Source organism: Anaerotruncus rubiinfantis (assembly GCF_900078395.1).
In the GTDB taxonomy this organism is placed as follows: domain Bacteria; phylum Bacillota; class Clostridia; order Oscillospirales; family Ruminococcaceae; genus Anaerotruncus; species Anaerotruncus rubiinfantis.
The window spans coordinates 2,173,289-2,375,710 of sequence record NZ_FKLA01000009.1 but is presented as its reverse complement, the minus strand read 5'-3'; the positions used below and the strand labels follow the sequence as shown (position 1 = coordinate 2,375,710).

The following is a 202,422-nucleotide window of genomic DNA, read 5'->3' as shown; positions in this document are numbered from 1 at the left end:
AGCCATGATTTACCCATGTGACACCTGCAAAAAGAGAGTATGCCCCATTTATCACAACAGAGAGTACGAGTTGAGGAGTTGTGCCGATTGGAGAGAGTGGTTTATACAGGAGTGGGGCAGCATACAGAAAGCGGCTATTAGTACCAACAAAGATGTAACTTGCAATTTGGAGGGATATATGCTATAATGGAGGTATAGAGATATATGATTGTAAACGGGTGGGTACGTTGCCCAAAGTGCCACAAAAAGCTGTTCCCCTTAAAAAAGAATCCCATGATTAAGGTTATCACCTGTGTATGTAAAAGTTGCGGACACACGTTCGAGCTTTCCTTAATCGTGTAGAGAGCAAAGTACATAGTACATGAGCCGATTAACTGTCGTAATGACGGTTGACCGGCTCTTTTTGTTTTTGATCCGAATATGGGACGGCCCGGCATAGCAAAAGCTGGGAGGGGCGGGAAGCGGGATATATGCCGCAAAGGGTGCACGAGCCGGATGCGGTACCAATACCAAAGCTGGCAGCGTACAGGGGCGAAAGTCCCGCCAGCAGGCGCTACTCCATGCGAACTGGGGGGCAACGCGGCCACAACAGCGTGACGGCCGGAGAGACGGCAATACAGGGGACGATCACTTTGACAGCCGGAAAGACGGCAAACAGTGAACGTGTCGCAGAAACTTGCGAAGCCTGCGACCCGTGTGCCGACACGTAGAAAGCGACTGAGCTTGGCAGAGCTTGTAGAGACGGAATCTGCCAAATGTTGAGGGCGGAAAGAGCAGCCGCCGACCCGTTGCGCGTAACGGCTAGTAGATGCGGGAGTGCTAACCCGCCAACATGCCCGCTGAAAACTGATCTTATCGATGCGTCGATTCCAGCGCGACCGTAAGACGCGGGGCTAAATCTCTACGGAATTTAGCTGCTGGATGTATCAGACAATCTAAGCGGGTCAAAGTATCCGAAGAACCGTATGCTTCCAGCCAGTATGCGGGGAGGGCCACACAAGGTTGTGCGTGATCCTGTGCTGGAGTTAAAACGCAAGCAGTGATAGTGAAGCTGGGTCGCACCCATCCGTGAAAGCCGGACGGAAAGCCAACCGATAGACCTTGCTGACACACCGGAATAAGCGACGGTGCATAGCCCATAACGAGAGGGCGCAGGAAAGGGAAACCACCTGCTGACAGCCGGAAAGACGGCAACACGCGGGGAACAGTAGCCCAGCAGCACAAATGAGCGCGGTAGCGTTTGTGTTGTGCCGTAGCTCGTACCTACGGCCCCGCTCCAGCGCTATATAAAAAAGTTACCTTTGACTTAGGAGAAAGGAATGTGAAAGATGAAACGATTTGATGAAATGACAACGCTTGAGAGCAGCATCATCCCCATTTATGAGAAGAACTGCATAGATGGGAGCAATCAACATGAACAGGTAGTAAACGCCCGTGAGTTATGGGAAGCCCTTGGCGTGGGTCGGGATTTCTCCAACTGGATCAAAGGACGGTTAGCGGAGATTGATGCTGTAGAAAATGTTGACTTTTGTTTGCTCGCCAAATCTGGCGAGCAAAGCACTCGCGGCGGATCGAACAAAATAGATTATATTTTAACGATGGATACGGCCAAGGAAATGGCGATGTTGGAGCGCAGTGAAAAGGGGAAAATGATTCGCCGGTATTTCATCGAGGCCGAAAAGCGCTACAGGGAGTTAAAATTTGTCCGCGTCCGCTCCAAGGCGGAACGCCGGTTATTCACAGATATCATCAAAGAACTGATTCCAGAAAGTCCAAACAAAAGATGGGCATATAAGCAATTCACTGACTTGGTTTATAAGCATGTTACTGGATACAACGCAAAACAGCTTCGGGAATTGCATGATAAACCGAATGACTTCAACGTCCGGGAGCTATTAACGCCGCAGCAGCTTAAAGAAGTCATCAAGTATGAAAGTATTATACAGGGACTTCTCAACCTTGGTCAAGATTATCACGGCGTAAAGGCGATATTAGATAATCCTGCGGCATATCTCCCAGCGCAGAGAGACGCAAGCTAACTCATTTTATGGCCTCCTTTCACCCGCTGGCATACCGGGAAAAGTATGCCTACTCTTCCAAAAGGGGTGTTCACCATCGACCCGGAAACACTGGAACAAGAGCGGGTGCGTATCTTACGCGAGCGCATAGAGATCAATGAGCGCTTAATCCACAAGACCGGGAAGAAGCGCAGGGAGGCAAAAGCGGAGTTGAGGGATCTTAATGCACAGTATGAGGCGATCTGCCGGGAGATAAGTCTTTTGAAGGGGTGATTTTGTGGGAGAAAAAAAGAATAGCGCCATGAAAATAACCCCAAATCAAGAACGGTTTATAGAACTGCTCATAGAGGGAAAAAGCCAGCGAGAAGCATACAGGACGGCTTACCCGAATTGTAAAAGTAGTGACAAGACGGTAGACGAAACCGCAAGTAAGCTGCTCGCGCAACCCAAGGTATACGCAAGGTATGAAGAATTGCGATCCAGGCTGGTACAAGAGGCGGAGGACGAATGTATTGTGACAGCCAAGGACGTGCTGCGGGAACTGGCGGCGGTGGCAATGGCAAATGGATCTGATTTTGCGCAGGTGATTGAACGGGAGTATTTAACCGATGTGATAGGCGATGACGGAGAAACACATCAGGAGGTACGAGCCTATAAGACAGTTGAGGTGTTCGAGACAAAAAACATCCCAGAAGAACGTCGGGCCGCTATTGCCGGATATGAACAAACCAGAGAGGGGCTAAAAGTTAAGACCCATGATAAGGTCAAGGCGTTGGAGCTGCTGGGGCGGTACTTTAAGTTGTTCACTGATAAGACTGAGCTTTCCGGGAAAGACGGAGGAGATATCAAAATCGCCCTGTCAGATGAGGTAAAGGATTATGCCGGTTAAGCTGATCGCCCCGCCCAACGAGAAGCAAAAGGAATTTTTCCTTGCCCGCAGCCGGTTTGTGGCATATGGCGGATCACGTGGCGGCGGCAAAAGTTGGGCGGTGCGCAAGAAAGCGATCCTCATGGCGGTGAACTATCCGGGCATCCGCATGCTGCTCTTGCGGCGGACCTTCCCGGAGCTAAGGGAAAATCACATTCTGCCGCTCATGACCGACCTTGCAGGGATCGCGCAGTATAAAGAGAGCGAAAAGGCATTTATCTTTCCGAATGGTTCCCGTTTGCGGTTTGGCTACTGCGACGGCGAAGCGGATGTGCTGCAATACCAGGGACAGGAATTTGACGTTATCTTCATCGACGAAGCGACGCAGTTCACCAAGTTCCAATACGACACCCTGACGGCCTGCCTGCGCGGTGCAAACCCTTTCCCGAAGCGGATGTATCTCACCTGCAATCCGGGCGGCGTAGGGCATGAATGGGTCAAACGCCTGTTTATCACCAAACGGTACGAAAACGGCGAGAACCCAGAGGATTACACCTTCATTGCGGCCAGGGTATACGACAATAGGGCCTTGGTTGAACAGGATACCGGCTATGTGAAGATGCTGGAAAACCTGCCGGAGGATCTCAGGCGGGCATGGCTGGATGGCGACTGGAATGTCTTTGCCGGGCAGTATTTCAGCGAGTGGAGCGAGAAAACACACGTCATGGAGCCTTTCCCGATCCCGGCACACTGGCGGCGGTACTTCGCAATGGACTACGGGCTGGATATGCTGGCGGGATACTGGATCGCGGTGGATACAACCGGGCGGGCCTATGTATACCGTGAAATATACGAATCCGGCCTGATTATCTCTGAGGCGGCGAAGAAAATCATGGCCGCCACGAATGAAAAGATCGATACCTATATTGCGCCACCCGACCTGTGGAACAGGCGGCAGGACACGGGAAAGAGTGTTGCGGATATCTTTGCGGAATACGGGATCTATCTTGTAAAGGCCAAGAATGACCGCGTACAGGGCTGGTACAACCTGAAAGAGTGGTTAAAGCCAACCATAGACGAAACCGGGGCAGAGGCCGCAAACCTTCGGGTATTCCGCAACTGTGAACACCTGATAGAATCAATACCGGCCTTGCAGTTTGACAAAAAGAACCCGAACGACTGCGCGAACGAGCCGCACGAATTCACCCACGGGCCGGATGCGATCCGGTACTTTGTCGCGGGAAGGCCAATTCCTACTTTAATTCCAGCAACAAAGGACGAGGACGCGCCGCCCGAGTACGAAGAGCAGATAGACGAATTCTTAGGATTTGGAGGGTAATATGCTGCATTGGTTTAGAGAGTTCCGGGAGCTGAAAGAACGGGTTGATCGGCTGGAGGAAAAGCCGCCGGTAAAAACGGGCAAGCCCACGAAGGAAGAACAGCTCATGAACATGTGGGAGTACGACGGCAGGCCGCAGGAGGGAGCACATGAAGATTAAGACGGAGCCGCAGGAAATATGGGCAGAGTATGAAAAGGCCGTATCCTACAATCAGGAAATCAACCTGTATGAGACGGTGCGGCAGAATGAGGATTTCTTCATCGGGAACCAGTGGAAAGGTGTAAATGCTCCTGACCTGGACAAGCCGGTTATCAATATCTTAAAGCGCGTGGTCAGCTATTTCATTGCAACCATCGTGTCGGATGATGTTGCGGCGCAGGTGTCTTTATTCTCCGGTACGGCAGATGAGAAAACCGACATTGCGCTGAAAATTATTTCCTCCAGTTTAGATGAGATCAAGGAACTGGCAAAGCTTAACTCGAAAAACCGTGACGCAATCCGCAACGCAGCCGTAGACGGCGACGCTTGCATGTATTTTTACTTCGATGCGGGCGAACAACTCGGGGATATGGCAATGGGACGCATTGAAGCGGAGGAAATCGACAACACGAACGTCCTGTTCGGTAATCCGCAGCTCTGCGACGTGCAGAAGCAGCCCTATATCATGCTGGTAATGCGCAAGACGGTAGAATCCGTCAAGGAGGAAGCCAAAGCAAATGGCGTGAGCAAGGACAATATCGAGCAGATTCTCGCGGACGACGACCCGAACGGAATAAACCGCGAGAACGAGACAGGAAAGGTTACGGTGCTTATCAAGTTCTGGAAGCAGGACAACACCGTATGGTGGACAAAGGCTACGCAGAACGTTGTCATAAAGAAACCGGTTAATACCGGGTATAAGCTCTATCCCATCACCTATTTTTCTTGGGACAAGATCAAGAACTGTTACCACGGGCAAAGCTGCATCACTGGACTAATCCCGAACCAGATTTTCATAAACAAGCTCTTTGCTATGAGCATGGAGCATGTCAAGAAGATGGCATTCCCAAAGATTGCTTATAACCGGCAGATGATTCCGACAGGATGGTCAAACAAAGTCGGGCAGGCAATCCCGGTCGAAGGAAACCCGAACGAGGCGGTATCAAGGGAGATCGGGGGCGCGGACATGTCAAGCCAGGTGGTCATGCTGATTGAAAAGATCATCGACTATACGCGGGACACGATGGGCGCTTCGGACGCGGCGCTGGGAAACATCAGGCCGGACAATACGAGCGCGATTATCGCGGTGCAAAAGTCCTCACAGGTGCCTTTGGAATTGCAAAGGATGTCCTTCTATCAGTTCGTGGAGGACTATTACCGGATCTTTCTGGACATGATGCGGGTCAATTATGGCGTGCGTGAGGTGAATTTCAGCGACGCGAACGGAGACGCGCAGACAGCAGTTTTCGATTTCTCTCAGCTTAACAATCTGTTCCTAAAGCTCAATGTGGATGTGGGCGCGTCGTCGTACTGGTCGGAGCTGGCGCAGGTATCGACCATTGACAACCTTTTCTCACGGGGGATTATCCAGGACGCGGTATTATATCTGGAATCGATTCCTGACGGATATATCAAGAACAAACAAAAACTGATCGCGAAACTGAAAGAACAGGAGGTGGCGCAGAATGGATTTTTGCCCGATGTGCCATATAGCGACAGACCCGAAGCAGGTGGCGGACAAGCTGGTATTCCAATGCCGCAACCCCCAATGTGAGCTGTACGGGAAAGTAGTCGGAGAACAGGAGGCGGAAGATGAAAAAGTATGATCCCGAAGTTATCAGAGTAAGAGGGCTGGGGTTCTTCGGCGCTTTAAGTATTGCGTTTATCGTTTTAAAGCTTGTTGGCGTTATTTCATGGCATTGGGCATGGGTACTGGGCCCGCTCTGGATTCCGTGGGCGCTCATCTTTTTAATCGCAATTGTATGTGCAATAATCGGCAAGATTATCGAATGAGGGGGTTCTTCCCCTATCTTATATAAACACCAGCCGCCGAAGCGGGGACACCAACCGCAAAGCGGCGCATGACCGGGGACACCAACCGGAAGGAGATTATTTATGAACGAAGAGATCATGGAAACGATGGAAGAAACCAATCCGTCGGAGTTGGACGATATTTTTGAAGAAGCTGAACCGGCAGAGGAAGAAACCAATCCAGAGCCGGAAAATCCGCAGCAGGAGGAGCCGGAACAACCGGTTTACACCCTCAAGCACTTAGGCCAGGAAGTGCAGATGGGGCTTGACGACCTCATTATGAATGCGCAGAAGGGCCTTGACTATGACCATGTACGGCAGGAATACGACCGAATGCGAAACGCACCGGAATTTCAGATCCTCGACCGCTACGCACAGCAGGCGGGCATGACCCGCGAACAGTATGTGCAGGAACTCATGCGCCAGGAACAGGAGGCCCGCGTGCAGCAGGAAGTGGGCCGGGGTGTGCCGGAGGATGTCGCAAGGCGGCTATTGCAGCTCGAGCAGGACAAACGGCAGCGGGAGGCAATGGAGGCGCAGCAGCGCAGACAGCAGGAGCAGAGGCAGGCCTTTGTTGAGCTTGCGCGGGAGTATCCCGGTATCAAGGAGTTCCCGCCTGAGGTCATCCAAGCCGTTGCAAAAGGTGAAAAGCCGCTATCGGCGTACCGCGCATGGGAAAATAAACAGCTTCGTCAGAAAATCGCCATGTTTGAGCAGAACCAGAAGAACAAAGAGACTTCACCGGGAAGCGCAACAGGCGAACTTTCAGAAGATGACCCTGACGGGTTTATGGACGCTTTTTCCAGCGTATTTAGATAAGCCCTTTGCTTTCCGGTAAAACGGAAAGGACGAATTAATATGGCAATCAATCTACATACCAAGTATTCCTCTAAGATCGCTACCGTCTTTAAAAGTGAATCCCTCATTGATGGAAAACTGAACGACGAATACAGCTTTTCGGGCGTTCGCACCGTCAAGATCAGCACCCCGCAGACCGTCCCGCTTGTGGACTACACCCGCAGCGGAACCAGCCGGTACGGCACCCCCACCGAGATCCAGGACACCGTGCAGGAAATGACCATGACGCAGGATAAATCCTTCTCGCTGACGGTCGATAAGGGCAATAACAAGGATCAGCAGGGCATCAAGGCGGCGGGTCGGATGCTGGGCCTTGAAATTAAGGAGCAGGTTGTCCCGATGAAGGACAAATACACCTTTGAACGGCTGGCGCAGCTCGCGGGCAAGATCGTCGGAAACGGGACGGCGCTTTCCAAATCGAACGTTTGCGACCGGATTTCCGACGCGGTACAGTATCTCGACGACAAGGAGGTCCCGCAGGATGGGCGCACCCTCTACATGCCGGTCGAAACTTACAAGTATCTGAAACACTCGGATGAGTTTCTCGCAGTTGACAAGCTCGCGGAGAAGGCGCTTGCAAAGGGTGTTGTGGGCGAATACGACAACATGAAGGTCGTCAAGGTCCCGGCGGGAAGATGGCCCGCGAACGTGAACTTCATGATCGTTTACAAGAACTCCGCGACTGCCCCGGCGAAGATCGCGGAAACCAAACTCCACCAGGACCCGCCCGGAATCTCCGGCAACCTGATGGAAGGCCGCTTCTACTATGACGTGTTCGTGATCGGCGCAAAGGCGGATGGCATCTATGTGGAGGTCAACACCGCTTCGAGCGCGGGCACTGTGCTTGCAGCCCCGACCATTGCGGCGGCGACCGGCGCGATCACTCCGCCTTCCGGCGCGACCGTAAAATTCACCACCGATGGCACCGACCCGCGCTACAGCGAGACCGCGAAAATCGGAACCGCAGCGGGCACAGGCGCTGGAACCGTTGTAAAGGCTTATGCCTATAAAGACGGCGCGTATCCTTCCGAGGTTGCGACCGTCACCTTGACAGCTTAATCACAGGCGCACCGGGAAACCAACGGGGCGGGGATATGCGTCCCCGTCCCGTTTTTTAAAGGAGTGAGCACATGACCGCAGAGGATGTATATAAGGCGGCATTGGCCCTGATTTTTGAGGATGAACAGACGGCGGGGGACTATAAAACATTCTCCCCCGCGTTAATCAATCTGCTTTTGCCAGGGCTTTTCAGCGTGAACAATGCCATTCGTGAGGTGCGCGGGAAGGAACCGCTCACAGAACTGCCGAGGGTTAGCGCATTCACCGATGAAATCCCTTATGAGGATGATCTTGTAATCGGGGCAATGCCCTACGGGCTGGCGGAAAAACTGGTCTATGACGATATGGACATGGATAAGGTCGGATACTTCAACAGCCAGTACGTGAATGCTGTAAACGCTTTAACACAGGTGAAACCACAAGACATAGAGGATGTGTACGCATGAAGCCGGTACGGATTGCAGGCGGATCTCCAAAGATCTATTTAACGAAATACACAAAGCTCAAAGGCGTGGATATGTCCACCGACCCGTCGCAGATCGGGGAGGACAAAAGCCCGTGGTGCCCAAATCTTATAAGTGACAACGGAGGGAACCCGGAAAAGCGGCTGGGGTGGCGGACGCTCTTTCAGCTTGAAGCGCCGGTAAATGGTCTTTGGTGCGTAAAGTTGAAGCAACAGCTCTATTATTTTGCGCATGGGGCCTCCAAGCTCTACCTGTGGAAGCCGGGAGAAAACCCGCAGGTGATCCGGGAGAACATCCATAACGCAAAATCTACCGCTTTTACAATGGCAGGGAAGATGTGGTTCCTCACCGGCGCGGAATACCTGGTTTACGGGGAATTCGACAACCCGGATTATGTAAAGCCCGCAGAAGGGGAAACAACCGACGTGCCGGAAAAAACCATGCAGCTCAAAGACGTGGTGGACGTGGCATTTGTCCCAACCACGGTAATTGGGCGTGCCCCTACGGGCGGCGGTGTGCCTTACGAGGCGATCAACCTGCTTTCCGGCAAACAGATCAACCGCTTTCTAACAACCTCGGAAAAGACCTATCAGCTTTCGGCTACGGACATTAAGAGCGTGGACGAAGTGAAGCTAAATGAGGTTAAGAAAACCGAAACTACAGACTACACAGTAGACCTTAAAAAAGGCACAATCACCTTCAAGGCGACCATGCCAAGCCCGCTGGTGGATGGTGCGGACAACCTCTATGTGACCTTCACAAAAGAGTACAAGGACTATGCCGACCGAGTGAAGAAGTGCACCATAGCGGCGGGATACGGCGTGGGAACGAACGACCGGGTGTTTATTTCCGGCAATCCCGATATGCGCAATACCGACTGGTACAGCGGCCTTAACGACCCTTCTTACTTTGGTGACACTACCTACGCGAACGTAGGCGGCGAGAGCACCGCGATTATGGGATATCTCCGGCTGGGTGAATATCTGGCGGTGGTCAAAGAGGAAAACCAGCAGGACAGCACCGTCTATATGCGCTCTGCGCAGCTCGATTCCAACGGCGGCGTACAGTTTCCGCTTAAACAGGGGGTTGCGGGTGTTGGGGCAATCGCAAGAGGCTGTTTTGCAACCCTGAAAGACGAGCCGTTATTCCTTGCCCGTACAGGCGTATACGCGGTCACTTCCAATCTTATCACCTACGAGCGGACACTAAAGAACCGCAGCTATTTTGTGGACGCGGTGCTTCGGAAGGAACCGGACCTGCAAAACGCGGTGGCGACCGAATGGAACGGCTACTATGTGCTGGTGGTGAATGGGAATGCCTATCTTTTGGATGCGAACAGCAGAAAGGAGCAGGTCAACCAGTACACGGGGGATTATGCGTATCGGTGCTATCACTGGACGAATATCCCGGCGGTGGTGATTATGGAACACGACGGGGAACTGTTCTTCGGGACGAACGACGGGAGAATCTGCAAATTCAACACCGACATTGAACTTATGACCCGGTATAACGATGACAACGCGCCGGTGGTGGCTGAATGGGCAACCAAGTTTGACGACGACGGGGATTTCACCGTCAGAAAGACGATGGTCAAAAAGGGCAGCGGCGTTCTCATCAAGCCCAGCAAGCGTTCTTCCGTCAAGGTCACAGCGCGAACCGAAAAGGATTTCGGGCGGGAGATCAAGTATGCCACAATGGATATTTTCGATTGGGACGAGATCGACTTTAACCGCTTTACCTTCAACACCATCGACACCCCGCAGGTGGTGCCATTCAACACGAAGATCAAAAAGTATATCATGCTGCAAATCATCGTGCGAAACGACGCTTTGAGCGAAGGATTCGGGATCTATGGCATTGAAAAGCGGTACACCATTGGGAATTACGTGAAATAGAGGTGAGATTTTGAGCGCGTTAACGGATTTGAAATTTACGGATGCTGATTTCGAGAATCAGAACGTGAAGGCATTACCGGATACAATTAATAATCAGGCCGCGTGGCTGAAAGCCCGCTTTGACAACGTGGCGGAAAACGTCATTGCCAAGGGCAAGATAAACGACTTGATAACCCTGCTCGATTCCACGGCAGGAGCGGAAAACATCGGAGCACAGGTCACGGGCATAACCGGCCAGACGGTGCAGCTCATATTGTCGGCTTTAAAGGTGCTGGTTGACGACTGCTACACCAAAGCGGAAGCCGACGCGGAGATCGGGACAGAAACCAATACGCTGGTGCAGGATATCACTATCAATATGGATACGGGAGTAATCACAGTCACCAAAAAGGACGGAACCAGTGTAAGCACTGACACGGGAATTGAAAAAATAGCGCTGGACGTTTACCTGGACGGGACGGATTTTGTTCTCGTACTGGAAGATGGAACCCAGCAGCGGGTGAGCCTTTCATCCTTCATTGACACCTACACTTTTTCCAATACCGATACCATTGCCTTTACCGTTACGGGGACGGGCAACAATAAGGGCGTGTCGGCCACTGTGCGAAACAACAGTATCACTTTGGCAATGCTGGCAGTGGACGCGGTGACGGAGATCCAGACGAATGCAACGGCGGCACAGCAGAGTGCGGCAGCAGCACAGGCAAGCAAGGAAGCGGCAGCGGCTTCGGCCAATACAGCGCAGGCTGGGGCGAATACGGCAACCTCCAAAGCCTCCGAAGCGTCCACAAACGCGGTACTTTCCCAGAGCTACGCAAAGGGTGGCACAGGGACGCGGACGGGCGAGGACACCGACAATGCGAAGTTCTATAAGGAACAGGCCGCGCAGGTGTCCTCCACGGCGGTTGCGGCGGCGCAGACAGCGACCAGTGAGGCGAACCGGGCAAAGAGCGAGGCGGACCGGGCGGCGGAGATTGTGGGCGGGGATTACGCGACAAGGACAGAGCTGGAAACCGGCCTTGCGGGGAAAGTGGATGTTGTAACCGGCAAGGGCCTGTCCACGAACGACTACACCACCGCCGAAAAGGAAAAACTCGCGGGGATTGCAGAGAACGCGAACAACTATGTCCATCCGGCCACGCACAGCGCACAGATGATTGACGAGACGGATACGAGGATGTTTGTCACGCCCGCTGAAAAAGCGGATTGGAATGGCAAGGCTGACCCATCCGACCTCATCACCGTAACCCTCCCCGTGGCCTCATGGGTCAAGGACAGCACCCGCGAGATGTGGACGCAGGCGGTAACGCATAGCTCCATTGTGGACGATGTGCGCATTGGGATCAGCGTGGACGACGACACACAGCTTGCCCTTATGGACGCGGGCGTAACCTTACGGATTGACAATAACAATGGCACAGCTACGGCAAAAGCATTTGGAGCGATCCCAGAGAGTAACATCACGGTGCAGCTGACCTTAACGCCTGTGGAGGTGGTAGCGTGATCTACGGCGAAGAACTAGGCGCGGGCGGGATCAGTACAAAGACGATCCCACCGCAGGGGCTTAATTTGACCTTAAAGGGCGGTAACGGCAGGATCGACTGCACCTTTACCGGGATCACCTCACAGTGGCTGTATCTCGGGCAGTATTACCGGCTCATTGCAAAACCCGGCAGTGCGCCGACCTCCCCAATGGACGGCGTACAGATTAAGGACGTGCAGGTCGGGGCAATCGGGGATGCGGTTATCTCCGCGAGCATCGAGGGGCTTACCAATGGGGTGCAGTATTATGTGCGGCTCTATGTGAGAGGTGAGAATGGCTGGCAGACCAGCGTGGACGCGGTGGGGACGGCTACGCCGGTGGCGGGGATCGCGATTAGCACTTTGGCGGTGGGGTCAGAGGTCAAGCTAAATCTCGGTGGCGTGCCATATAATCATTTGGTTGTACATCAGGGGAATCCGGACGCGACGCTGTACGACGCGAGTTGTGACGGAGCATGGTGCATGATTAAAGATATCTACGAAAAAAGAGCATGGGGAGACCTTTCTGCCACCAATTATGCAAAAAGTGCGGTTCACGAATACCTTAATACCACCTATTTGGGGCTGTTTAATAGTGGAATTCAGAACGCCATTAAGCAGGTTAAAATTCCATACGCAAGGAGCTTGTCCCAAACATCGGTTAATTCAGGTGAAAACGGGTTACTTACAAAGGTTTTTTTGCCAGCCTCATTTGAGCTAGGGCTAAATAGTAGCGAATGGAACATATCATTGGATGGAAAAAAGCTAAATTATTTTTTATCAGGATCTAGTGAAGTTGCAAGGCAGAAAAGGGTAGCCTACTTTAATGGGGTTAAAACTATGTGGTGGACAAGAAGTTCCAATTCCGATTATTCTCGCCCAGTTGCACCTGCTGAGAATGGCAGTCTTGCCAGCACAGACAGAACAAGTGTAATTGGAGTTCGTTCCATAATTATTTTTCCGTCAGATTTTCTCCTCGCCCCAGAACCCAACCCGGACGGCAGCTATAGCCCGCTCACAGCATAAGGAGGTGATCCCATGTCAGACATAAAAGGCAAGGCCCTATCCTTTGGCGGGATTAACACCCGCGACCTTGCGCCGCAGGTGGAGAACCTCACGCTCAAAGGCGGGGACGGCAAAATAGACGCAACCTTTAGCGCGGTGGACGCGGCATACGCCTCACTGGTCAAATACTACGTCGTGACTGCCAACACCCACATGCCCAGCGGCCCATCGGACGGCGTGTCGGTCGTGGTAATGCCGGGGACGGGGACGCTATCGTGTGTCCTGTCGGGACTTACAAATGGTGTAGTCCACCATGTGCGGGTATTTATCCGCTGTACCTACGGTTGGCAGACAAGCCCTATGGCCTATGGAGTGTGTACGCCTATGGCGGGGATAGCGATTAGCACCTTGGCGGTGGGGTCAGAGGTCAAGCTAAATCTCGGTGGCGTGCCATATAATCATTTGGTTGTACATCAGGGAAATCCAGATACAACGATGTATGATGCAAGCTGTAACGGGGCATGGTTGCTGATAAAAGATATTTATAATCAGATCGCCTGGACCACAAATGAAAAAGGCGATTACTCGCTTACAACAAGCTTATCTTATTTAAATACAACGTATTTTGGACTGTTTGATCCGAATATTCAGACCAGCATTAAACAAATAAAAATTCCGTATGTCGCTGGTAATGCTAAGCCTGGTGTAGTTAAATTTGGTGAAGAAGGCGTATCGTGTAGGCTATTTTGGTTGTCAGCAATTGAGGTTGGATTTAACTATAATTCGACAGATCCTTTAAGAGATGGTGCGAAATTAGATTACTTTGATTTGACGGGAAATAGCGTGGTAAGCACAAAAAGAATTGGTTTATTTAACGGAACGGCTGACCTTTGGAATTTAAGGTCGGGCCTTCAAAGTCTAACTGGGCATTGGTTAATAAGTACAACTGGAACATTAAACTCATCGGGTTTAAGTTCTACCGCTCGCGGATCTAGACCTGCTCTCATTCTCCCGCCAGATTTCCGCCTCAACCCCGAACCTAACCCCGACGGCTCATATAGCCCACTTTAAGGAGGCAACATGATCTACATAGACAACACGCAATACCCAGACACAATCGCGTCTGTCACAATGGCGCGAATCAATGACCAAAGCGAGGAGATACTCATCCTTGCATTCCCGGCCACAGATCACGACGCAATCCGTGCCCTGCTCGATCCCGCCCGGGAAATCCGCGACGAGCAGGAAACCACCATAAGCCGGTACATCCCGCGCATCTGTTACGACATCGCGGACATGGACGGCAGGACGTGGGCAAAAATCCGCCTGCGCAGCCGCAGCACCGGGGATAACCCGGCATACTATCAGGCGCGGGCCGTGGACGCGGAACAGCGATACACCGACGCAGATTTAGCCCGCATGGAGGCCGAACAGCGGGCAACCGATCTGGATTTACAGCTATTGGAGGTGCAGAGCAATGAGCAAATATGACGATATCGCACAGCGCTACGCAGATGGCGGTGTGCGGGATGATCAACTGGACGGGACCGGGGCAGAGACAGGCAGCGTTTACCTGACCCGCAATTATGTCGCCCTGGGCGCAATCACGCAGGAACAGGCCAACGCGATCCGGGCGGGAGCGGTTGACCCGCAGATAGCCGATCTGCAAGCGCAGCTCGAGACGCAGCAACAGATCAATGAGATTATCACGGGAGGCGATACGGTATGATTACCACAATCGAGCAGGCGCGGGAGTACCGCGCAAAGATAGAGGCAACGACTGTGTACGCTCCGCCGGAGGTCGCCGTCAAGGAGCCGAGCCTTTATCCGGTCTGGTCGCCGGATGCGGTCAATTACTATGACGGGACGGGCGAGCATCCTCAGAGTAAGGTGCGCGGACGCACACACCCGGACAGGCTCTATAAGTGTACGGCCCCGCATACCTCGCAGGAGAGCTGGGAGCCTGACGCGACTCCCGCCCTCTGGACGGTGATCGACGAGACGCACGCGGGGACTGTGGACGATCCCATCCCGGCAGCACGCGGCATGGAGTATACCTACGGTCTGTACTACCTCGACGGCGAGGATGGCAACATCTATCTCTGCGAGCGCAGCGGGGCGGCTCCGGGCGAAAAGATTACCCTACAATATCTGCCGCATGAGCTGGTGGGGCAGTATTTTACACTTTACACACCCGAGACTGTATAAGGAGGAACAGAGTGGATTTTAAAGAGTTTTTCACATGGGAATATATCGCAACCTTTGCGGGGTGCATGGCCTGCACCGGTGTAATCACCCAGTTTATTAAGAACTGGCTGGACAGTCTCGTACATATCCCGACGCAGCTGCTTGCCTACCTTGTGGCCCTTGTGGTGCTGCTGGCGGCGCAGGGCTTCACGGGGGCGCTCACGCCGTCGATGGCGGCGCTTGACCTGCTTAACGCTGTGCTGATCGCCACGGCGGCCAGCGGCGCCTACGATGGGATCAAGCGGATTGGTGGCGGCAATGGCTGACGTTGTGGCGCGCGGGATCGATATTTCCTCCCATCAGGGCGAGATCGACTTTGCGAAGGTCAGGGCGGCGGGATACTCCTACGTCATCATCAAGGCGGGACAGGGCCTGCGGGAATTCCAGACCTTCCGGGGGAAGTACCTGCCCGCTGTGCTCGCCGCCGGTCTCGACTGGGGCGCGTACTGGTGGAGCGACGCGGTGACGGTGGACGAGGCCAGACGGGAGGCGGAGGTTTTTGTGGCGGCACTCGGGAAGCTGAGGCCAACCTATCCGGTCTATATGGATCAGGAATATGCTTCGCCCTGCGGCCAGTGGGGGCTGAATCAGGGCAAACAGACCCGCACCGATATGGCGGCGGCGTTCCTGCAAACGCTCGAACAGGCCGGATACTATGCGGGACTCTATGCCTCAAAGGACTGGTTGGAACATTGGGTAAATGCGGACAAGCTCAAAAACTACGATAAGTGGGTGGCGCAGTACGCGGCAAAATGCACCTATGGCGGGGCTTATGGGATGTGGCAGCACCACGGAGATGTGCCGGGGTTCGTGGGCCGCTGCCCGGGGATCAGCGTACCGGTTGACCTCAACGACTGCTACCGGGATTACCCGGCGATCATCAAGGCGAACGGCCTCAACGGATGGGGCGCGCAGGAGCCGTCTGGCGAGATGGTGCCGCGCGGTGAATACGATTCCGTAGTGGCCGAGCGGGACGCTTTGCAAACGAAATATGACGGGCTGATAGCCGATATACAGGCGGTGATCAGCAAATACAGGGGGTAACAGGATGGATGATTTGGCGGTAAGACTGGCCGAAGTAGACCAGCGGGGAAAGTCTAATTCCCATCGGATAGACGACCTTGAAAAGCGGGCGGACACCTTGCAGGAGCTGACAACCTCGGTGAAGCTGCTGGCGGCGAACATGGAACGGATGGCGTCGGAACAGATGAAGCAGGGGGACAGGCTCACAGCGCTCGAGAAGCAGCCGGGGGAACGCTGGAACAGCATGACAAGGACAATCTTCACCAGCGCAGTATCCACCCTGTCAGGCATGCTTGTGGGGGCGCTGGTGGCAATGATGATGAAATAGGGGTGATATCATGGCGAAGGGAAAAGCGGGCAATACCAAAACCGAGGGCGGAAAAAGTTATGTTCAGACTTCCAGCGGCCTATGGGTAAGCGCGGACAGTGATTCCGGGAAAAAATGGTCGAGCAGTTCTTCCAGCAAGAGCAGTTCTTCCGGGAACAAGTCCAACTCGTCAAAATCCAGCTCCTCCAGCAGCTCAAAGTCGTCTAAACCTGGAGTCAATCCGGGACAGACCAAAACCGAGCGCGGCAAGACCTATGTACAGGGCGCGAATGGCGGCTGGTACAGCATGGATGACAAGTACGGGCAGAACGTATATAACAAATACAACAGTGGTTCTTCCGGCGGAAGCTCCGGCAAGGGAGGATATACCCAAAAAACGCAGGTTGCCGGATCTTATATTGACAACTCCGGGAACAGTAAGAACGCAGCGAATAACAAAGGCGGATACAACGGATACACGGTTTTCAAAAATGAGAAGGGCGAGTGGGGAACCGGAAAAGAGGGCTACGAGTATACCGGCGCGAGAACCGGAACGGGAAAAGACCCGGTTGCGCGGCTAAAGAACGGTGCGATGGTTGGGCTTTCCTACATAAGCCGTAACCCGGACAAGGATTATTATTCGCTCGACTACGTAGCGCCGAATACCGCGAAGAACCGTTCGCAGATTTCGGACAGTGCAAAAGCCTATGTCGACTGGAACTACGGTACAGACTTTGGCAACAGTGATTACCGTTACCCCTACGGTTCGGACGAATACAACTGGGTTTATGACAATCTCGTCGCGGGCCGGGGCATGAGCGGCGGAGCGCTCCCGATTGACAGCCCGGAATATCAGGCGATATGGGGAAGCGGGAGCTTCAACCAGGCGGCGTATGATTCTTTACTTGCACAGGGGAGGATTGCGGGGAAATGGGACGGCAGCGCGAACGGCGCAACGAACTATCCGGCGGGCTATGACAGCAAAGGAAAGGCGAATCCTATGACAGGATACGGTGATATTATGAGCCAATACAGGGCAGCACTTAGGGAAGCGGAAGAAGCGGATGCTGACCGCCTGATGGCGCAGACCAATCAGGCAATCCGGCAACTGGAAGCACAGCGCGGGACGCTGGACAGCCAGTACCAGGACAGCGCACAGCAGGCTTACCTTGCAAAAGAACTTTCCCGCAAGAACCTTCCGCAGCAGATGGCAGCAATGGGCCTTGGGGGAGGCGCGTCCGAAAGCGCGAACCTTGCTCTTGAAACCAACTATGGAAACAGCTTGAACAATCTGCGCGGGGTGTACGACCAGAATATCGCAAACCTTGATCTGAATATTGCCAACGCGCGGGACAATGGAAACCTTGCCGTGGCGCAGAACGCAAGCCAGTATGCGCAGATGATGGCCAACGCCCTCTTGCAGCTCCAACAGCAGCAGGCGCAATATGACCAGCAAATGCAAATGGCAGCTTACCAGAGCCAGCTCGAAATTGAGAAGGCGAAACAGCTAGCGGCTCTGAATGCTGCAAATAGTGTATCGAAATCCGTTTCAGGAGGACAAACCGAACAGGCAGCAGACCCCAGATATGATCAATATGGGACGTATCTCGCGAAACCAATGAGTTTACAGACAATCGGGGATCTTTACAATTCCGGCGGGATGACCGCCTTAGAAGCGCAGCGGCACGCAATGAACCAGGGGACACTATTAGACGGTTTGGACTGGAATGCTTATCTGAACCGATGAGGTGACGGAATGAAAATTTACAACCTTTCCACGGGAAGATATGAGGATGACAGGGATAAGGTAAAGGTTTACAACGTAAACACCAAAAAGACAACGGTTCTCCCGTATTCCAACGAAACCTTGAAGCGACCGGCAAGCATGTTCAAAGCTCCCACCTTAACTGGTGGGAGCGCTTCGAGTATCAAAAAGCCAGTGCTGAATCAGCTGAAGATGGCCGGCTTTAAGAAGCTGGACTATGCACAGTCGAAGGATCTGAAACCGGCACAAAATCTTGCAAAGTCTCGTGGGATGTTTGGAACCCTTGGCAAGACTGTACCAACGCCCACGTTAATGACTGGCACAGCGAAACGGGCACAGGACAGCCGCAAAGAATACGAAAATGCCATGATCTTTGCGTCGCCTGATGAAGCCCGGCAGATCCGCCAGAACTATGAAAAGCAGCGACAGAACCAGCTAAACCTCATTACCCCGATGCTGACGAATCAAAGAGCGCAGAGACAAATTCTTCCGCAATTGCCCAAAGACTTTAAAAAGCAGTTGTCGAAAGACCTGTCTGCGCAGATTCCGCAGCGGGAGTTTGGCGTGGCCACGGAAGAATTCATGAACGACCTGAACGCACAGCTTGAAGCGGATATGGGCTTACGCGAACAGCCTGTTACCCGGCAGAGTATTTCACAAGCCGAAGAAAACCTGATGGCGTTACAGCGCCAGAGCGTACCGTTTGCGGCGACAAACGGATTTGTAAAGTCTATGGCCGACCTTCCGGCTGTTATGATCCCATTCACGCCTGAACAGCGAGCGCGGTATAATGAGCCGTTTGCCCAGACCACAGAGCTGCACCCGCTGGCCTATGGCGCGGGACAATTCGCGGGGGAAGCGATCAAGTACGGGACGGCGGCAAAGATGGTTGAGGGAATGCCGGTGCTGCAAGAAGCGCTTGGACGGTTCGGCGGGAAGGTATCCTCCGCGCTCGGCGGGAAGGTTTCAGCAGAAGTCATCTCCCGGCTTGCGGCGGGGAGAATTTCCGACCTGCCGCTGGATGTGATCTATGCGGCGCAGGAGACGGACAACCCGCAGGACTTTGCAAAGAATCTCGGGATCAATACCGCAATGGGACTGGGGACGGATATCGGGCTTGAAACCATTGGAAAGCTCTGGCGCATGGGCAAAGCGGCGGCAGTGTCGAACGCACCGGGCGGCGAAAACTGGTATAACCGGAAAATGGATGAATTGAAAGACCCATTTGGCGTTGCGCCCGAGACAAAGCCGGGGTATAATCAAGGCGGAGGTGATCTAAGTGGACAAAGAGGATCGCGTAGCGAAGGATCTGTCGGTAATTTTGGAGAAGGAGGACTTTCTCAATCCTCCGCAGTTGACACCGGAAGAACGAGAGCGGGCGGACAAGCTGATGGAATCGATTCTGAAATTCTGCGACGAAAATGGGAACTTGATACCGCCGAAACAGAAATAATCCGCGCGGGAAAAACAGAGTATCGAATCAAAAAAGTTCCCGAAGCTCAAATCAGCCCTATTGCAAAGGAAACTCAGCAGATTTTAAGCGAATATGGGGTTCCTGCTACTATTAGTGGAGAACCAGTAATTGCTCGTAATGGAGAACGCTTTGTCCAAACGGGCGAAGGCTCTACAATAGGAACCGGAAGGGTGTTGATACAGAACGATCACGGATTTACCCCGAAAAACATGGGGAACCATGAGGCGTTACATGCTTCAAAATTCCTTTATCCGGATATCCACGAAGCTGTAGAAACAGCAATAACAGATGGAGGAATTAGGGTAATAAAAGACGGGAAAATAAACCCTGTCCTGCAATTGATTATCGATAAATACTCCAAAACGCATCCAAACATTGATTCTATTAGCGACCAGAGAGAGTTAATCAATGAAATCGCCGCACAGATTGCGGGATTAAACGCTATTGACCCGGATTTTACAAGAGAGAAGTTTGGGGATATCCTATACGATTATGACGGAGCATTGAGCGCCATTCAAAATGCGCTTGATGAAATGAAGCGCCGCACCGGGCGCTCTGGCGCGGCTGGAGGAAACACCAGATTTACCCCACTTCCAGAAGTCAAAAAGCCCACGCTTCCCCCGAATGATCCCATGCTGCAATCCCGCAATTGGGAGAAACCGAAGGTTGACGATTCCGTTTTCCGCCTAAAAAACACGCTGAATGAGGCGGAAGGATTGGGCGGGGAATCGGTCAGCGCGAAGGTGCCGAAGCAGAAGGGAGGCGCTGCAGCGGCCCCTGTAAACGAACCGGAAATCCCCAAAGGCTTTAAGGAACGTGGATACGCCGAAACCATCCGCACCAAAACAGACCTGCCGGACGAACTCAAGAATGAATTCGTAACCAACCCGGAATTCTATAAGCAGCTTTCCAACAAGGAAACCCTGAACCGCGCACAACAGGCGATGCAGGGCGATCTGCAGCAGGCAAAGGCACAGTTTGACGCTTTGCTTGCCCGCAAAGATCCGGCGGCGGTCCCGCTTGGCAATATGCTTGCAAAGCAATACGCGGAAGATGGGCAGAAGGACGCGGCGGTGGACGTGCTTCGGCAGATGTCCGCCCGGCTGACCGAGAGCGGCCAGTTCTCACAGGCGGCGGCAATCGGACTGCTGAAAAACGATCCCGACACAGCTCTGCGATACATACAGCGGCAGATCGACACCATGAACGCGGAAGGCTCAAAGAAATACCGCAGATGGAAAGACTTTGAGCTGTCCGACGGGGAAATGCGCAGGCTTGCGGAGATCGAGCCGGGAGACGAAGCGGCGATCAGGGCGGCGTTTGAGGAAATCGGCGCGCGGATCTCGAAAGAGTATCCCGTAACGGCTATGGAAAAGCTCACGGAATTCAGCCATGTAATGATGCTACTGAACCCGCGTACATTGGCCAGAAACTACCTTGCGAATGTCGCAATGCTCCCCATGCAGAAAACGGCGGCGAAGGTGTCGGCGTTGGGACAGGGCGCATACCATCTTGTGAACCCGGACTACAAGCCGACACAGTCGTTTTTCGTAGGCGAGGACAGCAAAAAACTCGCGAAAGAAGTCTATGAATCCATAAAGGGACAGCTTGACGATGCGACCGTTGGAAAGTGGGAAAATACCCTTCTGAACAGCCGAAAAGACAAAGACGTTTTTAAGATGAGAAAATACAGCCCAACAGCGGCGGTCAATCATTTCCTGCCGGAAGATAAGCAGCTTGGACGGTCGATCATGGAGAATATCCGGCGCTTTACCTATGATCTGCTGGACAAGGGCGACAAGCCCTTCATGGAGAAAAACTTTGTGGACCGTCTCGGCAGCTTCATCGAAGCACGGAAAATCAGGAATATCGCAGACATACCGGACGACGCGATTTCCATAGCGACCAGCGAAGCGCTGAAAGCGACCTTCAAGGATGACAACGCGATCACCGGCATGGTACAGGAAGTCAAGCGGGCGCTGAATAAGGCTGGCGGGGCCGGAGAGGTATTCATGCCGTTCACAAAGACCCCGGCCAACATTACGGCCAGGGCTTTGGATTTCAGCCCGGCGGGGCTTTTGACCCTGCACCGCAAATATGTGAAAAGCGGAAAGGACGCTTCTGTATTCATTGACGAACTGTCCAAGGCGGTGACGGGGACAGCCGCAATTGCAGTGGGGTACAATCTCGCAAAAAGCGGCCTTATCACAGGGACGCTTTCCGATAATAAGCGCAAGGCGGCTTTCCAGAAACAACAGGGTATGCAGGCGTATTCATTGAAGGTTGGCAACCGGTACATTTCTTACGATTGGGCGCAGCCCGCCGCGACGCCGCTACTCATTGGCGCAGTTCTTTACGATGGAGTGCAAAAGCAAAAGGAGGGCGGCGACTTTGATCTGGCGGAAGATTGGCCGGAGCTTGTCTTGAAGTCGGTCTATGCTTCCGGTGACGCGATCCTGAATCAATCGGTATTCCAGAACGTGAAGGATGCTCTGGGCGGCTATGGAAGCCCGACAGAGAATGTTGTCATGGAGGTGGTGGAGTGGCCGCAGAGGCTTGTTCCATCCGCTTTCGGCGCAGCGGCACGCGCAATAGACCCAACGGTGAGATCGACTTTTAGCAAAGGCGATCCGCTGAAAACACAGCTCGATGCAATGCGGGCGAAAATTCCGGGGCTGAGCAAAGACCTCCCCGCCTCCTATGACACCTGGGGAAATCCCATCACACGCGAAGGTGGCGGGCTTTACCGGGCGGTGCAGCAGTTCGCAGCTCCCTGGAACACCGGGAACGTCGGAAAGACGCCACTCGACAAAGAGGTCATGCGGTTGTATGACGCGCTGGGGGATGAAAGTATACTGCCGCGCAAAGCGGAATATTCCATCACCTACGATGGCAAAACGAAGGATCTGACCAACCGCGAATACAGCGAATATCAAAAAAGAATAGGCCAGGAATCCTATGAAATTGTAGGTGATCTGTTCGATTTGGAGGCGTATCGCGCCGCACCTGACGAAATGAAAGCGCAGATGTTGAAAGATGCTTACGATTATGCAAACGCCTTTGCAAAGGCAGACATAGTGGGGCATAAGCCAGACGATTGGATGCTGGAAGCATATGAAGCGGCAAAGCGCGATATTGAAGTGGCGGACTTCATTGCACAGAGAAAGGTTTATAATTCCCTGAAATCAACGGGCGACAGCACCAAAACCGAACAGTACGGCGCGATGCTTGCAGAGGATCAGCGATACGATGAGAAACAAAAAGAGCTGCTTTTCAGCAGCATAACCAACAGCAGCAAATTGCGGGACTTCTCCAATATGGAGGCGTTTGAAGTATCTCTTTTGAGCGATTCACAGCAGGAGGCTTACAAAAATCTCAAAAATCAAATGTCGCTGGATCAGTTCCAACGGTATGAATCTCTTATGGAAGGAGTGGAGAGCACCAAAAAGAATGGGAAAACTGTGAACGGCAGCTTGAAGGAGAACCGGCGCAGAACATTGGTAAACGCCGGAATGACCGATAAGGCCGCGAAGGAATTCTTAACTGTCCGATATGGGTACAAGTGGGATTAAAAATGCCGCCCTTCATTTGAGGGGCGGCTTTGTCCACTTTTGATTTCTTAAATTGGATTCAATGAGTGGAAAGTATAGTTTTATTGTGTATATACTCGGATATGGATGGTGAATGTCGGCTCCACCAAAATAAGTTGACAGATTTCTGCAATGATAATCTGTCAACTTTCTTTTATGTAAGCTGTTTCTTGAACGATGGGGATTTATCTCATGCAATAAAAAGGAGTTAAAAATGGACAACGAACAACTATCAATGATGGATCTCGTTATTGAAGCCCATGTGGGATTGGACCGCCAGGGACCCGGCAGTGCGGAAGTGACGGTCAAAGCGCTGAGCTTTCTGGACAACATCGATCGCATATCGCGGACAGCGGATTTAGGCTGTGGAACCGGCGGGCAAACGATGGTGCTCGCGCAAAATATTGCGGGAAATATCGTCGGCGTGGATCAGTTTTCCGATTTTATTAGCGTATTAAATGAAAATGCAAAAAAACAAAATTTGCAGGAGCGGGTAACCGGCGTCGTCGGCTCAATGGAAAACCTTTCGTTTCAGCAGGAGGAGTTTGATCTCATCTGGTCGGAAGGAGCGATAGACAATATCGGCTTTGAAAAAGGGCTGACTTATTGGAATAGGTTTCTTAAAAAAGGCGGTCATGTTGCTGTGACATGCCCTTCCTGGTTTACGGACGAACATCCCGCGGAGGTCGAAGCATTTTGGGCGGAGGCTGGCAGCAACCTGGATACCATTGGGAATAATGTTTCAATCATGCAGAAAGCGGGATATATTTCGGTGGCGGCCTTTATACTGCCCGAAAGATGTTGGACCGATCGCTATTTTGTTCCGCGGCAGGCAGCGGAACAAGAGCTGCTGAAAAAATATGCCGGAAATAAAACAGTGGAAGCCTTTATTGAAAGCAATCATTACGAAGAAACGCTCTATTCAAAATATAAGCAGTTTTATGGATATGCCTTTTATATCGGCAAAAAAATATAGAAAAGTTTTCAAAATCCAGAAGCGGAGGAAACGCTGATTCCGCTTTCGATGAGAATTGGATTACATCGAAAAGACCGCATGAACAGTGTGTTTCATGCGGTCCCAATTTTTTCCGGCATATTTGGCGGGGCTGAGCGTTTGAAAAATGATTAGACTTTGCCAAGCATGCGCCGGTTATTTCAGGGATTCGATAAATGCGCCGTAGGCGTCGTTAAAATACTGATATGGACGCGGATTTCCGCCGTTGGTGCTTTTGCATTGCAGGTCAGAAAATTCTTCGCCGGCGGCAAACAGCTCGCCGAGATAGATGGGAAACCCCGCAGTCTGCGCTGTTTTACAAAAGGTGTCCATCGGGTCGCGGGCGGCTTCAGACGCGAGCAGCCGCTGCTTCAGAGACGGATCAGTCCGGGCGGCTTCCGCGAGTTGTTCCAGCAGCTGGATGACGTTCATAGTTTCATGCATCCTTTCCGGTAAAGGTTTTTCTACCCAACAGTATATCCTTTTGCAGGGGAGAAGTAAAGACACGTCCCGGCAAAAGAATCGGAAGTTTCCGGAAAAAAGATGCTTGCGTCCTGCTGCGGCACGCCGGAAGCGGTGGCTATATGTGCGCAAAGCTGTTTGCAGACGCTTGATCCCAGCTGGGCGCGGCGTTGGATCCACTCCATCCCGAAGCGGGATTGTATCGCTTTTTTGCACATGCTATAATAAGCGCGGGCAATTGGCTTTTTACCAATTGCTGCCCGCAACAGCCCAAACCGGCAAAGATGGTTTTGTGCCGCTTTGCGGCATGGGGGCCTGCGGCGACGCTATAATGAATGCAAAGCAAACAGCTTTTGAATAACGACGATTGGGACGGATGGGATGAAACGACTGGTAATCGGGATATTGGCCCACGTGGATTCGGGCAAAACGACGCTTTCGGAGGGGCTGCTTTACCGCGCGGGAGAGATCCGCAGGTTAGGCCGGGTGGATCATGGGAACGCGTTTCTCGATACGCACGAGCTGGAACGGGAGCGCGGGATCACGATCTTTTCAAAACAGGCGGTGCTGCGTTTGGGGGAAACCGAGCTGACCCTCCTGGATACGCCGGGACATGTGGATTTTTCGGCGGAGATGGAACGGACGCTGCAGGTGCTCGATTATGCCATCCTGGTTGTCAGCGGCACCGATGGGGTGCAGAGCCACGCCGAAACGCTCTGGCAGCTGCTTGACCGCTACCGGGTACCGACTTTCCTGTTCCTCAATAAAATGGATCTTGCCGGCGCCGACCGTGCCGCGCTGCTTGCCACGCTCAGGCACAGGCTGGGAGACGGGTGCATCGACTTTGGCGCCGACCGGGACGAAGCTTGGCAGGAGAGTGTCGCCATGAGCGATGAAGGGCTGATGGAACGCTTCTTGGAAGCCGGGACGCTGACCGGCCGGGAGATTGCCGCGGCGGTGGCGCGGCGCAGCGTTTTCCCATGTTATTTTGGTTCCGCATTAAAACTGGATGGGGTGGATACTTTTCTGTCCGGTTTGGATCAGTATACCCTCGGCCCGGAATATTCCGCCGGTTTTGGGGCAAGGGTGTTTAAAATTTCGGTGGATGAGCAGGGAAACCGGCTCACCCATCTGAAAGTGACCGGCGGGAGCCTGAAGGTGAAGGCGCTGCTCACCGGTCAGGACACCAAAGGAGAGTCCTGGAGCGAAAAGGTGAATCAGATCCGGATTTATTCGGGAAGCAAATATCAGACAACGGAGGAAGCCTTCCCGGGGATGGTCTGCGCAGTCACGGGGCTCTCCCGTACCTATCCAGGGGAGGGGCTCGGCGTGCAGGCGGATGCAAAACGCCCCGCCCTGCGGCCGGTACTGACCTACCAGGTACAGCTGCCGAAGGGGGCGGACGCCCATACCGCGCTTGGAAAGCTGCGGCAGCTTGAGGAGGAGGACCCGCAGCTGCATGTCATATGGAATGAAGCGCTGCAGGAGATCCATGTACAGATTATGGGCGAGGTGCAGCTCGAGGTGCTCCGAAGCCTGGTGCGCGAACGTTTCGGGCTGGAGATTGGGTTTGGACAGGGCGGCATTCTCTATCAGGAAACCATTGCGCGGCCGGTGGAGGGGATTGGGCATTTCGAGCCGCTGCGGCATTACGCCGAGGTTCACCTGCTGCTGGAGCCGGGCGAACGGGGCAGCGGACTGCAATTTGCGTCCGATTGCCGGGAGGACGATCTCGACCGCAACTGGCAGCGGCTCATCCTGGCCCATCTTGCGGAAAAGGTTCATCCAGGCGTGCTGACCGGCGCGCCCATTACCGATCTTAAAATTACGCTGATCGCGGGGCGCGCGCATCCAAAGCATACAGAAGGCGGAGATTTCAGGCAGGCGACCTACCGCGCGGTGCGGCAGGGATTGCGCAATACCGAAAGCATCCTGCTGGAGCCGTGGTACGATTTCCGGCTTGAAGTGCCGTCCGATGCGGTGGGCCGCGCAATGTCCGATCTGCAGCGGATGAGCGGGGAGTTCTCGCCGCCCCAGACCGGCGGAGAAACGGCGGTGCTTGTGGGCAGCGCGCCGGTTTCTGAGATGCGGGACTATCAGATGGAGGTCACCTCCTATACCCGCGGGCGCGGCAGGCTCTCCTGCACGCTGCGCGGATATGAGCCCTGTCATAATGCGGCGGAAGTGATTGCAGCCACGGGATACGACTGCGATGGAGACGTGGACAACCCGGCCGATTCGGTGTTCTGTGCCCATGGCGCGGGATTTCTTGTGAAATGGGACAAGGTGCGGGAATATATGCATGTGCAGAGTGGATGGGGAGCCGGAAGACCCGCGCTGGAGGAACCGGAAACGGAGCCCGCCCGCTGCGCCGCGGATTATTGCGCGATGCTGGCCGAGGACAGCGAGCTGATGAAAATTTTTGAGCGCACCTATGGCCCGATCCGGCGCGACCCACGGCAGGCGTTTCGCCCGGCGCGGCAAACTTTGTCCGCGCCCCGCCCGGGAAAGGCAAAGGCACCGCCCGAAGGTCCGGAATATCTGCTGGTGGACGGCTACAATATCATCTTCGCATGGGAGGATCTGAAAGTGTTGGCACAGGAGAATGTGGACGCGGCCCGCAGCAGGCTGATCGACCTTCTCTGCAACTATCGCGGCTTTCGCCAATGCGAACTGATTTTGGTGTTTGACGCTTATAAGGTCAAAGGGAACCCAGGAACCGTCGAAAAGATACACAACATCAACGTCGTATACACAAAGGAAGCGGAAACCGCTGACATGTACATTGAAAAGGTCACCCATGAGCTCGGAAGAAAATACCGGGTGCGGGTGGCGACTTCCGACGCGCTCGAACAGATGATTGTGCTGGGGCACGGAGCGCTGCGGATTTCAGCTTCAGCTTTCCGGGAGGAAGTGGATCTGGTGGAAAAGACGATCAGGGATTTTCTGGACCAGGCGCGGCCGGCAGAAAATACTTGACCTGAAGCCGGCTTCAGGTGCTACAATAACCTGAAAGAAACAGGGAAAGGAATCGGGATATGAATTATCGTGAATTGGGAAAAACAGGGCTGATGGTCGGTGAAATCGGCATCGGGTGCGAAGGGTTTGTGGATCACGACGGCGCGCTGGTCGAGCCGCTTTTGGACGCGGCGCAGCAGGCGGGAGTCAACTGCATCGACCTTTACACGCCGAATCCGGATATGCGTACCCGGCTGGGTAAGGCGCTGCGCGGGCGGCGGGAAAAATTCGTCCTGCAGGCGCATCTGTGCACCGTCTGGAAAAATGGGCAGTATGAACGCACCCGGAAAATTGAAGAGGTAAAAGCGGGGTTTGCCGATCTTTTGGAACGGCTTGAAACCGATCATATCGAGATTGGCATGATCCATTACGTGGATTCCCTGGAGGACTGGAAGGCGGTCGCGGACGGACCTGTCATGCGGTTTGCCAAGGAACTCAAAGCGCAGGGGAAGATCCGGCACATCGGGCTGAGCAGCCACAATCCGCTTTCCGCGCGCGCCGCGGTGGAAAGCGGGCTCATCGAAGTGCTGATGTTCAGTATAAACCCATGCTATGATCTACAGCCCGCGGGCGAGGACTGTGCCGCGCTCTGGGACGGCAGGAATTACGAAGGCGCGCTTGTCAATATGGACCCGGAACGGGAGGCGCTCTATGAGGCCTGCAGCCGTCTTGGGGTGGGGATTACGGTCATGAAAGCATTTGGCGGCGGGGATCTGCTCAATGCGCGGCTTTCGCCCGCCGGCAGGGCGCTCACACCGCTCCAGTGCATCCATTACGCGCTGACACGGCCCGCTGTGGCCGCCGTCATGTCTGGCGCGCACACGGTGGAAGAGCTTTTGCAAAGCGTTTCCTACGAGACCGCTTCGGATGCCGAGCGGGATTATGCCGCCGCGTTCGCGTCTTTTCCGAAGATCAGCTGGCAGGGGCACTGTATGTACTGCGGGCACTGTGCGCCGTGTCCCGTGGGCATCGATGTGGCGTCCGTCACGAAATTTTTAAACCTGGCGAAAGCGCAGGGCCAGGTGCCGGAGACCGTCCGGGAGCATTATGCGCTGCTGCCGCACACGGCCGGGGAATGCGCCGGATGCGGCGCGTGCGAAGGCCGCTGCCCGTTCGGCGTAAAGGTCACCGAAAATATGAGGCAGGCCGCGTCGCTTTTCGGCAGATAGCAGGACAACGAAAAACCGCCCACCCGTACCATTTTGCACGGATGGGCGGTTTTAGCATTTTCAGGACAGCAGGCCCGGCGGCTGAGTGCGCATCCGCCAGAGCACCAGCGCGAGGATCAGGAGACTGAAAAGCCCGATCCCGGTATTGCTGGCAAACATGACGATGCCGACGCTTTTCCAGCCGAGTCCGGTAAAATTCTGTAAAAGCCAGAGCACGGGGATGCGGAAGATAAACAGCCGGGAAAAGTTGACAAGGAAGGCGAGCCGGGTGTAGCCAAACCCATAGAGCAGGGCCATCACTGCGGAAAAGATCCCGGTCGGGGCAAGCGCGAACGCCTCCCAGCGGTAGATGTAACCGATAAGCCCGGCAAATACAAGGTCCTCCCCGGCGAATATTCGCAGGATCATTGGCAGCAGCGCAAGGGTCAGAACACAGCCGATGAGGCCGATTGCCACTTCGATCACGAGCAGCCGCTTGAAGGCGCCCATCGCACGGTCGAGCCGCCCGCCGCCAATGTTCTGGCTGATGATTGAAGTACTTCCGTCCTGGAAGCCCTCCTGCGGGGAAGTCGTAATACCGCCGAGATTGTTCGAGATTCCGAGCGCGCCGATGGTCAGATCGCCGTAGGAAGCGCTCATGGTGTTGACCACGACCTTCCCGTAATAGAAAAACGCCTTTTCCAGGATGACCGGGATTGAGAGCCCAAAAAGCGGGCGCAGGGTCCGCGCATCCATCCGGATGTGTGAAAGGGAAAGGCCGAATACGTCATTCCGGCGGCGCAGGCAGAAGAAGCCCGCTGCAAACAGAAAGGCCTGCGAAACAGCGGTCGCGATTGCAATGTGGGTGATGGTGCCGTGTAAGCCGTAGACAAAGAACGCTGTGAGCGAAAGTTTCAGGACGATGACCGAAAAGTTGAGCGCCATAATGCGGGCGGTCTTGCCGCGGGAACGCTCGACCGCGATGTAGACGTTGTTGAAGGTTTCAAGAATCCTGCCGATGAGGCTGATCCGGAAGAAGAGAAGCCCGCCTTCGATCAATCCCTCCGGCGTGCCGATCAGCCGCAAAAACGGCCGCGCGAACGGGAACAGCAGGCCAAGCAGAAGAGCAAAGACAGCACACAGGGCAAACAGGGTGTTGATGGTCTGCTTGACCCGTTCGTAGTCGCCCGCGCCGTAAGCGGCCGCAATCTGAATTCCGCCGCCCACCGAAAGCCCGATCCCGATCGAGGAGAGCATAAACAGGATCTGGGCGAAGCAGGCCACGGTGGAGATAGCTTCCGGGCCGATATGGGCGGCCATAAGCGAATCGAGCAGGGCAAAGACAAGCGTGATGCAGTGATAGGTCGCAAGCGGGATACAAACCTTCCAGAGAACCTTCCAGAGGTTCCCCTCCAATGCAAACTGCCGGAACTGTGCGTCCTTTTGGGAAAGCTGTGCCGCGGATGAAGGTGCCATCGCATTCGATTCCTTTCTTTCGATGGGGACTTCCATCTTTTATTTTAACAGTTCCCGCGGCAGATGCAATGGCTTTTGGAAATTCTGCTTTCCATGGAAAACTTGACAATCCCGCCATTATATAGTAAAAGTATAAGAAGGCTTTTTTGTGAAAAACTTCTGATAAATGGAAATGTTTGCTGTCCGCTGTCCGGCGGACACTTTTCCCGTAAAGAAAGGAATTATCAACTATGAAAAGAATCCTTGCAGTTCTGCTGGCCGCTTCGGCCATTCTGACCTTTGCCGCCTGCGGCACGCAGCAGGGCGGCTCCTCTTCGGTGCCGTCCTCTTCAGCGGTTTCATCGCAGGGCGCATCTTCACAGGTTTCGTCAGAACCGGAAAAACAGGCGGCGACCATTCTGAAGGTGACGGTCGAAGGGGAAATCCCGCAGACAGCCTCCGAAAACGCTTCCCAGGCGGCTGATGACACACTTCCGGAGCTCGCGGTAGCAGGTGCGGATCTGACGCCGGAACAGCTTATGGAGGAGATGGAAGCGCTCTATGCGGGTACCGGAAAATACGAGGGGCTGCCGGTCGCGACGATCGAAACGAACGAGGGAGTGATCAAGATCCGGCTGTTCCCGGAGCAGGCCCCGAAAGCGGTTGAGAACTTCATGACCCACGCAAAGAACGGCTATTACGACGGGCTCACTTTCCACCGGGTGATCAATGAATTTATGATCCAGGGCGGCGACCCAACCGGCACCGGAACAGCGGGGGAAAGCATCTGGGGCGACGACTTCACGGACGAATTCTCCTATATCGCACACAATTTCCGCGGCTCGCTTTCGATGGCGAACCGGGGTTCGAATACAAACGGCAGCCAGTTTTTCATCGTGCAGCGCAATCCCGCAGCGATTTCAGAGGAGGAGCGGCAGAAGTATATTGCCATGATGTACCAGAACCTGTTTGAAGGCAAGGTGGCGTTTTACCAGGAGGAAGTCGGAAAGGCGCAGGCGGCCGGAAAGAGCGAAGAGGAAGTCCAGGCGATGGTGAACGAACTCAACGCAAAACTGACCGAAGAGGCCAACCAGGGTATCCCGGAGAGCTTCGCGGCGCAGATGGAGCCGGTGCTGGCGCGTTATGAGGAACTCGGCGGCACGCCGCACCTCGATTACAAACACACTGTGTTTGGCTACGTGATTGAGGGGATGGACGTGGTCGACAGGATCGCGGCCGAATACGCAACCGAAGGATAAGATGGAAAACACCCTGTGGCGGGCCGGGAGCCCGCCCGTTTTCTGTTTGAAGGGATATGGGAGGAAACATGAAACTCTTTGTCAGCGACAAGGCGTTCTATCGGACCCTTGTTACAATCGCAGTGCCGATTGCATTGCAGAATCTCATCACCGTCGCAGTATCGATGATGGACACCCTGATGATCGGGCAGCTTGGCGAGACGCAGCTGTCCGCGACCTCGATCGCAAACCAGCTCTGGTTTATGCTGATGATCGTCTGTTTTGGGGTATCGGGCGGCGCGAATGTCCTGATTGCGCAGTTCTGGGGGAAAAAGGATGTTGAGACCATCAGGCGGATCGAAGCGATGACCTTTAAGGTCGGCTTTGTTTCTGCGATTATTTTCAGCCTGATCGCGCTCATTTTCCCGACCCAGTTTATGTCAATCTTCACGACCGAAACCGCGGTCATCGAATATGGCGCACAGTATCTGCGGATCATCGGCTGGTCGTACCCACTGTATGCGCTTGCGAATATGTCGATCATGATGCTGCGGTCGATCGGTACGGTCAACATTTCGGTGGTGGTCTATCTGACTTCGCTCGTCGTCAACACCACCCTGAACTACATGCTGATCTTCGGCAACTTCGGCGCGCCGCGGCTGGAAATCCGCGGCGGCGCGATCGCGACCTGCGTCGCGCGTGTGAGCGAATTTTTGATCGCGGTCGGTTATATCCTGTGGAAGGAAAAGAAGATCCGTTTTTCGCTGCGGGACCTTCTGCCGAACAACCGGCCGCTTTATGGAAAATATGTCTCCATTTCCATTCCGGTTATCGGCAACGAGCTGATGTGGGGACTTGGCGTGTCGATGGTCGCCGTGGTCATCGGACGGATGGGTACGAATTTCGTCGCGGCGAACAGCATCTATTCGGTTTTGAACCAATTGGTTTCGGTGATCATATTCGGCGTGGGCAACGCGGCGCTCACCATCGTGGGCAACACGATCGGTTCGGGTGACATCGAGCGTGCCAAGCAGCGTTCGATCACCCTGTTCGCGCTGTCAATCCTGCTGGGAATCTTTTCGGCTGTGGTCACGCTGCTGCTTTCTCCGGTTTTTGTCTCGATGTATGAGCTGTCAGCCGAAACCATTGCGATTGCGCTGGCCATCAATCGGGTCGGCGCGCTGATCGTCTTTTTCCAGGCGATCGCAATGGTCGGAATGGTGGGGGTTCTGCGCGCGGGCGGCGACGCAAAGTTCGTGCTGGTCTGCGAGGTGATCTTCCTGTGGGGCGTCGCGGTACCGCTTGGATTCTTCACCGGGCTTTGGCTCGGCTGGCCCGCACCCGCGGTGTTCCTGGTGCTCAAGTGCGACGAGATCCTCAAAACGGTCGTTTCCTCGGTACGGATTTGCAGGTTCCGCTGGCTGCGGGATGTCACGGTTTAGGCTGTATGGATGGAAAATAAAATCGGATTTTGGAAAATTTCACAAAACCATGCCGAAAAGATTGCAGTTTTTCAAAAAGCTTGACAAAAGGAAAAGTTGACGCTATAATAAAGCTTGCATCAGCTTAGACGACGTGCTGACACGTTGGAATTTGGGAGAGCTTAAATGGACAGGACTTCACAATCTGCACTTTTGAGAGGCATGCGTGATGAAGAGCTGGCCAGGCTTGCCAAAGACGGCGACAACGATGCATTGACAGCGCTGATCCAGCGCTTCGCCCCGCTTGTACAGTTGCGCGCCAGAAGTTACCTGCGCAATGAACTGGATGCAGATGATCTGTATCAGGAAGGGATGATCGCCCTTCTGAAAGCGGTGCGTAACTACCGCGACGACCTGCCCGGCAGCTTTAAGACCTTTGCTACCGTGTGCGTGAACAACAAGATGCTCAGCGCGGTAAAAGCCCATATGCGGGATAAAAACGCCCCCATGCGCGGATATGTTTCCCTGAGCGGGTCCGACGCCCCTGAGCAGCTTGGTGTTGTGGCTGCCGGAGACGACCCGGAACTGTTGGTGATCCGCAATGAGGAAACCGATGCCCGCAACCGGCGAATCGAAAACCTTTTGTCTATCTTCGAACGGCAAGTTTTACAATTGTACCTCAGCTCCTACTCCTATGACGAGATGTCAAAACAACTCGGCTCATCCACGAAAGCTGTTGACAATGCCTTGCAAAGAGTGCGGCGAAAGCTGCGGAATGTGTTCACCTGCGAGTGAGCCTTTCGCAAACCCTATCCTGTGACAGTCCCGAGAGGGATTGCATAAAAAATACCCTTTGGCGCCATTGGCAGAGCTTGATTTCAATCTCGGTCCACGCAGTTCCAGCGGGTAAATCCAAATTTTAAGCGAGGTAACCAAAATGTACACTGACAAAACACTGACATGCAAAGAGTGCGGATCCGAGTTTGTTTTCACCGCTGGTGAACAGGAATTCTACGCAGAGAGAGGCTTCGTCAACGAGCCCCAGCGCTGCAAAGCTTGCCGTGACGCCCGTAAAAACAGCACCAGACCCCAGAGAGAGATGTTCACCGCGACCTGTGCTTCCTGCGGATGCGAAGCGAAAGTTCCGTTCCAGCCGCGTGAGGACCGTCCGGTCTACTGCTCCGACTGCTTTGCCAAGATGAAAGAGCAGCAGTAATCCACTGAATGCTTTCAGGCCGCCGTTTTGATACGGCGGCCTTTTTCATGCCTTAACGGGCGGAAACTTTCCGCATGTGTGCTCCCGGTATTGCCTGGATACGGGAAACGTGCTATAATTTTTCCAATCAAAGACTTTAAAATTGGAGGCTTTCAAAATGACCTATACAAAGGATACCCTCATCGGCGAAGCGCTCGACCACGACGTTTCCCTCGCCAAATACTTCATTGAAATGGGTATGCACTGCCTGGGCTGTCCGTCATCCCGCGGAGAAACCATCGAAGAGGCCTGCCAGGTGCACGATGTGGACTGTGACGACCTGCTCAGAAAACTCAACGCCCATGAGGGCGCGAAGAACGTTATGGCCTGATGGAAAAGCTGCCAAGACTTGACGCGCGGCTCGCCGCCATCGCTTCCATGGTGCGGGATGGCGCGCGCTGCGCCGACATTGGTACCGACCATGGCTACCTGATTGCCTGGCTGCTTGCCAGCGGAAAGGCGCCGTTTGGGTTCGCGTGTGACATCAACCAAAAGCCGCTCGAAAAGGCGGCTTTCACTTTGTCCGCATACAGGGTGCGGCATCGGGCAAAACTCCTTTTATGCGATGGCTTGGCGGACATCCGGCCGGGCCAGGTGGACGATATCGTGATCGCGGGGATGGGGGGCGACCTTATCTGGGAGATCCTAAGCCGCCCTGACTGGACCCGCGACGCCGGCCTGCGGTTTCTCCTGCAGCCGATGACCAAGCACGAACGGCTGCGACGCGCGCTGTACGCAAACGGTTTTGCAATTCTGCGGGAAAAGGCTGTGGTGTCGAGATATTTTCCCTATATCGTGATGCAGGCGGCTTACACTGGACAGACGCGGGAGCTTGACGACGCGTCCGCCTGGGTGGGAGAACTGCTCGCCAGCCCGGATCCGGCCGCGCGGCAGTATGTTGCGAAAGTGGCCCGGCAGGTGCGGGAAAAAGTGGAAGGCCTGAAACGATCCTCCCTGGACAGCGAAGAGCTTGCGCGGTATGCCGCGCTGCTGGAAAAATTGGAAGGCGGGAACTGATATGGCAACGGTGAAACATGTATATGACGTCATCAATGAAGCGGCGGATTTTTCTACCGCCATGGACTTTGACAACCCGGGTTTGCTGGTCGGCGATCCGGAGGAAATGGTGCGCGGCACGGTGGTCGCGCTCGACGCGACCGATGCGGTGATTGCGGAAGCGGCCGGCCGCGGCGCGAACCTGATCGTGACCCATCATCCGGTCATTTTCCACCCCATCAAAAAAGTCACGGCCGACATGCCGGTTTATAAGCTGGTGCGCGCGGGGATTTCGGTGATCAGCGCGCACACCAATCTCGACAAGGCTCCGGGCGGCGTGAATGATATCCTCTGCGCGCGGCTGGGACTGCAGAATGTCGCGGTTGTGGGTGAGGACGGGATGCTGTGGGCAGGGACGCTTGCGCGCGGCATGACGCCGCCGGAGTTCGCCTATTATGTCAAGCGGCTGCTGGACGACCAGGCAGTGCGCTACTGCGACGGCGGACGCGCCGTCGAAAGGGTGGCGGTCTGCGGCGGCAGCGGCGGCAGTTTCCTGGCAGAGGCGGCCGCGAACGGCTGTCAGGCGCTTGTCACCGGCGACGTGAAACACGATGTGATGCTCGATGCGGTGCGCATGGGGATCACGGTGATCGATGCCGGGCATTACGGCACCGAACGGTTCGTGGTGGAATATCTGGCTGAACTCTGCAAAAGGGCGCTGCCGGATGTGCCGGTCGCTGTCGCGCATGCGGATGCCTCGCCGACCACCACCATCTGATCCGACAAATGAAATTTACCGCCGAAGGAGTTCTATATGGCTGCAATTTCCCTGCTTGAAACCCACGATTATAACGAACGGACGGTGCGCGAGGCAATCGCGCGCCATTTTTCCATACTCGGAGCGGACGACCTTCGTCCGGGAATGAAGGTTGTCGTGAAACCGAATCTCATTATGCGCTGCAAGCCGGACCGCGCCGCCACCACTCATCCGGCGGTGATCGAGGCGGTGGTGCGCCATTTACAGGGAATGGGGATCACCGATATCGTGATTGCGGACAGTCCAGGCGGCTTATATACGCCGCAGGTGCTTTCCGCGGCCTATGAGCTGACCGGATACGCCGAAGTGGCCCGCCGGTGCAAGATTACCTGCAACACCGCGTGCGGTTCTCGGGAACTGCATGTCGCCGAAGGCCGGCTCTGCCGTTCTTTCGATATCATTGATCCCATTGCTGACGCGGACTACGTGATCAATATCTGTAAACTCAAGACCCACTGCATGACGACCCTGTCGTGTGGGATTAAAAATCTCTTCGGCTGCATCCCGGGGCTGCTCAAGCCCCAGCTGCATTACCGTTTTCCGGACAGCGCGCGGTTTGTGCAGATGCTGATCGACCTTTCGCTGCTCATCCGGCCGGGGCTCACAATTGTCGATGGGATAGACGCAATGGAAGGCGACGGTCCGACCGGCGGCATGCCGCGGCATGTCGGGATCACGGCCGCGGCGCGCGGGGAAAACTTTTACGCGCTCGATCTGGTGATGGCGCATCTGATCGGGCTGACGCCCAAAGAGGTGCCGATGCTTGCGGAAGCGGTTAAACGGGGGCTTTGTCCGGGAAATTGGCAGGCGGTGGAGATATTGGGGGATGCGGATGCCGCCGACCGGCTGGCGGTGCCCGATTTTGCGCTGCCTGCGAGCAAGACGCTTAACTTTGCGGGCAATGTGCCGGGCTTTTTGCGGCCGGCTGTACGCTGGCTCGAGCCGCATCTGGCCTCAAAGCCAAAAATCCGCACGCAGGACTGCATCGGATGCGGAAAATGCGCCGAAAGCTGTCCGGCAAAGACGATTGCGATTGCTGGGCGCAAGGCCAGTATTGATTATTCCAACTGCATCCGTTGTTTTTGCTGCCATGAGATGTGTCCGGTGAAGGCCATTGATATCAAGTCACCGAAGGTATTCCATTTCTTTTCAAAAAGCAAATCCGACTGAAAGAGCCGGGAAACTTTTGTAGAATCCGCGCAAAAGAAGGCAAACGGACTGGCAAAAGAGGGAGAAATCTGGTAAAATAAAGATGCAGAAAAGGGAAACAGAAGGGGAAGGTGATCCTGATGAAAAAGACGGTAATCGTCGAAGCCCCGGGAAAAATCAACCTGTCGTTTGACATCACCGGCAAACGTGCCGATGGCTATCACAATGTGGATACGATTATGCAGACGATCGACCTGTGCGATACAGTGACCATTTCACGCATGGATCAGAAGGGGATCTTTATCTCCTGTGACCGGCCGCGCATCCCCTGCGATGAAACCAATTTCGCTCACATTGCGGCACAGAAGTTCTTTGCGGAATTCGGCCAGCCGGATACGGGCATTTCAATCGATATCCAGAAGCGGCTGCCGGTTCAGGCGGGACTTGCCGGCGGCAGCGCCGATGCGGCCGCCGTGCTGATGGGGCTTAATGTGTTTTTTGACGTGAACGAAGATCTGTTCAGGCTTTGCAGGCTTGGCGCCGAAGTGGGAGCGGACGTGCCATTCTGCCTGATGGGGGGTACTCAGCGGGCCACTGGGATCGGGGAACGGCTTGCGGAGGTGGAGGAACTGCCCAGATGCCAGATCCTGATTGCGAAGCCCCCGGCGGGCATCTCCACAAAGGAAGCGTACGCGCGTTACGATGAACGGGGCGGGGAGAACCATCCGGACATTGAATATCTCTTAAAACAGCTTCGGATGGACAACCTCAAAGACTTTTCCGCCAGTATGTATAACGTCCTCGAAGAAGTTGCGTATCTTCCGGAAATCCCAGCGATTAAACGGAAGATGATCTCCTGCGGCTCGCTGGGCGCGCTGATGAGCGGGAGCGGATCGGCGGTGTTCGGTATTTTTGACAGCCGTTCGCTTGCCAAGCACTGTATGCGCAAGCTCTATGATATGTCTGAAGCGGTTTTTCTGGCACGGCCGGCGCCGCATGGCGCTGTGGTGCTGGATGTGCGCGAATAGAAACTACATAGCAATAAAAGTTCACGAAGTGGCGTCAGGCTTTCGATACAGATAGGCGATATCTGATAGGGAAAGTTCGATCGACGGGCTTTCCCCTGAAAAGGGCCGGCTTTAATGATTTCTCCAGCGCAAAGGGCTGCCTTCGGCAGCCCTTTATTTTTGCATTTTTAAATATAAAAACTTCATTAAAAATTCAGCTTTTGATCACACTGGTTACAAAGCGGTAACACACAAAAGGAATATTCTGGTCACAACGGCTGGACAGGATCTTCCAGCTGGGAAACGAACTGATATTTTTTAAGGAGGAAACAAACACATGAAAAAAATCCTATCCCTGCTGCTGTCTGCGGCGATGGCCGCGACGATGTCGGTGACGGCGTTCGCGGCGTCAAGCAATGATTTTGGGGAGGCTGTCTTCGAGGGCGTTTGGGACGATGACGATGAAGCAGTCGATGATTTCACCCTTACAGGCGGAGAAATCAACGGCGAGGATGTCACCCCCGGCCAGACCCTTTATTTCATCATCGAGGATGGTAAAATTGGTACAGACCCGGCGGTCAATACTTCAGACCTTAAGGACAGCGACCTGTTCAAATTCGACTATGACAAGGACACCAATGGCAAGATGATCAGCTCCATCAAGCTGCTGACCGACAAGAAGGTTGCGGGCCAGGATCGGGCGGATCTGGTTCTCGAGATCGTCCTGGCAGACACCACCACAACCTCGGAAATCCACACAGATGGTGAAATCACCTTCAAGGCAAAACGTGATTCCGGCAGCGACGACAGTAAATATGATTATTCATCGGATGCAAATTACGAGAAGGACGACATGCTGGTGATCCCATACTCCTTCTGGATCAATAACGAAAAAGCTGAAAACGACGACAATCCGGATACCGGCGACCGTGTCTATTTCAGCCCTGACGAAAATGAAAACAACACCCTCATCTGGGGCGACGACCGCGCGGCGCTCGAATTTGAAGCGGATGACGATGCTTCCGATTTCTATGCCCGGCTGTCCACCTCGGTTGACCGCGATCTCTATGCCGAATACGGCGACCCGGTTGACGCGGAGCTCTATTTCTATGATTTTGTCGGCAACCCGACCGTCCCGTCCACTTCCCGCGCGACCCTGACCCTCGGCATCCCATGGGATGAGGATGACGACTATGTCCCAGATCCGGAAACCTGTTTTATCTATGAGCGCGACGCGGACGGCTATCTGGTCGATGTCACCGACAAGTTCACCTATTCCGAGGACGACCAGGAGATCGCAGGCTGGTCGATGAAAACCCGTACCCTTGGAACCTACGTCATTTCCGATACCGAACTCGATATCGATTCCTATAACGATGACGAGGAAGCGGATGTCTCCAATGATGATATCGCTTCGGACGATACTTCTGATGTCACTGATACTGACAAAGTGATCCCGCAGACCGGTTCCAGCGACATGGTGAATGTCGCGGTCTTCGGCGCGGTTGTGTCTCTCGCGGCGGCCAGCGCACTGGCATTCCGAAAAGTTTCAAAATAAGACCCCATATCCCATAAACTTGAAATGAGCGTACAGGAAAACCGCCCGCAGGAAATTTTCCTGCGGGCGGTTTCCTCGATTTGATGCAAAAAGGCCGCCGGGTATCAGCCCGGCGGCCTTTTGCGAGCCGTTTAGTTTTTCAGCGCCTGGATCGGAGCGGGAATATGGCCGCCGCGGTTGATGAACCGCGCGGGGGAGAAGGTGTTGACCTTCATAATCGGGGCGGTGCCGAACAGCCCGCCGAATTCAAGCTCTTCTCCGTCTGCCAGCCCCACGGCCGGGATGACGCGCACCGCGGTCGTCTTGGAATTCACCATGCCGATGGCAGCTTCGTCCGCGATGATGGCAGAAATCACCTCGGCGGGCGTGTCGCCCGGGATTGCGATCATGTCGAGGCCAACCGAACAGACGGCGGTCATCGCTTCGAGTTTTTCGATGCAGAGCGCGCCGGAATGGGCAGCGTCAATCATCCCCGCATCCTCAGATACCGGGATGAACGCGCCGGAAAGCCCACCAACCGAAGAGGAGGCCATGACCCCGCCCTTTTTGACCGCGTCGTTGAGCATGGCAAGGCAGGCGGTGGTACCGCAGGCGCCGCATTGTTCCAGTCCGATCTCCTCAAGAATGTGTGCCACCGAATCACCTACCGCTGGGGTGGGCGCAAGAGAAAGATCAACAATCCCAAAGGGTACGCCGAGCCGCTTGGAGGCTTCTGAACCGATCAGCTGGCCCATGCGGGTGATTTTGAAAGCGGTTTTCTTAATGAGCTCCGCCACACCGGTGATATCGAGATCCTCCGGCGCGGCGGCCAGCGCCGCGCGCACGACGCCCGGGCCGGAAACCCCCACATTGATGACGCAGTCGGGTTCGCCAGCGCCGTGAAATGCACCTGCCATGAAGGGATTGTCCTCCGGCGCGTTGCAGAAAACGACCAGCTTGGAGGCTGCGACGCACTGCCGGTTGGCGGTGATTTCCGCACAGCGGCGGATCACTTGGCCCATCATGCGGATGGCGTCTAGGTTGATGCCGGACTTGGTCGAACCGACATTGACCGACGAGCAGACGTGCTCGGTCGCGGCGAGCGCGTCGGGGATGGAGCTGATAAGCGCCTCGTCCCCGGCGGCGAAGCCTTTGTGGACGAGCGCGGAAAAGCCGCCAATAAAATTGACCCCAACCTCGCAGGCCGCGCGTTCAAGCGCGTGCGCGTACTTTACAGGATCGCCGCCAGAAGCAGCAAGCAGCATCGCAATCGGCGTGACCGAGATGCGCTTGTTAATAATGGGAATGCCGTATTCCATTTCAAGCGCCTCGCCGGTTTTGACAAGATCCTTCGCGCAGCGGGTGACCTTTTGATAGATCTTCTCACAGGCGTCGTCGATGTTGCTGTCGGCGCAGTCGAGCAGGGAAATGCCCATCGTGATGGTGCGGATATCAAGGTTTTGGTCCTGTATCATGCGGATCGTTTCAAGGACGTCGCTTGTATTGAGCATAACGTTATGTACTCCTTATATTCAGTATGACAAGTCGCGCGAAGCGTTCACGCATCGCGGGGAAGGACCCTGTCCTTCCAAAACGGGGCCTTCAATCGTGCCGAAGGCACACCTTTTTCAGATCCGCTGCGAAGGCAGCGGGCCGTCATAGACGGCACCCCGCGGGGGATCCAAAGGGGGCGTGCGGCCCCCTTTGAAAGCGCGTCGGCCGCGAAGCGGACGCTCCGGCACACCGTGCCGGGCAGCGCGTCGAAGGCCCCCTTTGAAAGCGCGTCGGCCGCGAAGCGGACACTCCGGCGCATCGTGCCGGGCAGCGCTTATATCCGGTGCATTGAGTTGAAGATGTCCTCATGCATGACGTGGATCGAAAGCCCGCTTTGGTCCCCAAGCGAATTCATCTGATAAACCAGCTCGGACAGTTCGCAGTTGACATCTGAAATATCGACCATCATGATCATGCAGAACAGCTCCTGCAGGACCGTCTGGGTGACTTCGATGATATTGGCGTTGCATTCGGCGCATTTGTTTGCAACCTTGGCAAGAATTCCAACATGGTCCTTGCCGATGACAGTCAAAACAGCACGCATTTTGTGTTACCTCCCAAAAATAAATACCGTTTTCAGGTTGGGTTTTGCCGATGAATAATATGAGTATAGCATAATATTTACGAAAATACTATACTAATTGGCATGGTTTGTGCTATACTTTCTTATAATATGGTTTTTATCCCCCGCATAGATGGGGAAAGCGGCGCACAAGGAGGCGCTTTTATGTTCAACCTGTTTGACAGCCACGTCCATTCCAATAATTCCTTCGATGGGGAGCATTCAGTGACCTTTCTCTGTGAAAAGGCAGTGGAAGCCGGCCTTTCGGGACTTTGCATCACCGACCACTGTGAATTGGCGGAATATGAAAAGGGACAGTTTGAAACCCGCATCACCCAGTCGCTGTTCGACGTGCGCAAGTGCAAACGGATTTTTAGCGGCAGGCTTGCGGTTTCCAGCGGCATCGAGCTGTCGGACACCCTTTTCGATCCGGCGCTCACCGACGCGGTTCTTCAGAATTTTGTATTCGATATGGTGATGATTTCCCATCATAACCTTGCGGACGGCACCGATATCTACTATATTGATTTCAAAGAGTGGAGCCAGCGGGAAGTCGAAGAATATATGACCTATTATTTCACCTCGCTGGCGGCCATCGCAAAAGAGAATAAATTTGATACGCTCGGACACCTTACATATCCGCTGCGTTATATCTGTGGGAAACATCAGATCGCGCTCGATCTGCGCCGTTGGGACGATCTGATTGAGGAAACCCTGCGGATTGCCGCGCAAAATGGCAAAGCGATTGAGATGAACACCTCCGGGCTTTTTCAGGAGATTGCCGAAACGATGCCGCCTTGCCGGTATATAAAGCGTTTTCGGGAGCTTGGCGGGGAATATGTCACCCTTGGCTCGGACGCGCATACGGCTGAAAATGTCGGCCGAGGAATTGAAACCGCCATGGAAATGCTGCTTGACGCGGGATTTTCCTGTTTTACATTTTATAAACAGCGGCAGCCGCTGCAGCTGAAGATCATTTGAAAGAAAAGGAGTTATGAATGATGAAAGAGATGGATATCCTGAAACTGTTGGGTCTCCTGGGCGAAAATGCAAAGCTGACAAACGCGCAGCTGGCCGTTATGCTCGGCGCCACGGAGCAAGACGTTGCAGCGGCGATCGCGGACTGTGAACAGAAGGGGATCATCAAGGGATATCAGGCGGTTATCGACTGGGATAAGACCGACCGCAACCTGGTTTCCGCGCGCATTGAGATCAAAGTCATCCCCAAAAGCAACATGGGATTTGAAGAGATTGCCTATACGGTTTCCCAGTTTCGGGAGGTGGAGACCTGCTATCTGATGAGCGGCGGTTACGACCTCGCGCTTACCATCAGTGGGAAAACTTTCAAGGATGTGGCAATGTTTGTTGCCCACCGGCTTGCCCCCATGGAATCTGTCCAGTCGACTACCACGCATTTTGTACTGCGCAAATATAAACACCGCAACGTGATGATGGTGGATGATTTTGCAGATGAGAGGGAGGGATCCTCCCATTGATCGATTACAATAAAGTATTGTCCCGGCGCGCCGTGGAATTAAAGCCTTCCGGCATCCGTAAATTCTTTGACATCGCCGCCGAGATGAAGGACGTCATTTCGCTGGGCGTGGGAGAGCCGGACTTCAAAACGCCCTGGAGCATCCGACACGCGGGCATCGAAAGTTTGGAGCGGGGCCACACCTTCTATACGGCAAACGCCGGTATGGCAGCGCTCAAGGAGGAGATCGCCCGCTACCTGAACCGCCGTTTCGCGCTTGATTACTGCCCAAAGGACGAGGTGATCGTCACAGTGGGCGGGTCGGAAGGGATCGACCTTTGTATCCGCGCGCTTGTGAATCCGGGCGACGAGGTGCTTGTGGTCGAGCCGTCATTTGTCTGCTACACCCCGATCACCGAGCTGACCTGCGGCGTACCGGTACCCATCCAGACCCATGCCAAAGATCATTTCCGCCTGACCGCAGAGCAGCTGCGGGCCGCGATCACCCCAAAAACCAAGCTGCTGATCCTGCCGTACCCAAACAACCCCACGGGCGGCGTCATGCGGCGCGAACATCTGGAGGAGATCGCCGGGGTGTTGCGCCAAACCGATATCATGGTGCTTTCGGACGAAATCTATGCTGAACTTACCTATGGCCCCAAACGGCATATTTCGTTCGCGTCCATCGACGGTATGAAGGAACGCACCATCGTCGTAAACGGCTTCTCAAAGTCCTATGCGATGACCGGTTGGCGGCTCGGCTATGTTGCGGGGCCAAAGCCGGTTATTTCCCAGATGCTCAAGATCCATCAGTATGCGGTCATGTGCGCGCCGACCACCAGCCAGTATGCGGCGATCGAAGCGCTCAGAAACTGCGACGAGGACATCGAGAATATGCGCGAGCAGTACGATATGCGCCGCCGCCTGGTCGTGGATGGTTTCAACCGTCTTGGGCTTTCCTGTTTTGAACCTGAAGGCGCTTTCTACGTGTTCCCTAGTATCCGGTCGACAGGGCTTTCCTCCGGTGATTTCTGTATGCAGCTGCTGGAAGAAGAGCGGCTCGCGGTGGTGCCGGGCGATGCGTTCGGCTCCTGCGGCGAAGGGTTCATCCGCGTTTCATATTCCTATTCGATCAACCATCTGCTCGAGGCGCTCAAACGTATCGAGCATTTTATGGGCCGCTTCCACGAAGGCCTTTACGTCTAAGCCGCATAGGAAGCGGCAGTGCTTCAAGCGCATTTGGGGCCCGGGGGGATTTGCAGGAGAAATCCCCCCGGCCTTGCTTTCTCAATTTTCCAAAAGGAGCTTTCACCATGCCACTCGATGGAATCTTTTTAAACCAGCTGAAAAACGAAATCGCGGACGTAATCGTCGGCGGACGGGTGGACAAGGTGCACCAGCCCGCCAAAGAGACGATCGTGCTCGCAATGCGCGCGCAGGCGGGCAATCACAAGCTGCTGATCTCCGCGTCAGCGTCGAACCCGCGGCTGCATTTCACCAGCCTGCCGCAGGACAATCCGAAATCTCCGCCAATGTTCTGTATGCTCATGCGCAAGCATCTTGCGAATGCAAAGCTGGTGGAAATCCGGCAGATTGGTCTTGACCGTATCCTGCATCTGCGGTTTGAAACGGTCAATGAATTTGGCGATAAGGTGGTTATGACCCTCGCAGTCGAAATCATGGGCCGGCACAGCAATATCATCCTGGTCGGCCCGGATAACAAGGTGGTCGATTCGATCAAGCGGATCAGCGACGAGATGTCCCGCGTGCGGCCGGTGCTGCCTGGGATGTCCTATACGCTCGTACCCGCGCCCGATCGCCTTTCGATTTTTACCGCCGCCCCAACAGAAATTGCAGAGCGGATAAAATGTGCGCCCGGTCTGCCACTTTCCAAAGCGCTGCTTGGTGTGCTGGAAGGGATGAGCCCGCTTGTCTGCCGTGAAGTGGCGCACAATGTCACCCGTGGCGGCGATACGGTCGTTTCCGAACTCACCGGGGAACAGGAGATGCGTCTGAAATTTTACCTTTCACAGCTTTCCGATACCCTGCGGGAAGGCAAGGCGCATCCGGTCATGCTGGTGGACGCCGCCGGCAAGCCGAAGGACTTCTCCTATATCGATCTGAACCAGTATGGGCACACACTGGTTTGCCGCGCCTATGACACCTACAGCGGGCTGCTTGACAGCTTTTACAGCGAACGTGACCGGATTGACCGGATGCACCAGCGCGGCGCGGATCTTTTGAAGCTGCTGGTAAACCTTTCGGACCGCACCGCCCGCAAGCTTTCCACCCAGCGGGAAGAACTCAAAACGTCCACCGAACGCGAAAAGCTCAAAATCTACGGCGACCTTATCAATTCAAACCTCTATGCGTTGGAAAAAGGGCAGAATACCGCCCGCGTCCAGAACTACTATGAGGAAGGCTGCCCGGAGATTGAGATCCCGCTGGACGTGCGCCTCACGCCCGCCCAGAACGCCCAGCGGTACTATGCACAGTACCGCAAGGCGGATACCGCTGAAAAGAAGCTGCGTGCGCTCATTGCACAGGGTGAGGCGGAACTTGCGTATTTTGACACCGTTTTTGACGAACTGGCCCGTGCGTCGCTTGAGAGTGAGCTTTCCGCGATCCGGTCGGAGCTTGCGGGGGAAGGTTATGTACGCAGCACTGTGCGGCGTGGCATGAAGGAGGAACGTCTCCCGCCGCTTAAGTTCATTTCGGATGACGGCTTTACGATCCTCTGTGGCCGAAACAATCTTCAAAACGACCGGCTGACCCTCAAAGACAGCCGCAATGGGGACATCTGGTTCCACACCCAGAAGATCCCCGGGTCGCATGTCGTGATCATCACTGAAGGCCGGGAAGTGCCCAACCGTACGCTTGAACAGGCCGCGGTTATCGCAGCGTGGCATTCCAAGGCGCGTGAATCGGGCAAAGTCCCGGTCGACTATACCCAGATCCGCAACGTACGCAAACATCCCGCCAATAAGCCCGGATTGGTACTTTATGAGCCATATCAGACCGCAATTGTGGAGCCGGACCGCGCGCTGGTCGAGCGGCTCGCACAAAACCGATAAATAAGGGAGCCTGCCATTTGGCAGGCTCCCGTTTCATTTTGGTTTTGCGCGGCGTAGCAGGCGCATCCCGCTGTAAAGCAGCCCCCACAGTGCCCAGACCAGTGCTGCTGTACCCCAAAAATACCACCGCCCGGCAAGCCGCTGCACCATCTCAAGCGGCGAGCCGGGGGACGCAGCGCCAAGAAAGAGGTAATTTCCGCCGAAGGCGGTATTCGCTGCGGCATCCACACCGGCGACCGCGAGCAGAAACAGAAAACACCCCGGCAAACGCCGCGCACGCGGAAGGAACCCTTCTGACACGAAGAAAAGCGGTATTAGAAATAACAGCGTGTGCACCAGGATAAATTGGAGATAGTAGAAATTCCAAAAAGGATAAGCCGTTTCGCCCGGTGTGACAAGCGCGAAAAAGGCGCCGGGCATCCCAAGCGCAAAGGAAAGCTCACATAAAAAATCCTGCCGCGTCCACACTGCCAGAAATTCCACAAAAATCATTACGCCGCACAAGTGAAGCGGCAACGCCCATGCCGGATCAAAACTGCCGGACAACAGGAGCAGAAGCATGCGTAATAGCTCAGAGGAAAGCATAGCCGCGGCGGCAATCCGAAGCCAGTGCTTTTGTTCAGAGGCCGTTTGCTTGTCGAATTTTTTCAGCAGCCAGATGCAAAATAAAAATACCCCCACAAGCCAGGCCAAATGCATCGGACTGAAGATCGCAACACCCTTTGTTCCGGGCAAAATCCGGTTTGCCGGAGCAAAAAATCCCAAGATAGCGTCGCCCTCCTCGATCATTTATGATTCTGTTTCCAGTATAGCGGTCTGGATCGATGTTGTAAAGCAAAAGGACGGGCAGGCGATTGCCTGTCCGTCCTTATTTTGATCCGGAGGGATCTTATTTCATGCCGTTCTCGTAAGCTTCGATCATCTTTTTGACCATCTGGCCGCCGATAGAACCAGCCTGACGGGAGGTCAGATCGCCATTGTAACCCTGCTTGAGCGGAACGCCGACTTCGTTGGCAGCTTCCATCTTAAAACGGTTCATAGCTTCTTTTGCTTCAGGGACAACAATACGGTTGCTGGAAGAATTAGAGTTAGACATAATTTCATACACTCCTTAAATTTTGAAAATAAAGTTTGTGCGTTTGCAGTAATAGTATCGGCGCGGAATCTTTGATTATAACTGCCAAATCTTACGCATCCGGGGACCAATTTCCACCGGCTTCATTTCTGTTGACGCAATTCAAGCTGCATGGCATGGGCCATTGGATTTTTTCGTCCAAGCATGCAGAATACTGCCGCGCAGGCGAGCAGAGTGAACGGTTCAATTGGAGAAGAGAAGGAGACCGGCAGCTCAAACGGCTCAATCGAAGTCCCATCGAAAGCCGTGACCTGTCGGCGCAGGGAGATGACCGCGCTGTCCCGTGTGAGGGAGGAGAGGGTGAAGGTATCCGAATTGGAAAGCCCACAGGTGAGTGCTTTGAGATGCCGGGAGGCAACCAGCTCCATGACCGGTTTATTGGAACTGTCCACAATTGCTACGGCGTTTGCACAATCGGCGGTTTCGGGCAGGCAGCCCGTGTCGCGCACGATGAAAATTGCATTTTCACAATTCAGTTTCATAAAAGAATGCGGCGCAAGATATACAAGATCCGGCCCATTCCCATGCAATGCCGCCGCATCCGCGTCGATCACAAGAATGCTTAACGCGTTTTTACAGCTGCCCTGCAGCAGAGAACACAGCCGCTTGTCCGAGGCTCGCGCAGTTACTACGACCACTCCACATCACCCATATTTCGATTTTTTTTCTTTCATTAGTTTCCCCGCAAATAAAAATAAAATCCTCCGGTATCCGGAGGATTTTATCAGGCAGCTCGTTTCGAAGCGGGACGTTATGCATTTTCAATCATTTGGGTAAGCTGATGTTTAGAAGTCAGCCCTACATTACGGCTGACTTCCTGGCCGTCTTTAAAAATGACGACGGTCGGAATGGACATTACGCCGTATTTTACAGCAAGTTCCTGTTCTTCATCAATGTTTACTTTGCCGATGACCGCTTTGCCGTCCAGGTCATTGGCGAGTTCTTCGATGATGGGGCCAAGCATTTTGCATGGACCACACCAGGGAGCCCAGAAATCGACCAGGACCGTTGCGTTTGCCTGAAGCACCTTGTCATTAAATGTATCATTTGTAAAATGTTCAACTGCCATAATGAAAGCCTCCTTAAAATGTGTTTCGTTATCACAATTATACACCTTTTAAGTATATAATCAAGCGTTTTTATAAATAATTTCTATCTTCCTTTAGGATTTATCATGGATCCGGAAATATTCCAGCAATTATCTGCAATTGAAAAAGAATTTAAATGCGCAAAAAATGTGAGATTTAGGGCTTGACTTTTCCAAAATCAGAGGTATAATATAACTCGTGACTAAAACAAATTGCCCGATTGTGTAATGGTAGCACGACAGACTCTGACTCTGTTTGTCTGGGTTCGAATCCTAGTCGGGCAGCCACGTCGAGGTGTGGCTCAGTTTGGTAGAGCGCTGCGTTCGGGACGCAGAGGCCGCAAGTTCAAGTCTTGTCACCTCGACCAAACAAACACGGTGAAAAAGATGTCATCGGCAGAAATGCCGATGACATCGCCGTTTTCAGAGCTTTTTACCCCCGAAAACCCCCGTTCAAAAAAGCATCGTTTTTAGGGATGTCATCGGGCGTTTTTCGCAGATCGTGTGTATTTGAACTCTCACTCTGCCATAACCTTACAAAAATCCTTTATTATAAGTGAAAATAGTGAACGCAAAGAGCGGTCGAATTTGAGGAAATCCATCCTCGATTTGACCGCTCTTTTTTTGTTTGCGGAAAGGACAAACAATGCCGGTCAAATACAAGCGAAACAAACGCTCCGCCTGCTACGATTCCGACTGCCTGACAAGCGCAGGCAAAATAGCATCGCCATCTCGTCCTTGCGGTCCGTTCAAAAGCTGCGGGAATTGCCCATACGCTTCCCACGGTTTCCTGTGCTATAGCCGCGAGGGGGATTGCCTGAAAACAGACATGGAAAAACTCAGCCGAAGGAGGGACAAACAATGCGAGTCATGATGCAATGCATCCGGGAAAACAACCACAGCAACCTCAGGTTTCCCTGCACGGAGAAAGAGCTGCAGATTTTGTGCGACAGCTTGGGCGTGCGCAACACAGCCAAAACCGAAGTCCATATTGACATCGTTCATGACGATGCCAGGCTGGCGGCTCTGCTCTCGGGAAAAACCGTCAATCTGGATGAACTCAACTACTTTATGAAGCGGATGGACAGCTTTGACGAGGGGGAACGGAACACCTTTCATGCCGCGGCCGCCGGTCAAAAGCTCTCCACCCTGCGGGAAATGATCAACCTTACCTTTAACACCCACTGTTACAGCGTTGTAGACGATTTCAGCGATCTTGACCGCCTCGGCAAGAACTTATACCTAAACCAAATGGGAAGCGTTTCAACCAAAGAATTAGCCGAATTTGACGGCAGGGCGTATGTGGAGAAGATGATCGCGGAACATCCCCAGCCGCTGGTCACACCCTACGGCCTGATCTATGAAAACGGCAACCGGCCGCAGCAGCTCTATAACGGCAGAACATTCCCCGCCTATTGGTATGAACCGAACCCCATCACCCTCAGCATCAGCAAAGAAAAGGCCACGGAATATCTGTATTTGCCTGTGGAAAAATCCGAGGCGGATAAGGCGCTGCAGCGGCTTGAGGCGGAATCCTTAGACGAGGTGGTATGGAGCGTTGAGATGCACGACCTCCCGAATAACCTCGCCGATGTGATCATCACAGAAAAAGCGGATTTTGCTCACCTCAATCAATTTGCGGCTATGCTCAAGGAGAGAGGTGTGCATGAGGTAAATGCCCTGTCCGAATTGGCGGCCTTTGCAAACATCACCACGGCGGAGCAGCTTAAAACCCTGGCGGAATGTATGTATGAGTTCGAGAGCTTTCCGGGCATTCACAGCGCCGGGGAATACGGAAAATACATGATCTGCGAAAGCGGCCGCTTCGAGTATGACGAAAACCTTGCGGATTACATCGACTTCGAGGCTTATGGGCGGGACAAGATCAGCCGTGAAACCGGAGCGTTTACCGGCCGGGGCTATCTGCTCTATCACGGATATAATCAAGAGATGCAGTCCATTCTCGGTCAAACCATCGGGCTGAAAGCCAAAGATATGCGCGGCAGCTTCGCCCTTTTGGATGGGGCAATTGCCGACCTCAATGCCGAGATGGAGGACGGCGACAGCCTTGATTCGGTGCGGGTCAAGGCAATTTTTTATGCTCTGTATTTCGGCGCTGACAGCCCATCTCGCAAAGACCACCGCCTCTTTGCCGAGAGCTTCGTCACCTACGAGCAGCGTACACGCACCGTGGAATATGAGGACGGCACCACTGGCGAGGAGACCTACACCGTGGCGGTTCCCATCCGGGAACTGCCCGTGGTATACGCCAACATCAGCACGGCGATGGGCGTTTCTGTCACGCCGGAAAGCCAAGCAAACGCCTCGGAAATTTATTACCGTGCGCTGTACGGCAGACCGGCGCCCACCTATGGGCAGGAATTTGATGAGTGGTCGGACGGTCTGCCTCTTTCGTCCGCGCCGTTTATCGGGGCGGACGGTTTCTGCTCACCGTTAGGTGAGAATTGGCGCAGCATGGTCACCTCGGGGTTTGGCTACCGCAAAGACCCCTTCACCGGGCAGACCAAAGGACACAGCGGCCTTGACCTCGGCGCGCCCAAGGGCACATCTATTCGCTCGGCGCTGCCGGGGACGGTCTATGTGGTGCGCTATTCCAACAGCGGCTACGGCTACCATGTGATGGTGGATCACGGCGGCGGCTTCGTCACTTTATATGCTCACTGCTCCAAAATCCTCGTTACCGAGGGGCAGTCCGTGGATGCCGGAACGGTCATTGCCGAGGTGGGTTCCACCGGCCGCAGCACCGGCAATCATCTGCATTTTGAAATCAGAATAGGCGGCGAAAAGCAAAACCCAAGAAGCTATCTGCCGTAAGGAAGGATGCGAACATGAATAAAAACGACTTGCAAAAAGAGTGCCGTCAAATTATTGACGCCTGCAAAAAGAATCCGTGGTTGAATAATTTTGCCGATTACCCCCTCTATGACTACCCTTACTGTTTCAAGCAAATACATTCAGCCGAGGAAATGTATGCGGTGATGTATCACGGTAATATGAGTGTTCGCACAGGATATCTCTATAAGGATTTGGCGTTTATTCAGCAGGCAAATGGCGGCGATGAGTGGCTGGCGCTCAGAAAAGAAAATGGAGCTTACACCAGCTTTGAGAGTATTTCGTTTCGAGGAATCATCCTGCGAGATGGGGATGCGGGCTTTTATAACTACCTTGAAAAGCTGATTGAAGGCAATCAATCAGCTTTGGAACAGAGCAGTCATGCCCCGAGTTTACCATGGATATGAAAATGTAGGAGATGAATCTGATGAAAGAATATTTGAACAGGAGGAACTTCAGTATGAAAAAAGAGAACATCACCATCAGCATGGAGGCGGATAAGCTCCGCGCCACCAGGCGTTATATGGGCAAAAAGGACTCCTCCATGGAGCAGGAGCTGTCCGAGGCGCTGCAAAAACTTTACGAAAAATATGTGCCTGCCCCGGTGCGGGAATACATTGACGAGGGCGGCGAGGATATCCCTGTCACGGCAAAAAAGCAGAAAGAAAAAAGCAGAGCGGCGGCGCCTGTCACCCCGCAGGATACAGAATGATGGAGCAAATTACCGCCTTTATGCCACAGAGTTGTTGCAGCTACCCAATGGTGAGCAGCGAAATTTCGTTGGGTTTGCCAGATAGCTTTGCCGCCAAAGCTGTGGCATTGTGTTGGCGGGGACGCCTCCCCAAAAAAGAAAAAGGAGAAATAAAAAATGAATCGAATCGTTGCGAGAGAGTTGCAGGAGAAAATTACACACGAAGCAATCGCCATGATTGCGCTTGGCGGCAAGGAAGCAGCAGTTGGAAACCATACGCACACAGTCGAACTCATCGGAAAGGCATGGGGACTTCAACCTGAGAAAACAAGCGAACTGACGGAGCGCATTCGAAAAGGGCAGACAGAGGGCTTGCCCGACGAGGCAACAGCCGACCGCAACCTGCTTGCAAACTGGTCAGGGCTGGAAATCCTTGACGTGCAGGAGGGATTGTTCGAAACGGCGATTCGCCTTGAAAGCTTCGGGGAACGCACCATACTGTTCAACATGGCACAAGAGATTGGCGAAACGCAGAACCTGCTGGACTGGATTGAAAAAGCACCTGATGAAAAACAGACATGGATGGCCCCGGCCAACTAAACCGCGAAGCACAGCGGAGCCGCCCTACACAGGGCGGCTCCCTTTGTTTCCCCCACCGTTGCCGCCCTGTCGCCCCCGTGTGCGATTTTGGCAGGCGGGGTGGCATCCGTACCCCCGCACCGCCCGGAGAGCGTTGTGAGGGCTTTGTGTCGAGCTTGCCGCAGACCGACAGAATACCGCTGAACCCACCGAAAGCCATCGGTCGAAACAAGAGCAGGAGAAAGCGAGGTGCTGTAAACGCCCCTCGCGGTCACAGCGGACGGCAGTGCCGACCGCTTTTAAGCCGAAAACACAGCCCTTTTGCACAGCGTAGTCCGTTTGCCAAAGGTGCTGTAAATCGGTTTTTGTGCTGTCCAAGGTGCTGTGGCCCGTCAAAAAGCCCCGCCGTGTCAGCGTTTTTAAGGTGCTGTTAAAGGTGCTGGCATAAAACCGCAAGGAGGATTGAGCCTATGATTGAAAATAAAAGCGAGCTGAAGCAGCGGGTAGTGGCATGGCTCTACCCGGACATGATCAAGAGCATGGAAGCCATGATGCAGGAAAAGGATATGAAAAACCATACGGAGTTCGTGGAGAAGGCCGTGGACTTTTATATCGGATATTTGAGCAGTCAAAACAGCACCGCCTTTCTCTCCCAAAACCTGCTGGGAGCTATCCAGGGCACCTTGCAGAATACCGAGAACCGTGTGGCAAACAATCTGTTTCGGCTGTCGGTGGAGGTCGGTATGATGATGCATCTGCTGGCGGCCACGCTGGAGGTCACCGATGAAGAACTGCACAGCCTCCGTGGGCGATGCGTTTCCGAGGTGAAAAAGACCAAGGGTAAGATCAAGCTGGAGGATGCAGTGCAGTTCCAACAGGGTGCGGATAGCTGATGGCACGGCTGGTCATTAAAAACGGATACCTCAAGGGCGGCAAAGCCGCCGCACACCTTAACCATTTGGTGAAATACATTGCTACCCGTGATGGCGTAGACAAGATGACGGTCAATCACGGACTTTGGCGCAGCACAAAAAAACAGCAGTCGCTCATCGCACAAATCCTCCGTGAGTTTCCCGACAGCAAGGAGTCGCTGGAATATGAGGACTACCTTGCCCTGCCAAACCGTGAAAATGCTTCTGAGTTTATCACTGCCACGCTGGAGCAGCATATTGAGCAGATCGGCGGCAGAGAAAAATACCTCGACTATATTGCCAACCGTCCTCGGGTGGAAAAGCTGGACAGCCATGGGCTGTTCACCGCAGGCGATGAGAAGCTGGTGCTGGAACAGGTTGCAAGTGAAGTGTCGGCGCACACAGGCAACGTGTGGACGCCGATTATTTCATTGCGCCGGGAGGATGCGGAGAAGTTTGGATACGAAAGTGCATTTGCATGGAAAGCCCTGCTCTCCTCCAAGGCGCTGGAGCTTGCGGAAAGCCTTAAAATCCACCCCGACCATCTGAAATGGTATGTTGCGTTCCACAACGAAAGCCACCATCCCCATGTCCACATGGTCTGCTACAGCGCAAATCCCAATGAGGGCTACCTCACCAAGCCGGGGATACGCAAAATGAAATCAGCTCTTGCAACGGAAATCTTTCGGTGGGAGCTGATCCCGCTCTACGGAGAAAAGACCCAGCGCCGGGATGACCTCACCGAGCAGTCCCGCACAGCTCTGCGGGAGCTGTTGGTGCAGATGCAGAGCGGCACCTTACAGAATGAAAAAATTGAGCAGCTCATCGCACACCTTACGGAAAAGCTAACCCATACCACCGGCAGAAAGCAGTATGGCTATCTGAAAGCCGAGCTGAAAAATGTGGTGGATGAAATTGTGGACGAGCTGGCTCGTGACGAACGTGTGGCAGAAACCTATCGGCTGTGGCAAGAGGTCAAAGGACAGATCAATCATTTTTACAGTGACAAGGCGGCAGAGCCGCTCCCGCTTTCCAAGTGTGAGGATTTCAAATCCATTCGCAACATGGTCATCAAGGAAGCGTTGGCACTCTCGGACGGTGCGTTCACCTTTGAGGAATCAGTCGCCGCAGAAATGACCGTGCCGGATTCGACTGCCGATGACACTGCACCGCCGCCACTGATGGAGGACGATGCGGTTGAGCCGGAGTGTGATACAGAACAAGGCAGTGAGCAGCCCTTACACGACCGCAGAAGTAAACGCCCCAACTGGTGGACGGAGGACTACAAGTTGGCAAAGCAATATCTTTTCGGTGATGAAGAAAACGGTATTGCCCAAGATTTTGAGCAGGCTCGTAAAATGCTCCTCACGGAAGCGGAGCAGGATAATCCTCTCGCCATGTGCGACCTTGGCAGAATGTGCGCTGACGGTCTTGGCTGTGATGCGGATGCCGATGCTGCCCACCAGTGGTACGCCAAGGGGCTTGCCGCCTTTCACGCCGCAGAATCCGAAAGCCCTTGGAAGTACACCCAGTACCGTATCGGCAAAATGTATGCCGCAGGACTTGGTACAGAGCAAAGCTATGCTACGGCGGCTCACTGGCTGACCCTGTCAGCCAACGAAAAATATAAGTACGCCGAATATTCCCTCGGCGGTCTTTACTACCGCGGCAACGGTGTGGAGCAAAGTTTTGAAACCGCCTTTGATCTCTACACCCGCTCGGCAAACCAGTCCTTTCCCTATGCCAGCTTTGAGCTGGGCAAGATGTTCCGTGATGGAATCGGGTGTGCAAAAAACAACGCTGATTCCGACAAGCACTTTGCAGATGCCTTTACCGGCTTTACCGCATTGGAAAAGCAGAGCCATGATGATAAATTGCAGTACCGCCTCGGCTGGATGTTACTGAACGGCGTTGGCACAGAAAAAGATGAGGCGACAGCAAAAGAATACTTTGAAAAAGCCGCAGCGGTGGGCAATCCCTTTGCTTGCTACCAGCTTGCCAAGCTCATTCTCTCGGATGAAACCTCCAGTCCACAGGAGGTGGAAAAGGCACTGGTATTTCTCAAGCAGGCGGCAGCATCCGAAAACCCTTATGCACAATATTTTCTCGGCAAGCTCTATGAGAAAGGTCAGTTTGTCCCTCAAAATACTGCGGAAGCGGTGCGGCTCTATAAATTGTCTGCGGCACAGGACAACGACTATGCCGCATACCGTCTCGGCAAGCTCTACCTCGGCGGCGAGGGTGTCCTCAAGGATGTGGATGAGGCAATTCGTTGGCTGGACTTTGCCGCAGAAAAGAAAAATCAATATGCACAGTATGCCCTCGGCATCCTTTATCTCAAGGGGGAAGATGTTCCGAAGGATATTACCAAAGCGATTGAATTTCTAAGCAGAGCGGCAGTACAGCAAAACCAATTCGCACAGTACCGGCTGGGCAAGATTTACCTCACCGGAGAGGACGCCCCTAAAGATATAGACGCGGCAATCCGCTATCTGACCGCCGCTGCCGAACACAAGGTGAATTGCCCCAAAGGGGCAAGAGAGGGCGGCCGGGGCAACCAATACGCACAATACACCCTCGGTAAGCTCTATCTCATGGGCAAGGAAGTTCCAAGGGACAAAGAAACCGCCGCCAAATGGTTTACGCTGTCAGCGACACAGGGCAATATCTACGCCCAATTTTTCCTCGACCACATGGACGAATACAAAGACCCCTCCGTCATGCTGGCGGCAACCAGACTGCTTCATCATATGAGCCGCATCATGGGCGACACAGCCCCGGCACGAATGCCGCCAAACCAACACGCCGACCGGAAGCTGATGCAAAAAATCCGCGCTAAAAAGCAGGCGCAGGGCCATGCCCGAGATGATCACGAACAGACTATGCACACACTATAAAACCGGAGGAATCTCATGAATAAGCAAAAACAGATCACGAAGCCACTGCCACCCAAAGTGAATATAACATCTAACCAGCGCCGTCCTGTAAAAAGGATGGCGCTTTTTCACCGCAAGGGCAGCCGCAACAGTTAAAGGAGGTCACCATGGGAAGCTATGTACATTTTACAGACGAACAAAAACACCGGGCCAACAATGTTGACCTTGTGGATTTTTTAAGCAGACAGGGTGAAAAGCTGATTGCCAGCGGCAGAGAAAAAAGGCTTGTCTCAGACCACAGCATCACCGTCCGTGGCAACGAGTGGTACGACCATGCCGTGGAGAAAGGCGGTTACGCCATTGATTTTGTGCGGCAGTTTTATAACCTCACCTTTCCCGAAGCGGTGACCATGCTGCTGGGCGGGCAGCAGGGGCAGAGCTATCAGCCTGCGGATCAAAAAAAGCCGGAGCCGAAAAAGCCCTTTGCGCTGCCGACCGCCCACACCGATATGCGCCGGGTGTACGCCTACCTTGTCAAAAGCAGGCTCATTGACCGTGAGGTGGTGTCCTTCTTTGCCAAGCAGAAGCTCCTGTATGAATCCTGCGAAAAATACTATGACCTGTTCTCTGATAAGCTGATCCAGTGCGGCAGAGCAAGGTCCAAATTTAAGGATTGGAACGAGGATATCAAGGCAGCTCATGGGCTGACGGCGATTCCCGCCGAGCCGCATCCCCAGCATCTCATTCGGGATGCGGTCTGTTCCGAGCTGCGAAATGCCCTGCGCAGCGACAAGACCGATTGCTCCGCCGATATTCTTTCGGCGGAGCTTTTGAATGTCCGCAGGCATCTGCACGCCGGCAGCTTTGCCGAATCGGAGGACAGCCTAAAGGATATGCTGTGCCGCTCAGTGTCTGCCGCAGCCAAGGCGTATCACCAAGCCGGACACTGCCGCAACCTTGATACTGTACAAGCGCGGCTGTTCCATGGCTGCAAGACCTATGAAAATCGCGGGCAGTTTCAAACGCGGCTGAATGTTTTGGAGCAGGACATTATGTCCCTGCGTGGCTTTGACCGTGTACTGACCGCCGCAGAAAAAGAGCGGCTGGCGGAGCATTATGAATCCATCGCTACTCATTGCCTCAAAGCGGTGATTTTGGTGGAACAGCATCAGCAAAAGCAGGAGCAGCGGCAGTGCCAGGTAATGGCGATGGGATAAAAACAGGCATGGGCATCCCCAGTGGGTGTCCATGCCTTACTCATCTTAAAACATCACAAATGGAAAGGAACACACCATGAACGAACCTGTTTTTATGCTCATCGCTGCCGGTGCTGTGATGTTTGCAGTCATCGGCGGCTTATCCCTGCTGGCCCACTACTACACCCTAAACGGCATCAAGTCCCGCACCGTGGGCGACGGTCAGCACGGTACGGCGCGCTTTGCCACCAAGCAGGAGATCAAAAGCACCTATCAGCATATCCCATTCACACCCAAGGAGTGGCGAAAGGGTGAAAACTGTCCATCCGCCAGACAGCAAGGGCTGATCCTCGGCAGCACAGGAAAGAAAAACGCCGTCACTGCGCTGGTGGACACCGATGATGTCCACTGTCTCATGATCGGTGCATCCGGCGTGGGCAAGACGGCATTCTTTTTGTATCCCAACCTTGAATATGCCTGTGCCAGCGGCATGAGCTTTTTGACCACCGACACCAAGGGCGACCTCTACCGCAACTACGGAGCTATTGCCCGCAACCACTACGGCTACCATGTGGCGGTCATTGACCTGCGCAATCCCACCCGCAGCGACGGCAACAATATGCTCCATCTGGTCAACGCTTACATGGACAAGTACCTTGCTGATGAAACCGATTTGGTATCAAAGGCAAAGGCGGAGAAGTATGCAAAAATCATTGCCAAGACCATCGTCAATGCCGGGGATGAAAACTTCGGGCAAAACCAGTTTTTCTATGATGCTGCCGAGGGACTGCTCACCTCGGTCATTCTGCTGGTTGCGGAATATCTGCCCCCTGCCGAGGTGGATGGCAAAAAGGTGGACTGCCGTCACATTGTCAGTGTGTTTAAGCTGGTGCAGGACTTGATTGCCCCCCAGCAAGGTCAAAGGCAAAAGCCAGTTCCAGCTGCTCATGGACAAGCTGCCCACGGATCACAAAACCCGCTGGTTTGCAGGTGCCGTCCTCAACTCCGCAGAGCAGGCCATGATGTCGGTCCTATCCACCATCCTCTCCCGCCTGAACTCCTTCCTCGACTCCGAGATGGAGCAGATTTTGTGCTTTGACACCGCCATTGACGCGGAAAAGTTCTGCAAGGAGAAGTCAGCGCTGTTCATCGTCTTACCCGAAGAAGATCTAACCAAGTATTTCATGGTCTCCTTGATGATTCAGCAGCTCTACCGTGAAATCCTTGCGGTGGCTGACGAAAACGGCGGCAAGCTCCGCAACCGCGTGGTGTTCTACTGCGATGAGCTGGGTACGCTGCCCGCCATCCAGTCGCTGGAGCTGATTTTTTCCGCCAGCCGCTCCCGCCGCCTGATGATGGTGCCAATCATCCAGTCCTTTGGACAGCTGGAGAAAAACTACGGCAAGGAGGGCTCGGAAATCATTGTGGACAACTGCCAGGACACCATCTTCGGCGGCTTTGCCCCCAACAGCCAGACCGCCGAGGTACTGTCCAAGGCATTGGGTTCTCGCACTGTCATGTCTGGCAGCGTGAGCCGGGGCAAGAATGACCCCAGCCAATCCCTGCAAATGATGGAGCGCCCTCTCATGACCGCCGATGAGCTGAAATCCATTCCCAAGGGCAACTTTGTGGTGATGAAAACAGGCACCCACCCCATGAAAACCAAGCTGCGGCTGTTCCTTGATTGGGGAATTGTCTTTGACGGCGTTTACACCGTTTCGGAGCGCGCCCACCGCAAGGTGTCCTACGCCGACAGGCAGACGCTGGAGGAAAACATCATTCGCAAGCACCTTGCCTGCATTGCGGTGGATGAAAGCACCGGCGAGATACTGGAGCCGCCCACAGGCACCGGAACACTGCACACCCCTGTGGTAGAACAGGAGCAGCCCCGCCGCCGTACCCATGTCAAAACTTAAATGTTAGGAGCAAGCCGTATGAGCTATTTTAATCATCTCTACAAAGCCTCGCCCGATGAGCTTCCCCATCGGGCGAGAGCTGTTTATATGTACCTCCGTGACCGTGCGGGTGTGGGACAGGACTGCTGGCCTGCGGTGAACACCATCGCCAAAGACCTGAACCTCTCCCGAAGCACTGTCAAGCGCGCCCTTCATGACCTCACCAACGCCGGACTGGTGGAAAAGGAAACACGCTATCGGGAAAACGGCAGCCACACCAGCAACCGCCTTATTTTGAAATAGCCGCAGAGCATCAAAAATCCGCAGTCTCCCGCCAAGGGGAAGCTGCGCCTAAATGGGGTCCCCGCAAAGTCGCAAGACTTTGTGGGGAGAGGAGGAGCAACGGAGCGTGTGAGCTTTTGCCGCTTGCGGCGAAACGAACAGAGCGCAGTTTGCGACGACGAGAACCCAGCTGCGGTTCATGGTGAACCCGCCAGAACTGCTCACTCTAAGAAATATTTATCACAGAAAAAGAACAACAGGGCTACTCCTTTTTGTCCGCTTTCTGCTTGCAACTCCGCAATCCGGCAGGTGAAGCTGAACCAAACCGCCGTCCCCAATATGAAACACGATATCGCCGATCTTGTTTTGTCCATTCTTCCCGCCCGTTACAATGGAAAAAAACCATTGTGAAGGAGAAAAAATATGGACAACAAACAAACTTACGGATATATCCGAGTATCCACCCGCGAACAGAACGAGGACAGGCAGTGGATAGCCCTATCTGTCTGGGAAATTCCACAGAAGAACCTGTTTACGGACAAGCAGAGCGGCAAGAACTTTGATAGACCCGCCTATAAGCGGCTCATAAAAAAATTGAAGCCGGGCGACCTCCTGATTGTGGGGAGCATCGACCGGCTGGGCAGGAACTATGATGAAATTTTAGAGCAGTGGCGGATGATCACCAAAGAAATCCGGGCGGACATCCGAGTGCTGGATATGCCGCTGTTAGACACCGGCGTTCATCGGGACTTGACAGGGACGCTCATTGCCGACATTGTACTTCAGCTTCTGTCCTATGTGGCGCAGAGTGAACGAGAAAACATTCACCAGCGGCAGGCCGAAGCGATCGCCGCCGCCAAAGCGCGGGGCGTGCGATTCGGAAGGCCCGCCTGATTTTGAGTCCCTCTATGCTTCTTGGCGCAGCGGAGAAATCAGCGGCGGCGAGCTGGCCGCCAGATGTGATATGGCGCTGGGTGCGGTATACTGCAAGCTTCGCCAGCGGGGTATCCACCTACAAGCCGAAAGAAGGAAGAAAAAGCCATGAGGCGTCCTTTGGGTTTACAGCGGCCCGTATGTTAGGAGTTGTTTACCAGCAGACGGAGTCGGAACATGGTTTCATCTGCCTGATAATCAAGCACTGCACCGTACTTTTCCGCAAAAGCGGCGATGCTCCGAGTGCCGATCCCATGGCCGCTCTCTTGGGCTTCCGGCAGGTCCTCATTGTCAAACCGCACCTCGCCGCCATAGGTGTTGACCACCTCCAGCACAAGATGGGGCATATGCAAAATCCGTACAGCAATTCTCTTTTCTCTATCTGCCGGCAGCTTGCCGCAGGCATGGATGGCATTTTCCAGTGCATTCGCCAGTACCATCGCCAGTTCCGCCGCTTCCACCGGCAGCTCTGCGGGTACATAGCACTCTGCTTCGACCCGGATTCCCGCATCCTCCGCTTGCCGGAGGTGATAGGCAAGGATGGCATTGACGGTGGGATTGTCGCAGTAATTCGGCAGAACGGTCTTTTGGTTCAGCTCATCGAAGCTCCCAAGCACCCTAAGAGCCGCCGCCGTGTCCCCCGCTTGCAGCAGTGTGGTGACTTCGGCTATGTAGTGGCGCATATCGTGGCGGTAGATTCGCACCTGTTCATTGCTTTGGCGAAGCATTTCCGCATGCCGCTCCATTGCCCGCACCTGAGACATTAAGGAGTCGTTGTCGTTTTGAATTTTCAATAGAGAATAGGTGCTGTGGAACACCTGATAAATGATGAAATAGACGAAGCCGAGTATCACATACAGGAAGGCAACGCCCGGCAGATTATCGGTGCGTACATGGGGATACAGTCCCAAAAACATCACCAGAGCAAAAAACAGCATAGGGATCACAGAGAGCACCCGCCAGCTGCTTTTCCTCATATGCTCCGCTAAAAACTGATAGGGCTCCCGCAGATACCGCACGAACAAATAGAGGATGACCGAAAAGAAAGCACCCCTTACCAAAGCATCCTGCCAAATCAGAACGTCCTCTCTGTCCAGCGCCCCGCCCAGCAGGAAATGAGAGAGGATAGAGGTGAGGTAAAAGACATTGATCGCTGTAAAAAAGTTGAACAGGAGCTGAGAAGGTCTGTCCTTTGTGGTAAACAGCAGAAACAGCAGGCTGGGAATCAGCAGCACCAACGCGTAGACCTGCTTCATCCGCTCAGAGCCGACGGTGAAAATGAGGGCGGAATTGACCACTGTGCCAAGCACGGCGATCATCGCAAAAAAGAGCCATGCAGTCTTGCGGCTGCACTTAAAGCGCGACATGGCAAAAATCAAGGCAACAGGAAAGCCGTTGGCCACCAGCTGGCGCAGCACGGTTTGGGCTGCATATGCATATTCGATATTCATTCCTCCATCCCCCTTTCCAGCAGGTAATTCAGATATGTTTTCCGCGCCTTGGCAAAGGCTCGGGAAATCGGCGCCTCGACCCCGTCTGTCATGACAAAGCCCTTTGCGGCTACCGAGCGGATATGCTGCATATTCACGATGAAGGCGGCGGCGGTCTGTACAAACCGCCCATCCCCGCACAGCGGCTGGACGATTTCCTCAAACCGTCCCCGCAGCGTCAGGCTCTCCACCGTACTCCCATCCGTCAGATGGCAGTACAGGCGGCGGTTGCAGGTTTCCGCATAGGCAAGCCTGCAAAATGGGATCGCCTCAATGCCATGCTCTGTATTCACCCGCAGCCGCTTTGCATCTTCCGCATCCAGCCGCTCCACGGCTTTATTCAGGCACTGAAAAAGCTCCTGTTCGGAAAACGGCTTGAGCAAATACCCTTGGGCTTCCACCTGATAGGATGCCAGCGCATAGTCCGGGGAGGAGGTCAGGTAGATGAGGACGGCGGTCCCGTCCCTTTGCCGAATGGCCGCGCCTGCTTCAATTCCGTTGACATTCGGCATGAGAACATCCAGCAGGTACAGGTCAAACCGTCCCCGCACATCGATGGCCTCCAGCAGATCGTAGCTGCTGGCAAATTTCCGCAGGGAAATGTCCAGCTCCGGCCGCTGCTCACGGTATCGCTCCAGCAGTGCACAGGTGTGTTCCAGCTCCTTGATCTCATCATCGCATATGGCGATTTGCAGCATCAGGTATCGCCCTCTTTCCCGGTATATTTGCAATCAGAATGTCAAATATGCGCAATTTTATGTCGTTTATGCGCACAGCCCCACAAACACTCCAAATTATTATATAATGAAATGCGTAAAATCGGCTTCGCCGACTAAAAACGGCGGCTGGCATAATTACATTATATTATAACAAAAAGTACAACTTACCGTCAAATTTGATTGATGGCAGTTCCATGGCTTTTTTGCATGGCAAAAGGGCGGTTTCATATCCAAAAGTCCGAAACCGCCCAAGTGATGAAAGGTGTAACCTTTTATCAACACATTTGTGGTCAGTGAGGTGATAAAGCGTAAACATTAGAGAAGGCTGTAAGCCAAGCGGTATGCGACGGGAAAGGCGGTGTGCCGGTGAAAAAGAGAACAGATACTGCCCATCCGGGTCAGGAGCATATCCTGCCGGGGCAGGTGTGCGAATGCTGGAAAAGGCGGCGGATCAGGCCGGTCGATGTGCGGGAGTGCTGGTACTGCCGGTACGCCGACTTCGGATGGCAAAAGGATGTTGCGGACGACGTTGGAAAATGCTGCTATCCAAATCCGCGGCTTTAAAAAGCAACAGGATGCTCTGATACCGATGATCGCAAGGGAGCGGAACGGTAACGAGGAGAAAAATTATACCTTTGGAGAGAGTGATTTTTTGGAGGAGATTTTTTCCGTTCTGACGGATATGGCGGTTATCTTTTTTGACCTGCTCATTTATTCCATGATTTTTCAGATGAAAAAGAATACGCTTTTATACCGCATGTTGCTGTATATCGGATGCGGGGTCATTCTGCTTTCCTATTTCGCGGGAGTCTACCTTTGGGAGATCCCTGCCTCATTGGCGGCGGCCATTTTCATGACCGTGCCCAGCTTCCTGCTGTTTCTGGGGCTGTCCCGCCACAAGGGCAGCCGGTTTTTGCTGACCTTCTGTTTTGTGGACACTGTGACCCTCATGATCGCCTTCATCGGGCGGTATGTGGGCATCCTGTTCCAAGGCGGGTCGATCTGGGCATTTGTGGTGATTGTTGCCTTGTTTTTGCTCCTGTTGGCATCCGGGCATAAACACCTGCGCACCTACTACATCCTGTTGGACACAGTGGACTCCGGCTGGGGGATGATGGCGTTCTGCACCGTCCTGATCTATTTTGCCCTCATATTTTTTGCCGCCTACCCCAAGCCCATGGTGCAGCGCCTGGAATATGCCCCCAGCTGGCTGGTGTTTGCCGCCGTGGTGCTGGCCTGCTATGCGGTGTTTTTGCAGTCCATTCGCAAAACCCTGCATATTCAAAGGCAAAACGAACGTCTGGAGCAGGAAAAACGCCTGTTCCAGCTTGTGTATCTGGATGCCCTGACCGGCCTTTACAATCGGGCTGCCTATGTGGAACGAGTAAACACATTGGAGCGGGAGCGGGAGCATGGAGGGCAGGCGATCTGCTGTGTCATGCTGGACTGCAATCGCTTTAAGCAGATCAACGACCGTTTCGGACATCATGCCGGAGACATTGCGCTGCGCCGCGTAGCGGATGCCCTCCGCACTGTTTTCTCAGAAGTGACAGAGCAGCTGTTTCGGATTGGTGGGGACGAATTTACCGTGATTTTGCAGGACAGCTCACCGGAACAGACCGAGATACTGCTGGCAGATCTGTCGGCGGAGATGAAACAGGTGTCAGCTAAACTGGATATGCCGATCTCCGTCGCCTCCGGCTATGCCTTTACCCAACAGGAGGAGAGCATAGAGAACGCCTTTATCCGTGCCGATCGGGAAATGTACAAAAATAAGGCGGCTCTAAACTGCCAAGGCGCAGCTTTTACCCAATGATTCAGACCGGCAGCCGGATGGCTCTGCCGGTACTGTGAATATACATCCTTTCATAAGCTACGGCGGGGTTCTGCCGCTGCCCAAAAAAGAAGTGAGCAAATGAAGGAGACCATGATATGTTTGACAAAATGATACGTCATATCGTTCAAACAGGAAAAGCACACAGGTGGCTCAAGCCCTTTGCACTGCTTGCCCTGTTCCTATTGTTTGGCGGTGCGGCTCTGGTGGAATGGACTGTAAAGCAGTCTGCCAGAGCATGGCAGGCCGTGAGAAAATTTAAAGCGGCTTTTTCCCAGCGGTTGACCGTCTGCCGGGAACGGATGGCAAAGAGTCAAGGTCCGTCAAAGGGCAAGGCGTTTAAAACGTCCCACCGCCCCGTGTCACGGCTGGCCGCGGCGGCGCTGTCCGTCTGCATGGTGTTTACACTGATGCCCCAGACGGCATTTGCGGCGGAAGTACCGGACACCCAGTGCGGACACCACCCGGTACATACCGCCGAATGCGGCTATCAGCAGGCCGTAGAGGGCCAGCCCTGCGGGCATACCCACACGGCGGACTGCTACGCCGAGCAGGACAGCGTATCGGATAATACAGCAAGTCCGTCCGATGCAGAGGAAAGCGAGCCTACGGAGTGTACCCATGTGTGCAGTGAGGAAACCGACTGCATTACAGAGGTCTTGGACTGCCCTCATAAGCATGACGATACCTGCGGCTATGTGGAAGCCATAGAGGGTGCGGACTGCACCCATACCTGTGAGCTGTGCAATCCACCCAAGCAGGAGGAAATTATCACAGACTCATGTGTCTGCGACACCCTCTGTACAGAGGGTGTCATTAACCCCGCTTGCCCTGTTTGCAGTGCGAAAAATGCCGATTTAACCCTTTGCGAGGGAATAGAGCAGGAAAAGCAGGAGGAATGTACCTGCGAAACCAAATGCACCCTTGCAGATGAAGAAAATGCAGTGGAGGAAAGTATTGACCCCGACTGCCCTGTTTGCGGCGCGGAAAATGCCGATTTAAGCCTTTGCAAGGGAGTAGAACAGCAAAAGCAGGAGTGCACCTGCCAAACCAAATGCACCCTTGCAGATGAAGAAAATGCAGTGGAGGAAAGTATTGACCCCGACTGCCCTGTTTGCAGTGCGGAAAATGCCGATTTAAGCCTTTGCAAGGGTGCGCCGGCAATGCTGATGGCGCCGAGAGCAACCCCCACCCCCACGGTGAGCGGCAGCAATATCTACGCCAACGGCGCGGCGCTGATTTTGGCGGAGGGTAGTAGCGATAACACCAAAACCGTTATTTATATTGACAGCGACGGCGACGGACAGATTGACAGCGGCGAACTTATTTTCAACCCCAACATTGGCAGCACCACAGACGGCACCACTGTTGGCAATAAACTGTCCGGATGGAGCATCTACGGCGGCGGTACGTCCGCCCTCACCGGCAACACCCAAATTACCATGCTGGGCGGCCAGGTCGACAAAATCTACGGCGGCGGCAACGGCGCCCGGGTCAGCGGCGGCACCGAAATTACCATAACCGGCGGCAAGGCGTACTACCTCTACGGCGGCGGCAACGGCGACGGCGCAACAGTGAGCAGCACGTCTGTCACCGTCTCCGGCGGCGAGGTCTCCCTCCTCTACGGCGGCAGCGGCAAAGGTGCAGCTGTGACCGGCAGCAAAACCGTCACTGTGGGCGGCGGGGCGAAAATCGGCAGCGGCACAAGCGGCGGCATCGCCATCAACGGCGGTAGCCGCACAATCGGCGTGGCCAGCTTCGTTATCGGCGATGATTTGAGCGGTGATGCCGACAGCGTCTGCGTAAACCTGCCCGAGGGCTACACCAGCGGCACCATTGCCACCGATGCGGAACGAACAGACCTGGCGAAAATCAAGCTGGTGGGTACGGGTGCCAAGGGCAACGAAGCTTATTTTTATAGTGTGGACAATACCATCAGGGTAAGGGAAAAGCCCACCCCCGAGGTAAACACAAACGGAGAAAAAATCTACGCCAACGGTGCGGAAATTATAATTGTGGCGGGCACTACAGCAGATTATACCAATATCCTCTACGACAAGGACGGCAACGGCACGATTGGGAACGAGGAATATCTGCAAATCGGTGACACCGCCCCCACCGCCGTTGGCTACGACCTGTCTGGCTATGACATTTTCGGCGGCGGTACGTCTGCCCTCAACGGCGACACCAAAATTACCATGACCGGCGGCACGGTCGACGACATCCACGGCGGCGGCTACGGTGCGAAGGCGGGCAACACCTCCGTCACCGTTTCCGGTGGCACGGTCCGCTGCGTCTACGGCGGCGGCTACGTCTACGACAACCAAGAAGGCACCGGCGACGCTACCGTGAACAGCACCACTGTCACCATAAGCGGCTCGGCCGAGGTCACAACCTCCGTTTACGGCGGTGGCTTCACAAGCAGCGTCATAGCCGGCGTGACCGGCAAAGCCACCGTCTCCATCAACGGCGGCACGGTCCAAAATGTCTACGGCGGCAGCTACGCCGGAACCGGCACAGCCACCGTTGACAGCACCGATGTCACCGTTAGCGGCGGCACGGTGACAACCCTCTACGGCGGCGGCTACAGCGCAAATGTGACCAATTCCGCCACAGTGTCCGTTAGCGGCGGCACGGTGACAAATCTCTACGGCGGCGGCAGACTCAACACCAATGAAAGCAGCGACGACGTTACCGTGGGCTCGGGTTCCTCCGTCACCGTGGGCGGCAATGCCACAATCGGCAGCGGCACAGGCGGCATTATCATCAACGGCGGTACAACCGCTGTATCAAACGGTGTGGATAAGTTTGTTATCGGCGATGATTTGAGCGGTGCGGACGGCAGCGTCTGTGTAAACCTGCCCGCAGGCTATGACGTGACGAACAGCCCCACCATCGCCACCGAGGCGGTGCAGGGCGACCTTGCAAAAATCAAGCTGGTGGGTACGGGTGCCGAGGGCAACGAAGCCTATTTTGAAAACAATGAAATCAAGGTAAAGAAAAAAACCACCCCCGAAACAACCCCAACTGCCACCTTCACCGCCACAGGGCATGACAGCGGCACACTGTCCGGCTTAACTGCCGGCGAAAGCTATAAATACAGTACCGACGGCGGTTCTGCATGGACAGACTTTACAGGCGCAACCGCAACCATTGCAAGCGGCGTTACAACTACAAACGGCATACAGGTGGTGAAAAAGGGTAACGGCACAACCACCACGGACAGTGCGGCGCAGACCATCACCGTTACACAAGCAGCCACCCCATCAGGCATTGGCAAAACCGATGAAACCGCTGCCTTGAACGACGGCAAAATCACAGGCGTAAAAACTACAATGGAGTACAAGCTCTCCACCGCCACCGATTGGACGGCAATCACAGGTACAACCGTGACAGGGCTTGCAGACGGCACATACCATGTCCGTGTCAAGGCAAGCGGAGCTGTGCTTGCCAGTGCAAATGCAGAAGTGGTGATTGCAGGATTTATCAAAACAACTCCCACTGTAAGCGACCTTTCCTATTCTTTGACCCCTGTGGACTATAACGGAAGTCAACAGCCTGTCACCGTAACGGCAAAGGACAACAAGAACTTGGGTGACATCACGGTGAAATATGGCGGCAGCACCACTGCCCCGACCAATGCAGGTACATACGCCGTTACCGTGGATATTGCAGGCAATGCAGTCTACAACAGTGTAACCGATTTGAGCCTTGGGGATTACACCATCAACAAGGCGGAAAATGTGATTTCTCATCTCACCTTGGCAGGCTGGACTTACGGTGGTGCGGCAAATGCCCCTACCGCAACAGCAACCTACGGCACACCGACCTATACTTACAGTGACAGTGAAAACGGCACTTATAATGCCGCTGTTCCAACACAAGCAGGCACTTATTGGGTAAAGGCAGAGATTGCGGAAAGCGAAAACTATAAGTCTGCAACAGCAAAAACCTCCTTTGCCATCACAAAGGCAGACACAGACCCTAACAACGGCGTAATGGTAACAAACAGCTCTCTTGCCTACGGCGAAGCCCTGACCGTTACCTACACCCCTGCCCCACAGGTGACAACATTTACATTAGCACCGAAAACCGCACGGCTATATTATGGTACAAAGCCATTGGGTGCTGCGGTAAATGTCAGCGGCAACGGCGCATACACCATGAGCTACAACACCAACGGCAAGGATATTTCTATTGGCGGTGTGGCAAGTGGTGAAAATGGTTTGCATATCAAGTTCGGCGGCGATGATAATTTGAATGCACAAATTATCCCTGTAACAGGTGTAACCCTTGCGGCAAAAACCTTGACCGCCAAAGTATCCGCGGGTGTCAGCAAGGATTATGACCAAGACAACAGCTTTGCCAATGTGGTACTGACTTTAACGGGAATTGAAAACGGCGATACTGTCAGCGCAACGGCAGACGGTACATCAGCAGATACTAATGCAGGCACTCATGACTTCACCGCTATGACAGTTGCCTTAGACGGCGAACACAAAGGCTGGTACTCTCTTGCGGCAAGCGGTGTAAGCGGAAATATTACCATCAATAAAATTGCCTACACAGGCACAACGGCTGTTTCAACAAGCGTGTATACAACAGGCGAAACAGGCGCAACGGTATCTCTGCCTGTCCTGCCAGACGGCGCAAGCTACGGTACACCGTCAGCAGACGGCACAGTAACAATGACCGATATGAGCATTGCAGGAACAACACTCACCTACACTGCCCCTGTAAGCACCGCAGGACAGACAGGCACAATATCGGTTCCCGTAACAGAAGCAACCAATTATAACGATTATAATGTTGTAGTAACGGTGACCTATACTGCAAAAACACCGCAGGATATTTCCTATGCAAATGCAAATGTAATCAAGACCTACGGAGATTCCAAATTTATCAACGCTTTGACACAGACAACGGTAAACGGCGCAATCTCCTATGCAAGCAGCGATACAGGCGTTGCAACGGTCAATGTCACCACAGGTGAAATCACTATCGTAGGGCAAGGCAGCACCACTATTACCGCAACGGCGGCTGAAACCGCAGACTATGCCGAGGCAACCGCAAGCTACACCGTAACCGTGGCAAAGAAAAGCCTTGAGCTAAAAGCCGATGACAAGTCTATGACCAAGGGCAGCTCTCTGCCGACCTTTACTTACCAAGCAATCGGTCTTGTGAACGGCGATACCGTAACCGGAGAACCCACAATAGGCACAACGACTGACGGAAAGACCACAGGAAAATTTGACATCACCATATCTGGCGGTACAGTGGCAAACAGCGGAAGCTATACCATCACCTACACCAAGGGAACGCTGACTGTTTCTGCCAGCTCAACAGGCGGCAGTTCCTCCAGTGGTGGCAACCCCACAGTCACTCCGCCCACCATCGTCCCCCCGTCTGAGAGCAAGCCCAACGCGCCAACCACTGCGGAAACAGAAATCAAGGCCAACAGTGATGGCAAGGGCGGCGCGGAGGTCACAGTGTCTAAGAGTGCGGCGGAGTCCGCCATTGAGAAAGCCCAAGAGGAAGCAAAGCGAAATAACACCCAGGCGAACGGCATTGCTGTGCAGATCAATGTAGCGGCGAACAGCCAGAGCGTCAATTCCCTTACGGTCAATCTGCCCAAGGTTACCCAGAAGCAGATTATCGACAACAAGGTGCAGACCTTCTCGCTGGCACTGGAGCGTCCGGACATCACCCTCAGTCTGAGCCTTGCGGCGGTGCAGGAGATCAATCGGCAGGCGAACGCTGACGTGCAGCTTACCGCCACCCGCCTCACCGATACTTCCAAGCTATCCGGCGAGGCCAAGGCTGTGGTAGGCGCCCGTCCGCTGTTCCGGCTTACCGCCACCTACAAGGGCGGCGCAAAGACTATCACCGACTTTGGAAGCGGCAGCGTTACCGTAGAAATCCCATATCAGCTGCAGCCGGGCGAATCTGCAGGCGGTCTCTATCTCGTCTACATCGACGGACAGGGCAAGCCCCAGTTCCTCATGAGCTCCAGCTATGACCCGAAGGCAGAGGTTCTGCGCGGCTCTACCACACACTTCTCCCTCTACGCCGTGGGCTATAAGGCTCCGACCGTATTCAGTGACATTCAGGATCATTGGGCGAAAGAGGACATCGAATTTGTGGTGGCTCGTGGGATTTTGGCTGGCACCGGAAACGGCTGCTTCAGCCCCGATGGAGCCATGACTCGGGGGATGTTTGTCACCGCTCTTGGGCGGCTGGCGAGCGTTGATCCGGCAAACTACAAATCCGGAACCTTCACTGACGTAAAAGCAACCGCCTATTATGCGCCTTATGTGGAATGGGCGGAAAAGAACGGCGTGGTCAAGGGCATCGGCGGCGGCTTGTTCGCCCCGGATCAGTCCATCACCCGTGAGCAGATGGCGGTGATTATGGCGAACTATGCAAAAGTCATCGGCTTCCCGCTGCCCAAGGTTCACGCAGAAAACACCTTTGCCGACAATGCCAAAATCGGTGCATGGGCAAAGGACGCTGTGAAAAAGGTACAGATGGCGGGCGTCATCAGCGGCAAGAACAACAACAGCTTCGACCCGAAGGGTGCGGCCACCAGAGCCGAGGTCAGTGCGGTGCTCAAGCGCTTTGTAGAGCTTGTCATCAGCATCGACACCGCCGAGGGCTGGACGATGAACGACAGCGGCAGCCGGATGTACTACCAAAACGGCAAAGCCGTTACAGGCACAAAAAATATTGACGGCACGACCCACACCTTTGACCGGTACGGCGTGATCGCAGATGTTCCGAAAAACAGAAAGTACGGCGCCTACATCGTGCAAAAGGGCGACAGCTTCTGGCTGATTGCCTACAAGCACGGCTGCACCATGAAGGAGCTTGAGGTACTCAACGACAAGAGCCGGTTTTCCCTCATCCATCCGGGTGATGTACTGAAGGTACCGGAAAAGTAAATCAATGATATTGTGGCGCAAGGCGCTGTAACGCAAAAGGGCGGTGGCTTTTTAGAAGTCACCGCCCTTTTTGCGCATTTTCATGAGGAGAAGGAGAAAAAAAGAACTTATGATAGAACGCACTTTAGAAAATACGCTTGAGGCAGAGAGATATTTGGCAGCCTTTGAGCAAGAAATACAGGAAATTGAACGCGACCTTTTAGGGAATGGCGACTCGGAGCATATTGTGGGTGAGATACTCAGACGAGCGGCCGCCTTTTATCAAGCGGATCGGGCATATATCATTGAGGCGGATTGGGAGTTAGGTGTAGGCACAAACACCTATGAGTGGTGTGCGGCGGGCATTACGCCACAGCTTCATAATTTACAGAGTATTGAAATGGAAATGTTTCCTCGTTGGAAAGCGGCATTTACCCATAAAACCCCCATCGTTATCGTGGACATTGCATGTCTCCACAAAACGGAACGCTGCGAATATGATTTTCTAAAACAGCAGGAGATTTCCGGTTTGATTGCAGTGCCGCTCAACAAAAAGCTGGCAGGATATCTCGGGGTAGACAACCCCAAACGCTTTAAGCAATACAGCAGTCTGCTCCAAGCCTTGTCCTATGCGGCAGCGGCGGAGCTGACGGAGTTAAATCTGCTAAAAGCCGCAAGCCTCAAATACCATTCCAATCCCGGGGTTTCAGAGCAGGAAATCATCTTAAACTTTTTCGGTGGGCTGGAGGTTATAACGCCCATGGGACAGATGTCGGAAGAAGATATCAAGTCCGCGCTGTGCTGTAAGCTGATCACCTACCTCTATCTGAACCGCAAGCACAATGTTGCCACGCGGGATATTGCAGATTATCTATGGCCGGATCAGCCGGTGGACGATCCGGGAACTGCGGTAAAGCGGGTAGTCTACCGCTGCCGCAAGGTGTTTTCCTGCATTTCGCCTACCCCTTTTATCGTTTCCTACAGCGGCGGCTATGAACTGAACCGAAGCTATTCTGTTAAATCCGATATCGTACAGCTGGAGCAGCTATGCACAGAGATAAAAGGGCAGAAATCCGTGCAGGAAAAAATGGAAACTTACCGCAAAGCGTTCACCCTCTATAAAGGGACCTTTCTGCCAAACCATAACCATGACCTGTGGCTGATGCCGAAAGCCAGCTACTACCATCTTCTGTTTTTAGATATGGTCAAGCTCTGTCTGGCAGAGCTGCATACCTTGGGTATGCACATTGAGGTGTATCGGCTTGCGGATCATGCGCTCGCCTTTGAGAGTGATGACAATGAGCTGAATTTTTATCTGATCGAGTCGCTGCTCCGAATGAGAGCAACCGACTCTGCTCTTCGGCATTATTCCAATACAAAGGGGCTATATTCCCAAGAGCAGGAGGAAGAATTAGAAAAATTATTTGGATTTTCGACATAAAGCAACAGATTTTTTACTCATGCGACCGCCATGGCTACCGCCATGAGACCTGCGGCTGATATTTTCAGGGGGCAAAAGGCTTACCGATAAAAAATCAGACAAAGGAGTGGGAAAGATGGTAGTTTTCATTTTGGCGGTACCGAAACTCACCTTATACAAGGCAGGAAAACTGAAAATCAGCAGTCTGGCGGCACAGCAAAAATATTCTTGCTGTGCCGGGAAGCAGTATCCAAAACGGATTCGTCTTTTGCACTCAATTCAATATGACCGTTTCGGCGGGATGCACCGCATGAAACGGTTCGTGCAAAAGCAATCGGCACGGCGATATTCCGCTTGACTGCTGGTTTGACCTATCGAATAGAAAAAGCAGAAGGAGCGTGATCGTTGCCGGTGTGCCCTCCATCATCAGATGGAAAAGGAGAGGATGCTATGGCTGATAACCGTAATAGCATTAAGATGTTCCGATGTTTCATCACTCCGAGGCGACACACCAGATTTCAGATTAGACGATATCGGTCTGTTCACCGCAGAGTACGAAAGACACTCTGCGGTAAGAGGAAGGACAAGCCTCCTCCCGGATCGTCCTATCGCGGACTTCTTAATGAGAAACTCCGAGCGGCCGACTTTGTGCAATTGCACAGGGTCGGCCGTTTTTTTGCTGTTTTAGGCAGCTCGGTGGGCTGCCGCTCTCCTCCGCTTCTGACATTTTGACTCACTATCAAAATTTCAGAAAACGGAGGAAATGACAATGGCTGACAAAAAGAAATATTGTATTCGCATATCGGGGAATCTGGTAGAGGTAACCGAGGAAGTGTATCTCTGCTACTATCGCATGAAGCGTCGCGCACTGCATTTGGAAGAAAAGGACGGCAAGCATGGTGTAGTTTATTACAGCAGCATGGATACCGAGGGCACAAACGGCGAGGAAACAATTCCCGATTTAACCTCTCCACGCGTGGAGGACATCGTGACGGACAAGCTCATGTCCGAGCAGTTGCACCGGTGCATTTCCCAGCTTACAGAATCGGACAAAGCGCTGATTGATGCCCTATATTTTCAGAGCATGAGTGAACGCCAACTGTCAGTGCAGACCAACATTCCACCGATGACCGTCCATGACCGCAAAATAAAGGTGCTAAAAAAACTTAAAAAAATGATGGATATTTAAAATAATTCCGTGCAACCCCCTCACGAAACCGGATAAGTAGTGAGGGGGTTATTTTCGTTCCCTCATTGTTCCTTGAAAATTTCATATCTGATGACCTAAATACGTTAGCTGACGGTTCCGTGACGAGCGGAGCAGCGACCTCGGGGATGCGCCAAGACCACCTGTGGGAAACAGCAGAAAAAACGAAATCACTCTTACTTGTTCGTGTTTGTTTTCTGCCTGTGCCCATCAAAGACGGCCAAATAAGGTGCAAAGCGGTTTCCGTCCGACCGAAAAACAGGCTGTGGCGGCCTGTTTCGCAATGACCCCGTCAGCCTATAATGATACTTCTGTCCAGTCCTAAAGCCGAGCGTGATAAAACCGTCGCAGCAAAGGAGGGCAGCCAGCGGAGAACCCGGTGGGGGTGAAAGTCCCATGATGCGGTATAGCTAACCGCAGTTTAAGTTGTCGCCATTTTGTGCTTTGGAAGTAGTGTCGAATTAAGCACAGTAAAGAAAAATCTTAATGTCAGAAGTAATGGGGATTGCCCTGCTCAAAGCAAGCGACCAATCGAGTGAAGAGCAGTCCCTATTGTTGTGCCATTAAGAAAACTGGTGCAGGAAAAGAGGTGTGTATTTGAATCAGCAAGTAAAGCCCATTCTGCGGGGCGATATTTACTACGCAGATTTAAGCCCGGTGGTGGGATGCGAGCAAGGCGGTGTGCGTCCCGTTTTGATCATCCAAAACAATCTCGGCAACCGGCACAGTCCCACCGTCATTGTGGCCGCCGTCACCGGCAGCCCTAAAAAGCCGCTGCCCACCCATGTGCCGATCACGGATGTAAACGGCGTCAGCAAACGGTCAATGGTTCTTTTGGAACAGATACGCACCCTTGACCGCACCCGGCTTCGTGACTATATCGGCAGCGTGGGCATCGAGAACCTTTCCAAAATAGATAAAGCACTGAAAATCAGCGTCGGGCTTGATTCGGCGTTTTTTAATGAAGGGAGCAGTTATGATGACAAACACAGCTTTGGAACATACCATTACACGCAATCAGCTTGCCGTGATGATGCAGATGCTGAAAGCCCTGTTAGACAGCGGGAAAATCACCCGTGAGCTTGCCGACGCCGCCGCTCATCGCATAGCGCTGCAATATGAACTCTCACCCATCTATCTTTGGTAAGATTGGGTATAAGAACCTCTACGGTACCCAAAATCAAAGATTTTGACCGCAACGAGAACCTTGTTATTCGCTGCGCTCATAATATGCTTTTGAAACGAATTATGTTGTAGACTTTGAACTATCATTGTGGTAGTGTTGTGTGCTAAGAAAGGAGGAAAAAGCCATGAATCCATTGCAAACACAGGGCTCCGGCGCCCTAACGCCGGAAAGGGAAATTATAAGAATTAAAGCAAGCGCGGATACAATCCCGCAAAAATTCCGGGTGGCGGGATATGCCCGCGTCAGCAGCGACTCGTCAGACCAGCTCAATTCTTTCTCAACACAGGTCAACTACTACCAAAGACTCATAGAGAAAAACAGCGATTGGAGTCTGGCGGAGATTTACGCCGACGAAGGCATCTCCGGAGTATCCACAGAAAAAAGAGAGGATTTTAACAGAATGCTCTCTGACTGCAAGAAAGGCAAAATCGACCGCATCATTACCAAGTCCACCAGCCGGTTTGCACGAAACACCTTGGATGCCATCAGCGTGATCCGAGAGCTGAAGTCCATCGGCGTTACGGTCTACTTTGAAAAGGAAGGCATTGACACCGCCAAAATCACAGGCGAAAATCTGCTGACCCTTTACTCCCTGTTCGCCCAGGAGGAATCCATCAGCATCTCTCAGAACTGCAAAAAGGGAAACCGGATGCGGATGCAAAGCGGCACTTATGTATCGTCAAACCCGCCATACGGCTATCGGCTGGTGGATAATCGGCTTCAAATTTATGAGCCGGAGGCGGAGATCGTCCGCAGAAACCAAGACTTATCCGCCGAAACCCTTGCCAAGAAAATCGAGGGCATCCAAATCTCACATAACAAGGTAACCGCACTGGTACTTAAAAACGGAATTATCATCAAGGAAGGAGCTGTATCAAATGAGTGAACAACAGCGTGAAATCATTGTGATCCCTGCCACTGAGGGAAAGGGCAACCTCAAGAATAAGCACCGTCAGCTGCGGGTAGCCTCTTATAGCCGTGTATCCACCGACTTTGAAGAACAGCTCACCAGCTTCCACGCGCAAAAAAGCTACTACACCGACCTGATCCTCAGAACACCGGAATGGACCCTCGCCGGAACCTATGCCGACGAAGGCATCTCCGGCGCCTCAGCAGAGAAACGGCCCGATTTTATGCGGATGTACCGCCACTGCAAAAAGGGCAAAATCGACCTCATCATCACCAAGTCCATCAGCCGGTTTGCACGAAACACCCTGGACAGCATCGGCTATGTCAGAAAGCTCAAAGCCATGGGCGTGGGCGTCCTGTTCGAAAAGGAAAACATCAACACGCTGGAGGAAAACAGCGAGGTGGTGCTGACCATCCTCGCCAGCCTCGCCCAAGAGGAACTCAACTCCATGAGCATGAACATCAAGATGGGCAAGCGCATGGCAATGCAGGAGGGGAAAATCCACTTCCCTTACTCAAAGGTATATGCCTACCGCAAGGGCGGGAACGGTCAGCCGGAGATCATTCCCGAAGAAGCCGAGATTGTGAAACGGATTTATAAAAGCTATCTGGCAGGCGAAAGCGTCGGCAGGATCATGGACGCACTCAATCGGGAGGGTATCCCATCCCCCTCGAAAAAAGGTCAATGGACGGACACCAGCATCAGAGGGCTGCTGAGAAACGAGCGTTACTGCGGCGACGTCCTCCTGCAAAAGACCTATATCACCGACCCCATCAGCAAAAAATCCAAGAAAAACAACGGAGAGCTTCCCAAGATATATATCAAGAACAATCATGTCCCCATCGTCAGCCGGGAGATATTCGAGCAGGTGCAAAGGGAAAGCGCCCGCCGCGTCAGCAAACGCAAGGTCACCAAAGCAAGCGTCACCGAGCAGGGGCGATACAGCAGCCTGTACGCCCTAAACGACATCCTGATCTGCGGCGAATGCGGCTCCCCCTATAAGCGGGTGACATGGACAAAGCGCAGCGGCGAAAAGCAAATCGTGTGGCGGTGCTACAAGCGGCTGGACTACGGCACCAAATACTGCAAGGACTCGGTCACCTTGGACGAGGAAAGCCTCCACACTGCCATCATGGAGGCCATTTCAGCCACAGCCGGAGAACGTCAGTCCCTGATCCCGCTGGTGATGGAACAGCTGGAACACGCCATGTGGGAGAGCGTTGACGGACAAATCAATGTGGAGCAGATGGAACAGCGCATGGCGGAGCTGAAGGAGCAAACGCTGGCAATGATCAACCAAAGCATCGACAGCCATACGGTGGGGGAAAACGAGAGCAGCTTCAAGGCAATGTCGGACGAACTCCGCGCCCTGCACGATATGCTGACGGAATACAAAGCCGCAAGCGGAACACAGGTCAGCATCGAACAGAAAATCAGCGACTGCGCCGAGTTTTTAGAGCAGGAGCCAATCGACTACAACACCTATAACGATGCGCTGGTACGCCAGCTCATCGACACCATCAAGGTCAAAAACGAAAACGCCCTGATGATTTACTTTAAAAGCGGCTTGGAATATGAACAGCCTATCCAGCCCAAGGTGCGTAAGCTGAAAGCGTCATAAGCCAGCCGATCCGATAGCGAACATACCAAAGCAGAGCCAAAAACGGCTCTGCTTTTACTTTTTGGGAAAAGAGGTGTCAAAATGGAACTGCATATTTTTGAAAATGACCAATTCGGCAGAGTGCGAACCCTCGTGGATGAGGACGGCAGCATTCTGTTTTGCGGAAACGATGTGGCCGGTGCTTTGGGATACCGCAACCCCAGCCGTGACGTCCAGCGGCATTGCAAAAGGGCGGTGGAGAGATGCACTACCGATTCGGTAGGACGTCAGCAAAGGATGCTTTTTATCCCCGAGCCGGACATTTACCGGCTGATTATCCGCTCAAAGCTCCCGGCGGCCGTGGACTTTGAAAAATGGGTCGTGGAAACCGTACTGCCGACCATTCGCAAGCACGGCGCATATCTCACACCGCAGACGCTGGAACAGCTTGTGGCAAATCCCAATGCAGCCGCGAAGCTGTTCCATGAGCTGAAACAGATCGAAACCAAGCTGGCCGATCTGCAGCCGAAAGCGGAATACTACAACGCTTTGGTAGATACCAATGTGCTGACCAATATCCGCCAGACTGCCAAGGAACTGCATATCCCCGAAAAGCTGTTTACTTATCTGCTGGTGGAAATGGGCTTTGCCTACCGCACGCCGAAAAAACTGCTGATGCCCTACGCCTTTATGGTGACCAGCGGTTTTGCCGAGCTGAAGGAATACACGACCGGAAAGCATGGCGGAGTCTATATGCTGTTTACCCCCGTGGGCAGACTGTACCTCATGAGAAAAATGTATGAACGGCTGGGCATGAGACCCCAAGCGGTCATTACCGGGGAACAAAATAAGGCAGGCCGTTCAGAGTGACGCTATAGAAGCTCCGCCCTTTTAGTAGATTAAGAGGTATCGTTGTGGTAGAATAGGTGAGAGTTCGAATACACTGATTTGATTTTTGAAAAAGCTGAGGATATCCTATATCTAAAGATGCGACATCTACAAACCCATATGAATAGCTGATTTGAAGCTATTCATATGGGTTTGTTTTTTGTCTGAATAAGTGCCAAATAGGCTGAAATTACATTGAAAATGGGCGTTATGCTTGTCAAATGCTCGTCAGAACGTGTGTTCGATCTGCTTTAACCTTCTTTAATTTTCAGGGTTTTTTACCTCCTTGTAGCGCCTTCCTTGGGATCTCACTGCAGGATCCCTTTTTAGATATTCATCCAGTTTGTCCATGTTTTTGCACTTAAACTTTTTGTCGAGATGTGTATAAATCCCCAACGCGATTTTGATGTCCACATGTCTGGCTTGCTGTATTACCGTAAATAATTATCCATCCCTGCAAGACACATCATAGTTATAGCTGTTATTGGTGGGATCAGGAAGGGGACTCCGTGCAGATTGTGTTTTCTTTTATATTCTTCCGGGATGTTTCCGCACCTCATATTTAAGTCGGCAAAATAGCTTTCCCACATTCTTTTCCACTCGCTGTCAGATATCATCAGGCCGCGAACGGTGGTGCAAACGAGATCGTCAGACTTTGCGTTTCAGAATGACAGCCGAATTCAGACGGTCACAAACGCATCCGCCGCAATGGACGGCACGGACCCGGAAAGCGATGAAAGCCTGTTTCCCCGGATTGACAGCTCGCGCAAAAAACCGCGTACCAGCGGGAATGCCTACGATTATGAAGCTTGGGCCTGTGAGGTGAGCGGTGTGGGATATGCCAAATGCACACCGATACAATACGGCCCGGGTACGGATACCTGATCTTCAAGCTGCTGGATGCCTGGACTGGATATGAGCCGATAACGCAGCCAAAAAAGACCACATCGGGCGCGAAGTTTCCCTTTGCGTTTTTGCACCAGCCGGAGACGATCCCAGAATAGCAGACTGGATACACGGAGAAAATTGCGGATATCAAATATCCGTGGCTGAGCGGGACGCTTTGCAAACGAAATATGGCGGGTTCGTGACCGATATACGGGTAGTGACCAGCAAATACAGGGGGTAACAGGATTGGATGATTTGGCGGTAAGACTGGCCGAAGTAGACCAGCGGGGAAAGTCTAATACCCATCGGATAGACGACCTTGAAAAGCGGGCGGACACCTTGCAGGAGCTGACAACCTCAGTGAAGCTGCTGGCGGCGAACATGGAACGGATGGCGTCGGAACAGATGAAGCAGGGAGACAGGCTCACAGCGCTGGAAAAGCAGCCGGGGGGAACGCTGGAACAGTATGACGAGGACAAATCTTCACCAGCGCGGTATCCACCCTGTCAGGCGGGCTTGTGGGGGCACTGGTGGCAATGATGATTAGATAGAAGAAGCTGCAACGGTAGCGATACAGAGGAGAAATAAAAAGACGGGGCATGTGCCCCGTCTTTTTATGTAAACGCTGAATTATTTTTTGATCAGTGCTTTGTCAGTGATAATGATATGCCCTGCACTTGTGGTTGTGAGATGCAGATAACCGGATTTATCGAGCCAGTAATTTGGTGCCTGAATTAAAGTGATCGTCTTTTTGGTCTTATCATAGGCATAGAATTGCAAAGTTTGTCTGTTGAGCTTTGAAAGATCAGGCTTCACTGCGAAAGTGACCGGCATTCCAAACGTTCCGGCCTGGTCAAACTTGATGATTGCCATCTGGTTTGAATAGATCTTTGCAAGCGTTGCTCGGATAACGCTGTCATCGGTCTTTAGGCTGAACTTGAGATTTGCCAGAGCAGTCCATTTTGTGGGATCAAAAGTTGCGCGATACTGAAGCACGTTTTTCTGGGTTGTGCGGTCAATCTTCCACTTTTCGAGTGAAAGGGTAGAGGTCACCGTAACGCCTTTGTTTGCGGCAGCGGTAGCTGCTGCTTTTGCGACAGCTTTAGCCGTCTGCGGAGAAACTTCGGTGCCGACTTTGATGGTGGCGTTCGCAGAGGCCATGTTGAGTCCCGCCTTTTTGGCGGCGGCGATTGCATTGCTGACTGCGGTTGTGGTGCTTTTGGTCGCTGTGGCAGTTTTCACAAGACTGACGTTTGCAGTTCCGCCCGCTCCGCCGCCACCGCCTTTGCCGCCACCACCACCGCCTTTTCCGCCACCGCCGCCACCGCCACCGCCGGAGGAGGATGAGGAGAGCAGCTTTGTATCGGAGATCAGATAAGCGCCAAGGGAGGAAACATTTGCGGACCAACCCGCGATGCCGGTGTTCTGTGTGTCGGTGCGGTAGGAGAACTTACTGGTGATATCGGCCAGCGTGTCACTGCCACTGATAGAATAGACATAGCAGCCGGAAGAGGACACACCGGGTCCGCCGAGCGTCAGGGTAACGGAACCGCCGGGAAGGGAGGGGCTATTTTTGAAGGTGTAGAACCAGAGGTTGGCTCCGGCCAGAATCTTGTCGCGGTACTTGTCGGAGACCGCGCGGTTTGGCCTGGTTGTCATTTCCAACTGTGAAAAGGCGCCTGGGACCGTTCCGGGAAACTTGACAGCAGCCCGCTTATACCAGATCAGCGGATTGGTACTGCCTTCGTCGGGAAGAAGGGGATTGCGGCCACCGGCACCGACTGTCAAAGTCGCCTCATTGGGCAGCGGACGATCCACATTGTTTGCAGGTATTACGCTACTCCCATAAACAACTTTGTTTCCCGCCTTGTCGGAAAGTGGGATTCTTGTAATGTAATAAGTGCAGTTTTCTTTTGTGCGGTAGCTGTCAACTGGATTTTCATAGATATAAACATTGTCTGCCGGCGGTTTATCCGGATCGCCCATATATTGGGCGCGCATTTTTAGCCGCTCGCCGGTATAGATGGTTTCGATAATGATGTCATTCTCGGGAGATTCCGGATCGAACCCCGATCCGCCCTCATCGGTGATCGTAAGGGCGATTCTGAGGGTGGTATCTTCCCGGACATTTACACTGGTAGGGGTGATTTCCACCTTTTCGAGGACGGGCGGATAGTCGTCGCCCAGGCTGCTGCCCGTTATGGTGAGCACATTGCCGCATAGGCTGGAATCCAGCTTCTTCGTTGAGGAGTTCTCGTCGTAATCATCAGAATAGGCCTCATTAAAATATGAGCAGTAGTTGCCGTTACAGTCCTCAAGGTCCAGATATTCCAATTTCCAACTGCCCACCGAGGCATATTTGGAAATGGTGACGTCCGTTTCATAAAAGCCATCCTCGTTCAGACAGGTGGACAAGTCATTTGGAAAGCGAACGCGGACCTGCTGCCCGGGATGTTCCGGATTGGAAAGAACACCATCGATATATCCCACTCCGGAAAGATCATCGGTTATTTTGAGGCGGAGCTTTACCTTGACATCCTCCCCGGAAAGCGTGATTTGAGGGGGCACAATTTCGACGTCCTGCGGAACCGGCGGAGCGGAATCGCCGCCGTTGGTTTCCACCGCGAAGCCTACCTGCCAGTCCCTTGGCAGATCAAGGACTTGCTGCCAGGTCGGATGGGCCTTCCGAATGGCATCCGTGCCATACCGCTTGTCGTTTGCCCAGCAATCTAGCAGCTGAAGCTCATAGACGCCGGGATAATCATAGTGGGGAATTTCCTCTGTGCCGACAAACGTGTAGATGGATTCATTCGTCTGGTTCTCATCCAGATCGCAGCGAATGGTGATTGTCTGTTCGGGAGAGCCTTCGATCTTCCAGAACTCCAGAATGATGGCTGCGTCGCTGTCCTTGAAGAATTCCTGATTTGGGCTGTTCATTAGGACCTTTGCCGTGACGATTGCCGGGGAATTCTCCCGTGTCGGCGCGACACGTTCCGGAGAAATGGAAACAGAAATGATCTCCGAATCAGGGACAGAGCGGGTTAACGAGAAAGTTTTCGGGATGGAACTTGCGACCGGCGCAGGAACAGGATCATCATTTATCTCAGCAGGGGGACTGGATTCCTCTAAAACGTCAGCATCCCCCTCATCCGGATCTATCGATTCTTCCGGTTCCATGGGTTCATTTTCTTCAGAAGGCCGGGAGGGCGCCGCTTCTTCCCCGGAAGCTTGTATTTCCTCAGATGTTGTCTCCAGGGATTCCTCCCTGGACGTTTCGGATTTCTCCGGCGCGGGGTTCCCAGCGTCCGCGGTGATAGGAACTTCAGAGGGTTCCGACAGGTTTGCTTCTATAGCAAACGCGGCAGTGAACGGGCTGAATATTAACGTGACTGACAATAAGCTTGCTATCAGGATTTTCATCATTTTGCCCATTTTTCCATCTCCCATATTTCACACTTTATTCACAGTATAGAAGAGCTGGAAAAGAAAGTCAATTAAAAGTACAACGGGAAACGGAATTTTGCTGAAGGTTCATTAAAAAGCGAAAGATAGATTGCCGGGGAATTCTGACGGGGATATTCAGGATGTTCCGCAATAATTTTTTCTGAAGCGGATGAAAAAGTATGGTATGATAATGGCACAGGATAAGGGTGGGGAGCAGGTCTGAATCCGCAAGCGATATCCTTTCCCTTCGCATGTTTTGTGGATCATGCTGCATCCTGCGATATTATCTTGCAATAAAGTAAATAGTAGTACAATGCGAAAAGTAGCGCTGCACGGTGACAGAGAACGCTGCCCACAAATTTCCTGTATTATCTTTTATATTGGAGGTTATACAATGGAAATTGGAGAAATTGTTGGCAGGAAGATCAAAGCTTATCGCGTCCGGACCGGCAAAACACAGCTGCAATTCGCAATGGACGCCTACATGAGTGCATCCTATATCAGCCGTTTTGAGCGCGGCCTGGTAGATAATCCGACCAGAGCTACCTTGGAACACCTGGCGGATACGCTTGGCATCACACTGGAAGAATTGATCCGTTCGGAAAACACAGATGATCCTTCCCGCCTGGAATCTCCAAAGGAAAAGCTGGGACTGAACAATCCGGATTTCCTGAAACGGTACAGTGATCTTTCTGGAGCACAGCAGCACCGGGTTTATCGGATTGTAGGACTTTTGCTGGGCCTGAATGAACCGTAAAACGCCCCGTGGCGGCACGGGGCGTTTTGGGGAAGATTTTATTTTGTTTTGCAGGATAAGCGTATCAGATTTTTGAGAAGCACACAACATATCTTAGTGTCAATCGCCTGATAAGATGATCCCATTCATGTGAAAGGGAACAGGGCGCGCGGCGGAAAGCCGCGTGCCCTGTTTTGACCGGAAAAAATGGATTTACTGGCCGCGCATCAGATTTTCCGCGCATTTGCGCAGTTCGTCAATGTTGTTGAATGTGACGCTTGCCTGTTTCATATTCTCCTGAACCATGATTGGGAGCGAATCGAAGTATTGTTGCATTTCCGGGGAACCAAAAGACATCTCAGACATCAATAATCACCTTTCCTGTTTTGAAATTTTCAGTCGTCGCCGCGCAGCAGGTTTTCCGCGTAATCCTGCAGGCTTGCAAGCGAATTGACACTGCCCGCGCGCTGGCTGATCATCTCCCGCACATAGTCCGGCAGGGATGCGTAATATTGCCCGGCGGCCTGGTCCTGTTCGATCAATGCGTTCAGGTCCGGATATTTTTTTGCCATCGGATCACCTCCGGCATTAGTTTGCGCGCAGAATTTCCCAATATACATGAAAACAGCGGGATCACAAACCGATCCCGCCGTCTGTTATTCTGTTTTCAAACCGGCTCCATCAACACCCTGAGAATCCCGCCGCAGACCATCCCATCCTGGGTTGCGTCCCTGTTGGTCATGTTGCATTTGACGATACGCGCCCTCCCTTCGGCAAGCACATCGGGCGCAAGGCTGATCACCCTGGCCTCGCCCGCGCCCCCGCCGATGGTTCCAGAAAGTGTCCCATCCGCGTAGATGAGCAGTTTCGCGCCAAGTCCGCGCGGTGCGGAACCCTCCTTCCCAATGATGGTTGCAAGCACTGCGGGCCTGCCGTCCGCGAGCGCCGCGAGCGCGTCCGGCGCGATTCCGCCGCCCGACGCGCCGGAACGCACCTGGATGATTTGGGCAGCGATGCAGACCGCAATTTCAGCGGGTGTTTCAGCGCCGATGCGCAGCCCGATCGGGGAATATACGCGCGCAAGCAGATCGTCTGCGTAGCCCTCCTGCCGCAGCTGGTCCATCACCACCTTTACTTTTTTGCGGCTGCCGATCATCCCGCAGTAGGAGAAACGGTGATCCAGAATTTTGGTCAGGCAGAGACGGTCGTCCTTATGGCCGCGGGTGATGATGACGAAATAACTGCCATCGCCATAGTGGATCTGCCGCATCGCGTCGTCAAACGGCAGGCAGAGGATCTCCTTTGCCGCGGGGAAGCGCTCCCGGTTTGCAAATTCCGGCCGGTCGTCGATTATGGTCACGTCGAAGTCAAGCATGGCGCAGATTTCGCAAAGAGGCACCGCAATGTGCCCGCCGCCGCAGATGATGAGCTTTTGCCGTGCGGACATCTGTTCAGCAAGCAGCGAAACGCCGTTGACTTCGGCAGTGCGGGGAAGCGGCCCATCGCCCAAGGCGCGAAAATTTTCCCTCCAGAAACCTTCCAGCGCCGGGTTTTGCGAGGTTATTTTTTCACCGCAGAGAAACGCCTTCTCGGCCGTGAGGTCATGTCCGGAAAGCGTCCCGTCGGTTACGGTCGCCATAAGCGCGCTGCCGCCGGACGCAAGCAGGCTGCGCAGCGTTTCATAAAACTGCCGGCTCATTTGCGTTCCCCCTTGCTTTGGAGATGGAGGATCGCCTCCAGCACGCCGCCCGCGATGGCGCGGGCCTTGTCCGAAATGGTGTAACAGTAATCTGTGATCCCGCGCGGGTCAATATCGCCGGATTTCATCCCCCGGTGAACCGGCGTAGCGGGCGGGAGCATCCCGCGCACCACGCCGGAGATGTTTGCCGTAACCGGTTCGCCGTCGACCGCCGCGACCAGATCACCGGCCTGTACATGCTGTCCGATTTCGGCGGATGGGGTAAAGATTCCGTCCCGGCAGGCCCGAATGATCCGTTCGCTGGTGTAGCCGCCGATATTGCCGGGGACACCGGTATTCTCAGCGGCGCGTCCTTCAAAGATCACACGGCCCAGATTATGTCCGCGTTTTGTCTCAATAACCGCATGGCAGTCAACCCCGGCGGTGAAACCCGGTCCCATTGCCACCACCACCGGAGCGTCGGAAATTTTTGTGCCGGTATTCCGCTTTGCGAGGATCGCGTCAACCAGCGCGTCCGGAGATAGTTTCGCCCGGCAGGCGCATTCCGGATCAACCAGGACCGCGATGCTGCCTTTTCGGGTAAACGCAAGCGCCTCCTCAGGACTGTGGGCCAGTTGCGCTTTGACCCCTTCCACGACCGCTTCACCTTCATAGATGGCGCGGGAAAAGGCCACCGTGCGCCGCACGGTGGTGGGTTTTGCAATTTCGGTCATCACGACTGTAAAGCCGCACCGGTACAGCCGGTGCGCGACGCCAGAGGCAAGATCGCCCGCGCCTTTGATCAAAATCAGCATTTCAAAACGCCTCCTGTTGCAGGGATGCGACAATCGTGCTTGCCACGCCGCCGCTGCGCAGAAGCTCTGCAATCTGTTCGCCGAGCTTCTGTAATTTTGGGGTGTCGGCCTGATTCAATAAAACGGTGAGCCCTTTATAGTGTCCGTAGCCGCCGAGCAGCAGCGACGCCGCAACCATCGGATCGACATTCTGGTTTGCAGACAGCCCGAGTGCCTCCACCGCGCGTTCATAACGCTGGCAGACCCGGTGCAGCGGCTGACCGAGCGCCGAAAGCCCGGCCACGGCAATCACCCGGTCGGTGCCGGGCAGGATAACCGGTTCGGTGTCGTTGGGGAACTTGACCGGCATCCGATGGGAACCGTCCGCCTCGTAAAGGAGCAGGTCGGCGTTCTCCCGCAGGTGACGCAGCACCTGCGGGCATGGCACGGAAAGTTTCCCCTCTGGTGCGGGTGTCCCGGCGATGATAATCCGGCCGCTTTGGAAGGCGCGGTCGATCCCGGGCAGATCCTCTTCCACCGTGACAAACAGATCATCCTGTTCGCCGGGACACAGGATATGGGTTGTGGTGGTGACCGCGACGCGCAGGCCATCCCGCATTGCTTCCCGCGCGAGCGCGAAGAGCAGCGTCGTCTTTCCTCCCGCGCCTGCCAATGCCACCGAATGGGTCTCCGCCGGGGCTATCGAAAGAGACTGCATCAATTTTCCCATAGGTTTATCCTCCCAAAAGCCGCAGGCAAGATACCATGCAGGCATAAGTTTCCTTTGTCTTTCAGTATACCAAATTTGGCGGTTCAAGTCACGAAAAATCCGTTTTTTGGAGAGAAAACCGGTCCGCGAAATAAGCAATGCCGCAGGCCTTGTTTTTTCCAGTTTCTTCGGGTATCATAAATCTAGCTACAGGAAAGGAGGGATCCATACGATGGCAGACCAGGTGAAAAGGCTCACCCAGATGACCAGTTCCGCTGGTTGAGCGGCCAAAGTCGGACCGGGGGTCCTTGCACAGGTTCTGTGCAGTTTACCAACCTTTCACGATCCCAACCTGCTCGTAGGATTCGATACGAGCGACGACGCGTGTGTTTACAGACTGCGTGATGATCTGGCCGTTATCCAGACGGTTGATTTTTTTCCGCCGATGGTGGACGACCCTTATGCATTCGGGCAGATTGCCGCGGCAAACGCCCTTTCGGATATCTATGCGATGGGCGCCAAACCGTCGCTTGCGATGAACCTGCTTTGTTATCCCACCTGCCTTGCACAGGAAACTGTCCAGGCGATCCTTGCGGGCGGCTACGAAAAGGTGAAGGAAGCCGGCGCGGTGATCGCGGGCGGACATACCATCCAGGATCCGGAACCCAAATACGGGCTTTGCGTCAGCGGATTTGCCGATCCGGCAAAGATTCTGCGCAACTCCGGCGCACAGCCGGGCGACCTGCTTATTCTCACAAAGCCGCTTGGCATTGGCGTGATGACCACTGCCGCAAAAGCGGATCTGCTGACCGCGGCGGAATTTTCTCCGGCAATCGAAAGCATGTCCATGCTCAACCGTGCCGCCTGTGAATGTATGCTGCGGTTTCCGGTGCACGCCTGCACTGACGTGACCGGCTTTGGCCTGCTGGGGCACGCTCTGGAGATGGGCCTGGGCAGCGGGGCGTCCATCCGTCTCTTTTCGGATGCGCTGCCACTGCTTCCAAAAGCGCGGGAGCTTGCCGAGATGGGAATCCTTCCGGCAGGCGCCTATGAGAATATGCGCTATATGCAGGGGAAAGTAACCTATCGCGGAAAAGTTGCCCGTGTCCTCCGTGACCTGATAGCCGATCCGCAGACTTCGGGCGGGCTTTTGATCGCGCTTTCGGCAGCGCCGGCGCGGAAGCTCTGCGAACGGCTGGCCAACGAGGTCACGCCCTGGGCGCGTATTGTGGGCGAAGTGGTGGATCACGGGGAAAATACAGTGATCGTGGAATAAAACCGGTTGGGCGCTTTTGGGCGGCTTGACGGTTTTGGAAAAGCGGCACGGCGTGAGCTGTGCCGCTTTTCATCTGCCCTTACAGGAATGCCGCGATTCCCACACCGCGCCGGACCGCCTTTTTTGGAACTTTTTTGAGTCAGCTCTTGCGTTTTTTCAAAATCTTTGCTATAATACTTAAGCATTCGCCGGTATGATGGAATTGGCAGACGTGACGGACTCAAAATCCGTTGGTAGCGATACCGTGCCGGTTCGACCCCGGCTACCGGCACCAAGCAATCCGAAATATGCATGGGGATATGGCTGTTTCGGGATCGGAAAAACGTCCGCGTCGCGCGGGCGTTTTTTCTTTTTCCCGGTCACAATTTAACCCGTGGAAGTTTACAGCATCAAAAAAGAAAGCCCCCGATACAGGCAAGCAGGCCTGCATCGGGGGCTTTCTTTTTTGATGCAATTTTGTCATCCGCAGTTTACACTGACAGAAAAACATGTTTGCGGAAAAACGGTACAAAATAGGCGTAAGGAGGAATTTGAATGAATTATGGTTATGCCCGTGTATCCACCAAAGATCAGAATGCAGAGCGGCAGTTAATCGCGCTTGCGCCCTATGAGATCCCTCCCGAAAATCTGTTTTTGGATATGCAAAGCGGCAAAGATTTTGAACGGCCGGCATATAAGCGGCTGCTGCGAAGGCTGCGTCCGAGGGATGTCCTCATGGTGAAAAGCATTGACCGGCTGGGACGGAACTATGAGGAGATCCTTGAACAGTGGAGGCTGCTCACCAAAAAGAAGCACGTGGATATCTTCGTCCTGGACATGCCTCTTCTCGACACCCGAAAAGGCAAGGATTTGACCGGGACGCTGATCGCTGATGTGGTGCTCCAGCTGCTCAGTTATGTGGCCCAGACCGAACGCGAAAATATCCGGCAGCGGCAGGCGGAAGGGATTGCGGCAGCCAAGGCAAGAGGCGTGCGGTTTGGGGTGCCGGCAATGGAAATCCCGACTGAATTTTATCCGCTGCATACCAAATGGCAGAATGGGGAATATTCCGCGCGCCAGGCGGCGCGGCAGCTGGGGGTGGACCCCAAAACTTTTTTGAAATGGACGAAGAAAGTCTCTGCAGAGGATTTTTTTGTGGAATAAACTAGACTTTTTTCCACGTTTTGGGACTCGGCTTTTTCAATAAAATACATATGGACAGTCCCCTGAAAGTCCTCTTTTTGCACAAATTTTAAGCCGTCTTTGTTTTGTTTTTATTATACCGCAGGTGTGGATGAAAGTCTACTTTCATCCACACCTGCTTTTTTTGTGCCAAAAATCATCTTTCAGGCAAACCGCAGGGTCGTCTGAAAATTCCAAAAGCGCAATCCTGGAAAGGAGAAGTGAGTGATGTTCACAGGCCAAAATCAGCTTCCAAGCAATGCGCCGGTCACGGTGGTCTGCATAGACCGGATACTGAACGGACTGCCGGTCGGTACCTTCTATAACGCTTACCAGCCGGGGCCGGTCGCTTTCTGGGGGCTTGGGGAACTTGTTCTGAAAATGGATGCCCTGTTCGACCTGATCGGATTTCCCAATCCTGCTTTCCAGCTGCGCAGTTTCCAGCGAAAAGACGTCCCGCGCCGCCGGGCAGCGCCTGCGGCTTCCGCCCTCCGGACGTATTGGGAACCGGAGGCGTTTGCGGCCTGTTCCGGGGCGCTGGGAACCTTTGTGATCCATCCGCTGTACCGGCAGAACGCGAGCTGGCAGGGCTATGTGGAATGGCTGGAAGGAAAAAAGACGGAATCTTTCCGCAGTGCGCTGGAGCTGATGCATTTGGTGGATCAGGCAATTGGAAAAAGGCGGGTTGACAAGCAGGTTTGCCGGAACGCGGCCGATCTTTGATGAAATTCATTTGGAGAGGAGTGGTGTGGTGGAGGATTCGCGCGGCCTGATGAAGCATCTGTTCTCTGTATCGGGGATGGATCTGGATACGCTTCAAAAGCTGGCCGCGTTGGGTGCGCTGCGCACCTGGCTGAGCAGTATCCCGGAAACCCGTTTCCGCGCAGCACAGTGGGAAGACGCTCTGTCCCTGCTGTTTCAAAGGCGGCTGCGTTTTCGATCGGTCAGGGAGGCGCAGCAATGGGCTGCGGAGTTTGATTTTCTGCATGCAGAAAAATGAAAGGTGGTAAACATGAAAAACAATTGGAAGAAACGATTATTGGCAGCGCTGTTGACGGCGATTTTTGTTGTAACGCTGCTGCCGGTGGGGGCATTCGCTTATGGACCATTTGATTCGGTGCCTTTAAATTTGAGAATTTCCAGCTATGGGGCTCCATTTTGGAATCCGAATGAACAATCACATTCGGTTAACCCGCTTAATTGGACAAAGTATATCAGGCGCGACGCGGTAGGCTCTAACAATGCAAACGGCAGCGCACGCGCCTATTTCCAGGGTTCCAATGAAAACGGATGGCAGCTTTATCTCGATGTTAAAATTGGAAACTACACAGAGACTTTTCCAATCAACGCCTATGTCCATAATAAAGATATGAGCCAGGCTTCAGGTAATGTGACATTTGGCTTCAGTTTTAATACGCAAGGCGGAACGTCCTCTTACATTTCTATCAGTGGTGCAAAAGATTTTCCAGCACCTGATAAACCCAGCAACAGCACTGTGGAATCTCTTCTAAGGAATAATGCGGTTAAGATCGACTGTACCAACAGTACAGCCAGCCACCCGGATCAAACCTACGGACTGATCACTGGCAGCTATTCGGTTGGAAACGTACAAGGCTCCAACGGCAACTATACAGTCTCAGTCACTGTCACGCCGTCACTTTATGTGATGAAATATAACGCAGATACAGATGTATCCCACAGCCTCGATCCGGCGGGTCAAAGCAATCAATCGATCGCGCTTTCCTATAATGGATCTAACTGGGCTGTTTCTGGCGCTGTCCCGGTTACTTATACAGTGAAGTGCCAAACACTGACGCAGAAGTATCCGGTTCTGTACGATGGAAACGAGCCGCCCGCCGCGGCGGCGGGAGCGCAGAATATCCCGGAGGACACCAATACATATGAAGTGGACGCGGACGTTCCTGTTTCCACACAGGAGCCCGCCTTGGACGGCTATGACTTTTTGGGATGGGCACAGTCCCCGTCCGGCGATGTCGTCACCGGAACGGTCAAGATGGTGGAGGGCGGCCTGACCTTCTATGCGCGGTGGAGGGAGGCCGGAGGCCAGCCTGGAGAGGCCCCAAAGCCGCCTTCTGCGGAAGAGATCGCCCGCCAGCTCGAAGTGGTAACTCTGTACTGTGAGACAAAACCGGAGGAACATCCGCAAGAACACTATGAAACAAAAGCGGATTCGATCGAAGTGGACGAACCGCGACAGGGCGCGGACGACGTTTGGACAGTGACCGCCAGAGTCTATGCCGGGAGCTATGTGGACGACTATAACGCAAACATCGCGCCGGGCCACAACCCCACCAGAACCTACCAGACCATTACGCTGACATGGTTTCAGACCGGGGATGATCCGGAAGGCGCGTGGGATGTAACGGGCGGGTCCCCGGTAAGCTTTACCCTGAAATGCGACGGTACCGGCCCGGATGATCCGGAGCCGTCCCATTCCACAGGAAGCTCCGGCGGCGGTGCTCCCGACCGGTTTTATACGATTGTCTCAAGCTCGGATGAAGGCGGCCGGATTGTGCGCGAAGGCGTGCAGAAAATCCGGGAAGCGACCGACCGCCGTTTCAGCATCTATCCAAACGAAGGCTGGGAGATTGACGAAGTGCTGGTCGACGGCCGGCCCGCAAAACTTGAGGAGGACGACAAATACTGGTTCCGTGAGGTTCGCAGGGATCATACCATCCATGTATCCTTCCGGCAGATCGTCCCTGCGCAGGCCCCTGAAGCGAAACCTGTTCCCAGCACAGGGGCTATTTGAAACAGAGCTTTTACAGGTTTTCGCGCGCCAAAAAGCGTGGCCGTTTTCTTTCTGAAAACGGCCACGCTTTCCTGCTGGAGAGGAAGGAACATTCAGTGAGAGCTGATATATGCGGGACGTACCGGCAGGCGGATCGAAAGCCTGTCCGCCGATCTATAGAGGAAGTTCACAAAGAGAATTGTTCTGCTGCTGCCAAGCAATTCGATGAGGGAGGGGAAAAAACGCACAAAAAACTGATTCATAATGGAGTCCTTTCTTGCTTTTGGGGTGCTGTTTTTGATGTTTTCAGTATACCGGCAAATTGTGAAGCAGGTTTGTGTTTCCCAATAACGAATTGCGAAATGTTTGTGAATGCGGGATGAACCCGGATGAGCTTGCATCCGGGCAAAAGGCGTCCTATAATGGGTCATAGGGATCATTTACAAGCCAGTATCCCCTGGGATACGATTGGGAGGAGCATACGGAGATGGAGAAGGATTTGCCGGCCTGCCCGGTGGAAACAACCCTGATGCTGATCAGCGACCGCTGGAAGGTACTGATCATCCGGGATCTTTTGGATGGGACCAAACGTTTCGGTGAACTGAAAAAATCGATCGGCCATATCACCCAGAAGGTGCTGACGGCAAACCTGCGGGATATGGAGGCGAGCGGGCTGCTCACCCGGAAGGTCTATGCCGAGGTGCCGCCGCGTGTCGAATACACGCTGACCGAAACAGGTTACAGCCTCAAACCGATTCTGGACGCGATGGTTGCCTGGGGAACCGAATACAGGGCGAAGGCGGGCTTGTAAGCAGAAGGAAAAAGGGCCGTTCCGTTTGGAACGGCCCTTTCCATTTGGATTTCATCGGGATCAACAGCTTTCCGCAATTTTGTAGAGCAGCCTTTTGGTATCTTCCCAGCCGAGACATGGGTCGGTGATCGATTTTCCGTAGACCTGTTTGGAGCCGATCGGCTGGCTGCCTTCCTCGAGGTAGCTTTCGATCATCACACCCTTAACCAGCTTTTTCAGATCGGGATTGTAGTTGCGGCTGTGGAGCACCTCGCTTACAATGCGGATCTGCTCCTTGAACTGTTTATTCGAATTTGAATGGTTGACATCCACGATAACCGCGCGGTTTTTGAGGTCGAGCTTTTGGTACATTTCCAAAAGGCGCACCAGATCCTCATAGTGGTAGTTCGGGATGCTGCGGCCGTATTTGTTGACTCCGCCGCGCAAAATGACATGGGCAAGGTCGTTGCCGTCGGTGGTGACATCGTTTCCGCGGTAGATGAAATTGTGGGAATGCTGAGCTGCGATCACCGAATTGAGCATGACCGAAAAGTCGCCGCTCGTGGGATTTTTCATCCCGATGGGAATATCCATGCCGCTCGCGGTGAGGCGGTGCTGCTGATTTTCCACCGAGCGCGCGCCGACCGCTTCATAAGAGAGCAGGTCGTCAAGATAGCTGCGGTTTTCCGGATAGAGCATCTCGTCGGCGGCGGTGAGTCCGGTTTCCGCGATCGCGCGGATGTGCATCCGGCGGATCGCGATGATCCCGGCCAGCAGGTTCGGCGCTTTATCCGGCTGCGGCTGGTGCAGCATCCCCTTGTAGCCTTCACCGGTGGTGCGGGGCTTGTTGGTATAGATGCGTGGGATCACCATCAGCCGGTCCGAAACTTCGGCGTTCACCTTGGCCAGCCGCGAAACGTATTCGCAGACTGCGTCCTCGTTGTCGGCCGAACAGGGTCCGGCCAGCACGATGAATTTGTCCGATTCGCCGGTGAAAATTTTACGGATTTCACAGTCGCGTTCTTCTTTTATCCTTGCGAGCCGCTCCGGCAGCGGATATTCCGCTTTGAGAAAAGCCGGAAGCGGCAGCTCTTTGTTCAGGTGCATTGCCATTGGGAAGCCTCCATGTTGCTCAAAATCCGGGACACATCATCCCTTTAAAAGGGTAATGCGAAACCTGCCCAATGTCAAGGGAAAATGCCGTAAACGGCATGCTTATTTTGCATGGCGGTCCTGGATGACCTTACCGGCCTGGATCAACACGGTCGGCAGGAAGGCAAGCAGCGCCACCGTGCCGAGCTGTGCGGGAGACATCGCTTCCACCAGGAAAAGCCCCTCCAGAAACGGCAGCAGCAGGACGGCGGCCAGCAGCAGCACGCCTGCGGCAAAGGCCATCAGCGAATAAGGGTTTGAAGCAAGCCCCAGCCGGAAGATCGAACGGCTTGAGCGGCAGTTAAAGCCGTGGAAAAGCCGCGCCAGCGTGAGGGTGGAGAAGGCCATCGTACTCGCGAGCGCCGCGCCGCCGGGCAGCCCCAGGTAGAAGGCGGCCATTGTTACAATGGCGATGAGCAGACCCTGACTGCCAATTGCGCCGAGCAGCGGCCGGTTGAGGATCGGTTCCTTTGGGTCGCGCGGCTTTTGGCGGATGAGATCATCCCGCGCGGGCTCCATACCGATAGCAATGGCGGGAAGGCTGTCGGTGAGCAGATTGATGAACAGCAGATGCACCGGCGCGAACGGCACCGGCAGGCCCATCAGTGAGGTGTACAGCACACAGAAGATGGCGGCGGTATTGCCCGAAAGCAGGAACTTGATGGCGTTTTTGATGTTTGCGTAAACGTTGCGGCCGTTCACCACCGCCTTGATGATGGTGGCGAAGTTGTCGTCTGCCAGGATCATCGAGGCGGCGTCCTTGCTCACTTCGGTCCCGGTGATGCCCATTGCGACGCCGATGTCCGCTTTTTTGAGCGCGGGTGCGTCATTCACGCCGTCGCCGGTCATCGAGACGATCGCGCCGCGCCGCTGCCAGGCCGAAACGATACGGATTTTGTGTTCGGGGGAGACGCGCGCGTAGACCGAGATGCGGGGAAGCTTCGCGTCGAGCGCTTCGTCGCTCATCGCGTCAAGCTCAACTCCTTCTACCGCAACGTCGTCTTCGCGGAAAATGCCGATCTGTCTGGCGATCGCGGCGGCGGTGACTTTGTGGTCTCCGGTGATCATGACCGTGCGGATACCGCCCGCCGAAGCGTCGGCCACCGCCTGCACCGATTCAGGACGCGGCGGGTCGATCATCGAGATGAGGCCGATGAAGGTGAATTGATCCTCATCCGCAAAAGTGAGGTCGCGCACCTCGGGCATCTCGCGGCAGGCAAACGCGAGCACACGCAGCCCTTGTTCCGAAAGCTGCTGGTTTACCCGCAGAATATCCGCTTTTCCGTCCTCGTCAAGCGGCTTCACGCCGTCGCGGGTGAGCACGCTGACCGAACGGTCAAGCAGTACGTCGATCGCGCCCTTGGTGTAGAGGATGGGAGTATCTCCATCCATATGCAGGGTGCTCATCAGCTTGCGGTCGGAGTCGAACGCGAGTTCGCGCAGGCGCGGATGCTGCCGGCGGTAAGCGTTTTCCTCCACGCCAAAATAATCGCTCAGGCGGATGAGCGCGACTTCGGTCGGGTCGCCGATCTCAGCGCCGGTCTCCTCGTCGGTGGTCGCGTCGCTGGCGAGCACGGCCGCCTTCAGAAGCTGCCGCTGCGGATTTTCCGCAAGCTCGAGCGCCTGCCCGTCAAAGAGTTTGCCGTCGGTATAGATCTTCTGTACGGTCATCTTGTTCTGAGTGAGGGTGCCGGTCTTATCCGAACAGATGACCGAGACCGAACCGAGGCTTTCGACCGCCTTGAGATCCTTGATAATGGCATTCTGGCGGGCCATCTTCTGGGTGCCGAGGGCGAGCACGATGGTGACGATTGAGGAGAGCGCTTCAGGGATCGCGGCGACCGCGAGCGCGACAGCGAACATCAGCGCGTCGAGCAGCGGCATCTGCCGGTAAAGCGAGAGCCCGAACACAATGGCGCTCACAATGAGGATGATGACGGCGAGCTTTCCGGAGAAGCTGTCGAGGTTCTGCTGGAGCGGGGTTTTGCGCTGCTGCGTGGCGTTCATGAGCGCCGCGATGCGGCCAAGTTCGGTTTCCATGCCGGTCGCGGTGACCACGACAGTCGCGCGGCCGTAGGTGACGAGCGAGCCGGAAAAAACCATATTTTTCTGGTCTCCGAGCGCGACTTGCCCGCTTTCAATCGTGTCGGCATGTTTTTCGACCGCTTCAGATTCACCGGTGAGCGAGCTTTCGTTCACTTTGAGCGAGAAGTTTTCGAGGATGCGCCCGTCAGCGACCACCAGATCGCCCGCCTCGAGCAGCAGGATGTCGCCCGGAACCACCTCCCGGGAAGGAATTTCAGCACGCGTGCCGTCGCGCAGCACCCGGGCCGTCGGGGAGGACATCGCCTTGAGGCTTTCGAGCGATTTTTCCGCCTTAAAATACTGAACGGTTCCGAGAATGGCGTTGAGCAGGATGACAGCAAAGATGACGATGGTGCTTTCACCCTGCCCGGAGGCGAGCGAGATAATTGCCGCCGCGATCAGGATGATGACGAGCAGGTCTTTGAACTGCCCCAGGAAAACGGCGAGCATGCTTTTTTTGCGCCCTTCGGCGAGTGCGTTTGGGCCGTGCTTTTCAATTCTTGCGGAGGCTTCGGAAGCGGAGAGCCCGCCGGGCGGCGCCTCCATTGCCTCGAGTGCCTTTTCGGGAGGCAGGCTGTAAAACTTGCTGGTCATGTCATATCTCCTTCTACATATTTTCTAGTGTTTCAAAAGCGGCGTTTATTTATACCGCCTTTACCAATCATGCGTTTGCGGGAAAAATAAAAAGACCTTTGGACCGATCCGCGCAAAGCTGCGCAAACCCGTCCAAAAGTCTTGTTACCGTTGCCGGTGCGCGCCGCCAAGCCTTTTTTGGAAGGCTGTGATGTTGGCGGAGCGTCTTAAAACTACTCCCTTTTGCAGACGCCATATGATGTTAAAATAATCATAACTTGCATCCTGGCCAGTGTCAAGCGGATTTTGGTTAACAATTTGTGAAGAATGTCGGAAAGCATTGCGGAGCGTGGTTCGGGCATGCTAAAATAGGCGGGAATCAGATTGTCGGACGACAGAAAGCTTGACAGAACCTGCAAATGCGCTATAATTTCCAAGGATTCCTCTGTGTTATGTCGCATAAGCAAATAAGGAAGGGATCTTTCCGGGATGTTTAAAGAAAATCAGCGGATTTTTGTAACGCTGCTCAAATGTGTCGATATCGCGGCCGAGCTGTTTTCGATGCTGGCCGCGTACGCGCTGCGTTTTTATGTGCTGCACGGCGACCCGGCGAACTTCGGGCTCGATTATTACCTGCAGATGCTGGCGGCCGCGCTTCCGCTCTATTTCATGCTCTACCACGGGTTTGAGCTCTATGACGTTTTCCATTATAAATCGATGGTGGCCGAAACCCAGAAGGTGGCCTATGTCAATCTGATCGGCGCTGCGTTTTTGTTCCTGCTCAGCTTCTTTATGCGGGCGATCGATATTTCACGCATGGTCATCCTCTTTTTTGTGCTGCTCAACACCCTGCTCACCGGGGGCGTGCGCATTGCCATACGCCTTTCGCTGCGCTCGCTGCGCCGGCAGGGGCAGAATCTAACCCGGCTGCTGATCGTTGGATGGAATGAAATCGCCGGGGAATTCTATGACAAGATCACCGGCGACCGCAATTTCGGCTATGAAGTGATCGGTTATCTCAGCGACCGGCCGTTCGCAACCGGCGAACGCGGCGTGCCGCTGCTCGGGGAGCTGCGGGAGCTGGAAACGATCCTGCGAAGCGGCGCCGCAGACGAGGTGGTCATCTCGCTCGAATACAGCGAATACCGGCTTTTGGGAGGCGTGATCGAGGTCTGCGAGCGGGAGGGGGTCAAATCGAGCCTGCTGCCGTTTTATGCAAAGTATCTTCCGGCGCATCCATATGTGGACGAAATCGACGGGATGCCGCTCATCAATATCCACCGTATCCCGCTCGACAACCTTTTCAACCGGTTTTTGAAGCGCGGCTTCGACCTTTGCGGGTCTCTTCTGCTCATCCTGCTGCTGTCGCCGCTGATGCTTGTGGCGGCCGTGGGAATCCACCTGTCGTCGCCCGGGCCGGTAATCTACAGACAGGAGCGCATTGGACGCAACAAAAAGAGCTTCACCATGTATAAATTCCGGTCGATGCAGGCGGATAACGCGGGCGACATGACCACCTGGGGCAGCCGCCGGGATGACCGGCGCACCAGGTTCGGCGCGTTTCTGCGCAAATTTTCGATCGACGAGCTGCCGCAGCTGTTCAATGTGGTCAAAGGGGAGATGAGCCTGGTTGGCCCGCGCCCTGAACGTCCATTTTTCGTAGAGAAATTCAAAGAGGAAGTTCCGCTTTATATGCTCAAGCATCTTGTGCGCCCGGGTATCACCGGCTGGGCACAGGTGAACGGCTGGCGTGGGGACACCTCGATTATTGAACGGGTGAAATGCGACGTGTTTTACATCGAGAACTGGTCTTTTATGCTGGATGTCAAGATTCTGTTGATGACCCTGACCAGAGGGATTGTCAATCCCTCTGAAGATCTCTAGGAGAGAAATGGCAAAAGCGACCAAAATGCAGGAAATCCAGGGAAATACTGCAAATCCTGATTGACAGTCCCTGTCAAACGAACTATAATCATACCGTTTTTATGGAAGCTTTACAGGCCGAATGGCCAAGTCGTTAAAGGATGTATCACATGGATATGGAAAAGACACCCCGGCGGGCGAATCCCGGCTGGTGGGTTGCAATTTTGGGCGTGTTGATCCTGATCGGATTGGTTGGGATTGGCGCGTGGAGTTACTTTCAGTCGAAACTGGACCGGATCAACTACACCGGCAACGAAGTTGCGGAAGAGGAATGGAAAAACGAAGATGGCACCAAGGCGAGCGGGATCGCGGCGCTCGAATACCTGAACATTCTGCTGCTCGGTACCGACGAACGCGCAGTCGGCGGTACGAGCGAGGATTTTGAAACCGGCCTGCAGGCGGGCGCGCGTGCCGACGCCTGCATGCTTTTAAGCCTCAATCTGAAAAAACACACGGCGCGGCTGGTGAGCCTGGAACGCTCGATCGGCGTGGAGATAGAAGGCGCGCCGGGCGGTGAGGACTGGCTGACCCATGCGTTTGCTTTCGGCGGCGCCGACGCGATGCTCCGGGCGGTGCGCGATCAGTTTGAGATCGACGTGCGCCGGTATGCGCGGGTCAATGTGAGCTCGGCGTCCCAGCTGATCGATGCGATCGGAGGCGTGGACATCACCCTCACCGAGCAGGAAGCCGCCGCGCTCAATGGCGAAATTCCCACCAATTCGACCACGCGCCATCCCGTGAAGCCGGGCCTCAACCATCTGGACGGCTTCGATGCGCTCGCATATGGCCGCCAGCGGCTGATAGACAGCGATTATGTGCGCGTTCAGCGCCAGCGCAACGTCCTGCAGGCGGCGATCAACCAGACCAAAAGCCTGAATCTGAAGGAGATTGACGCGCTGCTCAATGTGGCGTTGCCGCTTGTGGAAACCAATTTTACCAAAAAAGAAATCACTTCACTGGTGCCGAAAGCGCCGGGCTTTCTCGGTGTACAGCTTAAACAGATGACCATGCCGCTCAAAGGGATGGCCGGCAGCAAGCTCACTGATGACGGCCGCAGTATGACCATGCTCGACCATGAGGAAGCGGTGCGGATCATGCACGAATTTCTCTATGGAGATTTCGATCCGGCGGAATATGAGGTTTCGCAGGAGGTCGTAAACCGTATCTGGCAAAAACAGCAGAAGGACTACGCCGAATGGGCTGCCGCGCATCCGGAAGCGTTCGCGTCCTCTTCCGAGGATGAGGATATGGATGCGGAGGAATCCGAAGATGAGGAAGATACCCGGGACGACAAGGAACGTGCGGAGGATGCCAAAAAGAAGAAAACATCCCCGAAAAAAGACCGTTCCGAACAGGCGGACAGGGACTCCTCTAAAAACGCGGACGAGGAGCCCGACGACCGCGCACGCTCCGCTTCCCGCAGCGGCCGGGATTGACGCAAGGAGGGTTTCCCGCGGGAAGCCCTTTTTTCGCGGCTGGAAAGGAAAGGCTGGAAATCAGGATGAAAAAGGTGCTTTTCTGCGCCTCCACAGTCTCCCATATCAAAAATTTCCATCTCCCTTATCTGCGTGCCTTCGAGGAGCGCGGCTGGGAGGTTTGGGTGGCAGCCGGAACGGCTGAACCGGTTCCGTTTGCAGGCCATGTGGTGGAGTTGCCGTTTTGCAAGCGGCTCATGAGCCCGCGCAACCTGCTGGCGATCCTGCGCGCCCGGCGGCTTCTGAAACGGGAGGGGTTCGATCTTGTGAGCGCGCATACCACCCTTGCGGGCGCGGTGATCCGCGCGGCGGTTTTGACAATGCGAAAGCGCCCCAGGGTCGCCTACACCTGCCACGGCTATCTGTTCTCCGATAAAGGGGTGAGCAAATGGATTTACCTGCTGCCGGAAATCCTCTGCGCGCGCGTGACTGGTACGCTCATGGTCATGAATCGGGAGGACCGCGCGCTTGCACGCAAATACCACCTGTGCCGCGGACGGCTTGTCCCAATCCCGGGAATGGGGTTCGACGGGGCCCGGTTTGTCCCGCTCCCTGCGGCAAAGCGGCTGGAAAACCGCCGGGAACAGGGATTTTTGGACAGCGAAGTGCTGTTTATTTATGCGGCGGAATTTTCAAAGCGCAAAAATCAGAGGCTCCTGCTCGAAGGGTTTGCGAAGGCGCTGCCGGAGATGCCGCGGGCAAAACTGCTGCTTGCCGGAAACGGGGAAGAATTGGAAAATTGCAGGAAATTTGCACAAAAGCTGCAAATTGAAAATGCGGTACATTTCCTTGGGAGCGTTGCGGATATGGCCGCGCTCTATCCGCTGTGCGACGCGGTGGTTTCCACGAGCCGTTCGGAGGGCCTGCCGTTTCATCTGATGGAAGCGATGTCCTGCGGCCTGCCCGCCGCTGTGAGCGATATCAAGGGCCACAGGGAGCTGGTGGACGCGGGAAAAACAGGATTTCTGTTTCCATCGGAAAACGGGGATCTGCTTGCGAAGGCGCTTTTAGAGCTTTATAACAGCCCTAGAAAGCGGGCAGAATACGGGAAGGCGGCGCGGGAAAAATCCCGGGGCTTCACGTTGGAGGCCGCCGCGCCGAAAGTGCTCGCCGCATATGGGCTTTTGGAAAAGTGAGTGGGGAGGTGTTCACATGCCGCGCGTTTCGGTTTTGATGGGCGTTTACCTGCCGGGAGAGGGGACTGCCGGTCTTGCGGCCGCTGTCGAATCGGTGCTCGCGCAGACCTTTTCCGGCTTTGAATTTCTCATCTGCGACGACGGCTCGTCCGCTGCGGCGCAGGCGCTGCTGGACGGTTACGCCGCGCGTGACGGAAGGGTGCGGGTCCTGCGCGGCAGCGGCGCGAAAACTCTGCCGGAGAAGCTCAACTGCTGCATCAAAGCGGCTCGGGGCGAACTCTTTGCGCGGCAGGACGCGGACGATCTCTCCCTGCCGAAGCGCTTTGAAAGTCAGGTCGCGTTTTTGGACGCGCATCCGGAAACTGCCTTCGTGGGCTGCAATGTGAACATCTTCTGCGGCGGGGAAACCTGCGGTGAACGCAGATTTCCCGAATACCCCCAAAAGGAGGATTTCCGGTTCTCAATGCCGTTTATCCATCCTTCGCTTATCTTTCGCGCGGATGCGGTGCGCGCCGTGGGCGGCTACAGCGAATCGAAGCGGGCGGTGCTCTGCGAGGATTACGACCTGCTTTTGCGTCTCTATGCAAAGGGCTATACCGGATATAATTTGCAGGAGAAGCTGTTCTCCTACCAGGTGGGCCCAGACGATTGGAAAAAACGCAGATACCGCCACCGGGTCAACGAAGCAGTCACCCGTTTCTGCCGGTTCGGGGAACTGGGAATGCTGCCTGGCGCGCTGCCATATGTGATAAAGCCGCTGGCGGTCGGGCTTTTGCCGCACGGGCTTGTGGAAAAACTGAGACGGAGGAGGAACGCCTGATGGAACGGGTACTGACGATCGCGGTGCCGTCCTATAATATGGAAAAGCACCTGCCGAAGAACCTGCCGTCCTATGCGGATGAGCGGTTAGCTGGAAAAGTGCAGGTAATCGTGCTCGACAATGCCTCCGAAGATGAGACCGCTTCCATCGCACAGGGTTTTGTGGACCGTTATCCGGAGATTTTCACCCTCCTGCGGCGGGATTCCCGGGGCTACGGCGGATCAATCAACGCGGCGATGGCGCTGGCACGGGGAAAATATTTCCGGATTGTCGATGCGGACGACTGGGTCGATACCGAAGAATTGGTGCGGTTCGTCGAAAAGCTGCGCGACTGCGGTGCGGATGTGGTGCAGACCAACTACCGACGGGTCGTGATGGGAAGCGGGGAGGAACTGCCATTTCGGTTTTCCGGCGTGGAGTACGAAAAAGTCTACACGGGATTTTCCCCATGCCGCGAAAATGCGCCCTGCATCCATTCGACCACCTACCGTACAGAACTTCTGCGGGAGAGCGGTTTTCAGATGCAGGACGGGATCTTCTTTGTGGACGAGGAATATGTGATCCTGCCCTTTCTCTCTGCGAAGAGCGTTGTCTATTACGATCTTGACATCTACCGCTATCTGGTCGGCAATCCGGCGCAGTCGACTTCGCCGGAAAACCGGGCGAAATATGCCGCCCACCGCGCGCAGATCGTCCGGCGGCTTTTGGAGGTCTACGGGACGGCCAAAATGTCCCCGGACGTGCGAAACTATTGCTTTTTCCGCATTGCGCAGGCGGCGGCCGACCATCTGACCACCCTTTACATCTATCTGCCCGACCGCATGGCCGGGCGTAAAGCGGGGATGTCATGGGAAACCTATGTGCGGGGGAAGAACCCGGAAATCTATGCGGCGATCCGCAAAAAGGGCTTTTTGCTGCGGCAGCTCAACCGGCTGCATGTGGGGCTTTCGGGCTATGAAAAACTCAAACGAATCCTGCTTGGCAGGTGAAACCTGACGGAGAAACAACAATGAATGAACTGAACGCGCAGCTCGATAAATGGAAAAAATATAAAGCGCTGCTCATACGGCTGGTGCAGCGGGATCTCAAGGTAAAATACCGCCGTTCGGTGCTCGGGTACCTGTGGAGCTTACTCAACCCGCTGCTCATGATGGTGGTCATGTCGATCGTCTTTTCGTACATGTTCCGGTTCGACATCCCCAATTACCCCATCTATCTCATCACCGGTCAGATCATGTTCACCTTCTTTTCTGAATCCACTAACATGGCGATGGGCTCGATCATCGGAAACGCCTCGCTCATCAAGAAGGTCTACGTACCCAAATATATCTTCCCTGTTTCGCGGGTACTTTCCTGCTTTGTGACGCTGCTTTTTTCGCTTGTCGCGGTGGTGATCGTGATGCTTGCGACCCGCACGCCGGTCACGCCGGTGATTCTGCTGTTCCCGCTGCCGCTTTGTTATGTGCTGCTTTTCTCAATGGGAATCGGGCTGATCCTTTCGGTCTGCGCGGTGTATTTCCGGGACACGACCCATCTCTATGGGGTCTGCACCACTGCCTGGATGTATCTTACCCCGATTTTCTATCCGATCGCGAGCATACCGGAAACGGTGCAGCCGCTCATCCGGTTAAACCCCCTTTTCCAGTTTATCGACTGCTTTCGGGAGATCGTGCTCTATGGACGGCTGCCGACGGTCCAAAACACGCTGGCGAGCTGTTTTTGGTGCGCTGCGGCGCTGCTGGTGGGCATGTGGCTTTTCAAACGCAAACAGGCAAATTTTATCCTGCATATCTGACGCGCAAAGGACGGTGAAACCATGGACGCACAGCAAACTGAAAATATTGTGGAAGTGCAGAACGTCTCGATGCGCTTCAACCTTTCGCGTGAGAAGGTCGACAACCTCAAGGAATATGTGGTCAAAATGCTCAAGCGTCAGCTCCTGTTCGACGAATTTTACGCGCTGCGCAATGTGAGCTTCACCGTGAAGCGCGGCGAGCCATTCGCCATTATCGGCGAAAATGGCTGCGGCAAGAGCACGCTGCTCAAGGTGATTTCCGGCATCTTCTATCCGACGAAAGGGTCGGTCACGGTGCGCGGGAGCGTCGCGCCGCTCATTGAGCTGGGCGCAGGCTTCGATATGGACCTGACCGCGCGGGAGAATATTTTCCTCAACGGCGCGGTGCTCGGCTACGACACCGCTTTCATGGAGTCGAAATATCAGGAGATCATGGATTTCGCGGAGCTCTGGGATTTCGCGGACGTGCCAGTCAAGAACTTCTCCTCCGGTATGGTGGCTCGGCTCGGCTTCTCAATTGCGACGATGGTTGTGCCGGACATCCTCATTGTAGACGAAATCCTTGCGGTCGGGGACTTTTTGTTCCAGCAGAAATGCGAGCGCAAAATGCAGGAAATGATCGACGCGGGCGCGACGCTCATCTTTGTTTCGCATTCTTCCGATCAGGTCAAAAAGCTCTGCAAGCGCGCCGTTTGGCTCAAGCGCGGTGTGGTGCAGATGATTGGGGACGCAGGGGAAGTGACCGACGCCTATATCCACGATATGGAGACCGGCGGACACGGGCTTGTGAGCGTGGCGGAATCGGAAGCCGCCGCGCAGGAAATTGCGCCGCAGCGGCCGCCGGTTCCCACGCCGCCGAAAAAGGAATATCCCTTTCTGAATTTCCTGCGGGTGTTGGCGCTCGCGATGGTCGTGTGGGACCATCTGGGCCCCTTTCGCAACCCGGACTGGCGGCTCGGGCAGCTGGTGGAAAACACCCTGAACCGCCCGCTGGGCATCGTCCAGTCGTTTGGCGGATTCGGCGTGATCCTCTTTTTCCTGGTGAGCGGTTATCTGCTTGCCGCGGGGGGCGGGGGAGGGCGGCTCGCCTTCGGGGTGAAACGGGTGCTCAGGATTTTTCCACCGCTTATCCTCTCGTTCGCGAGCTTCTACCTGTTTCAGTATCTCGTTTCGCTCGTGACCGGGCCGACCTGGTGGGCACAGTTTTCGCCGCGCCAGTGGGTGATGGGCGCGACGCTTGCAAATTATTTTGTGGGTGTGCCGGACGTTATCAACGGTACGACCTGGTTTTTATTCCCGACGCTGCTTTTCTATCTGCTTGGCTTCCTCTTTTACCCTTGGATCAGATGCCATCCATTTGCTGTTGCCGTGGCAATGGAAGCGGTGCTGGCGGGCGGCTACTGCGCTGCCCTGTGGCTGCCGCTGCCCGACGCGGCACGCAATGTGATCGAACTGTCCTGGTATGTGGCGTTTCCGGTCTGCGGGATGCTGCTTTACTACCTCAAAGAGGGGAAGATCGGCTTCTGGAGCTTCGCCGTGCTCGGCGCCGTCGATTACCTGCTGCTTTTAAAGGGGATCGCATTCTTCAAGCCCGACTACTATGAACAGTCGCCGTATCTCATCTCATTTGCCTATGCGTTTTTGCTGTTCGCGGTGGCGATGCTGCTCGACGAAAAGCTCCGCCCTAACACTCTGGTAGATGGCGTGGCGGAGCTCAGCTTCTCGGTCTATCTGACCCACATGACCTATGGAAGCCTTGCGATGACCCTGCTCGCGCCGCGTACCGGCTATACAGCCGCGTTCCTTCTGACGCTCGTGTTTGTATTTCTTGTTGCCGCGCTGCATTACCGGCTGGTGGAAAAGCCCGCCGCCACGCTTTCGCGCAGGCTTTTGCAAATCTTGAAAGGGGACCCGTAATGCCGAATATCAAAATCCTGATTTCCTGCCATAAAGAGGCCGATCATCCCGAAAGCGAAATTCTCCTGCCGATCCAAGTCGGCGCGGCGAACGCGAGGGTGCGTTTTCCGGACATGCTGCACGACGACGAAGGGGAGAATATCTCGGATAAAAATCCGATGTACTGCGAGCTGACCGCCCAATACTGGGCGTGGAAGAACCTGGACGCGGACTATTACGGCTTTTGCCACTACCGGCGGTATTTTAATTTTTCGGATACCGTTTATGAAGAAGACCCATGGGGAAACGTCCTCGAAGATTATGTCGATGCGAATGCCGCCCAAAAATACGGTTTTGACGACCAGACGATAGCGGATCTGGTCGCGCGGTATGATGTGATCACCACGACCCGCAAGGATCTGCGCAGGATGCCGGAGCGTTTTTCCTCGGTGGACGACCAGTATGCGAAGGCGCAAAAGCTGCACGCAAAGGACCTGCAAACCATCCGGGAAATCATCGACGAGAAGTTCCCGGCCTACTCTTTGGCGGCGAAAAAGCATTGTGAGGGGCACACCACCAGCTTCTGCAACATGTACATCCTCAGAAAGGAAATTTTTGCGGATTACTGTGCGTGGATGTTCGCCGTACTCGCGGAATTTGAAAAACGCACCGACATGTCCCGCTACAGCCAGGAAGCCCTGCGCACGCCGGGGCATCTTTCGGAGCGCCTGTTCGGCATTTATTACATATATCTGCAGGAACAGGGCAGAACGCTTAAAACAAAGGAATTGCAGTGCGTCCTTTTCGCGGACACCGACCCGCAGCGGATGCTCGCGCCGGCGTTCCCGGAAAATGAAATCCCGGTCGTGTTCGCGGCCAACAACAACTTTGTCCCAGTCGCGGCAACCTGCATCCAGTCGGTGATCGAGCATGCCGCCCCGGGCAAAAATTATGATCTCGTGCTGCTGGAATCGGATGTGACCAGAGAGAATAAGGACATCCTGCTGGGCATGCTAAAAGGGAAACCGAACATTTCCCTGCGGTTTTTCAATGCCGCGCGGCTGCTTTCCGGTTATGAACTTAAAGCGAATGCCCACATCAGCGTGGAGACCTACTTCCGCTTTTTGATCCAGGAAATCCTTCCCGGGTGCGGTAAGGTGCTGTATCTTGACTGTGATCTGGTTGCGCAGGAGGACGTCGCAAAGCTCTATGAAACCGATGTGGAGGGATATCTGCTCGCTGCGGCGCGCGATCCGGATTTTCTCGGACAGATAAACGGCGCGAACCCGGCGACCGCCGCATACTGCAAAAAGGGCCTTCCGATGAAGGACCCCTACAATTACTTCCAGGCGGGCGTGCTGCTTTTTAATACGGCGGAAATGCGGAAGGCATATTCCCTCTCCGAGTGGCTGACCTTTGCAACCCATCCCTATAAATATAACGACCAGGATGTGCTGAACCTTTACTGCGAAGGCCGGGTGAAGTATCTCGACATGGCCTGGAACCTCATCACTGACTGTGACCACTACCGGGTGAACAATGTGGTGGTCTATGCGCCGGATGCTGTCTACAAAGAATATCAAAAGGCCCATGCGGCGCCGAAAATCATCCATTACGCGGGATTTATGAAGCCATGGCACCGTCCGGACGAGGACCTTGCGCGGTATTTCTGGGATTATGCGCGCCGCACGCCGTACTATGAGCAGCTGATCTTCCGGATGGACGCGGGCAATGCCTGGCATGTGGCCAACGGTCTTTACCGCGAACGCGGCCTGCGCGGATTTTTCCGCGGGATTCTTGGCCTGCCGCGGCGGGTGGTTGACCGTTTCCTGCCGAAGGGCAGCGCTGGGCGGGAAAAGCTCAAAAAAATCTATCACATCTTTGTGAAAGCAAAATAGTGGGAGGACTGGCATGAGATATGACGCAATCATTGTAGGCGCGGGATTTTCCGGCGCGGTTGTGGCCAGGGAGCTGGCGGACGCGGGCAAGCGGGTGCTCGTTTTGGAAAAACGCAGCCATATCGGCGGAAATATGTATGATTCCACGGACGAAAACGGCGTGCTGGTCCACTGGTACGGGCCGCATATTTTCCACACTTCTTCGCAGGAAGTTTCACAGTATGTTCAGCGGTTTTCAGAGTGGTTTCCATACGAGCACCGGGTGCTCGGAAAAATCGACGGCCAGCTCGTGCCTATCCCGTTTAATTACCGGTCGCTCGATACGCTCTATCCAGCCGAACGTGCGAAAGCGGTCAAAGAGGAGCTCTCCTGTATGTTTCCGGGAAAGCGTACCGCGTCGGTGCTCGACCTGATGAATGCGGAAGATCCGGTCGTTCGGGAGTTTGGGCAGTTTGTGTTCGAGAAGGTGTTCCTGCATTATACCGCAAAGCAGTGGGGGACTCCGACCGATCAGGTTGACCGGTCGGTTATCAACCGGGTGCCGGTCGTGCTCGGGGACGACGACCGGTATTTCCAGGACAGCTGGCAGTATATGCCGGTGGACGGCTACACACCGATCTTTGAGAAGCTGCTGGCGGGGCCGGGGATCGAGACGCGGCTCTGCTGTGACGCCAAGGAAGTCCTGACGCTTGATATTGACGGAGGAGAGATACATGCGTGGGGCGAACGGTTCCATGGCCCGGTCGTCTTTACCGGTGCGATCGATCAGATGTTCGGCTACAGGTTTGGGCCGCTGCCGTACCGTTCGCTCGACCTGCGGTTCGAGCAGAAGGATTGTACGAGCTTTCAGCCCGCCGCGGTGGTCAACTATCCGAATGAGGAGGCATTCACCCGCATCACCGAGTTCAAAAAGCTGACCGGTCAGCAGATTACTGGCAAAACCACCATCCTGAAGGAATACCCGCTTCAATACGATCCGCATGGAAAACGTGGGAATATCCCGTACTACGTCATTGCGAATCCGGAAAACCAGGCCCGTTACCAGCAGTATGCGGGACTCGCCCGGAAGCTGCCGAATTTTTATCTCTGCGGCCGGCTCGCGGATTACCGCTATTACAACATGGATGCAGCGGTTCTGCGCGCCTTGCAGCTTTCGCGGAAGATCTTGGGCGAATAAAGAAAAATGTTTGTAAAAAAAGGCCGCGTCCAATCGGACGCGGCCTTTTTTGCAGTTTTCAGCCGAAAAAGCGTTTTATTTCCGCATCGGCGCTTTCTGGGGAATCGGAGCCGTGGATGACGTTCATTGAGGTGGAGGTGGCGTAATCCCCGCGGATCGTCCCAGCGGTAAAATCGCAGGCTTTGGTCGGGCCCATCAGGGTACGCACGCCGTGAATGGCGTCTTCGCCTTCGACGATCATGGCGAACACCGGCCCGCTGGTCATGTAGGCCAAAATTTCCGGGAAGAACGGTTTGCCGGTCAGATGTGCATAGTGCTCCCGCAGGATCGGCTCGGAAAGAGTCATGGTTTTGGCTTCGCAGATGCGGTAACCCTTGCGTTCGATCCGGTGGATGATTTCACCGATGAGCCCGCGTTTGACGGCATCGGGTTTGAGCATCACAAAGGTTCTTTCAATCATAGCGGTCATGGTCCTCCTTCACAAAATGGGATGGCGCCGGTTGCGGCGCGGTGACGTTTCACACACATTATAAGCCCGGTCCCTTCCGGGGAAATTTCCGAATGAGGAAATAAGCGATTTCTCGGATTTTCAAAAACAAACGGCGCGCAAAATGAGAATGCAGTTTGAAAAACGAAAGGTTTTACAGGTAAAATGCAGTCCCATTGCTCCGGAAACAGGATGTTTTGGAGGAAGAAAGGATTTTTGTTACCAAAATCAGGAATAAATTGGAAGAGAAAAAAAGTTTTATTTGAAAAGCGAGAATATTTTTAATTTTGGAAAAGTGTTCACTTTTGGACATTTTGACCGATTAAAAGGAGGTTGTGGTATCAAATAATGATAAAAGAATTCAACTGATCAAATCATTAATTATTAAAATGCCACAACGTCGAGGGGGTATTTCAAATTGACTTCTCGGAATTGCACATTTATGATGAACATAAAGAGTTCGAAAAACACAGACCATTTCTTTGGAGAAGCGTGTTTTCGAAACAAATTTTTCAATATTTTAAGGGAGGAAACACGGCATGAATGTGACCAGAAACGATGTGGAAAGAATCATTGACGCTTCCCTGGGTGCAACTCCGGCCCCAACACTTGACCAGGTGTCGGAATTTGTAAAGAAGACCCTCGATTATAACTTTGCAACCACCCTGACAGAACCATTCTTTATCAAGTACAATGCGGATATCCTGCATGCGGCGGGCAAACAGCTCGTCAGCGTCATCTCCTACCCGCTTTACGGCATGACCCACGAGGCAAAGCTCGCGCAGGCCAAGCAGGCGCTTGCGGATGGTGCGGATGAACTGGATGTTTCGATGGACATCAGCGCCTTCAAATCCGGCCGGTTCGACTACGTCAAAGAGGACCTGAAACCATTTGTCGACCTGATGGAAGGCAGAATCATGAAGATGATCTACGGCGCGACCCTGCTGACCGAAGATGAGCAGAAACACGCCGCCGAAATCGCCATCGAGCTCGGCATCCCGTTCCTCAAGACCAACACCGGCTACGGCTATGTGACCACCATCGAGCAGGTCAAACTGATCAAGGACAACTTCGGAGACGACATCAAAGTTATGGTTTCGGGCGGCGTGCGCACCAAGGAAGACGCGATCGCAATGATCGAAGCCGGCGCGGCCCGCATTGCAACCAGCTCGCCCTTCAAAATTGTTGACAGCTTCAACGCTTAAGAATAAAGGAGGAGTTTCAGATGAATAAAGCAGAGTTAGCCCGGTATATCGATCAGACCACCCTCAAACCCGGCAATAGCGAAGAATTTGTGACCGCGTTCTGCGAGGATGCAAAAGCCAACCATTTTGCAAGCGTCTGCATCCTGCCGAATATGATCCCGACAGCGGCAAAAGTCCTCAAAGGCTCTGACACCAAGGTCTGCACCGTCATCAGCTTCCCGCTCGGATTCGACGCTCCGTCGGTAAAGATCGCGGAGTGCAAAGACGCCCTGCGTCTTGGCGCCGAGGAGATCGACCTTGTGATGAACGTCTCCGCGCTGAAGAGCGAACGCTATGATATCGTGGACGAAGAGCTCGAAGGCGTTGTCAAGGCAAGCCACGATGCCGGCGCGATCGTGAAGCTCATTATCGAAACCCCGCTGCTCACCGAAGCGCAGATCGTGAAAGCCTGCGAGCTGGCAGAGAAACATGGCGTGGATATTGTAAAGACCTCCACCGGATTTTCCGCGATGCTGCCGCGTTCCACTTCGGTTGACGATGTGAAGCTGATCCGCAAATCGATCAAGCCGACCACCGGGCTGAAAGCGGCGGGCGGCATCCGCACCACGGCGGACACACTGGCGATGATCGAAGCCGGCGCCACCAGAATTGGCGCAAGCGCAGGAAAGGAAATCGTTGACGGACTCTAAGCGTTAGAACGAAACCAGACAAGGGGTACAGCCATGAAGAACTTAGTGAATGTTAGAGATATCAAACTGAAAGTTCCGGTACGGGACTGGCAGGATGCGGTGATAAAAACCGGTTCCATCTTAGAGCAGAATGGTTACGTCAAACATGAATATGTGGACGCAATGATCCAGACGGTAAAGACGCTGGGCCCGTATATCGTGGTTGCCCCAGGGCTGGCAATGCCTCACGCGAAAAGCACCAACGGGGTGCTCAAAAGCGGTATCAGTATTATGACTTTGGCCAATCCGGTGGAGTTTGGAAACGAGTCAAACGACCCGGTTCATATGCTCATCGGATTGGCCGGGACCAACGACAGTCTCCATCTGGATATCCTGCAGGCGATTGCAACCATTTTCGAGGATGAAAGTATGCTGCAAAAGATGGCCGCCTGCGACAATGAAGAAGAGATCGCAGAAATATTTAATAATGTGGAGGTTGAAGAATAATGTTGCATGTGGTAACGATTTGCGGCTGCGGTATGGGCAGCAGCGTCATCCTGAAGATGAACGCGGAAAAAGCGCTGAAAGAACTGGGTATCGAAGCTAAGCTTGAAGTCAGCGACATCACCACCGGCAAAGGCGCCGCGCGCACCGCAGACCTGGTCCTCATCGGCCATGAGCTGGCCTACCTGATGCAGGGCATCGACAAGCCCGTGATTGAGCTGAACAGCTTCGTCAACAAGCAGGAGATCCGTGACAAACTGGAAGCCTACGGAAAGGCGAACGGCCTGCTTCCGGAGTAATACCAAGTCTTCTATAGAAAGGTTCTTGCGAAATGGACAGTTTCAAAGATAAAGTTGTCATAGTCACCGGCGCGGGGCAGGGAGCGGGCAGGAAGCTCGCTACCCGCTTCTATGAGGAAGGTGCGATTGCCTGTCTTCTCGACCTCAACGGGGAAACCCTGGCCAAGGTCGTCGAGGAAGTCAATCCTGACCGCGAGCGCTTTGTGACCTATACGGTCGACATCAGCAACAGCGAACAGGTCACCAAGGCAATTGACGACATCGGCAAACGCTTTGGAAAAATCGATGTGCTTATCAACAATGCCGGCGTGCTCCACAAGGGCATGATCGAGACCGCCACCGACGCGCATCTGCAGCTCATGGTCAATGTCAACCTTATGGGCCCGATGTACTGCACCCGCGCCGCGATCCCGTACATGAAAAACCGCGATGCGAACATCATCAATGTCGCATCGATCCTCGCCACCTTCCCGAACACCGGTTCCGGCGCCTATGGAGCTGCAAAAGCCGGAATGATCCTGCTGACCAGGGTCTGGGCCGCGGAGCTTGCGCCTTACGGCATCCGGGTCAACTGCTATGCGCCGGGTGTGCTGAACACCCCGATGGCGGAGGACGTTATCAAAAACCGCGCCGAGTCGAAACTCTGCCAGATCCCGCTGCGGCGGTTCGGAGAGACCGACGACGCGTTTGATCTGGTCAGCTTCTTCTGCTCGAAGCAGGCGAGCTATATCACCGGACAGACCATTGGCCTGGATGGCGGAATCTGGGCGACACAGACCCCAACGGCGGCATGGAAGCTCTGATCGCTTCCTGAAAATACATAAGAAGCCTATAAACCGGAAAGAGTTGTGTGAAAAGGAGGGTCCCCATGAATTTTGCAATCAATTTTATCACCAATGTTCTCGGAAACCCGACCGTAATGCTTGGCCTCATCGCCTGTATTGGCCTTCTGTTCTTGAAGAAGGGCTTCGGTGACGTCGTGATGGGCACGGTAAAGACCATGATGGGTTACCTGATCCTGAGTGCAGGTACCGGCATCATTGGCCCGCCGATCACCCTTCTGACAGAACTGGTTCAGAAGGGTCTGGGCGTTGACGGCGTCCTGCCGCTTTACTGGGTGGTATATTCCGAATCGATGGCCAAGTTCGGCACCGAAGCGGCGCTGATCTTCATCATCGGTTTCGTCGTAAACATCCTGCTTGCGAAGTTCACCCCCTGGAAAAACCTTGCATTGACCGTGCACCTGCAGCTGTTCTGGACCGGCTTTATGGCGAGCGTCCTGTGCAGCATGGGCTTCCCGACCATGACGGTTATCATCGCGGGCGGTATCATTTCCGGTATCTACTTCTGGATTGCAACCACTATTTCGGCCCATTACCTGAAACCGGTCACCACCGAGCACTGCAACTTCGTTCCGAGCGCAATCTCGCTCGTGATTGCGGGCGAATGCGGACGGCTCTTCAAAAAGGGCGGAAAATCCACCGAAGAGCTCAGCTTCCCGGCTTCCCTCAACTGGATGAAAGACAGCATCATTGCCTGCTGCATGGCCATGATGGTCATGAACTTTATCTTCACTTTCGTCGCGGGCGCGGATGTTGTCCGCGGTCTGGCGGCCGGCGTTCCGTGGGTCCTCTATGTGATCCTGCAGTCCCTGACCTTTGGCGGCGGCATCGCGGTCATCCTCTATGGCGTGCGTATGATGCTGGCGGAACTGATCCCGGCGTTCTCGGGCGTTGCTGAAAAGATCCTGCCGAATGCTAAACTCGGCCTCGACTATCCGACCGTTTTCCCGTATGCGGGCACCGCGGTCATGGTCGGCTTTATCTTCAGCCTGCTCGGTTCGATTGTCGCGACCCTGATCATGGCATTCACCGGCTTCTCGCCTGTGGTTGTCCCGGGCGTCCAGATCAACTTCTTTGAAGGTGCGCTGGTCGGCGTCTACGCGAATGCGCATGGCGGACTGAAAAACTGCGTGCTCAGCTCCTTCATCACCGGTTTCCTGCTTCAGTTTGCAGTTGCGATCACCTTCCCGCTCACCGGCCATCTGATGGCGACCGGCGGCGCGTACGAAGCGATGGACTTCAACACCGTTGGATTCGTCGTTGCGAAAGTTGCATCCCTCTTTGCATAACCGTTAAAAACGTGTTATCATAACTATCATGTTGTCCCTTTTCCTATTCTAAATGTGACCCGCAGGCCATGTATCCTCAAAACAATCAGGATACATGGCCTGCAAACTCAAAAATGATGATTCGGGAGGCCCCAATGCAAGACGCGCAGGCATATTTGGACACCATCCAAAGGGATGGGTTCCTCGGCCCGATGTTTTCGTCCTATCTGCTCGCGAAACCCTATTACGCTGACAGGGTGGTGCTGGATTTTGGATGCGGATATGGATGGGGGAGCTTTTTGATCTCTCAGCACTGCCGTCGTGTGACCGGCTACGACATCGACCGGCACCGGGTCCGCTTTGCGCGGGAAACCTTCCGAAATGAAAACCTGGAGTTTTTATCAAGCTCCAAAGGCCTCATGCGCGGCGGATACGATGTGATCTGCCTGTTCCAGGTCCTCGCACACCTTGCGCAGCCGGAAAAAGAGCTGGAAAAGCTCTTGGAATATCTCAGGCCGGGCGGGATTCTCCTGTTTGGGCTGAAGGAAAGCGCGGCCGGCGCGCTCAGGCTTCTGGAAGAATGGGGAGGGGAACAAAATCTCATCCGGCTCTACCGCACCCGGCGTTACCTTTCCGATGCGGACAGCGTGATCGAAACAGGCTATCAACTGCCATGCAAAGGGGAACCAGACGATGGACAAAATAAACCTGCTGATTTTTGACGTGGACGGGACGCTTGTGGATTCCCTCTGCGGGGCCACGGCTTCAGTCAACGTCATCCTCGCGCGCAACGGGCTGCCCCAGGTAGCCGCGCGGGACGTTGCAACCTATATCAACCACGGCGGCGAGCATTTTATTTCCCATGCGGCCGCCACAGAAGATCCCGCGGTGATCGCCCGGTTGCTTTCGGAGTTTACACAGGAGTACCATGACAACTGTTGGGCCCCGCCGTATGAAGGCGTTTTGGAAACGCTGGAAGTCCTGCAAAAACGAGGGAAAACCTTGGGGGTCTATTCCAACAAGATGATCTCTGTCGCACAAAAACAAATGGAGCTGATCCGTGCTGATGCCCTCCTCGACTTTATCTGCGCGGATGACGGCAACACGGTCCTCAAACCAAAGCCGGATGCGATTTTGCAGATGCTTAGGCGCACTGGCTGCCCGCCCGGGGAAGCGATGATGGTGGGGGACAGCGAAGCCGACCTGATGGCGGGACACAGCGCGGGGATCAAAACCTGCTTTGCCGCCTATGGGATTGGAAAACTGGAAAATTCGCCGGTAAAACCGGATTATGTAATTGAATCCTTTGCACAACTGCTCACTCTGATGGATTAGGGGAAGACCATGCTCTACAAACGCTGCATCGAAACAATTGAACAGCTGATCGATTCGGAAAAACCGATAACCATCGCTGAACTGGCGCGGGACCGTTCGGTCAGCGCGCGTACCGTACGTAATGATCTGGAAATCATCGACGAATGGCTTGCCGGGTTCGGGCACGCGCCAATCACCCGGGTGCCGAGCGTCGGGGTTTTCCTGGGCGACGCGGACGGCATGGTCCGCATGCGCCTGAAAACAGGCAATGCAAACAACTATATCATGTCCTCGCAGGAACGGGTGCGGGTGATCATTGGGATGCTGCTGACCGGCGAAACCAAAACCAGCATCACGGCCATTGCCGAAAAGCTGCAGGTCAGCGGCGCAACCATTTCCAACGACATCCAGAAGGTCAAAAAATGGATGGACGATTATGGAATCCGCATGGTCTCAAAACCGCATATGGGCATCCTGATGCAGGACAGTGAACGCAATATCCGCCGTGGCTGTGTGATGCTGCTGCGGGAGGTGCTCGACACAGGAACCCGCCAGCAGGAGCTGATCGGCGCGCATTTTATGCAGGCGCAGGCGGCATTCAACCATTACCGGATGGATGCTTTCAGCGAGGCGGTCTCCCTTTGGCGGGAGGAAATTCTTAAGATCATCGCTCAGCTGCAGGAGAGCGACGGGGTCAGCATTTCGGACAATGGTTTCTGCGCCATGTTCCTCTATCTGCTGATCAATTTCGTGCGGGTGCGGCAGGGCTTTTCCCTTCAGTTTACCCCGCAGGAGCGCCGGATGATCTATGGAAAATCCGGCATCGACTATAAGCGTATCCGCTGCTTCATTAAAATGCACACCGGGCTGGAACTCGATGAAAACGAGATGCTGCAGATCAATGTCGAGTGGATGTCGCTGCGCAAGTTCGGAGCCTCTCCGAATGTCAACGTGGACAATGTGCTGATTTCCAAAGAGCTGATCGAAGCGGTAAAGACCGGACTGGATCTTGAATTTGAAGCGGATGAAAACACGATTCTGGAACTGGCGACCCACCTGAGCGTCATGTCCTACCGTTTGATCCTCAACGTACCGGCGGAGAACAATCCTGTGCTCAATGAAATCGAGGCGGCCTTCCCGGATGTCTGCGCGGTTGTGCGGGAGAAACTCCAGGAGGTCATGCAGAACAAGATGGGCCCCGTGAGCGACAGCGTCTGCGACCGGGAAGCGGTTTACATCGCGATGCACATCATCGCCTGTATCCATAAGAATACCAAGTCGGAGGAGATGAAAAAGGACGTCATCATTGTCTGCGGCAATACGATCGCGACCTCCAAAATCCTCGAAAACCGCCTCAAAGCGCTTTTTTCCAATGTAAACGTGGTGCGCACGATTTCCTATAACGAGTTTGTGAACGCAGCGTCGCCGCTCGACTGTGACCTGATTATTTCGACCCTTCCGCTGGAAAGCACGCATTACCAGTGCGTCACAGTCAACCCGCTTCTGAAGCTGGAAGACATCAATAAACTGATGAATGTATTCATGCTGCGTATGCAGAATGTGGATATGAATAAATATATCGGCGCGACCATCAATATCGCGTCCCGTTCCCTGAAGCTCTCTCCAGAGGAAAAGATCAAGCTCTCGATCGAGCTTACCAGGGATATTGAAACCGAAATGCAGGACCTGAGCCGTAAACGCAGCCCGACCCTGGGCACCCTGCTCACTGCCGACCTGGTGCGCACCGGCGTCCCGGCGAGAAACTGCTATGAAGCGATCCAGATCGGGGGCGACCTTCTGCGGCGCGCAGGGCTCATCACCCAGGAGCACATCGACCGCATGATCCAGCTCAAAAAGAAGCTGGGGGGCTACATCGTCATCGACCAGGGGGTGGCCATGCCGCACCTGTTGGTGCCGGAGCTGGAAGGACCCTGTATGAGCCTGATCACCCTGGAAAAACCGGTGCGGTTCCACAATGCGGAAAACGATCCGGTCGACTTGGTGATCGTGCTGCTCTCAAACAACAACACTTCGCATATCAAGGTGCTGGAAGAACTGATCGAGATCCTCAACCAGCCGGAAAAGAAACAGGCAATCCGCCGCGCGGAAAATCCATATGAGCTTCTGGGACTGCTCTGAGATCCAGAAAACGAATTAGATGAAAGGTTTGATGTTTTATGATTACCAGGCAGTTTAAGGTCACCAATCCGAGCGGGCTGCATGCCCGTCCTGCCACCGATTTTTCCAAGATTGCGCAGAGTTTCAAATCCTCTGTGGAGATCACCTTCAAAGGCAAAACCAAGAATGCAAAGAGCACGATCAGCATCATGGCGCTGGGCATCAAACAGGGAAGCACAATCGATGTGGCCTTTTCCGGCGAAGATGAACAGCAGGCCTGTGAAGCAATCGAAGCGCTGGTGGCGGCGAACTTTAACGAGTAAGCGAAGGGGGCCCCTTGTATGAAAGGTATCTGTGCATCTCCGGGCCTTGCGGCGGCGAAACCGTTCCTGGTGAAAGAGCAGGAGCTGCGCATCCGCCGCAGCCGGGTTCCAAAGGACGCGATCGAAGCAGAAAAGGAAAAATTTTATAGTGCCGTCGAGCGCCTGCGGCAGAAGATGAACGATTTCCTGTCAGACCCGGAGCGGGAGCTCTCGGAGGATGAGCGCAAAATCATGGGCGTGCATGTTTCGCTGCTCGACGATCCCAGTCTCATCGATGAGACGGTCTCGATTATCGAAAACGAACGGTTTAACTGCGCCTACGCGCTCAGTCAGAACGTCGACGCGATCGCGTTGGAACTGGGCGAGGTGGACGACGAATATATCCGGGAACGGATCATGGACATCAAGGATGTGAGTACAAGCCTTTTGAAACGCATCCTCGATGTCGAACCGGCCGACCTGACCCGTCTGGAGGAGGATGTGATCCTGATTGCGCGGGATCTGGAACCCTCCCAGCTCATCTCGGCGGACAAACGTTTCCTGCGCGGGATTGTTTGCGAACAGGGGGGCGTGACTTCCCACACGGCAATCCTGGCGCGCAATCTCGGCGTCCCGGCGGTGTTCGGGGTCAGGGATGCGATGAAGTCCTGCCGGAACGTATCGATGCTTGTCGTCAACGGCACGATGGGCACGGTGGACTGCAACCCGGAACCGGAAGAGCTTGACAAGGTGAGAAGGCGCATTGAAAGCCTGCGGGAATTGCGTCAGGATCTGGGGCGGTACGCCACCGTGGAGGGACGCTCGCTTGATGGGAGACGGATGGAGGTCTGCGCGAACATCGGAAGCGCGAAGGACGCGGCTCAGGCGGTGAAAAACGGCGCCGAAGGCGCGGGGCTTTTCCGCACTGAATTCATGTTCATGCAGGAGGATGTCCCGCCTTCAGAGGAAATACAGTTCGAAACTTATAAGGCCGCGGCCGAAGCGCTCGGTACCAGGCCGCTCATTATCCGCACGCTCGATGCCGGCGGCGACAAGGAAATCGAATACCTCCATTTAAATAAGGAAAACAATCCGTTTCTGGGATACCGGGCGATCCGAATCTGCTTAAAGAACAAGGATCTTTTCAAGACCCAGCTGCGCGCGATTCTGCGGGCCTCGGCCTACGGAAACATACGCATCATGTACCCGATGATCTCCTCGATCGAAGAGCTGCATGCCGCCAACCGGGTGCTGAAAAGGGCCAAGGCGGAATTGCGGCGCGAAGGGGTGCCGTTTGATAGGGAGATCAAGGTCGGCATCATGGTTGAAATCCCGACGACCGCTGTCTGCGCGGATATCTTTGCGCGCGAGGTGGATTTCTTCTCGATCGGGACGAATGACCTGATCCAGTATACCCTCGCGGTGGACCGTACCAACCAGACGGTTTCCGCGCTTTATGACGAATACAATCCCGGCGTGCTGCGGCTGATCTACCATACGATTCAGAGCGGGGCGCGGGAAGGGAAACCGGTCGGTATGTGCGGCGAAATGGGCGGCAATCTGCTGCTGACGCCGCTGCTGCTCGGAATGGGGATCGACGAAGTGAGCGTGAGCCCGGTGGCGGTGCCAAAGGTGAAAAAAATGCTTTCCGCCATCGACAGCAGCACCGCGCAGCGGATGCTGCACCGGGCGATGTGCTGCGATACAGGAAGCGAAATGAAAGCGTTCCTCACCGAAGAGCTCACCAAGATGAAATTGGACCATCTGCTTTTGCTGTAAAGCGCTGCCTCCTCTGCGCTGCAGTAGATAGAAAACCCCGGCGGGCCATATGGCCCGCCGGGGTTTTCTATCTATGGTTTTTCGTTTCAGATGATGAGATCCTGGTCAAATGCGCGTTCATCTTCTTTTTCACGCCTGATATTGATTTCGCCTTCCAGTTTGGCGCCATTGCTGACCGAGAGCTGGGATGCCTGCACATTTCCGATCAGCAGCGCATTTTCGCTGAACGCGACGGTGGTGTTTGCAATGAGGTTGCCTTTGACCCGCCCGCCCAGCACAACGCTGTTTGCGGTGATGTTGCCCACGACAACCGATCCGCTGTCAATGATCACGTCGGCGGTTGCGGTAATATCCCCCTGCAGAGCGGAATTGCACAGTTCAATCTGCTTGCCCTTGATATTGCCGGCAATTTTTCCGCATAGTTTGAGCACGCCGCTGCCTTCAAGGTTTCCCCGCAGACTGCCAAGCATCTCGACATCGCCGGAAGCCTTGATATCGCCGATGATCGTTGTCCCCTGCGCGATGATGGTCGGTCCGGCGGACAAGGGGGCCGCAGAAACTGGCCTTTTGGCAGGAACCGCTGGCTCCTGTGGAACGACAGGGGGAACGGTTGGGTGCGGCTCTGCTTTTTTTTCGATCGCGGCTTTTTCTGGCTGGGCATTGCCGATGATAGGCTCCTCGTTTTTTCCTTCCAGGAGGTCTTTGACAGCCTGAGAAAAATGGTTTTTCTTGTTCATGGTGAATTTCCTCCAGTGATCGTTTTCAGATTGATTGCTGCGGTGGCCTCCGGCGCGGACACTTTACCGCGAATATTGGCGAATTCTCCAAAAAAAAGAAGAAATACACCATATTTACAATCATTATAGCATGTTTGGGCCGGTGGAAATCTCAAGATTTCATCAAATTTGGAAATGTGAGACTGGGATGTGACAGAAAATCAGCACCGGTAAGCTGCGGCCCTTTGTAACAGGCGGATTTCCTGCGCATATATTGTTATTGGGTATTTTTGCAGCTGCTCAATTCGTAATAAAGGAGTGTTCACATGCCTACATCTTTGCAAAACCAGGCCCGTATTTCGTACAGCTATGATGGCGCGGTTTCGCCCGAAGTCGCAAATTCGAATACAACCACCACAACCCTGCTGGATGAATACAGCCTGCTTGCGGACAAAAGTGTCCTCAGCAATACCTATCGCCCAGGTGAAAATATCACCTATGTCATCCGCCTGAAAAACAATGGCCGGGGGGATCTTTTCAACGTCACTGTAATCGACAACCTTGGCGGGACCGTTGCGCCCGATCCGCTGGTATATCTGCTTTCCTCGGCGCGTCTGTACGTGAACGGGGCCCTCACGCCGCTTACCCCGACCATCGGCGCGGGCCGCTTGACTTTCACCCTGCCGGTTCCGCTTGAGGCGGGGGACACCGCGCTGATTTTGTACATTGCCGCCGTACGGGATGATTTGGCGGCCGACTACGGACAGATCACCAATACTGCGACCGTCTCTGCGAACGGTGGTTCCGCCAGCGGCCAGCAGGTTACGGCTGGACCAGTCAGCGCCACGCTGCTGCGCGAGGCGTATGCGGATGTCTCAATCATCAAATCGGCTGATAAGCAGGTTGTATCGTCCGGCGAAACGCTGACCTATACCTTCACGCTGACCAATACCGGGAACCAGGCGGCCACCGGCGTTGTACTGACGGATACGCTGCCGGCCGGATTTGCCATCACATCGGTATCGGTCACCAGCGGCGGTACGACCACGGTCTATCCGTCTACCGAATACACAGTTGATCCGACCACCAACACGATTACCCTGCCGAATACGACCGGAACACAGATCACGGTGCCGGCGGCTGTCGGCGGCGTGCCGGGCGTTGTGACCGTCACCATCGTGGGAACCGTTACAGCCCTGTGATTTTTCCGATCCCTCCTGTAAAAAGCGAAGCGGTTTTACCGCTTCGCTTTTTTCAGAAATCTGCAAATACAGACAGCAGAAGCGAAATTCGCTTATTTTCCGGGATTTACAAAAATTTTGCTTGCATTTTCTCGATTTATCCGCTATAATCTATATCAATCTGTAAAATACAAGGCTGAGCAGAGCCTGCCAGATAGCAAAGATCTTTTTTTGACCATTTCCCAGCCAAATGGGAAATCAAGGCCATACGGACAGCCGGGTCAAATGCCGAATCGGCAACTTTCGTTGCCTTATTGACGGGGCGGTTTCGCCCGATTTTATAAGTTGGTTACTTAAAACCGTGTGCCGCATGCACATCACACTTGTGAAACGATCAATAAGAGTAGTAAAAGTAAATTTCTTGCTATATAGACTCTGAACTCGACCTCTACAATCTCCATATGGAAAGCTCCGCGGAATCAAAACGCAGCCGCGGGGACAGATGTAGAATGAAACGCAAGTGGATGCGCGGCGGTTTGCCGCCGGTTCCGGTTGCGTTTTTTTGTTGTGTTTTTTGGAATATGAAAGGATAAGGATCAGAAGGGGTTGACCGCGCATGGAAAATAAGCTGAAACTGTATGGTTTTAATAATCTGACAAAATCGCTGAGCTTCAATATTTATGATGTCTGCTATGCGAAAAGCGAACGCGAGCAGCGGGATTACATCGCCTATATCGATGAGCAGTACAATTCCGAAAGGCTGACGAAAATCCTCTATAATGTTACAGAAATGATCGGAGCGCATGTGCTCAATGTCTCAAAGCAGGATTATGACCCGCAGGGCGCGAGCGTGACCTTCCTTATTGCAGAGGAAAGTATGCATCCGGTGGGTGGTGAAACGGTGGTCGCGCATCTCGATAAAAGCCATGTCACAGTACATACCTATCCGGAATATCACCCGGACACCTGCCTTGCCACCTTTCGGGTGGACATCGACGTGGCAACCTGTGGGGAGATCACACCGCTTTCGACCCTCGATTACCTGATCGGTTCGTTTGACAGCGACATCATCACAATGGATTACCGCATTCGGGGCTTCACCCGCGACTTACAGGGCAAAAAGCTCTTTATCGACCATAAGATCACCTCGATCCAGGACTACATCGACGACCGTACCTTGCAAAAATACGACGCGATCGATATCAACGTCTACCAGTCGAATATTTTTCACACCAAAATGCTGATCAAAGAGGTGGATTTGCAGAACTACCTCTTCAACACCGATGTGTACGAGCTTCCGCCGCGCACCCGCCTGCAGATCACAAACAGCCTGCGCCAGGAGATGATCGAAATCTTCTCGGGCAGCAACGTCTACTGACGCGCTGCCCGGCGCTGAGCGCCGGAGCGCCGCTTTGCGGCGACGCGCGTTCAAAGGGGGCGGCACGCCCCCTTTGGATCCTCCGCAGGGAGCCATCTTCGAGGGAGCCATCTTCGATGGCCCGCCCGCAGTGCGGGCGGATCTGGGGCAAGGAGCGCTGCGCGCAAATTTTGTGACGCGCTGCCCGGCGCTGAGCGCCGGAGCGGATTTACCGCGAGCCCTTTTGACGGCCGCGGGCTGGAAAGGAGAGCGAGATGGAAAAGCTTAATCAGGATCGCGCGCCGATTTATGAGGCGCTCGAACGCTTTAAACGAATGCGTGTGGTTCCGTTCGATGTACCGGGCCACAAGCGCGGCAAGGGCAGCCGTGAACTGACCGATTTTCTTGGGGAAAAGTGTATGACGGTGGATGTGAATTCGATGAAGCCGCTCGACAACCTCTGCCATCCGGTGTCGGTTATCCGGGAGGCGGAGGAACTCGCCGCCGACGCATTCGGCGCAGCGCATGCTTTTTTTATGGTGGGCGGCACGACTTCGGCGGTGCAGAGCATGGTGCTTTCGGCCTGCAAGAAGGGCGACAAGATCATCCTGCCGCGCAACGTCCACCGCAGTGTGATAAATGCTCTTATTCTTGGCGGTGCGACGCCGGTCTATGTGAATCCCCAGATGAACCAGCGGCTCGGCATCGCGCTCGGCATGCGGCTTTCGGATGTCGAGCAGGCGATCCGCGAGAATCCGGACGCCAAGGCGGTGTTGGTCAACAACCCCACCTATTACGGCATTTGTTCAAATCTGACGGAGATTGTACGGATCGCCCATGCGCATGGGATGCTCGTGCTTGCGGACGAGGCGCACGGCACCCACTTCTATTTTGGCGAGGGCCTTCCCGTCGCCGCGATGGCGGCCGGCGCGGACATGGCGTCGGTCAGTATGCACAAGTCCGGCGGCTCGCTCACCCAGAGCTCGTTTCTGCTCTGCGGCCCGGCGGTGAACGACGGCTATGTGCGGCAGGTCATCAATCTCACCCAGACGACCAGCGGCTCTTATCTGCTGCTTTCGAGTCTCGACATCTCCCGCAAGAACCTTGCGGTAAATGGGAAGGAGATCTTCGAACGGGTGATCGGCATGGCGCAGTACGCCAGGGAGGAGATCAACCAGATCGGCGATTACTACGCCTATTCGCGGGAGCTCTGCAACGGCGACACGGTCTGCGATTTTGACGTGACCAAGCTTTCGGTCAACACCTTTGAGGTGGGGCTCGCCGGGATCGAGGTCTACGACATCCTGCGGGATGAATATGACATTCAGGTTGAGTTCGGTGACATCGGCAATATCCTCGCGTATCTTTCAGTTGGGGACCGTCAGCGCGACCTTGAACGGCTGGTGAGCGCGCTCTCCGAAATCCGCCGCCGCTACAAACGGGATAAGACGGGCATGCTGCGGCATGAGTATATCAATCCCCAGGTGGCGATCCCGCCGCAGAAGGCGTTTTACGCCGAGAAAGAACCGCTTCCGATTGGAAAAAGCGCTGGGCGTATCTGTTCGGAATTTGTCATGTGCTATCCGCCGGGCATCCCGATCCTGGCGCCTGGCGAGCGGATTACCGGGGAAATACTTGATTATATCGCGTATGCCAAGGAGAAGGGCTGTTCGCTGACCGGCCCGGAGGACATGGATATCGCGTATCTCAATGTGACAAAGGAGGTGCAGTAAATTGCAGCTATGGTTTACTGAACGGCATACCCCGAACGCGCAGTTTTCGATTAAGGTTGACCGGCAGCTCTATTGCGGGCAGAGCGAATTCCAACGGATCGATGTGTTCGATTCGAAGGAGTTCGGGCGCTTTTTGACGCTCGACGGCTATATGATGCTCACCGAAAAGGATGAGTTCATCTATCACGAGATGATTACCCATGTGCCGATGGCTGTGCATCCGAACGCAAAACGGATTCTTGTCATCGGTGCGGGAGACGGCGGGGTGGTGCGTGAGCTCACGCGCTATTCGACCGTCGAGCAGATCGACCTTGTAGAGATCGACGAGCTGGTAGTGGAGGTCTGCAAGCAGCATTTGCCGCAGACCGCTTGCCGCCTTTCGGATGAACGGGTCAACATTTACTATCAGGACGGGCTCAAATTCATCCGCCGCTGTGAGAACGAATACGACGTTATCATTGTCGATTCGACCGATCCGTTCGGACCGGGAGAGGGCCTTTTCACAAAGGAATTTTACGGAAATTGCTATAAGGCTCTCAAAGAGGACGGCATCATGGTCAACCAGCACGAAAGCCCGTTCTATGACGAGGACGCGATCGCGATGCAGCGCGCCCACAAGCGGATCGTCGAGTCGTTCCCGATCAGCCGGGTCTATCAGGCGCATATTCCGACCTATCCGTCCGGGCACTGGCTTTTCGGATTCGCTTCCAAGAAATACCACCCGACCCGGGACTTCAACCCGGTCAAATGGAATGCGCTCGGGCTGAAAACCCGTTATTATAACACGCAGCTGCACGTTGGGTCGTTCGCGCTGCCAAACTATGTGGAGGAGATGCTGCGGGATGTTGAGTAAAAATGTCGAAACCTTTCTCGGCTGCGACAGTGAATATGTGGATGCAAAGCTCGTGATTTTCGGCGCGCCGTTCGATTCGACGACCTCCTACCGGCCGGGCGCCCGCTTTGCGAGCCGCACGATGCGCGCGGAAAGCTACGGGCTTGAGACCTACAGCCCCTATCAGGACAGGGATCTGGCCGATGCCGCCATCTTTGACGCGGGGGACCTGGAGCTCTGCTTCGGGGACACGCATCTCGCGCTCGGCGATATCGAACGGTTTGCGGACAGCATCCTTTCGGACGGGAAGTGCCCGGTGATGATCGGCGGAGAGCACCTTGTGACGCTCGGCGCGGCGCGGGCCGCCGTGAAGCGTTATCCGGACCTGCACGTCGTCCATTTCGACGCGCACGCCGACCTGCGGGACGACTACCTCGGCGCGAAGCTATCGCATGCGACGGTGCTGCGCCGGACATGGGAGCTTGTGGGCGACGGCAGGATTTTTCAGTTTGGCATCCGTTCGGGCGACCATAGCGAATTTTTATGGGGCAAAGAACATGTCTCCACCCAGAAGTTTACCTTCGACGGGCTCGATCAGGTCGTGCGGATGCTGGCGGGGCGGCCGGTCTACTTCACCCTCGACCTCGATGTGCTCGACCCGTCGGCGTTCCCGGGCACCGGGACGCCGGAGGCGGGCGGCGTGAGCTTTTTGCAGCTCTTGGACGCGATCCGGCAGGTGAGCGGCCTCAATATTGTCGCCTGCGACATAAACGAACTGTCGCCGCCTTACGACCCGAGCGGCATCTCGACCGCGACCGCATGTAAAGTCCTGCGGGAGCTGCTGTTGGCGCTTTCCTGAAAGAAAGCGCCGCAAAAAACGCCGGTTCTGCTTCGCTGTTTTGTGAAAAAGTTTTGATCGAACTTTTTCAAAAGTTCGCGGGGTTTGGGGCAGAGCCCCAAGGCTTGCGCCGCAGCGCACTTTCCAGCGCATTTTACTTTGCTTCTTTCTTTTTGCAAGTGAAAAAGAAAGAAGGGCTGCTATACCGCACAACAATTAAAATACAGGAGGAATTACAAATGGGAAAAGCATTGATTATCGGCTGCGGCGGCGTCGCGGGCGTCGCCATCCATAAATGTTGCCAGAATTCGGAAGTGTTCACCGAAATCTGCATCGCGTCGCGCACCAAGTCGAAGTGCGACGCGCTCAAGGAAAAACTCGAAGGCGCCACCAAAACGAAGATCACCACCGCGCAGGTCGACGCGGACAAGGTGGACGAACTTGTCGCGCTCATCGAACGTGAGAAGCCGGATATCGTTATGAACCTCGCCCTGCCGTATCAGGACCTGACGATCATGGACGCCTGCCTTGCCTGCAAGGTGAACTACATGGACACCGCCAACTACGAGCCGCTCGACACCGCGAAATTTGAATACAAATGGCAGTGGGCTTATCAGGAAAAGTTCAAGGAGGCCGGAATCACCGCGCTGCTCGGCAGCGGCTTCGATCCCGGCGTGACCGGCGTGTTCTCCGCCTACGCGATGAAGCATCACTTCGACGAGATCAACTACATCGATATCCTGGACTGCAACGGGGGGGACCACGGCTATCCGTTCGCCACCAACTTCAACCCCGAAATCAACATCCGCGAGGTCTCTGCCAACGGCAGCTACTGGGAGGACGGCCGCTGGGTCGAAACCGAACCGATGCAGATCAAACGGGTCTACGATTTCCCGGAGATTGGCCCCAAGGACATGTACCTGCTGCACCATGAGGAACTCGAATCCCTCGCACTGAACATCAAGGGCATTAAACGCATCCGTTTCTTCATGACCTTTGGACAGAGCTACCTGACCCATCTCAAATGTCTCGAAAACGTCGGGATGACCTCGATTGAGCCGATCGAATTCGAGGGCAAGCAGATTGTGCCGCTCCAGTTCCTCAAAGCGGTGCTGCCCGACCCGGCTTCGCTTGGCCCGCGCACGGTCGGCAAGACGAACATCGGCTGCATCTTCCGCGGCAAAAAGGACGGCAAGGACAAGACCTACTATTTATATAATGTATGCGACCATCAGGAATGCTACCGCGAAGTTGGTTCGCAGGCAATTTCCTACACGACCGGCGTGCCCGCGATGATCGGCGCCGCGATGCTGATGAGCGGCGCATGGAAAGGCCCGGGCGTCTTCAACATTGAACAGTTCGATCCCGACCCGTTCATGGACGCGCTCAATCGGTGGGGCCTGCCGTGGCAGGAGAGCTTCTCACCGGATCTGGTAGACTGATGGCGCGGCAGGATTTCGGCGCGCTTCCCACCCCGTGTTATGTGGTGGACGAGGCGCTGATTTTAAAAAATCTGGAGATCCTAAAGTCGGTTTCCGACCGCACCGGATGCAGGATCCTGCTTGCGCAGAAGGCCTTCTCGATGTTCGCGCTCTACCCGCTCGTCGGGCGGTATCTCGCGGGCACTGCGGCAAGCGGCCTTTATGAGGCGAAGCTTGGCCACGACGAGATGGGCGGGGAGACCCACATCTTTTCGCCCGCCTACAAGGAAGCGGAATTTGATGAGATTCTCTCGCTCTGCGACCATGTGGTGTTCAATTCCTTCTCCCAGTGGGGACGCTTCCGGCAAAAGGCGCTCGCGGCCGGGCGAAAATGCGGCATCCGGGTGAATCCGGAATGCTCCACCCAGGACCACGCGATCTACGACCCCTGTTCGCCCGGTTCGCGGCTCGGCGTGACGCGGGAAAACTTTTGCCCCGACCTGCTCGATGGGATTTCGGGGCTTCACTTCCACACCCTCTGCGAGCAGGATTCCGACGCACTCGAAGCGACGCTCGACGCGGTCGAACGGCAGTTCGGGGAATTTCTGCCGGGCATGCAGTGGATCAACTTTGGTGGCGGGCACCACATCACCCGGCCGGGCTACGGCCTTGACCGGCTCTGCGCCTGCATCGAACGCATGCGGGAAAAATACGGCCTCACGGTCTACCTCGAACCGGGCGAGGCGGTCGCGCTGAACGCGGGATTCCTCGTCACCGAGGTGCAGGACGTCCTCCACAATGGGATTGACATCGCAATCCTGGACGCTTCGGCGGCCTGCCACATGCCGGATGTGATCGAGATGCCCTACCGCCCGCCGCTGTTCGGCGCGGGCGAGGCCGGGGAGAAACCGTACACCTGCCGGCTGGGCGGGCCGACCTGCCTTGCGGGCGACGTGATCGGGGACTATTCGTTCGACCGGCCGCTCGCGGTGGGCGACCGGCTTGTGTTCGGGGACATGGCGATCTATTCGATGGTCAAGAACAACACCTTTAACGGCATGCGCCTGCCGGCCATTGCGGTGCGGCGGACGGACGGACGGCTGGAACTCCAGAAGAAATTCGGCTATGAGGATTTCCGGACGCGCCTTTCATAAGAGCGGAGGGAGGGCCAAAGAAATGAAAAAAGTAAAGATCACAATCTTAAAGACCACGCTCGACAAGGAGCTCGCGCAGGAATACGGCGCCGAAGGCCTTGGCGCCTGCCCGATGATGAAAGCGGGACAGGTCTTTTACGCGGACTATGCGAAGCCGGAGGGCTTCTGCGACGAGGCGTGGAAGGCGGTCTACCAGTATGTGTTCGCGCTGGCACACGGCGCGGGGGACGGCCTTTTCTATTATGGGGATTGGATCCGCAAGCCAGGCGTGGCCATCTGCAGCTGCAACGACGGGCTGCGGCCGGTCATTATGAAGCTGGAAGTGACTGATACCGTTTCCGAAATCGACTATGAGCCCATCCAGTAATAAGGAAATGGCAGAAAAAAGCAGTCCGCGAATTCGCGGACTGCTTTTATGCTTCACGCACAAAGGTGTATGTAAAATCGTCCGAGAGGTTTTCCGCGAAGGAAAACCCGTCCCAGTGAAAGCTGCGGAGCTGCTGCGGTTTCGTCAGCCGTTCCTTCACGATCATCCGCGCCATGCGTCCGCGGGCCATCTTTGCAAAGGTCGGCAGGCAGGTTAACTTTTGACGCTTACGAACCAGGAAGTTTACAGTGATGAACGGGTCCGCGGGGGTGAGATGGGAGCGGATCACCTTCGCATATTCCGCCGAGGCGAGATTGACGACCGGGTTTCCCGCGGCGAACAGCTCCCGGTAAAGCGCATCGCCCCAGAAAGCATAGAGGTTTTTTCCATCGACCTTTAACCTGCACTGCAATTCGAGGCGGTAAGGCTGGATGCCGTCGGAAGGGCGCAGCAGCCCATAAAAGGCGCTGACGATCCGCAGGTGTTCGTCCGCGAAGGAGAAATCTGCAGGTGAAAAATCTTCCGCCTGCAAATTTTTATACTGCAGTCCGTCATAGGAGAGCAGCGCCGGAAAACCGGGTTTGGCGGGATCGAACGCTTGGAAGGCGTCAAAGGCCCCGAGCGCCAGCTCCGGATTTATTTTCATCAGGCTTTCAAGCTGCCAGGGGGAAAGCTCCTTTAAAATCCCGGCCAGCCGTTTTGTCTGGGCAAGGCGGCCAGGCCGGTCCGGAACGAGTCCGGGAAGGGCGGATGCGCGCATATTTTTGGCGGGGGAAATGATGGCGATCATGAAGAACGCTCCTTTGCCGGAATGTTTTAGAATATCATACCACGGATTTTTCTGTGCCGCAAATGAAAGAAATGTTTGTAATTTTGTCAAAAATCAGCTAGAATATAAAAAGTGTCCGTTTTTATGGGTTTTATGGCAGCCATCAAAAATATATTGCAAAATGTTCACGGTCTCTTTAAGAATTAGACGATCTGCTGTTATAAAATCGTATAGGAATCATGCGAAATTGAAAAGGCGTTTCCTGCATGCGAAATCTATGCCAATCAAGAAGGAGGAAAAAACATGCTTGAGGTTTCCGGTATCACGAAATGTTATGGAAACAAAACAGCAGTAGACAATATCAGCTTCAAGGTGAACCAAGGGGAGATCGTTGGATTTCTCGGCACCAACGGCGCCGGCAAATCCACCACGATGAACATCATCACCGGCTATCTTTCCGCCACCGACGGTACTGTCACGGTGGATGGGTACGACGTGATGCAAAACCCCGTCAAGGTGAAGGAAAGGATCGGCTACCTGCCGGAAATCCCACCGCTTTATCAGGATATGACCGTCTGGGAAAGCCTGCGTTTTGCCTATGAGCTCAAACGGGTCAAACTTGACCGTGACCGGCATTTGAATGAAATCTGCGACCTTGTGAAGATCTCGGATGTGAAGGACCGCCTTGTCAAAAATCTTTCCAAAGGTTACCGCCAGCGTGTGGGTCTTGGCTGCGCGCTCATTGGCAATCCGCCCATTCTGATCTTGGACGAGCCCACCGTCGGGCTCGACCCGAAACAGATCATCGAGATCCGAAACCTGATCACAAAACTTGCGAAAACCCGCACCGTCATTCTTTCTTCGCACATCCTGCCGGAAATCCAGGCGGTCTGCGGACGCATCATTATCATAAACAAGGGTAAAATCGTGGCTGACGATACGCCGGACAACCTCACTGCGGCACAGGCGAAGGATCACCGGCTGATCCTTCAGGCGCCGGGCGAACCGGGTGAAATCAAGAAGCTTCTCAAATCCATCCCGCAGGTTTCAGCGGTGGAGGCGGGGGAAGTGACCGAGCCGGGCGTACATCACTACTTTGTAGACGCGGGCGGGGAAGATGTCCGCAAGGAAGTGTTCTTCCTGATGGCGGAACACAAAATCCCGCTGATGGAACTGAGCTACAAGCATGTCACCCTTGAGGACGCTTTCCTGAAGTTGACCAAGGAAGGCTATGTCCCGGCGGAGCCGGAAGCGGCGAAGGCACAGGATGCGCCGCAAGCGGCAAAAGCGCAGGAATCCCCTGCCGCCGAAACCGATGAGACTCAGGAAGGAGCAAAAACAAAATGACTGCGATTTATAAGCGCGAGCTGCGTTCTTATCTGATCACACCGATCGGTTTTGTTTTTCTGGCGATCTTCTATGCAATCGCCGGCTATTATTTCTTTGGCTACCACCTATACGGCGCGTCGGCCGATTTCAGCTACATGTTTTCGGCGTTGTTCACCTTTGTGATCTTTATCACCCCGCTGCTCACCATGCGCATGTTCAGCGAGGAAAAACGCTATAAGACCGATCAGGCGCTGCTCACCGCGCCAGTGAGTCTGACTTCTATCGTGCTGGGAAAATACCTGGCCTCGGTGACCATGTTCCTGGCCGCGCAGGCGGTGACGCTCATCTACCTTGTCATCGTGGGGACCAAGGGCCCGGTCGATTACCCGGTATTTTTCGGGCATTTCATCGGTATGCTGCTGCTCGGCATGGCGCTGTGCGCGCTCGGGATGTTCATCTCTTCCCTGACCGAAAGCCAGATCATCGCGGCGGTCGGCGGCATGGGAACCGGCATGCTCTTTATGATGATCGATTCGATCGGCCAGATGACAGGGAACCCCGCCGCGCAGAAGATTTTCGATTCCCTGTCCTTCTATGTCCACTATAAGGACTTCACATCCGGTATTCTCAATATCGCGGATATCCTGTTCTTCCTTTCGATCGCGGTGTTGTTCTGTTTCCTGACAGTGCGCGTTTTGGAAAAACGCCGCTGGAGCTGATGGGAGGGAATGAAAAATGAGTAAGAAACCTTTGACGATTCAAAAGAAGACGGGGATCCTTTCCTCCGCAATTACGCTGATTGTTGTGGCATGCCTGATCCTGATCAATGTGGTTGCGATTGTTGCGACCGAAAAATACCCGGTAAAACTCGATTTGACCTCCAGCAAGGTTTTCCAGCTTTCTCAGGAATCGGTCGATTATCTGGGCGGCCTGGATAAAACCATCGACGTGACCGTGATGAACTCTGAAAGCAATTTTGGAAACAGCGGTGAATACTATGTGCAGGCTTTGGCGGTGCTCAAGCAGTACGCGCAGTATTCCAAGAATATCCATATTAAATATGTTGATATCCTTGCCAATCCGACCTATGCGGCGCAGTATCCGGATCTGGGGCTGCAGGTGAACGATATCCTCGTGCAGTGCGGAGACAACATCCAGAAGCTCACCGCCAACGACATTTTCAATGTCGAACAGAACTGGTACGGAGGCAGTATCACTTCCTCGAACGCCGAACAGGCGATGACCAGCGCAATCATGAATGTGGCGAGCGACGAAAAGGTCAAAGCAGTGATCCTTTCCGGACATGAGGAGTCGGACAGCGGCGCGTTCCAGGAACTGCTGGCGAAGAACGGCTACGACGTTTCCTCAGCGTCGCTTCTGACCGACGAGCTGCCGTCCGACGCGGCGATCCTGATGATGGTCGCGCCTTCCCGCGACATCATGGAGGAGGAAGCCAAAAAGCTTGACGCGTTCATGGAAAACGGCGGCGCGTACGGGAAGAATTTCCTCTATTTTGCCTCCACCCGTCAGGGGTCGCTTCCGAACCTGGAAGCCTGGCTTGCCAAATGGGGAATCAAGGTTGGGGACGGCTCGGTCATTGAGACAAACCCCAACCGTGTCATCAGCCAGAACCCGTTTTTTGGAATCGCGGACTTCACCGATACCACCCTCACCGGGATGATGTCGAATACCAAGATCCCGATGACCGTGCCATTCTCCCGTCCGATGGAGCTTCTTTTCTCCGAGTCGATGGGCTACAAGACAAAGACGCTGCTTTCCTATGCGCAGTCAGCGGGTATTGCCCCGGTCGATGCGCAGTCGATGGATGAGATCACAACCAGCGGGCAGCCGATTCCGGTTGCGGTGATGTCCACCTACACCAAGGACGCCGCCAAATCCAATCTGCTGGTTTTCGGCACCGAACTGGTGTTGACAAATTCCCTGCTCCAAAGCGGATCGCTTTCAAACGCGGATTATCTGCTTTCGGCTGTGAACACCCTTACCGAACGCGAAAATGTCATTTCGATCGCGCCGAAGGTGCTGGGCGGCGGAAACATTGTGATCACTCAGGCTGAGATCCTCATCTACGCTGCGCTTCTGATGATCGTGCTGCCACTGGCCGTATTGATTGTCGGCATCTCTATCTGGCTGCGCAGAAGACGCAGATAAGGAAAGCTGGTGACGCAAATGAAAAAACAGGTTACAATTTTGGTGATATGCCTGGTTGTTCTGGCCGGTCTGGGCGGCGCGCTCTTCTTTGCGCTCCAGCACGGCGATGAGGAAGCTGAGGCAGCTTCCAGCAACCCGCAGGTCACGTTGCTTGCGGCGCAGCCTGCGGATATTCAGTCGGTTACACTGCGCAATGCCAAAGGCCAGCTGGCCATCACTCGCAGCGGAGACACGATGCAGGTCGAGGGGCTCGATGGGATCACGCTTGCGCAGGCCCCGATCGACACGCTTCTCGGCCAGTGCGCCGCGATTACCGCAAAACAGGAAATCTCCGCTGAAACAGGGAATCTGGCGGATTTTGGGCTCGACCCGGCCGCGGCAGAGGCGAAGATTGTACTGGCCGATAAAACGGTGGTGCTTAAAGTCGGCGGCGACGCGCCCGCTGGCCTCGGCAAATATGCTGAGGTTGACGGTAAACTTTACCTCATGGAGCCGGACAGCCTGTCCGCCTTTGAAACCGGCGCGGCCGATCTTGTCTCGACAGTGATTGTCCCGACGCTGACACAGGATATACAGATTGAATCGGTCACGCTGACCAACCCGGCAAACAGAGAATCGCCGCTTTCATTTACCTACCAGCCCGCGCCGCTCATCTCCGCACCGTCGGATACCTCCGGCAGCGGCGAGGAAGCGGAGGAAAAACCGGAAGCCACCTGGCTGATGACCTCTCCAGCGGAGGAAGTCCTTCCAGCCGCAAATGTGGACTCCTGGGCAAAGGGCGTATTTGGCCTTGCGGGGCAGGCAGTGGCGGCGATCCGTCCGGATGAAGGGCGGCTTTCCGGGTTTGGCCTCATCGAACCGCAGGCCGCGCTGGAGCTGAAAACCTCCGATGGAAAGACGACCCGGCTGATCGCTTCAAAAACGGCGGACGGCGCCTGCTATGCCATGGTGGAAGGCGGTGCGGTGGTTTACACGGTTTCCGAGTCGAGCATCCCATGGCTCACGATGACGGTCGAACTGGCCCGAAAGAGCATCTTCCCGCCGACTGAAACCGCGGCGGTCCGGCAGATGCAGATTCAGAGCGGAGAGACCTATACGGTGCTCAACGGGCACGGCGCTGTTTCGATCAACGGAAAAACGGCCGCCCCGGAAAAGGTTGGAGAACTGGTGCGGCAGGTGCTCATGCTGCCGCCGAAACTGCCGAAGGCAGAAATTGACCCGACGCTTGACCCCGCGGTGACCATCACAATCGCCTATGCCGACCAGTCGCGAGGTTCAGATCTGCTGGAACTTGTGCCGACCGGCAGCGGAGACCTTTATATGATTCTGAACGGCGAATGCAGTTACATCACAGAGGAAAGGCAGGCGACCGACCTGCTTGAAAAGTGTCAGGCGGCCCTGGCGGAATAAGCAAAAGCACGCGGACATGTCCGCGTGCTTTTTTTTCCATTCCATGCTATAATATGCGCATGGCAAACGGCGGGTGTAGTTTGCGTCCCGCTTTTTTGCAGGCGTTTCGTGCCTGCTGCTATGCTATTGCTGTGAGAAAAAAGGAGGTTCGGCATCGATGTTGTTTTGTAAGATCGATCTGCTTGATGAAAATATGTGTTATCAGAGGGACAGGTATGTCGGAATCCGGGATGGAAGGATCGCCTACATCGGAACAAAGCGTCCTCAGGAGAATTTTGGAGAATGCTATGATGGGAACCATAAACTGCTGATGCCGGGCTTTGTCAATGCGCACAGCCACTCCCCGATGACACTGCTGCGCGGTTACGCCGAAAACCTGGCGCTTGCCGACTGGCTGAACACCCGGGTGTTCCCGTTTGAATCAAAGCTCACCGACGAGGCGATCCACCATGGGGCGCTGCTCGCGGCGGCGGAAATGCTGCGGTTCGGCGTGACCTCGGCCACCGATATGTATTTCGGCGGACAGGCGATCTGCGAAGCGTTCTTGAAAGCCGGGCTCAAAATCAACCTGAGTATCGCCCCCACCTGCTCTGATCAAACCGATCTTTGGGATCTGCCCGAATACCGGGAGGCGCGCGAGATTTACGCGGAATATCACGGCGCGGGGGAGGGCAGGATCAAAATCGATATGAGTATCCATGCGGAATACACCTCCACTCCAAAGGTGGTCGGCCAGATGGCTGAAGCGGTAAAAGGCCTGGGCGCTCGGATGCATGTACATCTTTCAGAAACGAAGGCGGAACAGGAGGCCTGCAAAGAGCGGCACGGTAAGACCCCGGCGCGGTATTTTTACGACTTGGGACTGTTCGACGTTCCCGCCACGGCGGCCCACTGCGTCTGGATCGAAGGGGAAGATTTTGATATTCTGAAAGAAAAGGGTGTGACTGTCGCAAACTGTCCGGTCAGCAACCTCAAGCTCGCGAGCGGCTTCTGTCCGGTGCCGCGGCTGCTTGAAAAAGGGATCAATGTCGGCATCGGAACCGACGGGGCAGCCAGCAACAACAGCCTCAACATGCTCGAGGAGGTTAAACTCTTTGGAATTCTCTATAAAGGCGTGACCGGCGATCCAACCGTCGTCACGCCCGCGCAGGCTCTCTATGCCGCCACCCGCGGCGGCGCGTGCTCCCAGGGCAGGGAGGACTGCGGGCTTGTGAAGGAGGGCTTCAAAGCCGATCTCATCGTAATTGACACCGATAGGCCTTATCTGCATCCGCGCCATGATCTGGCCTGCAATCTTGTGTATGCCGGGCAGGGGAGCGATGTGACGCTCACAATGGTCGACGGCAGGGTGCTCTATCGGGATGGGGAATATACGACGCTCGATTATGAAAAGGTGGTCCGTGACGCGGAGCAGTCCACGTCGGCAATCCTGGCGCAGCTTTAATAGGTGGAGGCGGTAAAAATGGACGAACGTTACAGCCAGGCGGCTGATTATCTGAAAAGCAAAATCCCATTCCAGCCGGAAGTCGGCATCATCCTTGGCTCCGGGCTTGGCGGACTTGCCGACCGGATCGAAGACCCGATCGCGGTGCCTTATCATGAGGTCCCGCATATGGCGGTTTCGACCGCGCCGGGCCACAAAGGCAGGTTTATTGCGGGAAGGATTGCGGGCGTTCCGGTTATCTGCATGCAGGGGCGGCTGCACTGCTACGAAGGCTATCCGATGCGTGATGTGGTGTTCCCGGTGCGGGCGATGCGGCTTTTGGGCGTGGAGACGCTGATTGTCACAAACGCCGCGGGCGGCATCAACCTCGATTTTACAGCCGGGGATCTGATGCTCATCACCGACCACATCAATTTTCTGGGTGAAAATCCGCTTGTCGGGCCGAATGAAGCAGGTTTCGGCCCGCGCTTCAACGATATGAGCTACACCTATACGAAACGTCTGCAGGAGCTTGCGCTGCAGGCGGCAAAGAAGACTGGAATCGACCTAAAACAGGGCGTTTACATCGCCTGCAAAGGTCCGAGCTACGAAACGCCCGCGGAAATCCGGGCGTTCCGCGCGCTGGGCGCGGACGCGGTTGGTATGTCGACCGTGCCGGAGGTGATCACGGCCGCTCACTGCGGGATGCGGGTGCTGGCGATTTCACTCATCTCGAACATGGCGGCGGGCGTGCTCGATCAGCCGCTGGACGAACAGGAAGTGATCGACGCGGGCGAGCGCAAAGCAAAAGACCTCCAGAAACTGGTGAGCGCGGTGATCGCCAGGCTGGGAGGCGCGGCGGATGTGTAAAAATATCATGGCCTATGAGGCCGTAGCGTTTGATGAAGGCAAGCAGGAGCTTGTGATCCTCGATCAGACCCGTCTGCCGGGGGAAACAGTGCTCTTGCATCTGCACGACGCGGGCGGCATCTGGGAAGCAATCAACCGGCTGCGGGTGCGCGGCGCGCCAGCGATCGGCGTGGCGGCGGCAATCGGAATCGCGGTGGTCGCCGCTCGGATTGAGGCGGACGATTTTACGGCGTTCTTCGCCGCCTTTCAAAAGCAGAAGGAATATCTTGCGTCGGCGCGGCCGACGGCGGTGAACCTTTTCTGGGCGCTTGACCGGATGGAGAGGGCAGCGCTTGCCTGCAAAGCGCTGCCCGTCGCGCAGGTGAAGGAACAGCTCCTTCTGGAAGCGAAACAGATCAAGGAGGAGGACGCCGCAGTTTGCCGTGGAATCGGAGAAAACGGGCTTTCCCTTCTGTGTGACGGGGACGGGATTCTCACCCACTGCAACGCGGGACAGCTTGCGACCGCAAAATATGGCACGGCGCTCGCGCCAATCCATCTCGGCGCCCAGCGTGGGATGCGCTTTCACGTCTATGCCGACGAAACCCGCCCGCTTTTACAGGGCGCGCGGCTCACAGCCTACGAGCTCACCAGCGCGGGGATCGAAACCACCCTCATCTGTGACAATATGGCCGCTTCGATGATGCAAAGCGGCCGGATCGACGCGGTGCTGGTCGGCTGTGACCGGATGGCGGCCAACGGCGACGCGGCCAACAAGATCGGCACGCTCGGCGTGGCGATCCTGGCAAAGCACTTTGGAATCCCGTTTTATGTCTGTCTGCCGGCTTCAACGGTCGATTTAAACTGCCCGGACGGCGGCACGATCGAGATCGAGCAGCGCCGCCCGGAGGAAATTACCGATCTCTGGTACCGGGAACGCATGGCGCCCCGGGATGTGGACGTCTGGAATCCCGCTTTCGATGTGACGCCGCACGAACTGATCACGGCGATTGTCACAGAACGCGGCGTGCTGCGTGCGCCATTTGAACCGGCACTGCAAAAACTGTGCACAAGATAAGAAAAAAGGCCATCCGTTTTTATCGGATGGCCTTTTTTCGCGTTCATAGAAGGATAGCCGCCGCGGCAATCGCGAAAGACAGAAGAAACACCGCGTAGTCGCGGGCGGCGAACCGGTAGACCTTATAGCCCTGCCCGCGTCTGCGCAGATTGAAACCGCGCAGCTCGGCGGAGATCGCGCCGCCGTCGATCCGCTTGACCGAGGAGATGAGCAACGGTACGCAGAGCGGCAGCAGCAGACGAATTTTTTTGAAGAAATTTTTTGTGTCGAATTCTACGCCGCGCGCGGTCTGCGCCTCCATGATTCCGGACATCTCGCTCGAAAAAATCGGGATGAACCGGATCGCGGTGGTGAGCGCAAAGGCATATTTGTACGGCACGCCGGCCTTTTCCACCAGTACGTTTGCAAGGTCGCTCATCCGGGTGATCGAAAGCATCAGGGCGAGCGGCATGGTGGCGGCGATGAGCCGCAGGACAAACAATAGTGAAAAGGAAAACCCCTTGTCGGTGATAAAAAGCCCGAACGGCAGACTCAGAAGGATATTGCCGTCACGCACAAAGAAAATCTGCAAAAGAAAGAAGAAGGCGGAGAGCTTTATAAGCGCGCGCAGCATCCGCAAAGCGCGGCTGAAGATACCGGCACAGGCCGCCATGCAGAGGTTCAGGAGGATAATCCCCACGACAAAGAGATGGCGATTGGAAAGAAAACATGCCATACAGAGCAGCAGCGAAAGAAAGAGCTTGGTCAGGGGATTGAGCCTGTGCAGAAGACTGCCGCCCGGCACATAGTCGAGAAATCCGCCCATCAGCGCCCGCTCCTTTCCACAATGCGGTCCGTCATCGCGTCAACTGTGTAAGCGCCTTCGTAACCCGGCCCAAGCCGCAGCGCCAGCGCCATGATCTGCGGCGGGAGCAGATGGGCCTTTGCGAGCAGCGCGCGGTCGGTCATGACCGTTTCCATAGGCCCGTCGGCCAGCATCCGGCCGCCGCTCACCACAAGCACCCGCTTTGCAAAGTCCTGAACAATCTCCATGTCGTGAGTTACCATAAGGATGGTGGCGCCCTGTTCATTGAGCTGCCGAATGATCTCCATGATCTGCATGCACTCCTGGTAGTCAAGCCCGGTGGTGGGCTCGTCAAGGATAAGAATTTCCGGCCCGCAGGCCAGCAGTGAAGCGAGTGCTATGCGTTGGCGTTCGCCGCGGCTCATGCCGAACGGGTCGCGGCTGCCGTCAAAACCAAACAGAGAAAGCGTCCGTTCGCAGCGCTCCTGCCGTTCGGCGGGGTCGTCCACCGCGTATTCGAGCCCAAAGAGGATCTCTTCCCGGATGGTGTTCTGGCAGATCTGCCGGTCCGGGTTCTGGAACAGGAAGCCAACAAAACGGGAAAGCTGGCTGGTCTTGGCGGTTCTGGAGTCCCTCCCCCTGACCAACACCCGCCCAGAGGTGGGTTTTAAAAGCCCGTTGCAGAGCTTGCTGATAGTGGACTTGCCTGCGCCGTTCGCGCCGATGAGAGCGGTGAAATCGCCTTTGCGGATGTGGAAATCGAGGTGGCTGACGGTGACCGCTTCCGCGTACTGGAAGCTCACGTCCTCAAACCGCAGCATGCGAAACCACCTCCCGTACCATCTTTTCCGCTTCGTCCAGGTTGACCGGCAGCGCGCCGTCGCAGAGCCCACGCTCCCGCAGCCGGTTTGCCAGGGTTGCGACGCGCGGGATGTTGATGCCAAGCGCTTCGAGCGCGGCGGCATTTTGCAGAACCGCTCGCACCTGACCGTCAAAGGCGATCCTGCCGCCGTCCATGACGAGCAGGCGGTCGGCGTATTCGCAGAGCAGCATAATCTTCTGCTCGACGACAATGACCGTCATGCCGTAGTCACGGTTGAGGCTGCGCAGCATCTCAAAAATCTGTACGCTGCTCTGCGGGTCGAGCTCGCCGGTCGGCTCGTCGAGCAGGAGGATCTTCGGCCGCAGCGCCACGATCGAAGCGATCGCGACCTTTTGTTTCTGGCCGCCGGAAAGCGATCGGATGGCGCGGTGGCGCAGGTCAGCGATGCCTACCGTTTCGAGTGCGCCGGAAAGGCGCTCTTCGATTTCTTCGCGCGGAAAACCGAAATTTTCAAGTCCGAAGAGAAGTTCATCTTCCACAATTGACGCGACCATCTGCCCGTCAATATCCTGAAAGACGCTGCCGGCCAGCTTCGAGAGGTTCTCCGGCCGCACCTCCACGGTGTCCATCCCGCCGACTTGCACGCTGCCGTAGAAGTCGCCGGCGTAGTGGTGGGGGATGATCCCGTTGATCGCGTAGGTGAGGGTGGATTTGCCTGCGCCGCTTACGCCGATGATCCCAATGAAGTCGCCTTCTTTAACGGTGAGGTTCACATCCCGCAGCGCATAGCCTTTGCCGTCTTGATATTGGAAGCTCAGGTTTTCTATTGTAATCATGTCCGTTCGTCCCTTTCGTGGATTTTTGAAGCGCTGTCATTTACTTTTTGAGCGCCAGTTTGAGCGGCAGATACAGCACCTGGACAATAACCGCATTGATGAGCGCGGTGCCGAAGATGATGGCGAGGAATGCTGCCAGCGGGGTGGGGGTGATGTCCGCGCCGGTATAATAGGCGAGATACATGATGCCGATGAAGCAAAAACCGCTGACCAGGGTGGAGAGGAAGGTGCAGACGACCGGCGCGAAGGAAACTTTGCCTGCCCGCATTGGAATTCGGATGAGCAGGCACATCGCAACCGCGCCGACCAGTTCGCTCGCGAAGTTGATGTATGGCTGGCCGGGGAAGAACTGGCAGATTGCGCCCGAAAGCAGGCCGATTATGGCGGCTTCCCGGACGCGGGGCCGGATGAGCAGGATGACGAGGCAATACATTGCGATGATGAAGTTCGGTTTCATGCCGAAGTTGATGACCGACCCGACAAAGAATTTTAGAACGGCGCCCGCCGCGAGCAGGATACCGATGAGCAGGACATCGGATACGCCGAGCCCCTGTTTTTCCTGGGCGGCTACGGTCCTTTTTGCTGCGATAGTTGTTGCTTTCTCCATGGTGATACATCCTTTCCGCGCGTTTCAAAATTTTTTTGTTTTCGTTCGCCGGCCGCGCCACCGGCATTTTGCGGGGGAGGGGATTTCGATGCAAAACACAGGTTTTGCATTTGCCCGCCGCAAATGCGGCGGTGAAATTCCCGGTTGGCTGGAAAGCGATGTTTCCCGGACAAATAAAAAAGTCCGTCCTTAAAAATAAGGACAGACTCTAATCTGCGGTACCACCTTAATTGACCCACCGCTGACGCGGTGAACCCACTTTCACAAAAATGCCAACACATTTTCTGCCATTAACGCCGGCCTTCGTCGCAGATACTCGGCGCAAAAACGCCTTTCACCTTGCCCTCAGTGGTCCATTTGCCAAGCCGCATTTCCGCAGGACTCTCACCATCCGCCTGCTCTCTGTGGGCGCGCATCATTGGTTTGATCTCCACATCAAAGGTTTCGCTTATTTGTTTTGCACATAATAGCACAGGGACTTTTCCTTGTCAAGACTTTCCTGTGATAATATACAGAAAAATTTCTCTGCGATTCGCTATTGTGTGCGGGGAAAAACATCTGTATAATGATAATAACTGCTGTTTAGGAGGACAAAAAAATGGCATCAAAAGTATTTTTTACCAACCTGCGCACCACCGAGGACGAGAATCTGCTGCAAAAGCTGCGCCGCCTGATTGTGACGGCGGGCGCAGGCCAGATCGACTTTAAAAACAAATATACCGCGATTAAAATCCATTTTGGGGAGCCGGGAAACCTGGCCTATCTGCGTGCGAATTATGCGAAAGTCGTCGCGGATTATGTGAAGGAACAGGGCGGCCGGGTTTTCCTGACCGACTGCAATACGCTTTATGTCGGGCGGCGCAAAAACGCGCTCGATCATCTCGACGCTGCCTATGAGAATGGCTTCAGCCCGTTTTCCACCGGCTGCCATGTTCTGATTGCGGATGGGCTCAAGGGGACGGATGAAGTGCTCGTGCCGATTGACGGCGAATATATCAGGGAAGCCAAAATCGGGCGTGCAGTGATGGATGCGGATATCTTCATCTCGCTGACCCATTTCAAAGGGCATGAATCCACCGGAATTGGCGGAACGCTCAAAAATATTGGGATGGGCTGTGGTTCCCGCGCGGGCAAAATGGAAATGCACAGCGCCGGAAAGCCCTTTGTGGAGCAGGATCGCTGCGTCGGCTGCGGCGCCTGCCAGCGCAACTGCGCGCACGAAGCGATCACAATGGAAAGCCGTAAAGCCCTGATCGATCATAACAGATGCGTGGGCTGCGGCCGCTGCATCGGCGTCTGCCCAATGGATGCCGTCCACGCCGCAGAGGATGAAGCCAACGATATCCTCGACTGCAAAATCGCGGAATACACGCTTGCCGTTGTCAAGGGCCGCCCGCAGTTCCATATCAGCCTGGTGGTGGATGTTTCTCCCTACTGTGACTGCCATTCTGAAAACGACCTGCCGATTGTCCCGGATGTCGGAATGTTTGCATCGTATGACCCGGTTGCACTGGACATGGCCTGCGCCGACGCGGTGAACCGGCAGCCGGTCATGCCGGGCAGCCGCCTCGACGAACAGCCGAAGGGTCACGGCGACCATTTCTGTAATAACCATCCCGTTACCAATTGGAAGATGTGCATCGACCATGCGGTAAAGCTGGGAGTGGGCAGCGCGGATTATGAACTGATCGAAATATGATTGAGACGAAAAACCCGGAATGGGCCTCCGCGCTGCAGCGGAGGCCCATTCCGGGTTTTGGAGAAATATCTGGAGAAAAGAGGACGGCTGTTTATTTACCGATGAGGCTCTTGCACCAGGTTATAAAGCCTTTCTTTTCCGGCTCAGCCGCGACCGTTTCCACAACCGGTTCGGGAGCTTTGATCTCATCGGTTTTCATGACGAATTTGACTTCGGTTTCCAGATCGTCCGGCGCGTCGGTGAAAATCCGGTATTGTTCGGAAAGCTGCACAAAGAGCTCCTTGCGTTCAAACAGCTCGTCGACGTCGTCCATCTTGCCAATCGCGTTGCCGACCGCGTCCTTGGCCTGGAGATTATCCAGATTTGCAATGATTTTGCGGGAAATTTCGACGTTCTGATCCTGCATCGCCCACCGCAGCGATTCGCTGACATTGCGGTATTCTTCCAGGTCATTTTTCATTTTGAGCAATGTTTCGGTCGTTTCCGGAGAGGCGTGCAGAGATTTGTTCATATCCTTTTGATTGAGATCGCGCCGCAGGGCTTTGAGGATCGGACGCGCGTCGCGCAAATCTTCGCGCAGATCGTCATAGTCCTCCACGAGATCGAGCAGGTCCTCGTCGTCGAGCTTCTCAAGCAGCAGGGTGAGGGTGATCATATTGTCCTCATTTTCTGCGATGTGGCGGCGCAGGGTGTTGATGAGGTCGACGATGTACTCCTCCTGTTCGGCTTCCGGAACGTTTTTCAGCAGCGGCGCAAAGGCATCTTTGGTCAGTTCCCGCAGGGCGTTGACCTGCGGGAGCATCTCCCGCGAAAAGGCCATTGCCGCTTGGAGCTCGTCTTCGGTGAGCCCTTCCGTCTGCATGGCTTTTTTGAGCGCGCCGAGGTCGGTGCGCAGGCCCATCAAAAGCTGCATCTGTGGATCGCTCGACTGTTCGAGTACCTTGCACAGCGCGTCGAATTCCTCGGGGGACAACCCTTCCAACACTTCAATAATCCGTTCGCGCGGGGTCTGTCCGGCGCCCAGCGCACGCGCGCTGCGCAGAGATTTTTTCGTACCGGCCTCCGGTTCGCGGTCATCATTTTTTTCTGCTGCGGATTCGTCTGGGGTGCTGTTTTTTTCGTCGTCCAAAACGGGCTCCTCGGCCTGGCTGGCACCGTCGGATTCGCCGGGGATGGGTTTCTCAGAACCGCCTGCCGGATCGGAAATGTCTTCCGTGGTGGGGTCGCTTTCGGAAGGGCCTTCATCTTCGGTGGCGCTGAATTCAGTATTTTCGATGTACCCGGCCAGTACGCGCGAGCGGACAACGCCGTTTTGGGTAGATACAGTGATGACGGCGGGCTCGCTGCTGTCGGCTGAATCACTGGCGGAATCACCGGAGGTTACATCCGAACCTGGATCGCCAGAGCTGTTTTCCTGAGCGTCCGAGCCGCCTTCCTCGGCTCCCGAAACTTCCGGATCGGCGGAACCGTCGGATTCGCCGCCGTTTTCCGAAGAACCGTTTTCAGAATCGACAGGTTCTGTGGATTCGCTTTCCTTGTCAGACTCGTCGGAAGGCGTTTTGTCCGGCTGTTCCTCTGAATGCTTCCCGCCGCCGGGAGAAACGGGATTTTTTACCGGACGCTCCTCCTCTTCAAGCAGTTCCAGTGTGGTGGGCGCTATGTAGCCGTAGGCCATATCCATCCCAAGCAGCACTTTATCGCTGTCCGGAAGAATGGTGGAAAGCGCGTAAAGCAGCTCCTGATTGGTGATCTTCCCGGTGCCGGGCAGCTGGCCTTTGAGCACCGAAACGATCAGTTTCTGGAATGCTTCGTCATTGAGTTTTTCGATATCCGGCAGCAGAGCCATGAGCGGATCGCTGCAGTTTAAAAGCTTTTGCAGGGAAGCCGCGCCTTTTTGCGCACCCTCGCCGTCCATGGCGTTTAAGAGCGCCACGCCTTCGGTAATCAGCCGGTCGACCTTGCGCCGGTCGAGCTTTTTGAGGGTGTCGTAATCGTCAAGAAGTTCCTGTAGGCGGGCGGTGGAGAGGTCGTCGGCCAGGTCTATGATCTCATCGACCGTCTCGTCGTCGAGCAGGGTGTCGAGACTGTTTTCCCGCAGGTCGTGATTGATGCGGTCGTAAATTTTGATGTTTTCTTCGGTGACATATTTCGGAAGGATATCGAGGATATCCTTGTTGAGGTCATAGAACGCGAAAATATCGTCCACGAGGACCTGCGCGCCGACTGTGCGCTCCGGATTGGTGATGAGCGAGCGCAGGTCCCGTACCGGATCGACCCGTTCGAGGTCGTTTTGCATATCCTGCAAGTCGTATAGGTCCTGCTCCATATCGTCAAGTTCCTGGCTTTTTTTGAGGTCGTCCAGGTCGGGCAGCTCGGTGGTTGCCGCGATGCCGATGGGCCCCATCTCAAATTCGGTCACGTCGGCGGTAAGGGTGAATTCCTCGGGAAAATCGAGGTCATTGATTTCGGAAAGGCTGTAGCCGCCGATGTTGAGGCTTTTGGCAAGGCCAGGCATCGAGACGAACGCGACCGCCTGGCTGTTGCCGTCGCTCACGAGATTGCCGTCGCTCAGCTCGATGTTGTCGAAATGATCGTTCGAGAGGCTCATACCCGCGATCACCATGAGCGGTGTGGACATGGTGGAAGACTTACCCGCGACAGTGACCTTGTGGCTGGTGGTGTTTTCAAACCGGATGGTCATTTCGAGCTTGCCGGATTTCCCGGCGATCTTTTCCGGGGACATTTTTTTCCCGTCGAGCTTGTAGGCGATGTCAACCTTGAGCGGCAGCTTTTTGTCGGTGGTCCCCTGGTAATAAAGGTCGTTGCCGCCCAGCTTCCAGACAAGGTTTTCGCCGTCCTGTGTAGGCGTTTCGTCGCCTTTGATGTTTCGGACATTTTTGAGGTTGGTGCGGTCGGTAAGCTGTGCGCCCGTCTCGTCGCTGTGCAGCCAGTCGGAGACGATCGTATCGTACGGCGTACCATCCGCTTTGAGATTGACAAAAACCGTTTCGGTTTTTTTGCCCTTATAGGCCGGAGCGGCGGATGCGGAAAAATCCTCGCCGGCATTTGGCGCGCTGCCGGCAAATTCAGCTGCCGGGACGGTTTCGGGCGCTGCCGGAACCGCCGGAGAGACAGCTCCCAAATCGGAGGCGGTGACGGCAATCGAGGCCGCGAGGACGACCGCGAGCGTGCCGCCGCTGGCGCGCAGGATGCGTTTATCGAGTTTCATAGATATTCCTCCAGTGAATGTATGTTAACCTTTCTGATTTGCAGATTCCTTGGGGGCTGGCTTTTTCCAGTTGCGCGAGGTCTTGCTGAAGAGCTTTTCGCAGGCAAGCAGGACCGAGGGCAGGATAAAGATTGCCACCAGCGCGCTGATGATCGCGCCGCGCGCCAGCATGGTGCAGATGCTTTTGATAATCTCGATTTTTGAGATCATCGAAACGCCCACGTTCGCGCAGAAGAATACGAGCGCCGAGGTGATGATCGATTTGTCCGAGGCGTTCGACGCAATCTTGATCGCTTCGACCCGTTCATGTCCATTTTGCAGTTCCTCGCGAAAGCGCGTGGTCATCAGGATGGCGTAGTCGACCGTTGCGCCCAGTTGGATGCAGCCGATGACGATCGGGGAGATGAACGGGATAACCGTCCCGGTGAGCGCCGGGATGCCCTGGTTGATGAAGATCGCCAGTTCGATGGCGGCGACCAGCACGACCGGGATGGTGAGCGACTTAAAACAGATACCGACGATCAGCAGGATCGCGGCGATCGATAAGAGGTTGGTCACCTGAATGTCGACTGTGGTCAGTTCGCTCAGATCCTTGGTCATCGCGCCTTCGCCGGTGATGAGGCCGTTGGGGTCGTAACGCTTGACAATTTCTGTGATCGTATCGATCTGGGCGTTTTCTTCGTCGCGCGCGGCCTTGTACTTCGAGTTGACCATCAGCATCTGCTTGCCGTCCTTTTTGCAGATATCCTTGATGTCATCCGGGATGAAGCTGTCCGGAATGCCCGGGCCAACGAATTTGTTGTAGCCGAGCAGCGTCTCGACGCCGTCCACTTTTTCGATCTCCTTCTCCATGTTTGAGAGCTGATAGGCGGGAAGATTGTCATCCACGATGATGAAATGGGTGGTTGCCATGTCAAACTCGTCGCGCATCTTGTCGGTGGCCACGGTGGACGGCAGATCCGCCGGGAGCGAACGGTCGATGTTGAAATAGATTTCGGTTTTGCTCTGCATGATGAAGGCCGGGATGAAGAGCACGAGAAAAATGGTGGTGAAGGTCTTTTTGTGGTCGATGATCCAATCGTTGAGACGGGTAAAATTCGGGATGAGGGAGCGGTGCTTCCAGCGGTGGATCAGCCCGTCAAACTGAAGCACCAGCGACGGCAGCACGACCAGCACCACAAGGATACCGATGACGATGCCCTTGGCCATGACGATGCCGAGATCCGGACCGAGCCCCAGCCGCATCGCGCACAGCGCGAGGAAGCCGGCGATGGTGGTCATTGAAGAACCGGAGAGCGAAACGAAGGCGCTTTCAATCGCGCTGGCCATCGCATCGCGCTTGTCGGCAAATTTGGGCTTTTCCTCATCATACCGGTCGACCAGGAAGATCGAATAGTCCATTGAGACACCGAGCTGCAAAATGGCGGCGATGGCCTTGGTGATGTAGGATACCTGCCCCAGGAACATATTGGTCCCAAAGTTGTAGGCGACCGCAAAGCCGATGCCGAGGATAAAGACAAACGGCAGCACTACCGATTCCATCGTGAAGCTCATTGCGATGATGGAAAAGATGACCGCAAGCACAGTGTAGAGCGGCATCTCCTGTTCAACGAGATCCTTTGTATCCTTGAGGAAGATCGAAACGCCCGCGAGAAAGCATCGTTCATCGCAAAGTGCGCGCACCTCGTCAATGGCGGCGAGCGTTTCGGTAGAGGCGCCGGGGTGTTCAAACTGCACCATGATCATGGTGGAATCCTCCACGTTTTTTGAGTAGAAGATATTTTTGATGTCATCCGGCAGAATTTCTTTCGGGATGCTGATGTCAAGCAGCTGGCTGATCCACAAGGCGTCTTTGACGTTTGGAATTTCAGCGATGTCGTCCCGCAGTTTTTCCACGTCCTTTTCGGGCATCCCTTCGATGACGAGCATCGCGGTGGCAGCGTTGTGGAAGGTGTCCTCCAGGATGACCTGTCCTTTCGAGGAGTCGAGATAATCGGGCAGATAGGACAGGATATCATAATTGACGCGGGTATTGATGATCCCGTAAAGACTGGGGATCAGCATCAGCACAGCCAGCGTCACAATGGTGGCCGGGCTGCGCGTCAGCATCCGCGCGAGTTTTTTCAGCAACAGGTATTCCCCCTCGATGTGTTTGTTTCGGCTTTCATAAAAATGTCATTGAAAATCAGCGCCGGATACGCTATGATTGGAGTAGGATTTTAAACGGAAAAGGAGGGATGCTTGGATGACGGATATCCCGCTGACCAAGCGGGTGCTGGCCGAATCGATCAAAGACCTGATGCAGAGCACGCCGCTTTCAAAGATTTCGGTGGGGGATATTACCGCCCACTGCGGGGTCAACCGCAACACCTTTTATTATCACTTCAAGGATAAATATGATCTGGTCAACTGGATTTATTATACGGAAACCTTTGAACAGATGAGCTCGTTTTCTGACCGCGCCCATTGGGAGGAGGGGCTTTGCAACCTCTGCCTGTATATGCAGCGCAACCGGAAATTTTACATCAACGCGCTGAGCGTGATGGGCCAGAATTCCTTTTCGGAATATCTGATCGATTTTTATGACAATCTCCTGATCACCTGCATCCACGAATTGACCGAGGGGCAGCAGGTGGATGAGCAGGACGTGCGCTTTGTCGCACGGTTTTATACCTATGCGTTTGTCGGCATCATCGAAGAGTGGGCCCACCGCGGCATGCAGGAGGACCCGATTCCCTATGTAAACCGGGTCAAGGAGATCATCGACGGCAGTATGGTGCGCGAGCTGCAGGAGCGCCGCGGGGAAAGCGGCCCGCTGATCTGAACTTCACTGGCAGAGCCGCACCATCCCCTCGGTGGAAAGCCCCTGGCGCGGCGTGAGCTGTAAATATCCGCATCCGCCGTTCATCAGCATACCGAGCGCTTTTATGTCCCGCTGCCAGTCGATGAGCAACAGCGGGCTTTTTTCTTTTTGGAAAAAACGCTCCGGCACAGGGGGTGGAGTATCTCCGGTGTAGGCGGCAAACAAGCTGCCGTGCGCGATCGCTTCGGCGCGTGCGGCTTCCCGCATAAAAGCGGGAAGTTCGTTCTCCGCGTAGCCGAACAGCAGTTTTTTGTCGTGCAGCCGGTCGGATGCCGCGAGCAGACCGCCGCCGGAAAGCAGGACGGCGATGACGTTCGGTGCCTGGGAGAACTGTTCCGCCACGGCTTCGGTGATAAGCGCGCCGTCAGCTTCCAGCAGAAAAGTGGATTCGGGAAACTGCGCCGCGAGCGCACACAGGCCGCTGATCGCCTGCGCACTGTCCGGGCAGAAACGGTAGATATAGATCCCAAGATTCCGGCAGTTTTGCAGCACCGGCGCGAGCGAAGCGCTGCCGCATGGCCCTTCGAAACTGATGAGCCACGGCAGGGCCGCATGATATTTGCGGGAGGACTGGGTGAGTTGCGCGGAGCCGTAGGTGAAGCAGGTGTAGCCGAGGTTCACGCCAAGCAGGCGGACAATCTTTTCGTCCACTTCGCGGATCACCCGCAGCAGCATCGCATTATAGGGACTTTTGGGGTTGCGTACATTTTTGCGCACCATCTCGCAGAACTCCTTCTGCCGGGTGCTGGCCGCAAGGGCGGCTCCCAAGTCCACAAGGTTTCGGATCCCGCGGTAGGTGTCCTTTTTCATGTTCGGAATTGCCCGGTCAATCGCGGAACCGACCGCCAGCCGCATCATCTGGTGACGGAATTCCATATGAACCCCTCCTAAACTTCCTTCTGTAGCCCAGTATAGCGGCCGGGGTTCCAATTTGGTATGGACAGTTTTTTGATCTGTACAAATTTTGGGCAAAAATAAAAATTGCCCAAAAATTGGGCCTGTTTTTCGGCAGAATATACCCTGCAAAAGTTTCACAAAATCTTTACAATTATTCTGCAAAATACTGCCTTATCTGTTTGATTTATGTGCACAACTGGTGTATGATGGTTATACAGAGAAGCTGAGATAATGCTTGGAATTTTGAAAAAGAAGGGTGATAACAATGAAAACTTTCGGCAAGAGAGCGCTTTCGCTGTGCCTGTCCCTGGTACTGGTGCTGGGACTGTGCGTGGTTGCCAGCGCTGCAACAACCGCTGCCAGCCCGGTATATGGGCTGACCGTGCAGAATAAAAACCTGCTCTTTACCCAGAACGGCCAGACGGTAGGCACCTTCACCGCGCGCGACACCAAATTGACACTGACCACCGACAAGGACAAAGATTTCCTCGTTTGCTATTATGACGCTAACAACAAGTACCGTGCGGTCAGCCTTGGCAAGCAGACCTCCCTGGTCATTGGAGGAAAGATGGACGCACTGACCGTCAACAAGGCCCTCAATGACAAGATCACCATCACTACCGCCTCCAATTCGGAGATTGGCACCTTTAAGGTTGCCTCCCCGAATACGGTGCGTATCCAGGGAAAAGTTGGTACGCTGACCGTGACCGACGCCGCCAAGATCACCTTGGCCAGCAGCGCAAAGGTCACCAGCAAATCGCTTGTAAAAACCGCCAAGCTGACAACGGAAAAAGGCGCGCAGTCCGGAACGGCGAAACCGGCCGTCACCACGAAGCCCAGCACGGGCGCCATCAAGGTGAAGGCGGACCCGATCGAAGCGGATGATGGCGACAAGCTGCGCGATCTGCTTGAAGATCTCAACGACAATGTTTATGCGTATGACAGCAAGACCGACGACGAGATCAGCGGGACCTGCGAATGGGTCTCCTCCGGCAGCCGCGAGGTCACCAAGGACGGCACCTTCAGCTTCACCTTTATCCCGGATGACAGGGATTACGATCCGGTCAAAGGCAGCGTGAAGATTTATGTCGATGGCGCTTTCGGTGAGATCGACCTGGTTTATGACGGCGGACATTCGGTCAAGGTTGCTTCAGGAACCAAAATGAAGGAACTCAAAGATTGGCTGAAGGATAATGTCTATGCCGAGGATGACAATGGTGACGAGGTCAAGGGTAGTATTAAATGGAGCTACGGTTCGAGCGACAAGATTGAAAGAAACAGAACCTATAAGTTTACCTTCAAACCGTCCAGCAGCAAATACGACGACGAGGACGGAGAGATCGACGTGATCATCGACGATAAGAATCCCGATATCGGATAATTCAAATCATAGCTGCAAAACCGCCCTTCCAGGTTCCTGGAAGGGCGGTTTTATGTTATACTATGGGAAGCGGGGATAGGGAACAGTTTGATATTGAAATAGCGGGAGATTGGCGGTGAAACACGGATGTGTGAACAATTTTTTCAGGTAGAAAAGCAGGGCATTGTGCTTTCTGCGCGTGTGATCCCAATGGGAGAAGATCTGTGTGTTGCGGTTTGGGGCGGCGACCGGCCGCATATTGGCTGCGCGGCGGTGGGGGTCCCCCGTGAAAGCCTTTGCGGGGGTGGCGGAAAAAGCGCCACGATTTCCACCCTTAATCTGACTGGTCATAAGGACGATGCGGTCGCGAACCTGGTAGCGGACCGGCTGGCGTCGGCGCGCGGCCGGCCCGCAGCGGTTGTTTGCGGCGTGCATATCGATGGGATAACGCGGGAACAGATTGCCTGCGTCTGCGAATTGGCAAAGGCGCTTGCGGAGCAGATCCTGCAAGGAATGGCCGAATTACACCATTAATTTCACAATTTCCGTAAAACCCGATCCACCTAAGTCACTCCAGCGAAAATGCGGAATAATCCGAGAACAGCTTATCATCTAATCCTGCAAACACTTCGGAGCGGTCCGGCGCGATGTTTTGCGGCATCAAACGATAGACCCAGGTGGTATTATAATAATGCTTAAAGGTATTATTCTCGGAATAGGCATTGCCGCCCCAGCTGCCGCAGCCAAGGGAGAAGGTCCAGGGCATTTTATTATTATAGGCGCCCGCATTGTTTAAACCTGTACAGGCATTGACGGCAACGCGGGAAGTGTGCGTCTTGCTCGCAAAGCGGAGGATATGTTCTTCATCGGCGCTGTGGATCGAACAGGAGTGTCCTGCTCCGGAGATTGAATGAATATTGTTGACGAGTTCAATTCCAGAATCCAGATCTTTTACTTTCCATATGGCAATCACAGGAGAAAGCTTTTCTTCTGTCATGGGATACGCTTCACCCCAATGCGTTTCCTCTGCCATGAGGAAGGTACAGGTATCGGGAACTTGAAATCCCGCTGCCTTCGCAATATGCTGTGGCGTATGAATAATACAGTCTACATTCAGCTTGCCGTTTTTCCAAAGGACGTTGATGAGTTTTTCCTTTTCTTCCGCATTGCAGAGATAACCGCCCTCCTTTTTCAACGCGTCAATCATTTTGTCATAAACAGCCGCATGAATCACCACCGAGTTTTCGGTAGAGCAGCCAGATCCCCAGTCGTTCATCTCCGCATCGCGAATACCACGCGCCGTATTTTCCAAATCGGCAGAGTCATCCACGTAAGAAATCGAGTTTCCAGCGCCCACGCCAAAGGCGGGAGTGCCAGAAGAGTACGCCGCTTTTACCATCGCGGCCCCACCGGTCGCAATGACAAAATCAGCCTTTTTCATCAGGATATCTGTCATGCGCAGGGAAGGATTTTCGACACACTGCAGCAAATCTTTCGGATATCCCATGCGGTCCAGCAGTTCTCGAAGATCATTTACCACAAAGTTGGTGACTTTTTTCGTCCTGGGATGCGGGGAAAAGATCATTGCGTTTTTGGCCATTAAACCAAAAATTGTTTGGCAGGCGACCAGGCCTGTGGGCACTGTCATGGGGACCAGCGAAGCGATGACTCCCAAGGGTTTTGCAATTTTGACCAGATATCCATCGGGGTCTTCTTCGATGACCCCCACTGTTTTCACACCGTCAACCTGGGCTGCCAGACCCAGGGGACGGGAAACAAGCTGCGCAATTTTGCTTTCCAAACGTCCGCTTCCACCGTTTTCTGCGAACAATGCGTTCGACCAGACGTCAGCTCTATCGTATGAAAGACGCGCTACCGCTTTTGCGATCCGGCGCACATCCTCCTGCGTCAACTTTTCGATCGCATCCATTGCCGCTTTTCCCTTTGCCACCATTTCGGCAATTTGTGCGTTCATCTGTTCTTCGGTTAATTTTTGATGCTCCATGAAAATCCTTCTTTCTGTGTTCCTGTTTAAAAATACATTCAGGCCGATTGCCTATATAGGGAACTGTAAAAATCAATAATTTATGAGACGCGCGTTTTTGTGTTATGTTCCAAATATCAAACCCGGCAGATAGGTACAAGTGCCCGGGACAAAGGTAACAATCAGCAATGAGACGAGAAGCGCAATAAAATAGGGCATAATTGCAGATGTAATCTCTTTGAATTTTAAATTCGTGATGCCTTGCAGGACATAAAGAACCAGGCCGACAGGCGGCGTAATCAATCCGATCATCAGATTCAGTACAAAAATAATACCGAAATGAACGGGATCGATGCCGAACGATGTCATAATAGGCAACAGAACCGGTACAAGGATTAAAGTTGCCGCCCCGGATTCCATAAAACATCCTACAAGAAGCAGGAAAATGTTTACAACAATTAGCGCAACAGTGCGGGAATGGATAAACTCTGTGAACCAAGTTAGAATTAACTGCGGAATCTGTTCATTTGCCATAATCCATCCAAAAGCCTGGGCTGCGCATAAAATAGCCATAATAGGAACCGCGGAATTAACGCTTTCCGTCAAGGTATTCTTAAAATCAGAGATGGTCATTTGACGGTAAACAAATGCCAGAAACAGGGAGTAGAGAATTGCGAGCACAGCCGCTTCTGTTGGCGTTACAACGCCGGCAATCATGCCCGCCAGAATAATAACCGGTGTCAACAAGGAGAGAAACGACCGTCCCAAAGAAGAAAATAGTGCGCGGAAGCCCATCCATTTTTCGCGCGGATATTTATGGATAAAACATTCGATTAAGACCATAATACCCAGACAAACCGACATCACAACTCCTGGAATCGCCCCTGCGACAAACAGTTTTCCAATAGACTGGCTGGATGCCACGCCATATAAAACGCAGGGGATGCTTGGCGGAATGATTGGTCCGATGATGGCGGAACTTCCTGTAATCGCCGTTGCAAACTTTTTATCATAGCCCGCATCGGTCATTGCCTTAATTTCAATTTTGCCAAGACCGGCGGCGTCCGCAACCGCAGAACCGGACATCCCCGCGAAGATGACGCTTGCCAGGATATTGGCATGCCCCAGTCCACCCGGTACCCAGCCGACTGCGTGGTTGGCAAATCCAAAAATACGATCGGTTACACCGCCGCTGTTCATGATATTGCTCGCCAGAATAAAAAATGGGATCGCTAACAAGACGAAAGAGTTTGCGCCCGCAACCATGCGCTGTGCCATCAACATGAAAGGCAGCTCATTTACGATCATATAGATGGCGGAACAGAAAACCATAGAGAAGGCAACGGAACCTCCAAAAAGCAAAACAACCATAAAAATCAGGAAAAAGAATCCCATATTCACAGCGTCGAATCCTCCTTTTTCCGGAATGTGTCAAACAAGAACAGTTCGATGATGTGCAGGACAACTAAAACAGAACCAACAGTGACCATACCGTAAATATAGGAGTAGGGCATATTCAGTGCGGTGGAGCGAATTTTATGCTGCGCAATTGCCATTTGCAATGAATATGGGATCAAATAAAGGAAAAACAGCAGGGATAACCCCCTCATAACAGTGGTAAACCTTCTTTTCCATTTTTCACTCATCAGATCAATAAACAACTCCACCTTGACATGCCCTTTGGTCGCGACGCAATGTCCCATTTCCAACATAATCAACCAAACAAAGAGAAATCGAGACGCTTCTTCCGTCCAGATCAAAGGCCTGTGCATGATATACCGGAAAAAAACCTGTATAACAACTACAAAAATCATTGCGAACAGGAGAGCCCGCCCAAGCCACTCCTCAACGCGAAAAAGGCCGTGATAGAATTTTTTTATCTGATTCATTCCGATCTCCTTAAAACCATTTCAGATAAAGGGTGCCTGAAGGAAATCTGCAGACACCCTTATCAAGTTTATTCTTTTGGAGTTGCAATCGCACTCTCGTACAAGCCTTCATTCCAATTTGACGAGAATTCATCAATAACACTCTTTGCATTTGCTTTGAATGCTTCAACATCCGGGTGAAGGACTTTCATTCCATATCCTTCCAGCTCTGAAATCTGGGATTTCTCAGCTTCTTCAATTAATTGGCTGCCTTTTGCAACCGCATGATCCACGGCCGTCTGCACAATCGCTTTGATGTCGTCGGGAAGCGACTGCCACTTTTCTTCGTTGATAACAAACGCAACTGGAGCCAGCACATGTCCGGTCAGGACCAGTTCATTTTGGACTTCGTAGAATTTCGCGGACAGAATATTTGCAAGCGGGTTCTCCTGCGCGTCAACAATTTTCTGGGACAGGGCGAGATACAGTTCGCTGTATGCCAGAGGGGTGGGATCGGCGCCCAGTGCGCGTCCGGTTGCCAGGGAAATCGGGGCGTCAATCACGCGCAGTTTCATCCCCTTTAAGTCTGCGGGAGTCTTTACGTCAATGTCATTGCAGGTGAGATGCCTGCTGCCGAAATAATAGGTCCCCAGAACGCGAATCTTTGTCGTTGACGCCATATCGTCCCACATGGGGTCCAACCCATCGCCATTTGCAAAATTCAACATCTGTTTCGGTGTGTCAAAGACATACGGCGCGTCAAAAATTTGCAGGGAAGGATAGTAAGTAGATAAAGCGCTATGGCCGGGAGCGACAACCATATCGTTAATTCCGTTTGCGACCATATCCACCATCTCTTTTTCATTGCCAAGCTGTTCAGAGAAATATGCAGTTGCTTTAATTCGGCCTCCGCCTTGTTCGTTTAATTCATCCACGAGTCCTTGGTATGCCTCTGCAACGATGTGGGTTGCCGGCTGGTTGGTGCCAAAATTAAAAACATAGACTTCATCGTTTTCGCTGCCCGCAGCTTCTGCGCTTTTCGCACTAGACACAGTCCCAGAGCTTGCAGGAGCGCTGGGGGAAGCGGTATTTCCGCCACAGGCGGCCAAAGATAACAGGATAGCGACAGAGATCGAGAGTGCAACTAAATTTTTCATTTTCACTTCTCCTTTGGTTTCATTTAAGGCAATACCGCACTAAAATTTTGTGCAGTGAGATCCAGAGTGTGGTGACTAAGCTATTGCCGTTTCGCCCCCACTGAAAATCAGGGAAAACCGGGGGGCCTGATGCCCATCAGGTGAAAAAAGAACAGATCCGGATACTTTGGTTATTAAATATTAACGCCTCCTTCATCTTTATAATTTTTTCTGATTGCCTGTGCAATTCCATCTGCATCAATGCCGTGTTTATGCATCAGATAATCCAGCGTGGCGGTCTCTCCAAAACAGTCCTGCAGACCCAACCGCGCCATTGAAACTGGGGTTCCCTCCGTCGTCACAACCTCTGCGACTGCCGCTCCCAGGCCACCGATCACCGAATGGTTTTCCGCCGTCACAATGGTTTTCACATGCTTTGCGCATTCCAGGACCGCCTGGCGGTCGATCGGCTTGATCGAGGACATATGCAGATGATAAACCTGTATGCCCTCCGACCGCAACGCCTCACACGCCTGGATGCCCGCCTCTGTAGTGATTCCCGTTGTAATCAGGCCGACCTTTTCTCCCGGCTGCAGAAGTTCCGCCTTTCCGGGTTCGAAACGGAACCCCTCCTTGTGAAAGACAGGATACTGTCCCTTATTGGAACGAATATAAACTGGCCCCACATGTTCCGCCGCATAGCGGATGATCTGTGCAAATTCCTCCGCATCCCCGGGATCGAACACTTGGAAACGGGGAATAGCCTGGAAAATTGCCAGGTCGGAAATCGAGATATGGGTACCGCCGTTTTTTTCGCTGGTTAACCCGGCGGAGGTTCCTACGATCTTTACGTTGAAATTGTTATACGCCACCGAATTAATGACCTGATCACAGCCTCTCTGCGCGGCAAAACAGGCAAAGGTGGAAGCAAAAGGGATTTTACCGGTGGCAGACATTCCTGCCGCAAAGCCGATCAGGTTTTGCTCGGCAATTCCTACATCATAATGGCGCTCTGGATATGCCTCTTTAAATACCACGCTGCCCGAAGCTTTCATCAAATCCGCTTCGATCACGACCAGGTTCTTGTTGTTTTTTCCCAGTTCCACCAACGTTTCGCCATAGATCTGATTCGTATCTCTCATTACCATATCAACCGACGCTCCTCTCCAAGTCGCGTTTTCCGACAGCAAACTGTTCCGGGGTTATTTTTCCACTGTGCCAAACATAGTTATCTTCCATGAAAGAAACGCCTTTGCCTTTCTTGGTGTGGGCAATGACCACAACTGGCTGCTTCTCATGCAGCTTTGCTTTTGCAAAGGTTTTTTTCAGGTCAGCCGTGTCGTGCCCGTCGCATTCCAGGACATGCCAGCCAAAGGCGCGCCATTTATCGGCAAATGGTTCCAGACCGATCACGTCCGACACCCGGCCGTCGATCTGGCATTTATTATAGTCCACCACCGCAATGAGGTTATCCAGATGATATTGCGCCGCAAGCATCGCGGCTTCCCACACCTGTCCCTCGTCGCACTCGCCGTCGCCCAGCACTGCATAAACATAGGTATCCGGGTACTTTTCCTTTAACGTGATAGCCATACCGCAGGCTACCGAAAGGCCCTGTCCGAGCGGACCGGCGGAAAACTCGATTCCGCGCACCTTCATGCGGTCAATATGTTTGGGCAAACTGCCGCCGTTCTGATCCAGCTCCGCCAATCTTTTTTTATCAATAATTCCTTTGTCCGCCAGCACAACATATAAAGCGGGGCCGGCATGTCCTTTGCAGAGGATAAAACGATCACGGTCCGGGGCTTCCGGCTCATCCGCCCGGTACATCACGTCATAGTGGAGAACCGTTAAAATTTCAATTACAGAAAGAGAACCACCGTAATGCCCTCCTCCTGCGTTTGTAATTGTTTCAAAGGTAAGTTTTCGCAATTCGTTTGCTTTTTGCTGCAGATTCATGGTCTGATTCTTCTCCCTTCATCAATTAGACCGGTACTGTTGTATCCGATCCAACACACGCTTTGCACGGGCAATTATTGGGGCGTCCACCATCTTCCCGTCGAGTGAAAAGGCTCCTAAATGACTGTTTTCGGGCAACTGTGAGATCTCTACCACTCGCTGCGCAAAGGCAACCTCCGCTTCTGACGGGATGAAACTATGGTTGATGATCTCCAGCTGCGCGGGATGAATTGCAGTTTTTGCCTTAAATCCGGCTTGTTTTGCAACACAAATATCTTGTTCCAGCCCAGCGTTATCTTTAAAGTCAACATACGGAGTATCGATTGCCTGAACTTCTTGGCTCCGGCAGACAAGCCCGATTATTTGCCTGGCCATGAGAACTTCTTCGCTGCTTTTCGTTCTCGCAATCTCCAGATCTCTCGTATAGTCCTCGGCGCCAAACTGAACGGCTTTGATATGGGCGGAAGCTGTGATGGTGGCCTCCAGATGAATTAATCCGAACGCGGTTTCGATCAGCGGAATTAAGAGGAGGCTCTCGAGGACTCCCAGTTTTTTAAAATCGCGATCTACTGTTTTAACACTTTCCGGACATGCTTTCGGCAGTACGATCCCAGTTATCGGAAGCGTAACTGCAAGTTTTAAATCTTCCGTATACTGCGCTGATGCTGGATCATTAATCCGAATAAAAATCTCTTTTTTCGAACTTTTTTGATTCAGGAAATTTGCGGTCACTTCACGCGCAAGTTCTTTCTGGCTAAGGGTGACGGCATCTTCCCAGTCGATAATCATACTGTCGCATACGCTGAAAATTCCTTTTTCCAACATATGGGGCTTATCTCCTGGAACATATAATAATGATCTTCGGTAAGCGTTTTCCATTTATATCCCTCATTACTACAACGTTGTAATTCATTTGATTTTATTAAACCCTTTAAAAGTAAAAATGTCAAGCATATTTTTGAATTATATTATAATTGCGGCTTTATTCTATTTATTACACTAGTTTTATGGGCTGTTTTTGTAAATAATCAACTATTACGTTTTAGTAAAAAATTTAAAAAAAGCTTGATTATACGAAAAAAAGAAACTATACTTAAGGTGGCGCGGCACAACGGCCTAAAAATCCGCAAACAATGCCAAAGATATACAGCAGTGTGATGGCAGCCCTTTTTATCAGTAAAGAGCTGTCTGGAGGCATCATTCTGCTGTTTCAAACCTTTTATCACAAATGATCTAATTATCTAATAAAAAGAGGTGAGCGATATTTAGCCTCCGTCAATATCATTTAAGATATGTCTACAAAAGTACGGCTGATTGACATTGCGCAGGCGGCAGGAGTTTCTGTCTCTGCGGTTTCCAAAGCATTGGGAAATAGTTCCGAACTTCCGCAGGCAACGAAAGATCGCATCCTTGATTATGCAAACCGCTTAGGGTATCGACCAAACTTTACCGCGCGGTCATTGCGGCTCGGACGCAGCAATTTATTGGGGGTTCTCATTCCGGATATTACGAATGCATATTATGCCTCCATCCTAAAAGGAATTGAAGCAAAGGCGCGTTCCTATGGTTTTACCACGATCATTACGATCACAAACGAAGACTCTGAAATAGAGAAAAACACCTTGGACGCGTTCCTTTCGGTTCCTGTGGACGGCATTTTATCTGTTCCGATCGATTTGAACAATTATGCTCCTTTGGAAATACCCCTTGTTTTGCTCTCGAGGTATCCATTTTTCGAAGGTATTTCTTATCCCGCGCACGCTATTCCAAATAAGGAATTTAATTATGTGTTGAGCAATGATTTTAAAGGTCAATATTTAGCCACAAACCATCTGCTGTCTTGCCAGCTCCAAGAGGTCTATCTCATATTAGGGGAGGCATCAAACAAAGTGGTGGCCGGTATGAAATCCGCCATTCGCTTATCCGCATACAAGGAAGCCTTAAAGGAAAATCAGGTGCCTTTCGATCCCTCCAAAGTATTTTATCATGGGGATGTTTTTTCTTCCGTCTATGATATCACAGATCAAATTTGTAAAACTGCCCGAAGGCCCTTTGGAATCTCCCTGACAAATGATTCTACCGCGGTAAGCGCATATAGTGCTATTTTCAAAAACGGTCTCTCCATTCCGAAAGACGTGCAGATCGTCGGTTATGACGACATCGAAATATCCCGGCATTTTTTCCCCGAACTCACTACCATTCATTCCGCAAAACAATCTATTGGCGAACAAGGCGTTTCGCTAATTGCCGATTTTATTGGCAGCGATAAACCGAACCGGTCAAAAATCCGCACGATTTTTGATCCTTATCTTATTGAACGGCAGACAACAGCTTTTGTGGAATAACACAGATGCGGGATTTTTAAAAGCGTCTCTGTGCCTTTAGAGGAACCGCAAGCCGTCTGCCATAATGCTTTCCTGGGATTTTGGGGATTACTCAATCTTCATGGCCGCGTGATTGCGGAACTTGGAAAGAGTATTGTAAACTATTTTTTAAAAAATAGTTTACAATACCCTTTTTTTATGATACAATACCCTCGGAAAGGACAGGTGAGGGAATGTCGTCCAAAAGTGAAGTGCTGTCGGTACTCGAATCCCAAAAGGGCATCTACATCTCTGGGGAAGCGCTTGCCCGGAAGCTTGGCATCTCCCGCGCCGCAGTCTGGAAAGCGATTGGCGAGCTGCGGGAGGAGGGCTACCGAATAACGGCGGTCACCCGAAAAGGCTACCTGCTCGAAAACGCGAGCGATCTTCTCTCTGCCGAAGCGGTGCGCCTTTTCCTGCGCCGTGAGCCCGGACGGGAGATCATCTGCCGCAAACTGGTCTCTTCGACCAATCAGGCCGCGAAGGAACTGGCGCTTTCGGGCGCGCCGGATGGCGCCCTCCTGCTTGCGGAGGAGCAAAGTGAGGGCCGCGGGCGGCGCGGCCGGGGATTTGTCTCTCCGCCCGGCGCAGGCATCTATCTGAGCGCGCTTTTGCGTCCGCAGCTTTTGGCGGTGGACGCGGTACTGATCACGGCTGCGGCCGCAGTGGCAGTCTGCGAAGCGGTGCAGGCACTCTGCGGGATCGATTTGGGGATCAAATGGGTCAACGACCTTTATTTGGGGGACAGGAAGGTCTGCGGGATTCTCACCGAAGCCGCCACCGATTTTGAGAGCGGCTCGGTTGAGTATATGGTGGTTGGCATCGGGATCAACTTTACCACGCGGCCGGAAGATTTTCCAGAAGAGCTGCGCACGGTCGCCGGTTCGCTTTTCCCGAAAGGGGAAGCTCCGGTTTCCCGCAGCCAGCTTGCTGCGGAGATTGTGAACCGGCTGGAAGAACTGTTGCCCGGCCTGCCGCAGCGGCGGTTCCTCGCCGCCTACCGCGCGCGTTCCATTCTGCTCGGGGAACGGGTCGAAGTGCTGCGCGGCGAAAAACGGGAGATTGCCCGCGCCGTTGCGATTGACGACGATGCGCGGCTTGTGATCCAAAAAGAGGACAATACCACCGAAGCGCTGCGCTCCGGTGAAATCAGCATCAGGAGGAAACCAGTATGAAACAGCGCATCACCACCCACGATATGATCCTCTGCGCGCTTTTTGCCGCGCTTACCGCTCTGCTTTCACAGCTTGCCATTCCGCTCCAGCCGGTTCCGATCAATCTGGCGACTTTGGCGGTTTTCCTTGCGGGCGGCATCCTTGGCGCGAAATACGGGGCGCTCAGCCAGCTCGTCTATGTGCTGGTCGGCGCGGTAGGCGCGCCGGTATTCTCATCCTTTACCGGCGGCGTGGGGATTTTGGTCGGCCCAACCGGCGGATATATTGCAGGATACATTATGGCGGCTTTGCTTGTCGGATGGATGACTGAAAAGTTCGGAAAGACGAATTTTGTACTGGTGTCCTCGATGCTGCTGGGGATGGCCGTTTATGACCTGCTCGGCACCGCGTGGTTCATGATTTCGACCGGCACCGGCCTCATGCAGTCACTTGCGCTTTGTGTTGTTCCGTTCCTGTTCGGTGACGCGCTTAAAATCCTGGCGGCAGCGATCCTTGTCCCGCGCATCTGCGGGGTGCTCCGCCGGGGTCCGGCGCGCGTGGCGTGAACGGCGAGCCCCTGCGGCTGCGGCCGCACCATGGGATTTGCCTGCGTTTCTTTAATGGAAAGGGATATGATAAAGCTTTTGTAAAGAACATGGCATGCGTCGCAGACAGCCTGAAAATGAATCCGGAGCGGCAGGTGATGCTCCTCTGCGGCGTGGACGCGCTCTGTATCAGCTGTCCGCATAACTGCGGCGGGGAATGCGACAGTGAAAAACCCGCACGGTATGACTCGGCGGTTTTGTCGCTCTGCGGTCTTCAGGACGGGGAGCTCCTCCAATGGCGGGATTTTCAGCGGCTGGTTTTGGAAAAGATCCTCGCGCCGGGAAAGCGGGAGACAGTCTGCGGGGACTGCGTCTGGACCCAAATCTGTCCGGCACGGGAATAAAAACGCGAAAGGCCGCTTGCAAGCGGCCTTTTGTTGTGCTATGATTTTCCCTGAGATAAGACGGGAGGGGAACGGTATGATCCTTGCGATCGACATCGGCAATACAATCACCGAAATCGGCGCCTATGAGGGGGACGGCCTGCTGTTTGTTTCCCGGATACTGACCGCCATCAATAAGACGGAAGCCGAATACGCGGTGCTTATCCGCGACGTAATCCGGCTCTACCGGCAGGACGAACGTGCGCTCACCGGCGCGATCATCTCGTCGGTGGTGCCCTCTCTGACCCAGCGGCTGCACAAGGCGGTCGCACTGATCGAACCGGTGAAGATTTTGCAGATCGGGCCGGGCATCCGAACCGGGCTCAATATCAGGATTGACAACCCGGCGCAATTGGGGGCCGACTTTGTGGCCACCGCAATTGGCGCGATGGAGAAATATCCGCTTCCGGCGGTGATCATCGACCTTGGGACGGCTACAAAATTTTCTCTGATCGACGAAAAGCGGATGTTTATCGGCGGTTCGATCATGCCGGGCGTGACGGTTGCGCTGGAAGCACTGAGCAATCAGGCTGCACAGCTGCCGCACATTGGCCTGGAAAAACAGGTTAGCCTGATCGGTACCAACACCGAGGATTGTATGAAATCCGGTGTGCTGTACGGCACGGCAAGTATGATTGACGGGATGCTCGACCGCTACGAAGAAAAAATTGGCCCAGCCAAAACGGTGGTGGCCTACGGGCAGCTTGTGAATACGATTATCCCACAGTGCCGGCACAAAATCCTTGTCGATGAGACGCTGCTGCTCGACGGTCTGTACGCCATCTACAGGCGCAACAGCGACCGTATCTGAAAAAATTGAATAATAATGGGTATGTAACCGCTCCGGCGGAGGCATAAATTCCAAAATATGCGCTGCATCCGGAATGCCGGAGCAGCAGCAAGGAGAGATGTCTTATGTCAACCACACGCAAGACCACAAAGTTCACCCAGTTGTCCCTGCTCATCGCACTGATGGCGGTGCTGGCGTTCACACCGCTTGGATTCATCATGATCCCGCCGGTCGCCATCACCATTATGCACATCCCTGTCATCATCGGAGCCATCCTGCTGGGCCCCGTTGACGGCGCCATTCTGGGCGGTGCGTTCGGGCTTATGAGCCTTCTGAAGGCTTCGACAACGGCTGTTTCACCGGTGGATCTGCTCTTTTCCCCCTTTGCAAGCGGCGCGCCGTTCGCTTCGCTTGTGATGTGTATTCTGCCGCGCATCCTGCTCGGAGTGATCGCCGGGTGCCTTTATCGGCTTCTGCGCCGCACCGGCCGTGAAACCTTTGCGATTGCGGCGAGCGCGGCGATTGCGAGCATCTGCCACACGGTGTTGGTGCTCGGCTGCCTGTGGGCGTTGTTCGATGCGATTCCGCTCAAGGACGTATTCCTCACCATTGTGGGGTTCAACGGCATTCTGGAACTTTCTGCGGCGGTTGTCGTCACGACAGCGGTCTGCCGTCCATTGATGAAGTTTTTGGCAGCGCAGGGAGCTTTGCGGGAGGCAAAAGCATGAAAGAAATTCCAATTACAGAGATAGAGAATCTTAAAATCGGAAACGCGCAGGACATCGAGGGCGGCACCGGCTGTACGGTGCTCCTCTGCGCGCGCGGGATGCCCGCGGGGCTCGATGTGCGCGGCGGAGGCCCCGCTTCGCGCGAAAGCCAGCTTCTTAGCCCACTTGCCGCAGCGGAAGCGGTGCATGCCGTGCTGCTTTCCGGTGGAAGCGCTTTCGGGCTCGATGCTGCCGGCGGCGTAATGCGCTACCTGGCTGAGCGGGACGTGGGTTTTGACACCGGCATTACAAAGGTGCCGCTCGTCTGCGCGAGCTGCCTCTTCGATCTGGTGGTCGGTTCGCCGGATGCGCGCCCGGATGCAAAGATGGCTTATGCAGCCTGCCGCGCGGCCGAACAGGACGCGCCGGAGGAAGGGAATTTCGGCGCGGGCACGGGCGCGACGGTCGGCAAATATCATGGACCGGCCACCATGATGAAATCGGGGCTGGGCATTTATGCCGTGCAGCTGGGGGATTTGAAGGTGGGCGCGGTGGTCGCGGTGAATGCGCTGGGCGATGTCTTTGACATTGACAGTGGCCGCCGTTTGGCCGGGATGCTCACCCCGGATCTTTCCACTTTCGCGGATACCGAGCGGACAATGTACACGGAGAACACGGTACGCGGAAATCTTTTCACCGGGAATACAACGATCGGTGCGGTGATAACAAACGCGCGCTTTGACAAGACGAAGATGAATAAAATTGCTGCAATGGCCCACAACGGCTATGCGCGGGCATTGAACCCGGTCAACACGACCGCCGACGGGGACAGCATCTACGCGCTCTCGGTGGGAGACATGCAGTCCGACCTGAACCTGGTTGGGACGCTCGCGGCGCGGGTGATGGGCAAAGCGGTTGCCCGCGCTGTACTGCGGGCGGAACCGGCATATGGACTGAAAACTGCCCAGGACTTTCTCTGAAGCGAATAAAAGCTCCCCCGTCCGGGGGAGCTTTTATTTTCTCGTTTTGGGGTGCTGTTTACAGTTCGGATTTCCAGAGTCCGTGCAGGTTGCAGTAAGCATAAACCGCCACCGGCTGGTCGCCGCCGAGCGCGAAAGTCACTTCCGGGGCGGAACCGGGCTTGAGATTTTTGCGGTGGATGCCGTTTCGGGTTTCAAGAGCGACCCATACAATCCAATGTTTTTCTTCCATCGGATGGGAGACGCTCCCAACGTTCACCGAAACGGTGCCGCCGTCCACCTTGACGAGCGGGACATGTTTTTCGGTTGCGGCGTCAGTGGTGTTGGCGGTCAGTTTGTGCATCTTTTCTCCGCAGCAGACAACGGGAACGCCTGCGTCGTGCACCATTTCAATGAGATTCCCACAATGTTTACAAATGTAAAAAGTTGCCATCACAATTTCTCCTTAACAAATTTTCATTTTATTAGTTTGCCCGCCAAGTGGGCTTCAGAACCGTGTTTAGCAGAATATTTTCATCCGGTCTCCCCAAATTTTTGATCCGCGCAGAGCGGCTGGTCGGGAACTTTTCAGGATGAAAACTATACGTAATTTGTATATTTTAATATTAACACAGGCCGCCGCAATTTGCAAGCCCTTTATACCGCTATTTTTACCGCGGGACGGGAAAAAATTCCGAAAGTTCTTTCATACCGCTAAAATGAGGAACCCGCGCTTCCTTTTTTACATACACTGGCATATGGAGGGGAAGCTATGACCAACCAGTTTCATCCGGGAAACCGGCCGGGACGGCCCGATCGTCCGATGCAGCCAAATCCGCAGCCAGCCAACCCGAACCCGCAGCAGGCGCCCCAAAACCAGCAGGCTCAGCTAAACCAGATGCGTATGCAGCAAATTTTCAGAACCGAAACGGAATGCGGATGCAGCAAAACCACGGGAACATGAGTCGGATGAACCAAAACCGTCAAAATCCGTCCGGTGTGCAGAAGATTCTGCAAACAGCTTTGCAGAATCCGGTGGGAACTCTCAGCAAGGTAATGAATATTATAAGACTGTTGGGATAACCGCAGCCGGTTTGCCTGTACATACCTTGGAACAGGGACCTGGCCGCAGTTTACGAAAACTTTTACGAAAATTACCGATGAATCGAGCGATAAGGGAACAAAACGATCAGGAAAGCGGGACGCCGGGAGGCGTCCCGCTTTTGCGCGCTCAGAGATAAAAACATGGGGACCCGATCAGGCAGATGAGCAGCAGGATTGCCAGCCCGGCAAGAAAATAGGCCAGGCATCCGCTGCATCCGCGGTTTTCTTCCGGCGGGCAATCCTTTTGGGGCGGCCCGGGACAGTTGCAGTTACGCATTGCGCTCCCTCCTTGCTACAGGATATTCATCTAAGGATGGGTTCAGTCCTGTCGGACGGAATCCCTTTTTTGCGCATAGATTGGGAAAGGAGGTGTTTTTAATGGCGCGCAGCTATTACTACCAAAGGCCTGGTTATCCACAGCCGGCCCGGCGGCACCACGGCCGCAACTGGCCGACAAATATCAATTCGCCGGGTATGCATACCTTCCAGCGGCCGCCGGACCGGCTGCCGGAACCATTGGTTGAAATCCGCGTTGACGGCGAACGCTTCCGTTATCGCTGAAATATTTGCAGAAACCCGCCGGAAAGCTCTTGACCCGGCTGGGGATAGCGGATACAATAAAGAATGTTTATGGGCATTCAAATATCATTCAGCAAAGGAACGTGAAGAAAAATGAAAGTACGCATTCCAAAACACCGTGAGTTTGTCATCGATATTCAGGAGGAGGATGAAGCGAAAAAGCAGGAATGCTGGGATGCGCTTCAGAAAATCCTGGACGACTATAAAAAACAGGGGAAATCGGTGTATACCGAAACCTTCATAGAGGACAACGAGGACAAGGTGAAGGCGCTTCAGGAAACCTATCAGTTCACCTATACCGTTGAACTGAAAAAATAAGCATGCAGTAGAAAAGCCCGCCGGCCGGCGGGCTTTTTGAATATTGATTTACCGGCTGGCGAGCAGAGCCTTGATCTTCTCGTGCGGGTCGATGATCGCGCTGACCGAGATGTCATGGTTGATCGCAGCAATGAAGTAAGCGATATATTTGGAAACGTCAACCTCATGGAACCATTCACGGCTGCGCAGCTCCTCGCTGCGATAGGTGAGGTTGGTGCCGAACACGCCGCTGATGATGCCGTCCCGATAGGCTTTGTCAAACGCGTCGAGCCCGTTGGTGAAGATCGCGTAGGTCGCGTAGGAGAAAATGCGGTTTGCCTTCTGCTTTTTCAGCTCGTAGGCGATGTCAAGCATCGAATCACCGGAAGAGATGATATCGTCCGCGATGAAAACGTCCTTGCCTTCAACCGAAGTGCCGAGGTATTCATGCGCAACGATCGGGTTGCGCCCGTTGACGACCCGGGAATAGTCGCGGCGTTTGTAGAACATACCGAGATCGACGCCAAGCACCGACGCGTAGTACATGTTGCGGTTCATCGCGCCCTCGTCCGGGCTGATGATCATGAAGCGGTCGCGGCTGATATCGAGCTCCGGAAAGGCATGGAAGAGCGCTTTGAGAACCTGATAGGTCGGCATGACGTTGTCAAAGCCGGTCAGCGGGATTGCGTTATGGACGCGCGCGTCGTGCGCGTCGAAGGTTACGATGTTGGAGACGCCCATATGGGTCAGTTCCTGCAGGGCCATCGCGCAGTCGAGCGATTCGCGATAGTTGCGGCGGTGCTGCCGTCCGCCATAGAGAAGCGGCATGATCACGCTGATACGGTGCGCCTTGCCGCCGGCCGCCTGGATCAGACGCTTGAGATCCTGGAAATGGTCGTCCGGGGACATGCAGTTCTTCTGGCCGAACAGGTTGTAAGTGCAGCTGTAGTTGCCCATATCCACGATGAAAAAGAGGTCATTGCCGCGGATGGTGGATTTGATCAGCCCCTTGCTGTCTCCGGAGGAGAAACGGGGGCATTCGCTCCCGACGATAAAGGTGTCGGTGGAATGTTCGCTGGATGCAGCCCAACTGGTCAGATGTGCATCAATCTTCGCGCCAAGTTCCCGCGCGCCTTCGCTGACGATGAGGCCCAGCGGAGCCACACGGTCTTTTCCGTTAAAGATATCTTCTGCCTCGATATGCCCTGCCATTTTAAACGCTCCTTCAATCTCTTAGCTTTTTAGGTTTCACTGTAGAAATTGCGTGGATTCTGTCGAAAATCACACAGGAATATTATACATGATTCCATCTGCCTTGTACACTTAAAAACCGAATTTCCGTAAAAATGATCGAAATTACCGAAAGGATCTCCTTTTGATTATAAAAATTGTGAGAAACGAAAGAAAATTTTTGAAAATGGGATTTGGATGTGTTATAATATCTAAGTTACATATGGCCTATGGCCACGGTATATTTCTCGTGCCGGCCATTTTAAGGACAACTGGAAGTGAGGGAGCGGATTGGGACGGCGCAAACTGTTTTGTGAACGTGGGCCGCTGTGCTACGCGGTGTCCCTGCGCAAGGAGTATCTGCTGCGCTGGTGCCGGGATCTGGGCAGCCATGTGCGGTTTGCCTCCAGCCAGACTGGGGAGCCGCTTCCATTTATCGTAAAATCCCACCGCTCGGTTCTTCTGCGCAAGCTTTTTGGCGTGAACCAGCAGCTTCAGCAGAACAAGGCGGTCAACCTGCGGCTTGCCAGCCGGGGAATCGATGGGCTGCTCATCCGTCCCGGAGAGACGTTTTCCTTTTGGCGGCGGGTGGGGAACCCCACCGAAAAACGCGGCTTTTTGGAAGGGCTTGTGATCATCGGCGGCGGAAAACCGTCGGCTGCGGTTGGCGGAGGGCTCTGCCAGCTTGCGAACCTGATCCACTGGCTTGTTTTGCAAAGCCCGCTCACCGTCACCGAACTGCACCATCACACCGATGCCATCTTCCCGGACAGTGACCGCAGGGTTCCGTTCGGCACAGGCACCTCGGTTTTCTATAACAATGTGGACTACCGCTTCCAAAACGACACGCCGGATACCTATCAGCTGCGGGTCTGGCTGGACGAAACAGATCTTTGCGGGGAGCTGCTCTGCAGCCGGGAACTGCCGGTTCGGTACCGGATCGAGGAGCGGGATCACCACTATCAAAAGGAATCTGACGGCTGGTACTACCGTGTGAGCGAGATTTGGAAAAAGACGATCGACCGGGCGAGCGGCGGGACGCTGGAGGAAACCATGATCTTCAAAAACCACTCCCGCGTCCTGTTCGACGAGAGCCTGATCCCGCCGGAGCAGATCCGATGAACCCGCCGGAACCGGTGATCGCACAGATCGGACGGCAGGCGCGTCTGCGCCCGGAACAGGCCGCTTATCTCTGCGGGGACGAACAGCTGACCTATGGGGAACTCTGGGCGGGCTCCGGCCGGATCGCGGCGGGACTGCGAGCGGTCATGGGGGAAAATCCCGCGCCGGTTGCAATTCACGGGCGCAAGGGCGGCTGGTTTCTCACCTGTATGCTCGCCTGCATGCGTGCCGGGAAAGCCTATTTGCCAATCGATTCCGCCTGTCCGCCGGCGCGTGTCCGGCAGATCCTGTCCAGCGCAGGCGTGAAGCTGGTCCTTGACTGGGAAACGGCAATGCGGATGCTTGAAAAGCCGGAAGCGGTGGAGGTTTTGCGCTGCAATACCGACATTTCCTATGTTTTATATACATCCGGAAGCGAAGGGGCGCCAAAAGGCGTCCGGATCACACCGGAGAATCTCAGAAGCTTCACCGAGTGGAGCAGGACCCTGGCAGACGGCGGAATCTGGCTCAACCAGGCGCCGTATTCGTTCGACCTTTCCTGTATGGCGGTTTTTCCAGCGCTGACCGGCGGGAGAACCCTTTATGACCTCGATGCGTCCCTGCCGTTTGGGCGGATGTTCAATTGCCTCGGCGCTTCTGGGGTGGCGGTATGGGTTTCCACCCCGTCGTTTGCGGCCTACTGCCTTTCGGACAGAAGTTTCGGCCGCGCGCTGCTGCCAGAACTCAATACCTTCCTTTTCTGCGGCGAAGCGCTCAGTCCGCAGCTTGTCCGAGGGCTTTTTGAGCGTTTCCCGGACGTGCGGGTGGTCAATGCCTATGGCCCCACCGAAGCGGCTGTTGCGGTTACCGCTGTGGAAATCACATCGGGGATGTGCGCCGGCCTGCTGCCGGTTGGCCGGCCAAAACCGGGAACACAGATTGTCGTTGCGGACGGATCGCTCCGGCCGCTTCCCGATGGCCAAACCGGGCAGATCGTAATCCTGGGCGATTCGGTCGGCGCGGGATATATTGGAGAGGACCCAAACCGAAAATTCCGGCTTTTCGACGGCGTACCGGCATATCTGACCGGGGATCTTGGATTTTTCCGGGATGGGATGCTGTATGTTGCCGGCCGCATGGATGGGATGCTCAAATACCGGGGCTTCCGTGTGGAACCGTCTGAAGTGGAAGCGGTGCTGCTTTCGATCGGCGGCGTTTCACAGGCCGCCGTCCTGCCGGAATACGCGGACGGGGAAGTCCGGTCGCTGACCGCTTTCCTCTGCGGAGAACGGCGGGAATCACTTTGGGTGCGCCGGGCGCTGCGGGAGCAGCTGCCCGCTTATATGATTCCGAAACGGATCGTGTGGCTTTCTGAAATGCCGTTGGCTGGCAATGGAAAGCTGGACAAAGGCAAACTTAGGGGGATGCTCTGATGGAGGAGAAACTGCTGCGTCTGCTTGCGCAGGTATGCGGAGACGACATCGTTTTATACGACCGTCAGGTCGATCTCTGGGAGGAGGAGCTGCTTGATTCGCTGGGGCTTATGCAGCTGCTTGACGGGATTGAAGATCTTTTCAACCTGGAAATCTATCCGACGCAGGTTTCGCCGGAGATGTTCGCGACGCCGCAGCGGGTTCTGGAACTGGTAAAAGAAAAAACGGAAGGATGATTTTGGGGAATATAAATAATTTTTTGTTGCACTAAATAAAATTATTTAGTATAATATGGATGCGTGCTTGGACTTGCGTATCCTTGTTATAAAATAAGAAAAGTGTGAAAATGAATGGAGGGCTCCTACACAATGAACAGTCTATTCTATGTCGCCCCGATTGTCGGGGTGGTGGCGCTTCTTTGCGCGTGGTGGCTGTCGACCTGGATCAACAAAAACGGTATGGGAAACGACCGGATGAAAGAGATTTCATCCTACATCCGCGAAGGCGCGATGGCATTTCTGATGCGTGAATACCGCACCATCGTCATTTTTGTTGTGATCATGTTCCTGGTTTTGACCTTTGCAATCAATCTTCCGACCGCCGGCTGTTTTCTGCTTGGCGCGTTTTTCTCGGTGCTGGCGGGCTTTTTTGGGATGCGCACCGCGACCAGTTCCAATGTCCGCACCGCCGCTGCCGCGCAGGAGCATGGGATGACCCATGCCCTCAAGGTGGCGTTCCGCGGCGGCTCGGTTATGGGGCTTTGCGTGGTAGGCCTGGGCGTGCTGGGCGTGGGCGTGCTTGCAATCGTACTTGGCGTTGAGAATGCGAGCATGCTGACCGGTTTTGGGCTGGGCGCCTCCTCGATCGCGCTGTTTGGGCGTGTCGGCGGCGGCATCTACACCAAAGCGGCCGACGTCGGCGCCGACCTGGTGGGAAAAGTTGAGGCGGGCATTCCCGAGGACGACCCGCGCAACCCCGCCGTCATCGCGGATAACGTGGGCGACAACGTGGGTGATGTGGCCGGTATGGGTTCCGACCTGTTTGAAAGCTATGTCGGCGCGATCATCTCCTCGATCACGTTGGCCGTGACCCTTTCCGACCCGGACCCGCTGACCGGATCGATCTTCCCGCTGGCTCTTTCGGCCATCGGGATCCTGGCTTCGATCATCGCGATCTTCATGGTCGGCCGGGGGGACAGCAAAAATCCGGCAAAAGCGCTCAATATGGGTACTTATGTCAGCGGCGGGATTGTCGTGGTGGCTTCGTTCTTCCTGAGCCGGGCGCTTTTTGGTGACCTGCGCGCGTTTGTCGCGGTTGTGATCGGCCTTGTGATCGGCGTTTTGATTGGCGCGATCACCGAGCGCTACACCTCCGGCGACTACAAGTCGGTCAAGAGCATTGCCAAGCAGTGCGAAACCGGACCGGCAACCTGCATCATTGACGGCTTTGCGGTTGGGATGCTGTCCACCGTCTGGCCGATGCTCCTCATTGCGGCGGGTATCATCGGCGCCTATGTGGCGTTCGGGCTCTACGGTATCTCGCTGGCGGCGGTCGGGATGCTCTCCACCGCGGGTATCACCATCGCGGTAGACGCTTACGGCCCGGTTTCTGACAACGCGGGCGGCATTGCCGAGATGGCGAACCTGCCGGAAAGCGTGCGCGAGATTACCGACAAGCTCGACTCGGTCGGCAACACCACTGCTGCCGTTGGCAAGGGCTTTGCGATCGGTTCCGCCGCGCTGACCGCGCTGGCGCTGTTTGTTTCCTATTCGCAGATTGCGAAACTCACCGCGATCGACCTGCTGATGCCGCAGGTGGTTGCCGGCCTGTTCATCGGCGGTATGCTTCCGTTCCTGTTCTCGGCGCTGACCATGCGTTCGGTCGGTAAAGCCGCGTTCCAGATGATCGAAGAAGTCCGCCGCCAGTTCAAGGCGAACCCAAAGATCATGGAAGGCACCGAAAAACCCGATTATGCGAAGTGTGTTGATATTTCCACCGCTGCCGCGCTTAAAGAGATGGTCATTCCGGGCCTGCTGGCGGTCGTCAGCCCGATTCTGGTCGGCCTCTGGAGCGTGGAAGCGCTCGGCGGCCTGCTCGCGGGCGCGCTGGTCGCGGGCGTCCTGCTCGCCATCATGATGGCGAACGCGGGAGGTGCATGGGACAACGCGAAGAAATACATCGAAGAAGGCCATCATGGCGGCAAGGGCAGTGAAGCGCACAAAGCCGCAGTTGTGGGAGACACGGTGGGCGATCCGTTCAAGGACACCTCCGGCCCGTCGATCAACATCCTTATCAAACTGATGACGATTGTTTCGGTTGTGTTCCTGCCGCTCTTCATGCGTCTCGGATAAAACTGGATAAAAAGGCTCCGTATCAATTTGATACGGAGCCTTTTTGAATGATGTAGGTCAGATTGCGATGCTCTCCGCCTTAATAGTGAGCACGATATGCTCACTATTGCGGAAATTGCTTTTCTTCAGATAGCGGTTTGCCAGCAGAGGGGAGGAGAAAATTTTAGCCAGACGGGGATCATGGACAAGCATCCGTGCATTAAAAAGGTATTTGGCTGTATTGTTTTCACGGATCTGGATAATATACTGCATTTATACTCCTCCTTCTTTGAAAATATTATCATAATCTGGAAAGATTTACAATAAAATGCGTGTACGATATAACAAGAATTACAAAATGTACGGCTGTGCCTGAAATAAAAATATGCGCCATCCATCCGGGATGGCGCATACCGTTTAGCTGCCGAGCACATGGAATTGCCGCAGAACCGCATCCCGGCGGCTGTCCGGGAGCCGGTTGAGATAAGAGGCGTACCGCAGCTGCCACTCAACCTCGCGCTGTGCGCGGATCTTTCCCTCCGCATCCTCGAAGGGCATCCGGGAAAGCAGCAGAGCCTGCACGGAAGGCTCAAACGAATCAAAAACCATCGGGTATTCCTCCTCGAAAATGCAGTCCGCAGCGAGCAGATCGACGAGGTCGGCCAGCGAATGCACCTCGGTGTGCAGGATGCGGATTTTGGCCTCGACCGTTTCACAGATGAGGATTTCATCCGCCAGCAGCGCGAAATCCTCATCGTTCAGCGTTTCCTCATCAGCGAGGACCATCTCCGGCTCCTTTGTACACAGAACGGCGAACGGTTCGAGCCGGCCGCCGGCCGTATTGAGATCGTCCGCGAAGTCCGCGGCGGCAGCCCGCACATAATCGTCCAGCTTCGGGTTTTCAAACGCGCACTGGGCAAGCAGCAGGTCGGCGGCATGTTTTATCAGGGCCTGCCGCTGGCTTTCCTGCAGCGGCAGAAGCTTCTGTTCGAGTTCTGCGGCGCTTTGCGCATCAAGCTCTATCCCGCCGCGTCCAAGCAGGAGATTGAGCAGCAGATTGCGCAGCGCGATGAGGAAAAGGTTGGCATAGGCGTCGGCGGGTGAAACGCGGCTCTGATGCGCGTACTGTTCGAGAAGCCTCTCAAGCCCGTCTGAAAAATGCGCACAGAAACGGTTTTCGAGTGCGAGGGAGGAAAGGCGGTCGTGCACCGCAAAGATGCCGGTCGTACCGTTTTCACAGGCGAGCGGGTATTCGGTGATGACCATAAAGTCATGGGGGAAAGGGGAGGACTGCCAGGCGCGCAGCAAACCCGGCAGGGTGCTGTCCAGCGTGATGCGGTAAGCTTCGTTCACTGTGCGCGTACGGGTGGCGCGCACGCGGGAGAGCAGCGGCACACAGGCTTTTGCTTCGGTATTTAAAATATCGGCTCCTATCTGGTAAACGGCTTCGACCGGTCGGTTTTTGAGCAGGTTGATCCCATCGGCGGGGGTTGCCTGGCTCTTGAGCGCGAGGTCAATGCAGTAGCCGATCCCGTCCATCAGCTCGTCCGCCGTCGATTCAGGCACCGAGCTGCTTTCCCCGTGGGTTATTTTCACAATCTGCGCGCGCAGGAGGGAAAGCAGTTCATTTTCGATCCGCGCGGCATCCATGTCATTAAGCATGCCGACCCGGCGCGCTTCCTGGATGAGCGAAAGGGTAAAGGCTCCATAATCGATTCGATCCTGGTCGAGAGCGATGTGCTTTATAAGCGAATGGTCCGCCATTTGTCATCCTCCTGCGTGTCAAAGTCGGTCAGTTCCGCGTCTTTTGCGGCGGTTTCCACTGTTTCTTCCGGCGGAGTATCGGTGCCATAGGCGCGGATGCTGCGCGCCATCTGTTCAAGTTCGCGATTGGCGAGCAGTTCAAGCGAACCGCCGCATTTGCCGTCGAAAAAGTCTTTCATCTTTTCGAGCAGTTCGTCGTCCGGGATCTGTTCGAGCGTGTCGGTCTTCATGTAGTAGAAGAGCTCAACCAGCTGCCCGATGGTATCCGCGTAATTGTCCGCGGTCAGGTGGGGCGAATCGCAGAAGGCCAAAATCACCCGGTCAATCATACTGTCCCCGATCTCGATCCGGCCGCTGCCGCGCAGCGCCTGTGCGTGGACTTTTTGCAGTTCGGACGCCTGTTCGTAAGTCAGCGATAACCCATATTGGCTCGCAACATCGTTGGTGCTCAGGATGGCTTCGGTTGTTTTGCCTGCGAGAACCCCAGCATCGCCCGCAAGCAGTTTCATCAGTCCGCTCATGGAAAAATCCTCCCCGATCCTTCAAAAGATTTGGGTCTTGACAAATGCGGGAAAATGTGATATGTTATATTTAGATAGATGTGAATAAAATCGAATATTCGTATCATAAACTCAAGTATATCAAAATCCACGGCGCTTGTCAAGAAGCACCGTGGATTTTTTCCTTCTCCTAAAGGATTGCGAGCAGGATAAAATTGAGCAGGAACAGCAGTGAGGAAACGAACAGCAGCGGGTGTACCTCTCCAAGTTTTCCACGCGCGGCCTTGACGAGGCAATAGAAAAGAAAACCGGCCGCAATCCCATCTGAAATGCTGTAGCAGAGCCCCATAAAAACCGATGCGAAAAAGCATGGGACCGCTTCCCCAAAGTCCCGCCAGTCGATTTCGCGAAAGGCGGACATCATGAGAACTCCGACCACAATGAGCGCGGGCGCGGTTGCAGCGGCGGGCACAAGCCCTGCCACCGGAGCGAGCACAGCGCTTACCGCGAGCAGGACGGCGGTTACAACGCTTGTGAGGCCGGTGCGGCCGCCCACGCCGATTCCGGCCGCGCTTTCGACATATGTTGTGACGTTCGAGGTGCCGCAAATAGCGCCAATCGCGGTCGCGGCCGCATCCGCGAAAAGCGCACGGTCCATCGGGGTGCGAAAGCCTTCCGATTTTTCAGGCAGGCTGGATGGGGAAAAGATCCCGGACTGCAGTCCGGTGCCGATAAAGGTGCCGATTGTATTGAAGAGATCGGAAAGTGAAAAGATAAAGATGGTGATCAGAACAAGCGGGATCCGGGTGGGATCGGAAAAAAGCGACCAGAGTCCCTGCGGGCCAAGCGCGGCGCCAAAGGTCGCGCCAAGCTCCCGGAAGGAATCCCCCAGCGAAGAGGCTGAAAGCGAAGCGGCGGAAAGATCCACAAGCCCCATCGGAATACCAAGCAGGGTGGTGGCGAGGATCCCGATGAGCAGCGCGCCGCGCACCCCGCGCACCATCAGCAGGATGGTCAGCACAAGGCCCGTAAGCGCGAGCAGGGCGTCCGGCCGGGCGAGGTCCGCAAGCGCCGGGACGATGCCGCCGCCGGTTACGACCGATGTGATGTCGGTGTAGGCGATTTTGGGGGCGTAAGCCGCGCCGTTGATTGTGAGAAGTGACTGCGCGTCGGAGGAAAATTGCAGAAGGTTAGCGTTTTTGAAACCAATATATGCCACGAAAACGCCAATGCCGCCGCCGATTGCGTTCTGCAGGCCCGGCGGGATTGAGCGGATGATGCTCCTTCGGATTTTGGTGACAGTGACGGCGATGTTCACCAGGCCGCAGAGAAATACGAGGCTGAGCGCCTGCTGCCAGGAAAAACCAAGTCCGAAGCAGACGGTATATGTGAAGAATGCATTGAGCCCCATTCCCGGCGCCTGCGCATAGGGGACATTCGCGAAAAGGCCCATGATGAGCGTCCCGGCTACCGAAGCGATGACCGTTGCGAGAAAAACCGCCTGATAAGGCATCCCGGAGGCGGAAAGGATGCGCGGATTGACAAACAGGATATATGACATGGCAAAGAAGGTCGTGACCCCGGCCGCGATTTCAGTTGAGACGGTCGTGCCGTGCGCCTTTAGATGAAAGAAACGCTCCATAATGCAAACAACCTTACCGTTAGATTTTGGTAAGGTTGTTGTTTGCAGAAGACGGTGGGTTTATGCACCAGGTTGGTTTTCATCGGCTGCGCCAGCGTCTTACAAGAAGCGGAAACGCGGGCCCCCGGCTTTGTCACCAGCGCCGCACGCCTTCGATATGTAAAAAACGGGCCTGTGCATAGATGTAGCTGGAAAGAGGCCGCAGATGCGCGTCATAGGTGTGGGTGGAAACCAGCAGGCCGCTGTCCGTGACCCCGGTCACGAGCAGTGAGTGATACCACTTGCCGTTCGCATCGCCAAGCTGGATAACGTCGCCGAGCTGCATCCCTTCCGGGCCGCTTAGGGAAGCGAATGGGCCCGCGCCTTTGTTTGCGGTGAGAAATTTATACAGGTACGGTACGCCGCTCCAGGCCGCTGCGCGGTCGGTTGCGCTGTTATAATACCAGCCCACGTCTTTTTTATAATTCATGATTCCGCTGCCGGCATAGATGCACTGGGAGATAAAGCTGGTGCAGTCCCCGCCGATCCCGTCGAAGCTGAGATAGCGCGGGTTGCGCGAAAATGCCCACCGTTCGGCATAAGCGGCGGCCTTGGAGCGTTCATAGGCATTGATGGTTGGCATAAAAGAACCCCCATTTTCCATTTTGATTAATTTAGAATATCATTCTTATCCTATGCGGTTTGCTTGACTTTTGCATACCGGTACATTAGAATTTAAAAGAACTCAATTGGTATAAAAGTATGGTGCAGGGGAAGCCGGGTGAAACTCCCGCGCAGGGACGCTGCTGTAAGTGCTTAGCTGCGGTTCAGGATGCCACTGGGAAAAATCCCGGGAAGGCGGACCGCCGCGTTGAGGCATAAGCCAGAATATCCGGCCATACGGGGATCGCGCGGCGGACGGTTCTTTTGCGGGCGTGAGAAATCAGGCGGCCGGATGATAAAATCCGGATGTCCGTCTTTTTTCGCCGTTCGGGAACTTGTCCGCCCGGACGGCTTTCTTTTTGTCCGGAAGTGTAAAACGCCCCAAACGGCCAAATGCGCTTTCCGTATTTCAAAAATGTCACATATGCGGTATAATTTCAGAGAAGGATTTATCGCCGCGCGGCCCGGCACAGCCGGACGCCTGCCGAAAACCAAGGGGGGACGGGGATGCTCGAACGTTACGTCTACTGCGGCGCGCAGAGGCTGCGCTGCGGCTATACGACCGGGTCGTGCGCTGCGGCGGCCGCGAAAGCGGCGGCTCGGATGCTGCTGACCGGCTGCGCTCCCATTGAGTCCGTCATTGAAACACCGGGGGGAGTCCGTTTGGCACTTCCGGTTGAGGCGGCGTCGTTTGACGGAAAAACGGCGCGATGCGCGGTGCGCAAGGACGCGGGCGACGACGCGGACGCGACCGATGGGCTTTTGATCTTTGCCTGTGTGACGGCAGAGCCGGATGGGCTGATTTCGGTCGACGGCGGAAACGGCGTCGGCCGGGTGACCCGGCCCGGGCTTGACCAGCCGCCCGGCGCGGCGGCCAGGGTGACCCGGCCCGGGCTTGACCAGCCGCCCGGCGCGGCGGCCATCAACCGCGTCCCGCGCGAGATGATCGCCCGGGCAGCGCGCGAAGCGCTGGGGGATTGTGGAATGGAAACAGGCCTGCGGGTGGTAATTGAGGTGCCGCAGGGCGAACAGATTGCCGCGCGGACCTTCAATCCGAGGCTGGGCATTGTGGGCGGTATCTCGATCCTTGGGACAACCGGCATCGTCGAGCCGATGAGCGAAACGGCGCTCGTCGAAACGATCCGCACCGAGCTTGGCGTGCGGTATGCCGCCGGAAATGGGCCGGTTCTGCTGACGCCGGGCAACTACGGCGAGACATTTGCGCGAAGGGCGTTGCGGCTCGATCTTTCCCGGTCGGTGCTCTGCTCCAATTACATCGGCGAGGCGATCGACCATGCGGTGCGGTTGAGATTTTCCGGAATTCTGCTCGTCGGGCATATCGGCAAGCTTGTGAAGCTTGCGGGGGGCATTTTTGAGACGCATTCGCGGGTGGCGGATGCGCGTATGGAGATATTGACGGCCTATGCGGCGCGGGCGGGCGCGGACAGGCTGCTGGTGAAGCGGCTGCTCGACTGCGCGACCACCGACGAAGCGCTCGGCCTGCTCGAAGCGGGCGGTGTATTAAACGATACCGTTCGGTTCATCCTGCAAAGGATCGAATTTCATTTGGAGCGCCGCGCCGGGGGAATCCCGGTGGGCGCAGTGCTCTTTTCCAATCCACGCGGCGTGCTCGGCCAGACGACTGGCGCGGCGGCGCTGCTCGAAAAGCTCAGACAGACGGAGGAACCCATATGAACGGAACCTTATACGGCGTGAGCGTCGGCCCCGGCGACCCGGAATTGCTCACGCTCAAAGCGGCGCGGATCATACGGCAGTGCCCGGTCATCGCGGTGCCGCGTTCTGCGGATGAAAACGCCCCGATCGCGTTGGGCATCGCCCTGCAAGCGGTGCCGGAAATTTCCAGAAAACAGATTGTCGAGCTTTCCATGCCGATGACCCGTGATAAGGCGGAGCTCGACCGTACCCGCGGCAAGGCGGCGGACATGCTCATGGAGCTGCTCGCGGCGGGCAGCGACGTGGCGTTTCTCACTTTGGGGGACGTGTCGGTCTATTCCACTTATTTCTATCTTGACGAACGTGTCCGCGCCTGCGGATATGAAACGCGCGTGATCGCGGGCGTGCCGTCTTTCTGTGCCGCGGCCGCCCGGCTCGGCGTCAGCCTCACCGAGGCGTCCCAGCCGCTGCACATCATCCCCGGTTCCTATTCCAGTGTGGATGAGGGGCTCGGTTACGCCGGCGCCAAAGTTCTGATGAAAACCGGAAAATCGATCGAACAGGTGAAGGCGCGGCTGAAAGAACGCGGGCTTTATGAAAGCGCGCGGATGGTCCAGAAGTGTGGCATGGAGGGCGAGCGGGTGTTCAATTCTCTCGACGGGGCGGACGCGGATGCAAGTTATTTTTCGATCATTGTCGTGAAAGGATAGGTGCGGTTATGGTGCATTTTGTGGGAGCGGGCTGCGGCGCGCCGGACCTCATCACCGTGCGCGGGCAAAGGCTCCTGCGCGAGGCGGATGTGATCATCTACGCAGGATCGCTTGTGAACCCCGCACTTTTAAAGGAAGCGAAGCCGGGCTGTGAAATCCATGACAGCGCGAAAATGACGCTGGAGGAGGTTTTTTCGGTGGTGCAGGCGGCCGAAGCTGCCGGGAAAAGCACTGTGCGGCTGCATACCGGCGACCCGTCGCTTTACGGCGCCATCCGCGAGCAGATAGATTTGCTCGAAGAAGCGGGGGTTCGTTATGACGTGACGCCTGGGGTGAGCGCTTTTTCCGGCGCGGCGGCGGCGCTTGCGCACCTCGGCGGCGCGGAATATACCCTGCCGGACGTTTCCCAGACGCTGATTGTCACCCGTATGGCTGGACGCACGCCGGTGCCGGAGCGGGAGGAAATTGAAAAGCTGGCCGCGCACCGCGCCTCGATGGCCGTCTATCTCAGCGCGGGGATGGTGGAACGGCTTTCCGAAAAGCTTATCGCGGGCGGCTATCCGGAGGATACGCCCGCCGCGATCGTTTATAAAGCGAGCTGGCCGGACGAAAAAACGATCGTATGCACGGTCGGGCTGCTCCCGGCGCTGGCCGAGGAGCATCGCATCACCAAAACGGCGCTCATCCTGGTGGGAGATTTCCTCGGGGAGGATTATGCCCGCTCGAAGCTTTACGACCCGGCATTCACGACCGGTTACCGCGAGGCGCTGGTATGAGAATTTCAGTCGTTTCTTTCACTGAAAACGGTGCGCGGGTTGCCGCTGCGCTGCGCGGGATACTGCGGGAGAACGGGCATCTGTGCAGCGCCTGTGCCATGCCGCGCCACGCCGGTAACGGCGGCCTCACGCCGCTGCTGGAACCGCTTGAAAGCTGGACGGCCCGCTCTTTTGGGGAAAGCGATGGGATCATCTTTGTGGGCGCGGCGGGCATCGCCGTGCGGGCGATCGCGCCGCATGTGAAAGATAAACTCACCGACCCGGCCGTGCTTTCGGTGGATGAGCAGGCAAACTTTGTGATTCCGCTGCTTTCGGGGCATATGGGCGGTGCGAACAAACTGGCGCGGGAGCTTGCGGAGTGCTTGGACGCGACGCCGGTTATCACGACCGCTACAGATTTAAACGGCCGGTTTGCGGTCGACGTGTGGGCAAAGGAGCAGAATCTTGCAATCTGCGAGCGGGAGAACGCGAAAGCGGTTTCCGCAGCGCTGCTCGATGGGAATGCGGTGGGGTTTTGCAGCGATTTCGTGGTCGAAAGCGCGCTGCCGCAGGGGCTCACGATGGCGGAGGACGGACCGCTTGGCATCTGTGTTTCATTTTCCGGCAGGGACGAGCCGTTTTTGCGTACCCTGCATCTCGTCCCGCGCATTGTGACGCTTGGGGTGGGCTGCCGCAAGGATGTAGCGCCGGAGGTCTTCGAGGAAGCGATCCTGGCGCTGCTTTCGCAGAACGACCTTTCGGTGCAGGCGGTCCGGGAGGTCGCGACGATCGATTTAAAGGCACGGGAGCCGTGCATCCTGGCCTTCTGCGAGAAATACCGCCTGCCGCTGTGCACCGCGTCCGCCGGGACGCTCGGCGCGTTGGAGGGATCATTTTCCGGCTCGGCGTTTGTAAAGGGCGCGGTCGGGGTGGACAATGTCTGTGAACGGGCCGCGGTGCTCGTTTCAGGCGGGAACCTGCTGATGCGCAAACAGAGCAGGAATGCTGTCACAGCCGCGGCGGCCGTGGCAAACTGGAGGGTACGTTTTGGACATACGGATGACAGGGATTGATTATAACCGCGCGCCTGTTGAAGTGCGCGAACGGTTTGCAATGACCAGAGGCGCCGCGGCCGTAGCCATGGAAAGGCTGCGGGCGGACGGCGGCGCGCAGGGGTGCGTGATCCTTTCGACCTGCAACCGTACCGAGCTTTGGATCTGCGGCGGGAAGCTTTTGCCGTACGAGGCGCTCTGTGACGTTTGCGGGGTGGACCCTGCGGAATATCGGGACTGCTTTCTCGACCGGGCAGGACGGGAAGCGGCGGAACATCTTTTCGCGCTCGCCTGTGGGCTTAAATCGCAGGTGTTTGGGGAGGATCAGATCATCACCCAGGTGGGGGATGCGCTTGCGCTTGCGCGCGGGTGCGGCGCGGCCGGGCCGGTGCTGGAGACCCTCTTCCGCATGGCGGTTACCGCCGCGAAGCGGGTCAAGACCGACGTGCGGCTCACAGCCGCTGACCGCTCGGTGGCGGCCAGCACGGTCGCGTTTCTGCGCGGGAAGCTGGGAACGCTCGATGGACTGCCCTGTATGGTCATCGGAAACGGCGAGATGGGCAGGCTTGCGGCTTCGGCACTTGTGGCCGAGGGCTGTGATGTTTTAATGACTGTGCGGCAGTATCACCACGGCGAAGTCTGTATTCCGGACGGCGCGCAGACCATTGCCTATGAAAAACGGCTGATATACCTGCCCGGTATGCGGGTGGTGGTGAGCGCGACCGCCAGCCCGCATTACACGCTGCGCGCGTCGGATGTGGCGCCGTTTCCCACACCGGCAATCCTCTGCGATTTGGCGGTGCCGCGGGACATCGACCCCGCGCTTGCGGACCGGCCCGACCTTTCGCTTTATGATACCGACCAGATCTGCGGGCGCCGTCCGGTGCGCGCAGATTATGAAACACTCACACAGGTGCGGGAGATTTTACAGAGCTGCCTCGCGGAATTTGAAGCGTGGTACCGCTTCCGAGAATTTATCCCGGCAGTGGGGGAAATCAGCGCCTGCGCGGCGGATGACCTGTTGGGCCGGATGCAAAAACCGATTCGCCGGCTGCCGCTTGCGCAGGACGACCGGGATGCCTTCGCGGGATATCTGAACCAGTCGGCGCAGAAGGCGGTCGCCCGGCTGCTTTACGGGCTGCGGGAAAACCTTGCGCCGCAGCTGTGGAAGCAATGTATCGAAGGACTGCAAAAATCCGCGCATGGGAAGGAGCAGGTATGAAACTGTATGTGGTCGGGCTCGGCCCGGGAGATGCAAAGTATCTGACGCCGCAGGCCGCGGCCGCGCTTTTGGAAAGCGATGTGATCGCGGGCTACAGCGTCTATATTGATCTGGTGCGGGAGCGCTACCCCCAAAAGCAGCTGCTGTCGACGCCGATGCGCCGGGAGGAGGAACGCTGCCGGCTGGCGCTTGAAAAGGCGGCGCAGGGGCATACCGTTTCGATGGTTTGCAGCGGCGATCCAGGGGTTTATGGGATGGCAGGGCTCCTCTATGAACTGTCGAAGGATTATCCGCCGGTGGACATTGAGGTTGTGCCGGGCGTGACCGCCGCGTGCAGCGGCGCTGCGCTGCTGGGCGCGCCGCTCGGACACGATTTCGCGGTGATTTCCCTGAGTGACCTGCTCACTCCCTGGGAAACGATCGAGAAACGGCTGGCCGCGGCGGCCGCGGCGGACTTCTGCATCTGCCTTTATAACCCCGCGAGCAAAAAGCGCGGCGATTATCTCAGAAAGGCCTGTGAAATCCTGCTGCGCCACCGCGCGCCGGAAAACGCGGCGGGCTTGGTCCGTAATATCGGCCGCACGGACGAATCCTGCGCGGTGATGACCCTGTCGGAACTGAAAGACGTGGAGGCGGATATGTTCACCACCGTGTTTATCGGCAATTCTCATACAAGGATTCAGGACGGCAGGCTGGTGACGCCGCGCGGCTACAAAGTGACCGAAAGTTGAGCGAAGCAAACGCTTCAAGGAGAGAATTATGGCGCATTTTCTGGTTTTTGCGGGGACTTCGGAGGGACGAAGGCTGATTGAATGGCTCGATGGATGCGGCGCGTCGGTCTGTGCCAGCGTCGCCACCGCATATGGAAAGCTGCTTTTGCCTGAAAACGTACAGGTCTTTGCCGACCGGCTGGATGCGGATGAGATGACCACCCTGCTGCAGTCTCTGCAGCTGGACTGTGTGATCGACGCGACCCACCCTTACGCGGCGCTTGTCACCGGAAACATACGGGCGGCCTGCGCCGCGGCCGGTGTGCGCTGTCTGCGCCTTTCCAGGCCGGAAAGCGCGGCGGAGGGCTGCGTCTATGTGGCAGACGCCTTTGGCGCGGCGGAGGTGATCGCGGCCACCAAAGGAAACGTTCTGCTCACGACCGGAAGCAAGGAACTCGATATCTTCACGCGTGTGCCGGACTATCAGGAGCGGATCTTTCCGCGGGTGCTTCCAACCATCGAATCGGTTCAGCGCTGCCTGGCACTGGGCTACCGGGTGCAGAACCTGATTGCAATGCAGGGCCCGTTCACGCGGGAAATGAACTGCGCGACCCTGCGGCAGATAGGAGCGGACATCCTGGTGACCAAAGAGTCCGGCGGCGCGGGAGGATTCCCGGAGAAGCTTGACGCGGCGCATGATACCGGTGCGACGGCCATTGTGATCGGGCGTCCGCGGGAGGATACGGGTTTGCCTTACGATGAACTGACCGCGCTTTTGCAGAAGGACTATGGCCTTTCGCAAGCTGTGAAAAAGGCGCCGTCCGGCGCCGCGTTTTTCCCGCTTTTTGCCAACCTTTCAGAAACCCGTGCGGCGGTTTTCGGCGGCGGCGCGGTGGCATACCGCCGCGCGGCGGTTTTGCAGCGGTTCTGCCGGGAAGTCACGGTTATTTCCCCACAGATTTCCCCGGAAATGGAACAGCTTGGTGTGACGCTCATCCGCCGCGCCTACCTGCGCGGGGACTGCGCAGGATTTGATCTGGTGCTTGCCGCAACCAACAACCGCGAGGTGAACCATGCGGTCTATGAAGAGGCGAAAACCGCGAAAATTCCTGCGAATGTGGCGGACGCGCCAGAGGAATGCACTTTCTTTTTTCCGGGTGTGGCACAGAAGGGAAAGATTGTGATTGGGGTGACGGCAAGCGGCGCGGGACATCACCTGGCCCGCGCGGTCACCGAGCGGATCCGCGAACGGATCAGCGAACTTGTGCCGGAGGAGGAGAGGCCGCATGATGAAGCGTAAAATCCGTGTGGGCAGCCGTGAAAGCCGGCTGGCAGTGATCCAGAGCCAGCTGGTCATCCAGGCGATTGAGGAAAATTATCCGGAGATCACCTGCGAGCTCATCACGATGAAAACGACCGGCGATAAGATCCTCGACCGTACACTTGACAAGATCGGCGGCAAGGGCCTTTTTGTAAAGGAGCTCGAACGGGCGCTGCGCGGCGGCGTGATCGATCTTTCGGTCCACAGCCTCAAGGATATGCCGATGCAGATCCCGGAAGATCTGCCGCTTGCGGCGTTTTCCCGCCGGGCGGACCCGCGCGACGTGCTGGTGCTGCCGCATGGCGGCGAAAACGCCGGACCGATCGGCTGTTCGAGCCCGCGCCGCCAGCTGCAGCTTGCAAGGCTTTTTCCGGGTAGCCCGGTAAAAAGCGTTCGGGGCAATGTGCTCACCCGCCTTGCCAAACTCGACGGCGGGGAATATGGCGCGCTCGTGCTGGCCGCGGCAGGGCTTGACCGGCTTGGGCTTGGAAAGCGGATCAGCCGCTGTTTTTCCACGGATGAAATGATTCCGGCGGCTGGGCAGGGGATCCTGGCGGTGCAGTGCCGTGCCGGGGAGGACGTGGGATTCCTGGACGCGGTCGGGGATGCTGCATCCCGCTATGCGGCGCTGGCCGAACGGGCTTTTGTACGAGCGCTCGACGGGGGATGTTCCTCCCCGGTCGCGGCGTACGCGGAGATTTCCGGTCGGGAGCTACGGCTGACCGGGTTATATTGTGAAGCGGACGGCGAAAATTACCGCACCGGAAAGCTCTCCGGCGCGGTGGAACAGGCTGAACACCTTGGGGAGACGCTCGCGCGGACGCTGGAGGGAAAATGATGAAAGAAGGAAAGGTCTATCTGGTAGGGGCGGGCCCGGGGGACGTTGGTCTCTTCACGCTGAAGGGAAAACACCTGCTCGTACAGGCGGACGTGGTTGTCTACGACGCGCTTGTGAGTCCGGAGATTCTTGCGCTGATCCCGGATTCGGCAAGGAGGATCGACGTTGGCAAGCGGGCGGGAAGCCACCCGGTGCCGCAGGGGGAGATCAACCGCATCCTGCTGCAGGAAGCGATGGCCGGAAAACTGGTCGTGCGGCTCAAAGGAGGCGACCCGTTCCTTTTCGGGCGCGGCGGTGAGGAGCTGGAACTGCTGTCGGAGTATAATATCCCGTTTGAAATTGTTCCGGGGGTGACTTCGGCCATCTCGGTGCCGGCTTACGCAGGGATTCCAGTTTCCCATCGCAGCCTCAGCTCGTCTGTGCATATCGTCGCCGGGCACACCAAACATGTGCCGGAAGCGCAGATCGACTATGAAGCGCTGGTGCGGCTCGGTGGGACTCTGATCTTCCTGATGGGAGTCGGCGCGCTGGAGGAGATCTGCAAGGGGCTGCTGCGGGCGGGGATGCCCGCCGAGACGCCCGCGGCCATCATCGAGCGCGGTACCACGGCCGCGCAGCGTACCGTTGTGTCCACAGTCAAAGCGCTCCCGGAACACGCGCGGGAAGCGGGGATCGGCACGCCGGCGGTCATTGCGGTTGGCCGGGTCTGCGCGCTGGCGGAGGAATTTTCCTGGATGGAGAAACGCCCGCTCGGCGGCAGGACGGTGCTCGTCACCCGGCCGAGGAATCGCGCCGGCCGGTTTTCACAGCTTCTGCGCGATTACGGCGCACAGGTGATCGAGCTGCCCTGCATAGAAACTATGCCGCTGGAACCAAACCCGGAACTTGATGAAGCGTTTTCACGATTGAGGGAATACAGTTGGCTCGTTTTCACCAGCCCGGCGGGCGTACGGCTTTTCTTTGACGCGCTGAGAGGGCGCGGGAAGGACGTGCGCGCGCTTGGGGGCATAAAACTTGCTGCAATCGGCTCTGCGACCGCAGCGGAACTCGAAATGCGCGGGCTGATCCCGGATCTGGTGCCGGAAATTTACAGCGGCGAAGCGCTCGGGAAGGCGCTGGTACGCGAGGTGCGGCCGGATGAACGGGTACTGCTCGCGCGGGCAAAAGAAGGTTCGGCTGGCTTGCCCAAAACGCTTAAAGCGGCAGCAGTCGCATACGACGATCTTGCGGTTTATGAGACGCGTTACACTTGGCCAAACGCGGATGTGGCGGCACGGATGCTCGATGCCGGAGAGGTTGATTATGTGGCGTTTACAAGCGCTTCGACTGTACGCGGGTTTGTAAATACGCTTGGCAGGCAGGACAACCTGAAATTTACGGCGGTCTGTATCGGGAAGGCGACCGAGGCGGCCGCAAAAGAGTCCGGTATGCGCACCGCAATCGCAAAAGAGGCCACGATTGAGAGTATGGTGGAACGGATGATTGAACTTGGTAAAGGGGAGCTTTGAAATGGAATTGATAAACCGTCCGCGCCGCCTGCGCGCGAACCCGTCGATCCGTAAGATGGTGCGGGAAACCAGGCTTTCGAAGGCGGCGCTCATTTACCCGATCTTTGTGGAGGAGGGATGCGGGATCGTCACGCCGATCCCGTCGTTAGAGGGGCAGACGCGCTACAGCCCGGACACGCTGCATCTCGAACTTGAGAAGGTGCGGAAAGCCGGCGTACCTGCAGTGCTGTTGTTTGGCATCCCGGCGCATAAGGACCAGTACGGCAGCAGCGCATGGGCGGAAAACGGTGTGGTGCAGCAGGCGCTGCGCGCTGCTAAACGCGACTTCCCGGACCTTTATCTGATCACCGACGTCTGCATGTGCGAATACACTTCCCACGGCCATTGCGGCATCCTGGACGGCCGCGAGGTCGACAACGACAAAACGCTGGAGGTGCTTGCAAAGACCGCGCTCTCCCATGTGCAGGCAGGCGCGGACATGGTGGCGCCCTCCGACATGATGGACGGGCGGATCGGCGCGATCCGCGAGCGGCTTGACCGGTATGGCTTTGTGAATACGCCGATCATGTCCTACGCGGTCAAATATGCGTCGGCTTTCTATGGGCCGTTCCGTGAGGCGGCGGGCAGCGCGCCAGCGTTCGGAGACCGCAGAAGCTACCAGATGGACCCTCACAACCGCCGTGAAGCGGTCAGGGAGGCGGCGCTCGACGTGGAGCAGGGTGCGGATATCCTGATGGTGAAGCCGGCACTTTCTTATCTTGATGTGATCCACGAGGTGGCGGGCAGCTTTGACCTGCCGCTCGCGGCCTACAGCGTGAGCGGCGAATACGCCATGATCAAGGCCGCCGCGAAAGCGGGCCTCATCGACGAAGCCGCAGTTGCCTGCGAGGCGGCTATGTCGGTTTTCCGGGCGGGCGCGGATATCCTTATCACCTACTATGCCAAGGAGTTGGCGGGCTGGATTGACGAAGGGAGGATCGGATGATGAATACAAAGCTTTCCGACGCGCTTTTTCAGCGCGCGGTCAAACATATCCCGGGCGGCGTGAACAGCCCGGTGCGGGCGTTCGGCTCGGTGGGGGCGACGCCGCGTTTCATCGCGAAAGCGGACCGGCAGTTCATCTGGGACGCGGACGGCAACCTCTATGTCGACTATGTCGGCTCTTGGGGACCAATGATCCTGGGGCATAACCACCCGGCTGTGCGGGAGGCGGTGCTGCGCGCGGTGGAGGATGGACTCAGCTTCGGCGCGGCGACCGAGCGCGAGGTGGAGATGGCGGAGCTTATCTGCGAGATGGTGCCGTCGATGGAGGTTTCCCGGATGGTCAATTCCGGCACCGAAGCGGTCATGAGCGCGATCCGCGCCGCACGCGGCTATACGGGCCGCAGCAAGGTGATCAAGTTCGCAGGCTGCTATCATGGCCACAGCGACGCGATGCTCGTCAAAGCGGGATCGGGCGGTTTGACCACCGGTATTCCAGACAGTGCGGGCGTTCCGGCGGGCTGCGCCAGGGACACGCTGACAGCGGATTATAACGACCTGGCGAGCGTTGAAGCGCTTTTTTGGGAGAACAGAGAGGAAGTCGCGGCGCTCATCCTCGAACCGGTCGCGGCGAATATGGGCGTGGTATTGCCGGAGGAAGGCTTTTTGCAGGGGCTGCGCAAGCTTTGCGATGAGAATGGCACGGTGCTCATCTTCGACGAAGTGATCACTGGCTTCCGGCTGGCGAAGGGCGGCGCGCAGGAATATTTCGGGGTGCGGCCGGATCTTTCCACCTTTGGAAAAATTATTGGCGCGGGAATGCCGGTCGGCGCGTACGGCGGGCGGCGGGAGATTATGCAGATGGTGTCGCCGGTCGGGCCGGTCTATCAGGCCGGGACGCTCAGCGGCAACCCGGTTGCAATGGCGGCGGGGCTTGCGCAGCTTCACTATCTGAATGAGCATCCGGAAGTCTACGAGCATATCGCGGCGCTTGGCAAGCGGCTTTGTGATGGGCTGCGCGAGGCCGCGCCCGGATGCACGGTGAACGGGCTGGGATCGCTCGGATGCCTTTTCTTTACAGGCGGGCCGGTTACCGGCTATTCCTCTGCGCGAAGTTCGGATACGCAGGCGTTTGGGCGGTATTTCCTGCATATGCTGGAAAAGGGGATTTATCTTGCCCCAGCCCAGTTTGAGGCGGTATTCCTATCAGATGCGCACACCGATGCGGATATCGACTATTTTGTGGACGCCGCGGCGGAATATTTCAAATCGGAAGGGGCGGTCAGATGACCGGCGTTTTGATTGTGGCGCATGGAAGCCGCGAGAACGGGACCGAAAATACGATGGAAGCCATCCGGGACTATGTGCAGGAAGAGCTGGGAATGGAACACATCGTGGAAGCCTATATGGAGTTTCGCGCAACGAATATCGCCGCGGGAATTCAAAAGCTGATCGACCGGGGTGCGGACGATATTAAGATTGTGCCGTATTTTCTGTTTGAAGGGGTGCACATCAAAGAGGATATCCCCGCTGAGATTGCCGCTTTTCAAGCGGAGCATCCGAATGTGAAAATCCGGTTTGGCCGTACACTTGGCGCGGACCGGCGGCTCGCGGCGGTGCTGGCTGACCGCATAAGGGAGATGCTGTGAAACAGCGCAAACCGGTAAGGGGGAGAATACAGGAAGGACGGTGGAATGACCGATGAAGGTAACCATTGCCGGCGTGGGGCCTGGGAATTCCGGCCTGCTGACCGCGCAGGCGGCCGGCGCCATTTCCAGGAGCCGCGTATTGATCGGCGCGCCCCGCCTGCTTGACAGCTTTCCGGATCATCCGGGCGAAAAATTTGCCGCCGCCGCGCCGCGGGAAATTGCCGAACGGATTTCTACCCTTTCCCAAGGGCCCGTTGCAGTGCTCGTTTCGGGCGATCCGGGCTTTTTCAGCGCGGCAAAACGGCTCGGCGGGCTTTTGGCGGGGTATGAGGTGGAGATCCTGTGCGGGGTGAGTTCGCTTTCGTATTTCGCGGCGCGCATTGGCATCCCTTGGGAGGATGTGAAGCTTGTGAGCCTGCATGGCCGGGAGGGCAATCCCGGCCCTTGGGTACGTGCGAACAGGAGGACCTTTTTCCTCACGGGCGGGAAATGGCGGGTGCAGGACATTTGCAGGCGGCTTTGTGACGCCGGGCTGGGGGAACTTCCCGCTTTTGCCGGGGAGGAGCTTTCCTATTCCGGCGAGCGGATCGCATCCGGGACTGTGCATGCGCTCGCGCAGGGCTCCTTTCGGGATCTTGCCGTGCTGCTGGTGGAGAACCCACGGCCACTGACGCCATCCGGCGTCCCCGGCCTGCCGGACAGCTGTTTTATACGTGGGAAGGCTCCAATGACCAAAAGCGAGGTGCGCAGCGTGATCCTTTCAAAGCTGCGGCCGCAAAACGGCGAGACGCTTTATGACGTGGGAGCGGGCACCGGTTCGGTTGCGGTCGAATTGGCGCTGCAAAATCCGGCGGGGAGCGTTTATGCCGTGGAGCGCAGTCCCGATTGCTGTGAACTGATTGCAAAAAACAGGGATCAATTTGCGCTGGGAAATCTCGAAATCATAGCGGGCAAAGCGCCGGAAGCGCTCGGCCCGCTCCCGGCACCGGACGCGGCGTTTGTCGGCGGCTCGTCGGGGAATCTGCGGGAAATCATAGAGGCGCTGATTCAGAAGAATCCCGCTGTCCGGATTGTTGTTTCGGCGGTCACGCTGGAAACCGCGGCGCAGGCAACGGCCTGCCTGTGGGATTACGACCTGCGGGATGCGGAGATTGTACAGGTTGCGGTGAGCCGGGCGGACCCGGTTGGTTCCTGCCACATGATGCGCGCACAGAACCCGGTGACCATCTTTTCGGCGCGCGGAAAGGGTTGAAGCATGACGTATGAAATCCCCAGGCTGATGATTGCCGCCGCTTCGAGCGGAAGCGGCAAGACGACGGTGACCTGCGCGCTATTGCGCGCGCTCATCCGGCGCGGGTTGCGGCCCGCATCATTTAAATGCGGGCCGGATTATATTGACCCCATGTTCCATCACAAAAGTATCGGCACGGCGTTTTCTTCGAATCTCGACCTGTTTTTGGGGGATGCGGACACAGCGCGGTATTGGCTCTGCCGCGGCGCGCGGAACGCGGATCTCGCAGTGATCGAAGGGGTGATGGGATTCTATGACGGGCTGGCGGCAAAAACCTTTGATGCATCTTCTTATGATCTCGCGCGGCAGACCAAAACGCCGGTTGTGCTGGTGGTGGGCTGCAAAGGGATGTCTGTCTCGATCGCAGCGCAGGTAAAGGGATTTACCGCTCTGCGGCCGGATGCGAATATCCAGGCGGTGCTTTTAAACCAGATTTCCCCGGCGCTGTATCCGGATATCAAACGGATCGTGGAAGAATCCTGCGGCGTGCCGGTTATGGGATATCTGCCGCAGATGCCGGATTGCGCGCTTGAGAGCCGGCATCTGGGGCTCGTTACCGCCGCCGAGGTTTCAGAGCTTTCGGAAAAGCTCGACCATCTGGCGGGACGATTTTGCGAGACGGTTGAGATCGAACGGCTTCTCGCGGTGGCCCGCGCCCGTTGGCGGCGAACGGGCCTGCGGGCCTTGCGCGGCCGCGCGAAACGCGTGTCGCGGTGGCGCGGGACAGGGCGTTCTGTTTCTATTACGCGGATACGCTGGCCCTGCTGCGCGACCTTGGCGCAGAGCTTCTGGAGTTTAGCCCGCTGCGGGATAAGACATTACCGGACGGCGCGCAGGCATTGCTTATAGGCGGCGGATACCCGGAGCTTTATGCGCGGGAACTTTCAGATAATATACGGATGCGCGCCTCTGTTGGGGAAGCGGTGAAAAGCGGTATGCCGGCCATTGCGGAATGTGGGGGATTTCTCTATTTGGGAAAAACGCTCGAGGATATGGATGGAGCCGCGCTGCCGATGGCAGGGGCGATCCCAGCCGGCGGTTATAAAACCGATCGGCTGCGGCGGTTTGGCTATGTGGAACTTCACGCGCGGGTGGAGAACCTCCTCTGCGCGGCAGGGGAGACCCTGCGCGCACACGAATTCCACTATTGGGACAGCACTGATCCCGGCAGCGGTTTTTGGGCGCAAAAGCCGCTGCGCGAAACCGGATGGGACTGTGTGCATGCGGGCGAGACGCTCTACGCGGGTTTCCCGCATCTTTATCTGGCCGGAAACCCCAAGGCGGCGGTTCGCTTTTTGCAGGCGGCCGCGGCCTATCGAAAGGACTGAAAAAATGGAGCTGGCGGAAACTATTTTGAAGATCAGGCCGCTTGACCAGGCGGCAATGAATGCGGCGCAGAAACGTTGGGACAGCATTGCAAAGCCGCTTGGCAGCCTTGGTCTGCTCGAATCGGCAGTGGTGCGGATTGCCGGGATCATTGGCAGCGCGCGCGTCGAGCTCGCGAAACGCGCGGTGGTGATCATGTGCGCCGACAACGGCGTGGTGGCCGAAGGCGTCACTCAGACCGGCAGCGACGTCACCGCGATTGTCACCGAAAATTTTACCACTGGCCAGACGAGCGTCTGCGCCATGGCGCGCGCCGCGCGCTGTGATGTGCTGCCGGTCGATATCGGTGTTTCCCGCGACGTGAGCGGGCCGGGGCTTCGCGTCCACAAGCTTGGCTATGGAACCAAAAATATGACGAAAGAGCCTGCGATGACCCGCGCGCAGGCACTCGCGGCGATTACATACGGGATCGATCTGGCCGCGCAGCTCAAAGCGCAGGGGTATCAGATTCTTGCGACCGGCGAGATGGGCATTGGGAATACGACCACCTCAAGCGCCGTCACATCGGTGCTTTTGAATGTTGCGCCGGAAGCGGTGACCGGACGCGGAGCGGGGCTTTCGAGCGAAGGCCTTGCGCGGAAGATTGCCGCGGTCAAACAGGCGGTGGCGCTGAATCATCCTGATCCGTCGGACCCGGTCGACGTGCTCGCAAAGGTCGGTGGATTCGATCTCGCGGGGCTTTGCGGAGTGTTTTTGGGCGGGGCAGTCTCGGGTGTGCCGGTGTTGGTGGACGGGTTTATCTCGGCTGCTGCGGCGCTCGCGGCATGCCGTATCTGCCCGCAGGCGCGGGATTACATGCTCGCATCGCACGTTTCAAATGAACCGGCCGGAGGACTGTTGCTGGATGAATTGGGACTATCCCCCTTCCTGACAGCCCGGATGTGCCTCGGCGAGGGAACCGGCGCGGTCGCCGTGCTGCCGGTTCTCGACATGGCATTGGCCGTTTACAATGAGATGAGCACCTTCTCGGAAATTGAAATTGAGGATTATAAGCCGTTATGCTGATGATGGTTACTGGAGGAAGCGCCAGCGGAAAATCCGAATATGCCGAACAGATTGCCGTCCAGCTCGACGCGGGAGAGCGCATCTATCTCGCAACGATGCGTTCGTTCGACGCGGAATGTGAGGCGCGTATTGCAAAGCACCGTGCCGCGCGGGCCGGCCGGGGATTTGTGACCGTCGAACGGTACACAGGCCTTGCGGAAGAAAAAATTCCGGCTGGTGCGGTTGTTTTGCTCGAATGCCTCTCAAATATCGTGGCAAATGAACTCTTTGACGAAACGGGCGCGGGTGAGAATGCCGTGCAGGCGGTGCTCAGCGGAATCGATTCGCTTTGTAGGCAGGCGGCTCATTTGATCGTTGTAACCAATGAGGTCTTTTCGGACGGTGAAGGATACGATCCCGTAACCCTTCATTACATCGATCTTCTGGGCGAGATCAATCGGAAACTGGCGGCGCGCGCCGATCGGGTGGTGGAGGTCGTCTATTCAATTCCGGTCGTTTTGAAAGGGGAGGAAACGAGATGAGACCGCTGTTCGCTTCGCTTGCGATCGCCTTTTCGATGTATTCGGTTTTTCCCGCGCCGCAGGCCGCCTGGAAAAGGGAAAATATGCGTTACGTAATGGCATGTTTCCCGCTGGTTGGGCTATTGATCGGCGGCGCGATATGGCTGTGGCTGTGGTTCTGTGCCCGTGTGGGGGTTACGCCTGCGCTCGCGGCGGCGGTTGCGGTTGCGCTTCCGGCTGTGCTTTCGGGCGGGATTCATCTCGATGGTTTCTGCGACACCGCTGACGCGCTCGGTTCCCACGCGCCGCGCGAACGCAAGCTCGAAATCCTGAAGGATTCACACATCGGCGCGTTCGCGCTGATTGCCTGCTGCCTCTACCTGTTTTTGCTGTTCGGGCTTTGGTGTCAGTATTTCACCTTTCCGTTTGATCCGCTTTCAGCCGTGGTGCTCGCGCTCGGTTTTTTTCTCTCGCGGTGCCTGAGCGGGCTTTCGGTCGTCCATTTTCCGTGCGCGAAAACAAGCGGGCTCGCCGCCACCTTCGCGGATGCGGCGGTAAAGCGGCGCACTGGCGCTGCGCTCGTAAGCGGCGCCGCACTCTGTTCTGCGGTGATGCTGTTGCTTTTGCCGTTTACAGGCGCGCTTGTCATTTTGACATCACTCGCGCTGTTTCAATATTACCGGCTTATGGCAGAACGGCAGTTCGGCGGGATTACCGGCGATCTGTGCGGATGGTTTTTGCAGCTTTGCGAAGGGCTGATTCTGCTGGCGGTTACGGTAGGGAGGAATTTTTGATGAAGATGCTGATTGGCGGGCACGCGCAGGGCAAGCTTTCGCTTGCGCGCGCGCGCACCGGCTTTGCGATAGAAGAAATCTGCAATGGGGAAAGCTGTCCGCTTGATGCGGTCCCATGCCAGCCGGTCGTGTACCGTTTGCATCTGCTGATACGGCGGCTCCTGATAGCTGGGAGCGATCCGCTCGAATGGGCCGAACGGCTCTTCGCGGAGAATCCGGATGCACTGATCGTGACCGACGAGGTTGGTTACGGGATCGTTCCGGCCGATCCGTTTGAGCGGGCCTGGCGGGAGGCTGTGGGGCGTGTGTGCTGTCTGCTCGCGCAAAGGAGCGAGCGGGTCGAGCGGGTCGTCGCGGGAATCCCGCAGCTCATCAAGGGGGAACAATGATGGAACTTTTCCTGATCCGGCATGCGCAGACGCAGGGAAATCTCGAACGCCGTTATATCGGCCGCACCGACGAGGCGCTTTCCGATGCGGGAATCGCCTCCTTCTGCAATATGGCATATCCGGCCGCCCAGGCCGTGTATGTGAGCCCGATGCTGCGCTGCCGCCAGACGGCGCGGATTCTCTACCCGATGGAAGAACTTCATCCGGTGGAGGATCTGCGTGAATGCGATTTCGGCTCGATCGAAGGAAAGACCCACCGGGAGCTCGAACACCAGCCGGAATATCGCGCGTGGGTGGCGGCCGGCGGCGCGATGAGCCCGCCGGGCGGCGAAGAGATCGGCTTATTCAAAGAGCGGTGCTGTGCCGCTTTTGCGCGGATCGTGGAGCGCGCTTTTGCGGACGGCCTCATGAGTGTTGCGATTGTGACGCACGGAGGAGTCATCATGGCGATCCTGGAGCGGTTTGCGCGGCCTAAAAGGATGTTTTACGAGTGGCAGATCGGAAACCTTGAGGGTTTTGCCGTCGAAGCGGAAAAAACGCGCTGGGAAACGCGGAAAACCGTAACCGTCCGGCAGAAGATCGAAGCGGGAGGGAATTTTGGATGTTTTATGCAGTCTCGGTAATCGCGCTTGGCTTTCTGCTCGATCTGCTGTTCGGGGACCCGCACTGGCTGCCGCATCCGGTACGGCTGATTGGCTGGCTGATCGAAAAGCTTGAAAAGCTCCTCCGGGCAGTATTCCCAAAGACAAAAACCGGGGAACGCATCGGCGGAACGCTGCTGGTCGTGCTGGTCGTCATGGTTTCGGGCGCGGCGTCATGGGGGCTTCTATATCTGGCACGGGAATTTGGAGGAAAACCAGCCGCATTTCTGCTTGAGGCGTTCATGTGCTACCAGCTGCTCGCTGTGCATGCGCTTTATGCCGAGAGCATGAACGTACGCCGCGCGCTGCAGAAAGCGGATCTGGCGGCCGCGCGGCAGGCGGTTTCAATGATTGTCGGGAGGGACACCGAACGGCTTTCGCCTATTCAGGTGACAAAAGCCGCGATTGAAACGGTGGCGGAAAACACTTCGGACGGTGTGGTGGCGCCGCTTTTTTTCCTGATGCTCGGCGGCGCGCCGCTCGGATTCTGCTATAAGGCGGTCAATACGCTCGATTCGATGATCGGTTACAAAAATGAGGAATACCGGTATTTTGGAACCTTTGCGGCGCGGCTGGACGACGCGGCGAATTTTTTCCCCGCGCGTATTTCTGCGCTCCTGATGATCGTTGCCGCCGCGTTTTTGGGGCTTGACTCACCGGGCGCGGCAAGAATCTGGATGCGCGACCGGCAAAAGCATGCAAGCCCAAACAGCGCCCAGACCGAAGCGGCCTGCGCGGGCGCGCTCGGCGTTCAGCTCGCGGGCAGCGCGCGCTACGGCGGCGTCCNATACCGGTATTTTGGAACCTTTGCGGCGCGGCTGGACGACGCGGCGAATTTTTTCCCCGCGCGTATTTCTGCGCTCCTGATGATCGTTGCCGCCGCGTTTTTGGGGCTTGACTCACCGGGCGCGGCAAGAATCTGGATGCGCGACCGGCAAAAGCATGCAAGCCCAAACAGCGCCCAGACCGAAGCGGCCTGCGCGGGCGCGCTCGGCGTTCAGCTCGCGGGCAGCGCGCGCTACGGCGGCGTCCTGCATGAGAAGCCGACCATCGGGGACGATCTGCGTCCGCCGGTTGCGGATGATATCCGCAAAGCGAACTGGCTGATGGCGGGCACCTCATTTTTGGCGCTTGTTTTCTTTTCTATCTGTAAAGTATTATTCATATTCTTGTTTTAAGGGGTAACGCAATGACCGAACTTATCCACGGCGGGGACATCTACGGGCACGAAAAGGAATTGCTCGATTTCTCCGCGAACCTGAGCCCGCTCGGCCTGCCGGAAAGTGTACGGGCGGCGCTTTCCAGCTCGATTGGCAGTTTCGCGCAGTATCCGGACCCGCTTTGCCGCGAACTGACAGCGGCGCTCTCGAAGGCGGAGAAAGTTCCGCCCGCGTGGATTCTCTGCGGCAATGGCGCGGCAGATCTCATTTTCCGGACGGTGCAGGCGGTGAAGCCCCGACGGGCTGTTGTAACAGCGCCGGCTTTCGCGGAGTACGAGCGCGCTTTGCGCGCCGCCGGCTGTGAGGTGGTGTTTCATCCTCTTTCCGAAAAGGCCGATTTTTGCCTGGACGAAACACTGCTGGACACGATCGGACCGTCGGTGGATCTGCTGTTTCTCTGCAATCCAAACAACCCGACTGGCCAGACAGTGGAGCGGGGGCTGCTCCTGCGTATCCTGCAAAGATGCCAGGAATGTGGGACGCGGCTCCTGCTGGATGAGTGTTTTGTCCCGTTTTTGGATGATCCAGAGGCCTTTACACTGACCGGCGCACTCGGAGAATTTCCGAATCTTCTGATCCTGAAGGCCTTCACGAAGCTTTATGCGATGGCCGGACTGCGGCTCGGATACCTGCTCTGCTCGGACGAAACGCTGAATGAAAGTGCTGCTGCCTGCGGGCAGCCGTGGAACGTGTCGGTCCCGGCGCAGGTTGCGGGCGTGGCCGCGCTCGCGGATACACAATATGTAAAACGCACGTGCGCGCTGGTAAAATCCGAACGGGAGCGGATGCGCGCCCGGCTGGGCGAACTGGGCCTTACGGTCATCGGTTCGCGCGCGAATTACCTGTTTTTTCGATACGACGGGCCGGCCGACCTCAGAGAAAGGCTGCTCGAATGGGATATCCTGATCCGTTCCTGTGAAAATTTCCAAGGTCTCGACCGGCGCTACTGCCGTGCGGCGGTAAAACTGCCGGGGCAGAATGACCGGCTTCTGGAAGCCCTGAAAATGATCCTGCAAAGGGAGGCTGCGCATGGCTAAGGCGATTATGGTGCAGGGCACCACTTCAAACGCGGGAAAGAGCTTTCTTGCGGCGGCGCTCTGCCGCATCTTCCGGCAGGACGGCTACACCGTCGCGCCGTTTAAATCCCAGAATATGGCGCTCAATTCATTCATCACGTCCGAAGGGCTCGAGATGGGCCGCGCGCAGGTGATGCAGGCGCAGGCCGCCGGGATCGAGCCGTCGGTGCTGATGAATCCGATCCTCTTGAAACCATCGAGTGACACCGGCTCGCAGGTGATTGTGAACGGCGAAGTGATTGGCAACATGAGTGCGCGGGAATATTTTCAGATGAAACATACGCTCGTCCCAAAGATCCGGGAGGCATATGAAACACTCGCGGGGCAGTATGACATCATTGTGCTCGAAGGAGCGGGCAGCCCGGCGGAAATCAATCTAAAACAGGATGACATCGTCAACATGGGCATGGCGAAGTTGGCGGGGGCGCCGGTCCTGCTTGCCGGGGACATCGACCGGGGCGGCGTGTTCGCGTCGCTCGCTGGGACGCTGCTGCTGCTAGAGCCGGATGAGCGGGAGATGGTCAAGGGAATGGTCATCAACAAGTTCCGTGGGGATAAAACCATCCTGGAGCCGGGTGTTGAGATGATCGCACAGGCAACCGGCGTGCCGGTGGTCGGCGTGGTGCCGTACCTGCGTCTCGACCTAGATGATGAGGACAGCCTGTCCGAACGGCTGGACGCGCCAAATACGGCGGGCGCCGTGGACATCGCGGTGATCCGCCTGCCGCGGCTTTCCAATTTCACCGACTTCAATCCGCTTTCCGCGATCGACGGGGTTTCCCTGCGGTATGTCAAGCGCGTCGGGGAACTGCGCAGTCCGGATCTCATCATCCTGCCGGGTACCAAGAACACGATGGAGGACCTGCTCTGGCTGCGCCAGAGCGGGCTTGAGGCTGCGATCCTCAAACATGCCGCGGCCGGCGGCGCGGTGCTTGGCGTCTGCGGCGGCTACCAGATGCTTGGGGAGGCCCTGCACGATCCGCATAATGTGGAACACGGGGGAAGCCTCAAAGGGATGGGGCTTTTGCCGGTTGTAACCGTATTCGCGCCGCAGAAGACCCGTACCCAGGTGGTAGGCAGCTTTGCAGGCAGGATCGGCGGGATACTTTCCGGACTCTCAGGCGTGCCGGTGGCAGGGTACGAAATCCACATGGGCCAAACCCTGTCAAACGAGCCGCTCACCAAAATCCGCACGACCGGAGGCATCCCGCAAGTCCATGCGGACGGCGCGCAGCAGGGAAATATCTATGGTACTTATCTGCATGGCCTGTTTGATAAGCAGGAGCCGGCCAAAGCGCTGATCGTTTCGCTCTGCAAGGCGAAGGGGATTGCCTGGGAGAATATCGCGTCGGCCGATCTTGACGGGCGCCGCGAAGAGCAGTACAATCTGCTTGCAAAAGGCGTGCGGGAATCGCTCGACATGGAAAAAATTTATCGGATTCTGGAGGAAGGCATATGAAAGGCCTCATTCATATCTACTGCGGCGACGGCAAGGGGAAGACCACCGCTGCGATTGGACTTGCGGCGCGTGCCGCGGGGAACGGCATGAAAGTTGCAATTTTACAGTTTCTCAAAGGGCAGGAAACGGGCGAGCTTTCTTCGCTCGCGCTGATTCCGGGCATCACGGTCATCCGCGGCAAGGCGAGTGAAAAGTTCACTTTCCAGATGGATGAACGGGAATTGCAGCAGACCTACGACCTTTGCACCAAGAACCTGCTCACCGCCCTCGAGTTGCTGCGCGCGGGGCAGTGTGACCTGCTCGTCCTCGATGAGATCCTCGGCGCGCTTTCCTGTGAATTGGTCGACGAGGATCTGTTGCGAAGCCTCATCGAGCAAAAACCGGAGCAGGCCGAACTGGTTCTGACCGGGCGCAATCCACCCGACTGGCTGCTCGAAAAGGCGGATTACGTGACCGAGATGGTCAAACGTAAGCATCCATATGACCGCGGCGTCCCGGCGCGGCGCGGGATTGAATTGTGAGGGACGGGATGAAAGTGGAGCTGCAAAACATACTGCCCGCCGATATTGAGCGGCGCAGCATGGAAATGATCGGGGAGGAGCTTGCAGCGCGGGGCGTCATGCTCAGCCCGGAGCGGGAAGCGGTCGTCAAACGGGTGATCCATACGACCGCCGACTTCGATTATGCCGAAAATCTCACCTTCTCGCCCAGTGCGGTGGAAACTGCGCGCGCTGCGCTGCGCGCTGGCGCGTCGGTCGTAACCGATACCCAGATGGCAAAGGCCGGGATCAACAAAAAGAGCCTTGCGCGGTTCGGCGGCGCGGTGCACTGCTTTATGTCCGACGCGGACGTGGCCGCCGCCGCAAAGCAAAACGGGACAACCCGCGCGGTCGCGAGCATGGAGAAGGCCTGCGCGCTCACCGGTCCGCTCATTTTCGCAATCGGCAACGCGCCGACCGCCCTGATCAGGCTTTATGAGCTGATCGGGGAAGGAAGGCTTCATCCTGAGCTTGTGATCGGCGTGCCAGTCGGATTTGTCAACGTAGTGGAGAGCAAGGAACTGATCCTTGGAACCGGCACGCCGCATATCGTGGCGCGCGGGCGCAAAGGCGGCAGCAACGTAGCCGCCGCCATCGTGAACGCCCTGCTCTACGGGATCGAATAAGGAGGGGAAACAAAAAATGTACGAGCTGGTCAGGCTGACAGAACGAACCTTTTATATCGACTGCCCGGCAAAGATGGGGATTTATCTTCTGGATGATGCTGGCGCGCTGCTCATTGACAGCGGAAATGACAAGGAAGCGGGCAAAAAGGTGCTCAAGCTTCTCGATGCAAACGGCTGGAAACTTACAGCGATCCTCAATACCCATTCAAACGCCGACCATATCGGCGGGAACCGGCTGCTGCAGGACCGGCTCGGCGTGCCGGCCTATACCGCCGGGATGGAAGCCGCTTTCACAAAGTACCCGGTTTTGGAACCGTCTTTCCTCTACGGCGGCTATCCCTGCAAGGCGCTCCGCAACAAATTTCTGATGGCGCAGCCGAGCGATGCGCGCGAGATCGGAGAATGGAAACTTCCGGACGGGATGGAAATCCTGCCGCTGCCGGGGCATTTCTTTGCGATGTTCGGGATAAAGACGCCGGACGGCGTGTGGTTTCTGGCCGACTGCCTCTCCGGAGAGAACATCCTCGAAAAATATCACCTGGCCTTCCTCTACGATGTAAAAGCCTATCTGGATACGCTCGATAAGGTTGAAACACTGGAAGGAGACTGTTTTGTCCCGGCGCATGCGCCTGTGGTTACGGATATCCGTCCGCTGTGCGAA

General features: G+C 55.2%; 191 protein-coding genes, 3 tRNA genes, 1 pseudogene and 1 riboswitch (1 of these 196 running past the window's edge). Of the genes and pseudogenes, 150 read left to right on the top strand and 45 right to left on the bottom strand.

The window, feature by feature from the left end; all coding sequences use genetic code 11:
- The first annotated feature begins 1,328 nt into the window (after nucleotides 1-1,328).
- From BN4275_RS16840 to BN4275_RS16735, 22 genes are all read left to right on the top strand, one after another.
- Entirely contained in the window at nucleotides 1,329-2,039 is a 711-nt protein-coding gene (locus BN4275_RS16840; protein WP_066460213.1) for an antA/AntB antirepressor family protein, read from the top strand.
- Between the two features lie 256 nt (nucleotides 2,040-2,295).
- Complete coding sequence (locus BN4275_RS16830) at nucleotides 2,296-2,907, top strand: terminase small subunit (protein ID WP_079988341.1); 612 nt, start codon at nucleotides 2,296-2,298, stop codon at nucleotides 2,905-2,907.
- Nucleotides 2,897-4,225 (top strand): phage terminase large subunit, encoded by a 1,329-nt coding sequence (locus BN4275_RS16825; RefSeq protein ID WP_066460208.1) that lies wholly within the window; start codon nucleotides 2,897-2,899, stop codon nucleotides 4,223-4,225. Before BN4275_RS16830 ends, BN4275_RS16825 begins: the two co-directional genes overlap by 11 nt.
- Nucleotide 4,226: 1 nt before the next feature.
- On the top strand, nucleotides 4,227-4,385 hold the full coding sequence (locus tag BN4275_RS17430) for a hypothetical protein (RefSeq protein ID WP_154018918.1): 159 nt from the start codon (nucleotides 4,227-4,229) through the stop codon (nucleotides 4,383-4,385).
- Nucleotides 4,375-5,979, top strand: coding sequence for a portal protein (locus BN4275_RS16820; RefSeq protein ID WP_066460207.1), 1,605 nt, complete (start codon nucleotides 4,375-4,377; stop codon nucleotides 5,977-5,979). The genes BN4275_RS17430 and BN4275_RS16820 overlap by 11 nt, the downstream gene beginning before the upstream one ends.
- Before the next feature lie 38 nt (nucleotides 5,980-6,017).
- Nucleotides 6,018-6,218: a hypothetical protein gene (locus tag BN4275_RS16815; protein WP_066460206.1), complete on the top strand. Its 201-nt coding sequence runs from the start codon at nucleotides 6,018-6,020 to the stop codon at nucleotides 6,216-6,218.
- 102 nt (nucleotides 6,219-6,320) lie between these two features.
- Nucleotides 6,321-7,055, top strand: coding sequence for a hypothetical protein (locus BN4275_RS16810; protein WP_066460204.1), 735 nt, complete (start codon nucleotides 6,321-6,323; stop codon nucleotides 7,053-7,055).
- A gap of 39 nt (nucleotides 7,056-7,094) precedes the next feature.
- Nucleotides 7,095-8,153, top strand: a complete 1,059-nt coding sequence (locus BN4275_RS16805; RefSeq protein ID WP_066460202.1) for a chitobiase/beta-hexosaminidase C-terminal domain-containing protein — start codon at nucleotides 7,095-7,097, stop codon at nucleotides 8,151-8,153.
- 71 nt (nucleotides 8,154-8,224) lie between these two features.
- Nucleotides 8,225-8,599, top strand: coding sequence for a hypothetical protein (locus BN4275_RS16800; protein WP_066460201.1), 375 nt, complete (start codon nucleotides 8,225-8,227; stop codon nucleotides 8,597-8,599).
- Nucleotides 8,596-10,512: a hypothetical protein gene (locus tag BN4275_RS16795; RefSeq protein ID WP_066460199.1), complete on the top strand. Its 1,917-nt coding sequence runs from the start codon at nucleotides 8,596-8,598 to the stop codon at nucleotides 10,510-10,512. The genes BN4275_RS16800 and BN4275_RS16795 overlap by 4 nt, the downstream gene beginning before the upstream one ends.
- Nucleotides 10,513-10,522: 10 nt before the next feature.
- Nucleotides 10,523-12,016: a hypothetical protein gene (locus tag BN4275_RS17625; protein WP_066460197.1), complete on the top strand. Its 1,494-nt coding sequence runs from the start codon at nucleotides 10,523-10,525 to the stop codon at nucleotides 12,014-12,016.
- Nucleotides 12,013-13,059: a DUF6273 domain-containing protein gene (locus BN4275_RS16785; protein WP_066453657.1), complete on the top strand. Its 1,047-nt coding sequence runs from the start codon at nucleotides 12,013-12,015 to the stop codon at nucleotides 13,057-13,059. Before BN4275_RS17625 ends, BN4275_RS16785 begins: the two co-directional genes overlap by 4 nt.
- A 12-nt stretch (nucleotides 13,060-13,071) precedes the next feature.
- On the top strand, nucleotides 13,072-14,109 hold the full coding sequence (locus BN4275_RS16780; RefSeq protein ID WP_066460193.1) for a DUF6273 domain-containing protein: 1,038 nt from the start codon (nucleotides 13,072-13,074) through the stop codon (nucleotides 14,107-14,109).
- A 9-nt stretch (nucleotides 14,110-14,118) separates the two neighbouring features.
- The gene (locus tag BN4275_RS16775; RefSeq protein WP_066460191.1) at nucleotides 14,119-14,529 is read left to right on the top strand and encodes a hypothetical protein; all 411 of its coding nucleotides are present in this window, start codon (nucleotides 14,119-14,121) and stop codon (nucleotides 14,527-14,529) included.
- A complete protein-coding gene (locus BN4275_RS16770) occupies nucleotides 14,516-14,767 on the top strand; it encodes a hypothetical protein (protein ID WP_066460189.1) in 252 nt (83 codons plus the stop codon). Before BN4275_RS16775 ends, BN4275_RS16770 begins: the two co-directional genes overlap by 14 nt.
- Entirely contained in the window at nucleotides 14,764-15,246 is a 483-nt protein-coding gene (locus BN4275_RS16765; protein ID WP_066460185.1) for a carbohydrate-binding protein, read from the top strand. The genes BN4275_RS16770 and BN4275_RS16765 overlap by 4 nt, the downstream gene beginning before the upstream one ends.
- 11 nt (nucleotides 15,247-15,257) lie before the next feature.
- Nucleotides 15,258-15,551 (top strand): hypothetical protein, encoded by a 294-nt coding sequence (locus tag BN4275_RS16760; protein WP_066453678.1) that lies wholly within the window; start codon nucleotides 15,258-15,260, stop codon nucleotides 15,549-15,551.
- Nucleotides 15,544-16,329 carry a glycoside hydrolase family 25 protein gene (locus BN4275_RS16755; protein WP_066460183.1) on the top strand — a complete coding sequence of 262 codons (786 nt, stop codon included), beginning with the start codon at nucleotides 15,544-15,546 and terminating at the stop codon, nucleotides 16,327-16,329. Before BN4275_RS16760 ends, BN4275_RS16755 begins: the two co-directional genes overlap by 8 nt.
- A gap of 4 nt (nucleotides 16,330-16,333) precedes the next feature.
- Complete coding sequence (locus BN4275_RS16750) at nucleotides 16,334-16,636, top strand: hypothetical protein (RefSeq protein ID WP_066460181.1); 303 nt, start codon at nucleotides 16,334-16,336, stop codon at nucleotides 16,634-16,636.
- A gap of 10 nt (nucleotides 16,637-16,646) precedes the next feature.
- On the top strand, nucleotides 16,647-18,362 hold the full coding sequence (locus tag BN4275_RS17620; RefSeq protein ID WP_066460179.1) for a hypothetical protein: 1,716 nt from the start codon (nucleotides 16,647-16,649) through the stop codon (nucleotides 18,360-18,362).
- A gap of 9 nt (nucleotides 18,363-18,371) precedes the next feature.
- Complete coding sequence (locus BN4275_RS16740; RefSeq protein ID WP_066460177.1) at nucleotides 18,372-23,426, top strand: tetratricopeptide repeat protein; 5,055 nt, start codon at nucleotides 18,372-18,374, stop codon at nucleotides 23,424-23,426.
- 232 nt (nucleotides 23,427-23,658) lie between these two features.
- Nucleotides 23,659-24,420 (top strand): class I SAM-dependent methyltransferase, encoded by a 762-nt coding sequence (locus tag BN4275_RS16735; RefSeq protein WP_066460176.1) that lies wholly within the window; start codon nucleotides 23,659-23,661, stop codon nucleotides 24,418-24,420.
- A 174-nt stretch (nucleotides 24,421-24,594) separates the two neighbouring features.
- Here the strand turns inward: BN4275_RS16735 and BN4275_RS16730 are convergent, their stop codons facing one another.
- The gene (locus BN4275_RS16730) at nucleotides 24,595-24,870 is read right to left on the bottom strand and encodes a hypothetical protein (RefSeq protein ID WP_066460175.1); all 276 of its coding nucleotides are present in this window, start codon (nucleotides 24,868-24,870) and stop codon (nucleotides 24,595-24,597) included.
- 411 nt (nucleotides 24,871-25,281) lie between these two features.
- Between BN4275_RS16730 and BN4275_RS16720 the strand changes: the two genes are divergently transcribed.
- Entirely contained in the window at nucleotides 25,282-27,879 is a 2,598-nt protein-coding gene (locus tag BN4275_RS16720) for a translation factor GTPase family protein (protein WP_066460172.1), read from the top strand.
- A gap of 59 nt (nucleotides 27,880-27,938) precedes the next feature.
- Nucleotides 27,939-29,087 carry an aldo/keto reductase gene (locus tag BN4275_RS16715; RefSeq protein WP_066460169.1) on the top strand — a complete coding sequence of 383 codons (1,149 nt, stop codon included), beginning with the start codon at nucleotides 27,939-27,941 and terminating at the stop codon, nucleotides 29,085-29,087.
- A gap of 60 nt (nucleotides 29,088-29,147) precedes the next feature.
- Here the strand turns inward: BN4275_RS16715 and BN4275_RS16710 are convergent, their stop codons facing one another.
- Nucleotides 29,148-30,542 (bottom strand): MATE family efflux transporter, encoded by a 1,395-nt coding sequence (locus tag BN4275_RS16710; RefSeq protein WP_066460166.1) that lies wholly within the window; start codon nucleotides 30,540-30,542, stop codon nucleotides 29,148-29,150.
- A 230-nt stretch (nucleotides 30,543-30,772) separates the two neighbouring features.
- Here BN4275_RS16710 and BN4275_RS17090 point away from each other — a divergent pair, with 230 nt between their 5' ends.
- From BN4275_RS17090 to BN4275_RS16660, 10 genes are all read left to right on the top strand, one after another.
- Nucleotides 30,773-31,780, top strand: coding sequence for a peptidylprolyl isomerase (locus BN4275_RS17090; protein ID WP_154018916.1), 1,008 nt, complete (start codon nucleotides 30,773-30,775; stop codon nucleotides 31,778-31,780).
- 68 nt (nucleotides 31,781-31,848) lie between these two features.
- Nucleotides 31,849-33,201, top strand: coding sequence for an MATE family efflux transporter (locus BN4275_RS16700; protein WP_066460164.1), 1,353 nt, complete (start codon nucleotides 31,849-31,851; stop codon nucleotides 33,199-33,201).
- 165 nt (nucleotides 33,202-33,366) lie between these two features.
- Nucleotides 33,367-33,975, top strand: a complete 609-nt coding sequence (locus tag BN4275_RS16695; RefSeq protein ID WP_066460162.1) for a sigma-70 family RNA polymerase sigma factor — start codon at nucleotides 33,367-33,369, stop codon at nucleotides 33,973-33,975.
- Between the two features lie 142 nt (nucleotides 33,976-34,117).
- Nucleotides 34,118-34,396: a zinc-ribbon domain containing protein gene (locus BN4275_RS16690; RefSeq protein WP_066460160.1), complete on the top strand. Its 279-nt coding sequence runs from the start codon at nucleotides 34,118-34,120 to the stop codon at nucleotides 34,394-34,396.
- 157 nt (nucleotides 34,397-34,553) lie between these two features.
- Nucleotides 34,554-34,766, top strand: a complete 213-nt coding sequence (locus tag BN4275_RS16685; protein ID WP_066460157.1) for a DUF1858 domain-containing protein — start codon at nucleotides 34,554-34,556, stop codon at nucleotides 34,764-34,766.
- Nucleotides 34,766-35,452, top strand: coding sequence for a class I SAM-dependent methyltransferase (locus BN4275_RS16680; protein WP_066460155.1), 687 nt, complete (start codon nucleotides 34,766-34,768; stop codon nucleotides 35,450-35,452). Before BN4275_RS16685 ends, BN4275_RS16680 begins: the two co-directional genes overlap by 1 nt.
- Before the next feature lies 1 nt (nucleotide 35,453).
- Complete coding sequence (locus tag BN4275_RS16675; RefSeq protein ID WP_066460152.1) at nucleotides 35,454-36,209, top strand: Nif3-like dinuclear metal center hexameric protein; 756 nt, start codon at nucleotides 35,454-35,456, stop codon at nucleotides 36,207-36,209.
- A 36-nt stretch (nucleotides 36,210-36,245) separates the two neighbouring features.
- Nucleotides 36,246-37,418 (top strand): DUF362 domain-containing protein, encoded by a 1,173-nt coding sequence (locus BN4275_RS16670; RefSeq protein WP_066460151.1) that lies wholly within the window; start codon nucleotides 36,246-36,248, stop codon nucleotides 37,416-37,418.
- A gap of 119 nt (nucleotides 37,419-37,537) precedes the next feature.
- Complete coding sequence (ispE, locus tag BN4275_RS16665) at nucleotides 37,538-38,425, top strand: 4-(cytidine 5'-diphospho)-2-C-methyl-D-erythritol kinase (protein ID WP_066460149.1); 888 nt, start codon at nucleotides 37,538-37,540, stop codon at nucleotides 38,423-38,425.
- Between the two features lie 316 nt (nucleotides 38,426-38,741).
- A complete protein-coding gene (locus BN4275_RS16660) occupies nucleotides 38,742-39,962 on the top strand; it encodes an LPXTG cell wall anchor domain-containing protein (protein WP_066460148.1) in 1,221 nt (406 codons plus the stop codon).
- 131 nt (nucleotides 39,963-40,093) lie between these two features.
- Here the strand turns inward: BN4275_RS16660 and BN4275_RS16655 are convergent, their stop codons facing one another.
- Nucleotides 40,094-41,452, bottom strand: coding sequence for a PFL family protein (locus BN4275_RS16655; RefSeq protein WP_066460147.1), 1,359 nt, complete (start codon nucleotides 41,450-41,452; stop codon nucleotides 40,094-40,096).
- Between the two features lie 317 nt (nucleotides 41,453-41,769).
- Nucleotides 41,770-42,039, bottom strand: a complete 270-nt coding sequence (locus BN4275_RS16650; RefSeq protein WP_066460145.1) for an ACT domain-containing protein — start codon at nucleotides 42,037-42,039, stop codon at nucleotides 41,770-41,772.
- A gap of 183 nt (nucleotides 42,040-42,222) precedes the next feature.
- Here BN4275_RS16650 and BN4275_RS16645 point away from each other — a divergent pair, with 183 nt between their 5' ends.
- The 4 genes from BN4275_RS16645 to BN4275_RS16630 all read left to right on the top strand — a co-directional run bounded on the left by BN4275_RS16645 (nucleotide 42,223) and on the right by BN4275_RS16630 (nucleotide 46,605).
- The gene (locus BN4275_RS16645) at nucleotides 42,223-43,038 is read left to right on the top strand and encodes a histidinol-phosphatase HisJ family protein (RefSeq protein ID WP_158572926.1); all 816 of its coding nucleotides are present in this window, start codon (nucleotides 42,223-42,225) and stop codon (nucleotides 43,036-43,038) included.
- Nucleotides 43,039-43,058: 20 nt separating this feature from the next.
- Nucleotides 43,059-43,553, top strand: coding sequence for an Lrp/AsnC family transcriptional regulator (locus BN4275_RS16640; protein WP_187116740.1), 495 nt, complete (start codon nucleotides 43,059-43,061; stop codon nucleotides 43,551-43,553).
- On the top strand, nucleotides 43,553-44,737 hold the full coding sequence (locus tag BN4275_RS16635) for an aminotransferase class I/II-fold pyridoxal phosphate-dependent enzyme (protein ID WP_079988380.1): 1,185 nt from the start codon (nucleotides 43,553-43,555) through the stop codon (nucleotides 44,735-44,737). The genes BN4275_RS16640 and BN4275_RS16635 overlap by 1 nt, the downstream gene beginning before the upstream one ends.
- A gap of 107 nt (nucleotides 44,738-44,844) precedes the next feature.
- The gene (locus tag BN4275_RS16630; protein ID WP_066460137.1) at nucleotides 44,845-46,605 is read left to right on the top strand and encodes an Rqc2 family fibronectin-binding protein; all 1,761 of its coding nucleotides are present in this window, start codon (nucleotides 44,845-44,847) and stop codon (nucleotides 46,603-46,605) included.
- Nucleotides 46,606-46,638: 33 nt separating this feature from the next.
- Here BN4275_RS16630 and BN4275_RS16625 read toward each other — a convergent pair whose 3' ends face one another.
- From BN4275_RS16625 to trxA, 4 genes are all read right to left on the bottom strand, one after another.
- Nucleotides 46,639-47,370, bottom strand: a complete 732-nt coding sequence (locus BN4275_RS16625; protein ID WP_158572925.1) for a YwaF family protein — start codon at nucleotides 47,368-47,370, stop codon at nucleotides 46,639-46,641.
- Nucleotides 47,371-47,494: 124 nt separating this feature from the next.
- Entirely contained in the window at nucleotides 47,495-47,701 is a 207-nt protein-coding gene (locus BN4275_RS16620) for an alpha/beta-type small acid-soluble spore protein (RefSeq protein ID WP_066460135.1), read from the bottom strand.
- Between the two features lie 122 nt (nucleotides 47,702-47,823).
- On the bottom strand, nucleotides 47,824-48,378 hold the full coding sequence (locus BN4275_RS16615) for a hypothetical protein (RefSeq protein WP_066460134.1): 555 nt from the start codon (nucleotides 48,376-48,378) through the stop codon (nucleotides 47,824-47,826).
- Between the two features lie 113 nt (nucleotides 48,379-48,491).
- Complete coding sequence (trxA, locus tag BN4275_RS16610) at nucleotides 48,492-48,809, bottom strand: thioredoxin (protein WP_066460133.1); 318 nt, start codon at nucleotides 48,807-48,809, stop codon at nucleotides 48,492-48,494.
- A 232-nt stretch (nucleotides 48,810-49,041) separates the two neighbouring features.
- Here trxA and BN4275_RS16605 point away from each other — a divergent pair.
- The 12 genes and pseudogenes from BN4275_RS16605 to BN4275_RS16550 all read left to right on the top strand — a co-directional run bounded on the left by BN4275_RS16605 (nucleotide 49,042) and on the right by BN4275_RS16550 (nucleotide 61,004).
- Nucleotides 49,042-49,115, top strand: a tRNA-Gln gene (locus tag BN4275_RS16605).
- Between the two features lie 3 nt (nucleotides 49,116-49,118).
- Nucleotides 49,119-49,195 (top strand) — tRNA-Pro (locus BN4275_RS16600).
- Between the two features lie 493 nt (nucleotides 49,196-49,688).
- On the top strand, nucleotides 49,689-51,662 hold the full coding sequence (locus BN4275_RS17845; RefSeq protein WP_066460132.1) for a peptidoglycan DD-metalloendopeptidase family protein: 1,974 nt from the start codon (nucleotides 49,689-49,691) through the stop codon (nucleotides 51,660-51,662).
- Nucleotides 51,663-51,676: 14 nt separating this feature from the next.
- A complete protein-coding gene (locus BN4275_RS16590; protein ID WP_066460131.1) occupies nucleotides 51,677-52,087 on the top strand; it encodes a hypothetical protein in 411 nt (136 codons plus the stop codon).
- Nucleotides 52,088-52,140: 53 nt separating this feature from the next.
- On the top strand, nucleotides 52,141-52,392 hold the full coding sequence (locus BN4275_RS16585; RefSeq protein WP_066460130.1) for a DUF6103 family protein: 252 nt from the start codon (nucleotides 52,141-52,143) through the stop codon (nucleotides 52,390-52,392).
- A 156-nt stretch (nucleotides 52,393-52,548) separates the two neighbouring features.
- A complete protein-coding gene (locus BN4275_RS16580; RefSeq protein WP_066460129.1) occupies nucleotides 52,549-52,971 on the top strand; it encodes a hypothetical protein in 423 nt (140 codons plus the stop codon).
- Between the two features lie 449 nt (nucleotides 52,972-53,420).
- Nucleotides 53,421-53,843, top strand: a complete 423-nt coding sequence (locus BN4275_RS16575; RefSeq protein ID WP_066460128.1) for a hypothetical protein — start codon at nucleotides 53,421-53,423, stop codon at nucleotides 53,841-53,843.
- Complete coding sequence (gene mobP3, locus BN4275_RS16570; protein WP_066460127.1) at nucleotides 53,843-56,758, top strand: MobP3 family relaxase; 2,916 nt, start codon at nucleotides 53,843-53,845, stop codon at nucleotides 56,756-56,758. Before BN4275_RS16575 ends, mobP3 begins: the two co-directional genes overlap by 1 nt.
- Before the next feature lie 146 nt (nucleotides 56,759-56,904).
- Nucleotides 56,905-57,954, top strand: a complete 1,050-nt coding sequence (locus tag BN4275_RS16565; protein ID WP_066460126.1) for a DUF3991 domain-containing protein — start codon at nucleotides 56,905-56,907, stop codon at nucleotides 57,952-57,954.
- Nucleotides 57,955-58,030: 76 nt separating this feature from the next.
- Nucleotides 58,031-59,849 (top strand): annotated as a pseudogene (locus BN4275_RS16560) (VirD4-like conjugal transfer protein, CD1115 family).
- 18 nt (nucleotides 59,850-59,867) lie between these two features.
- On the top strand, nucleotides 59,868-60,131 hold the full coding sequence (locus BN4275_RS16555) for a helix-turn-helix domain-containing protein (protein ID WP_066460125.1): 264 nt from the start codon (nucleotides 59,868-59,870) through the stop codon (nucleotides 60,129-60,131).
- A 402-nt stretch (nucleotides 60,132-60,533) separates the two neighbouring features.
- Nucleotides 60,534-61,004: a recombinase family protein gene (locus BN4275_RS16550; RefSeq protein WP_066460124.1), complete on the top strand. Its 471-nt coding sequence runs from the start codon at nucleotides 60,534-60,536 to the stop codon at nucleotides 61,002-61,004.
- Nucleotides 61,005-61,186: 182 nt separating this feature from the next.
- Here BN4275_RS16550 and BN4275_RS16545 read toward each other — a convergent pair whose 3' ends face one another.
- Together BN4275_RS16545 and BN4275_RS16540 are read right to left on the bottom strand one after the other, a co-directional pair.
- Nucleotides 61,187-62,494 (bottom strand): sensor histidine kinase, encoded by a 1,308-nt coding sequence (locus BN4275_RS16545; protein ID WP_066460123.1) that lies wholly within the window; start codon nucleotides 62,492-62,494, stop codon nucleotides 61,187-61,189.
- Nucleotides 62,491-63,231 carry a LytR/AlgR family response regulator transcription factor gene (locus tag BN4275_RS16540; protein ID WP_066460122.1) on the bottom strand — a complete coding sequence of 247 codons (741 nt, stop codon included), beginning with the start codon at nucleotides 63,229-63,231 and terminating at the stop codon, nucleotides 62,491-62,493. The genes BN4275_RS16545 and BN4275_RS16540 overlap by 4 nt, the downstream gene beginning before the upstream one ends.
- 387 nt (nucleotides 63,232-63,618) lie before the next feature.
- On the opposite strand from BN4275_RS16540, the gene BN4275_RS17490 reads away from it, so the two are divergent.
- The 12 genes from BN4275_RS17490 to BN4275_RS16485 all read left to right on the top strand — a co-directional run bounded on the left by BN4275_RS17490 (nucleotide 63,619) and on the right by BN4275_RS16485 (nucleotide 80,645).
- Complete coding sequence (locus tag BN4275_RS17490; protein ID WP_066460121.1) at nucleotides 63,619-63,816, top strand: hypothetical protein; 198 nt, start codon at nucleotides 63,619-63,621, stop codon at nucleotides 63,814-63,816.
- Nucleotides 63,817-63,841: 25 nt separating this feature from the next.
- Nucleotides 63,842-65,068 carry a GGDEF domain-containing protein gene (locus BN4275_RS16530; protein WP_161940215.1) on the top strand — a complete coding sequence of 409 codons (1,227 nt, stop codon included), beginning with the start codon at nucleotides 63,842-63,844 and terminating at the stop codon, nucleotides 65,066-65,068.
- A 116-nt stretch (nucleotides 65,069-65,184) separates the two neighbouring features.
- Complete coding sequence (locus BN4275_RS16525) at nucleotides 65,185-72,027, top strand: S-layer homology domain-containing protein (protein WP_066460120.1); 6,843 nt, start codon at nucleotides 65,185-65,187, stop codon at nucleotides 72,025-72,027.
- A 109-nt stretch (nucleotides 72,028-72,136) separates the two neighbouring features.
- Nucleotides 72,137-73,447, top strand: a complete 1,311-nt coding sequence (locus BN4275_RS16520; protein WP_066460119.1) for an AfsR/SARP family transcriptional regulator — start codon at nucleotides 72,137-72,139, stop codon at nucleotides 73,445-73,447.
- Between the two features lie 115 nt (nucleotides 73,448-73,562).
- On the top strand, nucleotides 73,563-73,784 hold the full coding sequence (locus tag BN4275_RS16515) for a hypothetical protein (RefSeq protein ID WP_066460118.1): 222 nt from the start codon (nucleotides 73,563-73,565) through the stop codon (nucleotides 73,782-73,784).
- Nucleotides 73,785-74,195: 411 nt separating this feature from the next.
- Nucleotides 74,196-74,615 carry an RNA polymerase subunit sigma-24 gene (locus BN4275_RS16510; RefSeq protein WP_066460117.1) on the top strand — a complete coding sequence of 140 codons (420 nt, stop codon included), beginning with the start codon at nucleotides 74,196-74,198 and terminating at the stop codon, nucleotides 74,613-74,615.
- Nucleotides 74,616-75,230: 615 nt separating this feature from the next.
- Nucleotides 75,231-75,713 (top strand): type II toxin-antitoxin system PemK/MazF family toxin, encoded by a 483-nt coding sequence (locus tag BN4275_RS16505; RefSeq protein ID WP_066460116.1) that lies wholly within the window; start codon nucleotides 75,231-75,233, stop codon nucleotides 75,711-75,713.
- Nucleotides 75,714-75,943: 230 nt separating this feature from the next.
- Nucleotides 75,944-76,705, top strand: a complete 762-nt coding sequence (locus tag BN4275_RS16500) for a recombinase family protein (RefSeq protein WP_066460115.1) — start codon at nucleotides 75,944-75,946, stop codon at nucleotides 76,703-76,705.
- The gene (locus BN4275_RS16495) at nucleotides 76,698-78,350 is read left to right on the top strand and encodes a recombinase family protein (protein WP_066460114.1); all 1,653 of its coding nucleotides are present in this window, start codon (nucleotides 76,698-76,700) and stop codon (nucleotides 78,348-78,350) included. The genes BN4275_RS16500 and BN4275_RS16495 overlap by 8 nt, the downstream gene beginning before the upstream one ends.
- A gap of 81 nt (nucleotides 78,351-78,431) precedes the next feature.
- Nucleotides 78,432-79,199 (top strand): BRO family protein, encoded by a 768-nt coding sequence (locus BN4275_RS16490; protein ID WP_066460113.1) that lies wholly within the window; start codon nucleotides 78,432-78,434, stop codon nucleotides 79,197-79,199.
- 648 nt (nucleotides 79,200-79,847) lie between these two features.
- Complete coding sequence (locus tag BN4275_RS17080; protein ID WP_161940214.1) at nucleotides 79,848-80,102, top strand: baseplate J/gp47 family protein; 255 nt, start codon at nucleotides 79,848-79,850, stop codon at nucleotides 80,100-80,102.
- 249 nt (nucleotides 80,103-80,351) lie between these two features.
- Nucleotides 80,352-80,645, top strand: a complete 294-nt coding sequence (locus BN4275_RS16485; RefSeq protein WP_066460112.1) for a hypothetical protein — start codon at nucleotides 80,352-80,354, stop codon at nucleotides 80,643-80,645.
- A 90-nt stretch (nucleotides 80,646-80,735) separates the two neighbouring features.
- Here BN4275_RS16485 and BN4275_RS17615 read toward each other — a convergent pair whose 3' ends face one another.
- On the bottom strand, nucleotides 80,736-83,042 hold the full coding sequence (locus BN4275_RS17615; protein WP_154018914.1) for a hypothetical protein: 2,307 nt from the start codon (nucleotides 83,040-83,042) through the stop codon (nucleotides 80,736-80,738).
- A gap of 13 nt (nucleotides 83,043-83,055) precedes the next feature.
- Here BN4275_RS17615 and BN4275_RS17415 point away from each other — a divergent pair, with 13 nt between their 5' ends.
- Nucleotides 83,056-83,577: a hypothetical protein gene (locus tag BN4275_RS17415; RefSeq protein WP_154018913.1), complete on the top strand. Its 522-nt coding sequence runs from the start codon at nucleotides 83,056-83,058 to the stop codon at nucleotides 83,575-83,577.
- Between the two features lie 366 nt (nucleotides 83,578-83,943).
- The gene (locus BN4275_RS16475) at nucleotides 83,944-84,306 is read left to right on the top strand and encodes a helix-turn-helix domain-containing protein (protein WP_066460110.1); all 363 of its coding nucleotides are present in this window, start codon (nucleotides 83,944-83,946) and stop codon (nucleotides 84,304-84,306) included.
- A gap of 192 nt (nucleotides 84,307-84,498) precedes the next feature.
- On the opposite strand, the gene BN4275_RS17610 is transcribed toward BN4275_RS16475, so the two are convergent.
- The 5 genes from BN4275_RS17610 to yqeC all read right to left on the bottom strand — a co-directional run bounded on the left by BN4275_RS17610 (nucleotide 84,499) and on the right by yqeC (nucleotide 87,487).
- A complete protein-coding gene (locus tag BN4275_RS17610) occupies nucleotides 84,499-84,651 on the bottom strand; it encodes a hypothetical protein (RefSeq protein ID WP_154018911.1) in 153 nt (50 codons plus the stop codon).
- A 29-nt stretch (nucleotides 84,652-84,680) separates the two neighbouring features.
- On the bottom strand, nucleotides 84,681-84,857 hold the full coding sequence (locus BN4275_RS17605; protein ID WP_187116742.1) for a hypothetical protein: 177 nt from the start codon (nucleotides 84,855-84,857) through the stop codon (nucleotides 84,681-84,683).
- A 95-nt stretch (nucleotides 84,858-84,952) separates the two neighbouring features.
- A complete protein-coding gene (locus BN4275_RS16470; RefSeq protein WP_066460109.1) occupies nucleotides 84,953-85,984 on the bottom strand; it encodes an XdhC family protein in 1,032 nt (343 codons plus the stop codon).
- Complete coding sequence (gene yqeB / locus BN4275_RS16465; protein ID WP_066460108.1) at nucleotides 85,981-86,778, bottom strand: selenium-dependent molybdenum cofactor biosynthesis protein YqeB; 798 nt, start codon at nucleotides 86,776-86,778, stop codon at nucleotides 85,981-85,983. The genes BN4275_RS16470 and yqeB overlap by 4 nt, the downstream gene beginning before the upstream one ends.
- A gap of 1 nt (nucleotide 86,779) precedes the next feature.
- On the bottom strand, nucleotides 86,780-87,487 hold the full coding sequence (yqeC, locus tag BN4275_RS16460; protein WP_158572797.1) for a selenium cofactor biosynthesis protein YqeC: 708 nt from the start codon (nucleotides 87,485-87,487) through the stop codon (nucleotides 86,780-86,782).
- Between the two features lie 211 nt (nucleotides 87,488-87,698).
- Here yqeC and selD point away from each other — a divergent pair, with 211 nt between their 5' ends.
- The 6 genes from selD (at nucleotide 87,699) to BN4275_RS16430 (ending at nucleotide 92,676) form a co-directional block, all read left to right on the top strand.
- Nucleotides 87,699-88,742, top strand: coding sequence for a selenide, water dikinase SelD (selD, locus tag BN4275_RS16455; protein WP_079988332.1), 1,044 nt, complete (start codon nucleotides 87,699-87,701; stop codon nucleotides 88,740-88,742).
- A gap of 187 nt (nucleotides 88,743-88,929) precedes the next feature.
- Nucleotides 88,930-89,016 (top strand) — tRNA-Leu (locus BN4275_RS16450).
- Between the two features lie 260 nt (nucleotides 89,017-89,276).
- Nucleotides 89,277-89,885, top strand: coding sequence for a recombinase family protein (locus tag BN4275_RS16445; RefSeq protein ID WP_066460106.1), 609 nt, complete (start codon nucleotides 89,277-89,279; stop codon nucleotides 89,883-89,885).
- Between the two features lie 246 nt (nucleotides 89,886-90,131).
- On the top strand, nucleotides 90,132-90,626 hold the full coding sequence (locus BN4275_RS17760; RefSeq protein WP_242863696.1) for a hypothetical protein: 495 nt from the start codon (nucleotides 90,132-90,134) through the stop codon (nucleotides 90,624-90,626).
- Nucleotides 90,574-90,903 carry a hypothetical protein gene (locus BN4275_RS16435; RefSeq protein ID WP_147349435.1) on the top strand — a complete coding sequence of 110 codons (330 nt, stop codon included), beginning with the start codon at nucleotides 90,574-90,576 and terminating at the stop codon, nucleotides 90,901-90,903. The genes BN4275_RS17760 and BN4275_RS16435 overlap by 53 nt, the downstream gene beginning before the upstream one ends.
- 495 nt (nucleotides 90,904-91,398) lie before the next feature.
- Nucleotides 91,399-92,676: an InlB B-repeat-containing protein gene (locus BN4275_RS16430; RefSeq protein WP_154018910.1), complete on the top strand. Its 1,278-nt coding sequence runs from the start codon at nucleotides 91,399-91,401 to the stop codon at nucleotides 92,674-92,676.
- Nucleotides 92,677-92,768: 92 nt separating this feature from the next.
- Here the strand turns inward: BN4275_RS16430 and BN4275_RS17405 are convergent, their stop codons facing one another.
- Entirely contained in the window at nucleotides 92,769-92,918 is a 150-nt protein-coding gene (locus BN4275_RS17405) for a hypothetical protein (RefSeq protein WP_154018909.1), read from the bottom strand.
- A 224-nt stretch (nucleotides 92,919-93,142) separates the two neighbouring features.
- Here BN4275_RS17405 and BN4275_RS16420 point away from each other — a divergent pair, with 224 nt between their 5' ends.
- The gene (locus BN4275_RS16420) at nucleotides 93,143-93,466 is read left to right on the top strand and encodes a winged helix-turn-helix transcriptional regulator (protein WP_066460102.1); all 324 of its coding nucleotides are present in this window, start codon (nucleotides 93,143-93,145) and stop codon (nucleotides 93,464-93,466) included.
- A 60-nt stretch (nucleotides 93,467-93,526) separates the two neighbouring features.
- Here BN4275_RS16420 and BN4275_RS16415 read toward each other — a convergent pair whose 3' ends face one another.
- Complete coding sequence (locus BN4275_RS16415) at nucleotides 93,527-94,558, bottom strand: 3-deoxy-7-phosphoheptulonate synthase (protein WP_066460101.1); 1,032 nt, start codon at nucleotides 94,556-94,558, stop codon at nucleotides 93,527-93,529.
- Nucleotides 94,559-94,660: 102 nt separating this feature from the next.
- Nucleotides 94,661-97,276 (bottom strand): cation-translocating P-type ATPase, encoded by a 2,616-nt coding sequence (locus tag BN4275_RS16410; RefSeq protein WP_066460100.1) that lies wholly within the window; start codon nucleotides 97,274-97,276, stop codon nucleotides 94,661-94,663.
- A gap of 468 nt (nucleotides 97,277-97,744) precedes the next feature.
- Between BN4275_RS16410 and BN4275_RS16405 the strand changes: the two genes are divergently transcribed.
- The 9 genes from BN4275_RS16405 (at nucleotide 97,745) to glf (ending at nucleotide 109,375) form a co-directional block, all read left to right on the top strand.
- Nucleotides 97,745-99,139: an undecaprenyl-phosphate glucose phosphotransferase gene (locus BN4275_RS16405; protein ID WP_066460099.1), complete on the top strand. Its 1,395-nt coding sequence runs from the start codon at nucleotides 97,745-97,747 to the stop codon at nucleotides 99,137-99,139.
- 155 nt (nucleotides 99,140-99,294) lie between these two features.
- Nucleotides 99,295-100,614: an LCP family protein gene (locus BN4275_RS16400; protein ID WP_161940213.1), complete on the top strand. Its 1,320-nt coding sequence runs from the start codon at nucleotides 99,295-99,297 to the stop codon at nucleotides 100,612-100,614.
- A gap of 65 nt (nucleotides 100,615-100,679) precedes the next feature.
- Nucleotides 100,680-101,789, top strand: coding sequence for a glycosyltransferase family 4 protein (locus tag BN4275_RS16395; RefSeq protein WP_066460097.1), 1,110 nt, complete (start codon nucleotides 100,680-100,682; stop codon nucleotides 101,787-101,789).
- A 16-nt stretch (nucleotides 101,790-101,805) separates the two neighbouring features.
- On the top strand, nucleotides 101,806-102,609 hold the full coding sequence (locus BN4275_RS16390) for a glycosyltransferase (RefSeq protein WP_066460096.1): 804 nt from the start codon (nucleotides 101,806-101,808) through the stop codon (nucleotides 102,607-102,609).
- Complete coding sequence (locus BN4275_RS16385) at nucleotides 102,609-103,598, top strand: glycosyltransferase family 2 protein (RefSeq protein WP_066460095.1); 990 nt, start codon at nucleotides 102,609-102,611, stop codon at nucleotides 103,596-103,598. The genes BN4275_RS16390 and BN4275_RS16385 overlap by 1 nt, the downstream gene beginning before the upstream one ends.
- A gap of 20 nt (nucleotides 103,599-103,618) precedes the next feature.
- The gene (locus BN4275_RS16380; protein ID WP_079988329.1) at nucleotides 103,619-104,404 is read left to right on the top strand and encodes an ABC transporter permease; all 786 of its coding nucleotides are present in this window, start codon (nucleotides 103,619-103,621) and stop codon (nucleotides 104,402-104,404) included.
- Nucleotides 104,405-104,425: 21 nt separating this feature from the next.
- Nucleotides 104,426-106,321 carry an acyltransferase family protein gene (locus tag BN4275_RS17865; RefSeq protein ID WP_066460094.1) on the top strand — a complete coding sequence of 632 codons (1,896 nt, stop codon included), beginning with the start codon at nucleotides 104,426-104,428 and terminating at the stop codon, nucleotides 106,319-106,321.
- Nucleotides 106,321-108,198, top strand: a complete 1,878-nt coding sequence (locus BN4275_RS16370; protein WP_066460093.1) for a DUF4422 domain-containing protein — start codon at nucleotides 106,321-106,323, stop codon at nucleotides 108,196-108,198. Before BN4275_RS17865 ends, BN4275_RS16370 begins: the two co-directional genes overlap by 1 nt.
- A 13-nt stretch (nucleotides 108,199-108,211) precedes the next feature.
- Nucleotides 108,212-109,375: a UDP-galactopyranose mutase gene (gene glf, locus BN4275_RS16365; protein WP_066460092.1), complete on the top strand. Its 1,164-nt coding sequence runs from the start codon at nucleotides 108,212-108,214 to the stop codon at nucleotides 109,373-109,375.
- 58 nt (nucleotides 109,376-109,433) lie between these two features.
- On the opposite strand, the gene ndk is transcribed toward glf, so the two are convergent.
- Nucleotides 109,434-109,835 carry a nucleoside-diphosphate kinase gene (ndk, locus tag BN4275_RS16360; RefSeq protein ID WP_066460091.1) on the bottom strand — a complete coding sequence of 134 codons (402 nt, stop codon included), beginning with the start codon at nucleotides 109,833-109,835 and terminating at the stop codon, nucleotides 109,434-109,436.
- Nucleotides 109,836-110,401: 566 nt separating this feature from the next.
- Between ndk and deoC (BN4275_RS16355) the strand changes: the two genes are divergently transcribed.
- The 11 genes from deoC (BN4275_RS16355) to ptsP all read left to right on the top strand — a co-directional run bounded on the left by deoC (BN4275_RS16355) (nucleotide 110,402) and on the right by ptsP (nucleotide 120,161).
- Entirely contained in the window at nucleotides 110,402-111,067 is a 666-nt protein-coding gene (gene deoC, locus BN4275_RS16355; protein WP_066460090.1) for a deoxyribose-phosphate aldolase, read from the top strand.
- A 20-nt stretch (nucleotides 111,068-111,087) separates the two neighbouring features.
- Nucleotides 111,088-111,756 (top strand): deoxyribose-phosphate aldolase, encoded by a 669-nt coding sequence (gene deoC, locus BN4275_RS16350; protein ID WP_066460089.1) that lies wholly within the window; start codon nucleotides 111,088-111,090, stop codon nucleotides 111,754-111,756.
- 33 nt (nucleotides 111,757-111,789) lie between these two features.
- A complete protein-coding gene (locus BN4275_RS16345) occupies nucleotides 111,790-112,242 on the top strand; it encodes a PTS sugar transporter subunit IIA (protein WP_066460088.1) in 453 nt (150 codons plus the stop codon).
- Nucleotides 112,242-112,538 carry a PTS sugar transporter subunit IIB gene (locus tag BN4275_RS16340; protein WP_079988328.1) on the top strand — a complete coding sequence of 99 codons (297 nt, stop codon included), beginning with the start codon at nucleotides 112,242-112,244 and terminating at the stop codon, nucleotides 112,536-112,538. Before BN4275_RS16345 ends, BN4275_RS16340 begins: the two co-directional genes overlap by 1 nt.
- A gap of 32 nt (nucleotides 112,539-112,570) precedes the next feature.
- A complete protein-coding gene (locus BN4275_RS16335; protein WP_066460087.1) occupies nucleotides 112,571-113,341 on the top strand; it encodes an SDR family NAD(P)-dependent oxidoreductase in 771 nt (256 codons plus the stop codon).
- 65 nt (nucleotides 113,342-113,406) lie between these two features.
- Nucleotides 113,407-114,669 carry a PTS transporter subunit IIC gene (locus BN4275_RS16330; RefSeq protein ID WP_066460086.1) on the top strand — a complete coding sequence of 421 codons (1,263 nt, stop codon included), beginning with the start codon at nucleotides 113,407-113,409 and terminating at the stop codon, nucleotides 114,667-114,669.
- A 134-nt stretch (nucleotides 114,670-114,803) separates the two neighbouring features.
- On the top strand, nucleotides 114,804-115,370 hold the full coding sequence (locus tag BN4275_RS16325) for a class I SAM-dependent methyltransferase (protein ID WP_066460085.1): 567 nt from the start codon (nucleotides 114,804-114,806) through the stop codon (nucleotides 115,368-115,370).
- Entirely contained in the window at nucleotides 115,342-115,983 is a 642-nt protein-coding gene (locus BN4275_RS16320; protein WP_066460084.1) for an HAD family hydrolase, read from the top strand. The genes BN4275_RS16325 and BN4275_RS16320 overlap by 29 nt, the downstream gene beginning before the upstream one ends.
- Nucleotides 115,984-115,992: 9 nt before the next feature.
- Nucleotides 115,993-118,101 (top strand): BglG family transcription antiterminator, encoded by a 2,109-nt coding sequence (locus BN4275_RS16315; RefSeq protein WP_066460083.1) that lies wholly within the window; start codon nucleotides 115,993-115,995, stop codon nucleotides 118,099-118,101.
- A gap of 38 nt (nucleotides 118,102-118,139) precedes the next feature.
- Nucleotides 118,140-118,403, top strand: coding sequence for an HPr family phosphocarrier protein (locus BN4275_RS16310; RefSeq protein WP_066460082.1), 264 nt, complete (start codon nucleotides 118,140-118,142; stop codon nucleotides 118,401-118,403).
- 18 nt (nucleotides 118,404-118,421) lie between these two features.
- Nucleotides 118,422-120,161, top strand: a complete 1,740-nt coding sequence (gene ptsP, locus BN4275_RS16305) for a phosphoenolpyruvate--protein phosphotransferase (protein ID WP_066460081.1) — start codon at nucleotides 118,422-118,424, stop codon at nucleotides 120,159-120,161.
- Nucleotides 120,162-120,247: 86 nt separating this feature from the next.
- On the opposite strand, the gene BN4275_RS16300 is transcribed toward ptsP, so the two are convergent.
- Nucleotides 120,248-120,898, bottom strand: coding sequence for a bactofilin family protein (locus BN4275_RS16300; protein ID WP_066460080.1), 651 nt, complete (start codon nucleotides 120,896-120,898; stop codon nucleotides 120,248-120,250).
- A 305-nt stretch (nucleotides 120,899-121,203) separates the two neighbouring features.
- Between BN4275_RS16300 and BN4275_RS16295 the strand changes: the two genes are divergently transcribed.
- The 8 genes from BN4275_RS16295 to BN4275_RS16260 all read left to right on the top strand — a co-directional run bounded on the left by BN4275_RS16295 (nucleotide 121,204) and on the right by BN4275_RS16260 (nucleotide 129,760).
- Entirely contained in the window at nucleotides 121,204-122,079 is an 876-nt protein-coding gene (locus tag BN4275_RS16295) for a CLIPPER-2 domain-containing protein (RefSeq protein WP_066460079.1), read from the top strand.
- A 595-nt stretch (nucleotides 122,080-122,674) separates the two neighbouring features.
- Nucleotides 122,675-123,436 (top strand): adenosylmethionine decarboxylase, encoded by a 762-nt coding sequence (gene speD / locus BN4275_RS16290; RefSeq protein ID WP_066460078.1) that lies wholly within the window; start codon nucleotides 122,675-122,677, stop codon nucleotides 123,434-123,436.
- A gap of 254 nt (nucleotides 123,437-123,690) precedes the next feature.
- Nucleotides 123,691-125,148 carry an aminotransferase class I/II-fold pyridoxal phosphate-dependent enzyme gene (locus tag BN4275_RS16285; protein WP_066460077.1) on the top strand — a complete coding sequence of 486 codons (1,458 nt, stop codon included), beginning with the start codon at nucleotides 123,691-123,693 and terminating at the stop codon, nucleotides 125,146-125,148.
- Nucleotide 125,149: 1 nt separating this feature from the next.
- Entirely contained in the window at nucleotides 125,150-126,001 is an 852-nt protein-coding gene (gene speE, locus BN4275_RS16280) for a polyamine aminopropyltransferase (RefSeq protein ID WP_066460076.1), read from the top strand.
- Entirely contained in the window at nucleotides 125,994-126,839 is an 846-nt protein-coding gene (gene speB, locus BN4275_RS16275) for an agmatinase (protein ID WP_202615005.1), read from the top strand. The genes speE and speB overlap by 8 nt, the downstream gene beginning before the upstream one ends.
- A 218-nt stretch (nucleotides 126,840-127,057) precedes the next feature.
- Nucleotides 127,058-128,260 (top strand): saccharopine dehydrogenase family protein, encoded by a 1,203-nt coding sequence (locus BN4275_RS16270; protein WP_066460074.1) that lies wholly within the window; start codon nucleotides 127,058-127,060, stop codon nucleotides 128,258-128,260.
- Nucleotides 128,260-129,393, top strand: a complete 1,134-nt coding sequence (gene nspC / locus BN4275_RS16265; protein WP_066460073.1) for a carboxynorspermidine decarboxylase — start codon at nucleotides 128,260-128,262, stop codon at nucleotides 129,391-129,393. Before BN4275_RS16270 ends, nspC begins: the two co-directional genes overlap by 1 nt.
- Before the next feature lie 22 nt (nucleotides 129,394-129,415).
- Nucleotides 129,416-129,760 carry a TIGR04076 family protein gene (locus BN4275_RS16260; RefSeq protein ID WP_066460072.1) on the top strand — a complete coding sequence of 115 codons (345 nt, stop codon included), beginning with the start codon at nucleotides 129,416-129,418 and terminating at the stop codon, nucleotides 129,758-129,760.
- A gap of 46 nt (nucleotides 129,761-129,806) precedes the next feature.
- Here the strand turns inward: BN4275_RS16260 and yaaA are convergent, their stop codons facing one another.
- Entirely contained in the window at nucleotides 129,807-130,550 is a 744-nt protein-coding gene (gene yaaA / locus BN4275_RS16255; RefSeq protein WP_066460071.1) for a peroxide stress protein YaaA, read from the bottom strand.
- 282 nt (nucleotides 130,551-130,832) lie between these two features.
- Here yaaA and BN4275_RS16250 point away from each other — a divergent pair, with 282 nt between their 5' ends.
- The 7 genes from BN4275_RS16250 to mtnA all read left to right on the top strand — a co-directional run bounded on the left by BN4275_RS16250 (nucleotide 130,833) and on the right by mtnA (nucleotide 138,787).
- Nucleotides 130,833-131,876: an ABC transporter ATP-binding protein gene (locus BN4275_RS16250; RefSeq protein ID WP_066460070.1), complete on the top strand. Its 1,044-nt coding sequence runs from the start codon at nucleotides 130,833-130,835 to the stop codon at nucleotides 131,874-131,876.
- Nucleotides 131,873-132,577, top strand: coding sequence for an ABC transporter permease (locus tag BN4275_RS16245; RefSeq protein WP_066460069.1), 705 nt, complete (start codon nucleotides 131,873-131,875; stop codon nucleotides 132,575-132,577). Before BN4275_RS16250 ends, BN4275_RS16245 begins: the two co-directional genes overlap by 4 nt.
- A gap of 16 nt (nucleotides 132,578-132,593) precedes the next feature.
- A complete protein-coding gene (locus BN4275_RS16240; RefSeq protein WP_066460068.1) occupies nucleotides 132,594-134,027 on the top strand; it encodes a GldG family protein in 1,434 nt (477 codons plus the stop codon).
- A gap of 18 nt (nucleotides 134,028-134,045) precedes the next feature.
- Nucleotides 134,046-135,437 (top strand): DUF4340 domain-containing protein, encoded by a 1,392-nt coding sequence (locus tag BN4275_RS16235; protein ID WP_066460067.1) that lies wholly within the window; start codon nucleotides 134,046-134,048, stop codon nucleotides 135,435-135,437.
- 157 nt (nucleotides 135,438-135,594) lie between these two features.
- Nucleotides 135,595-136,881, top strand: coding sequence for an amidohydrolase (locus BN4275_RS16230; protein ID WP_066460066.1), 1,287 nt, complete (start codon nucleotides 135,595-135,597; stop codon nucleotides 136,879-136,881).
- An 18-nt stretch (nucleotides 136,882-136,899) separates the two neighbouring features.
- Nucleotides 136,900-137,730 (top strand): purine-nucleoside phosphorylase, encoded by an 831-nt coding sequence (locus BN4275_RS16225; protein ID WP_066460065.1) that lies wholly within the window; start codon nucleotides 136,900-136,902, stop codon nucleotides 137,728-137,730.
- Entirely contained in the window at nucleotides 137,723-138,787 is a 1,065-nt protein-coding gene (gene mtnA / locus BN4275_RS16220; RefSeq protein WP_066460064.1) for an S-methyl-5-thioribose-1-phosphate isomerase, read from the top strand. Before BN4275_RS16225 ends, mtnA begins: the two co-directional genes overlap by 8 nt.
- Before the next feature lie 43 nt (nucleotides 138,788-138,830).
- Here the strand turns inward: mtnA and BN4275_RS16215 are convergent, their stop codons facing one another.
- The 5 genes from BN4275_RS16215 to BN4275_RS17400 form a co-directional block, all read right to left on the bottom strand.
- Nucleotides 138,831-139,592 (bottom strand): energy-coupling factor transporter transmembrane component T family protein, encoded by a 762-nt coding sequence (locus BN4275_RS16215; protein WP_066460063.1) that lies wholly within the window; start codon nucleotides 139,590-139,592, stop codon nucleotides 138,831-138,833.
- Nucleotides 139,592-140,392, bottom strand: a complete 801-nt coding sequence (locus tag BN4275_RS16210; RefSeq protein ID WP_066460062.1) for an energy-coupling factor ABC transporter ATP-binding protein — start codon at nucleotides 140,390-140,392, stop codon at nucleotides 139,592-139,594. Before BN4275_RS16210 ends, BN4275_RS16215 begins: the two co-directional genes overlap by 1 nt.
- Complete coding sequence (locus tag BN4275_RS16205; protein WP_066460061.1) at nucleotides 140,379-141,230, bottom strand: energy-coupling factor ABC transporter ATP-binding protein; 852 nt, start codon at nucleotides 141,228-141,230, stop codon at nucleotides 140,379-140,381. The genes BN4275_RS16210 and BN4275_RS16205 overlap by 14 nt, the downstream gene beginning before the upstream one ends.
- 40 nt (nucleotides 141,231-141,270) lie before the next feature.
- Entirely contained in the window at nucleotides 141,271-141,837 is a 567-nt protein-coding gene (locus BN4275_RS16200) for a tryptophan transporter (protein WP_066460060.1), read from the bottom strand.
- A 290-nt stretch (nucleotides 141,838-142,127) separates the two neighbouring features.
- A complete protein-coding gene (locus BN4275_RS17400; protein ID WP_147349437.1) occupies nucleotides 142,128-142,310 on the bottom strand; it encodes a hypothetical protein in 183 nt (60 codons plus the stop codon).
- A 125-nt stretch (nucleotides 142,311-142,435) separates the two neighbouring features.
- On the opposite strand from BN4275_RS17400, the gene BN4275_RS16195 reads away from it, so the two are divergent.
- Nucleotides 142,436-143,536: a DUF362 domain-containing protein gene (locus BN4275_RS16195; RefSeq protein WP_066460059.1), complete on the top strand. Its 1,101-nt coding sequence runs from the start codon at nucleotides 142,436-142,438 to the stop codon at nucleotides 143,534-143,536.
- Between the two features lie 91 nt (nucleotides 143,537-143,627).
- Here BN4275_RS16195 and BN4275_RS16190 read toward each other — a convergent pair whose 3' ends face one another.
- Together BN4275_RS16190 and BN4275_RS16185 are read right to left on the bottom strand one after the other, a co-directional pair.
- Entirely contained in the window at nucleotides 143,628-146,765 is a 3,138-nt protein-coding gene (locus BN4275_RS16190; protein ID WP_066460058.1) for an ICP22 family protein, read from the bottom strand.
- Between the two features lie 24 nt (nucleotides 146,766-146,789).
- The gene (locus tag BN4275_RS16185) at nucleotides 146,790-148,895 is read right to left on the bottom strand and encodes an efflux RND transporter permease subunit (protein WP_066460057.1); all 2,106 of its coding nucleotides are present in this window, start codon (nucleotides 148,893-148,895) and stop codon (nucleotides 146,790-146,792) included.
- 115 nt (nucleotides 148,896-149,010) lie between these two features.
- On the opposite strand from BN4275_RS16185, the gene dhaS reads away from it, so the two are divergent.
- Nucleotides 149,011-149,589 carry a dihydroxyacetone kinase transcriptional activator DhaS gene (gene dhaS, locus BN4275_RS16180; RefSeq protein ID WP_066460056.1) on the top strand — a complete coding sequence of 193 codons (579 nt, stop codon included), beginning with the start codon at nucleotides 149,011-149,013 and terminating at the stop codon, nucleotides 149,587-149,589.
- Nucleotides 149,590-149,592: 3 nt separating this feature from the next.
- On the opposite strand, the gene BN4275_RS16175 is transcribed toward dhaS, so the two are convergent.
- Nucleotides 149,593-150,504 carry a hypothetical protein gene (locus tag BN4275_RS16175; RefSeq protein WP_066460055.1) on the bottom strand — a complete coding sequence of 304 codons (912 nt, stop codon included), beginning with the start codon at nucleotides 150,502-150,504 and terminating at the stop codon, nucleotides 149,593-149,595.
- A 286-nt stretch (nucleotides 150,505-150,790) separates the two neighbouring features.
- Here BN4275_RS16175 and BN4275_RS16170 point away from each other — a divergent pair, with 286 nt between their 5' ends.
- Nucleotides 150,791-151,906 (top strand): hypothetical protein, encoded by a 1,116-nt coding sequence (locus BN4275_RS16170; protein ID WP_066460054.1) that lies wholly within the window; start codon nucleotides 150,791-150,793, stop codon nucleotides 151,904-151,906.
- Nucleotides 151,907-152,032: 126 nt separating this feature from the next.
- On the top strand, nucleotides 152,033-152,419 hold the full coding sequence (gene lpdD, locus BN4275_RS16165; protein ID WP_066460053.1) for a prenylated flavin chaperone LpdD: 387 nt from the start codon (nucleotides 152,033-152,035) through the stop codon (nucleotides 152,417-152,419).
- Between the two features lie 34 nt (nucleotides 152,420-152,453).
- Here the strand turns inward: lpdD and BN4275_RS16160 are convergent, their stop codons facing one another.
- From BN4275_RS16160 to BN4275_RS16130, 7 genes are all read right to left on the bottom strand, one after another.
- Complete coding sequence (locus BN4275_RS16160) at nucleotides 152,454-153,890, bottom strand: aldehyde dehydrogenase family protein (protein ID WP_079988326.1); 1,437 nt, start codon at nucleotides 153,888-153,890, stop codon at nucleotides 152,454-152,456.
- Between the two features lie 102 nt (nucleotides 153,891-153,992).
- Nucleotides 153,993-155,264 carry a TRAP transporter large permease gene (locus tag BN4275_RS16155; protein WP_066460052.1) on the bottom strand — a complete coding sequence of 424 codons (1,272 nt, stop codon included), beginning with the start codon at nucleotides 155,262-155,264 and terminating at the stop codon, nucleotides 153,993-153,995.
- A gap of 2 nt (nucleotides 155,265-155,266) precedes the next feature.
- Nucleotides 155,267-155,758 carry a TRAP transporter small permease gene (locus BN4275_RS16150; protein ID WP_066460051.1) on the bottom strand — a complete coding sequence of 164 codons (492 nt, stop codon included), beginning with the start codon at nucleotides 155,756-155,758 and terminating at the stop codon, nucleotides 155,267-155,269.
- Between the two features lie 68 nt (nucleotides 155,759-155,826).
- Entirely contained in the window at nucleotides 155,827-156,894 is a 1,068-nt protein-coding gene (locus BN4275_RS16145; protein WP_066460050.1) for a DctP family TRAP transporter solute-binding subunit, read from the bottom strand.
- 173 nt (nucleotides 156,895-157,067) lie between these two features.
- Nucleotides 157,068-158,021: a transketolase family protein gene (locus tag BN4275_RS16140; RefSeq protein ID WP_066460049.1), complete on the bottom strand. Its 954-nt coding sequence runs from the start codon at nucleotides 158,019-158,021 to the stop codon at nucleotides 157,068-157,070.
- A 1-nt stretch (nucleotide 158,022) separates the two neighbouring features.
- Complete coding sequence (locus BN4275_RS16135; RefSeq protein WP_066460048.1) at nucleotides 158,023-158,832, bottom strand: transketolase; 810 nt, start codon at nucleotides 158,830-158,832, stop codon at nucleotides 158,023-158,025.
- A gap of 21 nt (nucleotides 158,833-158,853) precedes the next feature.
- Entirely contained in the window at nucleotides 158,854-159,711 is an 858-nt protein-coding gene (locus tag BN4275_RS16130) for an HpcH/HpaI aldolase/citrate lyase family protein (RefSeq protein WP_066460047.1), read from the bottom strand.
- 413 nt (nucleotides 159,712-160,124) lie between these two features.
- Here BN4275_RS16130 and BN4275_RS16125 point away from each other — a divergent pair, with 413 nt between their 5' ends.
- The 7 genes from BN4275_RS16125 (at nucleotide 160,125) to BN4275_RS16095 (ending at nucleotide 165,814) form a co-directional block, all read left to right on the top strand.
- A complete protein-coding gene (locus BN4275_RS16125; RefSeq protein ID WP_066460046.1) occupies nucleotides 160,125-161,177 on the top strand; it encodes a LacI family DNA-binding transcriptional regulator in 1,053 nt (350 codons plus the stop codon).
- A gap of 212 nt (nucleotides 161,178-161,389) precedes the next feature.
- Nucleotides 161,390-162,370, top strand: coding sequence for a biotin--[acetyl-CoA-carboxylase] ligase (locus BN4275_RS16120; RefSeq protein WP_066460045.1), 981 nt, complete (start codon nucleotides 161,390-161,392; stop codon nucleotides 162,368-162,370).
- Complete coding sequence (locus BN4275_RS16115) at nucleotides 162,367-162,915, top strand: biotin transporter BioY (protein ID WP_066460044.1); 549 nt, start codon at nucleotides 162,367-162,369, stop codon at nucleotides 162,913-162,915. The genes BN4275_RS16120 and BN4275_RS16115 overlap by 4 nt, the downstream gene beginning before the upstream one ends.
- Entirely contained in the window at nucleotides 162,912-163,298 is a 387-nt protein-coding gene (locus BN4275_RS16110) for a DUF1284 domain-containing protein (RefSeq protein WP_066460043.1), read from the top strand. The genes BN4275_RS16115 and BN4275_RS16110 overlap by 4 nt, the downstream gene beginning before the upstream one ends.
- 76 nt (nucleotides 163,299-163,374) lie before the next feature.
- Entirely contained in the window at nucleotides 163,375-164,148 is a 774-nt protein-coding gene (locus tag BN4275_RS16105) for a type III pantothenate kinase (protein ID WP_066460042.1), read from the top strand.
- A 104-nt stretch (nucleotides 164,149-164,252) separates the two neighbouring features.
- Nucleotides 164,253-164,855, top strand: a complete 603-nt coding sequence (locus BN4275_RS16100; RefSeq protein WP_066460041.1) for an ECF transporter S component — start codon at nucleotides 164,253-164,255, stop codon at nucleotides 164,853-164,855.
- Nucleotides 164,852-165,814: a P1 family peptidase gene (locus tag BN4275_RS16095; RefSeq protein ID WP_066460040.1), complete on the top strand. Its 963-nt coding sequence runs from the start codon at nucleotides 164,852-164,854 to the stop codon at nucleotides 165,812-165,814. Before BN4275_RS16100 ends, BN4275_RS16095 begins: the two co-directional genes overlap by 4 nt.
- A 58-nt stretch (nucleotides 165,815-165,872) precedes the next feature.
- Here the strand turns inward: BN4275_RS16095 and BN4275_RS16090 are convergent, their stop codons facing one another.
- Nucleotides 165,873-166,247: a desulfoferrodoxin family protein gene (locus BN4275_RS16090; protein WP_066460039.1), complete on the bottom strand. Its 375-nt coding sequence runs from the start codon at nucleotides 166,245-166,247 to the stop codon at nucleotides 165,873-165,875.
- 318 nt (nucleotides 166,248-166,565) lie between these two features.
- Here BN4275_RS16090 and BN4275_RS16080 point away from each other — a divergent pair, with 318 nt between their 5' ends.
- Nucleotides 166,566-166,757 carry a hypothetical protein gene (locus BN4275_RS16080; protein ID WP_066460037.1) on the top strand — a complete coding sequence of 64 codons (192 nt, stop codon included), beginning with the start codon at nucleotides 166,566-166,568 and terminating at the stop codon, nucleotides 166,755-166,757.
- Between the two features lie 267 nt (nucleotides 166,758-167,024).
- On the opposite strand, the gene BN4275_RS17395 is transcribed toward BN4275_RS16080, so the two are convergent.
- Nucleotides 167,025-167,174 carry a hypothetical protein gene (locus BN4275_RS17395; RefSeq protein ID WP_154018905.1) on the bottom strand — a complete coding sequence of 50 codons (150 nt, stop codon included), beginning with the start codon at nucleotides 167,172-167,174 and terminating at the stop codon, nucleotides 167,025-167,027.
- 101 nt (nucleotides 167,175-167,275) lie between these two features.
- On the opposite strand from BN4275_RS17395, the gene BN4275_RS16075 reads away from it, so the two are divergent.
- Together BN4275_RS16075 and BN4275_RS16070 are read left to right on the top strand one after the other, a co-directional pair.
- The gene (locus tag BN4275_RS16075) at nucleotides 167,276-167,458 is read left to right on the top strand and encodes a hypothetical protein (protein WP_066460036.1); all 183 of its coding nucleotides are present in this window, start codon (nucleotides 167,276-167,278) and stop codon (nucleotides 167,456-167,458) included.
- 111 nt (nucleotides 167,459-167,569) lie between these two features.
- Nucleotides 167,570-167,794 carry a methylenetetrahydrofolate dehydrogenase gene (locus tag BN4275_RS16070; RefSeq protein ID WP_066460035.1) on the top strand — a complete coding sequence of 75 codons (225 nt, stop codon included), beginning with the start codon at nucleotides 167,570-167,572 and terminating at the stop codon, nucleotides 167,792-167,794.
- Between the two features lie 48 nt (nucleotides 167,795-167,842).
- On the opposite strand, the gene BN4275_RS16065 is transcribed toward BN4275_RS16070, so the two are convergent.
- Entirely contained in the window at nucleotides 167,843-168,985 is a 1,143-nt protein-coding gene (locus BN4275_RS16065) for a ribose-phosphate pyrophosphokinase (protein ID WP_066460034.1), read from the bottom strand.
- Between the two features lie 309 nt (nucleotides 168,986-169,294).
- Here BN4275_RS16065 and BN4275_RS16060 point away from each other — a divergent pair, with 309 nt between their 5' ends.
- From BN4275_RS16060 to BN4275_RS16045, 4 genes are all read left to right on the top strand, one after another.
- Nucleotides 169,295-170,125 (top strand): VanW family protein, encoded by an 831-nt coding sequence (locus tag BN4275_RS16060; RefSeq protein WP_066460033.1) that lies wholly within the window; start codon nucleotides 169,295-169,297, stop codon nucleotides 170,123-170,125.
- Nucleotides 170,122-171,537, top strand: coding sequence for an AMP-binding protein (locus BN4275_RS16055; RefSeq protein WP_066460032.1), 1,416 nt, complete (start codon nucleotides 170,122-170,124; stop codon nucleotides 171,535-171,537). The genes BN4275_RS16060 and BN4275_RS16055 overlap by 4 nt, the downstream gene beginning before the upstream one ends.
- Nucleotides 171,537-171,773, top strand: coding sequence for a phosphopantetheine-binding protein (locus BN4275_RS16050; RefSeq protein WP_066460031.1), 237 nt, complete (start codon nucleotides 171,537-171,539; stop codon nucleotides 171,771-171,773). The genes BN4275_RS16055 and BN4275_RS16050 overlap by 1 nt, the downstream gene beginning before the upstream one ends.
- A gap of 132 nt (nucleotides 171,774-171,905) precedes the next feature.
- Entirely contained in the window at nucleotides 171,906-173,888 is a 1,983-nt protein-coding gene (locus BN4275_RS16045; protein WP_066460030.1) for a sodium-translocating pyrophosphatase, read from the top strand.
- Between the two features lie 57 nt (nucleotides 173,889-173,945).
- On the opposite strand, the gene BN4275_RS16040 is transcribed toward BN4275_RS16045, so the two are convergent.
- The 5 genes from BN4275_RS16040 to BN4275_RS16020 all read right to left on the bottom strand — a co-directional run bounded on the left by BN4275_RS16040 (nucleotide 173,946) and on the right by BN4275_RS16020 (nucleotide 178,395).
- The gene (locus tag BN4275_RS16040) at nucleotides 173,946-174,140 is read right to left on the bottom strand and encodes a hypothetical protein (RefSeq protein WP_066460029.1); all 195 of its coding nucleotides are present in this window, start codon (nucleotides 174,138-174,140) and stop codon (nucleotides 173,946-173,948) included.
- A 144-nt stretch (nucleotides 174,141-174,284) separates the two neighbouring features.
- Nucleotides 174,285-175,631 carry a DUF6179 domain-containing protein gene (locus tag BN4275_RS16035; protein ID WP_066460028.1) on the bottom strand — a complete coding sequence of 449 codons (1,347 nt, stop codon included), beginning with the start codon at nucleotides 175,629-175,631 and terminating at the stop codon, nucleotides 174,285-174,287.
- On the bottom strand, nucleotides 175,610-176,152 hold the full coding sequence (locus tag BN4275_RS16030; RefSeq protein ID WP_066460027.1) for a DUF6323 family protein: 543 nt from the start codon (nucleotides 176,150-176,152) through the stop codon (nucleotides 175,610-175,612). The genes BN4275_RS16035 and BN4275_RS16030 overlap by 22 nt, the downstream gene beginning before the upstream one ends.
- Nucleotides 176,153-176,321: 169 nt before the next feature.
- Nucleotides 176,322-177,773, bottom strand: coding sequence for an NCS2 family permease (locus tag BN4275_RS16025; RefSeq protein WP_066460026.1), 1,452 nt, complete (start codon nucleotides 177,771-177,773; stop codon nucleotides 176,322-176,324).
- A 133-nt stretch (nucleotides 177,774-177,906) separates the two neighbouring features.
- Nucleotides 177,907-178,395 (bottom strand): amidase domain-containing protein, encoded by a 489-nt coding sequence (locus tag BN4275_RS16020; protein ID WP_066460025.1) that lies wholly within the window; start codon nucleotides 178,393-178,395, stop codon nucleotides 177,907-177,909.
- 103 nt (nucleotides 178,396-178,498) lie between these two features.
- Nucleotides 178,499-178,667: riboswitch (cobalamin riboswitch) on the top strand.
- A gap of 255 nt (nucleotides 178,668-178,922) precedes the next feature.
- Here BN4275_RS16020 and cbiD point away from each other — a divergent pair.
- The 26 genes from cbiD to BN4275_RS15895 all read left to right on the top strand — a co-directional run.
- The gene (gene cbiD, locus BN4275_RS16015) at nucleotides 178,923-180,110 is read left to right on the top strand and encodes a cobalt-precorrin-5B (C(1))-methyltransferase CbiD (RefSeq protein WP_066460024.1); all 1,188 of its coding nucleotides are present in this window, start codon (nucleotides 178,923-178,925) and stop codon (nucleotides 180,108-180,110) included.
- A complete protein-coding gene (cobI, locus tag BN4275_RS16010) occupies nucleotides 180,107-180,799 on the top strand; it encodes a precorrin-2 C(20)-methyltransferase (RefSeq protein ID WP_066460023.1) in 693 nt (230 codons plus the stop codon). The genes cbiD and cobI overlap by 4 nt, the downstream gene beginning before the upstream one ends.
- An 8-nt stretch (nucleotides 180,800-180,807) precedes the next feature.
- Nucleotides 180,808-181,575 (top strand): precorrin-4 C(11)-methyltransferase, encoded by a 768-nt coding sequence (gene cobM, locus BN4275_RS16005; RefSeq protein WP_066460022.1) that lies wholly within the window; start codon nucleotides 180,808-180,810, stop codon nucleotides 181,573-181,575.
- The gene (locus BN4275_RS16000; protein WP_066460021.1) at nucleotides 181,572-182,627 is read left to right on the top strand and encodes a cobalt-precorrin 5A hydrolase; all 1,056 of its coding nucleotides are present in this window, start codon (nucleotides 181,572-181,574) and stop codon (nucleotides 182,625-182,627) included. The genes cobM and BN4275_RS16000 overlap by 4 nt, the downstream gene beginning before the upstream one ends.
- Nucleotides 182,602-183,828, top strand: a complete 1,227-nt coding sequence (locus BN4275_RS15995; RefSeq protein ID WP_066460020.1) for a glutamyl-tRNA reductase — start codon at nucleotides 182,602-182,604, stop codon at nucleotides 183,826-183,828. Before BN4275_RS16000 ends, BN4275_RS15995 begins: the two co-directional genes overlap by 26 nt.
- Complete coding sequence (gene cobJ / locus BN4275_RS15990) at nucleotides 183,825-184,559, top strand: precorrin-3B C(17)-methyltransferase (RefSeq protein ID WP_066460019.1); 735 nt, start codon at nucleotides 183,825-183,827, stop codon at nucleotides 184,557-184,559. The genes BN4275_RS15995 and cobJ overlap by 4 nt, the downstream gene beginning before the upstream one ends.
- A gap of 28 nt (nucleotides 184,560-184,587) precedes the next feature.
- Nucleotides 184,588-185,838, top strand: a complete 1,251-nt coding sequence (gene cobK / locus BN4275_RS15985; protein ID WP_066460018.1) for a precorrin-6A reductase — start codon at nucleotides 184,588-184,590, stop codon at nucleotides 185,836-185,838.
- The gene (hemC, locus tag BN4275_RS15980; RefSeq protein ID WP_079988324.1) at nucleotides 185,825-186,697 is read left to right on the top strand and encodes a hydroxymethylbilane synthase; all 873 of its coding nucleotides are present in this window, start codon (nucleotides 185,825-185,827) and stop codon (nucleotides 186,695-186,697) included. Before cobK ends, hemC begins: the two co-directional genes overlap by 14 nt.
- Nucleotides 186,697-188,205 (top strand): uroporphyrinogen-III C-methyltransferase, encoded by a 1,509-nt coding sequence (gene cobA / locus BN4275_RS15975; RefSeq protein ID WP_066460017.1) that lies wholly within the window; start codon nucleotides 186,697-186,699, stop codon nucleotides 188,203-188,205. Before hemC ends, cobA begins: the two co-directional genes overlap by 1 nt.
- Before the next feature lies 1 nt (nucleotide 188,206).
- Nucleotides 188,207-189,190 (top strand): porphobilinogen synthase, encoded by a 984-nt coding sequence (gene hemB / locus BN4275_RS15970; RefSeq protein ID WP_066460016.1) that lies wholly within the window; start codon nucleotides 188,207-188,209, stop codon nucleotides 189,188-189,190.
- Nucleotides 189,187-190,476 carry a glutamate-1-semialdehyde 2,1-aminomutase gene (gene hemL, locus BN4275_RS15965; protein WP_479722609.1) on the top strand — a complete coding sequence of 430 codons (1,290 nt, stop codon included), beginning with the start codon at nucleotides 189,187-189,189 and terminating at the stop codon, nucleotides 190,474-190,476. The genes hemB and hemL overlap by 4 nt, the downstream gene beginning before the upstream one ends.
- Nucleotides 190,473-190,835: a sirohydrochlorin chelatase gene (locus BN4275_RS15960; RefSeq protein ID WP_066460014.1), complete on the top strand. Its 363-nt coding sequence runs from the start codon at nucleotides 190,473-190,475 to the stop codon at nucleotides 190,833-190,835. Before hemL ends, BN4275_RS15960 begins: the two co-directional genes overlap by 4 nt.
- 52 nt (nucleotides 190,836-190,887) lie before the next feature.
- Nucleotides 190,888-192,087 carry a bifunctional cobalt-precorrin-7 (C(5))-methyltransferase/cobalt-precorrin-6B (C(15))-methyltransferase gene (locus tag BN4275_RS15955; RefSeq protein ID WP_066460013.1) on the top strand — a complete coding sequence of 400 codons (1,200 nt, stop codon included), beginning with the start codon at nucleotides 190,888-190,890 and terminating at the stop codon, nucleotides 192,085-192,087.
- A gap of 3 nt (nucleotides 192,088-192,090) precedes the next feature.
- Entirely contained in the window at nucleotides 192,091-192,975 is an 885-nt protein-coding gene (locus BN4275_RS17860) for a nucleotide-binding protein (RefSeq protein ID WP_341423458.1), read from the top strand.
- Nucleotides 192,882-193,454 (top strand): hypothetical protein, encoded by a 573-nt coding sequence (locus tag BN4275_RS17855; RefSeq protein ID WP_341423471.1) that lies wholly within the window; start codon nucleotides 192,882-192,884, stop codon nucleotides 193,452-193,454. Before BN4275_RS17860 ends, BN4275_RS17855 begins: the two co-directional genes overlap by 94 nt.
- Before the next feature lie 4 nt (nucleotides 193,455-193,458).
- Nucleotides 193,459-194,517 carry a nicotinate-nucleotide--dimethylbenzimidazole phosphoribosyltransferase gene (gene cobT / locus BN4275_RS15945; RefSeq protein WP_066460012.1) on the top strand — a complete coding sequence of 353 codons (1,059 nt, stop codon included), beginning with the start codon at nucleotides 193,459-193,461 and terminating at the stop codon, nucleotides 194,515-194,517.
- On the top strand, nucleotides 194,511-195,038 hold the full coding sequence (locus BN4275_RS15940) for a bifunctional adenosylcobinamide kinase/adenosylcobinamide-phosphate guanylyltransferase (protein ID WP_066460011.1): 528 nt from the start codon (nucleotides 194,511-194,513) through the stop codon (nucleotides 195,036-195,038). Before cobT ends, BN4275_RS15940 begins: the two co-directional genes overlap by 7 nt.
- Nucleotides 195,035-195,811 carry an adenosylcobinamide-GDP ribazoletransferase gene (locus BN4275_RS15935; RefSeq protein ID WP_066460010.1) on the top strand — a complete coding sequence of 259 codons (777 nt, stop codon included), beginning with the start codon at nucleotides 195,035-195,037 and terminating at the stop codon, nucleotides 195,809-195,811. Before BN4275_RS15940 ends, BN4275_RS15935 begins: the two co-directional genes overlap by 4 nt.
- Nucleotides 195,811-196,200 carry a bifunctional adenosylcobinamide kinase/adenosylcobinamide-phosphate guanylyltransferase gene (locus BN4275_RS15930; protein WP_066460009.1) on the top strand — a complete coding sequence of 130 codons (390 nt, stop codon included), beginning with the start codon at nucleotides 195,811-195,813 and terminating at the stop codon, nucleotides 196,198-196,200. The genes BN4275_RS15935 and BN4275_RS15930 overlap by 1 nt, the downstream gene beginning before the upstream one ends.
- Nucleotides 196,200-196,823 (top strand): histidine phosphatase family protein, encoded by a 624-nt coding sequence (locus BN4275_RS15925; protein WP_161940212.1) that lies wholly within the window; start codon nucleotides 196,200-196,202, stop codon nucleotides 196,821-196,823. Before BN4275_RS15930 ends, BN4275_RS15925 begins: the two co-directional genes overlap by 1 nt.
- Complete coding sequence (cbiB, locus tag BN4275_RS15920) at nucleotides 196,802-198,019, top strand: adenosylcobinamide-phosphate synthase CbiB (protein ID WP_066460007.1); 1,218 nt, start codon at nucleotides 196,802-196,804, stop codon at nucleotides 198,017-198,019. The genes BN4275_RS15925 and cbiB overlap by 22 nt, the downstream gene beginning before the upstream one ends.
- Before the next feature lie 11 nt (nucleotides 198,020-198,030).
- Entirely contained in the window at nucleotides 198,031-199,098 is a 1,068-nt protein-coding gene (gene cobD / locus BN4275_RS15915) for a threonine-phosphate decarboxylase CobD (protein WP_066460006.1), read from the top strand.
- On the top strand, nucleotides 199,091-200,596 hold the full coding sequence (locus BN4275_RS15910) for a cobyric acid synthase (RefSeq protein ID WP_066460005.1): 1,506 nt from the start codon (nucleotides 199,091-199,093) through the stop codon (nucleotides 200,594-200,596). The genes cobD and BN4275_RS15910 overlap by 8 nt, the downstream gene beginning before the upstream one ends.
- Complete coding sequence (locus BN4275_RS15905) at nucleotides 200,593-201,117, top strand: cob(I)yrinic acid a,c-diamide adenosyltransferase (protein ID WP_066460004.1); 525 nt, start codon at nucleotides 200,593-200,595, stop codon at nucleotides 201,115-201,117. The genes BN4275_RS15910 and BN4275_RS15905 overlap by 4 nt, the downstream gene beginning before the upstream one ends.
- 8 nt (nucleotides 201,118-201,125) lie before the next feature.
- A complete protein-coding gene (locus tag BN4275_RS15900; RefSeq protein ID WP_066460003.1) occupies nucleotides 201,126-201,761 on the top strand; it encodes a precorrin-8X methylmutase in 636 nt (211 codons plus the stop codon).
- Nucleotides 201,762-201,777: 16 nt separating this feature from the next.
- A protein-coding gene (locus tag BN4275_RS15895) for an MBL fold metallo-hydrolase (RefSeq protein ID WP_066460002.1) crosses the window boundary here: on the top strand, nucleotides 201,778-202,422 show its 5' portion. The gene runs 237 nt beyond the window's last position; 645 of the gene's 882 nt are visible here — the first part of the coding sequence; the start codon lies at nucleotides 201,778-201,780; its stop codon lies beyond the right edge, outside the window.

Excerpts from the sequence above, each read along its gene's own strand:
- BN4275_RS16840 (WP_066460213.1), top strand. The coding sequence starts at position 1,329 with ATGAAACGATTTGATGAAATGACAACGCTTGAGAGCAGCATCATCCCC.
- BN4275_RS16825 (WP_066460208.1), top strand. The coding sequence starts at position 2,897 with ATGCCGGTTAAGCTGATCGCCCCGCCCAACGAGAAGCAAAAGGAATTT.
- BN4275_RS17430 (WP_154018918.1), top strand. The coding sequence starts at position 4,227 with ATGCTGCATTGGTTTAGAGAGTTCCGGGAGCTGAAAGAACGGGTTGAT.
- BN4275_RS16820 (WP_066460207.1), top strand. The coding sequence starts at position 4,375 with ATGAAGATTAAGACGGAGCCGCAGGAAATATGGGCAGAGTATGAAAAG.
- BN4275_RS16815 (WP_066460206.1), top strand. The coding sequence starts at position 6,018 with ATGAAAAAGTATGATCCCGAAGTTATCAGAGTAAGAGGGCTGGGGTTC.
- BN4275_RS16810 (WP_066460204.1), top strand. The coding sequence starts at position 6,321 with ATGAACGAAGAGATCATGGAAACGATGGAAGAAACCAATCCGTCGGAG.
- BN4275_RS16805 (WP_066460202.1), top strand. The coding sequence starts at position 7,095 with ATGGCAATCAATCTACATACCAAGTATTCCTCTAAGATCGCTACCGTC.
- BN4275_RS16800 (WP_066460201.1), top strand. The coding sequence starts at position 8,225 with ATGACCGCAGAGGATGTATATAAGGCGGCATTGGCCCTGATTTTTGAG.
- BN4275_RS16795 (WP_066460199.1), top strand. The coding sequence starts at position 8,596 with ATGAAGCCGGTACGGATTGCAGGCGGATCTCCAAAGATCTATTTAACG.
- BN4275_RS16780 (WP_066460193.1), top strand. The coding sequence starts at position 13,072 with ATGTCAGACATAAAAGGCAAGGCCCTATCCTTTGGCGGGATTAACACC.
- BN4275_RS16775 (WP_066460191.1), top strand. The coding sequence starts at position 14,119 with ATGATCTACATAGACAACACGCAATACCCAGACACAATCGCGTCTGTC.
- BN4275_RS16770 (WP_066460189.1), top strand. The coding sequence starts at position 14,516 with ATGAGCAAATATGACGATATCGCACAGCGCTACGCAGATGGCGGTGTG.
- BN4275_RS16765 (WP_066460185.1), top strand. The coding sequence starts at position 14,764 with ATGATTACCACAATCGAGCAGGCGCGGGAGTACCGCGCAAAGATAGAG.
- BN4275_RS16755 (WP_066460183.1), top strand. The coding sequence starts at position 15,544 with ATGGCTGACGTTGTGGCGCGCGGGATCGATATTTCCTCCCATCAGGGC.
- BN4275_RS16750 (WP_066460181.1), top strand. The coding sequence starts at position 16,334 with ATGGATGATTTGGCGGTAAGACTGGCCGAAGTAGACCAGCGGGGAAAG.
- BN4275_RS17620 (WP_066460179.1), top strand. The coding sequence starts at position 16,647 with ATGGCGAAGGGAAAAGCGGGCAATACCAAAACCGAGGGCGGAAAAAGT.
- BN4275_RS16740 (WP_066460177.1), top strand. The coding sequence starts at position 18,372 with ATGAAAATTTACAACCTTTCCACGGGAAGATATGAGGATGACAGGGAT.
- BN4275_RS16735 (WP_066460176.1), top strand. The coding sequence starts at position 23,659 with ATGGACAACGAACAACTATCAATGATGGATCTCGTTATTGAAGCCCAT.
- BN4275_RS16730 (WP_066460175.1), bottom strand. The coding sequence starts at position 24,870 with ATGAACGTCATCCAGCTGCTGGAACAACTCGCGGAAGCCGCCCGGACT.
- BN4275_RS16720 (WP_066460172.1), top strand. The coding sequence starts at position 25,282 with ATGAAACGACTGGTAATCGGGATATTGGCCCACGTGGATTCGGGCAAA.
- BN4275_RS16715 (WP_066460169.1), top strand. The coding sequence starts at position 27,939 with ATGAATTATCGTGAATTGGGAAAAACAGGGCTGATGGTCGGTGAAATC.
- BN4275_RS16710 (WP_066460166.1), bottom strand. The coding sequence starts at position 30,542 with ATGGCACCTTCATCCGCGGCACAGCTTTCCCAAAAGGACGCACAGTTC.
- BN4275_RS17090 (WP_154018916.1), top strand. The coding sequence starts at position 30,773 with ATGAAAAGAATCCTTGCAGTTCTGCTGGCCGCTTCGGCCATTCTGACC.
- BN4275_RS16700 (WP_066460164.1), top strand. The coding sequence starts at position 31,849 with ATGAAACTCTTTGTCAGCGACAAGGCGTTCTATCGGACCCTTGTTACA.
- BN4275_RS16695 (WP_066460162.1), top strand. The coding sequence starts at position 33,367 with ATGGACAGGACTTCACAATCTGCACTTTTGAGAGGCATGCGTGATGAA.
- BN4275_RS16690 (WP_066460160.1), top strand. The coding sequence starts at position 34,118 with ATGTACACTGACAAAACACTGACATGCAAAGAGTGCGGATCCGAGTTT.
- BN4275_RS16685 (WP_066460157.1), top strand. The coding sequence starts at position 34,554 with ATGACCTATACAAAGGATACCCTCATCGGCGAAGCGCTCGACCACGAC.
- BN4275_RS16680 (WP_066460155.1), top strand. The coding sequence starts at position 34,766 with ATGGAAAAGCTGCCAAGACTTGACGCGCGGCTCGCCGCCATCGCTTCC.
- BN4275_RS16675 (WP_066460152.1), top strand. The coding sequence starts at position 35,454 with ATGGCAACGGTGAAACATGTATATGACGTCATCAATGAAGCGGCGGAT.
- BN4275_RS16670 (WP_066460151.1), top strand. The coding sequence starts at position 36,246 with ATGGCTGCAATTTCCCTGCTTGAAACCCACGATTATAACGAACGGACG.
- ispE (WP_066460149.1), top strand. The coding sequence starts at position 37,538 with ATGAAAAAGACGGTAATCGTCGAAGCCCCGGGAAAAATCAACCTGTCG.
- BN4275_RS16660 (WP_066460148.1), top strand. The coding sequence starts at position 38,742 with ATGAAAAAAATCCTATCCCTGCTGCTGTCTGCGGCGATGGCCGCGACG.
- BN4275_RS16655 (WP_066460147.1), bottom strand. The coding sequence starts at position 41,452 with ATGCTCAATACAAGCGACGTCCTTGAAACGATCCGCATGATACAGGAC.
- BN4275_RS16650 (WP_066460145.1), bottom strand. The coding sequence starts at position 42,039 with ATGCGTGCTGTTTTGACTGTCATCGGCAAGGACCATGTTGGAATTCTT.
- BN4275_RS16645 (WP_158572926.1), top strand. The coding sequence starts at position 42,223 with ATGTTCAACCTGTTTGACAGCCACGTCCATTCCAATAATTCCTTCGAT.
- BN4275_RS16640 (WP_187116740.1), top strand. The coding sequence starts at position 43,059 with ATGAAAGAGATGGATATCCTGAAACTGTTGGGTCTCCTGGGCGAAAAT.
- BN4275_RS16630 (WP_066460137.1), top strand. The coding sequence starts at position 44,845 with ATGCCACTCGATGGAATCTTTTTAAACCAGCTGAAAAACGAAATCGCG.
- BN4275_RS16620 (WP_066460135.1), bottom strand. The coding sequence starts at position 47,701 with ATGTCTAACTCTAATTCTTCCAGCAACCGTATTGTTGTCCCTGAAGCA.
- trxA (WP_066460133.1), bottom strand. The coding sequence starts at position 48,809 with ATGGCAGTTGAACATTTTACAAATGATACATTTAATGACAAGGTGCTT.
- BN4275_RS17845 (WP_066460132.1), top strand. The coding sequence starts at position 49,689 with ATGCGAGTCATGATGCAATGCATCCGGGAAAACAACCACAGCAACCTC.
- BN4275_RS16590 (WP_066460131.1), top strand. The coding sequence starts at position 51,677 with ATGAATAAAAACGACTTGCAAAAAGAGTGCCGTCAAATTATTGACGCC.
- BN4275_RS16585 (WP_066460130.1), top strand. The coding sequence starts at position 52,141 with ATGAAAAAAGAGAACATCACCATCAGCATGGAGGCGGATAAGCTCCGC.
- BN4275_RS16580 (WP_066460129.1), top strand. The coding sequence starts at position 52,549 with ATGAATCGAATCGTTGCGAGAGAGTTGCAGGAGAAAATTACACACGAA.
- BN4275_RS16575 (WP_066460128.1), top strand. The coding sequence starts at position 53,421 with ATGATTGAAAATAAAAGCGAGCTGAAGCAGCGGGTAGTGGCATGGCTC.
- mobP3 (WP_066460127.1), top strand. The coding sequence starts at position 53,843 with ATGGCACGGCTGGTCATTAAAAACGGATACCTCAAGGGCGGCAAAGCC.
- BN4275_RS16565 (WP_066460126.1), top strand. The coding sequence starts at position 56,905 with ATGGGAAGCTATGTACATTTTACAGACGAACAAAAACACCGGGCCAAC.
- BN4275_RS16555 (WP_066460125.1), top strand. The coding sequence starts at position 59,868 with ATGAGCTATTTTAATCATCTCTACAAAGCCTCGCCCGATGAGCTTCCC.
- BN4275_RS16550 (WP_066460124.1), top strand. The coding sequence starts at position 60,534 with ATGGACAACAAACAAACTTACGGATATATCCGAGTATCCACCCGCGAA.
- BN4275_RS16545 (WP_066460123.1), bottom strand. The coding sequence starts at position 62,494 with ATGAATATCGAATATGCATATGCAGCCCAAACCGTGCTGCGCCAGCTG.
- BN4275_RS16540 (WP_066460122.1), bottom strand. The coding sequence starts at position 63,231 with ATGCTGCAAATCGCCATATGCGATGATGAGATCAAGGAGCTGGAACAC.
- BN4275_RS16530 (WP_161940215.1), top strand. The coding sequence starts at position 63,842 with ATGATCGCAAGGGAGCGGAACGGTAACGAGGAGAAAAATTATACCTTT.
- BN4275_RS16525 (WP_066460120.1), top strand. The coding sequence starts at position 65,185 with ATGTTTGACAAAATGATACGTCATATCGTTCAAACAGGAAAAGCACAC.
- BN4275_RS16520 (WP_066460119.1), top strand. The coding sequence starts at position 72,137 with ATGATAGAACGCACTTTAGAAAATACGCTTGAGGCAGAGAGATATTTG.
- BN4275_RS16515 (WP_066460118.1), top strand. The coding sequence starts at position 73,563 with ATGGTAGTTTTCATTTTGGCGGTACCGAAACTCACCTTATACAAGGCA.
- BN4275_RS16510 (WP_066460117.1), top strand. The coding sequence starts at position 74,196 with ATGGCTGACAAAAAGAAATATTGTATTCGCATATCGGGGAATCTGGTA.
- BN4275_RS16500 (WP_066460115.1), top strand. The coding sequence starts at position 75,944 with ATGAATCCATTGCAAACACAGGGCTCCGGCGCCCTAACGCCGGAAAGG.
- BN4275_RS16495 (WP_066460114.1), top strand. The coding sequence starts at position 76,698 with ATGAGTGAACAACAGCGTGAAATCATTGTGATCCCTGCCACTGAGGGA.
- BN4275_RS16490 (WP_066460113.1), top strand. The coding sequence starts at position 78,432 with ATGGAACTGCATATTTTTGAAAATGACCAATTCGGCAGAGTGCGAACC.
- BN4275_RS17615 (WP_154018914.1), bottom strand. The coding sequence starts at position 83,042 with ATGAACAGCCCAAATCAGGAATTCTTCAAGGACAGCGACGCAGCCATC.
- BN4275_RS16475 (WP_066460110.1), top strand. The coding sequence starts at position 83,944 with ATGGAAATTGGAGAAATTGTTGGCAGGAAGATCAAAGCTTATCGCGTC.
- BN4275_RS17610 (WP_154018911.1), bottom strand. The coding sequence starts at position 84,651 with ATGTCTGAGATGTCTTTTGGTTCCCCGGAAATGCAACAATACTTCGAT.
- BN4275_RS17605 (WP_187116742.1), bottom strand. The coding sequence starts at position 84,857 with ATGGCAAAAAAATATCCGGACCTGAACGCATTGATCGAACAGGACCAG.
- BN4275_RS16470 (WP_066460109.1), bottom strand. The coding sequence starts at position 85,984 with ATGAGCCGGCAGTTTTATGAAACGCTGCGCAGCCTGCTTGCGTCCGGC.
- yqeB (WP_066460108.1), bottom strand. The coding sequence starts at position 86,778 with ATGCTGATTTTGATCAAAGGCGCGGGCGATCTTGCCTCTGGCGTCGCG.
- yqeC (WP_158572797.1), bottom strand. The coding sequence starts at position 87,487 with ATGGGAAAATTGATGCAGTCTCTTTCGATAGCCCCGGCGGAGACCCAT.
- BN4275_RS16445 (WP_066460106.1), top strand. The coding sequence starts at position 89,277 with ATGAATTATGGTTATGCCCGTGTATCCACCAAAGATCAGAATGCAGAG.
- BN4275_RS17760 (WP_242863696.1), top strand. The coding sequence starts at position 90,132 with ATGTTCACAGGCCAAAATCAGCTTCCAAGCAATGCGCCGGTCACGGTG.
- BN4275_RS17405 (WP_154018909.1), bottom strand. The coding sequence starts at position 92,918 with ATGAATCAGTTTTTTGTGCGTTTTTTCCCCTCCCTCATCGAATTGCTT.
- BN4275_RS16420 (WP_066460102.1), top strand. The coding sequence starts at position 93,143 with ATGGAGAAGGATTTGCCGGCCTGCCCGGTGGAAACAACCCTGATGCTG.
- BN4275_RS16415 (WP_066460101.1), bottom strand. The coding sequence starts at position 94,558 with ATGGCAATGCACCTGAACAAAGAGCTGCCGCTTCCGGCTTTTCTCAAA.
- BN4275_RS16410 (WP_066460100.1), bottom strand. The coding sequence starts at position 97,276 with ATGACCAGCAAGTTTTACAGCCTGCCTCCCGAAAAGGCACTCGAGGCA.
- BN4275_RS16405 (WP_066460099.1), top strand. The coding sequence starts at position 97,745 with ATGTTTAAAGAAAATCAGCGGATTTTTGTAACGCTGCTCAAATGTGTC.
- BN4275_RS16400 (WP_161940213.1), top strand. The coding sequence starts at position 99,295 with ATGGAAAAGACACCCCGGCGGGCGAATCCCGGCTGGTGGGTTGCAATT.
- BN4275_RS16395 (WP_066460097.1), top strand. The coding sequence starts at position 100,680 with ATGAAAAAGGTGCTTTTCTGCGCCTCCACAGTCTCCCATATCAAAAAT.
- BN4275_RS16390 (WP_066460096.1), top strand. The coding sequence starts at position 101,806 with ATGCCGCGCGTTTCGGTTTTGATGGGCGTTTACCTGCCGGGAGAGGGG.
- BN4275_RS16385 (WP_066460095.1), top strand. The coding sequence starts at position 102,609 with ATGGAACGGGTACTGACGATCGCGGTGCCGTCCTATAATATGGAAAAG.
- BN4275_RS16380 (WP_079988329.1), top strand. The coding sequence starts at position 103,619 with ATGAATGAACTGAACGCGCAGCTCGATAAATGGAAAAAATATAAAGCG.
- BN4275_RS17865 (WP_066460094.1), top strand. The coding sequence starts at position 104,426 with ATGGACGCACAGCAAACTGAAAATATTGTGGAAGTGCAGAACGTCTCG.
- BN4275_RS16370 (WP_066460093.1), top strand. The coding sequence starts at position 106,321 with ATGCCGAATATCAAAATCCTGATTTCCTGCCATAAAGAGGCCGATCAT.
- glf (WP_066460092.1), top strand. The coding sequence starts at position 108,212 with ATGAGATATGACGCAATCATTGTAGGCGCGGGATTTTCCGGCGCGGTT.
- ndk (WP_066460091.1), bottom strand. The coding sequence starts at position 109,835 with ATGATTGAAAGAACCTTTGTGATGCTCAAACCCGATGCCGTCAAACGC.
- deoC (WP_066460090.1), top strand. The coding sequence starts at position 110,402 with ATGAATGTGACCAGAAACGATGTGGAAAGAATCATTGACGCTTCCCTG.
- deoC (WP_066460089.1), top strand. The coding sequence starts at position 111,088 with ATGAATAAAGCAGAGTTAGCCCGGTATATCGATCAGACCACCCTCAAA.
- BN4275_RS16345 (WP_066460088.1), top strand. The coding sequence starts at position 111,790 with ATGAAGAACTTAGTGAATGTTAGAGATATCAAACTGAAAGTTCCGGTA.
- BN4275_RS16340 (WP_079988328.1), top strand. The coding sequence starts at position 112,242 with ATGTTGCATGTGGTAACGATTTGCGGCTGCGGTATGGGCAGCAGCGTC.
- BN4275_RS16335 (WP_066460087.1), top strand. The coding sequence starts at position 112,571 with ATGGACAGTTTCAAAGATAAAGTTGTCATAGTCACCGGCGCGGGGCAG.
- BN4275_RS16330 (WP_066460086.1), top strand. The coding sequence starts at position 113,407 with ATGAATTTTGCAATCAATTTTATCACCAATGTTCTCGGAAACCCGACC.
- BN4275_RS16325 (WP_066460085.1), top strand. The coding sequence starts at position 114,804 with ATGCAAGACGCGCAGGCATATTTGGACACCATCCAAAGGGATGGGTTC.
- BN4275_RS16320 (WP_066460084.1), top strand. The coding sequence starts at position 115,342 with ATGGACAAAATAAACCTGCTGATTTTTGACGTGGACGGGACGCTTGTG.
- BN4275_RS16315 (WP_066460083.1), top strand. The coding sequence starts at position 115,993 with ATGCTCTACAAACGCTGCATCGAAACAATTGAACAGCTGATCGATTCG.
- BN4275_RS16310 (WP_066460082.1), top strand. The coding sequence starts at position 118,140 with ATGATTACCAGGCAGTTTAAGGTCACCAATCCGAGCGGGCTGCATGCC.
- ptsP (WP_066460081.1), top strand. The coding sequence starts at position 118,422 with ATGAAAGGTATCTGTGCATCTCCGGGCCTTGCGGCGGCGAAACCGTTC.
- BN4275_RS16300 (WP_066460080.1), bottom strand. The coding sequence starts at position 120,898 with ATGAACAAGAAAAACCATTTTTCTCAGGCTGTCAAAGACCTCCTGGAA.
- BN4275_RS16295 (WP_066460079.1), top strand. The coding sequence starts at position 121,204 with ATGCCTACATCTTTGCAAAACCAGGCCCGTATTTCGTACAGCTATGAT.
- speD (WP_066460078.1), top strand. The coding sequence starts at position 122,675 with ATGGAAAATAAGCTGAAACTGTATGGTTTTAATAATCTGACAAAATCG.
- BN4275_RS16285 (WP_066460077.1), top strand. The coding sequence starts at position 123,691 with ATGGAAAAGCTTAATCAGGATCGCGCGCCGATTTATGAGGCGCTCGAA.
- BN4275_RS16270 (WP_066460074.1), top strand. The coding sequence starts at position 127,058 with ATGGGAAAAGCATTGATTATCGGCTGCGGCGGCGTCGCGGGCGTCGCC.
- nspC (WP_066460073.1), top strand. The coding sequence starts at position 128,260 with ATGGCGCGGCAGGATTTCGGCGCGCTTCCCACCCCGTGTTATGTGGTG.
- BN4275_RS16260 (WP_066460072.1), top strand. The coding sequence starts at position 129,416 with ATGAAAAAAGTAAAGATCACAATCTTAAAGACCACGCTCGACAAGGAG.
- yaaA (WP_066460071.1), bottom strand. The coding sequence starts at position 130,550 with ATGATCGCCATCATTTCCCCCGCCAAAAATATGCGCGCATCCGCCCTT.
- BN4275_RS16250 (WP_066460070.1), top strand. The coding sequence starts at position 130,833 with ATGCTTGAGGTTTCCGGTATCACGAAATGTTATGGAAACAAAACAGCA.
- BN4275_RS16245 (WP_066460069.1), top strand. The coding sequence starts at position 131,873 with ATGACTGCGATTTATAAGCGCGAGCTGCGTTCTTATCTGATCACACCG.
- BN4275_RS16240 (WP_066460068.1), top strand. The coding sequence starts at position 132,594 with ATGAGTAAGAAACCTTTGACGATTCAAAAGAAGACGGGGATCCTTTCC.
- BN4275_RS16235 (WP_066460067.1), top strand. The coding sequence starts at position 134,046 with ATGAAAAAACAGGTTACAATTTTGGTGATATGCCTGGTTGTTCTGGCC.
- BN4275_RS16230 (WP_066460066.1), top strand. The coding sequence starts at position 135,595 with ATGTTGTTTTGTAAGATCGATCTGCTTGATGAAAATATGTGTTATCAG.
- BN4275_RS16225 (WP_066460065.1), top strand. The coding sequence starts at position 136,900 with ATGGACGAACGTTACAGCCAGGCGGCTGATTATCTGAAAAGCAAAATC.
- mtnA (WP_066460064.1), top strand. The coding sequence starts at position 137,723 with ATGTGTAAAAATATCATGGCCTATGAGGCCGTAGCGTTTGATGAAGGC.
- BN4275_RS16215 (WP_066460063.1), bottom strand. The coding sequence starts at position 139,592 with ATGGGCGGATTTCTCGACTATGTGCCGGGCGGCAGTCTTCTGCACAGG.
- BN4275_RS16210 (WP_066460062.1), bottom strand. The coding sequence starts at position 140,392 with ATGCTGCGGTTTGAGGACGTGAGCTTCCAGTACGCGGAAGCGGTCACC.
- BN4275_RS16205 (WP_066460061.1), bottom strand. The coding sequence starts at position 141,230 with ATGATTACAATAGAAAACCTGAGCTTCCAATATCAAGACGGCAAAGGC.
- BN4275_RS16200 (WP_066460060.1), bottom strand. The coding sequence starts at position 141,837 with ATGGAGAAAGCAACAACTATCGCAGCAAAAAGGACCGTAGCCGCCCAG.
- BN4275_RS16195 (WP_066460059.1), top strand. The coding sequence starts at position 142,436 with ATGGCATCAAAAGTATTTTTTACCAACCTGCGCACCACCGAGGACGAG.
- BN4275_RS16190 (WP_066460058.1), bottom strand. The coding sequence starts at position 146,765 with ATGAAACTCGATAAACGCATCCTGCGCGCCAGCGGCGGCACGCTCGCG.
- dhaS (WP_066460056.1), top strand. The coding sequence starts at position 149,011 with ATGACGGATATCCCGCTGACCAAGCGGGTGCTGGCCGAATCGATCAAA.
- BN4275_RS16175 (WP_066460055.1), bottom strand. The coding sequence starts at position 150,504 with ATGGAATTCCGTCACCAGATGATGCGGCTGGCGGTCGGTTCCGCGATT.
- BN4275_RS16170 (WP_066460054.1), top strand. The coding sequence starts at position 150,791 with ATGAAAACTTTCGGCAAGAGAGCGCTTTCGCTGTGCCTGTCCCTGGTA.
- lpdD (WP_066460053.1), top strand. The coding sequence starts at position 152,033 with ATGTGTGAACAATTTTTTCAGGTAGAAAAGCAGGGCATTGTGCTTTCT.
- BN4275_RS16160 (WP_079988326.1), bottom strand. The coding sequence starts at position 153,890 with ATGGAGCATCAAAAATTAACCGAAGAACAGATGAACGCACAAATTGCC.
- BN4275_RS16155 (WP_066460052.1), bottom strand. The coding sequence starts at position 155,264 with ATGGGATTCTTTTTCCTGATTTTTATGGTTGTTTTGCTTTTTGGAGGT.
- BN4275_RS16150 (WP_066460051.1), bottom strand. The coding sequence starts at position 155,758 with ATGAATCAGATAAAAAAATTCTATCACGGCCTTTTTCGCGTTGAGGAG.
- BN4275_RS16145 (WP_066460050.1), bottom strand. The coding sequence starts at position 156,894 with ATGAAAAATTTAGTTGCACTCTCGATCTCTGTCGCTATCCTGTTATCT.
- BN4275_RS16140 (WP_066460049.1), bottom strand. The coding sequence starts at position 158,021 with ATGGTAATGAGAGATACGAATCAGATCTATGGCGAAACGTTGGTGGAA.
- BN4275_RS16135 (WP_066460048.1), bottom strand. The coding sequence starts at position 158,832 with ATGAATCTGCAGCAAAAAGCAAACGAATTGCGAAAACTTACCTTTGAA.
- BN4275_RS16130 (WP_066460047.1), bottom strand. The coding sequence starts at position 159,711 with ATGGAAAACGCTTACCGAAGATCATTATTATATGTTCCAGGAGATAAG.
- BN4275_RS16125 (WP_066460046.1), top strand. The coding sequence starts at position 160,125 with ATGTCTACAAAAGTACGGCTGATTGACATTGCGCAGGCGGCAGGAGTT.
- BN4275_RS16120 (WP_066460045.1), top strand. The coding sequence starts at position 161,390 with ATGTCGTCCAAAAGTGAAGTGCTGTCGGTACTCGAATCCCAAAAGGGC.
- BN4275_RS16115 (WP_066460044.1), top strand. The coding sequence starts at position 162,367 with ATGAAACAGCGCATCACCACCCACGATATGATCCTCTGCGCGCTTTTT.
- BN4275_RS16105 (WP_066460042.1), top strand. The coding sequence starts at position 163,375 with ATGATCCTTGCGATCGACATCGGCAATACAATCACCGAAATCGGCGCC.
- BN4275_RS16100 (WP_066460041.1), top strand. The coding sequence starts at position 164,253 with ATGTCAACCACACGCAAGACCACAAAGTTCACCCAGTTGTCCCTGCTC.
- BN4275_RS16095 (WP_066460040.1), top strand. The coding sequence starts at position 164,852 with ATGAAAGAAATTCCAATTACAGAGATAGAGAATCTTAAAATCGGAAAC.
- BN4275_RS16090 (WP_066460039.1), bottom strand. The coding sequence starts at position 166,247 with ATGGCAACTTTTTACATTTGTAAACATTGTGGGAATCTCATTGAAATG.
- BN4275_RS16080 (WP_066460037.1), top strand. The coding sequence starts at position 166,566 with ATGACCAACCAGTTTCATCCGGGAAACCGGCCGGGACGGCCCGATCGT.
- BN4275_RS17395 (WP_154018905.1), bottom strand. The coding sequence starts at position 167,174 with ATGCGTAACTGCAACTGTCCCGGGCCGCCCCAAAAGGATTGCCCGCCG.
- BN4275_RS16075 (WP_066460036.1), top strand. The coding sequence starts at position 167,276 with ATGGCGCGCAGCTATTACTACCAAAGGCCTGGTTATCCACAGCCGGCC.
- BN4275_RS16070 (WP_066460035.1), top strand. The coding sequence starts at position 167,570 with ATGAAAGTACGCATTCCAAAACACCGTGAGTTTGTCATCGATATTCAG.
- BN4275_RS16065 (WP_066460034.1), bottom strand. The coding sequence starts at position 168,985 with ATGGCAGGGCATATCGAGGCAGAAGATATCTTTAACGGAAAAGACCGT.
- BN4275_RS16055 (WP_066460032.1), top strand. The coding sequence starts at position 170,122 with ATGAACCCGCCGGAACCGGTGATCGCACAGATCGGACGGCAGGCGCGT.
- BN4275_RS16050 (WP_066460031.1), top strand. The coding sequence starts at position 171,537 with ATGGAGGAGAAACTGCTGCGTCTGCTTGCGCAGGTATGCGGAGACGAC.
- BN4275_RS16045 (WP_066460030.1), top strand. The coding sequence starts at position 171,906 with ATGAACAGTCTATTCTATGTCGCCCCGATTGTCGGGGTGGTGGCGCTT.
- BN4275_RS16040 (WP_066460029.1), bottom strand. The coding sequence starts at position 174,140 with ATGCAGTATATTATCCAGATCCGTGAAAACAATACAGCCAAATACCTT.
- BN4275_RS16035 (WP_066460028.1), bottom strand. The coding sequence starts at position 175,631 with ATGGCGGACCATTCGCTTATAAAGCACATCGCTCTCGACCAGGATCGA.
- BN4275_RS16030 (WP_066460027.1), bottom strand. The coding sequence starts at position 176,152 with ATGAGCGGACTGATGAAACTGCTTGCGGGCGATGCTGGGGTTCTCGCA.
- BN4275_RS16025 (WP_066460026.1), bottom strand. The coding sequence starts at position 177,773 with ATGGAGCGTTTCTTTCATCTAAAGGCGCACGGCACGACCGTCTCAACT.
- BN4275_RS16020 (WP_066460025.1), bottom strand. The coding sequence starts at position 178,395 with ATGCCAACCATCAATGCCTATGAACGCTCCAAGGCCGCCGCTTATGCC.
- cbiD (WP_066460024.1), top strand. The coding sequence starts at position 178,923 with ATGCTCGAACGTTACGTCTACTGCGGCGCGCAGAGGCTGCGCTGCGGC.
- cobI (WP_066460023.1), top strand. The coding sequence starts at position 180,107 with ATGAACGGAACCTTATACGGCGTGAGCGTCGGCCCCGGCGACCCGGAA.
- cobM (WP_066460022.1), top strand. The coding sequence starts at position 180,808 with ATGGTGCATTTTGTGGGAGCGGGCTGCGGCGCGCCGGACCTCATCACC.
- BN4275_RS16000 (WP_066460021.1), top strand. The coding sequence starts at position 181,572 with ATGAGAATTTCAGTCGTTTCTTTCACTGAAAACGGTGCGCGGGTTGCC.
- cobJ (WP_066460019.1), top strand. The coding sequence starts at position 183,825 with ATGAAACTGTATGTGGTCGGGCTCGGCCCGGGAGATGCAAAGTATCTG.
- cobK (WP_066460018.1), top strand. The coding sequence starts at position 184,588 with ATGGCGCATTTTCTGGTTTTTGCGGGGACTTCGGAGGGACGAAGGCTG.
- hemC (WP_079988324.1), top strand. The coding sequence starts at position 185,825 with ATGATGAAGCGTAAAATCCGTGTGGGCAGCCGTGAAAGCCGGCTGGCA.
- cobA (WP_066460017.1), top strand. The coding sequence starts at position 186,697 with ATGAAAGAAGGAAAGGTCTATCTGGTAGGGGCGGGCCCGGGGGACGTT.
- hemB (WP_066460016.1), top strand. The coding sequence starts at position 188,207 with ATGGAATTGATAAACCGTCCGCGCCGCCTGCGCGCGAACCCGTCGATC.
- hemL (WP_479722609.1), top strand. The coding sequence starts at position 189,187 with ATGATGAATACAAAGCTTTCCGACGCGCTTTTTCAGCGCGCGGTCAAA.
- BN4275_RS15960 (WP_066460014.1), top strand. The coding sequence starts at position 190,473 with ATGACCGGCGTTTTGATTGTGGCGCATGGAAGCCGCGAGAACGGGACC.
- BN4275_RS15955 (WP_066460013.1), top strand. The coding sequence starts at position 190,888 with ATGAAGGTAACCATTGCCGGCGTGGGGCCTGGGAATTCCGGCCTGCTG.
- BN4275_RS17860 (WP_341423458.1), top strand. The coding sequence starts at position 192,091 with ATGACGTATGAAATCCCCAGGCTGATGATTGCCGCCGCTTCGAGCGGA.
- cobT (WP_066460012.1), top strand. The coding sequence starts at position 193,459 with ATGGAGCTGGCGGAAACTATTTTGAAGATCAGGCCGCTTGACCAGGCG.
- BN4275_RS15940 (WP_066460011.1), top strand. The coding sequence starts at position 194,511 with ATGCTGATGATGGTTACTGGAGGAAGCGCCAGCGGAAAATCCGAATAT.
- BN4275_RS15935 (WP_066460010.1), top strand. The coding sequence starts at position 195,035 with ATGAGACCGCTGTTCGCTTCGCTTGCGATCGCCTTTTCGATGTATTCG.
- BN4275_RS15930 (WP_066460009.1), top strand. The coding sequence starts at position 195,811 with ATGAAGATGCTGATTGGCGGGCACGCGCAGGGCAAGCTTTCGCTTGCG.
- BN4275_RS15925 (WP_161940212.1), top strand. The coding sequence starts at position 196,200 with ATGGAACTTTTCCTGATCCGGCATGCGCAGACGCAGGGAAATCTCGAA.
- cobD (WP_066460006.1), top strand. The coding sequence starts at position 198,031 with ATGACCGAACTTATCCACGGCGGGGACATCTACGGGCACGAAAAGGAA.
- BN4275_RS15910 (WP_066460005.1), top strand. The coding sequence starts at position 199,091 with ATGGCTAAGGCGATTATGGTGCAGGGCACCACTTCAAACGCGGGAAAG.
- BN4275_RS15905 (WP_066460004.1), top strand. The coding sequence starts at position 200,593 with ATGAAAGGCCTCATTCATATCTACTGCGGCGACGGCAAGGGGAAGACC.
- BN4275_RS15900 (WP_066460003.1), top strand. The coding sequence starts at position 201,126 with ATGAAAGTGGAGCTGCAAAACATACTGCCCGCCGATATTGAGCGGCGC.